General features: G+C 67.5%; 227 protein-coding genes and 2 tRNA genes (1 of these 229 cut by a window edge). 158 read left to right on the top strand and 71 right to left on the bottom strand.

All coding sequences use genetic code 11. The features are described 5' to 3' along the window. The 6 genes from AU198_RS24600 to mnmA form a co-directional block, all read left to right on the top strand. A protein-coding gene (locus tag AU198_RS24600) for an electron transfer flavoprotein subunit beta/FixA family protein (RefSeq protein ID WP_064351184.1) crosses the window boundary here: on the top strand, positions 1-785 show its 3' portion. 7 nt of this gene lie to the left of the window's left edge; only the last 785 of its 792 coding nucleotides appear in the window; the start codon falls outside the window, past its left edge; its stop codon occupies positions 783-785. A 47-nt stretch (positions 786-832) separates the two neighbouring features. Then, positions 833-1,789, top strand: coding sequence for an electron transfer flavoprotein subunit alpha/FixB family protein (locus AU198_RS24595; RefSeq protein ID WP_064351183.1), 957 nt, complete (start codon positions 833-835; stop codon positions 1,787-1,789). Between the two features lie 197 nt (positions 1,790-1,986). Further along, positions 1,987-2,838 (top strand): GNAT family N-acetyltransferase, encoded by an 852-nt coding sequence (locus AU198_RS24590; RefSeq protein WP_064351182.1) that lies wholly within the window; start codon positions 1,987-1,989, stop codon positions 2,836-2,838. Further along, positions 2,835-3,665: a lysophospholipid acyltransferase family protein gene (locus AU198_RS24585; RefSeq protein ID WP_064351181.1), complete on the top strand. Its 831-nt coding sequence runs from the start codon at positions 2,835-2,837 to the stop codon at positions 3,663-3,665. Before AU198_RS24590 ends, AU198_RS24585 begins: the two co-directional genes overlap by 4 nt. 44 nt (positions 3,666-3,709) lie before the next feature. Further along, positions 3,710-4,906 carry a cysteine desulfurase family protein gene (locus AU198_RS24580; protein WP_064351180.1) on the top strand — a complete coding sequence of 399 codons (1,197 nt, stop codon included), beginning with the start codon at positions 3,710-3,712 and terminating at the stop codon, positions 4,904-4,906. After that, a complete protein-coding gene (gene mnmA, locus AU198_RS24575; RefSeq protein ID WP_064351179.1) occupies positions 4,906-5,973 on the top strand; it encodes a tRNA 2-thiouridine(34) synthase MnmA in 1,068 nt (355 codons plus the stop codon). Before AU198_RS24580 ends, mnmA begins: the two co-directional genes overlap by 1 nt. On the opposite strand, the gene AU198_RS24570 is transcribed toward mnmA, so the two are convergent. Continuing rightward, on the bottom strand, positions 5,974-6,618 hold the full coding sequence (locus AU198_RS24570) for a sensor domain-containing protein (RefSeq protein WP_064351178.1): 645 nt from the start codon (positions 6,616-6,618) through the stop codon (positions 5,974-5,976). A gap of 60 nt (positions 6,619-6,678) precedes the next feature. Between AU198_RS24570 and AU198_RS24565 the strand changes: the two genes are divergently transcribed. From AU198_RS24565 to AU198_RS24550, 4 genes are all read left to right on the top strand, one after another. After that, on the top strand, positions 6,679-7,689 hold the full coding sequence (locus AU198_RS24565; protein WP_064351177.1) for a uroporphyrinogen decarboxylase/cobalamine-independent methonine synthase family protein: 1,011 nt from the start codon (positions 6,679-6,681) through the stop codon (positions 7,687-7,689). A gap of 146 nt (positions 7,690-7,835) precedes the next feature. Continuing rightward, positions 7,836-8,330: an SRPBCC family protein gene (locus tag AU198_RS24560; RefSeq protein WP_064351176.1), complete on the top strand. Its 495-nt coding sequence runs from the start codon at positions 7,836-7,838 to the stop codon at positions 8,328-8,330. Next, on the top strand, positions 8,327-8,659 hold the full coding sequence (locus AU198_RS24555) for an ArsR/SmtB family transcription factor (protein WP_064351175.1): 333 nt from the start codon (positions 8,327-8,329) through the stop codon (positions 8,657-8,659). The genes AU198_RS24560 and AU198_RS24555 overlap by 4 nt, the downstream gene beginning before the upstream one ends. 124 nt (positions 8,660-8,783) lie before the next feature. Then, the gene (locus AU198_RS24550; protein WP_064351174.1) at positions 8,784-9,638 is read left to right on the top strand and encodes a hypothetical protein; all 855 of its coding nucleotides are present in this window, start codon (positions 8,784-8,786) and stop codon (positions 9,636-9,638) included. Here AU198_RS24550 and AU198_RS24545 read toward each other — a convergent pair whose 3' ends face one another. Both AU198_RS24545 and AU198_RS24540 read right to left on the bottom strand, forming a co-directional pair. Beyond that, positions 9,639-11,243, bottom strand: a complete 1,605-nt coding sequence (locus tag AU198_RS24545) for a 4-coumarate--CoA ligase family protein (RefSeq protein ID WP_064351173.1) — start codon at positions 11,241-11,243, stop codon at positions 9,639-9,641. It lies immediately after the preceding gene. 36 nt (positions 11,244-11,279) lie between these two features. After that, a complete protein-coding gene (locus AU198_RS24540) occupies positions 11,280-11,681 on the bottom strand; it encodes an MmcQ/YjbR family DNA-binding protein (RefSeq protein WP_064351172.1) in 402 nt (133 codons plus the stop codon). Positions 11,682-11,760: 79 nt separating this feature from the next. On the opposite strand from AU198_RS24540, the gene ligA reads away from it, so the two are divergent. Together ligA and AU198_RS24530 are read left to right on the top strand one after the other, a co-directional pair. Next, entirely contained in the window at positions 11,761-13,845 is a 2,085-nt protein-coding gene (gene ligA / locus AU198_RS24535) for an NAD-dependent DNA ligase LigA (RefSeq protein ID WP_156431742.1), read from the top strand. An 80-nt stretch (positions 13,846-13,925) separates the two neighbouring features. Next, positions 13,926-14,180 (top strand): metallothionein, encoded by a 255-nt coding sequence (locus tag AU198_RS24530; protein WP_064351170.1) that lies wholly within the window; start codon positions 13,926-13,928, stop codon positions 14,178-14,180. A 34-nt stretch (positions 14,181-14,214) separates the two neighbouring features. On the opposite strand, the gene AU198_RS24525 is transcribed toward AU198_RS24530, so the two are convergent. Then, positions 14,215-14,871 carry an ACT domain-containing protein gene (locus AU198_RS24525; protein ID WP_064351219.1) on the bottom strand — a complete coding sequence of 219 codons (657 nt, stop codon included), beginning with the start codon at positions 14,869-14,871 and terminating at the stop codon, positions 14,215-14,217. Between the two features lie 80 nt (positions 14,872-14,951). Here AU198_RS24525 and gatC point away from each other — a divergent pair, with 80 nt between their 5' ends. From gatC to gatB, 4 genes are all read left to right on the top strand, one after another. After that, positions 14,952-15,251: an Asp-tRNA(Asn)/Glu-tRNA(Gln) amidotransferase subunit GatC gene (gene gatC / locus AU198_RS24520; RefSeq protein WP_064351169.1), complete on the top strand. Its 300-nt coding sequence runs from the start codon at positions 14,952-14,954 to the stop codon at positions 15,249-15,251. 14 nt (positions 15,252-15,265) lie between these two features. Continuing rightward, positions 15,266-16,729: an Asp-tRNA(Asn)/Glu-tRNA(Gln) amidotransferase subunit GatA gene (gene gatA / locus AU198_RS24515; protein ID WP_064351218.1), complete on the top strand. Its 1,464-nt coding sequence runs from the start codon at positions 15,266-15,268 to the stop codon at positions 16,727-16,729. A 78-nt stretch (positions 16,730-16,807) separates the two neighbouring features. Then, positions 16,808-17,839 carry an ATP-dependent 6-phosphofructokinase gene (locus tag AU198_RS24510; RefSeq protein ID WP_064351217.1) on the top strand — a complete coding sequence of 344 codons (1,032 nt, stop codon included), beginning with the start codon at positions 16,808-16,810 and terminating at the stop codon, positions 17,837-17,839. A gap of 23 nt (positions 17,840-17,862) precedes the next feature. Next, on the top strand, positions 17,863-19,365 hold the full coding sequence (gene gatB, locus AU198_RS24505; RefSeq protein ID WP_064351168.1) for an Asp-tRNA(Asn)/Glu-tRNA(Gln) amidotransferase subunit GatB: 1,503 nt from the start codon (positions 17,863-17,865) through the stop codon (positions 19,363-19,365). Between the two features lie 72 nt (positions 19,366-19,437). Here the strand turns inward: gatB and AU198_RS24500 are convergent, their stop codons facing one another. Next, the gene (locus AU198_RS24500; protein WP_064351167.1) at positions 19,438-20,559 is read right to left on the bottom strand and encodes a PQQ-dependent sugar dehydrogenase; all 1,122 of its coding nucleotides are present in this window, start codon (positions 20,557-20,559) and stop codon (positions 19,438-19,440) included. A 139-nt stretch (positions 20,560-20,698) separates the two neighbouring features. Between AU198_RS24500 and AU198_RS24495 the strand changes: the two genes are divergently transcribed. Then, a complete protein-coding gene (locus AU198_RS24495; RefSeq protein ID WP_064351216.1) occupies positions 20,699-21,526 on the top strand; it encodes a DoxX family protein in 828 nt (275 codons plus the stop codon). Here AU198_RS24495 and AU198_RS24490 read toward each other — a convergent pair. Continuing rightward, the gene (locus tag AU198_RS24490; protein ID WP_064351166.1) at positions 21,523-21,870 is read right to left on the bottom strand and encodes a PH domain-containing protein; all 348 of its coding nucleotides are present in this window, start codon (positions 21,868-21,870) and stop codon (positions 21,523-21,525) included. The two genes, AU198_RS24495 and AU198_RS24490, sit on opposite strands and share 4 nt — an antisense overlap. A gap of 372 nt (positions 21,871-22,242) precedes the next feature. Between AU198_RS24490 and AU198_RS24485 the strand changes: the two genes are divergently transcribed. The 3 genes from AU198_RS24485 to ilvC are packed head-to-tail and all read left to right on the top strand — an operon-like array spanning position 22,243 to position 25,600. Continuing rightward, the gene (locus AU198_RS24485; RefSeq protein WP_231744773.1) at positions 22,243-24,045 is read left to right on the top strand and encodes an acetolactate synthase large subunit; all 1,803 of its coding nucleotides are present in this window, start codon (positions 22,243-22,245) and stop codon (positions 24,043-24,045) included. Further along, positions 24,045-24,554, top strand: coding sequence for an acetolactate synthase small subunit (gene ilvN, locus AU198_RS24480; protein ID WP_064351164.1), 510 nt, complete (start codon positions 24,045-24,047; stop codon positions 24,552-24,554). Before AU198_RS24485 ends, ilvN begins: the two co-directional genes overlap by 1 nt. Positions 24,555-24,598: 44 nt before the next feature. Then, a complete protein-coding gene (ilvC, locus tag AU198_RS24475; RefSeq protein ID WP_197416215.1) occupies positions 24,599-25,600 on the top strand; it encodes a ketol-acid reductoisomerase in 1,002 nt (333 codons plus the stop codon). A gap of 61 nt (positions 25,601-25,661) precedes the next feature. Here the strand turns inward: ilvC and AU198_RS24470 are convergent, their stop codons facing one another. Continuing rightward, positions 25,662-26,087: a hypothetical protein gene (locus AU198_RS24470; protein WP_064351162.1), complete on the bottom strand. Its 426-nt coding sequence runs from the start codon at positions 26,085-26,087 to the stop codon at positions 25,662-25,664. Positions 26,088-26,219: 132 nt separating this feature from the next. Between AU198_RS24470 and AU198_RS24465 the strand changes: the two genes are divergently transcribed. Both AU198_RS24465 and idi read left to right on the top strand, forming a co-directional pair. Continuing rightward, a complete protein-coding gene (locus AU198_RS24465) occupies positions 26,220-27,053 on the top strand; it encodes a MerR family transcriptional regulator (RefSeq protein ID WP_064351161.1) in 834 nt (277 codons plus the stop codon). 65 nt (positions 27,054-27,118) lie between these two features. Next, positions 27,119-27,682, top strand: a complete 564-nt coding sequence (idi, locus tag AU198_RS24460) for an isopentenyl-diphosphate Delta-isomerase (RefSeq protein ID WP_064351215.1) — start codon at positions 27,119-27,121, stop codon at positions 27,680-27,682. Positions 27,683-27,724: 42 nt separating this feature from the next. On the opposite strand, the gene AU198_RS24455 is transcribed toward idi, so the two are convergent. The 10 genes from AU198_RS24455 to AU198_RS24410 form a co-directional block, all read right to left on the bottom strand. Then, a complete protein-coding gene (locus AU198_RS24455; protein ID WP_064351160.1) occupies positions 27,725-27,934 on the bottom strand; it encodes a hypervirulence associated TUDOR domain-containing protein in 210 nt (69 codons plus the stop codon). Between the two features lie 38 nt (positions 27,935-27,972). Beyond that, positions 27,973-28,980 carry a Rieske (2Fe-2S) protein gene (locus AU198_RS24450; protein WP_064351159.1) on the bottom strand — a complete coding sequence of 336 codons (1,008 nt, stop codon included), beginning with the start codon at positions 28,978-28,980 and terminating at the stop codon, positions 27,973-27,975. After that, a complete protein-coding gene (locus AU198_RS24445) occupies positions 28,977-30,488 on the bottom strand; it encodes an FAD-dependent oxidoreductase (protein ID WP_064351158.1) in 1,512 nt (503 codons plus the stop codon). The genes AU198_RS24450 and AU198_RS24445 overlap by 4 nt, the downstream gene beginning before the upstream one ends. Next, positions 30,485-31,216, bottom strand: a complete 732-nt coding sequence (locus tag AU198_RS24440) for a class I SAM-dependent methyltransferase (protein ID WP_064351157.1) — start codon at positions 31,214-31,216, stop codon at positions 30,485-30,487. Before AU198_RS24440 ends, AU198_RS24445 begins: the two co-directional genes overlap by 4 nt. Then, positions 31,213-31,542: a lycopene cyclase domain-containing protein gene (locus tag AU198_RS24435; RefSeq protein WP_064351156.1), complete on the bottom strand. Its 330-nt coding sequence runs from the start codon at positions 31,540-31,542 to the stop codon at positions 31,213-31,215. The genes AU198_RS24440 and AU198_RS24435 overlap by 4 nt, the downstream gene beginning before the upstream one ends. Beyond that, entirely contained in the window at positions 31,539-31,883 is a 345-nt protein-coding gene (locus AU198_RS24430; RefSeq protein WP_064351155.1) for a lycopene cyclase domain-containing protein, read from the bottom strand. Before AU198_RS24430 ends, AU198_RS24435 begins: the two co-directional genes overlap by 4 nt. Before the next feature lie 2 nt (positions 31,884-31,885). Next, complete coding sequence (locus AU198_RS24425; RefSeq protein ID WP_064351154.1) at positions 31,886-32,833, bottom strand: phytoene/squalene synthase family protein; 948 nt, start codon at positions 32,831-32,833, stop codon at positions 31,886-31,888. Beyond that, on the bottom strand, positions 32,830-34,338 hold the full coding sequence (crtI, locus tag AU198_RS24420) for a phytoene desaturase family protein (protein ID WP_064351214.1): 1,509 nt from the start codon (positions 34,336-34,338) through the stop codon (positions 32,830-32,832). Before crtI ends, AU198_RS24425 begins: the two co-directional genes overlap by 4 nt. After that, a complete protein-coding gene (locus AU198_RS24415; protein ID WP_064351153.1) occupies positions 34,338-35,477 on the bottom strand; it encodes a polyprenyl synthetase family protein in 1,140 nt (379 codons plus the stop codon). Before AU198_RS24415 ends, crtI begins: the two co-directional genes overlap by 1 nt. Before the next feature lie 121 nt (positions 35,478-35,598). Further along, positions 35,599-37,029, bottom strand: coding sequence for a phytoene desaturase family protein (locus AU198_RS24410; protein ID WP_064351152.1), 1,431 nt, complete (start codon positions 37,027-37,029; stop codon positions 35,599-35,601). Positions 37,030-37,083: 54 nt separating this feature from the next. On the opposite strand from AU198_RS24410, the gene serA reads away from it, so the two are divergent. Both serA and AU198_RS24400 read left to right on the top strand, forming a co-directional pair. Further along, a complete protein-coding gene (serA, locus tag AU198_RS24405) occupies positions 37,084-38,670 on the top strand; it encodes a phosphoglycerate dehydrogenase (RefSeq protein WP_064351151.1) in 1,587 nt (528 codons plus the stop codon). A gap of 8 nt (positions 38,671-38,678) precedes the next feature. Then, positions 38,679-39,689 (top strand): 3-isopropylmalate dehydrogenase, encoded by a 1,011-nt coding sequence (locus tag AU198_RS24400; RefSeq protein WP_064351150.1) that lies wholly within the window; start codon positions 38,679-38,681, stop codon positions 39,687-39,689. Positions 39,690-39,934: 245 nt separating this feature from the next. Here AU198_RS24400 and AU198_RS24395 read toward each other — a convergent pair whose 3' ends face one another. Further along, positions 39,935-41,152 carry an MFS transporter gene (locus tag AU198_RS24395; RefSeq protein WP_064351149.1) on the bottom strand — a complete coding sequence of 406 codons (1,218 nt, stop codon included), beginning with the start codon at positions 41,150-41,152 and terminating at the stop codon, positions 39,935-39,937. A gap of 116 nt (positions 41,153-41,268) precedes the next feature. On the opposite strand from AU198_RS24395, the gene AU198_RS24390 reads away from it, so the two are divergent. The 4 genes from AU198_RS24390 to AU198_RS24375 all read left to right on the top strand — a co-directional run bounded on the left by AU198_RS24390 (position 41,269) and on the right by AU198_RS24375 (position 43,882). Then, on the top strand, positions 41,269-42,078 hold the full coding sequence (locus AU198_RS24390) for a fumarylacetoacetate hydrolase family protein (protein ID WP_064351148.1): 810 nt from the start codon (positions 41,269-41,271) through the stop codon (positions 42,076-42,078). Beyond that, entirely contained in the window at positions 42,078-43,553 is a 1,476-nt protein-coding gene (gene gltX, locus AU198_RS24385) for a glutamate--tRNA ligase (protein ID WP_064351147.1), read from the top strand. The genes AU198_RS24390 and gltX overlap by 1 nt, the downstream gene beginning before the upstream one ends. A gap of 119 nt (positions 43,554-43,672) precedes the next feature. Next, positions 43,673-43,747 (top strand) — tRNA-Gln (locus AU198_RS24380). Positions 43,748-43,809: 62 nt separating this feature from the next. Then, a tRNA-Glu gene (locus AU198_RS24375) sits at positions 43,810-43,882 on the top strand. A gap of 31 nt (positions 43,883-43,913) precedes the next feature. Here the strand turns inward: AU198_RS24375 and AU198_RS24370 are convergent. Then, a complete protein-coding gene (locus AU198_RS24370) occupies positions 43,914-44,615 on the bottom strand; it encodes an IclR family transcriptional regulator (protein ID WP_064351146.1) in 702 nt (233 codons plus the stop codon). 38 nt (positions 44,616-44,653) lie between these two features. On the opposite strand from AU198_RS24370, the gene leuC reads away from it, so the two are divergent. The 3 genes from leuC to AU198_RS24355 all read left to right on the top strand — a co-directional run bounded on the left by leuC (position 44,654) and on the right by AU198_RS24355 (position 47,457). Beyond that, the gene (gene leuC, locus AU198_RS24365; RefSeq protein ID WP_064351145.1) at positions 44,654-46,114 is read left to right on the top strand and encodes a 3-isopropylmalate dehydratase large subunit; all 1,461 of its coding nucleotides are present in this window, start codon (positions 44,654-44,656) and stop codon (positions 46,112-46,114) included. A gap of 14 nt (positions 46,115-46,128) precedes the next feature. After that, entirely contained in the window at positions 46,129-46,725 is a 597-nt protein-coding gene (leuD, locus tag AU198_RS24360; RefSeq protein ID WP_064351144.1) for a 3-isopropylmalate dehydratase small subunit, read from the top strand. 189 nt (positions 46,726-46,914) lie between these two features. Further along, positions 46,915-47,457 carry an HU family DNA-binding protein gene (locus tag AU198_RS24355; protein WP_064351143.1) on the top strand — a complete coding sequence of 181 codons (543 nt, stop codon included), beginning with the start codon at positions 46,915-46,917 and terminating at the stop codon, positions 47,455-47,457. 126 nt (positions 47,458-47,583) lie between these two features. On the opposite strand, the gene mutT1 is transcribed toward AU198_RS24355, so the two are convergent. The 3 genes from mutT1 to cofC all read right to left on the bottom strand — a co-directional run bounded on the left by mutT1 (position 47,584) and on the right by cofC (position 51,476). Further along, positions 47,584-48,507 (bottom strand): 8-oxo-(d)GTP phosphatase MutT1, encoded by a 924-nt coding sequence (gene mutT1 / locus AU198_RS24350; RefSeq protein WP_064351142.1) that lies wholly within the window; start codon positions 48,505-48,507, stop codon positions 47,584-47,586. A gap of 80 nt (positions 48,508-48,587) precedes the next feature. After that, positions 48,588-50,711, bottom strand: a complete 2,124-nt coding sequence (locus AU198_RS24345) for an RNA degradosome polyphosphate kinase (protein WP_231744771.1) — start codon at positions 50,709-50,711, stop codon at positions 48,588-48,590. A gap of 120 nt (positions 50,712-50,831) precedes the next feature. Beyond that, complete coding sequence (gene cofC / locus AU198_RS24340; protein ID WP_064351140.1) at positions 50,832-51,476, bottom strand: 2-phospho-L-lactate guanylyltransferase; 645 nt, start codon at positions 51,474-51,476, stop codon at positions 50,832-50,834. On the opposite strand from cofC, the gene AU198_RS24335 reads away from it, so the two are divergent. The 3 genes from AU198_RS24335 to AU198_RS24325 all read left to right on the top strand — a co-directional run bounded on the left by AU198_RS24335 (position 51,446) and on the right by AU198_RS24325 (position 54,842). Further along, positions 51,446-52,519 carry an NAD(P)H-dependent glycerol-3-phosphate dehydrogenase gene (locus AU198_RS24335; protein WP_502689318.1) on the top strand — a complete coding sequence of 358 codons (1,074 nt, stop codon included), beginning with the start codon at positions 51,446-51,448 and terminating at the stop codon, positions 52,517-52,519. The two genes, cofC and AU198_RS24335, sit on opposite strands and share 31 nt — an antisense overlap. A gap of 3 nt (positions 52,520-52,522) precedes the next feature. Further along, positions 52,523-53,626, top strand: a complete 1,104-nt coding sequence (locus AU198_RS24330; protein WP_064351138.1) for a cystathionine gamma-lyase — start codon at positions 52,523-52,525, stop codon at positions 53,624-53,626. Positions 53,627-53,687: 61 nt separating this feature from the next. Beyond that, positions 53,688-54,842 (top strand): D-alanine--D-alanine ligase family protein, encoded by a 1,155-nt coding sequence (locus AU198_RS24325; RefSeq protein ID WP_064351137.1) that lies wholly within the window; start codon positions 53,688-53,690, stop codon positions 54,840-54,842. 36 nt (positions 54,843-54,878) lie between these two features. Here the strand turns inward: AU198_RS24325 and AU198_RS24320 are convergent, their stop codons facing one another. Together AU198_RS24320 and AU198_RS24315 are read right to left on the bottom strand one after the other, a co-directional pair. Then, positions 54,879-55,445 carry a DUF3515 domain-containing protein gene (locus tag AU198_RS24320; RefSeq protein ID WP_064351136.1) on the bottom strand — a complete coding sequence of 189 codons (567 nt, stop codon included), beginning with the start codon at positions 55,443-55,445 and terminating at the stop codon, positions 54,879-54,881. 9 nt (positions 55,446-55,454) lie between these two features. Continuing rightward, a complete protein-coding gene (locus tag AU198_RS24315; RefSeq protein WP_064351213.1) occupies positions 55,455-55,697 on the bottom strand; it encodes an Lrp/AsnC family transcriptional regulator in 243 nt (80 codons plus the stop codon). Between the two features lie 119 nt (positions 55,698-55,816). Between AU198_RS24315 and AU198_RS24310 the strand changes: the two genes are divergently transcribed. The 3 genes from AU198_RS24310 to AU198_RS24300 are packed head-to-tail and all read left to right on the top strand — an operon-like array spanning position 55,817 to position 57,756. Next, positions 55,817-56,770, top strand: a complete 954-nt coding sequence (locus AU198_RS24310; RefSeq protein ID WP_064351135.1) for a thiamine-phosphate kinase — start codon at positions 55,817-55,819, stop codon at positions 56,768-56,770. Between the two features lie 15 nt (positions 56,771-56,785). Next, entirely contained in the window at positions 56,786-57,076 is a 291-nt protein-coding gene (locus AU198_RS24305) for a DUF1330 domain-containing protein (protein ID WP_064351134.1), read from the top strand. Then, positions 57,073-57,756, top strand: a complete 684-nt coding sequence (locus AU198_RS24300) for a uracil-DNA glycosylase (RefSeq protein ID WP_064351133.1) — start codon at positions 57,073-57,075, stop codon at positions 57,754-57,756. Before AU198_RS24305 ends, AU198_RS24300 begins: the two co-directional genes overlap by 4 nt. 2 nt (positions 57,757-57,758) lie before the next feature. On the opposite strand, the gene AU198_RS24295 is transcribed toward AU198_RS24300, so the two are convergent. Together AU198_RS24295 and rpmB are read right to left on the bottom strand one after the other, a co-directional pair. Next, positions 57,759-58,088 (bottom strand): hypothetical protein, encoded by a 330-nt coding sequence (locus AU198_RS24295; protein ID WP_064351132.1) that lies wholly within the window; start codon positions 58,086-58,088, stop codon positions 57,759-57,761. A 45-nt stretch (positions 58,089-58,133) separates the two neighbouring features. Further along, complete coding sequence (gene rpmB / locus AU198_RS24290; RefSeq protein ID WP_064351131.1) at positions 58,134-58,328, bottom strand: 50S ribosomal protein L28; 195 nt, start codon at positions 58,326-58,328, stop codon at positions 58,134-58,136. Positions 58,329-58,574: 246 nt separating this feature from the next. Here rpmB and AU198_RS24285 point away from each other — a divergent pair, with 246 nt between their 5' ends. Genes AU198_RS24285 through AU198_RS24275 form a run of 3 tightly spaced genes read left to right on the top strand, consistent with a single transcriptional unit; the run spans position 58,575 to position 63,153 of the window. After that, on the top strand, positions 58,575-60,209 hold the full coding sequence (locus AU198_RS24285; RefSeq protein WP_064351130.1) for a DAK2 domain-containing protein: 1,635 nt from the start codon (positions 58,575-58,577) through the stop codon (positions 60,207-60,209). Positions 60,210-60,211: 2 nt separating this feature from the next. Then, the gene (recG, locus tag AU198_RS24280) at positions 60,212-62,449 is read left to right on the top strand and encodes an ATP-dependent DNA helicase RecG (RefSeq protein ID WP_064351129.1); all 2,238 of its coding nucleotides are present in this window, start codon (positions 60,212-60,214) and stop codon (positions 62,447-62,449) included. Then, complete coding sequence (locus AU198_RS24275; protein WP_064351128.1) at positions 62,446-63,153, top strand: HNH endonuclease family protein; 708 nt, start codon at positions 62,446-62,448, stop codon at positions 63,151-63,153. The genes recG and AU198_RS24275 overlap by 4 nt, the downstream gene beginning before the upstream one ends. A 13-nt stretch (positions 63,154-63,166) precedes the next feature. On the opposite strand, the gene AU198_RS24270 is transcribed toward AU198_RS24275, so the two are convergent. Further along, entirely contained in the window at positions 63,167-64,018 is an 852-nt protein-coding gene (locus AU198_RS24270) for an aldo/keto reductase (protein ID WP_064351127.1), read from the bottom strand. 5 nt (positions 64,019-64,023) lie between these two features. Further along, positions 64,024-64,854 (bottom strand): aldo/keto reductase, encoded by an 831-nt coding sequence (locus AU198_RS24265; RefSeq protein ID WP_064351126.1) that lies wholly within the window; start codon positions 64,852-64,854, stop codon positions 64,024-64,026. Here AU198_RS24265 and AU198_RS24260 point away from each other — a divergent pair. The 20 genes from AU198_RS24260 (at position 64,853) to AU198_RS24165 (ending at position 88,848) form a co-directional block, all read left to right on the top strand. Continuing rightward, on the top strand, positions 64,853-65,950 hold the full coding sequence (locus AU198_RS24260) for an alpha/beta hydrolase (protein WP_064351125.1): 1,098 nt from the start codon (positions 64,853-64,855) through the stop codon (positions 65,948-65,950). The genes AU198_RS24265 and AU198_RS24260 overlap by 2 nt on opposite strands. Positions 65,951-65,985: 35 nt before the next feature. Continuing rightward, entirely contained in the window at positions 65,986-66,762 is a 777-nt protein-coding gene (locus AU198_RS24255) for a DsbA family protein (RefSeq protein ID WP_064351124.1), read from the top strand. Then, positions 66,759-67,391, top strand: a complete 633-nt coding sequence (locus AU198_RS24250; RefSeq protein ID WP_064351123.1) for a vitamin K epoxide reductase family protein — start codon at positions 66,759-66,761, stop codon at positions 67,389-67,391. The genes AU198_RS24255 and AU198_RS24250 overlap by 4 nt, the downstream gene beginning before the upstream one ends. Before the next feature lie 35 nt (positions 67,392-67,426). Then, entirely contained in the window at positions 67,427-70,822 is a 3,396-nt protein-coding gene (locus AU198_RS24245; protein WP_064351122.1) for a pyruvate carboxylase, read from the top strand. Continuing rightward, positions 70,819-71,397, top strand: a complete 579-nt coding sequence (gene rsmD, locus AU198_RS24240; RefSeq protein WP_064351212.1) for a 16S rRNA (guanine(966)-N(2))-methyltransferase RsmD — start codon at positions 70,819-70,821, stop codon at positions 71,395-71,397. The genes AU198_RS24245 and rsmD overlap by 4 nt, the downstream gene beginning before the upstream one ends. Before the next feature lie 11 nt (positions 71,398-71,408). Next, positions 71,409-71,888, top strand: a complete 480-nt coding sequence (gene coaD, locus AU198_RS24235) for a pantetheine-phosphate adenylyltransferase (protein WP_064351121.1) — start codon at positions 71,409-71,411, stop codon at positions 71,886-71,888. A gap of 83 nt (positions 71,889-71,971) precedes the next feature. Further along, the gene (locus AU198_RS24230) at positions 71,972-72,538 is read left to right on the top strand and encodes a hemerythrin domain-containing protein (protein WP_064351120.1); all 567 of its coding nucleotides are present in this window, start codon (positions 71,972-71,974) and stop codon (positions 72,536-72,538) included. Between the two features lie 339 nt (positions 72,539-72,877). Beyond that, positions 72,878-73,615, top strand: a complete 738-nt coding sequence (gene sepIVA / locus AU198_RS24225; protein WP_064351119.1) for a cell division protein SepIVA — start codon at positions 72,878-72,880, stop codon at positions 73,613-73,615. Between the two features lie 43 nt (positions 73,616-73,658). Continuing rightward, entirely contained in the window at positions 73,659-74,261 is a 603-nt protein-coding gene (locus tag AU198_RS24220; RefSeq protein WP_064351118.1) for a YceD family protein, read from the top strand. Next, positions 74,254-74,952, top strand: coding sequence for a ribonuclease III (gene rnc / locus AU198_RS24215; protein ID WP_064351117.1), 699 nt, complete (start codon positions 74,254-74,256; stop codon positions 74,950-74,952). The genes AU198_RS24220 and rnc overlap by 8 nt, the downstream gene beginning before the upstream one ends. Continuing rightward, positions 74,945-75,802, top strand: coding sequence for a DNA-formamidopyrimidine glycosylase (mutM, locus tag AU198_RS24210; RefSeq protein WP_064351116.1), 858 nt, complete (start codon positions 74,945-74,947; stop codon positions 75,800-75,802). Before rnc ends, mutM begins: the two co-directional genes overlap by 8 nt. 81 nt (positions 75,803-75,883) lie before the next feature. Beyond that, positions 75,884-76,300 carry an OsmC family protein gene (locus AU198_RS24205; protein WP_064351115.1) on the top strand — a complete coding sequence of 139 codons (417 nt, stop codon included), beginning with the start codon at positions 75,884-75,886 and terminating at the stop codon, positions 76,298-76,300. Further along, a complete protein-coding gene (locus AU198_RS24200; RefSeq protein ID WP_064351211.1) occupies positions 76,284-76,568 on the top strand; it encodes an acylphosphatase in 285 nt (94 codons plus the stop codon). The genes AU198_RS24205 and AU198_RS24200 overlap by 17 nt, the downstream gene beginning before the upstream one ends. A 26-nt stretch (positions 76,569-76,594) precedes the next feature. Next, the gene (gene smc / locus AU198_RS24195) at positions 76,595-80,182 is read left to right on the top strand and encodes a chromosome segregation protein SMC (protein WP_197416209.1); all 3,588 of its coding nucleotides are present in this window, start codon (positions 76,595-76,597) and stop codon (positions 80,180-80,182) included. 127 nt (positions 80,183-80,309) lie between these two features. Next, positions 80,310-81,653: a signal recognition particle-docking protein FtsY gene (gene ftsY / locus AU198_RS24190; RefSeq protein WP_197416214.1), complete on the top strand. Its 1,344-nt coding sequence runs from the start codon at positions 80,310-80,312 to the stop codon at positions 81,651-81,653. A 181-nt stretch (positions 81,654-81,834) separates the two neighbouring features. Further along, positions 81,835-83,199 (top strand): ammonium transporter, encoded by a 1,365-nt coding sequence (locus AU198_RS24185; RefSeq protein ID WP_064351112.1) that lies wholly within the window; start codon positions 81,835-81,837, stop codon positions 83,197-83,199. Between the two features lie 33 nt (positions 83,200-83,232). Continuing rightward, positions 83,233-83,571: a P-II family nitrogen regulator gene (locus tag AU198_RS24180; protein ID WP_018600748.1), complete on the top strand. Its 339-nt coding sequence runs from the start codon at positions 83,233-83,235 to the stop codon at positions 83,569-83,571. Between the two features lie 74 nt (positions 83,572-83,645). Further along, the gene (locus AU198_RS24175) at positions 83,646-86,114 is read left to right on the top strand and encodes a [protein-PII] uridylyltransferase (RefSeq protein WP_064351111.1); all 2,469 of its coding nucleotides are present in this window, start codon (positions 83,646-83,648) and stop codon (positions 86,112-86,114) included. 69 nt (positions 86,115-86,183) lie between these two features. Next, positions 86,184-87,752, top strand: coding sequence for a signal recognition particle protein (ffh, locus tag AU198_RS24170; protein WP_064351110.1), 1,569 nt, complete (start codon positions 86,184-86,186; stop codon positions 87,750-87,752). A gap of 1 nt (position 87,753) precedes the next feature. Beyond that, a complete protein-coding gene (locus tag AU198_RS24165) occupies positions 87,754-88,848 on the top strand; it encodes an amidohydrolase family protein (protein WP_156431736.1) in 1,095 nt (364 codons plus the stop codon). A gap of 69 nt (positions 88,849-88,917) precedes the next feature. Here AU198_RS24165 and AU198_RS24160 read toward each other — a convergent pair whose 3' ends face one another. Next, positions 88,918-89,763, bottom strand: a complete 846-nt coding sequence (locus AU198_RS24160; RefSeq protein ID WP_064351109.1) for a D-alanyl-D-alanine carboxypeptidase family protein — start codon at positions 89,761-89,763, stop codon at positions 88,918-88,920. Positions 89,764-89,836: 73 nt separating this feature from the next. After that, a complete protein-coding gene (locus tag AU198_RS24155; RefSeq protein WP_064351108.1) occupies positions 89,837-90,715 on the bottom strand; it encodes a D-alanyl-D-alanine carboxypeptidase family protein in 879 nt (292 codons plus the stop codon). Positions 90,716-90,747: 32 nt separating this feature from the next. Here AU198_RS24155 and AU198_RS24150 point away from each other — a divergent pair, with 32 nt between their 5' ends. Next, a complete protein-coding gene (locus AU198_RS24150; RefSeq protein ID WP_064351107.1) occupies positions 90,748-91,164 on the top strand; it encodes a nuclear transport factor 2 family protein in 417 nt (138 codons plus the stop codon). On the opposite strand, the gene AU198_RS24145 is transcribed toward AU198_RS24150, so the two are convergent. Beyond that, positions 91,062-91,622, bottom strand: a complete 561-nt coding sequence (locus AU198_RS24145; protein ID WP_064351106.1) for a class I SAM-dependent methyltransferase — start codon at positions 91,620-91,622, stop codon at positions 91,062-91,064. The genes AU198_RS24150 and AU198_RS24145 overlap by 103 nt on opposite strands. Before the next feature lie 254 nt (positions 91,623-91,876). On the opposite strand from AU198_RS24145, the gene rpsP reads away from it, so the two are divergent. From rpsP to trmD, 4 genes are read left to right on the top strand one after another with little or no spacing between them, the layout of a single operon-like run. After that, positions 91,877-92,440 (top strand): 30S ribosomal protein S16, encoded by a 564-nt coding sequence (rpsP, locus tag AU198_RS24140; protein ID WP_064351105.1) that lies wholly within the window; start codon positions 91,877-91,879, stop codon positions 92,438-92,440. An 8-nt stretch (positions 92,441-92,448) separates the two neighbouring features. Continuing rightward, on the top strand, positions 92,449-92,691 hold the full coding sequence (locus AU198_RS24135; protein WP_003881089.1) for an RNA-binding protein: 243 nt from the start codon (positions 92,449-92,451) through the stop codon (positions 92,689-92,691). A gap of 9 nt (positions 92,692-92,700) precedes the next feature. Then, a complete protein-coding gene (rimM, locus tag AU198_RS24130; protein WP_064351104.1) occupies positions 92,701-93,216 on the top strand; it encodes a ribosome maturation factor RimM in 516 nt (171 codons plus the stop codon). A 1-nt stretch (position 93,217) separates the two neighbouring features. Further along, positions 93,218-93,895, top strand: coding sequence for a tRNA (guanosine(37)-N1)-methyltransferase TrmD (trmD, locus tag AU198_RS24125; RefSeq protein ID WP_064351103.1), 678 nt, complete (start codon positions 93,218-93,220; stop codon positions 93,893-93,895). Between the two features lie 62 nt (positions 93,896-93,957). On the opposite strand, the gene AU198_RS24120 is transcribed toward trmD, so the two are convergent. Next, positions 93,958-94,902 carry a serine hydrolase gene (locus AU198_RS24120; RefSeq protein ID WP_064351102.1) on the bottom strand — a complete coding sequence of 315 codons (945 nt, stop codon included), beginning with the start codon at positions 94,900-94,902 and terminating at the stop codon, positions 93,958-93,960. A gap of 324 nt (positions 94,903-95,226) precedes the next feature. Here AU198_RS24120 and rplS point away from each other — a divergent pair, with 324 nt between their 5' ends. From rplS to AU198_RS24065, 11 genes are all read left to right on the top strand, one after another. Then, positions 95,227-95,568, top strand: coding sequence for a 50S ribosomal protein L19 (gene rplS / locus AU198_RS24115; protein WP_064351209.1), 342 nt, complete (start codon positions 95,227-95,229; stop codon positions 95,566-95,568). An 86-nt stretch (positions 95,569-95,654) separates the two neighbouring features. Next, on the top strand, positions 95,655-96,470 hold the full coding sequence (lepB, locus tag AU198_RS24110) for a signal peptidase I (protein WP_064351101.1): 816 nt from the start codon (positions 95,655-95,657) through the stop codon (positions 96,468-96,470). A gap of 27 nt (positions 96,471-96,497) precedes the next feature. Next, the gene (locus AU198_RS24105) at positions 96,498-97,229 is read left to right on the top strand and encodes a ribonuclease HII (RefSeq protein ID WP_064351100.1); all 732 of its coding nucleotides are present in this window, start codon (positions 96,498-96,500) and stop codon (positions 97,227-97,229) included. Positions 97,230-97,284: 55 nt separating this feature from the next. Continuing rightward, positions 97,285-97,590: a DUF2469 domain-containing protein gene (locus AU198_RS24100; protein ID WP_064351099.1), complete on the top strand. Its 306-nt coding sequence runs from the start codon at positions 97,285-97,287 to the stop codon at positions 97,588-97,590. A gap of 593 nt (positions 97,591-98,183) precedes the next feature. Further along, on the top strand, positions 98,184-99,374 hold the full coding sequence (locus AU198_RS24095) for an MCE family protein (RefSeq protein WP_064351098.1): 1,191 nt from the start codon (positions 98,184-98,186) through the stop codon (positions 99,372-99,374). Then, the gene (locus AU198_RS24090; RefSeq protein ID WP_064351097.1) at positions 99,371-100,396 is read left to right on the top strand and encodes an MCE family protein; all 1,026 of its coding nucleotides are present in this window, start codon (positions 99,371-99,373) and stop codon (positions 100,394-100,396) included. Before AU198_RS24095 ends, AU198_RS24090 begins: the two co-directional genes overlap by 4 nt. Beyond that, complete coding sequence (locus AU198_RS24085; RefSeq protein ID WP_064351096.1) at positions 100,396-101,496, top strand: MCE family protein; 1,101 nt, start codon at positions 100,396-100,398, stop codon at positions 101,494-101,496. The genes AU198_RS24090 and AU198_RS24085 overlap by 1 nt, the downstream gene beginning before the upstream one ends. Then, positions 101,493-102,917: an MCE family protein gene (locus AU198_RS24080; RefSeq protein WP_064351208.1), complete on the top strand. Its 1,425-nt coding sequence runs from the start codon at positions 101,493-101,495 to the stop codon at positions 102,915-102,917. Before AU198_RS24085 ends, AU198_RS24080 begins: the two co-directional genes overlap by 4 nt. Continuing rightward, a complete protein-coding gene (locus tag AU198_RS24075; protein WP_064351095.1) occupies positions 102,914-104,074 on the top strand; it encodes an MCE family protein in 1,161 nt (386 codons plus the stop codon). Before AU198_RS24080 ends, AU198_RS24075 begins: the two co-directional genes overlap by 4 nt. After that, positions 104,074-105,762 (top strand): MCE family protein, encoded by a 1,689-nt coding sequence (locus AU198_RS24070; protein WP_064351207.1) that lies wholly within the window; start codon positions 104,074-104,076, stop codon positions 105,760-105,762. Before AU198_RS24075 ends, AU198_RS24070 begins: the two co-directional genes overlap by 1 nt. Further along, positions 105,759-106,238, top strand: a complete 480-nt coding sequence (locus tag AU198_RS24065; protein ID WP_064351094.1) for an Rv2253/PknI dimerization domain-containing protein — start codon at positions 105,759-105,761, stop codon at positions 106,236-106,238. Before AU198_RS24070 ends, AU198_RS24065 begins: the two co-directional genes overlap by 4 nt. Here AU198_RS24065 and AU198_RS24060 read toward each other — a convergent pair. Further along, a complete protein-coding gene (locus tag AU198_RS24060) occupies positions 106,216-107,328 on the bottom strand; it encodes an NAD(P)H-dependent amine dehydrogenase family protein (protein ID WP_064351093.1) in 1,113 nt (370 codons plus the stop codon). The genes AU198_RS24065 and AU198_RS24060 overlap by 23 nt on opposite strands. Before the next feature lie 131 nt (positions 107,329-107,459). Here AU198_RS24060 and AU198_RS24055 point away from each other — a divergent pair, with 131 nt between their 5' ends. From AU198_RS24055 to AU198_RS24040, 4 genes are read left to right on the top strand one after another with little or no spacing between them, the layout of a single operon-like run. After that, positions 107,460-108,428 carry an LLM class flavin-dependent oxidoreductase gene (locus AU198_RS24055; RefSeq protein ID WP_064351092.1) on the top strand — a complete coding sequence of 323 codons (969 nt, stop codon included), beginning with the start codon at positions 107,460-107,462 and terminating at the stop codon, positions 108,426-108,428. A 13-nt stretch (positions 108,429-108,441) separates the two neighbouring features. Next, positions 108,442-109,515 (top strand): NAD(P)H-dependent amine dehydrogenase family protein, encoded by a 1,074-nt coding sequence (locus tag AU198_RS24050; RefSeq protein WP_064351091.1) that lies wholly within the window; start codon positions 108,442-108,444, stop codon positions 109,513-109,515. Between the two features lie 6 nt (positions 109,516-109,521). After that, the gene (locus tag AU198_RS24045) at positions 109,522-110,511 is read left to right on the top strand and encodes an LLM class flavin-dependent oxidoreductase (protein WP_064351090.1); all 990 of its coding nucleotides are present in this window, start codon (positions 109,522-109,524) and stop codon (positions 110,509-110,511) included. Continuing rightward, entirely contained in the window at positions 110,508-111,704 is a 1,197-nt protein-coding gene (locus AU198_RS24040; protein ID WP_064351089.1) for a cytochrome P450, read from the top strand. The genes AU198_RS24045 and AU198_RS24040 overlap by 4 nt, the downstream gene beginning before the upstream one ends. Before the next feature lie 89 nt (positions 111,705-111,793). On the opposite strand, the gene AU198_RS24035 is transcribed toward AU198_RS24040, so the two are convergent. The 4 genes from AU198_RS24035 to AU198_RS24020 form a co-directional block, all read right to left on the bottom strand. Next, a complete protein-coding gene (locus AU198_RS24035; protein WP_231744769.1) occupies positions 111,794-113,083 on the bottom strand; it encodes a TetR/AcrR family transcriptional regulator in 1,290 nt (429 codons plus the stop codon). A gap of 141 nt (positions 113,084-113,224) precedes the next feature. Further along, positions 113,225-113,758 carry a nuclear transport factor 2 family protein gene (locus AU198_RS24030; protein WP_231744768.1) on the bottom strand — a complete coding sequence of 178 codons (534 nt, stop codon included), beginning with the start codon at positions 113,756-113,758 and terminating at the stop codon, positions 113,225-113,227. Next, the gene (locus AU198_RS24025; protein ID WP_064351205.1) at positions 113,755-114,402 is read right to left on the bottom strand and encodes a nitroreductase family protein; all 648 of its coding nucleotides are present in this window, start codon (positions 114,400-114,402) and stop codon (positions 113,755-113,757) included. Before AU198_RS24025 ends, AU198_RS24030 begins: the two co-directional genes overlap by 4 nt. Positions 114,403-114,490: 88 nt before the next feature. Further along, on the bottom strand, positions 114,491-115,420 hold the full coding sequence (locus AU198_RS24020; RefSeq protein ID WP_064351204.1) for an SDR family NAD(P)-dependent oxidoreductase: 930 nt from the start codon (positions 115,418-115,420) through the stop codon (positions 114,491-114,493). A gap of 80 nt (positions 115,421-115,500) precedes the next feature. Here AU198_RS24020 and AU198_RS24015 point away from each other — a divergent pair, with 80 nt between their 5' ends. The 10 genes from AU198_RS24015 (at position 115,501) to AU198_RS23970 (ending at position 127,075) form a co-directional block, all read left to right on the top strand. Next, complete coding sequence (locus tag AU198_RS24015; RefSeq protein ID WP_064351087.1) at positions 115,501-117,198, top strand: nitric oxide reductase activation protein NorD; 1,698 nt, start codon at positions 115,501-115,503, stop codon at positions 117,196-117,198. Between the two features lie 56 nt (positions 117,199-117,254). Continuing rightward, on the top strand, positions 117,255-118,061 hold the full coding sequence (locus AU198_RS24010) for a CbbQ/NirQ/NorQ/GpvN family protein (RefSeq protein WP_064351086.1): 807 nt from the start codon (positions 117,255-117,257) through the stop codon (positions 118,059-118,061). Between the two features lie 62 nt (positions 118,062-118,123). Then, a complete protein-coding gene (locus AU198_RS24005) occupies positions 118,124-119,236 on the top strand; it encodes an ABC transporter substrate-binding protein (RefSeq protein WP_064351085.1) in 1,113 nt (370 codons plus the stop codon). A 3-nt stretch (positions 119,237-119,239) separates the two neighbouring features. After that, the gene (locus AU198_RS24000; protein WP_064351084.1) at positions 119,240-120,382 is read left to right on the top strand and encodes a spirocyclase AveC family protein; all 1,143 of its coding nucleotides are present in this window, start codon (positions 119,240-119,242) and stop codon (positions 120,380-120,382) included. A 25-nt stretch (positions 120,383-120,407) separates the two neighbouring features. Continuing rightward, positions 120,408-121,295: an SDR family oxidoreductase gene (locus AU198_RS23995; RefSeq protein WP_064351203.1), complete on the top strand. Its 888-nt coding sequence runs from the start codon at positions 120,408-120,410 to the stop codon at positions 121,293-121,295. A 19-nt stretch (positions 121,296-121,314) separates the two neighbouring features. Then, entirely contained in the window at positions 121,315-122,766 is a 1,452-nt protein-coding gene (locus AU198_RS23990) for an aldehyde dehydrogenase family protein (RefSeq protein WP_064351202.1), read from the top strand. Between the two features lie 9 nt (positions 122,767-122,775). Beyond that, positions 122,776-123,999, top strand: coding sequence for a cytochrome P450 (locus AU198_RS23985; protein WP_064351083.1), 1,224 nt, complete (start codon positions 122,776-122,778; stop codon positions 123,997-123,999). Further along, entirely contained in the window at positions 123,996-124,907 is a 912-nt protein-coding gene (locus tag AU198_RS23980; protein WP_064351082.1) for an SDR family NAD(P)-dependent oxidoreductase, read from the top strand. The genes AU198_RS23985 and AU198_RS23980 overlap by 4 nt, the downstream gene beginning before the upstream one ends. After that, a complete protein-coding gene (locus AU198_RS23975; protein ID WP_064351081.1) occupies positions 124,904-126,172 on the top strand; it encodes a cytochrome P450 in 1,269 nt (422 codons plus the stop codon). The genes AU198_RS23980 and AU198_RS23975 overlap by 4 nt, the downstream gene beginning before the upstream one ends. Before the next feature lie 24 nt (positions 126,173-126,196). Then, positions 126,197-127,075 (top strand): mycofactocin-coupled SDR family oxidoreductase, encoded by an 879-nt coding sequence (locus tag AU198_RS23970; RefSeq protein ID WP_064351080.1) that lies wholly within the window; start codon positions 126,197-126,199, stop codon positions 127,073-127,075. On the opposite strand, the gene AU198_RS23965 is transcribed toward AU198_RS23970, so the two are convergent. Then, on the bottom strand, positions 127,072-127,728 hold the full coding sequence (locus AU198_RS23965; RefSeq protein ID WP_064351079.1) for a TetR/AcrR family transcriptional regulator: 657 nt from the start codon (positions 127,726-127,728) through the stop codon (positions 127,072-127,074). The genes AU198_RS23970 and AU198_RS23965 overlap by 4 nt on opposite strands. Positions 127,729-127,931: 203 nt before the next feature. On the opposite strand from AU198_RS23965, the gene AU198_RS23960 reads away from it, so the two are divergent. After that, positions 127,932-128,720 (top strand): spirocyclase AveC family protein, encoded by a 789-nt coding sequence (locus AU198_RS23960; RefSeq protein ID WP_064351078.1) that lies wholly within the window; start codon positions 127,932-127,934, stop codon positions 128,718-128,720. A 21-nt stretch (positions 128,721-128,741) separates the two neighbouring features. Here AU198_RS23960 and AU198_RS23955 read toward each other — a convergent pair whose 3' ends face one another. The 4 genes from AU198_RS23955 to AU198_RS23940 are packed head-to-tail and all read right to left on the bottom strand — an operon-like array spanning position 128,742 to position 132,065. Further along, on the bottom strand, positions 128,742-129,755 hold the full coding sequence (locus tag AU198_RS23955; RefSeq protein ID WP_064351077.1) for a hypothetical protein: 1,014 nt from the start codon (positions 129,753-129,755) through the stop codon (positions 128,742-128,744). Beyond that, complete coding sequence (locus AU198_RS23950) at positions 129,752-131,095, bottom strand: Dyp-type peroxidase (protein WP_064351076.1); 1,344 nt, start codon at positions 131,093-131,095, stop codon at positions 129,752-129,754. Before AU198_RS23950 ends, AU198_RS23955 begins: the two co-directional genes overlap by 4 nt. After that, positions 131,092-131,499, bottom strand: coding sequence for a nuclear transport factor 2 family protein (locus AU198_RS23945; RefSeq protein ID WP_064351201.1), 408 nt, complete (start codon positions 131,497-131,499; stop codon positions 131,092-131,094). The genes AU198_RS23950 and AU198_RS23945 overlap by 4 nt, the downstream gene beginning before the upstream one ends. A 5-nt stretch (positions 131,500-131,504) precedes the next feature. Beyond that, on the bottom strand, positions 131,505-132,065 hold the full coding sequence (locus AU198_RS23940) for a hypothetical protein (protein WP_064351075.1): 561 nt from the start codon (positions 132,063-132,065) through the stop codon (positions 131,505-131,507). 280 nt (positions 132,066-132,345) lie between these two features. Here AU198_RS23940 and AU198_RS25990 point away from each other — a divergent pair, with 280 nt between their 5' ends. From AU198_RS25990 to AU198_RS23920, 5 genes are all read left to right on the top strand, one after another. After that, positions 132,346-132,642, top strand: coding sequence for a hypothetical protein (locus AU198_RS25990; protein ID WP_082691186.1), 297 nt, complete (start codon positions 132,346-132,348; stop codon positions 132,640-132,642). A gap of 44 nt (positions 132,643-132,686) precedes the next feature. Beyond that, positions 132,687-133,028: a heme-binding protein gene (locus AU198_RS23935; RefSeq protein WP_064351074.1), complete on the top strand. Its 342-nt coding sequence runs from the start codon at positions 132,687-132,689 to the stop codon at positions 133,026-133,028. Between the two features lie 64 nt (positions 133,029-133,092). Further along, positions 133,093-133,833: an HAD-IIA family hydrolase gene (locus AU198_RS23930; RefSeq protein ID WP_502689320.1), complete on the top strand. Its 741-nt coding sequence runs from the start codon at positions 133,093-133,095 to the stop codon at positions 133,831-133,833. Between the two features lie 33 nt (positions 133,834-133,866). Continuing rightward, positions 133,867-135,087, top strand: a complete 1,221-nt coding sequence (locus AU198_RS23925; protein WP_064351072.1) for a CoA transferase — start codon at positions 133,867-133,869, stop codon at positions 135,085-135,087. Next, positions 135,084-135,887, top strand: a complete 804-nt coding sequence (locus AU198_RS23920; RefSeq protein ID WP_064351071.1) for an acyl-CoA thioesterase — start codon at positions 135,084-135,086, stop codon at positions 135,885-135,887. Before AU198_RS23925 ends, AU198_RS23920 begins: the two co-directional genes overlap by 4 nt. Here the strand turns inward: AU198_RS23920 and AU198_RS23915 are convergent. Genes AU198_RS23915 through AU198_RS23900 form a run of 4 tightly spaced genes read right to left on the bottom strand, consistent with a single transcriptional unit; the run spans position 135,868 to position 141,997 of the window. After that, entirely contained in the window at positions 135,868-138,357 is a 2,490-nt protein-coding gene (locus AU198_RS23915; protein WP_064351070.1) for an AMP-binding protein, read from the bottom strand. The genes AU198_RS23920 and AU198_RS23915 overlap by 20 nt on opposite strands. Further along, entirely contained in the window at positions 138,354-139,403 is a 1,050-nt protein-coding gene (locus AU198_RS23910; protein WP_064351069.1) for an ABC transporter ATP-binding protein, read from the bottom strand. Before AU198_RS23910 ends, AU198_RS23915 begins: the two co-directional genes overlap by 4 nt. Beyond that, the gene (locus AU198_RS23905; protein WP_064351068.1) at positions 139,400-140,980 is read right to left on the bottom strand and encodes an ABC transporter permease; all 1,581 of its coding nucleotides are present in this window, start codon (positions 140,978-140,980) and stop codon (positions 139,400-139,402) included. The genes AU198_RS23910 and AU198_RS23905 overlap by 4 nt, the downstream gene beginning before the upstream one ends. Continuing rightward, the gene (locus tag AU198_RS23900; RefSeq protein ID WP_064351067.1) at positions 140,981-141,997 is read right to left on the bottom strand and encodes an iron ABC transporter substrate-binding protein; all 1,017 of its coding nucleotides are present in this window, start codon (positions 141,995-141,997) and stop codon (positions 140,981-140,983) included. A gap of 262 nt (positions 141,998-142,259) precedes the next feature. Between AU198_RS23900 and AU198_RS23895 the strand changes: the two genes are divergently transcribed. Then, positions 142,260-142,631, top strand: a complete 372-nt coding sequence (locus AU198_RS23895; RefSeq protein ID WP_064351066.1) for a heme-binding protein — start codon at positions 142,260-142,262, stop codon at positions 142,629-142,631. Here the strand turns inward: AU198_RS23895 and AU198_RS23890 are convergent, their stop codons facing one another. Continuing rightward, positions 142,632-143,450: a DUF1206 domain-containing protein gene (locus AU198_RS23890; protein WP_064351065.1), complete on the bottom strand. Its 819-nt coding sequence runs from the start codon at positions 143,448-143,450 to the stop codon at positions 142,632-142,634. A 137-nt stretch (positions 143,451-143,587) separates the two neighbouring features. On the opposite strand from AU198_RS23890, the gene AU198_RS23885 reads away from it, so the two are divergent. The 7 genes from AU198_RS23885 (at position 143,588) to AU198_RS23855 (ending at position 150,649) form a co-directional block, all read left to right on the top strand. Further along, entirely contained in the window at positions 143,588-143,956 is a 369-nt protein-coding gene (locus AU198_RS23885; protein ID WP_064351064.1) for a YraN family protein, read from the top strand. Next, positions 143,957-145,468, top strand: coding sequence for a YifB family Mg chelatase-like AAA ATPase (locus tag AU198_RS23880; RefSeq protein ID WP_064351063.1), 1,512 nt, complete (start codon positions 143,957-143,959; stop codon positions 145,466-145,468). It begins immediately after the preceding gene. Next, a complete protein-coding gene (gene dprA / locus AU198_RS23875) occupies positions 145,465-146,589 on the top strand; it encodes a DNA-processing protein DprA (RefSeq protein WP_064351062.1) in 1,125 nt (374 codons plus the stop codon). Before AU198_RS23880 ends, dprA begins: the two co-directional genes overlap by 4 nt. A gap of 132 nt (positions 146,590-146,721) precedes the next feature. Next, complete coding sequence (locus AU198_RS23870) at positions 146,722-147,570, top strand: siderophore-interacting protein (RefSeq protein WP_064351061.1); 849 nt, start codon at positions 146,722-146,724, stop codon at positions 147,568-147,570. 24 nt (positions 147,571-147,594) lie between these two features. Further along, entirely contained in the window at positions 147,595-148,755 is a 1,161-nt protein-coding gene (locus AU198_RS23865) for a lactate 2-monooxygenase (protein WP_064351060.1), read from the top strand. 33 nt (positions 148,756-148,788) lie between these two features. After that, the gene (locus tag AU198_RS23860) at positions 148,789-149,691 is read left to right on the top strand and encodes a tyrosine recombinase XerC (protein ID WP_064351059.1); all 903 of its coding nucleotides are present in this window, start codon (positions 148,789-148,791) and stop codon (positions 149,689-149,691) included. A gap of 70 nt (positions 149,692-149,761) precedes the next feature. Then, the gene (locus tag AU198_RS23855; RefSeq protein ID WP_064351058.1) at positions 149,762-150,649 is read left to right on the top strand and encodes an alpha/beta fold hydrolase; all 888 of its coding nucleotides are present in this window, start codon (positions 149,762-149,764) and stop codon (positions 150,647-150,649) included. On the opposite strand, the gene AU198_RS23850 is transcribed toward AU198_RS23855, so the two are convergent. Both AU198_RS23850 and AU198_RS23845 read right to left on the bottom strand, forming a co-directional pair. After that, positions 150,633-151,598 carry an LLM class F420-dependent oxidoreductase gene (locus AU198_RS23850; protein ID WP_064351057.1) on the bottom strand — a complete coding sequence of 322 codons (966 nt, stop codon included), beginning with the start codon at positions 151,596-151,598 and terminating at the stop codon, positions 150,633-150,635. The genes AU198_RS23855 and AU198_RS23850 overlap by 17 nt on opposite strands. Before the next feature lie 106 nt (positions 151,599-151,704). After that, positions 151,705-152,202: a murein hydrolase activator EnvC family protein gene (locus tag AU198_RS23845; protein ID WP_064351056.1), complete on the bottom strand. Its 498-nt coding sequence runs from the start codon at positions 152,200-152,202 to the stop codon at positions 151,705-151,707. Between the two features lie 300 nt (positions 152,203-152,502). Here AU198_RS23845 and rpsB point away from each other — a divergent pair, with 300 nt between their 5' ends. The 3 genes from rpsB to AU198_RS23830 all read left to right on the top strand — a co-directional run bounded on the left by rpsB (position 152,503) and on the right by AU198_RS23830 (position 155,675). Then, positions 152,503-153,366 (top strand): 30S ribosomal protein S2, encoded by an 864-nt coding sequence (rpsB, locus tag AU198_RS23840; protein WP_064351055.1) that lies wholly within the window; start codon positions 152,503-152,505, stop codon positions 153,364-153,366. Positions 153,367-153,378: 12 nt separating this feature from the next. After that, the gene (tsf, locus tag AU198_RS23835; RefSeq protein WP_064351054.1) at positions 153,379-154,206 is read left to right on the top strand and encodes a translation elongation factor Ts; all 828 of its coding nucleotides are present in this window, start codon (positions 153,379-153,381) and stop codon (positions 154,204-154,206) included. A 62-nt stretch (positions 154,207-154,268) separates the two neighbouring features. After that, entirely contained in the window at positions 154,269-155,675 is a 1,407-nt protein-coding gene (locus AU198_RS23830; protein ID WP_064351053.1) for an amidase, read from the top strand. Here the strand turns inward: AU198_RS23830 and AU198_RS23825 are convergent. Together AU198_RS23825 and AU198_RS23820 are read right to left on the bottom strand one after the other, a co-directional pair. Next, positions 155,672-156,793, bottom strand: a complete 1,122-nt coding sequence (locus tag AU198_RS23825) for a glycerate kinase (RefSeq protein WP_064351052.1) — start codon at positions 156,791-156,793, stop codon at positions 155,672-155,674. The genes AU198_RS23830 and AU198_RS23825 overlap by 4 nt on opposite strands. 19 nt (positions 156,794-156,812) lie before the next feature. Next, positions 156,813-157,247 carry a MarR family winged helix-turn-helix transcriptional regulator gene (locus AU198_RS23820; protein WP_082691185.1) on the bottom strand — a complete coding sequence of 145 codons (435 nt, stop codon included), beginning with the start codon at positions 157,245-157,247 and terminating at the stop codon, positions 156,813-156,815. A 36-nt stretch (positions 157,248-157,283) separates the two neighbouring features. Between AU198_RS23820 and AU198_RS23815 the strand changes: the two genes are divergently transcribed. From AU198_RS23815 to rlmN, 5 genes are all read left to right on the top strand, one after another. Further along, complete coding sequence (locus AU198_RS23815; RefSeq protein ID WP_064351050.1) at positions 157,284-157,961, top strand: class I SAM-dependent methyltransferase; 678 nt, start codon at positions 157,284-157,286, stop codon at positions 157,959-157,961. Between the two features lie 87 nt (positions 157,962-158,048). After that, positions 158,049-158,861, top strand: a complete 813-nt coding sequence (pyrH, locus tag AU198_RS23810; RefSeq protein ID WP_082691184.1) for a UMP kinase — start codon at positions 158,049-158,051, stop codon at positions 158,859-158,861. A 72-nt stretch (positions 158,862-158,933) separates the two neighbouring features. Then, positions 158,934-159,491 (top strand): ribosome recycling factor, encoded by a 558-nt coding sequence (frr, locus tag AU198_RS23805; RefSeq protein WP_064351049.1) that lies wholly within the window; start codon positions 158,934-158,936, stop codon positions 159,489-159,491. After that, positions 159,491-160,369: a phosphatidate cytidylyltransferase gene (locus tag AU198_RS23800; RefSeq protein ID WP_064351048.1), complete on the top strand. Its 879-nt coding sequence runs from the start codon at positions 159,491-159,493 to the stop codon at positions 160,367-160,369. The genes frr and AU198_RS23800 overlap by 1 nt, the downstream gene beginning before the upstream one ends. 33 nt (positions 160,370-160,402) lie before the next feature. Beyond that, positions 160,403-161,527 (top strand): dual-specificity RNA methyltransferase RlmN, encoded by a 1,125-nt coding sequence (rlmN, locus tag AU198_RS23795; protein ID WP_064351047.1) that lies wholly within the window; start codon positions 160,403-160,405, stop codon positions 161,525-161,527. 72 nt (positions 161,528-161,599) lie between these two features. Here the strand turns inward: rlmN and AU198_RS23790 are convergent, their stop codons facing one another. The 4 genes from AU198_RS23790 to AU198_RS23775 are packed head-to-tail and all read right to left on the bottom strand — an operon-like array spanning position 161,600 to position 165,233. Further along, positions 161,600-162,022: a nuclear transport factor 2 family protein gene (locus AU198_RS23790; RefSeq protein ID WP_064351046.1), complete on the bottom strand. Its 423-nt coding sequence runs from the start codon at positions 162,020-162,022 to the stop codon at positions 161,600-161,602. Further along, positions 162,022-163,506: an aldehyde dehydrogenase family protein gene (locus AU198_RS23785; protein WP_064351045.1), complete on the bottom strand. Its 1,485-nt coding sequence runs from the start codon at positions 163,504-163,506 to the stop codon at positions 162,022-162,024. Before AU198_RS23785 ends, AU198_RS23790 begins: the two co-directional genes overlap by 1 nt. A gap of 56 nt (positions 163,507-163,562) precedes the next feature. Then, complete coding sequence (locus tag AU198_RS23780; RefSeq protein WP_064351044.1) at positions 163,563-164,108, bottom strand: TetR/AcrR family transcriptional regulator; 546 nt, start codon at positions 164,106-164,108, stop codon at positions 163,563-163,565. 21 nt (positions 164,109-164,129) lie between these two features. Beyond that, positions 164,130-165,233: a phosphotransferase gene (locus AU198_RS23775; RefSeq protein WP_064351199.1), complete on the bottom strand. Its 1,104-nt coding sequence runs from the start codon at positions 165,231-165,233 to the stop codon at positions 164,130-164,132. Positions 165,234-165,277: 44 nt separating this feature from the next. Between AU198_RS23775 and AU198_RS23770 the strand changes: the two genes are divergently transcribed. After that, positions 165,278-166,444, top strand: coding sequence for a CaiB/BaiF CoA transferase family protein (locus AU198_RS23770; protein WP_064351043.1), 1,167 nt, complete (start codon positions 165,278-165,280; stop codon positions 166,442-166,444). On the opposite strand, the gene AU198_RS23765 is transcribed toward AU198_RS23770, so the two are convergent. Further along, positions 166,425-166,955 carry a TetR/AcrR family transcriptional regulator gene (locus AU198_RS23765; protein ID WP_064351042.1) on the bottom strand — a complete coding sequence of 177 codons (531 nt, stop codon included), beginning with the start codon at positions 166,953-166,955 and terminating at the stop codon, positions 166,425-166,427. The genes AU198_RS23770 and AU198_RS23765 overlap by 20 nt on opposite strands. Before the next feature lie 44 nt (positions 166,956-166,999). On the opposite strand from AU198_RS23765, the gene AU198_RS23760 reads away from it, so the two are divergent. The 3 genes from AU198_RS23760 to AU198_RS23750 are packed head-to-tail and all read left to right on the top strand — an operon-like array spanning position 167,000 to position 169,251. Beyond that, positions 167,000-168,241 (top strand): cytochrome P450, encoded by a 1,242-nt coding sequence (locus tag AU198_RS23760; RefSeq protein ID WP_156431734.1) that lies wholly within the window; start codon positions 167,000-167,002, stop codon positions 168,239-168,241. Positions 168,242-168,249: 8 nt separating this feature from the next. Continuing rightward, positions 168,250-168,441: a ferredoxin gene (locus tag AU198_RS23755; protein ID WP_064351198.1), complete on the top strand. Its 192-nt coding sequence runs from the start codon at positions 168,250-168,252 to the stop codon at positions 168,439-168,441. Positions 168,442-168,492: 51 nt separating this feature from the next. After that, positions 168,493-169,251 carry a MarP family serine protease gene (locus AU198_RS23750; protein WP_082691182.1) on the top strand — a complete coding sequence of 253 codons (759 nt, stop codon included), beginning with the start codon at positions 168,493-168,495 and terminating at the stop codon, positions 169,249-169,251. Here the strand turns inward: AU198_RS23750 and AU198_RS23745 are convergent, their stop codons facing one another. Then, positions 169,252-170,067 (bottom strand): thioesterase family protein, encoded by an 816-nt coding sequence (locus AU198_RS23745; RefSeq protein WP_064351039.1) that lies wholly within the window; start codon positions 170,065-170,067, stop codon positions 169,252-169,254. It abuts the gene before it with no gap. Continuing rightward, positions 170,064-170,882, bottom strand: a complete 819-nt coding sequence (locus AU198_RS23740) for an SMP-30/gluconolactonase/LRE family protein (RefSeq protein WP_064351038.1) — start codon at positions 170,880-170,882, stop codon at positions 170,064-170,066. Before AU198_RS23740 ends, AU198_RS23745 begins: the two co-directional genes overlap by 4 nt. 72 nt (positions 170,883-170,954) lie before the next feature. On the opposite strand from AU198_RS23740, the gene AU198_RS23735 reads away from it, so the two are divergent. The 7 genes from AU198_RS23735 to AU198_RS23705 are packed head-to-tail and all read left to right on the top strand — an operon-like array spanning position 170,955 to position 177,759. Then, on the top strand, positions 170,955-171,659 hold the full coding sequence (locus tag AU198_RS23735) for a hypothetical protein (protein WP_064351197.1): 705 nt from the start codon (positions 170,955-170,957) through the stop codon (positions 171,657-171,659). After that, complete coding sequence (locus AU198_RS23730) at positions 171,656-172,903, top strand: cytochrome P450 (protein WP_064351037.1); 1,248 nt, start codon at positions 171,656-171,658, stop codon at positions 172,901-172,903. The genes AU198_RS23735 and AU198_RS23730 overlap by 4 nt, the downstream gene beginning before the upstream one ends. 1 nt (position 172,904) lies before the next feature. Next, on the top strand, positions 172,905-173,873 hold the full coding sequence (locus tag AU198_RS23725) for a zinc-binding dehydrogenase (protein ID WP_064351036.1): 969 nt from the start codon (positions 172,905-172,907) through the stop codon (positions 173,871-173,873). Beyond that, the gene (locus AU198_RS23720) at positions 173,870-174,616 is read left to right on the top strand and encodes an HpcH/HpaI aldolase family protein (protein WP_064351035.1); all 747 of its coding nucleotides are present in this window, start codon (positions 173,870-173,872) and stop codon (positions 174,614-174,616) included. The genes AU198_RS23725 and AU198_RS23720 overlap by 4 nt, the downstream gene beginning before the upstream one ends. After that, entirely contained in the window at positions 174,613-175,332 is a 720-nt protein-coding gene (locus AU198_RS23715) for an SDR family NAD(P)-dependent oxidoreductase (RefSeq protein WP_064351034.1), read from the top strand. Before AU198_RS23720 ends, AU198_RS23715 begins: the two co-directional genes overlap by 4 nt. Then, positions 175,329-176,840 carry a flavin-containing monooxygenase gene (locus AU198_RS23710; RefSeq protein WP_231744767.1) on the top strand — a complete coding sequence of 504 codons (1,512 nt, stop codon included), beginning with the start codon at positions 175,329-175,331 and terminating at the stop codon, positions 176,838-176,840. Before AU198_RS23715 ends, AU198_RS23710 begins: the two co-directional genes overlap by 4 nt. A 4-nt stretch (positions 176,841-176,844) precedes the next feature. Continuing rightward, positions 176,845-177,759, top strand: a complete 915-nt coding sequence (locus tag AU198_RS23705; protein ID WP_064351032.1) for an alpha/beta hydrolase — start codon at positions 176,845-176,847, stop codon at positions 177,757-177,759. Positions 177,760-177,862: 103 nt separating this feature from the next. Here AU198_RS23705 and AU198_RS23700 read toward each other — a convergent pair whose 3' ends face one another. Continuing rightward, positions 177,863-178,336 carry an SRPBCC family protein gene (locus AU198_RS23700; protein WP_064351031.1) on the bottom strand — a complete coding sequence of 158 codons (474 nt, stop codon included), beginning with the start codon at positions 178,334-178,336 and terminating at the stop codon, positions 177,863-177,865. Positions 178,337-178,404: 68 nt separating this feature from the next. On the opposite strand from AU198_RS23700, the gene AU198_RS23695 reads away from it, so the two are divergent. Then, complete coding sequence (locus AU198_RS23695) at positions 178,405-179,568, top strand: acyl-CoA dehydrogenase family protein (RefSeq protein WP_064351030.1); 1,164 nt, start codon at positions 178,405-178,407, stop codon at positions 179,566-179,568. Here AU198_RS23695 and AU198_RS23690 read toward each other — a convergent pair. Continuing rightward, positions 179,565-180,491: an LLM class flavin-dependent oxidoreductase gene (locus tag AU198_RS23690; protein ID WP_064351029.1), complete on the bottom strand. Its 927-nt coding sequence runs from the start codon at positions 180,489-180,491 to the stop codon at positions 179,565-179,567. The two genes, AU198_RS23695 and AU198_RS23690, sit on opposite strands and share 4 nt — an antisense overlap. 99 nt (positions 180,492-180,590) lie before the next feature. Between AU198_RS23690 and AU198_RS23685 the strand changes: the two genes are divergently transcribed. Further along, complete coding sequence (locus AU198_RS23685; protein ID WP_064351028.1) at positions 180,591-181,508, top strand: LLM class F420-dependent oxidoreductase; 918 nt, start codon at positions 180,591-180,593, stop codon at positions 181,506-181,508. Between the two features lie 48 nt (positions 181,509-181,556). Here AU198_RS23685 and AU198_RS23680 read toward each other — a convergent pair whose 3' ends face one another. Next, positions 181,557-182,246: a DUF427 domain-containing protein gene (locus tag AU198_RS23680; RefSeq protein WP_064351027.1), complete on the bottom strand. Its 690-nt coding sequence runs from the start codon at positions 182,244-182,246 to the stop codon at positions 181,557-181,559. A gap of 114 nt (positions 182,247-182,360) precedes the next feature. Between AU198_RS23680 and AU198_RS23675 the strand changes: the two genes are divergently transcribed. Continuing rightward, positions 182,361-183,782: a WS/DGAT/MGAT family O-acyltransferase gene (locus tag AU198_RS23675; RefSeq protein ID WP_064351026.1), complete on the top strand. Its 1,422-nt coding sequence runs from the start codon at positions 182,361-182,363 to the stop codon at positions 183,780-183,782. Between the two features lie 104 nt (positions 183,783-183,886). Further along, positions 183,887-184,441 (top strand): hypothetical protein, encoded by a 555-nt coding sequence (locus AU198_RS23670; RefSeq protein ID WP_064351025.1) that lies wholly within the window; start codon positions 183,887-183,889, stop codon positions 184,439-184,441. On the opposite strand, the gene AU198_RS23665 is transcribed toward AU198_RS23670, so the two are convergent. Next, on the bottom strand, positions 184,438-184,692 hold the full coding sequence (locus AU198_RS23665; RefSeq protein ID WP_064351024.1) for a DUF2631 domain-containing protein: 255 nt from the start codon (positions 184,690-184,692) through the stop codon (positions 184,438-184,440). The genes AU198_RS23670 and AU198_RS23665 overlap by 4 nt on opposite strands. A 126-nt stretch (positions 184,693-184,818) precedes the next feature. Here AU198_RS23665 and AU198_RS23660 point away from each other — a divergent pair, with 126 nt between their 5' ends. Beyond that, on the top strand, positions 184,819-185,646 hold the full coding sequence (locus AU198_RS23660) for a mycofactocin-coupled SDR family oxidoreductase (protein ID WP_064351023.1): 828 nt from the start codon (positions 184,819-184,821) through the stop codon (positions 185,644-185,646). Here AU198_RS23660 and AU198_RS23655 read toward each other — a convergent pair. Next, complete coding sequence (locus AU198_RS23655; RefSeq protein WP_064351022.1) at positions 185,639-186,931, bottom strand: cryptochrome/photolyase family protein; 1,293 nt, start codon at positions 186,929-186,931, stop codon at positions 185,639-185,641. The two genes, AU198_RS23660 and AU198_RS23655, sit on opposite strands and share 8 nt — an antisense overlap. Positions 186,932-186,970: 39 nt before the next feature. Here AU198_RS23655 and AU198_RS23650 point away from each other — a divergent pair, with 39 nt between their 5' ends. Both AU198_RS23650 and AU198_RS23645 read left to right on the top strand, forming a co-directional pair. Then, positions 186,971-187,843 (top strand): TIGR03619 family F420-dependent LLM class oxidoreductase, encoded by an 873-nt coding sequence (locus AU198_RS23650; RefSeq protein WP_064351021.1) that lies wholly within the window; start codon positions 186,971-186,973, stop codon positions 187,841-187,843. Continuing rightward, positions 187,840-188,250 (top strand): ester cyclase, encoded by a 411-nt coding sequence (locus tag AU198_RS23645; protein WP_064351020.1) that lies wholly within the window; start codon positions 187,840-187,842, stop codon positions 188,248-188,250. Before AU198_RS23650 ends, AU198_RS23645 begins: the two co-directional genes overlap by 4 nt. 63 nt (positions 188,251-188,313) lie before the next feature. On the opposite strand, the gene AU198_RS23640 is transcribed toward AU198_RS23645, so the two are convergent. The 3 genes from AU198_RS23640 to AU198_RS23630 form a co-directional block, all read right to left on the bottom strand. Beyond that, the gene (locus tag AU198_RS23640; RefSeq protein WP_231744770.1) at positions 188,314-188,832 is read right to left on the bottom strand and encodes a fasciclin domain-containing protein; all 519 of its coding nucleotides are present in this window, start codon (positions 188,830-188,832) and stop codon (positions 188,314-188,316) included. Positions 188,833-188,988: 156 nt separating this feature from the next. Beyond that, a complete protein-coding gene (locus AU198_RS23635) occupies positions 188,989-190,737 on the bottom strand; it encodes a cytochrome c biogenesis protein DipZ (protein WP_064351018.1) in 1,749 nt (582 codons plus the stop codon). An 87-nt stretch (positions 190,738-190,824) separates the two neighbouring features. Beyond that, on the bottom strand, positions 190,825-191,490 hold the full coding sequence (locus AU198_RS23630; protein WP_064351017.1) for a fasciclin domain-containing protein: 666 nt from the start codon (positions 191,488-191,490) through the stop codon (positions 190,825-190,827). 181 nt (positions 191,491-191,671) lie between these two features. Here AU198_RS23630 and dxr point away from each other — a divergent pair, with 181 nt between their 5' ends. From dxr to AU198_RS23575, 11 genes are all read left to right on the top strand, one after another. Beyond that, positions 191,672-192,862 (top strand): 1-deoxy-D-xylulose-5-phosphate reductoisomerase, encoded by a 1,191-nt coding sequence (gene dxr / locus AU198_RS23625; protein WP_064351196.1) that lies wholly within the window; start codon positions 191,672-191,674, stop codon positions 192,860-192,862. Beyond that, positions 192,859-194,082 carry a M50 family metallopeptidase gene (locus AU198_RS23620; RefSeq protein WP_064351016.1) on the top strand — a complete coding sequence of 408 codons (1,224 nt, stop codon included), beginning with the start codon at positions 192,859-192,861 and terminating at the stop codon, positions 194,080-194,082. The genes dxr and AU198_RS23620 overlap by 4 nt, the downstream gene beginning before the upstream one ends. Positions 194,083-194,097: 15 nt before the next feature. Beyond that, positions 194,098-195,258 carry a flavodoxin-dependent (E)-4-hydroxy-3-methylbut-2-enyl-diphosphate synthase gene (ispG, locus tag AU198_RS23615; RefSeq protein WP_082691181.1) on the top strand — a complete coding sequence of 387 codons (1,161 nt, stop codon included), beginning with the start codon at positions 194,098-194,100 and terminating at the stop codon, positions 195,256-195,258. A 53-nt stretch (positions 195,259-195,311) separates the two neighbouring features. Next, positions 195,312-196,166 carry a GNAT family N-acetyltransferase gene (locus tag AU198_RS23610; RefSeq protein ID WP_064351014.1) on the top strand — a complete coding sequence of 285 codons (855 nt, stop codon included), beginning with the start codon at positions 195,312-195,314 and terminating at the stop codon, positions 196,164-196,166. A gap of 35 nt (positions 196,167-196,201) precedes the next feature. Then, complete coding sequence (locus AU198_RS23605) at positions 196,202-196,858, top strand: GNAT family N-acetyltransferase (RefSeq protein WP_064351013.1); 657 nt, start codon at positions 196,202-196,204, stop codon at positions 196,856-196,858. 261 nt (positions 196,859-197,119) lie between these two features. Continuing rightward, a complete protein-coding gene (locus tag AU198_RS23600) occupies positions 197,120-198,904 on the top strand; it encodes a penicillin-binding transpeptidase domain-containing protein (protein ID WP_502689319.1) in 1,785 nt (594 codons plus the stop codon). A gap of 32 nt (positions 198,905-198,936) precedes the next feature. Then, positions 198,937-199,521: a DUF1707 SHOCT-like domain-containing protein gene (locus AU198_RS23595; RefSeq protein WP_064351195.1), complete on the top strand. Its 585-nt coding sequence runs from the start codon at positions 198,937-198,939 to the stop codon at positions 199,519-199,521. A gap of 19 nt (positions 199,522-199,540) precedes the next feature. Then, positions 199,541-200,401, top strand: a complete 861-nt coding sequence (gene map, locus AU198_RS23590) for a type I methionyl aminopeptidase (protein ID WP_064351011.1) — start codon at positions 199,541-199,543, stop codon at positions 200,399-200,401. An 11-nt stretch (positions 200,402-200,412) separates the two neighbouring features. After that, positions 200,413-201,951, top strand: coding sequence for a cobyric acid synthase (locus AU198_RS23585; protein WP_286141481.1), 1,539 nt, complete (start codon positions 200,413-200,415; stop codon positions 201,949-201,951). Then, complete coding sequence (locus AU198_RS23580; RefSeq protein WP_064351010.1) at positions 201,948-202,613, top strand: hypothetical protein; 666 nt, start codon at positions 201,948-201,950, stop codon at positions 202,611-202,613. Before AU198_RS23585 ends, AU198_RS23580 begins: the two co-directional genes overlap by 4 nt. A 62-nt stretch (positions 202,614-202,675) precedes the next feature. Further along, the gene (locus AU198_RS23575; RefSeq protein WP_064351009.1) at positions 202,676-203,239 is read left to right on the top strand and encodes an alpha/beta fold hydrolase; all 564 of its coding nucleotides are present in this window, start codon (positions 202,676-202,678) and stop codon (positions 203,237-203,239) included. Position 203,240: 1 nt separating this feature from the next. On the opposite strand, the gene ngg is transcribed toward AU198_RS23575, so the two are convergent. From ngg to AU198_RS25985, 3 genes are all read right to left on the bottom strand, one after another. Continuing rightward, positions 203,241-205,007 carry an N-acetylglutaminylglutamine synthetase gene (ngg, locus tag AU198_RS23570; protein WP_064351008.1) on the bottom strand — a complete coding sequence of 589 codons (1,767 nt, stop codon included), beginning with the start codon at positions 205,005-205,007 and terminating at the stop codon, positions 203,241-203,243. Continuing rightward, entirely contained in the window at positions 205,004-206,809 is a 1,806-nt protein-coding gene (locus AU198_RS23565) for an N-acetylglutaminylglutamine amidotransferase (RefSeq protein WP_064351007.1), read from the bottom strand. Before AU198_RS23565 ends, ngg begins: the two co-directional genes overlap by 4 nt. 130 nt (positions 206,810-206,939) lie before the next feature. Beyond that, positions 206,940-207,086, bottom strand: coding sequence for a hypothetical protein (locus tag AU198_RS25985; RefSeq protein WP_231744766.1), 147 nt, complete (start codon positions 207,084-207,086; stop codon positions 206,940-206,942). Between the two features lie 196 nt (positions 207,087-207,282). On the opposite strand from AU198_RS25985, the gene AU198_RS23560 reads away from it, so the two are divergent. From AU198_RS23560 to AU198_RS23500, 13 genes are all read left to right on the top strand, one after another. After that, positions 207,283-208,662, top strand: a complete 1,380-nt coding sequence (locus tag AU198_RS23560) for a glutamine synthetase family protein (protein ID WP_064351006.1) — start codon at positions 207,283-207,285, stop codon at positions 208,660-208,662. Next, positions 208,649-209,407 carry a gamma-glutamyl-gamma-aminobutyrate hydrolase family protein gene (locus tag AU198_RS23555; protein ID WP_064351005.1) on the top strand — a complete coding sequence of 253 codons (759 nt, stop codon included), beginning with the start codon at positions 208,649-208,651 and terminating at the stop codon, positions 209,405-209,407. Before AU198_RS23560 ends, AU198_RS23555 begins: the two co-directional genes overlap by 14 nt. Beyond that, the gene (locus AU198_RS23550; protein ID WP_064351004.1) at positions 209,404-210,768 is read left to right on the top strand and encodes an aldehyde dehydrogenase family protein; all 1,365 of its coding nucleotides are present in this window, start codon (positions 209,404-209,406) and stop codon (positions 210,766-210,768) included. The genes AU198_RS23555 and AU198_RS23550 overlap by 4 nt, the downstream gene beginning before the upstream one ends. Further along, on the top strand, positions 210,765-211,541 hold the full coding sequence (locus AU198_RS23545) for a 3-oxoacyl-ACP reductase (RefSeq protein ID WP_197416212.1): 777 nt from the start codon (positions 210,765-210,767) through the stop codon (positions 211,539-211,541). The genes AU198_RS23550 and AU198_RS23545 overlap by 4 nt, the downstream gene beginning before the upstream one ends. A 2-nt stretch (positions 211,542-211,543) precedes the next feature. Beyond that, positions 211,544-212,293: a FadR/GntR family transcriptional regulator gene (locus AU198_RS23540; RefSeq protein WP_064351002.1), complete on the top strand. Its 750-nt coding sequence runs from the start codon at positions 211,544-211,546 to the stop codon at positions 212,291-212,293. A 111-nt stretch (positions 212,294-212,404) separates the two neighbouring features. Further along, a complete protein-coding gene (locus tag AU198_RS23535) occupies positions 212,405-212,734 on the top strand; it encodes an ArsR/SmtB family transcription factor (RefSeq protein ID WP_165595595.1) in 330 nt (109 codons plus the stop codon). 117 nt (positions 212,735-212,851) lie between these two features. Next, on the top strand, positions 212,852-213,715 hold the full coding sequence (locus tag AU198_RS23530; RefSeq protein ID WP_064351192.1) for a class I SAM-dependent methyltransferase: 864 nt from the start codon (positions 212,852-212,854) through the stop codon (positions 213,713-213,715). Positions 213,716-213,773: 58 nt separating this feature from the next. Next, a complete protein-coding gene (locus AU198_RS23525) occupies positions 213,774-216,626 on the top strand; it encodes an AfsR/SARP family transcriptional regulator (RefSeq protein ID WP_064351191.1) in 2,853 nt (950 codons plus the stop codon). Between the two features lie 110 nt (positions 216,627-216,736). Continuing rightward, positions 216,737-216,997 carry a hypothetical protein gene (locus AU198_RS26345; protein WP_156431733.1) on the top strand — a complete coding sequence of 87 codons (261 nt, stop codon included), beginning with the start codon at positions 216,737-216,739 and terminating at the stop codon, positions 216,995-216,997. A gap of 132 nt (positions 216,998-217,129) precedes the next feature. Then, positions 217,130-217,807, top strand: a complete 678-nt coding sequence (locus AU198_RS23515; protein ID WP_064351190.1) for an energy-coupling factor ABC transporter permease — start codon at positions 217,130-217,132, stop codon at positions 217,805-217,807. Further along, positions 217,804-218,160, top strand: a complete 357-nt coding sequence (locus AU198_RS23510; protein ID WP_064351000.1) for a PDGLE domain-containing protein — start codon at positions 217,804-217,806, stop codon at positions 218,158-218,160. The genes AU198_RS23515 and AU198_RS23510 overlap by 4 nt, the downstream gene beginning before the upstream one ends. 2 nt (positions 218,161-218,162) lie before the next feature. Continuing rightward, entirely contained in the window at positions 218,163-218,933 is a 771-nt protein-coding gene (gene cbiQ, locus AU198_RS23505; RefSeq protein ID WP_064350999.1) for a cobalt ECF transporter T component CbiQ, read from the top strand. Continuing rightward, positions 218,933-219,667, top strand: coding sequence for an energy-coupling factor ABC transporter ATP-binding protein (locus tag AU198_RS23500; RefSeq protein ID WP_064350998.1), 735 nt, complete (start codon positions 218,933-218,935; stop codon positions 219,665-219,667). Before cbiQ ends, AU198_RS23500 begins: the two co-directional genes overlap by 1 nt. 3 nt (positions 219,668-219,670) lie before the next feature. On the opposite strand, the gene mtr is transcribed toward AU198_RS23500, so the two are convergent. Both mtr and AU198_RS23490 read right to left on the bottom strand, forming a co-directional pair. Then, complete coding sequence (gene mtr, locus AU198_RS23495; protein WP_064350997.1) at positions 219,671-221,086, bottom strand: mycothione reductase; 1,416 nt, start codon at positions 221,084-221,086, stop codon at positions 219,671-219,673. Continuing rightward, positions 221,083-222,108 carry an alpha/beta hydrolase gene (locus AU198_RS23490; protein ID WP_156431732.1) on the bottom strand — a complete coding sequence of 342 codons (1,026 nt, stop codon included), beginning with the start codon at positions 222,106-222,108 and terminating at the stop codon, positions 221,083-221,085. Before AU198_RS23490 ends, mtr begins: the two co-directional genes overlap by 4 nt. 181 nt (positions 222,109-222,289) lie before the next feature. Between AU198_RS23490 and mqo the strand changes: the two genes are divergently transcribed. From mqo to cobO, 4 genes are read left to right on the top strand one after another with little or no spacing between them, the layout of a single operon-like run. After that, on the top strand, positions 222,290-223,789 hold the full coding sequence (gene mqo / locus AU198_RS23485) for a malate dehydrogenase (quinone) (RefSeq protein ID WP_064351188.1): 1,500 nt from the start codon (positions 222,290-222,292) through the stop codon (positions 223,787-223,789). Beyond that, positions 223,786-224,232, top strand: a complete 447-nt coding sequence (locus AU198_RS23480; RefSeq protein ID WP_064350996.1) for a GNAT family N-acetyltransferase — start codon at positions 223,786-223,788, stop codon at positions 224,230-224,232. The genes mqo and AU198_RS23480 overlap by 4 nt, the downstream gene beginning before the upstream one ends. Beyond that, entirely contained in the window at positions 224,229-226,076 is a 1,848-nt protein-coding gene (locus AU198_RS23475; RefSeq protein ID WP_064350995.1) for a magnesium chelatase subunit D family protein, read from the top strand. The genes AU198_RS23480 and AU198_RS23475 overlap by 4 nt, the downstream gene beginning before the upstream one ends. 13 nt (positions 226,077-226,089) lie before the next feature. After that, the gene (cobO, locus tag AU198_RS23470; RefSeq protein WP_064350994.1) at positions 226,090-226,704 is read left to right on the top strand and encodes a cob(I)yrinic acid a,c-diamide adenosyltransferase; all 615 of its coding nucleotides are present in this window, start codon (positions 226,090-226,092) and stop codon (positions 226,702-226,704) included. Positions 226,705-226,762 lie beyond the last annotated feature (58 nt).

Below are 226,762 nucleotides of genomic sequence, written 5' to 3'. Positions count from 1 at the left end.
ACATCGTGGTCCTGATCAAACAGGTCCCTGACACCTGGTCGGAGCGCAAGCTGACCGACGGCGACTTCACTCTCGACCGCGAGGTCGCCGACGCGGTGCTCGACGAGATCAACGAGCGTGCCGTCGAAGAAGCGCTGCTCATCAAGGAGAGGGAAGGCGGCGACAGCACTGTGACCGTGCTGACGGCCGGTCCCGAGCGCGCGACCGAGGCCATCCGCAAGGCGCTGTCGATGGGTGCCGACAAGGCCGTGCACCTCGTCGACGAGGGCATGCACGGCTCGGACATGGTCCAGACCGGTTGGGCCCTGGCGCGTGCACTGGGCACCATCGAGGGCACCGAGCTGGTCATCGCCGGGAACGAGGCCACCGACGGCACCGGCGGCGCGGTCCCCGCGATCATCGCCGAGTACCTGGGCCTGCCGCAGCTGACGCATCTGCGCAAGGTGACCGTCGAGGACGGCAAGGTCAGCGGCGAGCGGGAGACCGACGACGGCGTGTTCTTCGTCGAGGCGGCGCTGCCCGCCGTGGTCAGCGTCAACGAGAAGATCAACGAGCCCCGCTTCCCGTCCTTCAAGGGCATCATGGCCGCCAAGAAGAAGGAAGTCACCAAGCTAACGCTCGCCGAGATCGGTGTCGAGGCCGATGAGGTCGGTCTTGGAAACGCCGGCTCCAAGGTGCTGTCGTCGACGCCGAAGCCGCCCAAGACCGCCGGCGAGAAGGTCACCGACGAAGGCGACGGCGGAACCAAGATCGCCGAGTACCTGGTCGCTCAAAAGATCATCTAGGTCCCAAGACCGATACTGCGAAGAACATAGAGACGAGAGAAGAACTCATGGCTGAAGTACTCGTGCTCGTTGAGCACGCCGAAGGTGCACTGAAGAAGGTCACCTCGGAGTTGATCACCGCGGCTCGCAAGCTTGGCGAGCCCTCGGCCGTCGTCGTCGGCGCGCCGGGAACCGCAGAACCGCTCACCGACGGCCTGAAGGCCGCCGGCGCGGCCAAGATCTACGTCGCCGAGTCCGACGACGCGGAGAACTACCTGATCACCCCGCAGGTCGACGTGCTGGCATCGCTGGTGGAGTCGGCTTCGCCCGCCGGTGTTCTGCTGTCGGCCAACGCCGACGGCAAGGAGATCGCCGGCCGGTTGGCGGCCCGCACCGGCTCCGGTGTACTCACCGACGTCGTCGACGTCCAGGAGGGTGGCAAGGCCGTGCACTCGATCTTCGGTGGTGCGTTCACCGTCGAGGCCGAGTCCACCGGTGAGGTTCCGGTCATCACGCTGCGCGCCGGAGCCATCGACGCCGAACCCGCCGACGGTGCGGGCGAGGTCGTCACCGTCGAGGTGCCCGCTCAGGCCGAGAACGCGACGAAGATCACCAAGCGCGAGCCCGCCGTCGCCGGCGACCGCCCGGAGCTGACCGAGGCAACGGTTGTCGTCTCGGGTGGCCGCGGTGTGGGTAGCGCCGAGAACTTCAGCGTGGTCGAGGAACTGGCTGACTCGCTCGGTGGCGCCGTCGGCGCGTCCCGTGCCGCCGTCGACTCCGGCTACTACCCGGGCCAGTTCCAGGTGGGCCAGACCGGTAAGACCGTGTCACCGCAGCTCTACATCGCCCTGGGCATCTCCGGCGCGATCCAGCACCGCGCAGGTATGCAGACGTCCAAGACGATCATCGCGGTGAACAAGGACGAAGAGGCGCCGATCTTCGAGATCGCCGACCTCGGCATCGTCGGCGACCTGTTCAAGGTCACGCCGCAGCTGACCGAGGCGGTCAAGGCTCGCAAAGGCTGAGTCATCTCGCGAAGGCCCCCGGACACCGCGTCCGGGGGCCTCTTGCGTGCCCTGAGGGCTCGCCGATGTACAGATTCCGGGCGCACGGGCGTACATGGTTGAGCGCTCGGCTAGGCGGGGCAATTCGTCACCTCGCGCTCATCGACACGTCATGCGTCTGATGCCGCCCGGAGAGGCGGCTGGGCGACCGTGCAGCCATGAGCACTGCTTCTGTACTCATCGCCCCCGAGGAGATCGACCGCGACCGGACCGGTTCTGCAGGGCCCGCCCCGCGCTACACCCTGCTGCTCACGACGGATGCCACGCTCATCGAGGCGGCGCAGCGGCTGCGCCACGAGGTGTTCACCGCTGAGCCCGGATTCGCGCTGGCCGGTTCGGCCGGCGGTCTGGACGCCGACCGCTTCGACGAGCACTGCGACCACCTGCTGGTACGCGAGGATGTCACCGGCGAACTCGTCGGCTGCTATCGGATGCTGCCGCCCGCGGGTGCCGTTGCCGCCGGAAGCCTCTACAGCGCAACCGAATTCGATGTACGCGCACTCGATCCGCTGCGGCCGGGACTGGTGGAAATGGGCCGGGCTGTGGTGCGGGCCGATCACCGTAACGGAGCCGTCGTACTGCTGATGTGGGCCGGGATTCTGGCCTACCTCGATCGCTGCGGGTACGACTACGTCACCGGCTGCGTGTCGGTGCCCGTCCACGGACCCGACGGTTACCCGCCGGGCGCACAGATTCGTGGAGTCCGCGATTTCGTCCGTCGTCGCCACGCCGCGCCGGCGCTCTACACCGTGCACCCGTACCGGCCGGTGACCGTCGACGGCAAGGTGCTCGACGACATCGACCCGCCGGAGCGGCTCGCCGTGCCTCCGCTGATGCGTGGCTATCTGCGGCTCGGCGCCCAAGTGTGCGGTGAGCCGGCGCACGACCCCGACTTCGGTGTGGGCGACTTTCCGGCGTTGCTCGACAAACGCCGGGCCGATACGCGCTACCTGCGCAGGCTGAGATCCGTGGAGGCGGCCGCCGCGGTGACTGGTGGGATGGCCTCGTGAGCACCCCGGGCACCTGGGTGCCGCGCGCCTCCTGCGATGCGAGCTGCGTGGGCGCAGGCGCCGGACTTTCCGGGCGCCGGGTGGTCATCGCCTGCCGTGTCGCCGTACGCGTCACCGCGGCCGTGCTGCTTCTGCTGCTGGCGCCCATGCTGGCGGTCCCCGCTCCCGGCCGCTCCCATCTCCAGCGCGGCTACTGTCGGCTGCTGCTGTACTGCCTGGGCGTGCGGATCAGACTGTCGGGGGGCCCGATCCGCAACCTGAGCGGCGTTCTGGTGGTCAGCGGCCACATTTCCTGGGTTGACGTCTTCGTGATCGGCTCGGTGCTGCCAGGCCGGTTCGTCGCCAAATCCGAACTCGTCGGCTGGCCCGGCCTCGGCTTACTGGCCCGACTGCTGAAGGTGATCCCGATCGAGCGGTCGAACCTGCGGCGCCTGCCCGACGTGGTCGGCGCCGTGACCCGAAACCTGCGTGCCGGCCATACCGTGGTCGCCTTTCCGGAAGGCACCACCTACTGCGGACTGGCGTACGGCCGATTCCGCCCCGCCATGTTCCAGGCCGCCATCGACGCAGGCAGGCCGGTGCAGCCGCTGCGGCTGGCCTACCACCACCCCGACGGCGCCGCCTCCACGGTGCCCGCCTATGTGGGCGACGACACACTGGCGGCCTCGGTCCGGCGACTGGTCAGGACGAAGCGCACGGTCGCACGGGTGCACGTGGGGTCGCTGCAGCTACCGGGAACCGACCGCCGCGACCTGGCGTACCGCTGCGAGACGGCGGCGCGGGGCGATACGACCAGTCACCCCTCGGGTGATGCGCTCGTGGCCTGAGCGAAGCCGGGGAGCCCCGGCTCGGCGGCTATTCTGGACTGGTTATGACCTCGGATCAGCCGGTCTACCTCGATCACGCCGCCACCACCCCGATGCACCCCGCTGCCATCGAGGCGATGACGGCCGCGATGGCGACGGTCGGCAACGCCTCGTCGTTGCACGGCACGGGCCGCACGGCGCGGCGACGGATGGAGGAGTCACGCGAGACGCTGGCCACTCTGCTGGGCGCCCGCCCGTCGGAGGTGATCTTCACCGCGGGCGGCACCGAGAGCGACAACCTCGCGGTCAAGGGCATCTTCTGGGCCCGTCGCGACGCCGATCCCCGCCGTACGCGGATCGTGACCACCCCCGTCGAGCACCACGCGGTGCTCGATTCGGTCGAGTGGTGCGTCGAGCATGAGGGCGCCGAGGTGACCTGGCTGCCCGTCGAGAGGGACGGTTCGGTCACACCGGCAGCGCTGCGACAGGCGTTGCAGGACCACGACGACGTCGCTCTGGTGTCGGTGATGTGGGCCAACAACGAGGTCGGGACGATCATGCCGATCGCCGAGCTCGCCGCCGTGGCAGCGGAATTCGACGTGCCGATGCACAGTGATGCCGTTCAGGCCGTCGGCCACATCCCGGTCGACTTCGCCGCGAGTGGGCTCTCGGCGATGAGCATCGCCGCCCACAAGTTCGGTGGCCCCACCGGAATCGGTGCTCTGCTGCTGCGCCGCGACGCGGCCTGCGTCCCGCTGTTGCACGGCGGAGGCCAAGAGCGCGACGTCCGCTCCGGCACACCGTATGTGGCGGGTGCCGTGGCGATGGCCGCGGCGGCGCGGGTCGCGGTCGAAGGGCTCGACGCGAACGGCGCGCGGGTGTCGGCGCTTCGTGACCGACTGATCGAGGGCGTGTTGGCCGCCATCGACGACGTCGAGGTGAACGGCGCGACGGGGGCCGCGAGGTTGCCCGGTAACTGCCACTTCACTTTCCGCGGCTGCGAGGGTGACTCGTTGCTGATGTTGTTGGACGCCAAGGGGATCGAGTGCTCGACGGGTTCGGCCTGCACGGCCGGCGTCGCGCAGCCCTCGCATGTGCTGATCGCGATGGGCGCCGATCCGGCGAGTGCGCGGGGTTCGCTGCGGCTTTCGTTGGGGCACACCAGCAGTGAGGCGGACGTCGATGCCGCGCTCGCGGTGCTGCCCGCCGCGGTCGAACGCGCTCGGCAGGCGGCGCTGGCAAGTTCGGGAGTGATCGAGTAGTGCGGGTACTCGTGGCCATGAGCGGCGGTGTGGACTCCTCGGTCGCGGCCGCCAGGATGGTCGACGCAGGCCACGACGTCGTCGGTGTCCACCTGGCGCTGTCGCCGGCCCCGGGCACACTGCGTACCGGTTCGCGTGGCTGCTGTTCGAAAGAGGACGCCGGTGACGCGCGCCGGGTCGCCGACATTCTGGACATCCCGTTCTACGTCTGGGATTTCGCCGACCGGTTCAAAGAGGATGTCATCGACGACTTCGTGTCCTCATACGCCCGCGGGGAGACCCCGAACCCGTGCGTGCGGTGCAACGAGCGAATCAAGTTCTCCGCGTTGGCGGCCCGCGCGCTGGCGCTGGGTTTCGACGCCGTGGCCACCGGACACTATGCCCGGCTGTCGGATGGTCGACTGCGACGTGCGGTCGATGCCGCAAAAGACCAGTCGTATGTGCTCGCGGTGCTGACCGCCGAGCAGTTGCGCCACGCAGTGTTCCCGGTCGGCGACACCCCGAAGCCGCAGATTCGTGAGGAGGCAGCGCATCGCGGGCTGGCGGTCGCCGAAAAGCCGGACAGCCACGACATCTGCTTCATCCCGTCCGGTGACACCCGCGCATTCCTCGGGGCCAAGATCGGCGTGCGCCGCGGTTCGGTCGTCGACGCCGCAGGCACGGTCCTGGCCGAGCACGACGGCGTGCACGGGTTCACGGTGGGACAGCGCAAGGGTCTGGGCATCGCTGGACCCGGGGGGGACGGACAGCCGCGCTATGTGACGGGGATCGACCCGCAGACCGCGACCGTGCGGGTCGGTGGCGCCGAGGACCTCGACGTGTGGACCTTGACCGGTGAGCGGCCGGTCTTCACCTCCGGTGTCGCCCCTTCGGGCCCGATCGAATGCCAGGTGCAGGTACGCGCGCACGGTGGTTTCGGAGACGGCGTGGCCGAACTGCGCGACGGCCGGATCGTCGTCGAGCTGCGCGCGCCCCTGCGTGGGGTGGCCCCCGGGCAGACGATGGTGCTGTACCGCCCCGACCCGGCCGGCGACGAGGTGCTGGGCAGCGCGACGATCACCCGGTAGCTATCCGGGAACGTTGGCCATGATGTTGGACATGACGATCTCGGGCACCGACTCGGGGAACCGGCACGCGGTCACTTCCACCAGCACGACCGACTTCACGCGGTAGTCGCGACCGCAGTCACCCGATGGCCGGGTCTGCAGAGTGTCGGTGCCCACCCTCCACTCGCCGACGAACATCGGCCCCAAAGGCGTTGTGCCACAACCGTCGACGAGGGTGACAAGCGAGTCGAACGCCCGCCGAGCGGCCGCGGCGTCGCGATAGGCCGCCGCGCCCTCGGAGATCAATCCACCCTCGGGTGGGTGCTGGAACGTGGTCTTGTGGAACTCCTCGACGTCGGGCCCGAAGACCTGCGTCTCGGCGAAGATCCATTGGCACTGCAGGGGAGTGGTCTCGGCGAGCGGCTCGATGTCGACCGGGATCTTGCCGTCCATGGTCGGGATGATCGTGAGATCCTCGCCGGCGCCGGTGATTGCGCGCATCTGCGACTGGTCGAGCATGATGGTCTCCACATCGACCGGCGACAGCGATCCGTCGTCGATGCCGGGCGTCGCCCGCAGCGCATGCCCGTCGATGACCTGAGTGCATCCCGACGCGATCGCGACCGCCACGCACCACGGCGCGAGCGACCGAAGCGCTGCGGGCATGGCCTGTCCTTCCCCAACCCTTTTAATTTGAGACTAGCCCGATCGAATACTGTCAAACGAGTGAGTGCTTTCGCCGCAGCCACCGGCATCGGATCATGGCCCGGAACGTCGGCGCGCGAGGCCGCCGAGGTCGTCGTCGGCGAACTGCACACCTTGCCGCATCTGGCGGAGCTTCCTGGCCGCGGCGTGGGCGCCGACATGACCGGCCGGGCGGCGGCGATTCTGGTCGACATCGGGATGGACACCGTGCCCCGCGGATACCGGATCGCGGCGGGCCGCACAGCGGTGCTGAAGCGGGCCAAAAGCCTGCTCGACGAGGACCTCGATTCGCTCGAAGAGGCTTGGGAGAAGGCAGGTTTGCGTGGCGGTGGCCGCACCGTCAAGGTTCAGTCGCCGGGACCGGTCACGTTGGCGGCGCAGCTCGAGCTCGCCAACGGCCATCGCGCGCTGACCGATCGAGGCGCGGTGCGTGACCTCACCGCTTCGCTGGCCGAAGGTGTCGCAGCGCACCGCGCGGATGTCGGTCGACGTCTGGACGCCGCGGTCGTCGTCCAATTCGACGAACCACTGTTGTCCGCCGCGCTCGAAGGCCGGCTGACCGGGGTGACCAGCCTGACGCCGGTGCACGCCGTCGACGAGGCGGTGGCCATCGGCTTGCTCGACGAATGCGTCGCCGCAGTGGGCGTCCCAGTGGGCGTGCACAGCTGCGCATCGTGTGTGCCCTGGAATGTGTTGCAGCGCAGTCGGATCGATGCGGTTTCCATCGATGTGTCCACACTGGCGGCCGATGATCTCGACGGTGTGGGGGAGTTCGTCGACTCCGGTCGCACAGTGGTGTTCGGCGTGGTGCCCTCGACAGCACCGGAAAGCCGTCCTTCGGCCGAAGAGATCGCCAAGGCCGCGGTGTCGCTGACCGACCGACTCGGCTTCGCCCGATCCGTGCTCAGGGAGCGGACCGGCATCTCGCCCGCGTGCGGTCTGGCGGGTGCCACCACCGAGTGGGCGCGCACCGCGATTGGATTGGCGCAGAAGGTCGCGGACGCCTTCGCCGAGGATCCCGACGCGGTCTAGGTTTGCGGCGAATTCGCGCCGGGTTCGCCGCCAGCCGAAAACCGCGACCCCTCAGGAGAATTGGGCGCAGCCGACAGAAAAAGCAACCGAAAGGTTGCGTTAGCCGGTCGTCCTCGCTACATTTAGGCGCAACCAGGAGGTTGCATATGAGTTCGGATCGGATCGAGAAGGAAGTGGTGCTGAGGGCGCCGCTGGAACGCGTGTGGCGGGCGATCAGCGACGCCGACGAGTTCGGACAGTGGTTCGGGGTGCGGTTCGACGGGCCGTTTGTCGCCGGTACCTCGATCACCGGTGTCATGACGCCGACGGCGGTCGACGCCGACGTGGCCAAGCAACAGGAACCGTATGCCGGCACGGCGGATGCGTGGCATATCGAGGCGGTCGAACCGCAACGACGGCTGGCGTTCCGCTGGCGTCCCTACGGAGTCGAAGAAGGTGTCGATGCCGCCGACGAACCGACCACCTTGGTCGAGTTCACGCTCGAAGAGGTCGCCGAGGGTGTGCTGCTGCGCATCGTCGAGTCTGGGTTCGACGCGCTTCCCCCACAACGTCGGACATCGGCGTTCGAGGGCAACGAACAGGGTTGGGCCACGCAGACCGAACTGGTGCGCAAGTACCTCGCGGTGAGCGAGGCGGTGTGAGCACATCGACGGCCGAAGCGCCGGTGTCGTCGTTGTTCAACGCCCTGGGTGATCCGAACCGCCTGAGCATCGTCACCAGACTGTGCGACGGCGGGCCATGCTCCACCAGCGAAGTCGCCGAGGTGATACCGGTCAGCCGGCAGGCAACGACCAAACATCTGCTGCTGTTGGAGTCAGCGGGCCTGGTGAGCAGCCAGCGCAGCGGCCGTGAACGCATCTGGCGGATGCGGCCCGCGCCCCTCGCCGACGCCAGCGAGTACCTGGCGAAGCTTTCGCAGCGGTGGGACCGCGCCCTCGACCGGCTGCGGGCACACGTCGAGGATCAGTGAGAACGCGCTTCGCTGAACAATTTGCGGGCGTTCCTGCCGGACAGCTCGTTCTGAGGGCGTCCGCGTGCGAGAATCCTTCGCAGGCGGCGTCGACCGCCTTTGCCGAGAAGGGAACGGTGTCCGGATGAACCCGCGCCTCACCGCAGGTGCCGGCGTGGTGTCCGTATTTCTCCTGGTGAGCGGATCAGGTGCGGCAGTCGCATATGCCCATCCCGGTGATTCGCGCGGCTCGGACCGGGGACACAGCGCCGATCGTGGCGGCAACCACGGAGGCGGATCCGGCAACGGAAAGCACGACAACGACCGTCGCGGCAGCAAGCGCCCCACCGACAGCAAACGGGGCGGGGGCGCCAACGGGCCAGGCGCGGCCCCGTCGTCGCGGGTTGGATCGGGCCGCGAAGACGTCCCGAAGCCGTCGCCGGCGACCCGCTCGGCGGCTGTCGATCCGGAATCGGCCGGCCGCACCGCGTCGCCCGGGCCATCGGCCAACCGTGCGGCGACACCCGACGCATCGGCCAACCGTGCGGTCGTCGGCGCCGCGGCACCTCCCGTCGAAGCACCCGTGAACACCACCGTGCCGGGCGGCCCGGTTGCCTCCGGCGGATCCGGTGCTGCGAGCTCGCCGGCCCCCGCATTCGAGCCGCCCCACACGACGTTCGGCAACGGGCGCGCGCCGCAGAGCCACGGCCTTCCACCCGAAACCCATTGGCAGCCAACTGCACCTGCGCCAGCAGGGCCGGTGCCCGCGCCATCGGTCCTCCCGCCGCCACTCTCGCCGGCCCCGCCGGCACCAGCCCCGTTGGACCGGGTGGGCACTCCGCCAACTGTGGTGGGCCAGTTCGTCGTCGCGCCCGGCGCAGGAACGAGCGACCCGTTGTGGGGTCTGGCCGGGCTGCTGCTCATCCCGGTGGCGGGCGCCGCGCTGGGGTACCGGCAGGCGCGGGCGGCGCAGGCCGCCGAACGGATCGGCCGGTCCTGATCAGCCGCGCAAATCCTTGCGCAAGATCTTGCCGGACGCCGACTTCGGCACCGCATCGATGAACGCCACCTGGCGGACCTTCTTGTAGGGAGCCACCTCGCCCGCGACGAACTCGATCACCTGCTCCTCGGTCAACTCGGCGTCGGATCGCTTGACCACGAATGCCTTCGGCACCTCTTCGCCCTCGGCGTCGGCGACTCCGACCACCGCTGCGTCGGCGATGTCGGGGTGGGTCAGCAGCACGGCCTCCAGTTCGGCGGGCGGCACCTGATAGCCCTTGTACTTGATCAGCTCCTTGAGCCGGTCGACGATGTAGACGCAGCCATTGGCGTCGACCTGCGCGAGGTCACCGGTGTGCAACCAGCCCTGGTCGTCGATGGTCTCCCTGGTGGCCTTCTCGTTGCCGAGGTACCCCGCCATCACGTTGGGGCCCTTGAACAGCAATTCGCCGGTTTCGCTGAGACCCTCTGCCGGCGGGTCGATCTCGTCACCGGTCTCGGGGTCGACGATCTTGGACGCGGCGTTCGACACCGTCCAGCCGACCGAGCTGAGCGGGGCCTCCATGTTCATCTCGTGTCGGCCGCCGTCGAAGGGCGTGATGTGACTGACCGGGCTGAGCTCGCTCATGCCGTAACCCTGAAGGACTCGGCAGCCCAGTCGTTCGGCGACGGCGTGGCCGAGGTCGGCGTCCAAGGGCGCGGCGCCCGACATCACGACATTCAACGAGGACAGGTCGTACTCGTCGACCAGCGGATGTTTGGCCAGCGCGACGGCGACGGGCGGCGCGATGAACGCGATGGTGCAGGCGTAATTCGCGATGTTGCCCAGGAAGTCGCCGAGATCGAAGTTCGGCATGATGACCAACCGGGCCCGGGCGTGCAGTGCCGCGTTGAGCAGCACGGTCATCCCGTAGATGTGGAAGAACGGCAGAACGGCCAGCACCGTGTCGTCGGCGACCATGCCGTGCAGGGGGCGGATCTGGGCGACGTTGGCCACCAGGTTGCGGTGGGTGAGCATGACGCCCTTCGGATTTCCGGTCGTCCCGGAACTGTAGGGCAGCACCGCCAAGTGCGACGAGGGCGCGAAGCTTACCTCCGGTGCCGGATGGCCCGGGCCCATGAGGTCGTCGGCATTGGGATGCCCGTCGACGGCCAGACCCGGTCCGTCGAGCACGACGAGCCCGTCGCCAGCAATGCCGACCGCCGCGGCCGCTTTCTCGGCCTGTGCCAGCAGCGGCGACACCGTCACGAGCATCTTGGCTTTCGAGTCGGTCAACTGCTTGGCGATGTCCTTGGCGGTGAACAGCGCGTTGATGGTCGTGGCCGTCGCGCCCGCGCGCAGGATTCCGTGAAACGCGACCGCGAACCCCGAGCTGTTCGGCGAGAGCAGGCCGACCACATCGCCGACGCCGATCCCGCGCCCGGCGAGCGCGCCCGCGAACGCGTCGACGCGCGCGATCGTCTCGCGGTAGGTGGTCTGCCGTCCCGATTTTGCGTCGACGAGCGCGACGCGGTCGAGATCGGCTTCGGAGATGTCACCGAACAGGTAGTCGTAGACGCTGGTGGACGGGATGTCGACCTCGGGGAAGGGGCTCGCGAAACTCATGGGGTCTCCTCGAATCCTGGCCTGCTGAATAACTGTTCAGACTTCGTCGAGCTGCTTGAGGAGTTTTCTGGGCGCGGTCAACCGATACGACGCATCGATGAGTTCGCGCACCTCGTCCCAGTCGATGGTTCCGGCCGACAGGTCAAGCCCCAGCCACCCCGACGGTCCGAGGTAGGCGGGAGTAAAGAACCGGGCGTCCTGCCGCAGGGCCTGCCGTTCACTGTCGTCGACCTTGACAAGGATCGACTTCGGGAACTGGATGTAGTCGCCCTTGGTCGGCGGTTTGACGCTGCCGCTGTACATCGCGAACATCTTGGCGGCGAAGAACCCGGGCCGTCCGTGCGAGACCTTCTCGTAAGCCTCGGGGAACCCCAACGCCACCGTCCGTACCCGGGCCAGCACCGGGTCGTCGTCGCGGAACATGATCGGGTGCGGCATGGGGTCAGGGTAACGGTGCGGTGCTGTCGGGCCGCTCGGTTAGCCTGCGAAGGTGACCTCCAAGGGTGCGGAAGACGCGCTGGCCGCGCAGGCTGACGACGCCCCCGACGCCGACGTGCGTCGCCGCTGGCAAGAGCTCGCCGATGAGGTGCGTGAGCATCAGTTCCGCTATTACGTGCGTGACTCGCCGATCATCACCGACGCCGAATTCGACACGCTGCTTCGCGAACTAGAAGCGCTCGAAGACGACCACCCGGAACTGCGGACCCCGGATTCGCCGACGCAGCTGGTCGGCGGGGCGGGCTTCGCCACCGACTTCACCCCCGCCGAGCACCTCGAGCGGATGTTGAGCCTGGACAACGCGTTCACCCCGGATGAGCTCGCCGCGTGGGCGGGGCGGCTCAAGGGCGAGATCGGACCAAACGTGCTGCAGGAGGCGCAATTCCTGTGCGAACTCAAGATCGACGGGGTGGCGCTTTCACTGGTGTACCGCGACGGCCGGTTGGAGCGCGCGGCCACCCGCGGTGACGGCCGCACCGGTGAGGACGTCACGTTGAACGCCCGCACCATCGGTGATGTGCCCCAAAAGCTCACCGACAGCAAGGAATTCCCGCTGCCCAAGGTTCTCGAGGTACGCGGCGAGGTGTTCTTCCGGGTCGCCGACTTCGAGGAACTCAACGCCGGGCTGGTCGCCGACGGCAAGCCGCCGTTTGCCAATCCACGCAACAGCGCCGCGGGTTCGCTGCGGCAGAAGAACCCCGCCGTGACCGCGCGTCGCAAGCTGCGGATGATCTGCCACGGCATAGGGCGGGCCGAGGGGTTTCGGCCCAAGACACTGCACGACGCCTATCGCGCGCTGGCGGCCTGGGGACTGCCGGTCTCCGAGCACACCGCCCAGGTGACGGGAATCGACGCGGTCACCGAACGCATCGCCTACTGGGGCGAGCACCGCCACGACGTCGACCACGAAATCGACGGCGTGGTGGTAAAAGTCGACGATGTCGCGTTGCAGCGCAGGCTCGGCTCCACCTCGCGGGCCCCGCGCTGGGCCATCGCCTACAAGTTCCCGCCCGAGGAGGCGCAGACCAAGCTGCTCGACATCAGGGTGAACGTCGGGCGCACCGGCCGGGTCACGCCATTCGCGTGGATGGAACCGGTCAAGGTGGCCGGCTCGACGGTCAGCCAGGCCACACTGCACAACGCCTCGGAGGTCAAGCGCAAGGGCGTGCTCATCGGCGACACGGTCGTCATCCGCAAGGCGGGCGACGTGATCCCCGAGGTGCTCGGTCCGGTCGTCGATCTGCGCGACGGCTCCGAACGCGAGTTCGTGATGCCCACCCACTGTCCCGAGTGCGGAACCAAGCTTGCGCCTGCGAAGGAGGGCGACGCCGACATCCGCTGCCCCAACACCCGGTCGTGTCCGGCGCAGTTGCGCGAGCGCGTGTTTCACGTCGCCGGCCGCGGTGCGTTCGACATCGAGGGACTGGGCTACGAGGCGGGTACGGCTCTGCTGCAGGCCGGCGTCATCACCGACGAGGGCGACCTGTTCACGCTGACCGAAAACGACCTGCTGCGCACCGACCTGTTCACCACCAAGAACGGACAGCTCTCGGCGAACGGGAAACGTCTGCTGGCCAACCTGGACAAGGCGAAATCCCAACCGCTGTGGCGGGTGCTGGTCGCGTTGTCGATCCGGCATGTCGGGCCGACGGCGGCGCGCGCGCTGGCCACCGAGTACGGCAGCCTCGATGCGGTCATGGCGGCGTCGGAAGAAGAGCTGTCGGTCGTCGAGGGTGTGGGCCCGACGATCGCCGCCGCGGTGACCGAGTGGTTCACCGTCGACTGGCACCGCGCGATCGTCGACAAGTGGCGTGCCGCGGGCGTGCGGATGGCCGACGAACGCGACGCCAGCATCGAACGGACCTTGGAGGGGTTGTCGATCGTCGTCACCGGGTCGCTGACCGGCTACTCGCGCGACGAGGCCAAGGAGGCGATAGTCGCGCGTGGCGGCAAGGCGGCCGGCTCCGTGTCGAAGAAGACGGCATACGTGGTCGCAGGCGATTCGCCGGGCTCGAAGTACGACAAGGCAGTCGAACTGGGGGTGCCGATTCTCGACGAGGACGGGTTCGCCCGGTTGCTGCAGAACGGGCCCGAGGGAGTCTGAGTCGCTGTTCTCTGACTGCTGCCGCGTTTGTTCGCCCCGCTCACCGGGCACTCGACTGGGCGAATCGACAAGGAGTTGTGATGGCGATCTGCGATACCTGTGGCAACGACTACGACAAGGCGTTCACCGTGACGTGGCCCGACGGCCGCAGCGCGACGTTCGACAGCGTCGAGTGCGCGGCGGGCCAGCTGGCCCCGGAGTGCGCGCACTGCGGGTGCCGAATCCTCGGGCACGGCATCGAGACCGAAGAGGCGATCTTCTGTTGCGCGCACTGTGCTCGCAAGGACACCAACGCCGACGTCAACGACCGCTGGCCGGTACCCGCCGGCGGCTGACGAGACCCGTTCCGGCGCAACGGCTCTGCGACCGTCAGCGCAGAATCGTCGCGACGATCCCCGCCAGGTATCCCAGCCTGGCGACCTCGGACGGCCGAAACTGTGGCCCGCCGGGGCGGCCCAGCACCACCGCGGTGCGGGGGTCACCGAGCGGGGCGGCGGCCAGCGTGGTCGCCATGTCGCGCCACACCTGCGGCACCCACGCGGCGTCGCCGTCGAGCGCCTCGGCGTGGTCGAGCGGCAGCCACGGCGCCTCTTCCACCTGGGTCTCGGGCGCCCCGGAGCTGCCGACCAGACGTTCCGGCCCGTTCTCGGTCAACCGCACCACTGAGGTCCAGCCCACGCGCAACACCCGAGGCGCTTCGTCGGCGAGGACCTGCAGCTTGTTGTTGCGGGGCGCAGCCGCGATGTGGTCGATGAGTTCGAGTTCGCGGTGCGCCTCGAGCAGCCCGGTGTGCGGACGGATGGAGTCGACGTAGACGCCCTTGATCTGCTCGGCGGCGGTGATCAGCATGTCGGGCATCGCGCCCCCGGGCAGTTCGACGACCAGATCGTCGACGGCGTAACCGGCCGACCGTTCCACCACGTCGAGCGACAGGATGTCGGCGCCCACCGACCCCAGCGCCACGGCCAGGGAGCCGAGGCTGCCCGGTCGGTCCTCTAGCTGGACCCGCAGCAGGTACGTAGGCACGCGCAACACTGTTGCACAGAGAATGGGGGCGGGCATTCCGGCCTCGGCGGCCGCGACGGCGATGACTAGGCTTGCTTGTCGTGTCGCAGATCTCCCGAGACGAGGTAGCCCATCTGGCGCGTCTGGCCCGCCTCGCCCTGACCGAAGACGAACTGGACAGCTATGCCGGGCAGTTGGACGCCATCCTCGGTCACGTCAGCCAAATCCAGTCCGTCGACGTCGAAGGGGTCAAACCCACCGGCAATCCGCTCACCGACGTCAACGTGCTCCGACCGGACACGGTCGAGCCGTGCCTGACGCAGGAGGAGGCGCTGGACCAGGCGCCCAAGGCGGCCGAGGGCCGGTTCGCGGTGCCGCGGATCCTGGGGGAGGCGCAGTGAGCGATCTCACCCGGATGGACGCGGCGACGCTCGGGCAGAAGATCGCTGCTAAAGAGGTGTCGTCGACCGAGGTCACCCGGGCGCACCTGGACCAGATCGCGGCGACCGACGACCGCTACCACGCGTTCCTGCACGTCGCGCAGAATCGTGCGCTGGCGGCAGCGGCGCGCGTCGACGCGGCCGTCGCCGCCGGAGAAGACCTGCCCTCGCCGCTGGCCGGGGTGCCGGTGGCCCTCAAGGACGTGTTCACCACCACGGACATGCCGACGACCTGCGGATCGAAGATCCTCGAGGGCTGGACGTCCCCCTATGACGCGACCGTCACCATGCGGCTACGCGCGGCGGGCCTGCCGATCCTCGGCAAGACCAACATGGACGAGTTCGCGATGGGATCGTCCACGGAGAACTCCGCGTACGGGCCGACGCGCAACCCGTGGGACGTCGAGCGCGTCCCCGGCGGCTCCGGAGGAGGAAGCGCCGCAGCGCTGGCGGCGTTCCAGGCGCCATTGGCGATCGGCACCGACACCGGCGGCTCGATCCGCCAGCCGGCCGCGCTGACCGCCACGGTCGGCGTCAAACCGACCTACGGAACCGTGTCGCGCTACGGGCTGGTCGCCTGCGCGTCCTCGCTCGACCAGGGTGGCCCGTGCGCGCGCACCGTCCTGGACACCGCACTGCTGCACCAGGTGATCGCCGGGCACGACGCGAAGGATTCCACGTCGGTCGGCGCCGCGGTGCCCGACGTTGTCGGCGCCGCGCGGGCAGGGGCGGCCGGCGACCTGGCGGGCGTGCGGGTCGGGGTGGTGAAGCAGTTGCGCGGCGACGGTTACCAGTCCGGTGTGCTGGAGTCGTTCAACGCCGCCGTCGAGCAACTGACCGCGCTGGGCGCTGAGGTCAGCGAGGTGGACTGCCCGCACTTCGACTACTCGCTGCCCGCCTACTACCTGATCCTTCCCTCGGAGGTCTCGAGCAACCTCGCGCGGTTCGACGCGATGCGCTTCGGGATGCGCGTCGGCGATGACGGCACACACAGCGCCGAGGAAGTCATGGCGTTGACCCGCGCCGCCGGCTTCGGCCCGGAAGTCAAGCGCCGCATCATGATTGGCACCTATGCGTTGTCGGCGGGCTACTACGACGCGTATTACAACCAGGCGCAGAAGGTGCGCACGCTGATCGCGCGTGATCTCGACGAGGCGTACCGGAAGGTCGACGTGCTGATCTCGCCGACGACGCCTACCACGGCGTTCCCGTTGGGGGAGAAGGTCGACGACCCATTGGCGATGTACCTGTTCGACCTGTGCACGCTGCCGTTGAACCTGGCCGGACACTGCGGAATGTCGGTGCCGTGCGGGCTGTCACCCGACGACAAGCTGCCCGTCGGACTGCAGATCATGGCGCCCGCGCTGGCCGACGACCGGCTGTACCGCGTCGGTGCCGCCTACGAGGCGGCGCGCGGACCGCTGTCGACGGCGGTTTAGTCGCCGCGAGCGCACGCTGGTTGGACGCAAACGCCGACAGAGGGCGCAAACATGAGCGCGCTCGGGGAGGATGTAGCCATGCGGATCGGAGTGCTGACCGGTGGCGGTGACTGTCCGGGACTGAACGCGGTCATTCGAGCCGTGGTGCGCACATGCGACGTGCGTTACGGCTCGTCGGTCGTCGGCTTTCAGGACGGCTGGCGCGGTCTGCTGGAGAACCGCCGCATACAACTGGCCAACGACGACCGTAACGACCGGCTGCTGGCCAAGGGCGGCACGATGCTGGGCACCGCCCGCGTGCATCCGGAGAAGTTGCGGGCCGGGCTCGATCAGATCAAGCAGACGCTCGACGACAACGGCATCGACGTGCTGATCCCGATCGGCGGGGAGGGCACGCTCACGGCCGCGCACTGGCTCTCCGAGGAGAACGTTCCCGTCGTCGGTGTGCCGAAGACCATCGACAACGACATCGACTGCACCGATGTCACGTTCGGACACGACACCGCGCTCGGGGTGGCGAGCGAGGCCATCGACCGGTTGCACAGCACCGCCGAATCGCACCAGCGCGTGATGCTCGTCGAGGTGATGGGCCGCCACGCGGGGTGGATCGCGCTGAATGCGGGGTTGGCGTCCGGGGCGCACATGACTCTCATCCCTGAACAGCCTTTCGATGTCGAAGAGGTCTGCCGCCTGATCAAACAGCGCTTCGTACGCGGCGATTCGCACTTCATCTGCGTGGTGGCAGAAGGGGCGAAGCCGGCCGAGGGGTCGATGCAATTGCGGCAAGGGGGAATCGACGAGTTCGGCCATGAGCGCTTCACCGGCGTCGCCCAGCAGCTGGCCTTCGAGGTGGAGAAGCGGATCAACAAAGAGGTGCGGGTCACGGTTCTCGGTCACGTCCAGCGCGGCGGGACGCCGACGCCCTTCGACCGCGTGCTGGCCACCCGTTTCGGCGTCAACGCCGCCGACGCCGCGCACGCGGGCGAGTACGGCATGATGGTGTCGCTGCGCGGCCAGGAGATCGGCCGTGTCTCGCTCGCCGATGCCACCCGCCAGTTGAAGCTCGTCCCGCAGAGCCGGTACGACGACGCCGCGGAGTTCTTCGGCTGAGCCCGCTTACTAGGATCGGGGTCATGACTGCTGCGACCGCCGACCTGTTGGACTACGACGACGTCGTCGCCCGCTACGAGCCCGTGCTCGGGCTGGAAGTCCACGTCGAGCTGTCCACCGCGACCAAGATGTTCTGCGGTTGCGCCAACAGGTTCGGCGCCGAACCCAACACCCAGGTGTGTCCCGTCTGTCTGGGTCTGCCCGGCTCGCTGCCGGTGCTCAACGAGAAGGCCGTCGAGTCGGCGATCCGGATCGGGTTGGCGCTGAACTGCGAGATCGTCCCGTGGTGCCGGTTCGCCCGCAAGAACTACTTCTATCCGGACATGCCGAAGAACTACCAGATCTCGCAGTACGACGAGCCGATCGCGATCAACGGTCACCTCGACGTGCCGCTCGACGACGGTTCGACCTGGCGGGTCGAGATCGAGCGCGCCCACATGGAGGAGGACACGGGCAAGCTGACCCACCTCGGTAGCGAGACCGGTCGCATCGAGGGCGCCACCACCTCGCTGATCGACTACAACCGGTCGGGTGTGCCGTTGATCGAGATCGTCACCAAGCCCATCGAGGGTGCCGGCGAGCGTGCGCCCGAGATCGCCCGTGCCTACGTGACGGCGCTGCGGGATCTGCTGCGTGGTCTGGGTGTCTCCGATGTCCGCATGGACCAGGGATCGATGCGCTGTGACTCCAACGTATCGCTCAAGCCGACAGGCCGCAGGGAGTTCGGCACCCGAACCGAAACCAAGAACGTCAACTCGCTCAAGAGCGTCGAGGTCGCCGTCCGCTACGAGATGCGACGCCAGGGCGCGGTTCTCGAATCCGGGGGACGAATCACGCAGGAAACGAGGCACTTTCACGAGGACGGGTACACCTCGCCGGGGCGCAGTAAGGAAACCGCGGAGGACTACCGGTATTTCCCCGAGCCCGACCTCGAGCCGGTGGCGCCGGATGCGGAGTGGATCGAGCGGCTGCGTGCGACGATCCCCGAGCTTCCGTGGCTGTCCCGCAAGCGGATTCAGGAAGAATGGGGAATTTCCGACGAGGTGATGCGCGACCTTGTCAACATCGGCGCCCTCGACCTGATCGCCGCCACCGTCGAACAGGGTGCATCCAGCGACGCGGCCCGGGCGTGGTGGGGAAACTTCCTGGTGCAGAAGGCCAATGAAGATGGAGTGCCGGTGTCCGATTTGCCGATCACGCCCGCGCAGGTGGCCGCGGTCGTGAAGCTCGTCGACGACGGCAAGCTGTCCAACAAGCTCGCCCGGCAGGTCGTCGAGGGGGTGTTGGCCGGTGAGGGCGAACCCGAGCAGGTGATGAAGGACCGCGGCCTCGAGGTCGTGCGCGACGATTCGGCACTGCAGGCCGCCGTCGACGAGGCGCTGGCGGCCAACCCCGGCATCGTCGAGAAGATTCGGGGCGGCAAGGTGCAGGCCGCGGGGGCGATCGTCGGCGCGGTCATGAAGGCCACCAAGGGTCAGGCCGACGCGGCGCGGGTGCGCGAGCTGGTCTTGGCGGCCTGCAGCTAGCGCCGAAAGCGCACACAGGGTCGTCGGCGGCGCTCATTTCACAGCCCTGGGCGCAGTTTCCGGCGCATCCGATCAGGTGTTGTCGGCCGGGTTGCGCGGGAAGCCGCCGCCCTGCGGGAACAGCGGGAAGACCACGTCGTCGAGCTTCTGCGCATCGCCGGCCGTCTTGTTGATCGTGGCGCCCCAGATGTTGCCGTCGGGCGACATCGCCAGCGCCCAGGCGTGGCCGTGCTGGTCCTGGCGCACCACCTCGGGATCGCCGGTCACCGCGCCCGTCTCGGGTGCGAGCCGCACGGCGACGGTTTGCTTGGTGTTGACCAGGTTGACCAGGACCGACCCGTCGAGCGCGGCGCAGCCCGCGACACCGGGGCGGTCAGGCCAGGTCCACACCGTCGACGTCTTGGAATCCTTGGTGATGCGCTGCAGCCGGTCGCCAGTGGGGGCGCGATCGGTGATGTACAGCGATCCGTCCGAGTGGTCCAGGCACATACCGCCCGCGGCACCCAAACCCGACAGCGCCGTGGTAGTCGGGGCCTGATCGACCGTCGTGGGCTGCTCGATCCGCAATGCCTTACCGGCCAGCGACCCCGGGTTCGCGGCATCGGCGGGATTGCCCGCGTCGCCGGTCTGCACGAGTAGCGTCGTCGGGCTGGTGAAGATCAACGCGCCCGTGTTACCGGTGGCGCCCTTCGGGATACCGGTCAGGATCGGTTTGGGGATGTCGCCGTCGGCGATGCGGACGACGCGGTTGTCGGTGGGGGTGCTGACGTATGCGTACATCAGCCGGTCCTGTTGGTACGTCGGTGACAGCACGATGTCCATCAGCCCGCCGTCGCCCGAGCCGTCGACCGGCAGCGTCGTCTTGACCTTGGGCTCGGCCCGAACCGAGACCTCTTTGACCACACCGGTCGTGCGCTCGGCGACCAGGGCCGACTGGCTGTCGGGCAGCATGATCAGGCCGCTGGTGCTTTCCAGACAACCCTGCATGACGCCGGGCGCCGGGCACTCCTTCGGAAACGGCGTCGGCGGCAGCGGCGGCGGTGGCGGCGGTGTCGACGTCGGGCCGGGCTCGAGCTGGGGCTCGGTGGTGAACGGTTGCGATTGCAGATCGTCGAATCGCGCGCACCCCGACCCGACGAGCAACGCCGCACACGCCACAGCGAGCACACCCCGCATCGGCCGGCGCAGTTTCATGCGAGCCAGGTTACGGATCATTCGGAGGTGTTCGCCACGGACACCCGCTGGACCGCGCCGCGAACGGTCGGCGAATTAAGGCCCCGAAAGCACCGCGCCAATACCCGGCTACCGGGTGACGAGCACTTACGCTGGCATGGTGACCAGTCATTCCAATGACCCACGCGCCTGGCAACGGCCTGACGACGCGCCCGGGCGGCCCGTGTCGGCGAGCCTGGTCGACCCTGAAGACGATCTCCCGTCGGCCAACTACGCCGGCGACTTCGAGACCACCGCGATCCCGCACTACGACTCGAACACCGGAGCGCCGGTCTCCACCGGCTTCGGACTGCTCAACGATCCCGAGCCGCTGCCGTACGTGCAGCCCGGCGGACGGCATGCACTCGACTACTCGGCGGAACCGGCGGAGGTCGGCCCCGATCCGTTCCGCGTGGCGCCCGAGCGGCGCGGCACCCTCGACCTCGGCCTTCTGCTGTTGCGGCTCGCGGTGGGCGCCCTGTTCATCGGCCACGGCCTGCAGAAGGCGTTCGGCCTGTGGGGTGGCCCCGGGCTCAACGGCTGGGAAGCGGAGCTGTCCGATATGGGCTTCCGCTATGCCGACATCCTGACCTACGTCGGCGCCTTCGGGCAGATCGCCGCCGGGGTGCTACTCATCCTGGGTCTCTTCACGCCCGTGGCCGCGGCCGGTGCGCTGGCGTATCTGGTGACCGGCGTGCTGGCCGAGGCGATGGTCGCCCACGAGGAGGCGCGGCTTTCGGACTTCCTCACCGATGGACACGAGTACAAGGTGTTCCTGACGTGCGCGGTGGCGGCGCTGGTGTTGACCGGGCCCGGCCGGTACGGATTCGACGCCGGACGCGGTTGGGCGCGCCGGCCCTTCCTCGGCTCGCTCGGCGCGCTGGTGCTCGGCGCGGGCGCGGGTGTGGCGATCTGGGTGCTGCTCAACGGCGGCAACCCGTTCGCCTAATCCTTCGAATACGGATTCGGCACACGCCCGCCGCTCGCCTCGGCCAGCAGCGGCAACGTCGCGAAAGTCACCGCGGGCAGCCGCAGGTCCCTGCCGTCCTTCAGGTGGGCGTAGGCCGATGACCCTTTGCCGAACCGCAGGCCGTCGATATCGCTCCAGTCGACGGTCTCGCTGCCCCATAGCGTGCGCGCGGTCACGTGATCGCGGTCGGCGACGGTCCGATAGCGCGCGACGAACACCGCCAACACGATCGGGATGATCAGCAGGGCCGCCACCCAGGTGAGGCCCGCCAGAACCAGCGAAAGCATGCTGAACGCCAGAAAGGCGACGGCGAAATGCGCCATGGGAGAGATGCGGATGACGACGGGAGCGGGTGCGGCCTTCGGACTCACCCCGCCATCTTCGCACCGTGCCGCAATTTGACCGGTGACCAGTGCAGAGGCTACCGTCGACGGTTATGCAGGCCCCGGGGTTGCTCGTAGTAATCGGGAAGCGCGTTGATGCCGCGCTCGCCCGTACTCGGGCATAACTCCGGCACCCACGCGCGACCCTCGTACAGCAACCCAGCTGACGGGGGTTTTTTCTTGCCCGACCACCGAATTTGAGACCCTAGAGACGGATCCGAAGAAGTACTTAGGAGAGCGAACACCGTGAGCGCACCAACAACCCGACCGCTGGAGCAGGTGGCGGCAACCGTGCCCGACGACGGACATGCCATGCAGCCCGCGGCCAAGTCGGCGCCCGCACCGGCCAAACGTGCTGCGCCGCAACAGATGACCGGCGCACAGGCGGTCATCCGGTCGCTGGAGGAACTCGACGTCGACACCATCTTCGGGATCCCCGGCGGCGCGGTGCTGCCGGTGTACGACCCGCTGTTCGACTCCAAGAAGCTGCGCCACGTCCTGGTCCGGCACGAGCAGGGCGCCGGCCATGCGGCCAGCGGTTACGCCCACGCGACCGGCAAGGTCGGCGTGATGATGGCCACGTCGGGACCCGGTGCGACCAACCTCGTCACGCCGTTGGCCGACGCGCACATGGACTCGATTCCGGTGGTCGCGATCACCGGCCAGGTCGGACGCGGCCTGATCGGCACCGATGCGTTCCAAGAGGCCGACATCTCGGGCATCACGATGCCGATCACCAAGCACAACTTCCTGGTGCGTAGCGGCGACGAGATCCCGCAGGCCATCGCCGAGGCGTTCCATATCGCGTCCTCGGGCCGCCCGGGGCCGGTGCTCGTCGACATTCCCAAGGACGTTCTGCAGGGGCAGTGCACCTTCAGCTGGCCGCCGCGCATCGACCTGCCGGGCTACAAGCCGAACACCAAACCGCACAACCGCCAGATCCGCGAGGCCGCCAAACTGATCGCCGCCGCGCGCAAGCCGGTGCTCTACGTCGGTGGCGGGGTGATCCGCGGTGAGGCCAGCGAGGAGCTGCTGGAGCTGGCCGAGCTCACCGGAATCCCGGTCGTCACCACGCTGATGGCGCGCGGGGCGTTCCCCGACAGCCATCCGCAGAACATGGGCATGCCGGGGATGCACGGCACGGTGTCTGCGGTGGCCGCCCTGCAGCGCAGCGACCTGCTGATCGCGCTGGGCACCCGTTTCGACGACCGGGTGACCGGGCGGCTGGACTCCTTCGCGCCGGACGCCAAGGTCATCCACGCCGACATCGACCCCGCCGAGATCGGCAAGAACCGCCACGCCGACGTGCCGATCGTGGGTGACGTCAAGGCCGTCATCGCCGATCTGGTGGTGGCGCTACGCCGTGACGACACCGCCGACGCGATCAAGATCGACAACTGGTTGGAGTACCTGGGCGGTGTGCAGGCGACCTACCCGTTGAGTTACGGGCCCCAGAGCGACGGCAGCCTGTCCCCGGAGTACGTCATCGAGACGCTGGGCAAGATGGCCGGGCCGGAGGCGGTGTACGTCGCCGGTGTCGGCCAGCACCAGATGTGGGCCGCGCAGTTCATCTCCTATGAGAAGCCCAAGACGTGGCTCAACTCCGGAGGGCTGGGCACCATGGGCTACGCCGTGCCCGCGGCGATGGGGGCCAAGTTCGGCCGCCCCGAGGCCGAGGTCTGGGCCATCGACGGCGACGGTTGCTTCCAGATGACCAACCAGGAGTTGGCCACCTGCGCCGTCGAGGGGGCGCCGATCAAGGTGGCGCTGATCAACAACGGCAACCTCGGCATGGTGCGCCAGTGGCAGACGCTGTTCTACGAAGAGCGGTACAGCCAAACGGATCTGGCCACGCACTCGCATCGCATCCCCGACTTCGTCAAGCTCGCCGAGGCGCTCGGGTGTGTCGGATTGCGTTGCGAGCGGGCCGAAGACGTCGAGGACGTGATCCGCCAGGCACGCGAGATCAACGACCGTCCGGTCGTGATCGACTTCATCGTCGGCGCAGACGCTCAGGTGTGGCCCATGGTCGCGGCGGGCACGAGCAACGACGAGATCCAGGCCGCGCGCGGTATCCGCCCGCTGTTCGACGATCCGGAAGAGGGGCACGCCTGATGAGTACCGCCGCCACGCAGACGTTGTCGGTTCTGGTCGAGGACAAACCGGGTGTCTTGGCGCGGGTCGCGTCGCTGTTCTCCCGGCGCGGCTTCAACATTCAGTCCCTGGCGGTCGGTGCGACCGAGCAGAAGAACATGTCGCGGATGACGATCGTCGTCAGCGTGGACGAAGCGCCGCTCGAGCAGATCACCAAACAGCTCAACAAGCTGGTGAACGTGATCAAGATCGTCGAGCAGGAGGAAGAGAACTCGGTGTCGCGCGAGCTCGCGCTGATCAAGGTGCGCACCGACGCGTCGACCCGCGGTCAGGTCATCGAGGCGGTGAACTTGTTCCGCGCGAAGGTCGTCGACGTATCGACCGAGTCGTTGACGGTCGAGGCGACCGGTACACCCGAGAAGCTCGAGGCGCTGCTGCGGGTGTTGGAGCCCTTCGGAATCCGCGAGATCGTGCAGTCCGGTGTGGTGTCGCTGTCGCGCGGTCCGCGCAGTATCGGGACCACGAAGTAAACCCCAAATCAGGTGAGAGATAAGGAAATTCAGTGGCAGTAGAGATGTTCTATGACGACGACGCGGACTTGTCGATCATTCAGGGACGCAAGGTCGGGGTCATCGGCTACGGCAGCCAGGGGCACGCGCACTCGTTGAGCCTGCGCGACTCCGGTGTCCAGGTGAAGGTCGGCCTCAAGGAAGGGTCGAAGTCGCGCGAGAAAGTCGCCGAGCAGGGCCTCGAGGTCGACACGCCCGCCGAGGTCGCCAAGTGGGCCGACGTCATCATGCTGTTGGCGCCCGACACCGCCCAGGCCGAGATCTTCGCCAACGACATCCAACCCAACCTCGAAGACGGCAACGCGCTGTTCTTCGGGCACGGCCTCAACATCCACTTCGACCTGATCAAGCCGCCGGCCAGCGTCACGATCGGCATGGTCGCCCCGAAAGGTCCGGGCCACCTGGTGCGCAGGCAGTTCGTCGACGGTAAGGGCGTGCCCTGTCTGATCGCGATCGATCAGGATCCCAAGGGTGAGGGGCAGGCGCTCGCACTGTCGTACGCCAAGGGCATCGGCGGCACCCGCGCAGGCGTCATCAAGACCACCTTCAAAGACGAGACGGAGACCGACCTGTTCGGCGAGCAGGCCGTCTTGTGCGGCGGCACAGAGGAACTCGTCAAGACCGGTTTCGAGGTCATGGTCGAGGCCGGGTACGCGCCGGAGCTGGCGTACTTCGAGGTGCTGCACGAGCTCAAGCTGATCGTGGACCTGATGTACGAGGGTGGCATCGCGCGGATGAACTACTCGGTGTCCGACACCGCGGAGTTCGGCGGCTACCTCTCCGGGCCGCGGGTGATCGACGCCGACACCAAGGAGCGGATGCGCGCCATTCTCTCCGAAATTCAGGACGGCACCTTCGTCAAGAAACTGGTGGCCAACGTCGAGGGCGGTAACAAGGAGCTCGAGGCGCTGCGCAAGAAGAACGCCGAGCATCCGATCGAGGTGACCGGCAAGAAGCTGCGCGACCTGATGAGCTGGGTGGACCGGCCCATCACCGAGACGGCTTAAGCCGCGATTTGTGGAGCCGCGGCGGCGCTCACCGCCGCTACCGCTCCACAAGTCACACGGATCAGGGGCGGTGCTCGTGCCCGGGGCGACCCTGGGTGCGGCGCCGCTCCTTCATCTCGGACTCGAACACGTGCCTGCGGCCCTGCTGTAGTTCGTCGCGCACCTGGCGTTCATGGTCGCGGAACACCGACCAGTAGTTGTCGTCGAAGTCCTCGACGATCTGGAAGGTCCAGCGACCGTAAAGCACGTTGCGGCCGACGAGTTCGGACTCCAGACGTTCGGCGACGCCGTCATGGCCGGCGTCGCGCAGCTTGTCACACGCCTCGCCGAGCTGAAGGTCGGCGCGACCCATCAGCTGGTGGAACGAATACAGATGGCCGCGTGCGCGTTCCACCCACTCCAATGCCTCCGAGACCTCGCCGACGGCCTCGACGGTCGCGTCGTCGAGTCCCTCGGGCCGGCTGTGTTGTTCGTCCTTCTGGGTCATGGGGCTAGAAGTACCCGGTTCCGACCGCAACAATATCCAGATAACGAACGATGCATCGGTTTCGCATTGATGGTTTGCTCATCGTGCTATCGGTGAACCCTCGCTAGGCCGAAACCCCAGTTAGCAGGCCCCATGGATGACGCTGACACACCGCGGTACACCGTCCGCGTGGTGGCCGAGCGCGTCGGCGTGCCGACCGCGACCCTGCGCAGCTGGAGCCAGCGATACGGCGTCGGACCATCGCAGCACCGCCCGGGTCGACACCGGCTCTACAGCGACAACGACATCGCCGCCGTGCAGCACATGCACCGGCTCATCGGGCAGGGCACCAGCGCCCGCAGCGCTGCCCGACTGGCGTCCGGGGCCGTCGCGCCGCGCCGCGGCGACGCGGACGCGTTGTTGTCGGCCGCATTCGATCTCGACCTCGCCTCGCTGGGTCGGCTCCTGGAGGCCCACCTGCGTCACTTCGGGGTGGTCGACACATGGGACCTGCTGGTCCGGCCGGCGTTCGCGGCGATCGTGTCCAGGCAGGACCAGGAAGGCGGCTGCGTCGACGTCGAGCACGCCCTGTCGTGGGCGGTGTCGCGCTCATTGCACGCGGCTCCACTCATCCGCCTCGACGCATCGACCGCGGTCATCCTGGCGTGCACCGCGCGCGAAGCGCATGTGTTGCCGCTCGAGGCACTTCGCGCCGCCCTCGCCGAGCGGGGACGCAGTGCGGTGATGCTCGGTGCCGACGTTCCGACAGCGGCGCTGACCGAGGCGATCGGCCGCGTGCGGCCGTCCGCCCGGGTGGTGCTGTGGTCACACACCTCCGATACCGCCGACATGGAGATGGTCACGGCGGCCACCGCCGAGGCCGACGTCGTGCTCGGCGGCACCGGGTGGGAGGCCGCCGGCGTCGACGGGGCCGCCCGCGTGCACAGCCTTCGTGAAGCCATCGAATGGTGTGGCGGCACCCGATGACCGGGTTGCATCGTCTGTGCGTCGGTTAGCCCGGTGGAATTGGGTACACAGATGAGGTGTCTTCGGTGACCACGACGAGCACGGCCACGACGAACGAGTGCGTCGTCCTTCTCGATGAAGAGGGCCGCGAGATCGGCAGCGCCGCCAAAACGACCGTGCACCACGCCGCGACACCGCTTCACCTCGGCTTCTCCTGCTACCTGTTCGATGAGGACGGTCGCGTGCTTCTGACCCGTCGCGCGCTGAAGAAGACGACGTGGCCGGGTGTGTGGTCCAACTCCTTCTGCGGCCACCCGGCGCCGGGCGAGCAGGTGGAGGATGCGGTGCGCCGCCGCGCCGTCCAGGAGTTGGGCGTATCGATCCAATCGCCGGAGTGCGTTCTACCGGACTTCCGGTACCGCGCGGTCGCGGCCGACGGCACGGTCGAGAACGAGATCTGTCCGGTGTTCTTCGCCCGGTGCGACGGGCGACTGCGGCCGGATCCAGCCGAGGTCATGGAGTGGATGTGGGTCTCATGGGAACAACTGCGCTCGGCGGTCGGGTTGCCCTGGTCGATCAGTCCGTGGGCGATGGAGCAGATACCGCTGCTCGACGAGGCCTACGTGCAGGGGTCGGATCCCGGCTCATGAGCGAGTAACGCCACCCGTTCGCTCGGACGCCGGGCGGAGTGGCTACTTCTTCTTCAGCGATTCCGGCTTGTGCACCGCGTCGCGGCCGCTCTTGTCGCTGCGCACCCGATACTGCGGGTTGTCGGCGTCGGCGCGCACCGTGCGACCCGCGGCCTCCGTGTCTGAGGTGATCTTCTCCTCGACGGTGCCAGTCACGTTGGTGCCGTGGCTCTTCCACTGCACCTTGTCGCCTTTGTGGATGTCCTTGCTCATCTGTGGCGGTATACCCGGGTGCCGCTACGCAAAACAGCTCAGGGCCGCGAGCGTTGCCGGTAGAGCCGTTCGGCGTAAGCCAGATCGTCACGCCACAAGCGGGTGGCCGCATATCGCATGAACGGTGTGATCAGCGGCGCGCCCCGGAGCGCGTGCGCGAATTTGGGACGGTCGGAGTGTGCGATGACCGCCTCGATGACAGCGGTGCGCGGAGCGCCGTCCCGGTCGGGGCCGAGGGGTGTCGCGTGCGTCTCGACCACGCTTCCCGCACCTTCGCCGTCGATGATGCGCATGGTGATGGTGCGCGGCTCCGGCGCGGTGAACTCCGCGATCACCGGGACACCGAGTCGCCCGATGCGGAAGGTGACCGCGACGAGGAATCGGTCGGCGTCTTCGGGGAGATCGTCGTCGGCCGCCGGCGCCGACAGCACGTCGAGCCGCGTGAACGAGTACGGGTGGAACCACGCCCCGTGCCACGGGTCGAGCCGGTTGGCGATCACGTCGCTGGGCTCACAGGTGCCGACCAACCGCGTCACTGCCGACAGCCGCGGTGTGTCGGGCCGCCTCGGCAGTATCGGTGTCTCGGTGGGGGTTTCGCCGCCGAGCGCGTCGAGCCGCACCCATGCGAGTACACCGTCGTCGTGGGCGGGGTAGGGTCGCCAGGTCCAGGTCCGACCGCCGTCGAAGCGCAGGCCGTGCCACGGGCAGATCAAGGTGCCGCACTCGACGGTCCCGGTGGACAGGTCGGCGCCGAGGTGCGGGCAGGACGCCGGGCCGACCGCGAGACTGCCGTCGTTGCCGCGCCAGGCGACCAGTTCGATACCGCCGACCGTGGCGCTTACCGGTCGCTTGGTGATGGTGTCGCTGGCCGCGAACGCATACCAGTTGCCGCTCGGCCTGCGCTGCGAGCGGCGCAGCGCGCTGTGGATCAGCGACGGCTGGGCATCGTCGTATGTCGGCCGTTGACCGGACCACGTGGCGCGTGGAAGCAGTTCGAACGGCGTGGTTTTCGCCAACCGCGCCATGAGCTCGGAGAGCATGGTCATGCGTATTGCCTTTCGGCCAGCCGACGCAGGGGCGCGAAGCGGCCCTGGGTGGGAACCGTCTGCAGGTCGTGACCGGTGAGGCCGAAGCGCTTCAGCAGCAGGTTGGCCGCCGACCATCCGGTGGTGGCGGCCCGCTCCATCAGCGCGACCGGCAGGTCGATGCGGATACCGTCACCGGCCAGCACCAGGCCGGCCTGCGGCGTGGAAACTGAAGGGCGGTGCGCGAAGTCGCCGGGGGCGAAGCGCGGGCAGTCCTGCCGGCACAGCACCCGCTCACCGAGAACCTTGGCGCCGACCGTTTCTGGATACAGCTCGCGCATCCGCATCGGCAACCGCTCGAGCACAACGTTCGAACTGCCGGTCACCGCGTACGAGTGCAGCTCCACCACGGAGCCGCCGGTTCGCCGCGACCACGTCGCCGCCTCCCGCTCGTATCTGTCCAGCACACTCACATTGTCCAGCGGCGGTCGGCCGCCCGTCCCGAGAAAGGCCGAACGATCTGGATCGACGGGCCGGTCCAACCACAGTCGCTGCACGACGAACGGCGCCGCGGTACCCATCGCGGCGATCCGGGACCGCCATTCGTCATCGCCGAGCGACGCCGAATTGCCGACGATGTGCTGCAGGCCTGAGACATCGGTGGCCAGCACCACGCCGTCGGCCTCAATGGGATCGCCACCGTCGGAGTGCACTGCGAAGCGGTCCCCGGTGCGTATCTCGGTCACCGAGACGCCGGTGTGTATACCGACTCCCAGCGATTGCAGATAGGCGCGCAACGGATTCCACAGCGCCGTATCGAAGTTCGCATTCGCGACGTCGAATACCAGGCCCTCGCTGGAGCCCAGGAAGTAGATGTGGAACATCGTCGCCAGCTCGGCGGCCGAGAGGTTGGTCGGCTCGGCGAAGAAACTCCGCGAGAAGACCTCGAAGGCCAGGTGGCGAGCGGGTTCGGGGAAGTTGATATTGCGCAGGAAGGTATCGGCGTCGACATGGTCGAGACGGTCATAGATCTCGGGAACCGACACCGCGGCCAGGGGCGCCGCCGCGCGTGCGTTGAGCCGCACCAGGTCACGAAACCGGAACGTGGGGCTGCGCAGCGCGAAAGCCACGGCGTTCCACGGGGGCGTCTGCGGCAGACCGCGGAACGTGTCGCGTCGACCGTGCGCATCGACCAGGGGATAGTCGGAGACCGCCGTGAGCATGCCCAACGCCGGATCGATGCGCCGCAACAGGTTTCGCAGGTTGTAGTACTGCCGGAAGAAGGCGTGAAAACCGCGGTTCATCGCGACGGGGGAGTCGTCATCTAGCGAATCGGTCCACCCCCCGACGCGACCGCCGAGGTACGTCTCGCGTTCGAGGACGTCGACGCTCACCCCGCGTTCGGCCAGACCGGTGGCGGCGGCCAAGCCCGCGATCCCCCCTCCGACGACGACCACGTGCGGTTTGTCCGACGGCGCTTCCCGGTCAGGCGGCGGTGCGGAGTGCGTGATGCGGTGCGGATCGGTCATCGGGGCGCCTCGGCGAGGAAGGTGTGCACGATGTTGCGCTGCCAGCCCGGCATCGTCTCGCTGTGCACGGCGGTGAATCCGTTGCGGCGCAAGCGATCACGAAAATCAGCGGCACCGTCGAAGCGGTTCACGCTGCGCCGCAGATACCGGTACAGCGAGGCGTCACCGCTGCGGAGACGTCCGCTGGGAATGATGATGGTGGCGCACACGGCGTTCCACAGAGCGGTCGCGAGACGTGAGTCGCGCACCGAGTACTCGTGAACCGCCAGCGTCGCTCCCGGGCGCAGGAGCGCGCCGAACTCCCGCAGTTGGGCGTCGGGGTCGGGGAGGTTGCGGATGAGGTAGGCAGCGAAGATGCCGTCGAACGGTCCGCTCACGCCGGCGGCGGCAAGGTCCTCGATCCGGCTGTGGACGAACCGCACCGACGGCGGCCACTGTTTGGCCCGCGCCTCGGCCAGCATGCCTTCGGAGCCGTCGACACCGACGATCTCCGCGTGCGGAGCCGCCGACAGCAGCGCCGCAGTCGATGCGCCGGTGCCGCAGCCTGCATCCAGCAGGCGCAGCCCGCGACCCTCATCGGGCAACCGCATCCGCTGCGCCGAAATCCGCAGGTGCTCATGGTATCCGGGATTGGAGTCGACCAGCGTGTCGTAGGCCGGTGCGCCCTCGTCGAAGGCGGCGGGGACATCCGCGGGGTCACCGGCGTCACGGCCCGCATTGAGTTTCACGACGCGTTCCTCCTCTGTGCGTGCAGCCGCTGGCGTTCCCACAGCAGCAACACCGCGGTGACCATCGCCCAGCCGAAAAGGAAGTCCTCGACCGGTATGTCGAACGGGAATCGGATGCCGCTGGTGTGCCGTTCGTCGTAGATGACGATGGGTGCGCTGAGCTTGGTGAGCCAACCGTCGACCGGTATCTGGAAACCGAGGACGATCGCCATCGAGATCCAGTACGCGGGCTTACGGAACAGCCCGGTGCGTAGTACGCCCAATTCCAGGGCGCACACGGCGATCACCGCGAGCACGGCGGGCACCGTGTATCCGAGTCCGGTCATTTGGCTTGCTCCACACGATCCCGCGTCCGTTGCAACCAGGTCAGGATCGTGGTGACGGCGTTGTAGGTCAACAATCCGCACAGCGGGATCACGATGAAGAACAGCAGTTCCTCGATCGGCATGACGCCGGGGATGTCGATCCCGGTGACGTACTTCGAGTTGTACGTCCACACGTCGGCGAAGATGGCGATCACATCCCAGAGCACGAATACGGCTGCCACGGGCAGGATCGCGGCCGCGGCGCGCCGCGCCTGCCGGTACACACCGTCGCCGAAGATCTCCAACGGTGCCGTGATCAGCAGGCAGGCGGCCAGAACCAACAGGTAGTGCCAGTTGTCCATCGTCACGCCTTCGGTACCTGACGCCGTGCCCTCCACGCCTTGAGTAGTCCGGCGCACCCGACGCGGATGCGGCGAGTCGTGCCGACGGTGGCGCGCTGGCTGAACACGGCAAAGTCGATTTGCTCGATACGGTCCAGGATCTCGGAGTACAGGGTGAGGGCCGCCGACACGCAGGGGCGCGACCGCGGGCTCAGATGGGCGATACCGCGCCGCGCGAAGTCGTACACGCGCCGGTTGATGGCGTGCTGTTCGACCAGCGCCCGACGCACCTTCGCGTCGGTGCGGCGGTTCTCGTGGCACCAGGTGAGCACATCCCGGTCGACCCCGTGCGCGGCGAGTTCGTCGGCGGGCAGATAGACCCGGCCGCGCTCGAGGTCTTCGTCGATGTCGCGCAGGAAATTCGTGAGCTGGAACGCTTTTCCGAGTGCTGCCGCATACGGCGCGGCCTCTTCGAGCGGGCCGACGGTGCCCAGCACGGGTAGCAGTTGTAGACCGATGACCTCCGCCGAGCCGTACATGTAGCGATCGAGGGCGGCGCGGTCGGGGTAGTCGGTGACGGTCAGGTCCATGCGCATGGAGCCGAGAAAGTCGTCGAACAGTTCCCACGGGATGCCGTACCGACGGGCGCAGTGCACCACCGCGGCCAGACAAGGATCGCCGTCGTCGCTGCTGCCCTGCGCGAGCCGGTTGAACAGCTGTGTGGCCAGCCGCTGCAACTGGTCGGCGCGTTCGTCCATGCTGATGACGGGATCGAAGTCGTCGAGGATGTCGTCGGCGCGGCGGGCGAATCCGTACAGCGCGTGGACGGCGGGGCGCTGTTCGGGTGCGAGCAGCCGGGTGGCCAAGAAGAAGGTGCGGCCGTGTTCGGCGTTGATCGTGCGGCAACGGCGATAGGCCTCGCGCAGTACCGGGTCGTGTACGCCCGCGGCGTCGAGTTCGGAACCGATCATGCTTGCACCACCTGGCTTCGGGCCCGCCGGACTGGCAGGCCGGTGATTCGGTCGGCCGCCAGCCGCCCGGACAGCAGCGCGGTCGGCACGCCGACTCCCGGAACGGTCGACGAACCCGCCAACACCACGTTGGCGACGCCGCGAACGGTGTTGGCGGGACGGAAGGGGCCGGTCTGGCCGAACGTGTGAGCCAGCGCGAACGGGGTTCCCGCGGCCATCCCCTGGCGCGCCCAGTCCGCGGGATCCACCACGTGCAGCACCTCGGGGTCGACCCCCACCTGCGGGAGCCGCGAGCTCACCACGTCCATCATGTGCCGCACGTAATCGTCGCGCGCCGATGCCCAATCGATATGCCCCACTGCGAGGTTGGGGGCGGGAGCCAGGATGTACAGCAGATCCCGGCCCGCGGGTGCCAGTGACGGGTCGCCGGCGGTGGGTCGGGTCACCAGCAGCGACGGGTCCGACATCACGCGTCCGTCGTCAATGATGTCGGTGAACGTCTTCTCCCACTCGTCGCCGAAAACGATGGTGTGGTGTCCGACGTCTGGACCCACTGCGCGGCAGCCGATGTGGGCCACCACCGCCGACGGGGCGGGCCGCAGCGGCAGCGCGCGTCGCGGCGTGCGACCGAGCAACCGGTAGGTGTCGGGTAGTTCGGTGGTCAGCACCACCGCGTCGGCGGTGACCCGCTCACCGCCCTCGGTGTGCACCGCGACGACCCGGTCGCCGGTGCGCTCCAACGCCGAAACCGCCGAGCCGTAACGGAATTCGACACCGGCGTCGGTCGCGGCCGCGGCCAGCGCATCGGGCAACGCCCGCACACCGCCGCGGGGGAAGTACACGCCGGAGATCGTGTCCATGTAGGCGATCACCGCGTACACCGCCAGCGCCCGGTGCGGCGGCACACCCGCGTACAACGCCTGAAAGGTGAACACCCGCTGCAGTCGCTCATCGCTGATGAATCGGCGCACCATCCTGTCCCACCGCCGGAACCCGCCGATGGCGGTCAGCCGGGCGAGCTGCGGTGTCAGAAGCGACAGTGGCGAGTCGAAGTTCGCGGCGATGAACCCGTCGAACTCGACGCGGTACAGCTTGGTCAGCCAATCGCGAAGGCGCAGATAACCCTCCGCTTGGTCGGGGCCGGCGAAGCCCTCGATCTCGGCGGCCATCGCGCCCGCTTCGGCGCGGACGTGAAGTGAGCTGCCGTCGGCGAACGACGCGCGGTAGGCGGGGTCGACGTCCATCAGCTCGAGTCGGTCCGCGGCGGTCTCGCCGACGGCGGCGAACGCGTCGTCGATGATGTCGGGCATCGTCAGGACGGTCGGACCGGTGTCGAGGCGGTACCCGTCGATATCGGCGCGGCCGACGCGCCCTCCCGGGTGATGTCCGCGTTCGAGGACCGTCACGCGTCGACCTCGTCCGGCGAGCTGTAGCGCCGCCGACAGCCCGGACAACCCTGCGCCGATCACGACGACGTGGTCGGTGCGGCCCGCGACGGTGCGCATCATGCGGCCCGTTCGGTGCAGGCGACGGCCATGTCGGCAAGTGCGGTGCGGATCAACGGGTTCAGTTGCCGGGTGTCGACCAGCTCGAGTGCGCGGGTGAGCCGCGAATCGATCAGCTGTTCAACCCATTCCAGTGCGCCGGTCGCGACGATCAGTTCGCGCCACCGGCGGATGTCCTCGTCGTCAAGGTCGGGGGCGCTCATCAGACGGGTGAGGTCGCGGCGGAGGCTCGCGTCCGCGAGGTGGTAGGCGGCCACCACGACGCTGGTCGCCTTGTGCTCGAAGAGGTCGCTGCCGGCCGGCTTGCCGGTGATCTCGGGGGACCCGAAGATGCCGAGCACGTCGTCGCGCAGCTGGAAGGCCTCGCCGACCGCTTCGCCGTACTCGCCGAGCAACATCAGCACACGGGGCGGGCATCCGGCCATGTCGGCGCCGATCTCGAGCGGTCTGCGCACGGTGTAGTTGCCCGACTTGCGCCGCAGCACGTCGAGAACCCGTTCCCACTCGGGGAATTCGGCGGCGTCGTTGACCAGGTCGGCGAACTGGCCGACGGCGAGTTCGGTGCGCATCGCGTCGTACCTGTGCCAGCCCCGCGCCAGCGCGGCCTCGCCGATGCCGCTTTCCCGCAGCATCTGTTGAGCCCACACCAGGCACAGATCACCGAGAAGGACGGCCGCGGCCTCACCGAAGCGGTCGGGTGAACCCGACATCGCCCGCTCGCGGTGCCACTGCGCGAATCTCACGTGCGCCGATGGTCGCCCGCGCCGCAGCGCGGAGCCGTCCATCACGTCGTCCTGCAACAGGGCGAACGCGTGCAGCAGTTCGAAGCTCGCCGCCGCCCGCAGCGCCCCGGGATCGTCGTCGGCGTTGCACAGCCACCCCAGATAGACGAACGTCGAGCGGACGCACTTTCCGCCGTCGACGAAATCTTTCAGGACGTCGCCGGCGATATCGACACCGGCCGACTTGAGATCGTCGGCGCAGCGAGTTGTGACGAATTCGTTGAGCGACCGAAGCACCTCATCGCGTATGGCGTCGCGCCATTCGGGAAAGGCCGTGGTCATCAGCCCTCTGGGCGGAGCGGGGAGGTCTGACACCGACAGGACCGGGGTCTGCGTGTTTCCGTTGATACCGCTCAAGCAGCGTCCCCTTCACTCGATGCGATGACAGGTACCCGAATCGGTCGAACTCAATCGGGGTACCCCGTCTGGCCGGCGCCTATGCATCGAACTTGCATCGATATGTATTGGGGCCGTCCGCTCAGGGAGACAGTGCGGGCATCGTCTTGATGCCGAACTCGCGTCGCAACACCGTGCGTGCGGCGAAGTAACCGGCCATACCGTGCACGCCTCCGCCCGGTGGCGTGGCCGATGAGCACAGATATGCCTTGGGGATGGGTGTGGTCCAGGGGTTGAGCCGAGGGGTCGGCCCCGTCAGCGCATGCATGAGGGTGTTGCCGCCGACGCCGATGTCGCCGCCCACCAGGTTGGCGTTGTGTTCTGCCAGGCGTGCGGCGGGAACGGATCGGACGGCCACCACGATGTCACGGAAACCGGGGGCGAAGCGTTCGAAGATCTCGGTGACCCGCTCGCTCTGGTCGACGGTCGAACCGTTCGGGACGTGCGCGTAGCTCCACAACGGTCGACGGCCCGCGGCGTCGATACGACTCGGATCCTCCAGGTGCGGCTGCGCGGCGAGCACCATCGGCCACTTGGGGTGCCGCCCTGCGGCGATCTCGCGTTCGGCGTGTGCCATCTGTTCCCGGGTGCCACCCATGTGCAGTGTGGGGGCCCGCCGTAAGCGCTCGTCGGTGAACGGCACATCCTCGGAGAGCACGAAGTCGACCTTGGCCACACCGGGGCCGAATCGATACCGGTGCAACGCTTTCGCATAGCGGCGGGGCAGTTTGTCGCCGTAGATGCCAGCCAGCGCGGTGGGCGCGGTGTCGAAAAGTGCGACACCCTCGGGTGGTTCGGTGACTTCCTGGCCGGCCGTGATCACACCGCCGTGCGCCCGCAGATCCGAGATCAGCTCATCCACGATGGCCTGACTTCCCCCGACGGGGATGGGCCAGCCGACGGTGTGCGCGAGCGTGGCCAACATCAGGCCCCCACCCGCCGACACGAGCGACGGCATACGCGAGATCACATGCGCGGCAACGCCGCTGAACAATGCGCGGGCGTCGGCGCCCTTGAGCGCACTCCATGCGGGTGTGCCCTGTTCGAGCAGCCTGCTCGCCACCTGGACGGCGGCGATCGGGTTGCCCGGCACCGATCGTTTGTCGCCGAGCAGCAGGTCGAGAACGGCGCCGTCGCGTTCGACCATGGGTTCGAAGAATCTGCGCCACGATTGCCCGTGTTCGAGCTCCGCGACGGTTCGGTCGAGGTCGTGGTAGCCGATCGCGGCGCGCGCCCCCGGGAGTGGATTGGCGTAGGACACCTCGGGCACCCGCAAGCTCACGCCTCGAGAGGGCAGGTCGAATTCGGCCAGGAACGGCGACGCCAGCGCAAGCGGGTGAACGGCCGAACAAATGTCGTGGGAAACGCCGGGAAACCCCGGGTCGGCAAGTGTGCGGGCGCCGCCTCCGAGAGTCGGCTGCGCCTCGAGCACCTGCACCGACAACCCGGCCCTGGCGCAGATGACGGCGGCCGCCAAACCGTTGGGTCCGCTGCCGACGACGGTGACATCCACGCTTGCGGTTCTCCCACCCACCACCCGAACATTCAAGCCCATTAGGCTGACCGCGTGAGTCTGCCCGTTGTATTGATCGCCGACAAATTGGCCGAGTCGACGGTCGCCGCCCTCGGTGACCAGGTGGAAGTCCGTTGGGTCGACGGTCCGGACCGGCCCAAGCTGCTGGCCGCGGTGGCCGATGCCGACGCGCTGTTGGTGCGCTCGGCGACGACCGTCGACGCCGAGGTGCTTGCCGCCGCGCCCAAGCTCAAGATCGTCGCCCGGGCCGGGGTGGGGCTCGACAACGTCGACGTGGACGCCGCCACCGCCCGCGGTGTGCTGGTCGTCAACGCGCCGACCTCCAATATCCACAGCGCGGCCGAGCACGCTTTGGCCCTGCTGCTGTCCGCGGCGCGCGAGATCCCGGCCGCCGATGCGTCGTTGCGCGCGCACTCCTGGAAGCGCTCGTCGTTCTCGGGCACCGAGATCTACGGCAAGACCGTCGGCGTAGTCGGATTGGGCCGCATCGGTCAGCTGGTGGCTCAGCGCCTGGCCGCGTTCGGCACCCACGTCGTCGCCTACGACCCGTACGTGTCGGCGGCCCGCGCTGCACAGCTCGGCATCGAGCTGCTCAGCCTCGACGAGTTGTTGGAGCGCGCGGACTTCGTCTCGGTGCACCTGCCGAAGACGCAGGAGACCGCGGGACTGATCGGCAAGGAGGCGCTGGCCAAGACGAAGCCCGGCGTGATCATCGTCAACGCCGCCCGCGGCGGACTGATCGACGAGGACGCCCTGGCCGAAGCGGTGCGCTCGGGTCATGTGCGCGCGGCGGGCATCGATGTGTTCGCCACCGAGCCCACGACCGAGAGCCCGCTGTTCGAGCTGCCGCAGGTCGTGGTGACCCCGCATCTCGGCGCGTCCACCGCCGAGGCGCAGGACCGGGCGGGCACCGATGTCGCGGCCAGCGTGAAGCTCGCGCTGGCCGGGGAGTTCGTTCCCGACGCGGTCAACGTCGGCGGGGGAGTGGTCGGTGAGGAAGTCGCGCCGTGGCTGGATCTCGTCCGCAAGCTCGGCCTGCTTGTCGGAGCGTTGTGCGACGAGCTGCCGGTGTCGCTGGCGGTGCAGGTCAAGGGTGAGCTCGCCGCCGAAGATGTTGAGGTGCTTCGGCTTTCGGCGTTGCGCGGACTGTTTTCGGCGATCATCGAAGATCCCGTCACGTTCGTCAACGCACCCGCGCTGGCGGCCGAGCGGGGTGTGCAGGCCGAGATCAGCACCGCGAGCGAGAGTCCCAACCACCGCAGCGTGGTGGACGTGCGGGCCGTCTACGCCGACGGTTCCACCGCAAATGTCGCGGGCACGCTGACCGGCACGGACCTGGTGGAGAAGATCGTCCAGATCAACGGGCGCAACTTCGACCTGCGCGCCGAGGGCATCTATCTGATCATCAACTACGTCGACCAGCCGGGCACGCTCGGCAAGATCGGCACCATCCTCGGTTCGGCGGGCATCAACATCCACGCCGCCCAGTTGAGCGAGGACGCCGAAGGTCCCGGCGCGACCATCCTGCTGCGTATCGACCGCGACGTTCCCTCCGATGTCCGGTCCACCATCGCCGAGGAAGTCGGCGCGATGATGCTGGAAGTGGTTGATCTGTCGTGACTTCGGCCATGAAGCTGGCGATCATCGCGGGTGACGGGATCGGCCCGGAGGTCGTCGGGGAGGCCGTCAAGGTTCTCGACGCGGTGCTTCCCGGCGTGCACAAGACGCCGTACGACCTCGGCGCGCGCCGCTACCACGCCACGGGTGAGGTGCTGCCCGACTCCGTGCTAGACGAACTCCGCGGGCACGACGCGATCCTGCTGGGCGCGATCGGAGACCCGTCGGTACCCAGCGGCGTGCTCGAACGCGGTCTGCTGCTACGCATCCGGTTCGAACTCGACCATCACATCAACCTGCGCCCCGGCCGTCTCTATCCCGGCGTGAACAGCCCGCTGGCGGGCAACCCCGACATCGACTTCGTCGTCGTGCGGGAAGGCACCGAGGGTCCCTACACCGGAACCGGCGGCGCGATCCGTGTCGGGACACCGCATGAGGTCGCCACCGAGGTCAGCGTCAACACCGCGTTCGGTGTGCGCCGCGTTGTAGAGGACGCGTTCGTCCGCGCCCAGCAACGTCGCAAACATCTGACGCTGGTGCACAAGAACAACGTCCTGACCTTCGCCGGCGCGTTGTGGTGGCGCACCGTTCAGCAGGTCGCCGCCGACTTCGGAGACGTCGAGATCGCCTACCAGCACGTCGACGCGGCGACCATCCACCTCGTCACCGACCCGGGCCGTTTCGATGTGATTGTCACCGACAACCTGTTCGGCGATATCGTCACCGACCTCGCGGCCGCGGTGTGCGGAGGTATCGGGCTGGCCGCCAGCGGCAATATCGATGCCACGCGCACCAATCCGTCGATGTTCGAACCCGTGCACGGCAGCGCCCCCGACATCGCGGGCCAGGGGATCGCCGACCCGACTGCGGCGATCATGTCGGTCGCATTGCTGCTGGCCCATGTCGGCGAGACGGATGCGGCCGCGCGTGTCGACAAGGCCGTCGAGCAGCATCTGGCCACGCGCGGTGACGAGAAGCTGTCCACCACCGCTGTCGGCGACCGGATCGCGGGCTATCTATAAGCAAGGCCTATAAGCAGGACGTTATCGATCTCGGCGGGCACGCCGCCTCAGATACCACTGGGCGCTCAGGTACTTCGGGTGCCCGGGTACTCCGGACGCTCACTACCCTCGGTGACTACCTCCCCGCACTGCCCAGCTCTCAGCGAATGATTCGCTGCCAGCGAATTATTCGCTCGGAGGCGGGCAGTGGCAGAAGTGGTTCCGGGGAAGACTGAGGACGCTAATGTGGACAGCCGGCCCAGAACTCACGTTGCCGAATCACAGCCCCCTTGCGGTTTCCGGCGAACCGAGGGGTCAGGGGGCACGAGCGGCGTCGCGGCCAGCGGGAACAATGCGCAGACGGCGAACGCCGCCGGATAACCGGCAACCCCGATCAGCGCCCCGAATGTGGGGGCCGCGACGGCCGACGCCAGATGCTGGGCGGTGTTCTGGGTGCCGAGGGCGCGACCGCTCCAGAAGGGCCCGGCGATCTCGGCGATGGCGGTGAACGCCAAACCGTTGTCGGACACCGTGATCACCGAGGCGACCACCATCGCCGCCACCGCGACCGGGGAGTTCAGCCAGTCCGACAACGCGAGTGCTGCCATGCTGAGCGCCGCGGCGGCGGCGATCGCACGGATCGGGCGAAGCCGTTGACCCAACCGGTCCGACCAATGCCCGGCCGCGATACGCCCTCCGGCGCCGAGCAATTGGGCCACCATGACGAGTAGGCCGGCCGAGCCGGCCGACCAGCCGCGCTCCGACATCAACCACACGAGCGTGAACGTCCACACCACCGCCTGGGGCACGACGAGCAACACCGAGACAGCGTGAATACGCCACAGCACCGAAGAGCCCCGATAGGGGTTCGTGAGATGTTCGATCGGCGCCTCGGAACGCGGCGGTCGTGGCGGATCGATCACCGCGACCAGGCACACCAGCGCCGACACCGCGCACACCGCAGCGGGAAACAGCAACGCACCGGTCACACCGTGGCCTTCGGCCAGCCTCGGAATCACCAGCGCTCCCAACCCGACTCCTAACGGGGTGGCCGTCTGCCGGATCCCCATGGCCAGGCCGCGTCGTTCGACCGGGAACCAGCCGACCACCAACCGGCCGCTGGCCGAGTTGCTGCTCGCGGCCGCCATGCCGCCGAGGAACAGGAAAGCGCCCACGCCGACCAGGGATTCGGCGAAGGCAGCGGCGAACGCAGCCGCGGAAATCAGCACCGAGCCGACCGTCAGCACAATGCGTTCGCCGTAGCGGTCGACGACATAGCCCCACGCGATCAACGTGGTCACGAGCCCGAAGCCCGGCATCGCAGAGAGCAGACCGGCCGCCGCGAGGTCGAGCCCCCTTTCGCTGTGCAGTGTGGGGATGAGGAAGGCCACACCATTGATGAACACGTTGGCGCTCGTCGTCGCCGCCAGCGCGATACACAGCAACGACCATCGACGGGCGGCGGTCAGCGGCTCGGCGGACATCGGACCATCGTGGCACAGCGATCTCACGATGCTGAATCGCGCTCTCACATATCGAGACAGCGCTGTCGTGGGAGCGGTCGGCGGCCGCTACCAGGCCGACTACTAGGCTGAACGCCATGCGCCTTGGCCGAATCGCCAGCCCCGACGGTGTCGCCTTCGTCAGCGTCGAGGGTCCACCCGACGACCCCGCTCAGGCGATCGCGAGGGAAATCGCCGAGCACCCGTTCGGCAATCCCCAGTTCACCGGCAGGCAGTGGCCGCTGGCCGATGTGCGCCTGCTCGCGCCGATCCTCGCGACCAAGGTGGTGTGCGTGGGCAAGAACTATGCGGCCCACATCGCCGAAATGGCCGCACGCGCCGGAGACGGTTCGGACCCCGCCACTTTCGACGACCCGATCATCTTCATGAAACCCAACACCGCGATCATCGGTCCGAACGTGCCGATCCAGCTGCCCGCCGACGCGGATCCCGTGCATTTCGAGGGCGAGCTCGCCGCGGTCATCGGCAGGCCGTGCAAGGACGTATCGGCCGCCCGCGCGGCGGAGAACATCCTGGGTTACACCATCGCCAACGATGTCTCGGCACGCGATCAGCAGCAGAAGGACGGCCAATGGGCCCGCGCGAAGGGGCATGACACGTTCTGCCCGGTCGGGCCGTGGATCGTCACCGACGTCGATCCCTCGGACCTGCAGATCCGCACCGAAGTCAACGGTGTCGTCAAGCAGAACAGCAGGACGTCGCTGATGATCCACGACGTCGGTGCGATCGTGGAATGGATATCCCGGGTGATGACATTGTTGCCGGGCGATCTGATTCTGACCGGGACGCCCGAGGGTGTCGGCCCGATCGAGGACTCCGACACCGTGAGCATCACCGTCGAAGGCATCGGAACATTGACGAATCCGGTTGTGCGCAAAGGGAAGTGATGACAAGTGATGTTCGGGTGCGGTTCTGTCCGTCACCCACGGGTACGCCGCACGTCGGCCTGATCCGCACCGCGCTGTTCAACTGGGCGTACGCCCGCCATACCGGCGGCGCCTTCGTGTTCCGCATCGAGGACACCGACTCGGCGCGCGATTCCGAGGAGAGCTACCGCGCGATACTCGATGCGCTGCGATGGCTCGGACTCGACTGGGACGAAGGCCCCGAAGTCGGTGGTCCCTACGGGCCATACCGGCAATCGGAGCGACTCGATCTCTACCGCGATGTGATCGCCCGGCTCCTCGAAGCCGGCGACGCGTACGAGTCGTTCTCCACGCCTGAGGAAGTCGAAGCGCGTCATCTGGCCGCGGGGCGCAATCCCAAATTGGGCTACGACAACTTCGACCGCGACCTGACCGAACAGCAGCGGACGGAGTTGCGCGCCCAAGGCAGGCGCGCCGTGGTGCGGTTGAAGATGCCCGACCAGGACATCGGCTGGCGCGATCTCGTGCGCGGGGAAACGACGTTCCCGGCCGGGTCGGTACCCGATTTCGCGCTGACCCGCGGTAACGGGGAGCCGTTGTACACCTTGGTGAATCCGGTCGATGACGCGCTGATGAAGATCAGCCACGTGCTGCGCGGTGAGGACCTGCTGTCATCGACGCCCCGCCAGATCGCGCTGTACCAGGCTCTGATGCGGATCGGCGTAGCGGACCGGATTCCCGAGTTCGCGCACCTGCCAAGCGTTCTGGGAGACGGCAACAAGAAGCTGTCCAAGCGCGATCCCCAGTCCAACCTGTTCGTACATCGCGAACGGGGCTTCATCCCGGAAGGCCTGCTGAACTATCTGGCCCTGCTGGGGTGGGGAATCGCCGAGGACCGTGACGTTTTCAGCCTCGACGAGATGGTGGCGGCCTTCGACGTCGCCGACGTCAACTCGAATCCGGCCCGGTTCGACCAGAAGAAGGCCGACGCGCTGAACGCAGAACACATCCGGATGCTGAGCGAACAGGAGTTCACCGCCCGTCTGAGGGCCTACTTCACCGAGCACGGTCACGACACCGGCCTCGACGACGACCGCTTCGCCGAAGCCGCCGCGCTCGTGCAGACCCGCATAGTGGTGCTCGGCGATGCGTGGGACCTGTTGCGGTTCCTCAACGACGCGGAGTTCACGCTCGACGAGAAGTCGGCGGCCAAGGAGTTGAAGGCCGAGGCGGTCGCGGTGCTCGACGCCGCGCTGGGCGCCCTGGAGAACGTCGGCGACTGGACCACCCCGGCGATCGAGGCGGCCCTCAAGGAGGCGCTGCTCGAGGGCCTCGGGCTCAAGCCGCGCAAGGCGTTCGGTCCGATCCGCGTCGCCGCCACGGGAGCTTCGGTCAGCCCGCCGCTGTTCGAATCGCTTGACCTGCTGGGGCGTGAACGCAGCCTGGCCCGACTGCGGGCCGGGAGGGCGCGAGCCGCCGCGGAAGCCGAGGCGTGAAAAGGGCGTTGAAAATCTTTGGTAGTCTGCACGTCGGTCCGATACCGCGCGCGACGGGGTTCCGCCCGCCGCGCGAGGGGGCCAAAAAAGGCCCGTGACCTGCGGTTACGGACTGTCGATGGGGTATGGTGTAATTGGCAACACAGCTGATTCTGGTTCAGCCATTCTAGGTTCGAGTCCTGGTACCCCAGCCAACGACCGTGATTAGGCCGACAAATCTCGCTGAGATATGCTGGCCATCCGGAAACCAGTTCTAGCCCCCGTCGTCTAGCGGCCTAGGACGCCGCCCTCTCACGGCGGTAGCGTGGGTTCGAATCCCATCGGGGGTACAGATTTCGCGTTCTGCGAACTGCGTCACTCTCACAGGCGCCGCGCCAGGGCGTCGGCAGCGGCCAACAGATCAGCGGCCCACCGCGCCCCCGGCCGCCGGCCCATCCGGTCGATCGGCCCGGACACCGACACCGCGGCGATGACCACGCCGCGTCCGTCTCGCACCGGAGCCGAGACACTCGCCACACCAGGCTCGCGTTCGGCGGCGCTCTGCGCCCATCCGCGCTTGCGCACCTCGGCGAGCGTGCGATCGGTGAACTTCGCGTTCGGGAGTACGGCCTGCTGGGTGGCCGCGTCGGCATACGCCAGCAGAACCTTGGCGCCGGAGCCCGCCGTCATCGGCAGCGTGCTGCCGACCGGCACGGTATCCCGCAGCCCGGCAGGAGGTTCCAGCGCCGCCACGCAGATCCGTGAGGTGCCCTCGCGGCGGTAGAGTTGCACGCTCTCGCCGGTGATCTCGCGCAACCGGGGCAGGACGACCGCGCCCGCGGCCACGAGCGGATCGTTGACCTGTCCGGCCAATTCGGTCAGGCCGGGACCGAGCCGCCACCGGCCGTCGCCGTTGCGCGCCAGCAATCGATGGGTTTCCAGGCCCGCGGCAAGACGGTGCGCCGTGGCGCGCGGCAAGCCTGTGCGCTCGCACAGTTCGGCCAGCCCGCAGGGCGAATCGGCGACCGCGTGCAGCACGCCCACGGCTTTGTCCAATACGCCGATGCCGCTATCCTGTCTCACAAGGAGATACTAACTTCCCAGATTGTGAGATAGTCAAGATGTCGACCGATGTTTCCAGCGCTGCCCGCAGGCCCGGTGACACACCGCGCACGTTGGCCGAAAAGGTGTGGGCCGACCACGTCGTCGTCGAAGGCGGCGGTGAGGGCGCTGCGCGCGAACCCGATCTGATCTACATCGACCTGCATCTCGTGCACGAGGTGACCAGCCCTCAGGCGTTCGACGGGCTGCGGCTGGCCGGGCGTTCGGTGCGCAGACCGGATCTGACCATCGCCACCGAGGACCACAATGTGCCGACGGTCGACATCGACAAGCCGATCGCGGACCCGGTGTCGCGCACACAAGTGGAGACCCTCCGGCGCAACTGCGAAGAATTCGGCATCCGGTTGCATCCGATGGGCGATGCCGAACAGGGCATCGTGCACATCATCGGACCGCAACTCGGATTGACGCAGCCCGGTATGACGGTTGTGTGTGGCGACAGCCATACCTCGACGCATGGAGCGTTCGGCGCGCTGGCGATGGGGATCGGCACGTCGGAGGTCGAGCACGTACTCGCCACGCAGACTCTGCCGTTGCGCCCGTTCAAGACCATGGCGGTCAACGTCGACGGTGAGCTTCCCGACGGAGTGAGCGCCAAGGACATCATCCTCGCCGTGATCGCCAAGATCGGTACCGGCGGAGGGCAGGGCCACGTCATCGAATACCGCGGCAGCGCCATCGAATCGCTGTCGATGGAAGGCCGGATGACGATCTGCAACATGAGTATCGAGGCGGGTGCGCGGGCCGGCATGGTGGCACCGGACGACACCACGTTCGAGTTTCTTCGCGGGCGTCCGCACGCCCCGCAGGGCGAACAGTGGGACCAAGCGGTCGCCGCGTGGCGCAGCCTTCGCACTGACGAGGGTGCCGAATTCGACACCGAGGTCTACATCGACGCGTCGACCCTGAGCCCCTTCGTCACGTGGGGTACCAACCCGGGCCAAGGGGTGCCGCTGTCCGATTCGGTGCCCGACCCGGAGTTGATATTCGACGAGGGCGAACGGCAAGCGGCCGAAAAGGCGTTGGCCTACATGGACCTTCGGCCTGGGACCGCGATGCGTGACATCGCGGTCGACACCGTCTTCGTCGGCTCGTGCACCAACGGCCGCATCGAGGATCTGCGGGTGACCGCGGACGTGCTGCGCGGTCGCAAGGTCGCCGAGGGGGTGCGCATGCTGATCGTGCCCGGATCGATGCGCGTGCGGCTGCAGGCCGAATCCGAAGGGCTCGGAGAGATCTTCACCGCCGCTGGCGCGGAGTGGCGTCAGGCGGGGTGTTCGATGTGCCTGGGGATGAACCCCGACCAGCTGTCACCGGGTCAACGTTGTGCGTCCACGTCCAACCGGAATTTCGAGGGCAGGCAAGGCAAGGGCGGTCGTACGCATCTGGTGTCTCCCGCGGTCGCGGCGGCCACCGCGGTGCGTGGCACGTTGTCCTCGCCCGCAGACCTGACCGACTGATAGGAGCACACGGCATGCAGGCTTTTCACACCCACACCGGCATCGGCGTCCCACTGCGTCGGTCGAATGTGGACACCGATCAGATCATCCCGGCGGTCTACCTGAAGCGAGTTACACGAACGGGTTTCGAGGACGGTTTGTTCGCCGCCTGGCGCAACGACCCGTCGTTCGTATTGAACCTGCCCCCGTTCGACAAAGGCTCGGTATTGGTCGCCGGCCCCGATTTCGGCACCGGTTCGTCACGCGAGCATGCCGTGTGGGCGCTTATGGATTACGGCTTCCGGGTCGTCATCTCGTCCCGCTTCGCCGACATCTTTCGGGGCAATGCGGGCAAGGCCGGGCTTCTGGCGGCCGAAATTCCGCAAGACGATGTGGAAATTTTATGGAAGCTCATCGAGGAGCAGCCAGGCCTGGAAATCACTGTGAATCTTCAAGATCGAACCATCGCCGCCGGAACGGTTATGGTGCCGTTCAGAATTGACGACTATACGGCCTGGCGATTGCTCTCCGGACTCGACGATATAGGCCTTACGCTGCGCAAATGCGATGATATCGCGGCTTATGAAGCGCGCAGGCCGGACTGGAAACCGCGGACTCTGCCGACCGGATAACGGCGGCCGGTGAGCCGAAATCACCGTCTGTGAACCCGGTTCTCCGGGGCCCCTCTGGAGGTCAAGGGGGGCAAGAAAGTTCGCTGGCTTCGCCTGAAACTGCGCGTGGCTCTTGGAAATCAATGGGGAATGGGTTTACCGTGTCCTCTAGTCGGTCCAAAGAGGACCACTGGTTTCCGGAGGTTATGCATGAACAAAGCAGAGCTCATCGACGTACTCACGGAGAAAATGGGCTCGGATCGTCGGTCGGCCACCGCCGCGGTGGAGAATGTCGTTGACACCATCGTGCGCGCGGTGCACAAGGGTGACAGCGTCACCATTACCGGCTTCGGCGTTTTCGAACAGCGCCGCCGCGCGGCACGCGTCGCACGTAATCCGCGCACCGGCGAGACCGTCCGGGTGAAGCCCACCTCCGTGCCGGCATTCCGGCCCGGCGCTCAGTTCAAAGCCGTTGTCTCTGGGGCGCAACGCCTCCCGGCGGAAGGACCAGCAGTGAAGAGAGGCGTTACGGCGGGAAGTGCCCGCAAGGCGGCCAAGAAGTCGCCGGCCAAGAAGAGTGCCGCGAAGAAGGCTCCGGCCAAGAAGGCCGCGACCAAGCGGACGGCGGCCAAGAAGACCGCCGCCAAGAAGTCGCCGGCCAAGAAGGCCGCGACCAAGCGGACGGCGGCCAAGAAGACCGCCGCCAAGAAGTCACCGGCCAAGAAGTCGGCGGCCAAGCGCGGTCGCAAGTAGCTCCGACCGGACACGCCGTGGGTCTGCGCGACCCACGGCGTGTTCGCGTTTTACGCCCGCCAAAACATCTACGGCTCAATCTTTCCGGGCGGGAGTCCGCCGGAACTTGCATTCAACGTGTGGGCGTCATTTCACGGCCAGTGGACTGCCCATGTGGTCCGCCGCGATCAACCGGCCGTTGTGAAGCGACATCACCCAGGTGCTGCCCTTGCGATTGCGCGACTTGTCGGGCCGCACACCGTCGCGCTCGCACCACCATTCGATGAGGTCCGGAATCACCTTGCCCTGCGTGCAGATCACCGGCGTGCCAGGGGTGCCGGCGATCTCGAGGAAGCGTTGTCGGGCCACTTTGCGGTTTTCCGCGTACGCCTCCTCGGTCAGCAGCTCGTCACTTCGGATGGTCTGCCCGAGTTCTTCTGCCAGTGGCTGCAATGTCGACACACAGCGCACTCTGTCCGCCGCGAACAACTGGTCGGCGCCGAAGGCGAGCAGCAGCGCGACCAGTGACTGCGCCTGCGCGCGGCCGTTCTTGTCCAAGGGCCGTTTGCGGTCATCACCTTTGAACCGAGACTTGCTGCCGGCGGTGGCGTGGCGGACGATCAGCACCGTCTTGGTGTCGGCCGGATACTTCGCGAAGCGGCGCAGCACCTTTCGGTCATGCGGATAATCCAGTTGTTTGATCGCCGCCGGCAGGGGTAACCACTTGAGCTCGTCGACTTCGTCGTTGGGGCTGAACTCGCCGCCGACCACGCGCGCCGCCCAGTAGCGCACCTTCTTCTTACCGCCCTCGACGGGATAGCTCACCGAACTGAGTCGTCGGCCGAGATGCGCCGTGTACCCGGTCTCTTCGCACACCTCGCGCACGGCGGTCACGGGCTCGGTCTCCCCGGGGTCCACCTTGCCCTTGGGCAGCGACCAGTCGTCATAACGGGGGCGGTGGATCAGCGCGACTTCCGGCGCATCGGGTTCGCCGTTCGGCCGCCACAACACCGCCCCGGCGGCCAGGATCGTCTCCGCATCGGAGCCGGTCTCGGATGTCTGCTTCGGCACCTCAACTCCTGCAGATCATTCTGGGCACCCGCGCGGCCCACGACGACGATTGTGAAAGTCCCTGGCGGTGAGGAAGTCCGTCATGGTTGCCGGTGGCGCTCCATCAACGAGACCTGATGGTCGCGAACAGTGTGACCCTCCTGCGGCGACGCCGTCCACTTACCGTCGACGCCCAACTCCCAACACCGGGTGGACGGGTCCATCGTCGACTCGAAGATCTCGTGCAGTTGCGCCTTCAGCCGCGGATCTTTGACTTCGGCCATCACTTCGACGCGCCGATCGAGATTGCGATGCATCATGTCGGCGCTGCCGATCCAGAATTCGTCGATCGCGCGGAAGTGGATGATCCGCGAGTGTTCGAGGAACCGGCCGAGGATCGAGCGGACGGCGATGTTGTCCGAATATCCAGGGGCATGGGGTCGTAGCGCGCAGATACCCCGAACCACCACCTCGACCCGCACACCGGCCTGCGACGCGCGGTACAGCGCATCGATGACCTGCTCGTCCACCAACGCGTTGGCTTTCAGCCTGATCCGCCCCTCGGCGCCGTCGCGGGTGGCGACGATCTCCCGTTCGATGCGCTCGATGATGCCCCTTCGGACCCCTTGGGGGGCCACCAGAAGGTTGCGGTAGGAATCCTTGCGCGAGTAGCCCGTCAGCGAGTTGAACAGGTCGGTGAGATCCGCGCCGATGTCGGGCGCGGCCGTCAGCAGTCCGATGTCCTCATACAGCCGCGCAGTTTTGGGGTTGTAGTTGCCGGTGCCGATGTGACAGTAACGCCGGATCAGCGATCCCTCCCGACGCACCACCAGACACGTCTTGCAGTGAGTCTTGAGTCCGATGAGCCCGTACACGACGTGCACGCCGGCACGCTCCAATGCGCGTGCCCACTTGATGTTGGCCTGCTCGTCGAACCGGGCCTTGATCTCGACGAGCGCGACGACCTGCTTACCCGCCGCCGCAGCGTCGATGAGCGCGTTGACGATTGGTGAGTCACCCGAGGTGCGGTACAGGGTCTGCTTGATCGCCAATACGTTCGGATCCGCCGCGGCCTGTTCGATGAACCGCTGCACGGTGGTGGAGAAGGAGTCGTACGGGTGGTGCACCAGCACGTCGCCGTCGCGCAGCGTCGAGAAGATGCTCTTGGGTGTCTCCCGCTCGCCGAACGCCGGCGGGGTGGCCGGCACGAACGGCCGGTCTTTGAGGGCGGGGCGATCGAGATCGTAGATCTGCCACAGCGAGGACAGGTCGAGCAACCCGGGCACCTCGATGACATCGCCGGGCGCGACGTCGAGTTCGCGCAGCAGCAATTCGAGCATGCTCTCGGTCATGTCGTCGGAGACTTCCAACCGGACCGGGGAACCGAATCGACGCCGGGCCAGCTCCCGTTCGAGCGCTTGCAGCAGGTCTTCGTCGCGGTCCTCTTCGACCTCGAAATCGGCGTTGCGCGTGATGCGGAACGCGTGGTGCTCGACGATCTCCAGTCCGGGGAACAGGACATGAAGGAACGCCGCGATCAGTTCTTCTACCGGCAGGAAGCGCACGATCCTGGCATCGCTTTCGCGGGCGGCCAGTTCGACGAACCGTTCTACGTTGTCGGGCACCTTGACTCGGGCGAAGTGCTGCCCACCGTCGTCGGGATGTTTTACGGTGATCGCCAAATTCAGGCTCAGGCCACTCACGAAGGGGAACGGGTGGGCCGGATCCACGGCGAGCGGCGTCAGTACCGGGAACACCTGTTCGTGGAAATAGGTGGACAACCGCGTGCGTTCGGCCTCGTCGAGTTCGGCCCACGTGACGATCACGATGCCTTCGTCGGCCAGCGCAGGACGCACCGAATCGAGGAACACATGGGCGTGCCGGTTGGCGAGGTGCTGAGTTCGCTCGTTGATGCGACGCAACTGTTCGCGGGGTGATAGCCCGTCGGCAGAGCGCACCGACAGCCCCATCTCATCGCGGCGTTTCAATCCGGCGACCCGGACCATGTAGAACTCATCGAGATTCGACGCGAAGATCGCAAGGAACTTCGCCCGCTCCAGCAGGGGAAGCGACGTATCGGCGGCCAACGCCAGCACGCGGGCGTTGAAGTCGAGCCAACTCAGCTCGCGGTTCAGGTAGCGGTCTTCGGGTAGCGCGTTCTCGACGGCGGGGGCCGTTGCCGCGGGCGGGGCTTCGGGCGCCGAGTCACCGGAGTCCGACGGCATCGTTCGGACGGTTGCCGACGGTGATTCGCCGTCGCTGTCACGAACCTGGATCCCGGCTTTCGTCATGCCTGCGATGATCCCTTATCCAACGGTCTTCGTGCCAGCGCGCAGCTGAACGGTTCATCTCGAAACGGTGATGGCCGCCGCTGTGGCCGCGCCGACGCCGAGCCGGCGCGCCACCAGCAGGTCATCGGGTGTGTCGATGTCACACCGCAGCCCCGGCCACGCACCGGTCAGCTCGAGCGCGCCGGAGTGTCGGTGGCGTTGAGCGGAGTCGGCGCCGAATTGCGGGTTCAGGGCGACCCCGAACGCGAACAACGCCGATGTGCCGGTGCCGTGCCGGTCGCCGACGAAGCTGCGTGGGTGTTTGCGCGACGCCGCGACGGCCGCCGTCAGCTCGTGGGTCTGCAATGCGGGCAGATCGCCTTGCAACACAGCGACGTTCGATGTCTCATGCCGGACTTCGGCTTCGGCGGCGGCGATCGCGTTGTTCAGCGGGTCCGGGTGACCGTCGGGGGTCGGGTCGGTGAGCACCCGCGCCCCGATCCGGCCCGCGGCCTCGGCGGCGGCTTCGTCCGGTGTGACCACCGTGACCGAGCCGATGGTGGGGACCGCCGACGCGGCGGTGATCGTGTCGACCAGCATCGCCAGCACGACCTTCTCGCGGGTGGATGCGGAAAAGACGGGGGCCAGCCGGGTCTTGGCCGCGGCGAGGCGTTTTACCGCGATCACCAATGCGATTTCGGCATCAGGTGACCCACTCATGTGCGTCATCCTGCCAGCAGTCGGCCGCGGGTTACGCTGAAGGCGTGGTCGAGGCGGCGGTGATGGGGGCCGGTGCGTGGGGGAGTGCACTGGCGAAGGTCCTTGCCGATGCGGGCAACGAGGTGATGCTGTGGGCGCGTCATCAAGAAGTAGCCGACGAGATCAACGACACCCATCGCAACACCGGGTATCTCGGTGACACCGAATTGCCCAAGACCATACGGGCGACCAACGATGCGGCCGAAGCGCTGGACGGCGCATGCACGGTGCTGTTCGCGGTGCCAGCACAGACGCTTCGGGCCAATCTCGAACAGTGGTCGGGGCGCATCGACGACGTAGTCACGCTGGTGAGCCTGGCCAAGGGCATCGAACTCGACACACTCATGCGTATGAGCCAGGTGATCGTCCAGGTGACCGGCGCCGATCCGGCACGCGTTGCAGTGGTCTCCGGCCCGAACCTCGCCAGCGAGATCGCCGACGAGCAACCGGCGGCCACCGTGGTCGCCTGCAGTGACTCCGGACGGGCCGTCGCATTGCAACGGGCCCTTTCCACGCCGTACTTTCGGCCGTACACCAATGCCGACGTCATCGGCGCCGAAGTCGGTGGCGCGTGCAAGAACGTGATCGCGCTGGCATCCGGTATGGCGGCCGGGGTCGGACTGGGGGAGAACACCGCGGCCGCGATCATCACCCGTGGGCTGGCCGAGATCATGCGGTTGGGAATCGCGTTGGGCGCCAAGCCCGCCACGCTCGCCGGCTTGGCCGGGGTTGGTGACCTCGTCGCGACGTGCACATCCGGGCAGTCACGCAACCGCACCTTCGGCCTGCGTCTGGGCCAGGGCGGCACGATGGAATCGGCGATGCGCGCCACCGGTGGCCACGTCGCCGAAGGGGTCGCCTCGTGCCAATCGGTGCTGGCGTTGGCCGAGAGCTACGACGTCGAGATGCCGTTGACCGATGCCGTATTCCGGGTATGCCACAGGGGGCTCTCGGTCGACGAGGCCGTCATCTTGTTGCTCGGGCGCAGCACCAAACCGGAGTGACCGATGGACGGTCAGTACGGCGATTCCACTCGCAGCGTCAAATCCGTTGCTTCGGAAGTTGTTCCGGGACAGGCGGTGGCGCCGTCACCGGTTCCGGCGTCCACCTTCCACCTGTCGCCCGATCCGTCGGACATACAGGACTCCTACGGGCGCAGCTCGAATCCGACCTGGCGCGATCTGGAGTCGGCACTCGCACAGCTGGAGGGTGCCCCGTCCGCGCTGGCATTCGGTTCAGGGATGGCCGCGATCACTTCGGTCCTGCGGGTGCTGGCCAAGCCGGGGCACAAGCTCGTCGTACCCGCCGACGGCTACTATCAGGTCCGTCGGTATGCCTCTGAATACCTTGCCGGACAAGGGGTTACCGTGGTCGCCGCCGCCAGCGGCGAGATGTGCGCGGCATCGACGGATGCGGATGTCGTTCTCGCCGAAAGCCCGGCCAATCCGGGCCTGGACGTCGTGGACCTGCACCGGCTCGCGCTGCAGTGCCGCAGCCGGGGCGCCACGCTCGTCGTCGACAACACCACCGCCACCCCCTTCGGCCAGCAACCGCTTTCGCTGGGCGCCGACGTGGTCGTCGCCAGTGCGACCAAGGCGTTGTCGGGCCACAGTGATCTCCTCGCCGGTTACGTCGCGAGCGCGCACACCGACCTGATGGCCCAAGTGGAGCGTGAACGGCTGCACTCCGGTGCCATCCTCGGCGCCTTCGAGGCGTGGCTGCTGTTGCGGAGCCTGGGCACCGCGGGCCTGCGGTTCGAACGCCAGTGCCACAACGCGGCGGTGCTCGCCGTGGCGCTGCGTGCACACCGTGCCGTGCGCACCGTGCGCTATCCCGGCCTGCCCGACGATCCGTCGCACCGCATCGCGTGCGCGCAGATGAAACGGTTCGGCGGCCTGATCGCCGTCGAGTTGGCCGACGCTGCGGCGGTGCACCGTCTGGTCGAACGGAGCGCGCTGCTGATCGCGTCGACGAGCTTCGGCGGAATCCACACGTCGGTGGACCGCCGCGCCCGCTGGGGCGACGACGTCAACGACGGGTTCGCGCGCATCTCGCTCGGGATCGAGGACACCGACGACCTGGTCGCCGACATCGAGCACGCGCTGGGCTGACACCGCGGCCGGGCATCGCCGGACCACCGGCCGACGACGCGGACGGTAGCCTCTCTAGGTTGTGACTGCCCGCCATGATCCCGGAGCCGCCCGGCCGGCGACATCGGGCCGGAGCACCGGACGCGTCCGGGTTGCCGTCGTCTACGGCGGTCGCAGCTCCGAACACGCGATTTCCTGCGTATCCGCAGGCAGCATCCTGCGCAATCTCGATCCGCAGCGGTTCCACGTCGTCCCCGTCGGCATCACCCCGGAAGGCGCGTGGATGCTGACCGACGCGCAGCCGGACAGCCTCGCAATCACCGACGGCCGCCTGCCGGAGGTGACCGCCTCGTCGGGCACCGAACTGACATTGGCCGCCGATCCGGGCCGCGGCGGGCAACTGATGTCGCTCGGCCAGCGTGCCGGGGAAATGTTGGCGACGATCGACGTGGTGTTCCCCGTGCTGCACGGTCCGTACGGCGAAGACGGCACGATCCAGGGGCTCCTCGAGTTGGCGGGGGTGCCCTACGTCGGGGCGGGTGTACTGGCCAGCGCGGTGGGCATGGACAAGGAGTTCACCAAGAAGCTGCTGGGCGCCGCCGGACTGCCGATCGGCGATCACGAGGTGCTGCGGCCCCACCAGGACACCCTGAGTTTCGAGGCGCGGGAGCGGCTCGGCCTGCCCGTCTTCGTCAAACCGACACGAGGGGGGTCGTCGATCGGGGTCAGCCGGGTCACTGCGTGGGATCAGCTGCCGTCGGCGATCCAACAGGCCCGCCGCCACGACCCGAAGGTGATCATCGAAGCCGCGGTCCCGGGCCGCGAACTCGAATGCGGTGTGCTCGAATTCCCCGACGGCCGGGTCGAGGCCAGCGCGATCGGCGAGATCCGGGTCGCCGGCGTGCGCGGGCGCGAGGACGGCTTCTACGACTTCGCGACCAAATACCTCGAGGACGCCGCCGAACTCGACGTGCCCGCCAAGGTCGACGACGACGTGGCAGACGAGGTGCGACGGCTCTCGATTCAGGCGTTCAACGCGATCGACTGTCAGGGGCTGGCCCGCGTCGACTTCTTCCTCACCGATGACGGGCCCCTGATCAACGAGCTCAACACCATGCCGGGTTTCACCACCATCTCGATGTATCCGCAGATGTGGGCGGCGAGCGGTCTCGACTACCCGACCTTGCTGTCCACGATGGTGGAAACCGCGCTCACACGCGGTACCGGTCTGCGCTGACGGGCGAGACACCTCATCTACGGTCTGAGCGCAGGATCAACGCACCGGCGCGGGAACGACGGGCTCGGCGGGAAGCGCTTCGGCGATGACGGTGGACAGCAGCTGAATGGGCGTCGGACCCGAGCCCTGCGGCAATGTCAGGGCGACGTACACGCCGCGGTCGACGGCGTACCACGTGCTACGCGCCTGGTCGGCGCCCGCGTCGTCGACGCCGACCTCACTCACCCGGAACCACTGCACGTCGTCCACCACCTGCACCGGCGCACCGACGACGAACTCCGCGGGCCGTTCCACGCCGCAGCGCAGCACGATCGGCTCCCCCCGGCCCTCTGCCCGCCAGGCTGCCGCACCGGGGGGTGCGGGATCGGCCAGCGGTGCGCGGGTGTGCTCGCCGAGCTTCTCCGGCAGTTCGGCGGCGAGGTCGGCACATTCGGAGTTCGTGGCCTGTGGGGCGGGCACCGTCACCAACGGCACCGGCTGCTGTTGCTCGGGATTCTGGCGCAGCGCGGCGATCACCAGGATCGCCACGATCGCCGCGACCGCCACCACCAGAGCGGCGATCAGCAGCGCCCGTGGGGGCCCGTCACCGGTCTGCGAAGCCACGGCCCAACTCTAGAGAGGAACCCCGTTGGCGATCGGACAGGTCAGTGTTCGCGTGATTCCGGTCACCTGTTGAACATTGGGAACCACGGTGGCTCTGAGATCGGCCAAGGTGTCGGCGCCCACCCGCACGACCACGTCATACGGTCCCGTCACGGACTCCGCGGACACCACGCCGGGTAGCGCGGCGAGTTGTCTGGCGACGACCTCGGCGCGGCCCACCTCGGTCTGAATCAGCATGAAAGCCTCGACCACCCGCTGTTCCTCCACATCGCTGCATAGACTCCACGCCGCAGGCGCTTAACGTACCGCAGGTGCGGCCGGTGTTCAGGCCGGCACGGAACGGACAAAGTGCGGCCGCGACGGGAGGTGACATGGCGTCCGATGCCGAAACCCTGGCGCAAATGGGCGAGTTCGCGGTGATCCGGCGATTGGTGTCCGGGCGGCGCCAGCCGGGCGCCGTCGCGCTGGGGCCCGGTGACGACGCCGCGGTGCTGTTCGCGCCCGACGGAAAGACGGTCGTGAGCACCGACATGCTGGTGGCCGAGCGTCACTTTCGGCTGGACTGGTCGACACCTCATGACGTGGGGCGCAAGGCGATCGCACAGAACGCCGCCGACATCGAGGCGATGGGCGCACGCGCGACCGCCTTCGTGGTCGCGTTCGGAGCGCCCCCGGATACGCCGGCTGCCCAAGCCCTGCAACTCGCCGACGGCATGTGGCGCGAAGCCGAGTCGATGGGCGCGGGCATCGTCGGCGGCGACCTCGTCAGCGCGTCGCAATGGGTGATCTCGGTGACGGCGCTCGGTGACCTCGGCGGCCGTGAGCCGGTGCGCCGCAGCGGGGCGCGACCCGGTGAGGTGGTGGCCATCGTCGGCGACATCGGTCGTTCGGCCGCTGGATTCGATTTGTGGCGCAACGGTTTTCAGCGTTTCGACGAGCTTCGTCAGTGCCATGTGGCGCCGAGGCCGCCTTATGGTCAGGGCCGCATCGCCGCCGAAAGCGGCGCCACCGCGATGACCGACGTGTCCGACGGTCTGTTGGCCGACCTCGGTCACATCGCTGAGGCCTCCGGTGTCGGCATCGACCTGTCGACCGCGGCATTGACCGCTGACCGCGACGAGCTCGCCGGCGCCGCCGAAGCGGTGGGTGCCGATGCGTGGGCGTGGGTCCTCGGTGGCGGGGAGGACCATGCGCTGGTCGCGACCTTCCCAGGTCCGCCGCCGCCCCGGTGGCGGGCGATCGGCCGCGTGCAGGACGGTCCTGGGCGGGTCTTTGTCGACGGCGCGGCGTGGCAGGGGAATCCCGGGTGGCAGTCGTTCGACTAGTTAGGGTGTCGACTCGTGACCGTGTACGCCATTGCCCAACTGAGGTTCACGGACCGTGCCGCCTATGACCGCTACCAAGCCCGTTTCCTGGAGGTCTTCAACCGGTATTCGGGGACGTTGCTCGCGGCCGACGACTCTCCGCAGATCCTGGAGGGCCAGTCTGACCGCGAGAAGGTCGTGTTGATGTCGTTTCCCGATGAGGCCTCGTTTCGGGCCTGGGCCAACTCGCCCGACTACCAGGAGATCTCGAAGGACCGTCGAGCCGGCACCGACTCAGTGGTGATGCTGATCGAGGGATTGGCATGACGGCGCGGCCGCTGCACGAACTCGTCGAGCAGGGCTGGGCCACGGCTCTGGAGCCGGTCGCGGGCCAGGTCGCGCAGATGGGCGAGTTCCTGCGCGCCGAGCTGGCCGCCGGAAACGGGTATCTGCCTGCGGGCCAGAACGTGTTGCGCGCGTTCACTTTTCCGATGGACAGGGTGCGGGTGCTGATCGTCGGGCAGGATCCGTACCCGACGCCCGGTCACGCCGTCGGCCTCAGTTTCTCCGTGGCGCCCGAGGTGCGGCCCCTGCCGCGCAGCCTGGAGAACATCTTCAAGGAGTACGGAAGCGACCTCGGCTACGCCGCACCGGCCACCGGTGACCTGACGCCCTGGGCCGAGCGCGGGGTGATGCTGCTCAACAGGGTGCTCACCGTTCGACCCGGAAATCCCGCGTCGCATCGCGGTAAGGGCTGGGAAGCGGTGACCGAGTGCGCGATTCGCGCGCTGGTCGCACGTGGGCAGCCGTTGGTCGCGGTGCTGTGGGGTCGCGACGCCTCGACGCTCAAACCGATGCTGGACGACGCCGACTGCGTGGCGATCGAGTCGCCGCACCCGTCACCGCTGTCGGCCTCGCGCGGCTTCTTCGGCTCGCGACCGTTCAGCCGCGCGAACGAACTGCTCGAGAAGATGGGCGCCGAGCCGATCGACTGGCGGCTTCCCTAGAGCTATCCGACGCCGGGGATCGGCGGCGGCGAGGGGATCGGCGGAGGAGACGGAATCGCCGGGGGTGACGGCACGTCGGGGACCGGAACCTCGACGGTGCCCCCGTCAGCGCCCCCGCCCTCGGTGGTGGTGGCCGGCAGTTCCGGCGCCGGTGTGGTGGTCTCCGGCGCACTGGTCTCCACCGTCACCTCCACCGACGTGGTGGTCGGCGTTGTCGTGGTGGTGGTCTCGTCGCCGGCGGAGTCGCCGCCGGCGCACGCGGTCAGAAGGGCTAGCGCACATCCGGACGCCAGCGCGATCAGGGTGGATCTTGCTGCTGCACGAGAGGTCATGCAGCACGGCTTACCCGGTCGCCGACCGCGGCAATCGCCCGCGTGTCAGCCGCGCGAGACCTTTCCGGCCTTGATGCACGAAGTGCACACGTTCATGCGCTGCTTGTTGCCCCCGGGGCGGGTCACGGCGCGCACGGTCTGGATGTTGGGATCCCAGCGACGGCTGGTCCGGCGATGGGAGTGCGAGACCGACTTGCCGAAGCCGGGTCCCTTCCCGCAGATATCGCACACGGCAGCCATATGAGAACTCCTCAGATCAGTACGTGGGGTCCGGGTCGCGGCGCCGCGACCGGCGCGGCTCGACCCGACAACCTGACCAGAATACCGGCAGCCGCAGCGAACGCCAAAATGCTGGCCCGCGGTGCGTGCGGGCCCGCATCAGCCTACCGAGCGGCGAGAACGTCGTGCCGAGGCTGTCAGGTCTGATCGCTAGGCTGACCGGCACGGCGGGGTGCGTCAAGCGTCACATTTCTGCGGAGGTTAAGCATGTCGGCTCGACTGCTCGATGCCTTCACCCTGCAGAAGTGGTCGCACACCGCGGTCGGTGACCTCATCACCCACACCGACGAGATCAACCGGCTCAACGTGTTCCCGGTCGCCGACGCTGACACCGGCACGAACATGCTGTTCACGATGCGTTCGGCGTGGGCGCAAGCCGACGCCCTGGCCGGCGCCCGCGACGTCGCCGAGGTCGCTGCGGCGCTGGCGCGCGGCGCCATCCACGGGGCGCGCGGCAACTCCGGGGTGATCCTGTCCCAAATCCTGCGCGCGCTGGCCGAGGTCACCGCGGAAGCCTCGGCCGACCTGCGCGGTGGTCTCGACCGGGTGGACGGCCCGCTGTTCGCCGCCGCACTTCGCCACGCCGTGGTGCTGGTGATTCGGGCGATGGGCGAGGCCGTGCCGGGGACCATCGTCACCGTGCTCCAGGATGCGGCCGAGGCCGCCGAGCAGGCTTCGACCGACGGCGCCGAACTGCCCGACGTCGTGTGCAAGGCCGCGGATGCCGCGGCGCAGTCACTGGAGAGGACCACCGGCCAACTCGACGTGTTGGCGCGCGCGGGCGTGGTGGACGCGGGGGGCCGCGGCCTGCTGGTACTGCTGGACGCGATGAGCACGACACTGACCGACAGCGCCCCGCGGAGGCCGGAGTACGTCTCTGCGCGGCCGCCCGCCGACTCCGGTACCGCCCGGGTCGTCGCGGCGCCACAGTTCGAGGTGATGTACCTGCTCAGTGGATGTGATGCGGCGGGGGTCGAGAAATTGCGCAACGACCTCGACGCGCTGGGTGACTCGGTGGCCATCGCCGCCCCCTCTGACGGCAGCGGCCATTACTCGGTGCACGTGCATGCTGATGACGCCGGCGCCGCCGTCGAGGCGGGCCTCGCGGTGGGCGCGACAAGCCGCATCCAGATCACCGCCCTCACCGGCGCCGGCGCCCGCCCTGTCGGGTCGTGGTCGCGTGGACGGGCGGTGCTCGCCGTCGTCGACGGGCAGGGCGCCGAGGAGTTGTTCGCGGCCGAGGGCGCCCACGTGCTGCGACTCGAGGACGACGCGCCGGTGCGCGCCAAGCAACTGCTCCACGCGCTGGTCAACGCCGACGCAGGCCAGGCGATGATCCTGCCGAACGGATACGTCGCCGCCGAAGAACTGGTCGCCGGGTGCACAGCCGCGATGGGCTGGGGTGTGGACGTGGTACCCGTACCCACGGCGTCCATGGTTCAAGGCTTGGCGGCGCTGGCGGTCCATGACGACGCGCGCCAGGCCGTCGACGACGGATACACCATGGCCAGGGCGGCCGCCGGGGCCCGGCACGGATCCGTGCGGATCGCCACCGAAGAAGCGCTCACCTGGGCGGGGATGTGCAAGCCGGGCGACGGCCTGGGCATCTCCGGCGACGAGGTGCTGATCGTGGGTGAGGACCTGAGCGCGGCGGGAGCGGGGCTGATCGACCTGCTGCTGGCCGCCGGTGGTGAACTCGTCACGGTCCTCACCGGCGCCGGGGTCGACGAGGGTGTTGCCGCCGCACTCTCCGAGCACGTGCACGACCGGCACCTCGGCGTCGAACTGGTGACTTACCACACCGGCCACCGCGGCGATGCGCTGCTGATCGGGGTGGAGTAGCCGTGGCGACGCTGTCCGACCGTCTGGACTTCGTGCTCGGCAAGAAGGCCGCGGACCCGCTCGCCGAGCACTTCGGCATCCACACGGTCAACGATCTGCTGCGTCACTATCCCCGCAAGTACAGCGACGGGATGACCGTGCTCGACGAAGGCGAGGAGCTCGAAGAGGGCGAGCACGTCACGTTCGTCGACACCATCACCGAAACCCAAACCGGTGATATGAAGCCGCAGTTCGACAAGAAGACCAAGAAGATGAGGCAGCGCAAATGGTTGCGCGTCACGCTCGGTCGTCGAGGGCGCACGGTCACTGCGACGTTTTTCAACGCGGACTGGATGATGGACGGGCTGACCAAAGGAACGCGGCTGATGCTCTCGGGAGAGGTCAAGTACTTCCGCGGCACGTTGCAGTTGACGCACCCGGCGTTTCTCGTACTGGAGTCACCACGCGGCAAGACCTTCGGGACGAAGTCGCTCAAGACGATCGCGTCGACATCGGGAGCCACCGGCAACGAGCTACTTGCGGCGTTCGAACGTGAGTTCTTTCCGATCTACCCGGCAAGCGCCAAGGTGCAGACATGGGAGATCTACGCCTGTGTGCGTCAGGTGCTCGACGTGTTGGATCCGATCCCCGAACCGCTGCCCGAAACCTTTCTGCGACAACGTCATTTGATCACCGAGGATCAGGCGCTGCGGGCGATCCACACCGCGGAGAGGTCGGCCGACCGGGACGCGGCCGTCGCCCGTCTGACATACGACGAGGCCATCGGTCTGCAGTGGGCGCTGGTCGACCGACGCCACGGTGAGCGCAGCGAGTCCGGTCCGGTCGCCGAGCGCCGTGACGACGGGCTCGTCGCCGCCATGAGTGAACAGCTGCCGTTCGAATTGACCGACGGCCAGAAGGAAGTGCTCGACGTCATCTCGGGGGAGCTGGCCAACGCCCGGCCAATGAACCGCATGCTGCAGGGCGAGGTCGGTTCGGGCAAGACGATCGTCTCGGTGCTGGCGATGCTGCAGATGGTCGACGCCGGCTATCAGTGCGCCTTACTCGCGCCCACCGAAGTCCTCGCCGCACAACACGCCCGCTCCATCCGTGCCGTTCTCGGTCCGTTGGCGATGGCGGGTCAACTCGGTGGTGTGGACGGCGCCACCCGCATCGCGCTGCTGACCGGATCGATGACGGCGCAACAGAAACGCGCGGTACGCGACGAGGTCGACGGCGGTGAGGCGGGCATCGTCATCGGCACACACGCCTTGCTTCAGGACGCCGTCGAGTTCCACCGCCTCGGCCTGGTGGTCGTCGACGAGCAGCACCGGTTCGGCGTGGAGCAACGGGATCGGTTGCGCGGCAAGGCACCTGCGGGCATCACACCACATCTGTTGGTGATGACGGCCACCCCGATACCGCGCACCGTCGCCCTGACCTATTACGGCGACCTGGAGACCTCGACGCTGCGAGAGCTGCCGCGGGGCAGGCAACCGATCACCACCAACACCGTCTTTCTCAACGAGCACCCACGATGGCTGGACCGCGTATGGCAGCGCATCACCGAAGAGGTGAGCCAAGGCAGGCAGGCGTACGTGGTTGCCTCGCGGATCGACGAAAACGACAAGTCGGCCAACGACAAGGAGGCCGGTCCACCGCCGATCACGGTCGTCGAGTTGTTCGCCCGGCTCAGCCGCGGCCCGCTCGCCGGCCTCCGGCTCGGCCTCATGCACGGCAGGCTGCCCGCCGACGAGAAGGACGCCGTGATGGCCGCTTACCGCGCGGGTGACATCGACGTGCTGGTGTGCACGACGGTCATCGAAGTCGGCGTCGACGTGCCGAATGCGACGGTGATGGTGGTGATGGACGCCGACCGGTTCGGCATTAGCCAACTGCACCAGTTGCGCGGGCGGATCGGCCGCGGACAGCATCCGAGCCTGTGCCTGCTCGTCACCAAGCTCCCGCAGGGCTCCAAGGCCGGCGCCCGGCTGACCGCCGTCGCATCCACGTTGGACGGGTTCAAGCTCGCCGACCTCGACCTCTCCGAGCGGCAAGAGGGAGACGTGTTGGGCCTCAATCAATCCGGCCGCGCGATCACGCTGCGGTTCCTGTCGCTGCAGGAGCACCTCGACATCATCGTCACAGCGCGCGACTTCTGCGCACGGCTGTACGAGAACGATCCCGACAACCCGGGTATGGCGGCGTTGGCGGCCCCGTTCGTCAGCGACGACCGCGTCGAATTCCTGGACAAGGCATGAAGCGCGGGCATCTGCTGTGGCTGACGGCGATCGTCGCCCTCGCGGTGATCGTCGCCGTGCAGGCGGTCAACTCGGCAGGCGACCGGGCACAGTTCATCGCGCGCGCCGACATCCCGACCGTGGCTCCAGGCGTCGACGTTCTCGCCGGCGTCCCCGTCATACCGCTGCGAATTCGCGGATACGACTATCGCAGAGCCGCTTTCGGGGACAGCTGGACCGACGACAACTCGGCCCCGGGCGGGCACAACGGCTGCGACACCCGCAACGACATCCTCAACCGCGACCTCGACGACAAGACGTTCGTGTCGATCAAGCGTTGCCCTGACGCCGTTGCGACCGGCACGCTGCACGACCCGTACACCAACGCCGTCGTCGCCTTCACCCGCGGCGAGAAGACGGGCGCCGCAGTGCAGATCGACCACATCGTGCCGTTGGCGCTTGCCTGGGATCTCGGGGCGCGCAACTGGCCCGACGACCTGCGCGTCCGGTTCGCCAACGATCCGGCGAATCTCCTCGCGGTGGCCGGAAGCGCCAACCAGGACAAAGGGGATCAGGAGCCCGCGACCTGGATGCCACCCAATGCGGCGTTTCACTGTCAGTACGCGATGCAGTTCATCGCGGTGCTCCGCGGATACCGACTGCCGATCGACGCGCCGTCGGCCACCGCGCTGCGCGACGCCGCCGCCACCTGCCCGACGGGCTGAATTCCTCTAAGTGCTATGTGCCGGTATAGGTTTCGGGGTCCGGGCGAAACCGGGTGCCCTCGTCGAGGCCATTGAGTGAGGCCATCTCGTCGTCGGTGAGCTCGAAGTCGAACACCTCGAGGTTGGCGGCGATCCGCTCCGGTTTCGACGACCGGGCGATGACCGCGTTGCCGAGCTGAACGCTCCACCGGATCAACACCTGCGCGGCGGTCTTGCCGTGCGCCTGCGCCACCGACGTCACCGTCTCGTTTTCGAGCAGGCGGCCCACGCCCAGCGGGCCGTACGCCTGGGTGACGATGCCGTACCCGGCGTTGACCTCACGCAGCTCCGCCTGGCTGAGCAGCGGGTGCAGCTCGATCTGGTTGACCGCCGGGGTGAAGAACGACAGGTCGATCACGTCCGACAGGTGCTCGGCGTGGAAGTTGGCGACCCCGATCGACTTGGTGTCGCCGACCTCCTTGCGCTTCATCAACCCGCCCCAGCTGTCGACGTACTTGCCCTGTTCGCCGGCGGGCCAGTGGATCAGGTACAGGTCGACGTAGTCGAGCCCGAGCCTGCCCAGGCTCGCCTTGAGCGCGTCCTGCGACGACTGGAAGCCCAGATCGGAAGTGGCGAGCTTGGTGGTGACGAAGATCTCGTCACGAGGAACCCCGGACGCCTTGATGGCCCGTCCGACCGCTTCCTCGTTGCCGTATGAAGCGGCCGTGTCGATCAGCCGGTAACCGGCGGACAATGCCGCCAGCACCGCCTGCTCGGCCTCGGAGTCCGACAGCTCGCCGACGCCGAGTCCGAACACCGGCATCGTGTGGTCGTCGTTGAGCGTGACGGTCGGAACCGCAGCAGCATCGTCCGGCGATTCGGTCATTTCACCTACCCCGTGAATTCGAATGTTCGCGGATCGGGGCCCAACCGAGTGCCGTCGCCGAGCGTCGAGACGGACGCCATGTCCTGCTCGCTCAACTCGAAATCGAACACGTCGAAGTTGCTCACGATTCTCTCGGGGGTCACCGACTTCGGGATGACTATATTGCCGAGCTGCATATGCCACCTAATCAACACCTGGGCCGGTGTCTTCGCGTGCGCCTCGGCGACCGAGACCACGGTCTCTTTCGACAGCAGTGAACCCTGGCCGAGCGGACTCCACGCCTCGGTGGCGACGCCCATCTGGGCATGCATCTCGCGCAGCTCCTCCTGCTGCAGTAGCGGATGCAGTTCGATCTGGTTGACGGCCGGCACGATCCCGTTGGCGTCGACGAGTTCCCGCAGGTGTTCGGGCTCGAAGTTGCTCACCCCGATCGACCGGATGCGTCCCTGCTCACGCAGGTCGGCGAAAGCCTTGAAGGTTTCGACGAACGCGCCCTTGGCCGGCATCGGCCAGTGGATGAGGTACAGATCGAGGTAGTCGAGCCCCAGCCGGTCCATGCTCTTGTCGAATGCGCGCAGCGTGCTGTCGTAGCCCTGGTCGGAGTTCCACAGCTTGGTGGTGATGTAGACCTGATCGCGCGGCAGACCCGACTTCTTCAGTGCCTCGCCGACCTCGCGTTCGTTCTGGTACGCGGCGGCGGTGTCGATGTGGCGGTAGCCGGCCTCCAGCGCGGTCGCGACCGCGCGTTCGGTGTCCTCCCGCGGGGTCTGCCAAACTCCGAGCCCAACCTGCGGTATCGAATTACCGTCGTTCAACGTGATCGAGGGAGAAGCCATGAGCCAAAGTCTGCCAGGCGAGGCGCGGCCGGTCGTTCCGCCGAAGCGCGCGAAGGCGTCGATGGTCAGGGCCGGCGGCGTGACATCGCGTGCGATGCCGCGGATACCGGACGCCGTGAAGCGGCTGCTGCTGGGCGGTCGTTCTGTCGTCATCGATGGCAACACCCTCGACACGACCATGCAGCTGATGCTCGCCGGCCAGAAGACGGCAGGTCTTGGCGGACTGATGCTGAGTCCCGACGACGCCGAGGCGCGGGCGCTACTGGGAAAGCTGGCGGCAGCGTTCAAACAGAACATCCCCGTCGCGTCGGTGATGAACCTGGTGATACCGAGCCCCGAGGGCCCCGTACCCGCGCGCCACTACCGCCCTGCCGACGGCGACGGAGAACCGTTGCTGGTCTTCTACCACGGCGGTGGTCAGGTTGTCGGTGACCTCGATACGCACGACGACCTGTGCAGGCTGATCTGCCGGCAGGGCCGCATCCACGTCCTGTCGGTCGACTATCGGCTCGCCCCAGAGCACCCGGCGCCGGCGGGTAACGATGATGCTTTCGCCGCGTTCCGCTGGGCGCGCGAGCACGCCGCCGAACTCGGCGCGGACCCGGAGCGCGTCGCCGTCGGCGGTGACAGCGCCGGCGGCAACCAGGCCACGGTCGTCGCGCACCGCGCCCGCTCCGATGGGCCGCAACCCGCCCTGCAGTTCCTGCTGTACCCGGTGGTCAACTACCGCGACGAGACCCGGTCGCAGACCCTGTTCGACGACGGGTTCTTCCTCTCCCGAAACGACCTGCGGTGGTGTCGCGCCAAATACCTCAGCGGTGGAATCGACCCGGGCGACCCGCGCGTGTCGCCGCTGCTCGCCGACGACCTGTCGGGCTTGGCGCCGACGCTGATCGTCACCGCCGGTTTCGATCCGCTGCGCGACGAAGGAAGGCAGTACGCCGAGGCCATGCGGGCCGCCGGCGTTCGCGTCGACCACCGGGAGTTCGGATCGCTGATCCACGGCTTCGCGAACTTCTTCCCGTTCGGCGGTGACAGCGCCACCGCGATGGCCGAGGTCATCTCGGCGCTGCGCGCGCATCTGGCCCGCGGCTGACGGGGCGGCGGAATCGCGCCGGTACTCTTACCTGCGTGGCCTCGAAACCCAAGAAGACCCCGCGCTACGACCTGAAAGCGGCCGACCGCAAGCGGAACCGGGCTGTGCAGATCGGCCTGACCTCCGTTGTCGTGATCTTCGCGGTCGCGTTGGTGCTCTACATCGTGATGACCAAAGAAGACAAACCCGGTGAGGGCGAGACCAGGGCGGTCCGCGTCGCGTCGAGCAACGTGATCACCCAAGAGGGCACATCCGAGCCCAAAGCGGTGCTGGCACTCTACGAGGATTTCCTGTGCCCGGCGTGCGGGAACTTCGAGAAGCAGTTCGGCCCGACGATCAACCGGCTGATCGACAGCGGTGCGGTGGCCGTCGACTACAACATGGTGTCGATCCTCGACCGGGCGGGGCAGGGCTACTCGACCCGCGCGGCCAACGCCGGGTACTGCGTCGCCGAAGCGGACACCGAAGCCTTCCGGCGGTTCCACGGCGCGCTCTTCGCGCAACAGCCTCCCGAGGGTGTGGGACCCTTCCCGGACAACGCCCGGCTGATCGAGGTCGCCCGTCAGGCGGGGGTGACCGGTGAGGTTCCGGCCTGCATCAACGGGGGACGCTTCAACGACATGGTCAAGGGTCTGGCCAAGGCGAGCGGGGTCAACTCGACGCCGACCATCCGGATCAACGGTGAGGACTACTCGCCGTCGACACCCGACGCGCTGATCGCCGAGATCGAGAAGATCGTCGGCGAGGTGCCCGCACTGGACGCCGGCGCGCCGCCGCCCAACCCCGATCCGACCCAGCCGGCGAGGCCGTGACGCTCGCCGCGCCCGGGGCCGTCCAGCCGTCCGAACCCACGGCGCATGAGCCGGCGGGCCCGTCGGTGGGACGTCCGAGCGCGGTGTGGATCCTCATCGCGGGTGTGCTGGGGCTTGCCGCCGCGCTCGCGCTGACGGTCGAGAAAATCGAGCTGCTGATCGATCCGGAGTACATCCCGTCCTGCAGCTTCAATCCGGTGCTGTCCTGCGGCTCGGTGATGATCACGCCGCAGGCGTCCGCGTTCGGATTCCCCAACTCGCTGATCGGCATCATCTCGTTCACGATCGTGGTGGTGACCGGTGTGCTCGCGCTCGCCAAAGTCGAGTTGCCGCGCTGGTACTGGGCCGGCCTGGCCGTCGGCACGCTGTTGGGTGCCGCCTTCGTGCACTGGCTCATCTTCCAGAGCCTCTACCGCATCGGCGCGCTGTGCCCGTACTGCATGGTGGTGTGGGCGGTGACGATCCCGCTGTTGGTGGTCGTCGCGGTCATCGCGCTCGCGCCCCAACGCGGAAACACCGTTGCGCGAGTGCTGCACACGTGGCGGTGGTCCTTGGTCACGTTGTGGTTCACCGGCCTGCTCCTGCTGATCCTCGTGCGCTTCTGGAGCTACTGGTCCACGCTGATCTGATCCGCCCGGAGGTTAGAGTACGTGCGTGATCGCCCATGATCTCTAAAGTCCTGGTCGCCAATCGTGGCGAGATCGCGATCCGCGCTTTCCGGGCCGCCTACGAGATGGGGATCGACACCGTCGCGGTCTACCCGTACGAGGACCGCAACAGCGTGCACCGGCTGAAGGCCGACGAGTCCTACCAGATCGGCGAAACCGGCCATCCCGTGCGCGCGTACCTGTCGGTCGAGGAGATCATCCGGGTCGCAAAGCATGCGGGAGCCGACGCGGTCTATCCGGGATACGGCTTCCTGTCGGAGAATCCGGCCTTGGCGGCGGCGTGCGCGCAGGCCGGGATCACATTCGTCGGGCCCAGCGCCGATGTGCTCGAGCTGACGGGCAACAAGTCGCGGGCGATCGACGCGGCCCGCTCGGCCGGGCTGCCGGTGCTCAACTCGTCGGCCCCGTCGGCGTCGGCCGAGGAGTTGATGGCCGCCGCCGACGGCCTGGAGTTCCCGTTGTTCGTCAAAGCCGTGTCAGGGGGCGGCGGCCGGGGGATGCGGCGGGTCGCCGACATCGACGCGCTGGCCGACGCGATCGATGCCGCGGCGCGCGAAGCCGAGTCGGCGTTCGGCGACTCGACGCTGTATCTCGAACAGGCCGTGCTCAACCCTCGCCACATCGAGGTGCAGATCCTGGCCGACACCCACGGCAACGTGATGCACCTGTTCGAACGGGACTGCAGCGTGCAGCGCAGGCACCAGAAGGTCATCGAGCTCGCGCCCGCCCCGAACCTCTCAGACGAACTGCGGCAACGGATTTGCCAGGACGCGGTCGCGTTCGCCCGGCAGATCGGCTATACCTTCGCGGGCACCGTCGAGTTCCTGCTCGACGAGCGCGGCCATTACGTGTTCATCGAATGCAACCCGCGCATCCAGGTCGAGCACACGGTCACCGAAGAGATCACCGATGTCGACCTGGTGTCCAGCCAGTTGCGCATCGCCGATGGTGAGACGTTGGAGGGCCTGGGCTTGAGCCAGGAGGCGCTGCCGTCACCGCGTGGTTTCGCGCTGCAGTGCCGGATCACCACCGAGGACCCCGCCAACGGATTCCGGCCCGACACCGGCCGCATCACCGGATACCGCACCCCGGGCGGTGCGGGCATCCGGCTGGACGGCGGTACCCACCTGGGCGCGGAGATCAGTGCGCATTTCGACTCGATGCTGGTGAAGCTGACGTGTCGCGGACGCGACTTCGGCACCGCGGTGGCGCGGGCGCGCCGCGCGCTGGCCGAGTTCCGGATCCGCGGGGTGTCGACGAACATCCCGTTCCTGCAAGCGGTGGTCAACGATCCGGATTTCCGGGCCGGACGCATCACGACGTCGTTCATCGACGAACGCCCGTATCTGCTGACCGCCAGAACGCCCGCCGACCGCGGCACCAAGATCCTCAACTACCTGGCCGACGTGACGGTCAACCAGCCACACGGCCCGCGAACCGCGTCGGTGTACCCGCAGGACAAGCTGCCTGACATCGATCTGCAGGCGCCGGCGCCCGACGGCAGCAAGCAGCTGCTGACCGAGCTGGGCCCCGAGGGGTTCGCCCGCTGGCTGCGCGACTCCAAACCGTTGGGCCTCACCGACACGACATTCCGCGACGCCCACCAGTCGCTGCTGGCCACCCGGGTGCGTACCACCGGATTGTTGATGGTGGCGCCCTACGTCGCGCGGATGACCCCGCAGTTGCTCTCGCTCGAATGCTGGGGCGGGGCGACTTACGATGTGGCGCTTCGGTTCTTGAAGGAAGACCCGTGGGAGCGGCTGGCCGCGCTGCGGGAGGCCGTCCCGAACATCTGCCTGCAGATGCTGCTGCGCGGCCGCAACACCGTCGGTTACACCCCGTATCCGGAGACCGTCACCCACGCCTTCGTCGCCGAGGCGACGGCGACGGGCATCGACATCTACCGCATCTTCGACGCGCTCAACAACGTCGAATCCATGCGCCCGGCCATCGACGCGGTCCGCGAAACCGGCACGGCCATCGCCGAAGTCGCGATGAGCTACACCGGGGACCTGTCCGACCCCGGCGAGAACCTCTACACCCTGGACTACTACCTCAAGCTCGCCGAGCAGATTGTCGACGCGGGCGCCCACGTGCTGGCGATCAAGGACATGGCCGGGCTGTTGCGCCCGCACGCGGCGCACACATTGATCAGCGCTCTGCGCAGCCGCTTCGATCTGCCGGTGCACGTGCACACCCACGACACCCCGGGCGGCCAGTTGGCGACGTATCTGGCCGCGTGGCAGGCGGGCGCGAGCGCCGTCGACGGAGCATCGGCGCCGCTGGCCGGCACCACCAGCCAGCCCGCGCTGAGTTCGATCGTGGCCGCGACCGCGCACACCGAGTTCGACACCGGGTTGTCGCTGCAAGCGGTGTGCGACCTCGAACCGTATTGGGAGGCGCTGCGAAAGGTGTACGCGCCGTTCGATGTTGTGGCGTCTGGGCCTCCTTCTCCGACGGGGCGGGTGTATCACCACGAGATCCCCGGCGGTCAGCTGTCGAACCTGCGCCAGCAGGCGATCGCGCTCGGGTTCGGCGACCGCTTCGAGGAGATCGAAGCCAACTACGCCGCTGCCGACCGGGTGCTCGGCCGGCTCGTGAAGGTGACCCCGTCGTCGAAGGTGGTGGGCGACCTCGCGCTGGCGTTGCTCGGGGCCGGCATCAGCGCCGATGAATTCGCCTCGGACCCAGCGCGGCTCGACATTCCCGATTCGGTGATCGGATTTCTGCGCGGCGAACTCGGGGATCCGCCCGGCGGATGGCCCGAACCGCTGCGCACCAAGGCGTTGGCCGGTCGTGCGCCGGCCAAGTCGCAGGAGGAACTCAGCGAGGAGGACGAAGCGGTGCTCGCCCAGGCGGGCCCCAAGCGGCAGGCCGCGCTGAACCGGTTGCTGTTCCCCGGTCCGACAAAGGAACTCGAGGCCCACCGCGAGCAGTACGGTGACACGTCGAGCCTGTCGGCGAACCAGTTCTTCTACGGGTTGCGCAGCGACGAGGAGCATCGGGTCCGGTTGGAGCGGGGCGTCGAACTGCTGATCGGGCTCGAGGCGATCTCCGATCCCGACGAGCGCGGCATGCGGACCGTGATGTGCATCCTCAACGGCCAACTGCGGCCGGTACTGGTGCGGGACCGCAACGTCGCCAGCGACATCCCGACCGCGGAGAAGGCCGACAAGTCCAATCCCGACCACATCGCGGCACCCTTCGCCGGTGTGGTCAGCGTCGGCGTCTCCGTCGACGACGAGGTGCAGGCCGGTCAGACGGTCGCCACGATCGAGGCCATGAAGATGGAGGCCGCCATCACCGCACCCAAAGCGGGCAAGGTGAACCGGGTCGCGGTCTCGGACACGGCGCAGGTCGAAGGCGGCGATCTGCTGGTGGTGATCAGCTGACCCGCATCATTGCCGGCGCGTTGGGCGGTCGACGAATCACCGTGCCCCAGAACAGGTCTGGGGGAGGGACCCGTCCCACCACCGACCGGGTGCGAGAAGCGTTGTTCAACATGCTGGCTGCGCGCATCGACTTCGGCGGGATCGCGGTGCTCGATCTGTACGCCGGCTCGGGCGCGCTCGGGCTCGAGGCGCTCTCGCGCGGTGCGGCGGAGGCGACGTTCGTCGAGTCCGACCGGCGCGCCGCGGGCGTCATCGCCGACAACATCGAGGCGCTCGGTGTCACCGGGGCCAGCGTGCGGCGCGCCGCCGTCACCGAGGTGCTGGCCGCGGGCAGCTCGCGACCGGTCGACCTGGTCTTCGCCGATCCGCCGTACGACCTCACCGCCGAGCAGGTCGAGTCGGTGCTGATGCTGCTCGCCGAACGGGGTTGGGCCGGAGCGGGAACCGTCGTCGTGGTGGAACGCGCGGCAAGCGGACCCCCCCTGACGTGGCCGCCGGGCTGGCGGGCATGGCCGCCGCGCGCCTACGGCGACACCCGCCTGGAGCTTGCCGAGGCGCCGGAGCGGCCCTGCTAGCGTCATCGCTCATGAGCGGCGCGGTATGCCCGGGATCCTTCGACCCGGTCACCCTCGGGCACGTCGACGTCTTCGAACGCGCGGCCGCGCAGTTCGACGAGGTGATCGTGGCGGTTCTGGTCAATCCGAACAAGAAGGGCATGTTCACCCTCGACGAGCGCATCGCGATGATCGAGGAGGCCACCGAGCACCTGCCGAACCTGCGCGTCGAATCGGGTCAGGGCCTGGTGGTCGACTTCGCCCGGCAGCGCGGCGTCACAGCGATCGTCAAAGGACTGCGCTCTGGTACCGACTTCGAATACGAACTGCAGATGGCGCAGATGAACAAGCATATCGCCGGCGTCGACACCTTCTTCGTGGCCGCGACGCCGCAGTACTCGTTCGTGTCGTCGTCGTTGGCCAAGGAGGTCGCGTCGATGGGTGGCGATGTCTCCGAACTGCTTCCCGCCACGGTCAACACGCGTCTGCAGGCCAAGCTCAGCCAGGGTTAACCCGCCCCAGCCGGGGTAGTCAGGTGGAGGCGCACAGCCCATTCGCGCCCACACCACTACCGAGAATGCAGGAGGTTTCTGCCATGGCTGAAACGTTCGTCCAGAACACCGATGATGTCGTGAAGTTCCTGACCGACCAACACAACCTGATCAAGGACCTGTTTGAGGAGGTCTTCAGCGCCTCCGACGAGAAGGCCCGGGAGAAGGCGTTCACGGACCTGCGTCAACTCCTCGCCGTGCATGAGACCGCCGAGGAAATGGTGGTGCACCCGCGCGCGCGCAACGAGGTCGCCGACGGTGACGCGATCGTCGATGCGCGCCTCAAGGAGGAGCACGAGGCCAAGGAGTTCTTGTCGCGGCTCGAGAAGATGGATTTCGGATCCAAGGAATTCCTCGACGAACTCGCGAAGTTCCGCGACGACGTGGTGGAGCACGCCGAGCTCGAGGAGCACGAGGAATTCAACAAGTTGCAACGCAAGCTCGACGGTGACGACCTCAAGCGGATGGCAGGCGCCGTGCAGGCCGCGCAGGCGATCGCGCCGACCCGGCCGCATGCCGGCGTGGAATCGGCCAAGGCCAATTTCGCGGTCGGACCGTTCGCCTCGATGCTCGACCGCGCACGCGACCTCATCAGCGCGGCGGTGAAGTAGCCGGCCTCATCTGCCGCCGATTCTGAACCTGTGTTCGACTAATCGTGGATTTCTCGCGCACATGTTCAGTTTCGACGAGAACTCGCCCGCCCCCGGCCGGCCGGACGCCATCGGTGTGACGGCGACTGGGGGCGGGTTTTTCCGGTGAATTCGACCCCTCAACGCCGGGTTGACATAATGCGAGCAGCAATTCAGCCGGGAGTTGCGGCCTGGGGAGTGGAGCGACTCAGCAATCCATGAATTTCGGAGGTCCGGGGCGACACACCGGGCCGGAAGCTGAGTCACAGGGGTAACACCAGGCACACTAGTAACTGTCAACTACGCCTGGAGGGTGTTGCCGTGTACCGAGTTTTTGAGGCGCTCGACGAACTGAGCGCGATTGTGGAAGAAGCCCGCGGCGTGCCGATGACGGCGGGCTGCGTCGTGCCCCGCGGTGATGTCCTCGAGCTGATCGACGACATCAAGGACGCGATTCCCGGTGAGCTCGACGATGCCCAGGACGTCCTCGATGCCCGCGACGGGATGCTGCGCGAGGCCAAGGACCACTCCGACTCGATGGTGTCCACGGCCACCGCGGAGGCGGACTCCGTTCTGAACCACGCCCGCGCGGAGGCGGACCGGCTGCTTGCCGACGCGAAGGCGCAGGCCGATCGCATGGTGGCCGAGGCTCGCCAGCACAGCGAGCGGATGGTCGGAGAGGCCCGCGAGGAGGCCAACCGCGTCGCCGCCACCGCCAAGCGCGAGTACGAGGCCAGCACCGGACGGGCCAAGACCGAAGCCGACCGGCTCATCGAGAGCGGCAACCTCGCCTACGAGAAGGCTGTGCAAGAGGGCATCAAGGAACAGCAGCGCCTGGTGTCGCAGACCGAGATCGTGCAGACCGCGACCGCCGAGGCGACCCGGTTGATCGACTCGGCACACGCCGAGGCCGATCGACTGCGCGGCGAGTGCGACATCTACGTCGACAGCAAGCTCGCGGAGTTCGAGGACTTCCTCAATGGCACGTTGCGCTCCGTCGGTCGAGGTCGGCACCAACTTCGCACCGCCGCGGGCACGCACGACTACGCGGCCCGCTGAGCGCCAAGGGCCGCCAAGAATCCTCGCCGTAAAATCGGTACTTATGGCGACGCATGCCAAAGCGGCGGCGCATCGCGCGTCACAATCGCCGCTCGTGATCAACATTTCCCGGCTCGGTAGGCGGCCCGGGTCGATGATGGCCGTCTCCGAGACGGTGCCCAGCCCGTCACGCATCGGGCTGGACCTGATCGGGATCGACCAAGGAACACCGCTGACCCTTGACCTGCGCGTGGAGTCGGTGTCGGAAGGCGTCCTGGTCTCCGGGACGGTGTCCGCGCCGACGACAGGCGACTGCGCGCGATGCCTGACACCGGTCACCGGGGACGTCGAGATTCACCTCACCGAACTGTTCGCCTATCCCGACAGCGCCACCGACGAGACGACCGAAGCCGACGAGGTCGGTCGCGTCGTGGACGACACCGTCGACCTGGAGCAGCCGATCATCGACGCCGTCGGACTGGTGCTGCCGTTCGCGCCGCTGTGCGGTCCGGACTGCGCGGGCCTGTGCCCGGACTGCGGTGTGGCGTTGGCCACCGCCGAACCCGGTCACCGCCACGAGCGGATCGATGCGCGATGGGCGAAGCTGGCCGGCATGTTCGACACTGTCGGCGGAGCCGACGATCCGACTGAGGACACGCGTGAGTGACCGCGCCGCGCTGCTGGCGGCGCTGGGTGTCGATCTGCCCGACGAACTGCTCACCATGGCGCTCACCCATCGCAGCTACTCCTACGAGAACGGAGGCCTGCCGACCAACGAGCGATTGGAGTTTCTCGGCGACGCCGTGCTCGGACTGACCATCACCGAGGAGCTCTACCACCGGCACCCCGACAGGTCCGAAGGCGATCTGGCCAAGCTGCGCGCCAGCATCGTCAACACCCAGGCGCTCGCCGACGTCGGTCGTCAGTTGTCCGATGACGGGCTCGGTGCGCATCTGTTGCTCGGCAAGGGCGAGCTGAACTCGGGAGGCGCGGACAAGGCCAGCATTCTGGCCGACGGCGTCGAATCCCTGCTGGGCGCAATCTATTTGGAGCATGGCAACGCGATCGTCCGTGAGGTGATCCTGCGGCTGTTCGGCAAGCTGCTGGACACCGCGCCCACGCTGGGCGCCGGGCTGGACTGGAAGAGCAGCCTGCAGGAGTTGACCGCCTCGCGCGGCCTTGGCGCGCCGGCCTACGTCGTCACTTCGACGGGCCCGGACCACGACAAGGAGTTCACCGCGACCGTCGTGGTGACCGACACCGAATACGGCAGGGGCGTCGGGCGCACCAAGAAGGAGGCCGAACTGAAGGCGGCCGCGGCGGCGTGGAACGCGCTGACCGCCGAGGTAGATGCCTGAGCTTCCCGAGGTCGAAGTCGTCCGCCGCGGATTGGACGCACACGTCGTCGACAAGACCATCACCGCTGTGCGCGTGCATCATCCGCGCGCGGTGCGCCGGCACGAGGCCGGCCCCGCGGATCTGACTGCGCGGCTGCTGGATTCGCGCGTCATCGGCACCGGGCGCCGGGGCAAGTATCTGTGGCTGACACTGGACGACGGCTCCGCGCTGGTGGTGCACCTCGGCATGAGCGGGCAGATGCTCTTGGGTGAGGTGCCCAACGCGAACCATCTGCGCATCGCTGCGCTGCTGGACGACGGGACCGCGTTGAGCTTCGTCGACCAGCGCACGTTCGGCGGATGGATGCTCACCGACATGGTCACCGTCGACGGGACCGACGTTCCGGTGCCCGTCGCACACCTCGCGCGCGACCCACTCGATCCGCAGTTCAACCGCGACGGGGTCGTCAAGGTGTTGCGCACCAAGCACTCCGAGGTCAAACGTCAACTGCTCGACCAGACGGTGGTGTCGGGCATCGGCAACATCTATGCCGACGAGGCGCTGTGGCGCGCGAAGATCAACGGCGCCCGGCTGGCGTCGTCTCTGAGTCGGCCGAAGCTGGCCGAGCTGCTCGACGCGGCGGCGAAGGTGATGGGGGAGGCGCTCGCGCAGGGCGGGACGTCTTTCGACTCGCTGTATGTCAACGTCAACGGCGAGTCGGGCTACTTCGACCGGTCGCTGGACGCCTATGGGCGCGAAGGCGAACCGTGTCGACGCTGCGGGGCGATCATGCGGCGGGAGAAGTTCATGAACCGCTCGTCGTTCTACTGCCCGCGCTGCCAGCCCCGGCCGCGAGTTCGACGCAGCTAAACTTCCGCGAGCGACCGCGTCTGTACGCCGACACGCCGCAGAAATTTGGCAATTTGCGGTCGCTCACGGAGAAGAGGAGCCATGACCGAACTGTGGGTTGAGCGAACGGGGGCGCGGCGCTACACCGGACGCAGCTCGCGCGGCGCTGAGGTGCTCGTCGGCAGCGAGGACGTCGACGGCGTCTTCACGCCCGGCGAGCTGCTGAAGATCGCGCTCGCGGCCTGCAGCGGGATGGCCAGCGACGTGCCCCTGCAGCGGCGCCTTGGCGAGCAGTACCGCACCACGATCCGCGTCTCCGGGGACGCCGACCGCGAGCAGGAGCGCTACCCGCTGCTCGAAGAGCGGATGCAACTCGACCTGTCCGGGCTGTCCGAGCAGGAGCGGGCGCGCGTGCTGACGGTGGTCGAGCGCGCCATCGACCAGGTCTGCACCGTCGGCCGCACCCTCAAGTCTGGGACGGAAGTGACGTTTGAGGTAGATGATGCAGGAGTTAGCTGAGGTACGTCTGACGGCGTGGGTGCACGGGCACGTGCAAGGTGTCGGGTTCCGGTGGTGGACGCGCGCCCGTGCACTGGAACTGGGGCTCACCGGATTCGCGGCCAACAAGCCCGACGGCCGGGTTCAGGTGGTCGCACAGGGCCCACGCGAATCCTGTCAGAAGCTGCTTGACCTGCTGCAAAGCGGAGAAACGCCGGGTCGGGTCGACAACGTCGTCGCCGACTTCACAGAACCTCGCGACTCGCTACAAGGGTTCACCGAGCGATAGCCGCCGCGGCGGTAGTGTGGCACGTCGTGCACCTCAAGAGTCTGACCCTGAAGGGCTTCAAGTCGTTTGCTTCGCCGACGACTCTGCGCTTCGAGCCAGGCATCACGTGCGTGGTGGGGCCCAACGGGTCGGGCAAGTCCAATGTTGTCGACGCGCTCACCTGGGTGATGGGGGAGCAGGGCGCCAAGACGTTGCGCGGCGGCAAGATGGAAGACGTCATCTTCGCGGGCACGTCGTCGCGTCCGCCGCTGGGCCGCGCCGAGGTGACGGTGACGATCGACAACTCCGACAACTCGCTGCCCATCGACTACTCCGAGGTCTCGATCACCCGGCGGATGTTCCGCGACGGTGGCAGCGAGTACGAGATCAACGGCAGCAGTTGCCGGCTGATGGACGTCCAGGAACTGCTGTCCGACTCCGGTATCGGCCGCGAGATGCACGTCATCGTCGGACAGGGGAAGCTCTCCGAGATCCTCGAGTCGCGACCCGAAGACCGGCGCGCGTTCATCGAGGAGGCCGCCGGCGTCCTCAAGCACCGCAAGCGCAAGGAAAAGGCGGTCCGCAAGCTCGACGCGATGTCGGCCAACCTCAACCGGTTGACCGACCTGACCACCGAACTGCGTCGTCAGCTCAAACCGCTCGGGCGGCAGGCCGAGATGGCCCGGCGCGCCCAGACCATCCAGGCCGATCTGCGCGACGCACGGCTGCGGCTGGCCGCCGACGACCTCGTCACCCGCCGCGCCGAGTTCGACAACACGAACCAGGCCGAGACCACGCTGCGGCGCGAACACGATGAGATCGCCACGCGGCTGGAGGCCAAGACCGCGGAACTGGCCGCACACGAGACGGCGGTGGGCAGCCTCAGCGAACGCGCGGACGCGGCCCAGCAGACGTGGTTCGCGCTGTCCGCGCTCGCCGAACGCGTCGGCGCGACCGTGCGCATCGCCAGCGAGCGCGCACAGCATCTCGACACCGAACCCGAGGCGTCGACGGGCCCGGACCCCGACGCCCTGGACGCTCAAGCCGACGAGGTCGCCGAACAGGAGCGCCGGCTGCTCGGCGAGTTGACCGAGTCACGCGGCAAGCTCGAGGCCGCCCGCGCCGAACTCGCTGAACGCGAGCGCGTCGCGGCCGAGGCCGAACGTGCGCACATGGCCGCGGCGCGGGCCGAAGCCGATCGCCGCGAGGGTCTGGCGCGGCTCGCCGGCCAGGTCGACACGATGCGCACCCGCGTGGAGTCGATCGACGAGACCGTCGCCCGCCTCAGTGGCAGCATCGACGACGCCGCCACCCGCGCGCAGCAGACCCAGGCCGAGTTCGAAACCGTGCAGAGCCGCGTCGGTGAACTCGACGCCGGTGAGGTCGGGCTGGACGAACACCACGACCGGACGGTCGCCGCGCTGCGGCTCGCCGACGAACGGGTCGCCGAACTGCAGGCCGCCGAACGCGGCGCCGAACGTCAGGTGGCATCGCTGCGCGCGCGTATCGAAGCCCTCTCCGTCGGTCTCGACCGCAAGGACGGAGCGGCCTGGCTGCAGAAGAACCGCGGCAGCGCAGGGCTTCTCGGTTCGATCGCCAACCTGCTGAAGGTGCGCAACGGATACGAGGTGGCCGTCGCGGCGGTGCTCGGTGCCGCGGCCGACGCGGTGGCCGCCGAAAGTCCGGGGGCCGCCCGCGCCGCGGTCGCGGCGCTCAAGGAATCCGACGGCGGCCGGGCGGCGATCGTCCTCAGCGACTGGCCGAATCGCGAAGTGCCGCAGGCGCAGTCGCTGCCCGACGGCGCGGTGCGCGCGGTGGACCTGGTCGAGGCTCCACCGCGGCTGCAGGGTGCGGTGCGGGCCATGCTCTCCGACGTCGTGGTGGTCTCGGACCTGGCCGCTGCGCTGGACGCGGTCGCAGCGCATCCGACGCTGCGCGCGGTCACCACCGACGGCGATCTCGTGGGTCCGGGCTGGGTCAGCGGCGGGTCCGATCGCAAACCCAGCACGCTCGAGATCGCATCAGAAGTCGAAAAGGCCCGCGCCGAGCTCGCCGAGGCCGAGAAGCAGGTCAACGAGCTGTCGGCGGCGCTGTCGGGTGCGCTGACCGAACAGTCCAGCCGTCAGGATGCCGCGGAGCAGGCGCTCGCTGCGCTCAACGAATCCGACGCGGCGATCTCGGCGATCTACGAGCAGCTGGGTCGACTCGGTCAGGATGCCCGTTCGGCCGACGACGAATGGCAGCGGCTGATCCACCAGCGAAATGAGCTGGAAGCCAATCGTTCTCGCACCGTCGATGAACTCACCGAACTCGAGCAGAGGCTGCGCAACGCACAGCAGGCGCCGACGCTCGAAGCCGAGCCCGTCAATCGGCAGGAGACGACGGCAGCGGCAGAGGCGGCCCGCGGCGCTGAGGTGGAGGCCCGGCTGGCGGTACGCACCGCCGAAGAGCGCGCGAATGCCGTTCGCGGGAAGGCGGATTCGTTGCGCCGAGCCGCTGCTGCCGAACGTGAGGCCAGACTGCGCGCCATGCGTGCCCGCGAGGCTCGTCGGCATGCAGCGGCCGTGGCCGCCGCAGTGGCGGAATCGGGTCGTGTTGTGGCGCAACGGCTGAGCGCCGTTGTAACGGTGGCGTCGCGCGCCCGCGACGACGTGGCCGCCGAACGGCAGCACCGCGCCGCCGCGCTGGCCAAGACACGCGACGAGGTCAACGAGCTCACGGCCAAGGTCAACGGCCTCACCGAGGCACTGCACAAGGACGAGGTCGCCAAGGCGCAGGCTGCTCTGCGTATCGAACAGCTCGAGGAGCAGATTCTCGAGCAGTTCGGCATGGCCACCGCCGACCTCATTGCCGAGTACGGACCCGACGTGCCGCTTCCGCCAACGGAATTGGAGATGGCCGAGTACGAGCAGGCGCGCGAACGCGGGGAGCAGGTCACCACGCCCGCCCCCATGCCGTTCGACCGGGTGACGCAGGAACGGCGCGCCAAGAAGGCCGAGCGAGAGCTCAACGAGCTGGGCCGGGTCAATCCGCTGGCGCTCGAGGAGTTCGCCGCGCTCGAGGAGCGCTACAACTTCCTGTCCACCCAGCTCGAGGACGTCAAGGGGGCGCGCAAGGATCTCCTCGACGTGATCGACGACGTGGACGCCCGCATCCTGCAGGTGTTCACCGAGGCCTACGCCGACGTGGAACGTGAGTTCACCCAGGTGTTTTCGACGCTGTTCCCCGGCGGCGAAGGCCGGCTGCTGCTCACCGATCCCAACGACATGCTCACCACCGGCATCGAGGTCGAGGCGCGTCCGCCCGGCAAGAAGATCAAGCGGTTGTCGCTGCTGTCCGGCGGTGAGAAGTCGTTGACGGCCGTGGCCATGCTTGTTGCGATCTTCCGCGCGAGGCCATCGCCGTTCTATGTGATGGACGAGGTCGAGGCGGCGCTCGACGATGTGAACCTGCGCCGGCTGATCAGTTTGTTCGAGCAGCTGCGTGAGCGTTCCCAGCTGATCGTGATCACCCACCAGAAGCCGACGATGGAGGTCGCCGACGCGCTGTACGGAGTCACCATGCGCGACGACGGCATCACCGCGGTCATCAGCCAGCGCATGCGCGGGCAGGAACTGGTCGGCGCGGCCAACTGATCGGCGATTTGTGCACATTTCGGAGCGCTGAGCGCAACACACGGTGCACAAATCCTCGGTGAGGGGGCGTGGGGGCGTTGGCGCGGACTCACCTTGAGACAATGGCGCCGTGACTGATGTTGGCTCGATGGGTTTGTGGATCGCGATCGCGGTCATCGCCGTTTTGCTGGTCGCCGCGCTCGTCGTCGGGCTGGTGCGGTATCGACGCCGGCGCATCCGGTTGTCGTCGACGGAGACGGCCACGCCGATCGACCGTTCCGGAGGCTATACCGCCTCATCAGGGATCACGTTCTCGCAATCCGCGCCGACCGCGCCCCCCGAACGCATCGACACCACCGGCTTGCCCGCCGTCGGCGACGACGCCACGATTCCGCGCGACGCGCCCAAGCGCCCGATCGCCGACGTACAACTACCCGAGCCGCCGGTCGAGGAGCGCCCCGCGCCCGCGCCTCCGGAGCCGGCGCCCGCACCTGAACCTGCAGAACCGACCCCCGTCGTCGAGGAATCGGCGACCGTCGTCGATGAACCCGCGCCCGCCCTCGACGAGATCGCACCGACCGAAGGACGGCTGGAGCGGCTACGCGGCAGGCTCGCCAAGTCGCAGAACACTCTCGGCCGCAGCATGTTGGGGCTGCTCGGCGGCGGCGACCTGGATGACGAGTCGTGGGAGGAAGTCGAAGACACGCTGCTGATCGCCGACCTGGGGCCCGTGGTGACGGAGTCGGTGGTCGCCGCGCTGCGCTCGCGGATGGCCAGCAGCCGGGTGCGGAACGAGGCCGACGCCCGCGGGGTACTGCGCGATGTCCTCATCGAGGCACTGCAGCCCGACCTCGACCGCTCGATCAGGGCTCTGCCGCACGCGGACAAACCCTCGGTGCTGCTGGTCGTCGGGGTGAACGGAACCGGTAAGACGACCACGGTCGGCAAGCTGGCCCGCGTCCTGGTCGCCGACGGCCGCCGCGTCGTCCTGGGGGCGGCCGACACTTTCCGCGCCGCCGCGGCCGACCAGTTGCAGTCATGGGCGTCGCGGGTGGGCGCCCACGTGGTGCGGGGCGCCGAGGGCGCCGACCCCGCCTCGGTGGCCTTCGACGCCGTCGACGAGGGCATCAAGGACGGCGCCGACGTCATTGTCATCGACACCGCCGGACGCCTGCACACCAAGACCGGGCTGATGGACGAGCTCGGCAAGGTCAAGCGCGTCGTCAGCCGCCGCGCCGAAGTCGACGAGGTCCTGCTGGTGCTCGATGCCACGATCGGCCAGAACGGCCTGCCCCAGGCCAGGGTGTTCGCCGAGGTCGTCGACATCACCGGCGTGGTGCTGACGAAGCTCGACGGAACGGCCAAGGGCGGAATCGTTTTCCGTGTGCAGCAGGAACTGGGCGTTCCGGTCAAACTCGTCGGACTCGGCGAGGGCGCAGACGATCTCGCGCCGTTCGAGCCCGCGGCGTTCGTCGACGCGCTGCTCGGCTGATCCGACGCGTCGGCACGGGCTGTGCGCGACGGCTGGATCCGCGTGGAAACACGAGCGTAACGCTTCGGGCGTGTCCGTTCACTTAGTGGAAACGGAACAGAATCACCGGTGAAACGCGAGCCGAAGAGTCTCTTCGGGAGGCCGATCCGATCGGCGCACTTCCCAAGGAGGTTCACACAAAGTGGTTTCAGCCTTACCCCTTGCCCTACCCGATGATGCGTTCGCGCCGTTCGGCCCCGACGGGTTGAGTTCCGGCGACACCGCATGGGTGCTCACCGCCGCGGCGCTGGTTCTGTTCATGACGCCCGGTCTCGCGTTCTTCTACGGTGGGTTGTCGCGCCAGAAGTCGGTTCTGAACATGATGATGATGTCGTTCGGAACCCTCGGCGTCGTCAGCGTCGTCTACGTGTTGTGGGGCTACTCGATGTCGTTCGCGTCGGCGCACACCGGCAACAGCGACATCGCGGGCATCTTCGACAATCCATTTGCGTTGTTCGGGCTGAGCCCACTTCTGGAGACCCTGGAGGTGGACGGCACCACCCTCTACGTCCTTGGCGGATTCGGCTCTGTGCCCGCAATCGTCTGGGCGGGCTTCCAGTTGACCTTCGCAGTCATCACCGTCGCGCTGATCAGCGGCGCGGTGGCCGAGCGGATGAAGTTCGGCACCTGGCTGGTGTTCGGCGCGATCTGGGTGACGGTGGTGTATTTCCCACTCGCTCACATGGTTTGGGGCGGCGGCCTGCTGTCCGGTGCTGAGAACGGCATCGCGGCCAAGATGTTCGGCGTCGACGAAGAAGGCACCGCGAACGTCTCGCCGATCGACTTCGCCGGTGGCACCGTCGTTCACATCAACGCCGGCATGGCCGCACTGGTGCTGGCGATTCTGCTGGGCAAGCGAACCGGCTTCGGCAAGGTCGCCTACCGTCCGCACAACATTCCGTTCGTGATGCTGGGCGCCGCCATCCTGTGGTTCGGCTGGTTCGGCTTCAACGTCGGATCCGAAGGCGCGGCCGACATGCTCGCCGGCCAGGTCTGGGTCAACACCACCGCCGCCACCGCCGCCGCGATGCTGGGCTGGTTGCTGGTGGAGCGCATCCGGGACGGGCACGCGACCAGCGTCGGCGCCGCCTCGGGCGTCGTGGCCGGCCTCGTCGCGATCACGCCGGCCTGCGGGTCGCTCTCGCCGATCGGATCGTTGATCCTGGGTGTCGTCGCCGGCGCGCTGTCCGCACTCGCAGTCGGGTTAAAGTACAAGTTCGGCTACGACGATTCGCTCGACGTCGTCGGTGTGCACCTGGTAGCGGGGCTGTGGGGCACCGTGGGCATCGGTTTCCTGGCGATGGAGACGGGGTTGTTCTACGGCGGTGGCTTCCAGCAGTTGGTCGTGCAGGTGGTGATCGCCTTGGTCGCGGTTATCTTCACTGGCATCATGACGACGATCATTGCCTTTATCGTCAAGCCATTGGGTTGGCGCGTCACCCTGGAGGATGAAGACACCGGCATCGATGAAACCGAACATGCCGAAACTGCTTACGAGCTCGTCTGATCGGCAACAATTTCCTCGGAAGGGATCGACTACATGAAGCTGATTACTGCGATTGTCAAGCCGTTCACGCTCGAAGATGTCAAAACCGGGCTCGAGCAGACGGGTATCCTCGGGATGACCGTCAGCGAGGTTCAGGGCTACGGCCGCCAGAAGGGACACACCGAGGTCTACCGGGGTGCCGAGTACTCCGTGGATTTCGTGCCGAAGGTGCGTGTCGAGGTCGTGGTGGAGGACTCCGCCGTCGACAAGGTCGTCGATGTCATCGTCCAGGCCGCACGAACCGGGAAGATCGGTGACGGCAAGGTGTGGGTGAGCCCTGTTGACACCGTGGTCCGGGTACGCACCGGAGAGCGTGGAGCCGACGCCCTTTGAGCCTCTTGCAGAGCTGAGAGTTCGTCTCCGTCCGATCGCACACCGTGAGCAGTTTTACAGGGGGAGAGGACGAGATGAGTGAGCCCAGACCCCAGGCCGCCGCCGGCGCCCCTCAATGGGTGGCGCCGGCGGCGGGTTCGTCTCGTCCGGCGACGGACCTCTGCGCCGCGATCCAGCAGCTGTTGACAGGCGGTGCGCGCCAACTGGATTCGGCCGCCCTGCGCCACGCACTGCAAGATCTGCACGAGTTCTGGCTGACCACCAAGGCCACCGAGATCGGCATCACGCCGACCAGCGGCTTCGCCATCGTCGCGACCGGCGGCCTCGGCCGGGGTGAGTTCGTGCCGCATTCCGATCTCGACCTGATGCTGTTGCACGACAACATGCCGCACGACGTGGTCGGTCAGGTGGCAGAGCTGTTGTGGTATCCGTTGTGGGACGCCAACATTCGCATCGACCACAGTGTGCGGACGGTACCCGAGGCGTTGAAGGTGGCCGGTGAGGACATCTCGGCGGGGTTGGCGATGCTGGAAGCGCGTCACATCGCCGGTGACGCGGACCTGTCCACGCTGCTGATCGGGGGAGCCCGTCGGCAGTGGCGCACCGGAATCGCCTCGCGCTTCGATGAACTCGTCGATCACACCCGGGCGCGATGGCAGCGCAGCGGGGAGATCGCGCACCGGGCCGAACCCGACCTCAAATGTGGTCGCGGCGGTCTGCGTGACGTGCAACTGCTCAACGCACTGGCGATCGCGCAACTGGCCGACGTGTATCCCAACCACACGTTGGCGTCCCCGCTCGGGTCGCTGGGGCAGGCCCATCTGGCGTTGCTCAACGTACGCACCGAACTGCACAGGGTGGCCGGCCGCGGGCGCGACCTGCTGCTGGCCCAACACGCCGACGAGATCGGTGCGGCTCTGCACATCGGCGACCGCTTCGATCTGGCGCGGATGCTGTCCGACGCCGCACGCACTATCAGCTTCTACGTCGACGCGGGGATCCGCACGGCAGCCAACGCGCTTCCCCGTCGTGGTTTTGCGGCATTGCGCCGTCCGCCTCGCCGCCCCCTCGACGAGGGGGTCATCGAGTTCGCCGGCGAGGTCATCCTCGCGCGCGATGCCCGTCCCGAACGCGATCCCGGCTTGATCCTGCGGGTGGCCGCCGCGTCGGCGACCACCGGGTTGCCGATGGCGGCCTCGACACTGTCGCGGCTCGCCGAGGCCGCCCCCGAACTCCGCACGCCCTGGCCGCGCCAGGCGCTCAAGGATCTGCTGGTGATGCTGGCCGCCGGACCGTCGGCGGTCGCCACGATCGAGGCGCTGGATCGCACCGGTCTGTGGGGGCGTCTGTTCCCCGAGTGGGGTGCGGTTCGCGACCTCCCTCCGCGCGATGTGGTGCACATCTGGACCGTCGACCGGCACCTTGTCGAAACGGTCTCGCGGGCAAGCGCTTTCACCACACGGGTGGCTCGCCCGGACCTTCTGATGCTGGGCGCGCTGTGCCACGACATCGGCAAGGGACGCGGTGGCGATCACAGCGTCATCGGTGCGGAGCTGGCCACTCAGATCGGGACCCGGCTGGGGATGTGGCCGTCGGATGTCGAGATTCTGTCGAAGATCGTCCGCCACCACCTGCTGCTGCCGCACACCGCGACACGGCGTGACCTCCAGGATCCCAATACGATCGCCGCGGTGGTCGAGGCCCTCGACGGAGACCCCGTTCTGCTGGAGTTGCTTCACGTCCTCGCCGAAGCCGACTCGCTGGCGACCGGACCCGGCGTCTGGGGCGATTGGAAGGCTTCGCTTCTCGGCGATCTCGCACACCGCTGCCGGATGGTGATGGCGGGAGAGCCGCTACCGCAACCCGATCCCATTGATCCGCGGTATCTTTCGCTTGCCGGGCAGGTGGGCGTTCATCTGGAGCTGTCGCCGGGGGACAGCCCGCAGATCCACAACGTGACGGTCATCGCGCCCGACCGGCGAGGCCTGCTGTCGAAGGCCGCAGGCGTGCTCGCGCTGAACTCGCTGCGTGTCCACTCGGCCTCGGTGAACGGTCACGAGGGCTCGGCGATCAACACGTTCGTCGTCTCTCCGCATTTCGGCTCGCCACCGGCGGCCGAGGTGCTGCGACAGCAGTTCATCCTTGCGCTCGACGGTGAACTCGACGTGCAGGAGGCGCTGGATCGCCGTGAACGCGAGGCGGCGCAACACGGCACGTCGCGTGCCGGCGAGGTGCCTGCCGCTGTCCCCATCAACCACGTCACCGCGCCGCCGCGCATCCTGTGGTCGCAGGGTGCCCACCGGGGTGAACTGGTCGTGCAGATCCGCAGCACCGACCGCGCGGGCCTGCTGGCCAGGCTCACCGCCGTGTTCGAGCGCGACGGCATCGACATCGCGTGGGCGAAGGTGACCACGATGGGCTCTTCGGTGGTCGACCTGTTCGGCATCACCGCCGATGAGGGCGTGCGCGACGAGATCGAACGCGACCTATACGCGGTGCTGCCGGCGCCGCCGCCCCCGAAACCGGTGTCCGAGGCGAGCTGATCACGCCCGTTTCCGCGGCGCATGCCCTGCTCGGGCGCGCCGCTGTCGGCTCCCATTAGGCTGGACGTCGTGTTTGAATCCCTGTCCGACCGGTTGACCGGGGCCCTGCAGGGTCTGCGTGGCAAAGGGCGGCTGACCGACGCCGATATCGACGCGACCACCCGCGAGATCCGGCTGGCGCTGTTGGAAGCCGACGTGTCGCTGCCCGTCGTGCGCGCCTTCGTCAACCGGATCAAGGAGCGCGCCCGCGGCGCCGAGGTGTCCGGTGCGCTCAACCCGGCCCAGCAGGTCGTCAAGATCGTCAACGAGGAACTGATCGGCATCCTCGGCGGTGAGACCCGCCCGCTGGCGTTCGCCAAGACGCCGCCGACGGTGATCATGCTGGCCGGTCTTCAGGGTTCGGGTAAGACCACCCTGGCCGGCAAGCTCGCGAGATGGCTTCGCGTACAAGGACATACGCCGCTGTTGGTGGCGTGCGACCTGCAGCGGCCCGGTGCGGTGAATCAGCTGCAGATCGTCGGCCAGCGCGCCGATGTCGCGGTGTTCGCGCCCCACCCCGGGGTGTCGGCGGACGGCGCGGCGGACGCGGCTCCCGGTGATCCGGTCGCGGTCGCGGCCGCGGGCCTGGCCGAGGCCGAGGCCAAGCACTTCGACGTGGTCATCGTCGACACCGCCGGTCGCCTCGGCATCGACGACGAACTGATGAGCCAGGCCGCCGCCATCCGGCAGGCCGTCGATCCCGACGAAGTGATCTTCGTGCTGGACGCGATGATCGGTCAGGACGCCGTGACCACCGCCGAGGCGTTCCGCGAGGGTGTCGGGTTCACCGGTGTGGTGTTGACCAAGCTCGACGGCGACGCACGCGGCGGTGCAGCGCTCTCGGTCCGCGAGATCACCGGCGTGCCGATCCTGTTCGCCTCCAGCGGTGAGAAGCTCGAAGACTTCGACGTCTTCCACCCCGACCGGATGGCCAGCCGCATCCTCGGCATGGGCGATGTGCTGTCGTTGATCGAGCAGGCCGAGCAGGTCTTCGACGCCCAGAAAGCCGAAGAGGCCGCGGCCAAGATCGGCAGCGGCGAACTGACGCTGGAGGACTTCCTCGAGCAGATGCTGGCGATCCGCAAGATGGGCCCGATCGGCAACCTGCTGGGCATGCTGCCCGGCGCGGGCCAGATGAAGGATGCGCTGGCCGCCGTCGACGACAAACAGCTCGACCGGCTGCAAGCGATCATCCGCGGTATGACTCCCGAGGAGCGCGCCGACCCCAAGATCATCAACGGGTCGCGCCGGCTGCGGATCGCCAACGGGTCGGGGGTGACCGTCGGCGAGGTCAACCAGCTCGTCGAGCGGTTCTTCGAGGCTCGCAAGATGATGTCGCAGATGGCGGGCCAGATGGGAATGCCATTCGGCCGCAAGAACTCTCGCAAGACCAGCAAGAACAAGAAGAAGAGCGGAAAGAACAAGAAGTCGGGCCGGGGGCCGACTCCGCCGAAGGCGCGCAATCCCCTCGGCGCCGCAATGCCGGGTATGCCAGCGGGCTTCCCCGACCTGTCCGATATGCCCAAGGGTCTCGACGAGCTCCCGCCCGGGCTCGCCGACATCGATCTGTCCAAACTGAAGTTCCCGGGCCAGAAGTAGCGTGACGCTGCCCGTTCTTCATGTCCGCGGCATCGGACTGCCCGACGAGCAACCGGTGGAGTGGTGGATTGACGGCGGCGTACTCAGCGCCGAACCGGTCAGCGGCGCAGAGACGGTCTTCGGTGCTGATGGGTATGGCGGCTGGATCCTGCCGGGGCTCGTCGACGCGCACTGCCACGTGGGTCTCGGTGATCACGGCCCGCTCGACAACCTCGACGACTGCATCGCGCAGGCCGAGATCGAACGCGATGTCGGCGCGCTGCTGCTGCGTGATGCCGGTTCACCGATCGACACCCGCAGTCTCGCCGATCACGACGATCTCCCGGAGATCATCCGCGCGGGCCGCCACCTCGCCAGACCCAAGCGCTACCAGCGCGGGTTCGCGATCGAATTGGACGACGAATCCGCGCTGCCCGAGGCGTTGGCCGAGCAGGCGCGGTTCGGCGACGGGTGGGTCAAGCTCGTCGGTGACTGGATCGACCGCGAGGTCGGCGATCTGGCACCGTTGTGGTCCGACGACGTGCTCAAGTCCGCGATCGGCGCCGCACACGACAACGGTGCCCGCGTGACCGCGCACGTGTTCAGCGAGGACGCGCTGCCGGGGCTGATCAAGGCGGGGATCGACTGCATCGAACACGGAACCGGCCTGACCGACGACACCATCGACCTGATGGTCGAGTACGGCACCGCGCTGGTGCCAACGCTGATTAACATCGCCAACTTCCCGGGCATCGCCGACGGCGCCGCGAAGTACCCGAAATACGCCAAGCACATGCGGGACCTGCACGAGAAGTGCTATCCGCGCATCGCCGCGGCCAGGGAGGCCGGGGTGCCGATCTATGCGGGCACCGACGCGGGCAGCATGGTCGCGCACGGCCGCATCGCCGACGAGATCGAGGCGCTCACGGGTATCGGGATGACGCCGACGCAAGCCCTGGGCGCGGCGTGCTGGAGCGCCCGCGAGTGGCTCGGCCGGCCGGGCATGGAACACGGCGCACCCGCCGACCTGGTGTGTTACGCCGAGGATCCGCGCAACGGCGCCGCCGTCCTCACCCGCCCGGATCTGGTCATCCTGCGCGGCCGCATCTTTTCCTGAGCTCGCGAGCGACCGCAAAATGCCGTGAACCGACGGCGTGTCGTGCGCAAACGCGGTCGCTCGCGGAACTTAGGGCTGGGCGAAGCCCCAGTCGAACAGCTTGATCGCCTGACCGTAAAGGTCCCCGTTGCCGTACAGCTGCGCGACCACCAATCGGCGGTTACCGCGTTGGGCGGCGGCGGCGAAGGTGTCGCGAGCCAGGTTGGTGTAGCCGGTTTTGCCGACGAGCGTGCCCGGATACCGCTTGAGCAACTGGTTCTGGTTGGTGATCGTTTTGGGCCCGTTGTCGGTCGGAATCAACGACGACGGCTGGCGCACGATCGCGGCGAACGCCGGATACCGCAGCGCATGGCGATAGATCTGCGCGAGGTCGCTGGCGGTGGTGAACGACTCCATGCCGGGGCCGTCGAGCCCCGACGGCGACGAGGCACGTGTGCTGCGTGCGCCCAGGGACTGCGCCTTGGCGTTCATCTTCGCCACCGCGACGCGGTAACCGCCGAGACCGTCGGCCAGAACGTTGGCGGCATCGTTACCCGAGACCAACATCAGCCCGTCGAGCAGTTGGCGCACCGTGTAGGCGCGCCCGGCTTTGACTCCGGCACAAGAGCATTCGACGTCAGCGGCCGCCGGCCTTGCCGCGATCACCGCGTTCAGCGGCAACTGGTCGAGTACCACCATCGCGAGCAGCGCCTTGATGGTGCTCGCGGGTGCGTGGGGTTCATAGGGATTGCGCGAAGCCAGGATTCGACCCGAATCGAGGTCAGCGAGCACCCAGGCTTGCGCCGGCCCGTCGGGCAGCGCGACAGCGCCCGACGGTTCGCCTCGCGGCTGGGCCGGGGCAGGTGTGGCCAGGCCGATGGCCAGAGTCGTTGCGCAAGTCAGCGCGATGGCCAACGCAGCCGACATGCTTCGCATGGTCGCCGAGCGTATCGGCGGGGTTCGGTGTCCCGGTCTCGGATGCGTTGCGATTGAGCAACTTAACCGGTGATCACAGCGAGCCGATGCTGGTGCCGGGACTCAGCGCGAAACCCCAGTCGAACAAGCTGGACGCCTGATCCCAGTAGGTCGGCTGACCGGGCTTGTCCATGCCGTACATCAGCGCGACGACCAACCGGCGCCCGTCGCGCTGGGCGGCGCCGACGAACGTCTTCTGCGCGCGGTCGGTGAACCCGGTCTTCCCGCCGAGCGTGCCCGGGTAGCGCTTGAGCAGCTCGTCCTGGTTGACCAGGACTTCGTCGCCGTTCTTGGTGGGGAAGACGGCCGTCGGCGCAGCGGTGATCGAGGCGAACACGGGGTTTGCCATCGCGGCGCGGAAGATGACCGCCAGATCATGCGGGGTCGACCACATGTCGATGCCGGGACCGTCGAGGCCGGACGGTGACGCCGCGTTGGTGCCGTGGGCACCGAGCAGGGCGGCCTTGGCGTTCATCTTCGTCACGGCGACGTCGTAACCACCGAGCATGGTGGCCAACGTGTTGGCGGCGTCGTTGCCCGACACCAGCAGAATCGCCTCGAGCAGCTGCCGCGTCGTGTAGACCATGCCGGGGGTGACGCCCGCACAATTGCACTCCACTTGGGTGTCGGCCTCGTTGGCGACCACGGTGGCGTCGAGCGGCAGCTCGTCGAGCACCGTCAGCGCCAGCAGCACCTTGATCGTGCTGGCCGGCGCGTATTGGCCGTACTCGTCGCGCCCGGCCAGCACTTCACCGGTGTCCATGTCGGCGAGCACCCAGGCGCGGGCCGGGCCCTCGGGGATCGGTACCGAACCCGACGGTTGGCTGACGCCGACGGGCGCGGCGGTGGCGATGGGGGTGCCGAAGGCCACCAGGCACAACACAGTGGTCAAGCAGATCAAGAGCTTGCGCATGGGCAGGCAGCCTAGTCGTGTTCAATCGACGCATGTTGAGCCTCGAGGAGATTTCCGACCGCTTCGAAATTCAGCAGCTGTTGATCGATTACTCGAGCGCCATCGACCAGAAGCGATTCGACGACCTCGACCGGGTTTTCACGCCGGACGCCTATATCGACTACCGCGTGACCGGCGGCATCGACGGCCGCTTCCCGGAGGTCAAGGCATGGCTCAAGGACGTACTGCCCAACTTCCCGGCGTACTACCACATGCTGGGCAACGTCGACATCCGCATCACCGGCGACACCGGCTCCTCGCGCGCGATCTGCTTCAACCCGATGGTGATGGGTGGGGAGGGTCAGATCTACTTCGTCGGGATCTGGTACGTCGACGAATTCGTGCGCACCGCCGACGGCTGGCGCATGAGCAAGCGCGTGGAGGAGAAATGCTTCGACAAACTCCTCTGAGCGCTCAGTCCGGGCGCTTCCCGACGATCACGACGCGGTATCGGCTTGTCGGGCACGGATCGGTGCTCGACCGCCAGCCCGGAGTCGGACAGCGCCACGGCGATCTCGTCGACCGGTCGCAACATGAATCCGTACCGCGTGAACGGTGCCTGGCGCATGACGTCGGGATTGCCGATCCCCACGACGACGCGACCGCCCGGCCGGAGGACCCGCGCGAGTTCGGCGCAGGCGGCGCGTATATCGGCCACAAAGTAGACGGTGTTGACGGTGTTGACGGTGATCACTGCGTCGCACGTGGTGTCGTCGAGCGGAAGTTCCGTCAGCGACCCCCGGTGCAACCTCAGCCGACCCGACCGGAAGTGACGAGCGAAGCGCAGCTTGGCCCGGCGCAGCATGTCATCGGCGATCTCGAGCTGACCGGCGACGACGGCCATCAGCGGCTCGCGTATCGATGTCATGCGTCGAGCATGCCCTCATCGGGCCTTGACTGGTGGATCGCCCTCACGTGGTGCGTGCGATCAACCCGCTAAGCCCGCCGGGGCGGTCGACCGGACGATTTTTGCCGGTCGCGGCTGTTCTGGCACAATGGGCGGCTGTCTACCGCAGGATTTCGGCCCTGCGGCGGTCACACGCGCAGGGCAAAACCGGGCCGAGGCAACCTGCTTCGATCGCTGAATTGCCAGCGTGGCAATCACAGGAGAAGACGTAGCACATGGCTGTAAAGATCAAGCTCGCGCGGCTTGGCAAGATCCGCAATCCCCAGTACCGCATCTCCGTCGCCGACGCGCGGACCCGCCGTCAGGGCCGCGCCATCGAGGTGATCGGCCGCTATCACCCGAAGGAAGACCCCAGCCTCATCGAGATTGACTCGGAGCGGGCCCAGTACTGGCTCAGCGTCGGCGCCCAGCCGACCGAACCGGTTCTTGCACTGCTGAAGATCACCGGTGACTGGCAGAAGTTCAAGGGTCTGCCCGGTGCGGAAGGCACGTTGAAGGTCAAGGAGCCCAAGCCCAGCAAGCTGGACCTGTTCAACGCGGCGCTCGCGGAGGCCGAGGGCGGTCCGAGTACCGAGGCCACCCAGCCCAAGAAGAAGAAGGCGCCCGCAGCCAAAAAGGCCGCGCAGGCCTCCGATAAAGACCCCGACAAGGCGTCTGACGAGTCGGATCAGAAGGCCGTCGAGGCCGAGGCCCAGGCCGATCCGGCGCCCGCCAAGGACCAGTCCGAGCCTCCGGCTGAGGGCGAGGACGCCACCGTCGCCGGCGCCACTGAAAGCTGAGTCAGGCCGTGAGTTCTGTCGTCGTCGACGCGGTCGAACACCTGGTGCGCGGAATCGTCGACAACCCGGACGACGTCCGCGTCGACATGGTGACCAGCCGGCGCGGACGCACCGTCGAGGTTCACGTGCACCCGGATGACCTGGGCAAGGTGATCGGACGCGGTGGGCGCACCGCGACCGCGCTGCGCACGCTGGTCGCCGGAATCGGTGGTCGCGGTATCCGCGTCGACGTGGTGGACACCGACCAGTAACCGGTCAGCATGGACCTCGTGGTCGGGCGCGTCGCCAAAGCGCACGGCATCACCGGTGAAGTGGTGGTGGACGTCCGCACCGACGATCCCGACGCGCGGTTCGCAGCAGGGACGTCGCTGCGCGGGCGCCCCGCCAAGGGCGGCACGGAGCGTGAGTACACGATCGAGTCGGTCCGTCAACACGGTGGCCGTCTGCTGGTCCGGTTCGAGGGCGTCGATGACCGCAATGCCGCCGACGCGCTGCGCGGCACCCTGTTCCTCGTCGATTCGCGACAACTGCCGCCGATCGAGGACCCCGACGAGTACTACGACCATCAACTCGAAGGCCTGCGGGTGCGCACGACGGCCGGCGTCAACGTGGGCACCGTCACCGAGGTGTTGCATACGGCCGCCGGTGAGTTGCTCGCGGTCCACGGTGACGAACGCGAAGTTCTGGTGCCGTTCGTCAGCGCGATCGTGACGTCGGTGTCGTTGGCCGATGAGGTCATCGAAATCGATCCGCCGGAAGGCCTGCTGGAGATCTGACATGCGAATAGACGTCGTCACGATCTTTCCGGCCTACCTCGAACCACTGCGACAGTCGTTGCCCGGCAAGGCTATTGAGTCCGGAATCGTACAGCTCGAGGTACACGACCTGCGGCGCTGGACGCACGATGTTCACCGGTCGGTTGACGACGCACCCTACGGCGGGGGACCGGGCATGCTGATGAAGGCGCCGGTGTGGGGTGAGGCGCTCGACGAGATCTGTTCGACCGAAACGCTTCTGGTGGTGCCGACACCCGCGGGAAGGCGGTTCCGGCAGGCAGACGCGCAGGCCTGGGCGGCCGAGCGACACCTGGTGTTCGCGTGTGGACGTTACGAAGGAATCGATCAGCGCGTCGTTGATGACGCGGCCCGCCGCATGCGCGTCGAGGAGGTGTCGATCGGTGACTACGTGCTACCCGGCGGCGAGTCGGCGGCACTGGTGATGATCGAGGCCCTCGTGCGGTTGCTGCCGGAGGTTCTCGGCAATCCGGCGTCACATCAACAGGATTCACATTCCGAAGGGCTACTCGAGGGCCCCAGTTACACTCGGCCACCCAGCTGGCGAGGCCTCGATGTGCCCGAGATCCTGCTCTCCGGCGACCATGCCAAGGTCGCCGCCTGGCGTCGCGAGCAAGGTTTGAAACGCACCCGCGAGCGTCGACCCGACCTGCTCGACTGAGCGCGTCAGCTGACGACGTCGACCGGTTCCGGACCGACTTCCGACGTCTTGCTACGCGCAAGCTAGATGCGGCCGCCGGGGAACATCGTCTTGACCGCCTGCGTGATCGTGTTGCGGGCAGTGACGTCGTCGGCGGCCTGCATCGATGCGATCGCCATGACGAATCGACGGTCCGCGCCGATCGCCCCGGTGGACCAGTGCACCCAGTTGCCGCCGTTCCAGCAGCAGAACCAGCCCTGCTTGACCGCCACCCGCTCCTCGTAGAGCCCGTCGGGTATGCCGAATCGCTGCGGATAGACACCGCCGGGCACCGTGCCGTCGGGTGCGGTCGGAGTCGACCTCGCCAGGTTCGACACGATGACGTCGGTCTTGTCGGGGGGTAGGCCGCCGCCGCCCGACAGTAGTTCTGAGTAGTACCGCACCAGGTCTGCGGGGGTGCTCAAGGTGTTGAACCAGCGGCCGTTGTACGGCGTGCTCGTCGCGCCCAGGCCATATCGCGCGGTGACCCGCGAAACGATTTCGCTGCCGCCGCCGCGATTCCAGAAGATCTCGGCCGCGCTGTCATCGGATGACCGCAGCATCGCCTCCAACGCCTTGCGGTCCTGCGGCGTGAGCTTGGCCCGTCCCTGCGCTTCCTGCAGCAGCAGGTCGTCGGCGATGAACAGCTTGACCACCGAGGCGATCGGCATCGCCTCGTTGTTGCCGTTGGACACGAAAGTCCCGGTATTGCGGTCGAGCACGGCGATCGCTAGGTCGGCGCCGGCCTCGGCGGCCTGTTCGGTGGCCTGGCGCGTGCGAGCGTCGATGCCTCCGAAGGAGGCGGCGGGTTCGTCGGGCGCGGCTTCGGGCAGCGGCGCTAAGCCTCCCTGCGGCGCGACGACCGTCAGATGCGGGCCGGCCGGATGCGGCGGCTTGCCGTGGACTTTGGCTTCGCAGCCAGCGGCGACCACGATCGCAGCGGCGAAGAATGCGATCGTCTTGACCAGCGGAGACGGCCGCCGTTGCATGACCCTCCTCGATTGGCCCCGATGGGATTTTCCGGGCCCCGCCGCGTTGCTTCGGCCCTGAGCGTCAAGCCTAATCACTGGCTACCCCGGGCGCCTGCTTAGGTAACCTCGGCAAGCGCGGACCAGAGGACTCGGCGCGATTTCGTCCGAGCAGGTCCCATCTGGCACAATTGAGCAGTTGTCTGTGCAGGACCCGGGAACGGCCAGTTCCGCCCGCTGCGAGATACACCCCGATTCACCCGATCAGATCGGCTCGGCAGGCCATGTCACGGCATCCACGTGACAGCAGCGCCCGCAGCCGCCAACCGCAAGGAAGTGTCACCGATGAACACGCTGGACTTCGTCGATCAGACATCACTGCGCGACGACATCCCGGACTTCGGTCCCGGCGACACCGTCAACGTGCACGTCAAGGTCATCGAGGGCTCCAAGGAGCGCATCCAGGTCTTCAAGGGTGTGGTGCTGCGGCGCCAGGGCGGCGGCGTCCGCGAGACGTTCACCGTGCGCAAGGAGAGCTACGGCGTCGGCGTCGAGCGGACCTTCCCGGTGCACTCGCCCAACATCGACCACATCGACGTCGTGACCCGCGGTGACGTACGCCGCGCCAAGCTGTACTACCTGCGCGAGCTGCGCGGCAAGAAAGCCAAGATCAAGGAAAAGCGCTGACCTCCCGGTCGGCCGTCGGCGCCGGAGCCTGATCCTTGGAGCGCGAGCAGCGCGGGGCTGAGCACGGCGCTGGCTACCCTGATGCGGTGACCGGTTCCCCAGAGTCCGACGAATCATCAGCCGAGCACCAACCCGAGACCGCCGCGCCGGACAGCGAGACGGAAAAGCCCAAGAAAAAGGGCGGCGCGTTCCGGGAATTCGCGATCCTCATCTCGATCGCGCTCGTCATCTACTACGTCACGCTGACGTTCGTCGCCCGGCCGTATCTGATTCCGTCGGAGTCGATGGAACCGACCCTGCACGGCTGCCCGGGCTGCACCGGCGACCGGATCATGGTCGACAAGCTGACCTACCGTTTCTCGTCTCCCGAGCCCGGCGACGTCGTCGTCTTCAAGGGCCCCCCGAACTGGAACATCAACTACCGGTCGATCCGCTCGGACAACACCGCGATCCGATGGATGCAGAACGCGCTTTCGGTCGTCGGTTTCGTTCCGCCGGACGAGAACGACCTCGTCAAGCGGATCATCGCGGTGGGCGGCCAGACCGTCGAATGCCGAGCGGCGACCGGCTTGACCGTCGACGGTAAGCGGCTCGAGGAGCCGTATCTGGACCCCGACACCATGCGGGCCGACCCCGCGATCTACCCGTGTCTGGGAAATGAGTTCGGACCCGTCGAGGTGCCCGAGGGCCGGTTGTGGGTGATGGGGGACAACCGCACCCACTCGGCGGATTCCCGCGCGCACTGCACCAACACCCCGGCCGACGCCCAGAAGGGTCTGTTGTGCACGGGTGATCCGACGGCTGGAACCGTCCCGGTGGACAATGTGATCGGAAAGGCGCGGTTCATCGCGTGGCCCCCTTCCCGCTGGGGTGGCGTGGGCAGCGTGAACCCGCAGACGTAACGCCAGACGCAACTAGGAGAGCTGTTCTTGCGGGCGACATGGCCTCCGCGCACTGTGATCCGGAAATCCTCGGGACTGCGCACCTTGGAATCTGCGCTCTATCGCAGTGGCCTCGGACCGGTGGCCGGCGTCGATGAGGTCGGCCGCGGTGCGTGTGCGGGGCCCCTTGTCGTCGCCGCCTGCGTCCTGGGTCCCAATCGGTTGGAGAGCCTCTCGGCCCTCGACGACTCGAAGAAGCTGAACGAAAAGGAGCGCGAGCGCCTTTTCCCTTTGATCCGGCGCTACGCCCTGGCCTACCACGTGGTGTTCATCCCCTCGCATGAGGTCGATCGCCGTGGCGTGCATGTGGCCAACATCGAGGGTATGCGCCGTGCGGTCGCGGGCCTGTCCGTGCGACCCGGCTATGTGCTGTCGGACGGTTTCCGCGTACCTGGGCTGCCGGCGCCCTCACTTCCGGTGGTCGGCGGTGATGCGGCCGCGGCGTGCATCGCGGCGGCCAGCGTGCTGGCCAAGGTCAGCCGTGACCGCTTGATGGTGAAGATGGAGGCCGAACACCCTGGTTACGGTTTTGCCCTCCACAAGGGCTACAGCACACCCGCGCACAGCGCAGCGCTGGCCGAGCTCGGGCCCTGTAGTCAACACCGGCACTCGTTCATCAACGTCCGTCGGGTGGCCACGGCCGGAGGAATCAGGGTGGTGACCGAACTGGTTGACTCCTGCCAAGTGGGTCCACCGGATCAATGCGACGAAGCGGGGTAGGGGACAATGGGAGCCAACAAGGGGGCAGCGACCAAGATGAAGGACAGCTGAGCCGATGAGTGCCGAAGATCTCGAGAAATATGAAACCGAGATGGAGCTCTCGCTCTACCGCGAATACAAGGACATCGTCGGCCAGTTCAGTTACGTGGTGGAAACCGAGCGGAGGTTCTACCTCGCCAACAGCGTCGAATTGGTACCGCGCAATGCCGACGGAGAGGTCTACTTCGAGCTGCGGCTGTCCGATGCCTGGGTGTGGGACATGTACCGGCCCGCCCGCTTCGTCAAGCAGGTGCGGGTGATCACTTTCAAAGACGTCAATATCGAAGAGGTCGAAAAGCCTGAATTGCGGCTGCCGGAATAGTCGGAGAGTGCCGATGGCCCAAGGCACTGACGCTTGCGCCAGTCAGTAGTCACCCGGAACGCCAACGCCATTGGGCATGTCGGAACTTGCCGCAGGCGTTTCCAAGACCGACCGTCTCTATTCTCATAAAGATTGCCAATTGGCTTCGCGGGGGAGCGTCGCACGGCAGGATTGGGTGGCGCCGACGACGACGCTGTTGTATCCGTCGACTAACGGTTGCCGTTCAACAGTGCCTGTGATGGGCCTAATCCTTGTTCCGAGCTCCCCTGTCGTCGATATGGATGACAAGGTGTTCGCTCGCGTCACGGCCACGAGACAGATAACACCGAATTGTCCCATCTTTACCGGTTGAACTGCGCTGAACTGTGTGACATTCTTGTGCAGCAAACATTTATCAGCCTTCTGGCTGATTGAAGGAGGATCTGCGACCAAGAATTTCCGCTTGATAACGGGAGCGATTGACCCAAAGATATGTTCCGGCGTAAAGTCCTGCACCGTCCTGGATCGCACACTGGGGGGGAAGCGGGCTTGTCATACCGACCGACGGGGTGCGGTGCGGGACACCTCGGGTATGAGCGCGGGAGCGATCGGTGATGCGCTATCTGCTGCGCCCACTCGTCGGATTGGCCTCGATCGTCGGGGTCGTGGCGGTGTTCGCGTTGGCGGCGAGCCTGTTTCGGGGTGACTTCGCCGATACCGTTCCGGTGACGGTGATCTCGCAGCGCGCCGGCCTGGTCATGAATCCGGATGCCAAGGTCCAAGTCCGCGGCGTCCAGGTGGGCCGCGTCGCATCGATCGAATCACTTCCCAGCGGTGAGGCGGCGCTGCATCTGGCTATGGATCCCTCACGCCTCGACGCCGTTCCGGCCAACGCACTGGTCGACATCGCGTCACCGACGGTCTTCGGCGCCAAGCAAGTGCAATTCGTCTTCCCCGACGATCCGTCACCGCAATCGCTGCGCGCGGGTCAGGTGATCGAGGCTCAGCATGTCATGGTCGAGGTGAACACCGTGTTCGAGCAGCTGACCTCGGTGCTGTCCACGATCGAGCCGGCGAAGCTGAATGCCACCCTCGGTGCGATCGCGCAGGCCGTTTCCGGCCGGGGGCAGAAGTTCGGCCAGATGCTCTCGGACCTCGATTCGTACCTCGCGACGCTGGAACCCAGCCTGCCCGCGCTGAACCGCGACCTGGAACTGGCTCCGGGCGTGCTGCGCGCATATGCCGACGCGACAGGGGATTTCGTGTCGATCGCTGACAACGCGGCAAGCATCAGCGAATCCATCGTCGACAAACAGGACGACCTCGACGCGGCGCTCGTCAGCGTGATCGGGCTGGCCGACGTCGGCAACGAGGTGATCGGTCACAACCGTCAATCGCTGACGGACGTCGCGCGGCTATTGGTCCCGACCACGGCATTGACCAACGAGTACAACCAGGCGCTGTGGTGTGCGCTGGCCGGCATTGTCGAGGCGTCGCACCTCCCACCGTTGAAAGCGCCGGGCGTCGAGGTGCTGGCCGGCTTCCTGTGGGCCCAGGAGCGGTACCGCTACCCCCTGGATCTGCCCAAGGCCGGTGCCGAGGGCGGTCCGCAGTGCACCGGACTGCCGAAGCTGCCGTTTGAGACCGTCGCCCCGTATGTCGTGGCCGATACCGGAACCAATCCGTGGCGACGCACCTACCCGGGCATCATCCTCAACGCCGACATCATCAAGCAGATCATGTTTCCCGACACCGAAACCGCTGGGCCGCCCCGCAATACAGCACAGATCGGGATGCCCGGATGAGGCGCTCGCTGCGGCCGACCCTGATCAAGTTCGGGCTCTTCGCCCTCGTGATGACGTTGCTGACCGCGTCGCTGTTCTTCATCTTCGGTCAGTACCAGACCGGCAGCACCAAGGATTACACGGCGGTGTTCGCCGACGCCTCCCGGCTGAAGACCGGACAGTCCGTGCGGGTCGCCGGGATGCGGGTCGGAACGGTCAACGGTGTCAAACTCCGTCCGGACAAGACGGTGTTGGTCAGCTTCGACGCCGACCCAAATGTGCGCATGACCACCGGTACACGGGCGGCGGTCCGGTACCTGAACCTGGTCGGCGACCGATACCTGGAACTGATCGAGGGACCGGACGGAACGCCGCTTGCGCCCGGTTCTGAGATCCCCTCGGAGCGGACGCAGGGCGCACTCGACCTCGACCTCCTGCTCGGCGGGCTCAAACCCGTTATCCGGGGGCTGAATCCAGAAGATGTGAACGCGCTGTCGGCGTCCCTCATCCAGATCTTCCAGGGGCAGGGCGGCACCTTGCAGTCTCTGCTGAACAACACCTCCGGGTTCACCACGGCGCTTGCCGAGCACAACCAGACGATTCAGGCGCTGATCGACAATCTCCGCACGCTGCTTGTCACCCTGAATCGGGAGGGCGACAAGTTTTCGGGGACGATCGACCGCTTGGAGAAGCTCGTCACGGAGCTGGCAGCGGAACGTGACCCGATCGGCACCGCGATCGAGTCGCTGAACAATGGATCGGCGTCGGTGGCCGATCTCCTCAGCGATGCGCGCGCACCGCTGGCGGGCACCGTCGACGAACTCGCCCGGCTGGCCACCAATCTCGACTTCCAGAAGGACCGGATCGACACGAGCCTGCAGAAGGCGCCGGAGAACTATCGCAAACTGATCCGGACCGGGTCGTACGGCAGCTTCTTCAATTACTACATCTGCGAGCTGAAGTGGCGCGTGACCGACCTGCAAGGCCGCACCGCCGTCTTCCCATGGATCAAGCAGGAAAACGGGAGGTGCACCGAACCCTGATGCTGAAATACCGTGGCAGGCAACTCATCCGCGCCGGGATCCTCGGCGTGGTGCTGATCATCCTCGTCATCGCCGTCGGGCTCGCTCCGGAACGACTGGTGTCATGGGCGACCGCGGTGCGGTATCAGGCGCAGTTCACCGACGCCGGGGGGCTGGCAGCGGGCAACGACGTGACGATCTCGGGCATCAAGGTGGGTACCGTCTCCAGAGTTGCGCTCCAAGGACGCAACGCATTGGTGACGATGGTGGTCGACGGCTCGGTAGCGCTGGGATCGGACACCACCGCACACATCCGGACCGGAACCCTGCTCGGTGAGCGGGTCGTCACCCTGGAATCCAAGGGCGAGGGGTCGCTGCACCCGATGGATGTAATCCCCGTGTCGCGCACCGCATCCCCGTATTCGTTGACCGAGGCGGTCAGCGAGCTGACGAGCAATACCGCGGGCATCGACACCGCATCGTTGAACCAGTCGTTGGACACCTTGTCCGCGACCCTGGACCAGGTTGCACCGCAGCTGGGCCCGGCATTCGACGGGTTGACCCGGGTGTCCAAGGCGATCAACGACCGTGACGAAACGCTGGGGGACCTGCTCGAGAACGGCGCCGACGTCACCGAGATCCTGTCGGACCGCAGCCAGCAGGTGAACACGCTGATCCTCAACGCCAACGACCTTGTGTCGGTGCTGTCGGCGCGGCGCTACGCCATCGTCGAACTGCTCGCGCACACCTCGGCGCTGTCCCAGCAGCTGTCCGGCCTCATCGCCGACAACGAGAAGGAGCTCGCCCCCACGTTGGAGAAGCTCAACGGCGTCACCGAGATCCTGGAGCGCAACCGCGACAACATCGCCAAGGCGCTTCCCGGGCTGGCGAAGTTCCAGATCACGTTGGGTGAGACGATCGGTAACGGCCCGTACTACCAGGCCTACATCCCCAACATCTTCTTCGCCGAGATCTTCCAGCCGTTCTTCGATTACGCGTTCGGGTTCCGGCGCGGGGTCAACGCCGGCCAGCCGCCCGACAACGCCGGACCGCGCGCCGAGCTTCCGTTCCCCTACAACGGAATTCCGATGCCCCACGAGCAGTGGGGGCCGGGCCGATGAACAGCGCCTGGGTGAAGCGTGCACTCGCGGTCGCACTCGCGGTGGTGCTCGTTGGCGGGGTCGTGGTCGTGATCCGGCAGACCGTGTTCCGGCCCACGACCATCACCGCCCAGTTCACCACGGCCACCGCCATCTACCCCGGTGACGAGGTGAGAATCGCCGGGGTCAAGGTGGGTTCGATCGAGTCGATCAAACCGCTCGGCACCCAGGCGGAGATGAGGCTGGCCCTCGACCATGGCATCAAGGTGCCCGCTGACGCGAAGGCGGTGATCGTCGCCCAGAACCTGGTCTCGGCGCGATACGTTCAGCTGACGCCCGCCTACGAATCCGGACCCGCGATGGCCGACGGCGCCGTGATCCCGTTGGACCGCACAGCGGTTCCGGTCGAATGGAACGAGGTCAAAGAGCAGCTGATGCGCCTGGCGACGGACCTCGGCCCCGCCGAGGGCATGTCGACCGGTTCAGTCGGCAGGTTCATCGACAGCGCGGCCAACGCGCTCGACGGCAACGGCGACAAACTGCGTCAAACGCTTGCGCAGCTCTCCGGAGTCGGTCGCATACTCGCCGACGGAAGCGGCAACATCGTCGACACCATCAACCACCTGCAGGCGTTCGTCTCCGCGTTGCGCGACAGTAACGAGCAGATCGTGCAGTTCCAGGACAGGTTCGCGACGTTGACAAGCGTGGTCGACGACAGCCGATCCGATCTCGACGCCGCATTGAGGAATCTGTCCGACGTCGTCGGCGAGACGACCCGGTTCATCCGGGGTACGCGCGACCAGACCGCCGAACAGATCCAGCGACTGGCAAACGTCACGCAGAACCTCGTCGACAACCGCATGGCGCTGGAAAATGTCCTGCACATCGCGCCGCACTCGATCGCCAACGCGGTCAACATGTTCGATCCGCGCACCGGGGCCGCCAGCGGCGTGTTCGTGCTCAACAACCTGTCGAATCCGGTGTGGGCGTTCTGCGGCATGATCGGAGCGCTGCAGAACGTCACCTCGCCGACCACCGGCAAGCTGTGCTCGCAGTACCTCGGGCCCGGCCTGCGCACAGCGAGCATCAACAATGTGCCGTTCCCGTTCAGCCTGTTCCTGACGTCGAACCCGCCGCCGTACATGCTGCGGTATTCGGAACCGGAGTTGATGCCCGGTGCGGGTGGGCCCCCCGACGATCAGCCTGAGCCCCCACCCGCGGTGTCGGCCTACACGGGAATCGGCGACATACCGCCGCCTCCGGGATGGGGAGCACCACCGCCACCGCCTGGCATCCCGCCCGCACCAGTCGCTGCACCCGCATCACCCGGTCCGGCGAGCCTGCAGGACATGCTGCTGCCCGCCGAGCAGCCCGACCCGCAGGCACCGCCGGCATTGCCGGCGGGGGCGCATCCGGTTCCGCACGTCGGAGAACCGTCATGATCGGCCGTCGTACCGTGGCCACAGGGCTGACCCTGCTGCTGACGCTCACCGGGTGCTCGTTCCAAGGGGTGAATTCGTTGCCGCTGCCGGGGGCGGTGGGCCGGGGGCCGGACGCCAGCGTCTACCACGTCGAGCTCGCGAACGTCGGGACGCTGGAATCGAATTCGCCGGTGATGGTCGACGATGTGGTGGTCGGCAGTGTGGGCAGGATGACGTTGCACGGCTGGCACATCGACCTCGAGATCTCCGTCAAACCCGACGTCGCGGTGCCCGCCAACGCCGTTGCCACGGTCGGCCAGACCAGTCTCCTGGGCTCCATGCACGTGGCGCTGGACCCGCCGCCGGGTCAGAAGCCGACCGGCAGGCTTCGTCCGGGCGCCACGATCGGTCTCGACAAGACGTCGACCTACCCGTCGACGGAACAGACGCTGTCGTCACTGGCGGCGGTGGTCAACGGTGGGGGACTCGGCCAGATCGGTGACATCATCGCCAATTTCAACACCGCGCTGTCGGGGCGACAGGGAACCGTGCGCGACCTGATCGCCCGACTGGACACCTTCGTCGGGACCCTGTACCAACAGCGCGACAACATCATCGCGACCATCGACGAGCTGAACAGGTTCTCGCAACGGCTGGGTGATGAACAGCGGGTGCTCACCCGCGCGCTCGACAAGATCCCGCCCGCGCTCGACGTCCTGATCCGCGAACGGCCCAACTTCACCACCGCACTGAACCGGTTGGGGCAGTTCAGCGATACGGTCTCCGGGCTGATCAACGACACTCAAGCCGACCTCGTCACGAATCTGCAGAACCTGGAGCCGACGTTGCGCGCACTCGCCGACGTGGGCGCAGAGATCGGCACGGCGCTGGCCTCTCTGCCGACGTTCCCGTTGAGCCAGAACCTGATCGACCGCGGGGTGCGCGGTGATTACGTGAATCTGTTCGTCACGGTGGACTGGACGAACGCGCGGCTCAAGCGTGGATTGCTGCTCGGTACCGCGCTCGGGCAGAATCGCGCATCGTTGATTCCCGCGCCGGGTGATCCCGGGTACGACTCGTACTACACCAAATTCCCTCTGGGCGTGGGCACCTCGCCGCCCTTCGGCCCGATCCCGAATACTGCACCCGCCCCATGGGAGCCGGGCGGTGGTGGCTGATGTTGCCGCGGATGGTGCGCATCCAGCTCGTGATCTTCTCGATCGCGTCGATCATCGGTGTGGTCGCGATGGTGTTCGCCTACATGCAGGTGCCCACCCTGCTGGGCATCGGGAAGATCACCGTCACACTGGAGTTGCCCTCGTCCGGCGGGCTCTACCGATTCGCCAACGTCACCTATCGCGGCGTGCAGGTAGGCAAGGTCACCGAGATGGACGTAACCCGCACGCGGGCCACCGCGACGCTCCGCCTCGACACGTCACCGAAGATTCCGGCCGATCTACAGGCCGAAGTGCGCAGCGTCTCCGCCGTCGGCGAACAGTACGTCGAACTACTCCCGCGCACCGACTCCGCACCGTACCTGGAAGACGGCTCGGTGATCTCGATGGCCGACACCACGATCCCGCAACCGGTGAGCCCGATGCTGGAGCAGGTGAACACCCTGATCGCGAGCATCCCCACAGGCCGGCTGACCGAGTTGATCGACGAATCGTACAAAGCGTTCAGTGGGGCCGGTTTCGACATGGGTTCGCTGGTGGATTCATCGGCCACGCTCTCGGAAGCCCTGAACGAGGACGCGTCCCGCTCCGCGAGGTTGGCCGAAGATTCGGTGCCGCTTCTGGATTCGCAGGCCCGCTCGACCGACGCGCTGCGCCTGTGGGCACGGAGCCTTGCGGGCATCACCGGACAGGTCGTCGCCGACGACCCGCAGATCCGCACACTGTTGGAGGAGGCCCCCGCAGCGGCGAACGAGGTCTCCGGGCTGCTCGCGCGGGTCAAGCCGACCCTGCCGGTGCTGTTGGCCAACATGATCACCATCGGTCAGGTGGCAGTGACCTATCGGCCGTCGCTGGAGCAGGTGCTTGTGCTGTTACCGCCGTTCGTGGCCAACGTGCAGTCGTCGGCTCCCCAGAACAATCCCACAGGTATCGCCCTGGGTGACTTCCGTATTCAGATGGCGGACCCCAACCCGTGCACCGTCGGCTTCCTTCCGCCCTCGCAATGGCGGAGCCCGGACGATCAGACCACGATCGACACGCCGGACGGGATCTACTGCAAGCTGCCGCAGGACTCGCCGATCGTCGTGCGGGGCGCACGCAACGCGCCGTGCATGGGGGTTCCCGGGAAGCGGGCGCCCACCGTCGAGCAGTGCTACAGCGACAAACCCTACGAACCGCTGGCGATGCGTCAGCACACTGTGGGGGCGTATCCGATCGACCCGAACCTCATCTCACAGGGTGTGCCGCCCGACGACCGGGTCACGGCTGACGAGAACCTTTTCGCCCCGCTCGAAGGCACGCCGCTTCCGCCCGGCGCGATGCCGCGGGGTCCACTGCCGCCGATCCCGCCTCCGCCGCCGGCGTCCGGCGCACAGATGCCGTCCTTGCCGCCGAACGCGATACCGCCCCTGGTGTCGCAGCAGGTGGACCAGCAGGGGGTGGCGCCTGACCCGCCGGCGGTGACTCCACACAGCGCGCCGCCGCAGGGCCCGCCGCCGTCGGGGGCGGCGCCCGCGACGCCGAGTTCGGTTACCACCGGTCCTACGGAGGGACCGTCCGTCGCCATCGCGCACTACGACCCCCAGACGGGTCGGTATGCGACGCCGGACGGAAACGTCGGTCGCCAAACCGATCTCGTGCAGAGCCCGAAGTCATGGCAGGAGTTGGTCTACGAGGGAGGGGCGCAATGATCCGGGCGTTGACGATCGCGGCGACGATCATTGCCGCGATCCACTTCGCGCCGCACGCACAGGCGCAGAACGAGGTCGCGATCAACGGCGTCTTCACCGCGTTCTCCGACGGCCGATGGGCGACGACCAACGACTCGCGGCACGACGAGGCCAGCGTCACGCAGACCTGGACCATCACCTCGACGTGTACGACGTATCAGGACTGCACCGGGCGGGTCGACAGCGACCAGGGCTGGAGTGCGGAAGCGGTGTACATGAGCGGCCGGTGGAAGGTCAGCAGGACCGTCCCGGACTGGGAACCCTGCATCGACGGTACCGCCTACCCGGGCAAGCAGGCGTGGGTGTTCTGGCTCGGCTACCCGCCGGACCCCAACAAGTACGTCGGGTGGGACAAGACCGAAGGGCCCAGCGGCGCCTGCGGATTCAACAAGGTGCTTGATATCGAGATGCCGTTCACGCTGACCCGCGTGGGTTGAATGCGTGCCGAGGGATCGTCAGCGGCAGGTCGACCGAACTGAGCAGACCCGGTTGTGCCGCAACGACGTACGGGATCGCGTTGATGACACGCATCGCCGTCGCGACCATCGCTCCGGCGCCTGAGGTCATGCTTTCGATCGCCGCATCCTTGCGGTCGCGGACGGTCGCCGCCATCGTGCATTCGATGTCGGGCTGGCCGGTGATGACGATGCGGTAGCCGAGCGCGTCCGGCAGTCTCGGCCACTCGGGGGCCACGTCGGGGGCCAAGCGGGTGACATGTTCGATCACGATCGCCTCCCGCCCGTCGACGATGCCGATTGCCTGCATGCGCAGGGCGCCGCACGTGCCCGCCTCGACGGTGCCCATCGCCACCTCGAGCGTCCGCTCCGTCACCGCGCGGTCGAACGTCTCGCGGACCTCCTGCACCTCGACGCCCAGGGCCTCGGCGACCATGCGGATCTGCCCCTGCCATTCGCCGGCGATGGCGCCGGGAAACGAAATCCACGGCTGGTAGTCGAGCGGCCGCCCGAATCCCAAAGCGTCGCTCATGATGTCGGGAACGCCGTAGTCGTCATAGAGACCGATCTCGTAGGCGTGGATCTTCTCAATCTGCGAGGACTGTGTGCTCAACACCAGCGGTAGGTAGTCGGCGACGAATCCCGGTTCGATACCCGAGGCGTACAAGGAGACCCGGCCCTCCTTGGCCGCCGCGGCCAGTTGGTCGCGCCACTCGGCCGGTTCGTAGGCGTGCGGGTTGACCAGGTGGGTGGTGCTGGTGGTCACCACGTTGATGCCGGAGCTGAGCAGCTTCACGTAGTCCGGGATGGCGAGCGCATCGCGTTCGGGCCCGCTGGCCGCGTAGACGACGCAGTCGGGTTTCAGCGCGATCAGCGCGTCCGCATCGGTGGTGGTGGCCAACCCGATCGGTTGTCCGTTGGCGAGTTCACCGGCGTCCTTACCGTCCTTGTCGGGGGAGTGCACCCAGACCCCGACGAGATCCAGGTCGGGCCGCTGGGAGATCGCGCGGATCGCGATGGACCCGATCCCGCCGGTCGACCAGACCACGACGCGGTGCTTGTCTCCGGACATCGATCCTCCTCGGAGAGCGCGACATGGCGACAGAGCCAGCGCTGACAATAGCATCCACTATTAATGGAAACCAGAACAAAAATTAGGTTAGAGTCAGACGTCGTGAATCCTTCGGCCTTGCTGCGGCGCTGATGTTCACGCTCCGTTTCGACATGCGCGCGCCCGCGGCCGGCGCGCCCACCACCGAGCTGTATGCGGCCGCTCTGCAGATGTGCGAGTGGGCCGAGACGCGCGGCGCGGTGGTCGTCGTACTCTCCGAACATCACGGAACCGAGGACGGCCCCCTGCCGTCGCCGCACCTATTGGCGTCCGCGATTGCCGCGCGAACCACCCGCCTGGCCATTTTGTTGGCCGCCGTGCCCATCACCTTCTGGGACCCCGTGCGCCTGGCCGAGAACATCGCCGTCCTCGACATCATCAGTCGCGGCCGCGTCTCCTATGCGTTCGGCATCGGCCACCGCGCCGAAGAGTACGAGCATTTCGGTGTGGACACACGCAGGCGGGGCGCCGTAGCCGATGAGTCACTGGGGCTGCTGCGGCGACTGCTGACCGGGGAGTCGGTCGATATCGACGGGCGCCGCGTTCAGGTGACGCCGCCTCCTGCTTCTCCCGGCGGGCCATACATGTTGATCGCCGGAGGCAGCAAGGCCGCCGCCCGGCGCGCCGCGCGGCACGGGCTGGGCTTCATCTCCCAGATCGCCTCGGACGAGTTGAAACAGTTCTACGAAACCGAGTGTCGCAACAACGGATTCGAACCCGGCCTCATGCAATTCCCCGCCGAGGGGGCACCGACGACCGTCTTCGTCGCCGACGATGTGGATCGCGCATGGCGCGAGCTGGGACCGCACCTGCTGCACGACGCGGTGATGGCCGCCTCCTACCGGCACGGCGACGATTCGGTGGCGAGTATCTCGACGGCGCAGACCGTGTCCGAGCTACGGGAGGCCGGTGGGCCCTACCGCATCTTCACATCCGAGGAGGCCGCCGAGTACGCCCAGAGCGGCAGACCGCTACCGCTGCTTCCCCTGTGCGGCGGCCTACCGCCAGATCTGGCTTGGCCCTATCTCGAGCGCGCCGCACAGGTGAGCGCGTCAACCTGAGACAGGAGGATTCGTGACAACGCCGCTGAGAACCGTGGTCTGGGCGACGGGCGGAGTCGGGTCAATCGCCATCGACGCGATCCGCAGCCGACCGGACCTCGAGCTGGTGGGGGTGTGGGTGCACTCCGAGGACAAGATCGGCAAGGACGCCGGGGAGCTGGCCGGTGGCGAGCCGATCGGGGTGAGCGCAACCAGCGACGCCGACGCGTTGGTCGCGCTGCAGCCAGACTGCGTCGTGTATGCCGCGAGCGGGCCCGAACGCGATGCGGGAGCGGTGCCCGATTACCTGAAACTCCTCGAAGCCGGGATCAACGTCGTGTCGACGTCGTCGACGACGCTGGTCTATCCGCCCGCCTACTACTCACCCGAGTGGCGCGACCAGATGGAACAGGCGGCGAAGAAAGGCGGCGCATCGTTCTACGCCTCGGGGATCTTTCCCGGCTTCGGCTCCGATCAACTCGCATTGGTCCTTGCCACGCAGTCGAAGCGGATTCGGTGCCTGACCGTCACCGAGGTCGCGCTCAACGACCACTACCCGGTCGCCGACGTGATGATGAACGGCATGGGCTTCGGCCATCCGCTCGATTTCGAACCTCTTCTGAAGACACCGGGATTCATCGAAATGGCCTGGCGGGCACCGATCCACCTGATCGCGGCGGGTCTAGGCGTCGAGGTCGAGGAAGTCCGCGGGACCCTCGACCGTCGCGTGACGGAACGCGACATCGAGGTGGCGTTCGGCACGATCAAGGCCGGGACGTGCGGAGCGGTGAGCACCCGTGCCGCGGGCGTGGTCAACGGCAGGGAAGCCATCGTCGTCCAGCACATCATCCGGATGGCGCGTGATGTGGCGCCGGACTGGCTGTCCTCGGAGTTCGACGCCACCTACCGCGTCGACATCGACGGTGATCCCGACATTCACTGCGCGATGAACGTCGGCGCCGCCGAGGGCCACGGTGCGGGGCACGCCGCGATGGCCGCCACGGCGATGCGTGTGGTCAACGCGATTCCCTATGTCGTGGCGGCACCCGCCGGTCTGTTGAGCTCGCTTGACCTGCCGAACACGTTGCCCCGGCACGCTTTCGGGTGATCATCGGTGTTCTCGATACGCTTCGACATGCGCGCGCCGAGCTTCGGTGCGCCGACGACGGACCTGTACGCGGCGGCGATCGACATGTCGGCGTGGGCCGAGCAACACGGTTGTGTGGCGGCGATCCTGTGCGAGCACCACGGCTCCGAAGACGGGTATCTGCCTGCGCCCCTGATCTTGGCATCGGCGATCGCGGCCCGCACCGAGCGGTTGTTGCTCAACGTGGTGCTGATCCTGCCGTTCTACGATCCTGTCCGGTTGGCCGAAGACATTGCGGTGCTCGACATTCTGTGCAACGGCCGGGCATCGTACGTGTTCGGGCTGGGTTACCGGCCCGAGGAGTTCGAACACTTCGGACTCGAGCGGTCGCGCCGGGGCGCGTTGGCTGACGAGAACCTCGCGCTGCTGAGGTCGCTGCTGAGCGGCCGACCCACCGTTCACGACAACCGTCGAATCATGGTGTCACCGCCGCCGTCCACACCCGGCGGGCCCACGATGATGTGGGGCGGTGCGAGCCTTGCGGCGGCGCGGCGGGCCGGCCGTTATGGTCTGGGACTTCTGGCCAATGGCAGCGTGCCCGGCATGCGGGAGGCGTATGAGACCGCGTCGCGAGAGCACGGGCACGAGCCCGGCGGCGTGTTGTTGCCGCCACCCGACACCCCGACGGTGACCTTCGTTGCCGACGACGTCGACGCCGCGTGGGACGAAATCGGCGCGTACCTGCTACACGATGCCCGGATGTATGCGCAGTGGAACCCAGGCAACCGCGCCTCCGCGGGGATCTCGGCCGCGCACGATGTGGAAGAGCTGCGTAACGCCTACACCTCGCACCGGATCATCGGCACCACCGAGGCGATCGAAATCGTGTCAGGTGGTGGGCTCCTCAACCTCTCACCGCTGTGCGGCGGTATTCCATCTGAGATCGCTTGGCCATACCTGAGGCGTGCCGGCGACGTGATCGCGAACCTGACCATGACAAAAGGGAGCAACCAATGACCGACACGAACACCGTCGACCTGTACTACGACCCGTTCGATTTCGACATCGACGACGATCCGTACCCGATCTGGAAGCGGATGCGCGACGAGGCGCCGCTGTACTACAACGAGAAGTACAACTTCTACGCGCTGAGCCGCTACGACGATGTCGCCAAGGGCCTGCACGACTGGGAGACATACCGTTCTGGCAAGGGCACCACGATGGACGTCATCATGAGCGGTGTCGACGTCCCGCCCGGGGTGATTCTGTTCGAGGATCCGCCGCTTCACGATATTCACCGACGGGTGCTGTCGAAGGTCTTCACACCGCGCCGGATGGAGGCCATCGAAGACCTGGTGCGCCAGTTCTGCGTGCGCGCGCTCGACTCCCTCGCGGGCGCCTCCCGTTTCGACGTGATCGGTGAGTTCGGGGCACTGATCCCGATGCGGACGATCGGCTACCTGCTGGGCATACCCGAGCAGGGCCAGCAGCAGATCCGCGACAACACCGACGCGTCGATTGGCCTGAAAGAGGGTAGTTTTCAGGCGGTTTCGGCTGCGACGTTCGAGAACGCCTATCAGCTGTTCGCCGACTACATCGAATGGCGGGCCGAGCATCCGTCGGACGATCTGATGACGCAGTTGCTCAACGCCGAGGTCGAGGACGATGGCCGGCTGCGGCCGTTGTCGCGCATCGAGGTGCTGACCTACACATCCATGATCGCCGGCGCCGGTAACGAGACGACGACCAGGCTGATCGGTTTCATCGCCCAGATGCTCGCCGAGCACCCCGATCAGCGACGCGAACTCGTCGACGATTTCTCGTTGATCCCGAAGGCGATCGAGGAGGTGTTGCGCTATCAGGCGCCGTCGCCGGTACAGGCCCGATATGTCGCTCGGGACACCGAGGCTTACGGGCAGACGATTGCCGAGGGTTCGGTGATGTTGTTGCTCAACGGTTCTGCCAACCGGGACGAGCGGCGTTATCCCGATGGCGAGAGTTTCGACATCCATCGCGGCGGGTCACACCTGTCGTTCGGACAGGGGTTGCACTTCTGCCTCGGCTCGTCGCTGGCCAGGATGCAGGCCAGGGTCGCGCTCGAGGAGATGCTGCGCCGGTGGCCCGAGTGGGAGGTCGACTACGCCGACGCCGCCATGGCTCACACCTCCAGCGTGCGAGGGTGGGGCAAGCTGCCGATCACCGTCGGCTGACGCGGCCACTGGGGTTGCGAGCGCGCATCGTTGTACGGTTCGGAGCCCCAAGGCGTACCAGGGTGAGCGCTCGCGCAGAGTTGCGCCCGTCAGACCGAGCGGGTAGTGACTCCGCGCAGCAGGGTGTCGCGCACATGGATTTGCGACGCCCGGGGGCCCAGATCGTGGAGGAGGTTCTCCGGGATCCACGACACCCCGATGACGACGCGTGCCAGCGTCTCGTTCGACGGTGCGTCGACCGCGATCTCACCGGACCGAATCCCGGCGGTGAGTAGGGATTTCATCTGGCGAACGCGTTTGGTGAACAGCCATGCGATGTTCGGAGTGTCCGGAGGGGACTGCCGCATCCATGCCAGCTGGATCCGGAACTCGTCGCCGAAGTGGGCGAGGGCGTTGGTGTGGATCCAGCTCAGCGCATCGAGCTTCTCGACGGCCGACGAGTCGGACCGCAGCACGCTGGTCCATCCCACCTCGGCGACCTTCTCGCCGAACGACTGCATGATCGAGGCCAGTAGTTCCTCTTTCGACCCGATCAGGCGGTACACCGTTCCGGTGCCGAGGCCCGCAGCCGATGCGATGTCTCGGATCGTGGTGACCTCGTACCCTTTTCGCCCGAACTCGGCTCGTGCGACCGCGCGCACGTGTGCGGCTTTGTCGTTGGTCGCGTTCTCCTCCTCCTCGATCCACGACTTCACGGCGTCGTCGGCGGCGATGAACGCGGGGGAGCGATCGAGTTCGGCGTCGCTGAGCGGGACGGTGGCGAGCCCTTCCAGCAGGATCCGGCACAGCGTGGCCGCGACCTTGTCGGCGCCGGCGCTGTGCCGAATGACGTCGAGTCCGACCTGGCGCATCGACTGCACGATCCGGTCGGCCAGGATGGGCAAGTCGACGTCGGGTCGCAGATAACCACTCCACCGCGCGGCACGCAGCGTCTGCACCATCGCTTCGAGGATCTTGGCCGGGCGCTGCTGGGCCAGCGCGGCCAGTTCGGGGTTCGAGGTCGGTGTTTCGTAGAACGTCATCTGCAGTGCGGCGCTGTGGGTCACCGCGCACTGGGCGATCGCGGCGCCCAGCTCCACGATCCGGTCGAACGCGGACAGCGGTGCGGGATCGTCGAGCCGATTGAGGGCTTGGTCGGCGATGCGATCGAGATCCTCGTGGTAGCGCCGAAGCAACTCGACGAGGATCGCTTCCTTGGATTCGAAATGGTGATAGAGGCTGCCCGGCAGGATGCCTGCGGCGTCGGCGATCTCCTGAAGAGACGTCCGCAGCCCAGACGTGGCGATCAACGACGCCGCTGTCTGCAGGATCTCGGTCCGCCGGGTGCCGTCGTCATAGGAGTGGCCTGCGTGCTTCGCGAGGTCGGCCTTCGGCGTCACACGACGCCCCACAGCACCTCCAACGCCAGGCTCCCGTCCACCTGTTTGGTCGAACCGACCCAAAGTTTGGTTAACGCTACCAGAACCGCGCCAGTGCACAGTGTCGCTCGAGGTGAAAGCGGGGATTGCGGTATCGCTCGGTCACGAGCTGGACGGGGAGCGAACGGGGTTCAGCGGGCGCTCGTAGGAGATGTCGGTGCGGTCGTGTGCGACGCTGAGGATATCGGCGAGAAATCCCATGGTCTCGTCGGTGATCAGCGTCGTCCCTTCGGTGTGCCATTCCACGACGCACACCCGTGCGGCGATGGCCCACCGGCCGTCGCGGCGCTCGAGCCGGTCGATGTAGCGGCCTCCGTTGACGGTCAGATGGTTCGCCGGGGCGCGGTCGGTGCCGACGAACAGATAGTAGGTTTCGGCGTGGGCCTGATCGCCCGCGATGTCCGCGGTGTGGTTCACCAGGTAGTGCTGGTAGCGGGTCTGCGTCTCGTGGTACGCGAATGCCCAATCGATGAATTGGTCGACGGGGCCGACGAACCCGATGTGCTCGTCGATGGCGCCGTCGTGGTAGGCCGAACGCACCAATTCGCGGTCGCGTCGATCCATCCCGCGCGCGTACCGCTGCATACAGTCGAAGATGTCCGCGCGGTCGCACAGTTCCTGCAGTCTCTCGTTCACAGCGCTGTCCCCTCCCAGGTGTCCACGGCGACCACCTCGGAGAGCGGTCGTCGTTCCGCCGGGCGGAACCTGACGCCGGGTCGCAGCCGGCCGACCGGAAGCAGGCAGCCCTGTACGTAACTTTCCGGAATGTCGAGCAGCTCGCGCACCGCTTCTTCGTAAGTCAGATGCAACGTCGTCACGCACGTTCCGTAGCCGCGCGTGTGAAGTGCGAGCGCGAAGTTCCAGACAGCGGGGAAAATCGAACCGTACAGCGTGGCCTGGTAGAAGGACTCGTCGCCGTCGGCGCGTGGCAGATACGGTTCGTAGCAGGGGATTACGAGAAGCGGGACCTTCGCCATGTTCTCGACAAGCCACTCGGTCGAGGACATGATCTTCTTGCCGGGTGTGTCGGGAGGCAGCAGGTCGGCGATCAACTGGCCGCCGACTTTCTGCAGATAGGCATTCCGATAGAGTTCGGCCAGCCGGGCACGGAGCCTCTCGTCGAAAACGGCCACCCATCGCCAACTCTGTTGATTCGAGCCGTTGGGGGCGTGCATCCCGATCCGAAGACACTCTCCGACCACATCGCGATCCACGGGGGCGTCGAGGTCGAGTGACTTTCGCGCCGACCTGGTCGTCGTGAGGAGTTGCTCGATATCGATTGGGGGCTCCTTGTGCTGGGGCTTCGTGCCGAAGATAATGTGGAACAGATTTTTGGTCAATGATGCCGAGGGTCGGTCGGAAAGAATGTCAGCCGGTGACGCCGAGGCGCCGGGTCACCGCGAACACTTCGTCGTAAATCGATCCCGGAATGGTGAACGGCTCGGTGGCGGCGACCGTGTCGAGGTGACCGGCGATGTCCTCGGCCGTCGGATCACCGTCCCGTGGTGCCAGCCAGCCCTCGCCCAGCCCGATGAAGACCCTGGCGAACCGGCCCGCACAGGCGGAGAAGTTCTGATGGCTGACGTCGCACGCCCGACTGGCCAGGTACACCACAAGCGGAGTGACGAGCTCGGGACGGATGGCGGCGAAGAAACCGTTGTCCTCGAGGGCTTTCGGGTCGGCCAGCGTTTCGGTGACCATCCGGGAGATTCCGAAGGGCAGCACGGTGTTGGCGCGGATTCCGTGCGGTTCACCTTCGAGCGCGATGACATTGGTCAGGCCGATGATGCCGGCTTTGGCCGCGGCGTAATGCGCCTCCAGATGCTGGCCGAACATTCCCGCGGACGACGCGATGAACACGAATCGGCCGTAGCCCTGCGCCTTCATCGCTCGGTAGGCGGGCTGTGACAGGTAGAACGCGCCGTCGAGATGGACGGAGAGCATCCGTCGCCAGTCGTCGGGTGTCAATTCGTCGAACGCGATGGAGTTGAAAATGCCCGCGTTGCTGATCACCGCGTCGAGCCGGCCGAACGCGTCGACTGCGCTCCGCACGATCGCCTCACCGCCCGCCGGGCTGTCCACCGAGTCGTAGGACGCGATGGCCGTGCCGCCGGATGCGGTGATCTCGTCGACCACCTGATCGGCGACCGCCGTGTCCTCCCCGTCACCGTGCATGGTTCCGCCGAGATCGTTGACGACGACCGACGAACCGCGCCTTGCCAACTCGAGCGCATAGACACGGCCGAGCCCGCGACCCGCCCCGGTGACCACGGCGACCTGGCCGGTGAAATCGATCATCATCCCTCCGGTGATTGACGGCGGTCCGGCCGGACTCTACGTTGGAACAGATATTTGGTCAACGAGAAAGGTCGCGCTCGATGACGAGCGATGACGCCGACGATCCCAAGCGCTTGGCGCTGCTGGCCTCGGCCCTGGCCGGCCGCACGATAGCGGTTGCGCCGGCCGCTGCGGGCGAACCGGCGTGGACCGACGGCGTCACGGTGTTCGTCGACGCATCAGCCGGTGCGCACCGCCAACTCGAGTCGGTCACGGTGCAGGCGTCGCTTCTGGCCAGTGGCGGGTTGGACCCGGACGTGGTGCGCAAACTCGTCCGGCGTCCAGCGCTGGCGCGCCGGTATCTCGCGGTCGAGGGCCAGCGTGCGCTGTCGGTGAACGACGACCTCCTGCCGTCGCGCGTCCGTTCGCTCCTCGACTGCGAACTGGCGGCCCGCGCGGATTCCGCTGTCGGCTCGCTGAAGCTGGCGGGGGAGCACCGTGACATCTCCGATCCGCCCGCGGGCTTCGGCGTGATCAAAGCGCAGAAGCTGTTGGCGGCGCGCGCCCTCGCCGCGCATGTGGAACCGGCCGGCGGGCATCTCCCGCGCCGCGAATCGAACAGAGAGTTGGCCCAGCTCGACGACGATGATGATGCCGACGGCGAGGATGCGATCGACCCCTTCTCGAGCCCCGTCGGCGGAGGCGGTGCACTCGGCAAGCTCCTGAAACGTATGACCAAGAGCGTGCGGAAACTCGCCGGCGGCGGCACGCCCGGCGCCGACACGCCAACCCATCGCTCCCGCAAAGGACTTCGCGGAGCGGGCGCAGTGACGTCGGGCGCGGCCGGGGCGGCGGACGCCGACGGCTGGGATGCTTCCGACACCGAGGGACGCACATATCCCGAGTGGGACTTCCAACGGCGCTGCTACCGAGCGGACTGGTGCACGGTGCTCGAGATCGAGGCCCCCATCGAGGAGGGACGAACGCTGGCACGTCCGGATGTTCACGCGTTGCGGCGGCCGCTGACCCGTCTGGGCATCGGGCTCGACCGATGCCACCGGCAGACCCAGGGTGACGACATCGACGTCGACGCCGCGGTCGAGGCGCGCGTGGAAACGCTGGCGGGTTCCACCCCGGACGAGGCCGTCTACCTCGACAACCTGCGTAGGCGACGGGACCTGGCGGTGCTCATCCTCCTCGATATCTCCGGATCGGCCGGGGAGGCGGGAACGTTCGGTCAGACCGTGCACGAGCAGCAGCGGGCGGCCGCTGCGGCGCTGACGATCGCGCTGCACGAACTCGGAGACCGCGTGGCGCTGTACGCATTTCAGTCCCAAGGCCGCTCATCGGTCAATCTGATGCCGGTCAAGCGCTTCGGCGACCACCTCGACGCGATGGTCATGCGGCGTCTGGGCAGCCTGACCGCGGGCGCCTATTCACGGCTGGGGGCCGCGATCCGTCACGGTAGCGCGGTGATGAGGGAGAAGGCCGGCACGTCGCGTCGCCTGCTGGTCGTGCTGTCCGACGGCCTGGCCTACGACCACGGCTACGAACGGCTGTACGGTGCGGCCGACGTACGAAAGGCACTGGGCGAGGCGCGCCGCGAGGGTATCGGCTGCTTGTGTTTGACCATTGGGGCGGCCACCGACTCAGGCGAGCTGGCCAGGGTGTTCGGCAGTGCCGCGCATGCGTCCATTCCGAAGCCCGCGCAGTTGGCCGACGTGATCGGTCCGTTGTTCCGCTCGGCGCTGCGAACCGCGGACCTGCGTCGGCGGATGTCAACACCGACCAAAGCTTGAACCAAACATCTGTTCCGCGCTAGTGTCCTTGAGATCAGGCAGACCGAAGGGAAGCCATGCAGGTGAAGCCGCCGCGCCCTTACTACGTGCCCGTCGCGAACGAGGAGCAGGTCTTCAAGGCCGCATACCAGCAGGGCCTGTCGATCGCGCTGAAGGGTCCGACGGGGTGCGGCAAGACGCGGTTCGTCGAGGCGATGGCATACGACCTGGACCGACCGCTGGTCACCGTCGCCTGTCATGACGACTTGACCACCGCCGACCTCGTCGGCCGCTTTCTTCTGCGCGGTGGTGACACCGAGTGGGTCGACGGACCTCTGACTCATGCGGTCCGGGAGGGTGCGATCTGCTATCTCGACGAGGTCGTGGAGGCCCGCCAGGACACCACCGTCGTGCTGCATCCGCTGGCCGACCACCGCAGGCAACTGCCGATCGAACGGTTGGGCATAACGCTGGACGCGGCACCGGGGTTCTGCCTGGTGGTCTCCTACAACCCCGGCTACCAGAGCGTGCTGAAGGATCTCAAGGACTCCACGCGCCAGCGGATGGTCGCGATCGACTTCGGCTTCCCCACAGCCGATGTCGAGGAGAAGATCGTTGCCAGCGAAGCGGCCATCGACCACGAGCGCGCGGCGGGACTCGTCCGCCTCGGCCATGCGATCCGGCGGTTGGAGACGGGTGGGCTCCGTGAGGTCGCGTCGACGCGGGTCCTGATCGCGGCGGGCCGGCTGATCGCCGAGGGATTGACGCCGCGTGACGCCGCACGCGCCGCGATCGCGGGTCCGCTCACCGACGACGCGACCGTCACCCGCGGCCTGCTCGAGATGATCGACGCGTACTTGGGCGACTCGCGGCCAGACGATTGACGCCTATCACGACCGTGATTAGTGTCTGAACAAATCTTAGGTTTCATATCGACGGAGGTGGCATGTCCTACGAGAGCACCGCGGAACCAATCAAGTTCGGGTACCTCATGGACTTCAAACTGCCCGACCTGTACCCGCAGGAGATGAAGGAAGACCTGTCCAATCCCTTCGAGCTGATCTTCGCCGAGGCGGTGGAGAACGGCGTGATCGACCGCCCCATCGAGATCATCTACAAAGAGGTCGAGGGGCTGCCGAAGGGTTCGGTCAAGGCAGTGATCGACGCATACGGCGAGCTCGTCGACGAGGGGTGTCTCGCGGTGTTCGGCCCGCACATCACCGACAACTGCGTGCCGACCCGCGAGGCCATCGAGGAGCGTTTCCGCGTGCCCGCACTCAGCGTCACGGGCAGTGACGCCTGGCTGGGGGAGTGGACATTCGCGTTTCCGCAGGGGTCTTTGACCGACGAGCCGATCTTCTGGGCAGATCTTCTGGCCAAGGGCGGGCACCACGAGGTCGGCGTCCTCATGGAGCAGTCACTGGTCGGCGAGACGTACGTGAAGAACTTTCGGACGGCGTGCCGGCGCAAGGGGATCCGGATCGTCGCCGAAGCCGCGATCGCGCAGACGGCCCAGGACGTCTCGGAAGCCGTGCGCACCCTGTATGAAGCCAAGGCACACGCCGTGGTGCACGCCGGTTTCGGATTCGGCATCGTGTTCGTCAACCCGGCACTGGAAGAACTCGGTTGGGATCCACCGCGGTTCACCAGTACGGCGTTCCAGAACGCGTGGATCAACCCCATCATGTGGAACGCGTTCATGGGCTGGACGGGCGTCGACCAGTACGACGAGGGCAACCCCGTCGGTCAGCGGTTCCTCGACAAGTACCAGGACAAGTTCGGCCGCCGACCGGAATACTGCGTGCCCGTTGTGAATTGTGATGTCGCCTCGGCTCTGCTACGTGCGTGCGCAGACGCTCATCCGCTTAGTCCGCGGGGTGTCAAGGAGGCGCTGGAACGCGTCAAGATGATGCCCGCGGCCGCGGGTGCGCCGGGCACCCGTGTCTCGTTCGGCAACTGGACGCGGCGAGCCTGGATGGGCGCCGGATACCTCGTCGCCCGAAGGCTCGACTCCGACGGCGTCAACTCGCATCTCGTCGACCGCTTTGGTGAGGAGTAACCCGTGACCACTGAAACACCGAAGGCCGATCGCACGGCTACGACCGCCGAAGCACCGAAGCGCAACTGGCTCGGGCCGACGATCTCGGTGGCCGTGCTCCTCGCCATCGCGGTCTTCTTCGCCGTCAACACCCGCAAGGGGCCGGGTTCACCGCGGATCGCCAATCCCGATGTCGAGGGGACACCGCGACCCGTCGAGGTGCTGTTCGGGTGGAGCACGTCCACCTGGGTGGTGATCCTGGAGACCTTCACCGTCGTCACGATGGCCGTCATCATCACGCTGTGGGTGGTGCACTGGCGGCGTAACCCACACAACCCGACGCTGCTGATGGCGTTGGTCACCTCGTTGATCGTGTGGCAAGACCCGATCATGAACTGGTCACCGTTCGCCGTCTACAACCCCGAACTGGCGCACCTGCCCGAGGACTGGCCGCTGGTGTCACTGTCACCGACTGTCGAACCTTTCGTGGTTCTCGGCTACGTGATGTTCTACCTCGGGCCGTACTTCCCGGCCATCTGGATCCTGCGGAAACTGCAGGCCCGCAGGCCCGTTGACTCGTTCGTCTGGCGTCACCCGCTGATCAGCCTGGCAGCCATCATCTTCCCGATCGGCGTGGTCGTGGACGCGGCGCTGGAGATCACCCTGGTGCGCACCGGCATGTACATCTATTCGCAGGTGCCGCCGTGGGCATCGGTGTTCACCGGAGATACCTATCAGTTCCCGTTGATCTGGGAAGTGGTGGCGGTGACGTTCGTGATGATCCCCGCAGGTGTGCTGCTCTACCGCGACGACACCGGTAAGTCAGTTGCGGAGAAGCTCGCTCAGCGGGCCCGCATCTTCTCCTCGAGGCCCAGGCTGGGCACGTTCATCGTGATGTTCGTGATCATCAACATCGCCTATTTCTGCTACGGCGGGCTGTTCGCGATCGTGAAGGCAACCAAGATCTCCACCTCGGTGGCGTGCCCCTGGCCGTATCCGGAAGTGAAGGTCTATGACCCACAGGGATTTTACGAAGCGAACGGCCAACCGGGTCCGTACTCGGTCGGGATCATGTCGACCTGGATGAGCGGACAGCCCGACGGGCGTCCGGAGGTGGAACTGGGTGAGAAGAGCGACCGGTGTGCACCGGAAAACGCCAATGGGTGATGAGCGCTTGCGCGCAGAGCAGACGATGAGTAACGAGCGCAGCGTCGTCATCACGGGCGCCTCCCGAGGGCTGGGGCTGGCATCGGCGTCTCACCTGTACCGGCAGGGCTGGCGGGTTATTGCCGCGATGCGGTCCGTCGATGCCGGCCTGCAACGCCTGCGTGAGACGACCGGCGCCGCGCCGGAGGACCCCAACCTGATCGGCGTTCCGCTCGACCTGACCGACACCGCGTCGATAGAGGCGGCCGCGAAGTCCATCGAAGACGCCGTCGGTGCGCCTTACGCCGTGGTGCACAACGCGGGGATCTCTGCGGCCGGCATGGTCGAGGAGACGCCGTTGAGCCTGTGGGAGCAGATGTTCGCAACCAACATCTTCGGTCCCGTCGCGTTGACCAAGGCGTTGCTGCCGTCCATGCGTGAGGCGGGGCGCGGCCGCATCGTGTTGGTGTCGAGTCAGGGCGGCGTTCGCGGAATGCCCGCCACGGCACCGTATTCGGCCGTCAAGGGGGCGCTGGAGCGCTGGGGCGAGTCGATGGCCGCAGAGGTCGCGCCGTTCGGCATCGGTGTCACGATCCTGGTCACCGGCACTTACGACACCGAGATCATCACCGATGCGGGGACCACCGACTGCCGCGATCTGGACGGTCCCTACGCGCCGCATCACAGCACGATGGACAAGCGTGGCCGGGCCGCCATGCGGATGGCCGCGCGATCGCCCGAGAAGTTCGCGGTCGGACTGGCCAAGGCGTTGGACAGCTCCAAGCCGTTCGTGAAGCGGTCGGTAGGGCCCGACGCACGAATGTTGTTGATCGCCAACCGGGTGTTCCCCTCTGCCGGACTGCACCAGATGATCCGGCTGATGATGGGCATCCCGCGATTCGGCACGCTACGAGGAAGCAGAGACCATGGCTGACGTTCGCTTCGAATCGAAGATGATGATCGACGGCAAGCTCGTCGACGGTGAGGCGGGCACTTTCACCAACATCAATCCCGCGACCGAGGAGGTGCTCGGCGAGGTCGCCGATGCCTCGAAGGCCGATATGCACCGCGCGATCGACGCGGCGCGACGAGCATTCGACGAGACGAAGTGGTCGACGGATCATGCGTTTCGGCAGCGGTGTCTGCTGCAGTTGCAGGAGGCGATCGAGTCCGAGCAGGAAGAGCTGCGTGAGGAACTCATCCTCGAGGTGGGCTGTCCGCGCGCGATCACGCACGGCCCGCAGCTCGATGCGCCGCTGTCCGACGCCCTGGAATTTCCGGCGCGGCTGATCGACGAATACCCCTGGGAGACGTCGCTGGGCGACGCGCTGGTATCGGTTACCGGGGTCAACACCACCCGCAAAGTCTGGCGCGAACCCGTCGGCGTGGTCGGTGCGATCGTGCCGTGGAACTTCCCGTTCGAGGTCACCATCCAGAAGCTCGGCCAGGCCCTCGGTACCGGTAACACCGTCGTGCTCAAGCCGGCGCCGAACACCCCGTACAACGCCACCCGGTTGGGCCGGCTCATCGCCGAGAACACCGACATCCCACCGGGTGTCGTCAATGTCGTCACCGCATCGGATCACTTCGTCGGCGAAGAACTCACCCTGTCGCCGAAGGTGGACCTGATCTCGTTCACCGGTTCCACCGTCGTCGGCCGACGCATCATGGAGAAGGGCGCCGCGACGATGAAGCGGCTGTTCCTCGAACTGGGCGGCAAGTCGGCGACCATCGTGCTCGAGGACGCGGACTTCGCGGTGGGATGCATGATGGGCATCGCGCCCTGCATGCACGCGGGTCAGGGGTGCGCCAACCCCACCCGGCTGCTGCTGCCGCGTTCCCGTTACGACGAAGGCGTCGAGATCCTCAGGGGCATCTACGAAGGTGTCGCACCCGGCGATCCGCAGGATCCCGCGACCCTGTGCGGCCCGGTCATCTCCGATAAACAGCGCAGCCGGATCCGCGGATACATCGACAAGGGCGTGGAGGAGGGCGCGACCCTGCTCGTCGGCGGATCCGAGGCCCCCGACGGCATGGACAAGGGGTTCTTCGTCAAGCCAACGCTTTTCGTCAACGTCGACAACTCGATGACCATCGCCCAGGAGGAGATCTTCGGCCCGGTGCTCTCGGTGATCCCGTTCGACGACGAGGACGACGCGGTGCGCATCGCCAACGACAGCCCGTACGGACTGGCGGGCAACGTGATGGCCGGAACGCTGGAGCGCGCCCTGTCGGTGGCCAGGCGACTTCGTGCCGGGTTCATCGGGTTGAACGGCACCGCAGGCTACGGCGCCGACACGCCGTTCGGCGGATACAAGGCCAGCGGCATCGGGCGCCAGAACGGCGTCGCGGGATTCGACCAGTACACCGAGATCAAGTCCGTCGCCTATCCGGCCGGTTCCTAGGAAGAAGACATGCAACTGTTGTTTGACGACCTCGAGGACTTCGGCGAATTCGACGACTTCGTGTCGGGCGATGTGCGTGACCCCCACACCGAACTGGCGAGGCTGCGTCGCGAGGAGCCGGTCCAGAAGATCGAGATCCCCGGCATTCCAGGGCAAGAGGGTAAGCCGATCGTCATGGTCTACCGCTATGACGAAGCGCAGCAGATGCTGCGGGACAACGAGACGTTCTCGTCGTCGATCATCATCCAGGCGTTCGGCGATGTGTTCGGCAAGCATGTGATGCTCGGCATGGACGAACCCGAACACGGCAGGCACCGGAGCCTGGTGGCCAAGGCGTTCTCGCAAAAAGCTTTGGCCCGTTGGGAAGACACGCTGGTCACCCCTATCGGCAACGCCCTGATCGACCGCTTCGCCGACCGGGGGAGCGCCGACCTGGTCAAGGAATTCAACTTCCCGTACCCCACGCTGATCATCGCCGGGCTGTTGGGGCTGCCGCAGGACGATTACGCGCAGTTTCAGAAGTGGTCCATCTCGCTGCTGTCGTTCACCGTCAACCCCGAACGCGGCCGGGAAGCGTCGCTGGCGCTGGCGGACTACTTCAGGCCGATCCTGGCCGCCCGGCGAGAGGAACCCCGCGACGATCTGATCAGCCGGCTGGCCGGGGCTGAGATCGATGGCGAGAAGCTCTCGGACGAGGAGATCTTCTCCTTCCTGCGCTTGCTGTTGCCCGCTGGTGTGGAAACCACATACAGGTCGCTGGGCAACCTGCTGTTCGGGTTGCTGTCCAATCCCGAACAGCTGGAGGCACTTCGGGCTGACCGGTCGCTGATACCGCAGGCGATTGAGGAGGCGGTGCGCTGGGAGCCGCCGCTGAGCATGATCACCCGGGTGGCCACCTGCGACACCGAACTCGGCGGCGTTCACATCCCCGAGGGTTCCTCGGTGATGCCGGTGTTGGGCGCGGCCAACCGGCAGGACGAACGGTTCCCCGATCCCGATCAGTTCAACATCTTCCGAGAATCCAAGGCCAACATCGGGTGGGGCCACGGGGTGCACGTCTGCCTCGGCATGCACCTGGCGCGGCTGGAGATGCGGGTGGCGCTCAACCTCCTGCTGGACCGCCTGCCCAATTTGCGGCTCGATCCGGGCGCCGAGGAGGCCTACATCCGCGGCCAGGTGTTCCGGTCACCGACGGCGCTGCCCATCGTCTTCGACACACCAGCGAGCCCATGACCGACCTTCGCTTCGACGAGGGGGTGGTGGTGGTCACCGGCGGTGGGCGCGGGATCGGCCGCGGCCATGCGACGCTGCTTGCCGCGAAGGGTGCACGAGTCGTCGTCGCCGACAACGGGGCCGAGATCGACGGCCGCGCATGCGCATCGCGACCGGCGGACTCAGTGGTCGAGGAAATCCTGCGGGCCGGGGGCCAAGCCGTGGCGTGCAGCGCCTCGGTCGCCGACGAGGCGGGGGCACAGTCGATCATCGACACCGCGGTTGATGCGTTCGGACACATCGACGCGGTGATCAACAATGCTGGAGTGCACGACCCGGGTCTCTTCGAGGAACTGTCGACGGACCGGATCCGACGAATGCTCGACGTGCACTATTTCGGAACGCTTTTCGTCTCGCGGGCTGCGTGGCCACATCTGATCAGCGCCGGAGGCGGCCGCATCGTCAACACCGTGTCCGAGGCCATGCTCGGCGGCATCCCGGAACTCACCAGCTACGGAGCCGCCAAGGGCGCGGTTTGGGGGCTGACTCGAAACCTCGCCACCGAAGGTGCTCCCCACAGCATCGCAGTCAATGCGCTCGCGCCGCGCGCCTACACACGCATGTCCGCATCGCAGGGACCGCAACTCGCGCAGCTGTACGGCATGTCAGAGGAGACGATGGCCGAGATCAACGCCAGTATGCCTCCCGAACTATGCTCTCCCGCAGCGGCTTTCCTTGCGCACCGATCGTGCCCGCTCAACGGTGAGGTCCTGCTGACGGGGATGGGTGGTGTCTCCCGCCTCGCCGTGGTTCGCAGCCAAGGCGTCTGGAAGCAGCCCCTGACCGCCGAAGACATCGCGGAGAACCTCGACCAGATCATGAACGTCGACGATGCCTATGTGACCGAAGCAACCAGGAGTGTTCTGTGACCGATTTCGAGACCGTCGACTTCTTCACCGACGAGAAGCTCGTTCCCGACCCGTACCCGTATTTCGACTTCCTCCGGTCCAAATGCCCGGTGGTGCAGGCGACCCCGTTCAACGTGCTCGCAGTCACCGGCTACGACGAGGCGCTCGCCGTCTACAAGGACCCCGCGTTCTCGTCCTGCGTGTCGGTCGCCGGTCCGTTCTCCGGCATGCCGTTCGGTCCCGGTGAATCCGATGACGTCAGCGAGCTCATCGAACAGCACCGCGCCGCTGTTCCGATGGCCGAACACATCACATCGCAGGACCCGCCGCTGCACACCCGTACACGGGGGCTGCTGAACAAACTGATCACACCCAAGCGCCTCAAGGAGAACGAGGACTTCATGTGGCGGTTGGCCGATCAGCAGCTCGACACCTTCCTCGACAAGGGCAGCTGCGAGTTCCTCACCGCCTACGCCAAACCGTTCTCACTGCTGGTCATCGCCGACCTACTCGGTGTGCCCGCCGAAGACCACGAGGAGTTCAAGGAGGTCTTCGCGCTCGAAACCGTCGGCGAGCTCGGCAAGGAGGCACCGACCTCGCACAACCCGCTGGAGTGGCTCAACGAGAAGTTCTACTCCTACATCGAGGACCGCCGACGCGCCCCGCGCCAGGACGTGCTGACCGAGCTGGCGCAGGCCAAACACGAGGACGGGTCAACCCCCGACATCGAAGACGTGATGAACCTGTCGACCTTCCTGTTCGCCGCCGGCACCGAGACGACCACCAAACTCGTCAGCTCGGCGGTCCGATTCATCGCCGACAAAGCGGGTTACGAGAAGGAACTCCGCGATGACCGCAGCAAGATCCCCGCATTCCTCGAGGAGACCCTGCGGATGGAGAGCCCCGTCAAATCCCACTTCCGGATGGCGCGCACCACAACGAAGATCGGCGAAGTCGAGGTGCCCGCAGGCACGACCGTCATGCTGCTCCCCGGGGCCTGCAACCGCGACGACCGCAAGTTCGCCGACCCCAACACCTTCCGCGCAGACCGGCCGAATGTGCGCGAGCAGATCGCGTTCATCCGCGGGGTCCATTCCTGCCCGGGTGCGCCGCTGGCCCGTGCAGAAGGACGAATTTCGCTGAACCGGATTTTGGACCGGATGGCCGACATCACGATCTCCACCGAACATCACGGCCCACCCGAGGACCGCCGCTTCACCTACGAGCCGACATTCATCATGCGCGGGCTGTCCGAACTGCACATCACCTTCAGTCCGATCACCTAGCCCTGCGAGCAGAGGAGTAATGACATGACCGGAAAGCTCGACGGCAAGGTCGCTTTCATCACGGGGGCCGCCCGGGGGCAGGGCCGCGCGCATGCCATCGCGATGGCCAGAGAGGGTGCCGACATCATCGCGGTCGACATCTGCCGTGACATCCCGTCCAACCCGTATCCGCTCGCCACACCCGAAGACCTCGCCGAAACCGAGCGCGCGGTCAAGGAGATCGGACGACGCGTCGTCGCGCGGGTCGCCGACGTCCGTGAGCGCCACGAACTACGGGAGGCGGTGGAGGGTGGAGTCGCCGATCTCGGCAAGATCGACATCGTGGTCGCCAACGCCGGCATCCTGCCGATGGCGATGGGAAACCCCGATCCGATGGGCTTCGTCGACGCGTCGGATGTCGACCTGGTCGGGGTGATGAACACCGTCGCGGTGGCACTCCCGCACCTGCCCGACGGGGCGTCGATCATCGTGACCGGTTCCACGGCAGGCATGATCCGCGGCACCACGACGAGCCCGGACATGGGGCCGGGCGGCGCCGGATACGGCTGGAGCAAACGCGTCGTGATCGAGTACGTCGACGAGATGTGTCTTCATTTGGCGCCGCGCATGATTCGCATCAATGCCATTCACCCGACGAACTGCAACACCCATCTGTTGCAGAACGAGGGAATGTACGGCGTGTTCCGGCCGGACCTGAAAGCCGAAGGTAAGACACCGACCCGCGAAGACGCCGAACCGCTTTTCTCACTCTTTCAGGCCATGCCGATCCCGTACATCGAGCCGGAGGACATGGCCAACCTCGGCGTTTTTCTGGCTAGCGACGACAGCCGCTACATCACTGGCCAGCACATCCGCGTCGACGCCGGTTCGCTGCTCAAATGGCCCAACGGGCCCGGGGGTTAAGGTCGGTGCAGAAATCCGTGCAGGATCGCCTGCACGAGTTCGTCGACGATCGCCTCACGCGACGGCGGTCTGCTGCCGAAGAAGGTGGACCGCAGCGCCACCATTCCGACGATCATGGCGACCGTCGAGTGCGCGGGAAGGTCGGGCTGATCTGAACGCAGCCCTCGCAATCGGATACCTTCGGCGCTGATCTGACCCAGCAACGTGAGCGCGCGCCGGATGTCGGCGATGCCCGCGCCGTCGATCTCCTCGTCGGTGAGTCCGTCCGAGGCCACGAGGGTGAGCAGCAGGCCTCGATGCTCGATGAGAACGTCGTAGAGACGCCCGACGAAGTGCCGAGTCAGTTCCTCCTCGGTGATTTTGTCGGGTATGACGGCCTGCCAAGTCTGACCGAAGTCGTCGACGAAATCGGTGAACGGCAGGACGAGGGCCTCGCGGAACAGGCCGGCCTTCGAGCCGAAGTGACGAAACAGCAGGTACTCGGACACGCCGGCCGCCTCGGCGATCTCCCGTGTCGTGGTGCTGCGGTAGTCCCGGCGCGCGAATAGGTCACGGGCGGCGTCGAGCAGGAGCCGCCGGGCCTCGCCGGGGGCCCTGCGTGAGGTCTGCGTCACGCCGGCCGATCCCTTCTTCGACGAACGTCGCTGGGGCACGGCAAATGACGATAGTCGGCCCTTGACCGGGACGCGTGTAATAGTGTGCACTATTACAGCTGACGTGGGTGCGGAAGGAACGTGGTCATGGGCCAACTCATCATGCTCGGAACGCTGTTCGGGCTGCTCGTCTTGATCGTCGGCTTGGTGCTGTACTTCGATCCCGAAGCGCGCGGTGAGAGACCGGTTGCGGAGGACGAGCGATGAGCACCGAGCTGACGCCGGCGTTGATCGTCGGCTTGTCCTTCGCCTACGTCGGCGGAGTGCTGTTTTTGGCCTACGGCGTGTATCTGAGCATCCGGCGCGGCCGCCTTCATCCGCTGCTCCTGGTCTCGATCTCGGCGATCTCGTTCTCGTGGATCGAGGCACCTTACGACTGGGCGGTGTACGCCCAGTTCCCTCCCGCACTTCCGCGCATGCCGTCGTGGTGGCCGATGAACATGACCTGGGGCGGCGGGCTTCCGTCATCGGTGCCGATCGGATACATCCCCTACTTCGTGCTGCCTGCAGTGATCGGCGCCGCGCTCGGGCGGAGGCTGATTCGGCGATTCGGTTGGCGCAGACCACAAACCCTGCTGATCGTGGGTCTGCTCGTCGGGTTCTGCTGGGCGCTGCTGTTCAACGGATTCTTCGGCCCCCGCCTCGGGGTCTTCTACTACGGCTACGTGATCCCGGGACTGGCGATCTTCGAGGGGAGCAAGTTTCAGTATCCGATCTACGATGCGATCGCGATGGGCTTGCAGATGATGGTGTTCACCTATCTCCTCGGGCGTGTTGACGCCAAGGGGCGCAACGTGATCGAGGTGTGGGCAGACAAACGATCGTCGAGCCGCGTAGGTTCCTCACTGCTGTCGATCGCCGCCGCCGTCGTGGTGGGCCACCTCATGTACGGCGCTGTTTTCGCACCGCACCTGGTGACGAAGCTCAGCGGTCACGTGACGTCCGGTCCCACGGAGCAGTTGTTCCCCGGGGTGCCGAACCAGCCACGCTGAACCCTTCGGCCGGTCCTGCCGTCACCGCATGGTCGCCAAGTTGTGCCACAGGTTGCGCAGGCTGTCGGTTCCTCCGAACAGCGTTGTGAAGTGTGTCGAGTCGATCAGCACGATGTCGCCGGCGCGTTGACCCGCCGGCAGCATCCAGATCAGCGCGTTGAACTCGCTGGTGCCGTCGGCGGTAAACGGGTGCGGACGGTGCGGATCTACGCGCTGGCGCCCGAGTACCCGAACGCCGTCGCTTTCGGGTGCGGTCAGCTCGTAGTGCGGTAGGTGCGGGTGGAAGTTGAACGTGGTGACCTTTTCGAGCAAGCCGAGCGAATCGAGATCGCGAATCCCGGTCAGGGGCGCGATTTCGCGCGTACTCGGCACGACTGCGGGTCGTAGACCCCACTTGTTGAGGACGGGGACGTCGAGCGCGTTCATCAGTGAACGCGTGTACTGGCCGAACCGCTGCTGGCGCGGGACCAACGGATCACCGTGGTGCTGGAACTCCATCTGGCGCTGCGCGAAGTCATCGGTGAAGCCGACATCGTGATGCGGGGCAAGCAGTAGACATGTGCCCTCGCGTCGGAGCCATTGCTCGATAGCGGCGATCTCCTCGGCTGCGGCCTCCTGCTCGGACAGAGTGTGGTCGAGCCCGAAGACCATCAGGGTGTCGGTGTCGGCGAGGATTCGCTCGTCGATCGGCAGCTGGTAGCCGGCTTGGTCGATTCGTTGGAAAACCGCGACCGGATGTCCGGTCGCCTCTGCGGCCAGCTCCTGAAAAGCCAGCGTCGAGCGATGGAAGAGTTCTAGCGTTCCCGCGATGCCCTGAAGGAAGTGGGCGGCGTCGTACTCTGGCGTCTCGTAGTTGGGCCACAGAGCGTTTCGCACTTCCGTCATCGTCGAGAATCGGTTGTACATCTCGCCCGGATCGCGCTGTGCCTCCCAGGGATAGCTCCACGTCCAGTAGATGCTGATGCGTCTGCGCCCGTCGCGGGAACGTGGGATGTGGTTCTGGTTGTATGTACGTGCCGCGGACGGAACCGTCATCGGTGCTCCCCCAATCCAGCGAGGTAACGGAGGCCACTCAGACCGGGCAGGAAGAAGTACGCGCCACCCTTGAGCGTGGTGAACGCTGGAATGCCCTTGTGCACCTTACGAATGGGCCGCTTGGGCACCGTGAAGTCCAGCGTGCCGTCCTGAGTACCGCAGATCGGGTCGTGCTCGTTGTCGAGCTCGTGGAAAGTTTTGTCATTGATCCAGACGTTCTGCGCGAACTCGAATTGGCGCACGAGGTCGGCGCAGATGATGAATGCGGCGATGCCCCGCTCGACTCCGTCGTCGGGCGCTCCTTCCGGTAGTGCGGGACCATAGGTGGCGCCGCGACGGATCATCCGCCGCCGATTCATGTAGTGCGCGGTGTCACGGGGGTTGAGCCGTCGGGCATGTGAGCCCAACGGGCACGCGTAACCGAGAGGGTCCATTTCCTTGTAGTTGAAGTCGTTGTTGCGCATGGGGTCAGCGCCCAACTCTGGGTCGTCTTTGGCCGGTGCGAGTACGAGTGGGGCGCCGCTCCGCCAGCGGCCCATGAACTTCGCGGCCAGCAGTTCCTGCCCGGCGGGGTCCGCGGAGTTCTCTCGCAGATAGTCGCGAAACAGTCCCACGTGTTCCTGCAGTCGACGATAGGCCATATAACTACCGTTGCGCGACAGGGCCTCTGGCTGGGGTTGATCCAGCACGGGCCCGTTCTCGTCGGGATAACCGAGGATGAATTCGCCCGCCTCCAGGGGGTCTCCCGAACCCGGTGTCGGATCTTCGCCGGAGCCCTTCATCACCGGCTGCGACAGGCGATCGCGAAAGCCGAAGTGGTCGTGGGCGTAGTTGAACGGGGGGGTCGCGTTCAGGTCGAGGTGGGAGAGGCTACGAACTCCCTCCGTGCGGGCCAGCAGTTTGTCGTGTTCGTCGATGGATCTGCGGCATTGTTCATCGGTCCGGGAGAACAAGATCGCGATCGCGTGCAGATCGTCACCGTCGAGGCCGCCGAGCCAGTGTTCGGGTGCGGCCGCTCCGGTGTCGCCGAGGATGCTTGCGCGCGCGGCCATCCCCTCGCGGAACGCGTCGGGGAAGGTAGCCAGCGACTCCCCGGCGACTCCGAGCGCGCGGAGGCCGTGCCACGTGAAGGCCAGGGTGACCCAGCGCGCCGAAGTGTCCATCGTGGCGCGGACATCAGCCGCAGACTGGACCTTGTCGAGCAGTGCGGTGAGCCACGCGCGGCCCCCCTCGGGGGAGTCGAAGGTCAGGAACTCGTACCGTCCCGTGATGGCGGGCGTTCGGGTCAGCAGGATGTGTTGTATGTCGTCGAGCTCGAGCTCGTCTGTGGTGGACATCATTGCCGCTGAGTCCCTTTCGTCCACGCCCAGGCAGTGATTCGCCAGTCCTGCGATCCTCGGCGAAGGGCCACCGTGAAGAATGCGCCGTCCTGCCTCACCCGCGCGCCGCGCAGGCTGAACGTCATCGTCGCGGGCAGGACGAGGTAGGCGCGGTCATCGCTGACACTGTTGTGCAAGGGCGACCCGACGGCGACGACATAGTCTGAGGCACCGTGGTGAGCTGCCTCGGCAATCACGTCGCGGTACCAATCCTGCGTCGCGGATGCCCCCTGCCAGACGTGGGGTGCCATTCCATCGAGGATCGTTCCCGCGGAGTCGAAGACGGACGCCATCTCCGCCACGTCGCCGTTGTTGAAGGCTGCGATGTACCGGTGCACCGCGGCCAGTGGATCCGCCGTGCTCATGACCGTCACTGCATCTGGTCGAGCATCGTGGAGAACGCGGCTTTCAGACGTAGTGCCTTCTTTATCTCATCGGCCGTCACGTACGGATACTCGCCGTATTCGAGAAAGCTCGGGACATGGTGGTCGCGAACGAATTTGACGAATCCCTCAGGGTTTTCGCGCCAGTCCTCGGGAAAGCCCTCGAGGTTGGTGAACACCGTGGTGATACCGGTCTGACTGAACAGTTGAACCGCGTCCTCGGTGTACTTGTCGAAATCGGTGTCGAAGATGCCCTGGTACTGAAAGTGCAGGCCCGAGCCGACGTCGAACAGCACCCACCGCAGATAGTGCAACCTCAACGGCGCGAGCACATCGGGACTGGCCGCGATCGCTTCCTCGATCTGCTTGCCGTAGGCTCGGACGGCGGCCTCCCGGCCTTCTTTGACCTTCGCGATTATGGAAAAGCCGTAACAGGCCGGTGTTCGGGGAAAGACCGGTCCGTACCGCCCGCGTTCTAGTTCGAAATATCCGGCCTCGGGAATCGCCATTGCCGCGGGTGTCGTCCAGTCGTGGTGATCGGCGGCCATGGCGTCCCCCTACCGTTGTTACGTGAGCGGACACTAGCACCGCTGAACGGGTACGACACATGGTTCGGCAGCGCAGAAACGTTCCGTAATAGTCGTCTTTCCCTGAGGAACTTGATGCCTGACTAACTAGATCAACTATCCGCAGAGCGAAAGTGATCTGGCAAGTTATCGCAAAATTCCGGGACGAGCGGCGCGCACCGATTTAGGCTGCGCATGTCGTTGCAGAAGCGGCCGCGTCGGACGGACGCACGCCACTGGGGGCACGAGAGAGGAGACGGCCATGAGATCCGCCCATCGCTGCCTACTGGCTGCGCTGTCGATCTCGGTGGCGCCGATCGCCCTCGCCCCCGACGCGTCCGCGGACTGCACGAATGCCGGCGCCGCCACGGTCTGCGCGCAGGGGACCGTCCGCGGAGGTGGGCCCGACGCTCCGCAGGCCGGGCCCGTATATCCCGGCTACTGCGCTGACCCCTGGTATTGCAATGACGATTGGGGACTCGACATCGTCGTCGATCCCGAGCCTCCGAGGCCGCCCATATTCGATCGCCCGGGACGGCCGGGTGTCGGACCGCGCTGATTCTTGTGCAGACGTCCTCCGTTGATTCGAGCAAGGAGCTTGGAATGTTCTTACGCAACGCTTTTGGTGCCGGGCTGATCTCCGGTGGGCTGCTGCTCGGTGCCGCACCCGCCGCCGCCGATCCGCCCAACTGCACCGCCGCCGATCTGGCCGGCGTCATGGCCGGCGTCTCGGCGGGCACGTCGTCCTATCTGTTCACGCATCCGGATGTGAACGCCTTCTTCACGGGGCTCAAAGGCAAGCCCAGGGACCAGATGACCGACGAGATCAAGGCATATCTGGACGCCAATCCGCGGGTCCGCGACGAGCTGCGGGTGGTCCGGCAGCCTGCGGCCGACTTCCGTGCACGCTGCGATGTCGCGATGCCAGACCTGCCGATGGGCTAACGGTTGCGTGCGGGACTGACACACTGGGGGTGTGCGCGACACACCCAAGTGCTGGCTCACCGACATGGACGGTGTGCTCGTCCGCGAGGAACACGCGCTGCCCGGTGCCGCCGAATTTCTGCAGCGGCTCGTTGACCTGCAACGGCCCTTCCTGGTCCTGACCAACAATTCGATCTTCACACCCCGCGATCTGTCCGCCCGGCTCAAGCGGTCCGGACTCGTCGTACCGGAAGACTCCATCTGGACCTCCGCGCTGGCGACCGCATCGTTTCTCACTGACCAGCTGCCGGGTGGATCGGCCTACGTCATCGGCGAGGCGGGGCTGACCACCGCACTGCACGAGGCGGGCTACACGCTCACCGACGTCGAACCGGACTTCGTGGTCCTCGGCGAGACCCGGACCTACTCATTCGAAGCCATCACCAAGGCGATCCGGTTGATCCTCGGCGGGGCTCGGTTCATCGCCACCAACCCCGACGTGACCGGGCCGTCCGCGGAAGGGCCGCTACCGGCCACCGGGTCCGTCTCCGCGATGATCACCAAGGCCACCGGCCGCGAACCGTACTTCGTCGGCAAGCCCAACCCGATGATGTTCCGCAGTGCGCTGAACCGCATCGAGGCGCATTCGGAGAGCACGGTCATGGTGGGGGACCGGATGGACACCGACGTCGTCGCGGGCATCGAAGCGGGCCTGGAGACCATCCTGGTGCTGACCGGGTCGACGACGGTCGACGAGGTTGAGCGGTACCCGTTCCGGCCCAGCCGCGTGTTGCCGTCCATCGCCGAGGCCATCGAACTGGTGTGAGCCGCGGCGCGACCGCTGCCTACACTGACCCCGATGACCAGCACATCGGAGGCGACGCGGCCACTGGCCGGCGTGCGCATTGTCGAGATCTCCAGCTTCGTCGCCGTCCCGCTCGCCGGAATGACGCTGTCCCAACTCGGGGCGGAGGTGACGCGGGTCGATCCCATCGGTGGTGCCGCCGACTACCGCCGATGGCCCGTCACCGACGACGGTGACAGCATCTACTGGGCGGGCCTGAACAAGGGCAAGCGATCGGTCGCCGCCGACGTGCGCTCCGACGAGGGTCAGGACGTGATCAAGCGGCTCATCGCCAGCAGCGGGATTCTGATCACCAATGTGGCTGGGCGCCAATGGCATTCATACGAGACGCTCAAAGCGCTCCGCCCCGACCTGATCCACGTCGAGGTGTCCGGACGCGCCGACGGGGGCACCGGCGTCGACTACACGGTCAACGCGGGCATCGGTTTCCCGCTGGTCACCGGTCCATCCGAACTCGCCACACCCGTGAACCATGTGCTGCCGGCGTGGGACGTCGCATGCGGGCTGTACACCGCGCTGGCCGTCGTGACCGCGCTGCGGCACCGTGACGCGACCGGGGAAGGCCAACGAATCGGCATCCCGCTCGAGAACGTCGCGTTGGCGACGGCGGGCAACCTCGGGTTCTTCACCGAGGTCATGGTCAACGGCACGGCGCGCGAACGCATCGGCAACTCCGTGTACGGCCAGTACGGCCAGGACTTCGTCAGCAGCGACGGTGTGTCGTTCATGGTCGTCGCGTTGACCGGTCGGCACTTCCGCGACCTCACCGAGCTCACCGGCACGACGAAAGCGGTTGCCGCGCTCGCGGAAACGCTCGGTGCCGACTTCTCCGACGAGGGACAGCGGTTCGTGCACCGCGACGCGTTGAGCGGATTGTTCGCCGAATGGTTCACCGCGCACACCGCCCATGAGATCAGCACAGCGTTGTCGGCCACCTCGGTGCTGTGGGAGCGCTACCGCACCTTCGCCGAAGCGGTCACCGAGGACAAAGTCACCGACAACCCGTTGTTCACCTCGCTCGAGCAGCCGCGGATCGGCACCTATCTGGCGCCGGGACTTCCGATTTCGATCGGTGGGCAGTACCCGCCCGCGGTCACGTCGCCGGCGCTGGGGGACGACACTGTCGCGGTGTTGGGCGAGTGGCTGGGGTTGACCGCCGAGCAGGTCGACGGCCTGGTCGCCTCGGGCGCTGTGGCGACAGGACGCGCTGAATGAGCCGACTGCTCAACCTGCTCGAGTTGCGCTCCGGAACCGAAACCGACAGCTGGATCGGACCGGCGAGCGGCCCCGCGGGCAAGCGGGCCTACGGCGGACAGTTCGTCGCGCAGAGCCTGGCCGCTGCCTGCCGCACCGTCGCGGGGGACCGGCTGCCGACGAACCTGCACCTGCAGTTCCTGCGCGGCGGAGAGGCGGGCGACGACGTCGGCTACACCGTCGCGCGCGTCTTCGACGGCCGAACGTCATCGGCTCGGCGCGTCGAATCCCGGCAAGGCGAACGGCTTTTGACGACGGCGACGGTGTCGTTCGCGGTGCCGATGCGTGGTCCCGAGCACGGGCACCGGCTGCCCGCGCTCTACGATCCGGAGTCGTTGCCCCACACCGGTCCTGCCGGGCCCGCGCCGTCGATGCCGCTCGAGGAACTCGATATCAGGATCTTCGACGACAGCTCGTCAGGCGAGTTCGTCCGCCGTCTCTGGTGGCGCGCGACGGTGCCGGTTCCGGATGATCCGATCCTGCACACCCTGATCGCGGTCTATGTGTGCGACGTGTACATGATCGATCCCGCGCTACAGGTCCACGGCCACTCGATGCGGGCGCGAACACACCGCAGCGGCACCACGGATTCGTCGATCTGGTTTCACCAACCGGTATTCGCCGACCAGTGGAACCTGCTGGAGTCGACGTCGCCCGCCGCCGCACGGGGTAGGGGCGTCGTCACCGCAAACCTGATCCGCGCCGACGGCGCCGTGGTCGCCACGCTCGCGCAGGAAGGCCTTATCGCCGAGCGGGACTGAGCGTTGCCGACCCGCGGCGTGCCCGCAGCCGCCGACGCGCCATGGTCACCAAATAGGTGAGCAGGATGCCGACGGCGAGCGAGGCGATCACGCCGAGGGCGGGGTGGCCGGGGAACATCGCATACACCTGGTAGTGGACGAGGTAGGTGTACAGCGACGCCTCGGCCAGCACGCCTGCCGCCACGGTCAGCGCCGCCGGACAGCGGATGGTCGGCAGCCAGATCACCAGGGCGAGACCGCCGAACACGAGAAGCTCTCGCAGCGTGTTGTCGAAGTAGCCGTACAGCGCCACCGCCAGAACCAGAGTCAGCAGCGCACGCTGCAGGGTCGTGCCGGCCTTCGAAGCCGCCCAGCCGATGGCGAAGAACCAGAACGCGAGCATCGTGAACCAGGCATTCCGGCCCAGGTCCAACCCGAACACGTCGTAGCGCAACGCCAACCCGGCGACCAGAAAGGCAACGGCGACCGCGAATGGACGCCGGCGCTCGGCCCGGTCCATCGCCGGTATGCACAACAGCAGCGCCAGGGCGACGAGCGTCCACACCAGAATCTCGACGAACCACAGGCGGCCCGCGGTCATGCTGTCGTGCGGACCGAGAATCTTGTTGGCCAGCAACAGGTTCGTCCAGGTGTAGTCCGACGTCCACGGCATTACGAGGGCCACCCACAGCACCGACGGCACCGCAATCCAGCCGATGGTGTTTCGCAGGTGGCGCACCCGCTTGGCGCGCGACACCGGTGTCAGACAGAACCGGCCGAAGTTGTATCCGGCGATGCCGAGCAGCAGATGGGCGCCGCCCCACAACTCGAACAACTCGGCATGCGAACCGACGATCAGGATGATCGCGACGGCCCGCATCGCCACGCTGGTCTCCAGCGTGGCGTCCCACAGCCGCCGGCGGGTCCGCGGCCGCTTCACCAGCCTCTCGAGCTCTCGAAGTGGCAGCTGTTGCCATCCGGCGGGCAACTGCCCGAGCGCTCGTTCCAACCGCACCGACATCGCCACGTAGGAAAGCGAGTTCCCGCCGAGGTCGACGAAGCTCGCGTCCGGGTCGATGGCCGCCGGGTCCAGCTGCAGCACGTCGGCGAACACTTCGCGCAGGTTGGTGGTCGACGCCGCGTCTCCGCCCCGTGCGAGGTCGCGGACGGTTCGGTAGTCGGGTTTCCCGGACTCCAGCAGCGGCAGTTCGTCCACAACGACCGCACGCACGGCCGACGACGGAACACCGGCGGTCTCGGCCGCTATGCGCTGGACATCGCGTTCGCTGTGCGCGCCGGCCGCCGCGACGACGAGGCGATCGTCGTCGTTGGTGCAGAAGGCGGTGATTCCGTCGGCGCTCAAGGCGGACTCGATGTGTTGGAGATCGACGCGCAAACCGTACATTTTGACGAATCGACTGGTACGACCGACGATTTCGTAAAGTCCGTCGGGAGTGCGGCGGGCCAGGTCGCCGGTGTGCAGCGATTCGACGGTCTTGTCGAGGGCGAGGTCGTCGGGGCCGTGGGCGTAGCCCATCATCACGTTGGGTCCGCGGTAGACGAGTTCGCCGACCGCTTCGTCCGGCGATTCGTCGGTGGATTCGATGGTGAACGAACCGCCCGCAATGGGCCGGCCGATGGTCTCGGGCCGTGAGAGCGCCAATTCCGGTGGCAGATAGGCCATTCGGGCAGTCGCCTCGGTCGCCCCGTACATGACGAACAGTTGCCAGCCCTCGTTTCGAGCCTGTTCTGCAAACCGTCGGACGCGCTCGGCAGGCATGCGCCCGCCCGCCTGCGTCACGTAGCGCAGATCCGGTAGGCCCGTCGCGTCGAACTTCATCTGCTCGAGAAGTTCGAACGTGTATGGCACCCCCGCGAACGAGGTGCCGCGGTGGCGACGGAACTGGTCCCAGAACCGGTCATCGGTCACCGAGAGATCCGTGAGGACGAGGCCGGCGCCGCGGAGCAGGTGACTGTTGACGACCGAGAGCCCATAGCAGTACGACATCGGCAGTGTGGTGGCCGCGCGATCGGTTTCACGGATCTCGAGGTAGCGGGAGATCGCGCAGGCATTGGACAGCAGGTTGTCGCGGGAGAGCCGGACCAGCTTCGGTGATCCGGTGGTGCCGGACGTGGACATCAGCATCGCCAGGTCGTCGTGGAGGCGGCGCCCGCCGGCACGACGGCGATGGCGGATCACTCCGTCGCCGACCACGGTGTCGGGTTCGTAGGTACGCAGGATCGTCGAGTGCTCCCGCCCGGGTGGGACGGGAAGCACCACATGGTCAGCCGCGAGCGCGGCCAGATAATGCACGAGCGTGTCGATGTCGTTGCGCGTTTCGAGCAGCACGAGCCGTCTGCTCTCGCCGAGGTCGGGTATCGCATCAGCGACCCGGTCGGCCAGCGCGGCATAGGTCACGTGCTGCGTATCGGTGTGCGCCGCGACGTTGTCTCCGTAGCCGCGCAGGTGCTCGATCAAGGGGTTCGTCACAGCGCGACTCCGCTTCCCAGCACCTGGATGCGCACCTTCGCGTCGACCTGCGGCGGATCGAGGCTGTGCTGGCGGACGATTATCGGGTCCGCCTCGCCGCCGGGGTCGACCGTCAACAGCACGTCGTGGCCGAGAAATTCGACGGCCAGCACGGTACCGACACCTTCGAGGCGCTCGGTATCAGACACCACGGTCGCGACGAGCTGTTCGGGCCGCAATAGCAGCGTCGCAGGACCTGCCGGTCGGGATTCCGTGCTGTGCAGGGGGATTCGTCCGAACGCGCACTCGGCGACGCCATCGGTGACCGTGCAGGGCAGGGATACGCAGTCCCCGAGGAATGCGGCGGTGAAATGGTCGGCCGGATGCCGGTACACGTGCTGCGGCGGTCCCACCTGAGTGAACCGACCGGCACGCATGACCGCGATCTGGTCGGCGATCGACAGCGCCTCCTCCTGGTCGTGAGTGACCAGCAGCGTGGTGACGCCCGTGTCGACCAGCAGGCGGGCGACGGCTTTACGGGTGGATGCGCGTAGCCCGGTGTCGAGGGCGCTGAAAGGTTCATCGAGCAGCATCACTACCGGTTTGCGGGCGAGCGCTCGCGCTAGGGCCACCCGCTGCTGCTGGCCGCCCGACAGTTCGTGTGGCCGCCGTGATGCGAAGGCGGGATCCAGCGAGACCGTCTCGAGCAATTCGTCGACCCTGGTCCGGATCTCGGCGCGTCGCAGGGATCCGTTCAAGCCGTATGCGATGTTCTGCCCCACGCTCAGATGTGGGAACAGTGCGCCGTCTTGGGCGACGTAACCGACCGCGCGCCGGTGCGGTGCCACCGAACTGCCCGGGCCGGCGACCTGGCGACCGCTGATGACGATGGTCCCGGCGTCGGGTGTCTCGAACCCGGCGATCAGCCGGAGCAGCGTGGTCTTACCGCACCCCGACGCCCCGACGACCGCGGTGATGGTGCCCGCCTGCATTTCCAGATTGATGTGATCCAGCACCGTGTGACCGTTGAAAGCCTTGGCCAGGCCGTGTGTTTCGACAACGCTCACAGTGCCGCCGCCTTTGTCGACTGCCGATACAGCAGCAATGTCACCGGTATGGCGAGGACCACGAGCACCAGTGCGTAGGGCGCCGCCGCCGCGTAGTCGAGCTCGCTGGAGAACGACCAGAACATCATCGCCAGCGTCCGGGTCCCGGTGGGCGCGAGCAGCAGCGTCGCGGTCAGCTCGGTCGCCACCGCCACGAACACCAGCGAGGCCCCTGCCGCGGCGGCGGGAGCGGTCAGCCGCAGCGTAACCCGGAAGAACGTGGCAGTCGGCGAACTGCCCAGCGACCGGGCCGCCTCCTCCAGGCTCGGCGGAACCTGAGCCAGGCCGGCCCGGACGTTGACCAACGCGCGGGGCATGAACAGCAGGACATAGGCGAACACGATCAATGTCAGGCTCTGATACAGGGGGCGCACGAAGTGAATCGTGAAGGTCACCAACGCCAGCGCCGTGACGATACCGGGTAGCGAACTGGTCACGTAGTTCGCACCTTCGACGACGCGAGCCAGTACGCCGGTCGAGCGCACCGCCACCCAGGCGACGGGGAATGCGAGCACGGTCGTCACAATCGCTGCGGCTGAAGCCAATCCGATGGTCTGGCCCAGGGCTGAAAGGATGTCGTCGATGACCCAGACGTCGGCGCCCCCCAGCCACAGCCACCGCACGATCGTGCCGACCGGCACTCCGATGGCCAGCACGGCCAATGCGGCCAGCCCGAGCGTCGCGGGAATCACGCTGTGGCGCAGGTGGATCGGAGTGCTCACGCCTGGCGCACCCGAGCCGATTCTGGCGAACCGGGCGTTACCCCGCGCGGCGGCCTCACCGACCAGCAGCGTCAGGCACAGCAGCACGAGCACCCCCGCCAACATGCTGCCTGCCGCTCCGTCGAAGGTGGCCTGGAACTGCTGGAAGATCGCGACGGTGAAGGTGTCGAACCGCAACATCGCGAACGCGCCGAACTCCGCGAGAAGATGCAATCCGACCAACAGCGAACCCCCCAGAATGGCAAGGCGCAGCTGCGGAAGCGTGACGCGCAGAAACACCCCCGCCGAGCCGGATCCCAGCGCCCGAGCCGATTCCTCGACGGCGGGATCGAGCCGCCGCAGCGTCGCGGCGACCGGCAGGTACATGAACGGGAAGTAGGACAGAGTGGTGACCAGCACGCCGGCCGGCAGGCCGTGCAGCGACGGGATCACCCCGACCCAGGCGTAGCTGTTGACGAACGCCGGAACAGCCAGCGGTGCAACGAAAAGTGGCCGCCAGAGCGTCCGGCCCGGAAGGTCCGTCCGCTCCACCAGCCACGCCGCGCCGACACCGACCACCACGCACAGCGGAACGGTGATGAGTACCAGGGCGACGGTGTTGACGAGCAGTTCACCGACGCGTGGGCGCACCACGAGTTCGTACGCCCGCGTCCACCCCACCGAGACCGTCGCCCACGCCACATATCCCAGCGGAATGCAGGTGGCCGCCACGAGGATCGCGACCGTGACCGAGACCAGCGGGCCGGGCCGGGACGCCTTGTCCGACCGCGACACCGGTGCCGCGGGCGGGGGGACGGGGGGAGCGGCGGAGACCACCTACAGCAAGCCGGCTTTCGTCATCAGGTCGGTGACCTTCTGAGCGTCGAGGTTCGACGGGTCGACGTTGGGTGCCTGCAGGGTGTCCAGCGGGGGCAGGGCGGGATTCGCGGGCACGCCACTGGCGACCGGGTATTCGAATGAGGTGCCCTTCTCGAGCACCTCCTGACCGGCCTTGCCGGTGACGAACCGGACGAACTGCTGGGCCTGGTCCATCCGGTCGGTCGAGGCGAGTACCCCACCGCCGGAGAGGCTGACGAAGGCGCCGGGATCCTCGTTCTTGAAGTAGTGCAGCGCGGTATTGCCGCTCATCTCTTTGGTTTTCGCCTGATCGCGGAACCAGTAGTAGTGGTAGATCACTCCGCCGTCGACTTCACCGGCGTTGACGGCCTTGAGGGTGGCGATGTTGTCGCTGTAGAGCTTGGCGTTGGCTTTCATGGCTGCCAGCCACTGTGCGGTCGCGGGCTCGCCCTTCAGTTCGAGCAGCGCCGAGACGATCGCCTGGAAGTCGGCCTTGGTCGGCGGCGCTCCCCAGCGGCCCTTCCATTCCGGCTGCTGCAGGTCGAGCAGTGACTTCGGCAACTGGTCGGGCTGCAGCCTCGAGGTGTTGTAGACGAATACGGTGCTGCGCGCGGCCACCCCGGTCCAGTTGCCGGTCGGCGGACGGTACTGCGGCGGCACCTGATCGAGGGTCTCGGGCGCGAGTTCGGCGAACAGGCCGGCGCGCTCGACCGCGGCCATCGCCGGTGAGTTCTCCGTCAGGAAGACATCGGCCGGTGATGCTTTCCCTTCGGCCACGAGCTGGTTGCCGAGTTCGGTGTCACCACCTTGACGGTAGGTCACCTTGATCCTGGTTTCCTCGGTGAAGGCGTCGATCCATTCCTTGGTCAGCGACTCGTGCTGGGCGTTGTAGATCAGCAATTCGTCGCTCTGGCCCCCATCCGAGCACGCGCTGGCGCCGGCTGCCAGGGCGAGGGTCGACAGGACGGCGGCGATCCGCCTCCACCGTGATCGCATACAGGGGATCCTTTCGCGGTACGTGCAGGTCAGGACGCAATCTTTAGCTGAGGTTTACCTAACGAACATACCCTGTCGGTGTCCGGCTCGGCGGGCGCCGCACGTTCGGGCTCCGGTGGCACCTGACCGGGGGGATTCGGGGGCCTGCCGTCCCACCTCCTTTTCGGTCTCTTCGGTACAGCGGTGCCGCGTTGCGCACGCGGGGGTACGTTTGCCTCGACCGGGGGCGCCGGCCCCGCATACCGACACCGAGGACGGACGAATGAACAGATCCAAGCGTTCGGGACTGGTTTGCGGAGCGGCACTGGTGGCGGCCGGCGTCTTGGGCGCCGTCCCCGTGGCGAGTGCCGCGCCGTGCACGGCCAGCGGGTTGGCGACGACGGCGAGCGGCGTGCTCAGCCAGGCCGGTGGCTACCTGGAGTCGCACCCCGGCGCCAACGAGGTGCTGACGGCCGCGGCGACGCAGCCGCCGGACGCTGCCCGTGCCAACGTGCGGGCGTACTTCACCGCGCATCCCAACGAATACCTCGACCTGCGAGGGATCGCGGCACCGCTGACCGATATGCGCGCGCAGTGCGGTATCGCCGTCAGCCCCGGACAGCTGGCGATGCTGTTCGAGGCGATGGGCGAATAGTCACATCCGCCCGGACCGGGCGCGAACGAAGTTGTAGACGCCGAACGCGGCGATGCCGATCGCGGCGAGGATGAGGAGGAATCTGCCGAACGGCGCCTGCCCGAGCGTCTTCACCGCCGCGTCGAGTCCGCTCGCCTTGGCGGGGTCGGCCTGCAGCGTGGCCACCATGACCAGCACACCCGCGCCCCCGAGGACCAATCCTTTGGCGGTGTAGCCCGCGATGCCCACGGCGGTGACGCCGGTGCCGCCGGACGCGCGCAGGTCTTTGAAGAACTTCTTCGTCACGCCCTTGTACACGTGGTAGCCGCCGACGACGAGGAGGCCCAGCCCGACCGCGATCAACACGGCCTTGCCCCAACCGGATTGCATCATCTGCGCGGACAGGCCCGCGTTCTGTTGAGAACTCTGCTGTCCGCTGCCCATGGCGAAGCGGGCCGCCGAGAATGCGATCGCGAAGTTGACGGCGGCCAGACCGAGCGACTTCGCGCGCTTCCACGCCGGTGTGTCGTCGCGGAAGCGGCCCGAGCCCTCACCCGGGCGCGGGCCGACGATCGCCTCGGCGACGCGCCACAGCCCGAGTGCCAGCAGTCCGGCGGCGACAACCCACAGGAGCACTGCGCCGCCCGTCTGTTGCGCCAAGGTGGCCAGCGCCCCCGACTGGTCGGCGTTACCGCCGGATCCCAACGCGATGCGCAGAATCAGATAGCCGACGAGCAGATGCAGTACGCCACTGATCGCGAAGCCGGCGCGCGCGGTGTACTCGAACGCATCGCTGTCGGTCGCCCGGTCGGCGACTCCGTGTAACGAGTTGTCGGTCATGCCGGCGTGTACCCGCTTTTTGACGTCGACGAAACAGCGTGGGCTCGAGCTGTGGACAAAGTCGGGATTGGGGATCACGGGGCCTGAGGGCTCCCGGATGCCGCCTGCGTGTCGGTCACGTGCTCGACCGTGGAGCCATGAACTCATGGACTCGCGCCGAGATCGGCGCGCTGGGAGAGCAACTCGCGGTCGACCACCTGCGGGCGCTGGGGCTTCGGGTGCTCGAGCGCAACTGGCGGTGCCGGTACGGCGAGCTGGACGTGATCGCGGTCGACGACTTGGCCCACACCGCGGTGTTCGTGGAGGTGAAGACCCGGACGAGCGACCGGTTCGGCGGGGTCGAGGAGGCCGTGACCCCGCAGAAGGTGCGTCGGCTGCGGCGGCTCGCCGGGCTGTGGCTGGCCGCCCAGGACACCGGATGGTCGCAGGTGCGCATCGACGTGGTCAGGGTGCGGTTCGGCCGAAGCCGCACACCGGAGATCACGCATCTACAGGGGGTGGGGTAGATGGCGTTGGGGCGGGCGTACTCGGTCGCGGTGACCGCGCTCGAGGGCCAGATCGTAGAGGTCGAGGCCTTTGTCGGGTCTGGTCTACCGAGCGTTGATCTGGTCGGCCTGCCGGATGCGGCGCTGCAGGAGTCGCGCGCTCGGATCCGGGCTGCCATCACGAACTCCAAGTGTGACTGGCCGATGACCCGGCTGACGATGGCGCTGTCACCCGCGACTCTTCCCAAGGTCGGGTCGGTTTACGACCTCGCGTTGGCGTTGTCGGTGTTGTCGGCCGGCGCGAAAGAACGATGGCCGCGTCTCGAAAAGACCGTGCTACTCGGGGAATTGGCCCTCGACGGGCGGGTCCGCTCCGTCAGGGGCATCCTCCCCGCTGTGCTGGCCGCCAAGCGCGAGGGTTGGCCGGCGGCCGTCGTCCCCGCCGGCAACCTCGCCGAAGCGAGCCTGGTCGAGGGTATCGAGGTGTGGGGCGTGCGCACGCTGAGTCAGTTGAAGTCGTGGCTGCAGGGCAGGGCACGACTCGAAGGCCGCATCACCTCGCCTTCGTCGAGACCCGTGCCGATGGCTGACCTCGCCGACGTGGTCGGCCAAACCGAGGCGCGGTATGCCGTCGAAGTGGCGGCGGCGGGCGGACATCACGTCATGCTGACCGGCCCGCCGGGTGTCGGTAAAACAATGCTGGCTCAACGTCTTCCGGGCTTGCTGCCGTCGCTGTCGGAGAGCGAGGCGCTGGAAGTCACGGCGATCTACTCGGTGGCAGGTCTGCTCTCGGAGGACGCCCCGCTGATCACGCGACCACCATTCGTCGCGCCGCATCACACGTCGAGCGTGGCGGCGATGGTCGGCGGCGGGTCGGGGATGGCGCGCCCTGGCGCGGTCAGCCGGGCGCACCGCGGCGTGCTCTTCCTCGACGAGTGCGCCGAGATCGGCAGCAGTGTGCTCGAGGCGTTGCGTACTCCGTTGGAGGACGGTGCAATCCGCCTCGCCCGCCGTGACGGCATCGCCCGGTATCCGGCACGGTTCCAGTTGGTCCTGGCCGCGAACCCGTGTCCGTGCGCCCGCCCCGACCCACGGGACTGTGTGTGCACCGGCCACGAGAAGCGCCGCTATCTCGGCAAGCTTTCCGGTCCGCTGCTCGACCGGGTTGATCTTCACGTGCGGATGCACTCGCTACGGGCCGGCGCGATCGTCGCCAAGGACGGCGAGTCCACCGATGTGGTGCGTGAGCGGGTGGCCGCGGCACGTGCCGCGGCCGCCGAGCGGTGGCGGCCACACGGCATCCGCACCAACGTCGAGGTCAGCGGGTCGTTGCTGCGGCGCAAGTTTCGGCTGCCCACGGCGGTGATGAAACCGTTCGAGGCCGCGCTCAATCGCGGCACGCTCAGCGTCCGGGGTATGGATCGCACGTTGCGGGTCGCATGGACGCTGAGTGATCTTGCGGGCCGGACTTCGCCGACTCTGGACGACGTCACCACCGCGTTGAGTTTCCGACCGGCCGGAGGTGTGCCGTGACCGACAAAACCACCGAAGCTTGGGCGTATCTCTCGCGGGTCGTCGAACCGCCGTGTCCCGCACTCGCGGCACTGGTACAGCGGGTGGGCGCGGTGGAAGCCGCGGAGCGGGTTGGGCGCGGTGAGGCCGGCGAAGAAGTCAACTCCCACGCCGAGGCCCGCCGTGACATCGACTGCGCAGCCGGTGATCTCGCGGTGTTGGCGCGGTACGGCGGCCGCCTGATCACCAGTGAGGACGATGAGTGGCCCCTGCTGTCGTTCGCCGGGTTCGGGGGCGCTCCGGACCGGTTGCGGCCGCAGGCGTACGCGCCGATGGTGCTGTGGGCGATCGGGCCCGCGGCTCTCGACGAGGTCGCCTTCCGGTCCGCCGCGGTCGTCGGGACCCGGGCCGCGACGGCATACGGCGAATTCGTCGCCGGCGACATGGCAGCCGGGCTGGCAGAGCGCGACGTCGCGGTGGTATCCGGTGGCGCGTTCGGCATCGACGGCGCCGCGCACCGTGCGACGCTGGCCGTGGAGGGGGTCACCGTCGCGGTGCTCGCCGGTGGCGTCGACGTCCCCTATCCGGCAGGGCATTCCGCGCTGCTGCGGCGCATCGCCCAACACGGCTTGCTTCTCAGCGAGTATCCGCCCGGCGTGCGACCCGCGCGCCACCGGTTCTTGACCAGGAACCGGTTGGTGGCGGCGCTGGCCGGGGCGACCGTCGTGGTCGAGGCCGGTGCGCGAAGCGGTGCCGCCAACACCGCGGCGTGGGCACGGGCGCTCGGTCGTCCGGTGTGTGCGGTGCCCGGGCCGGTGACGTCGTCGGCGTCGGTCGGGTGTCATGCGCTGCTGCGGGGCGAAGCGCACCTCGTCACGCGCGCGGCAGACGTCGTCGAACTGGTCGGCCGGATGGGGGAGCTGGCGCCCGACGAAGACCGCCCGGTCTCACCGCTCGACGAGCTCAGTGACACCGACAAACGCGTGTACGACGCGCTTCCTCGCCGCGGCGGGCGGACCGCCGAGGAGATCGCGGTGGCTTCCGGGCTTCCGGCGCGTCTGGTGCTGGGTCCGCTGGTGAACCTCGAACTCTGCGGCCTGGTGGTCGCGCGGGACGGGCGATGGAAGCTGGCGCCACAATGACCCGCGTGTCGGCAGAGCCGTTGGTCGTAGGAGGTAGACCCCCGACCGTCGGCGTCCGCTCGTATAGTCGGGGAGGCCGGCTCGGAACCAGTTTGGTGAACCAGGCCGGCTGAGTTTTGGGAGGGATCTTTCGTGGCAGGGCGACCGATACACACCTTCGACGTGGTGCGTACCGAGCAATTGACACCCCATATGATCCGGCTGGTTCTCGGAGGATCGGGGTTCGACACGTTCACCCCGAACGAGTTCACCGATTCCTACGTCAAGCTCGTGATCGTCGATCGCGGCATCGATGTCGCGCAGTTGCCGCAACCGCTGACACTCGACTCGTTCTCGTCGCTCCCGCAGGAGCGACGCCCCACGGTGCGGACCTACACCGTGCGCAGCGTCGACCCCGAACGCCGAGAGATCTACATCGACTTCGTGGTGCACGGTGACCACGGCGTCGCCGGGCCCTGGGCGGCCGCCGCGACCCCCGGCCAGCCCGCCTATCTGATGGGGCCCAGCGGCGCCTATGCACCCGACCCGGCGGCGGACTGGCATTTGATGGCGGGTGACGAAGCGGCGGTGCCCGCGATCAGTGCCGCGCTGGAAGCCTTGCCGGACAACGCAATCGGACGAGTATTCATCGAGGTCGCCGGACCCGAGGACGAGATTCCGCTGAAGAAGCCCGACGGTGTCGAGGTGCGGTGGATCTATAGGGGCGGGCGTGCCGACCTGGTGCCCGAGGATCAGGCCGGTGATCACGCTCCGCTGATCGCCGCGGTCAAGGAGACCCCGTGGCTACCCGGACAGGTGCAGGTGTTCATCCACGGCGAGGCCCAGGCCGTCATGCACAACCTGCGGCCCTACATCCGCAAGGAGCGCGGTATCGAGGCCAAATGGGCGTCGTCGATCTCCGGCTACTGGCGACGCGGACGCACCGAGGAGACCTTCCGCCAATGGAAGGCCGAGCTTGCCAAGGCCGAAGCCGGCGCCTGACCGCAAGCCTGGCACGCTTGCCGCATGACGTTCGGTAACTACCAGTTCGAGATCTACCTGCAGGGCCTCTCCGGCATCGTGCCGAAGCTGCCGATGACGTTCGCGGAGTGGGAGGCCAAGGCCGAAGCGGCCATGCCGCCGTCGGTGTACTCCTACGTCGCGGGAGGAGCCGGGGACGAACGAACCCAGCGGCTCAACCGCACCGCGTTCGACAACTGGGGTCTGATGCCGCGAATGTTCCGCGCCACCCGGGAACGCGACCTCTCGGTCAACGTGTTCGGCATGACGCTGCCGTCGCCGGTGTTCATGGCGCCGATCGGGGTCATCGGAATCTGCGCACAGGACGGGCACGGGGACCTCGTCACGGCCCGCGCCGCGGCACGCACCGGTGTGCCGATGGTGGTGTCGACCCTCACCGAGGACCCGCTCGAGGACATCGCGGGCGAATTCGGTGAGACACCAGGTTTTTTCCAGCTGTACACGCCGACTGACCGAGAGTTGGCCGCCAGCCTCGTCCACCGCGCCGAGGCCGCCGGTTACAAGGGGATCATCGTCACCCTGGACACCTGGGTGCCCGGTTGGCGGCCGCGTGACCTGTCGACGTCGAACTTCCCGCAGTTGCGCGGCCGCTGCCTGGCCAACTACACCAGCGACCCGGTGTTCCGGGCCGCACTGCCACAGCCGCCCGAGGAAAACCCGCAGGCCACCGTCATGCACTGGGTGGGGCTCTTCGGCAACCCGCTGACGTGGGACGACCTGCCGTGGCTGCGTTCGCTGACCGATCTACCGCTCATCGTCAAGGGCATCTGTCATCCCGACGACGCGCGGCGCGCCAAGGACGGCGGCGTCGACGCGATCTACTGCTCCAACCACGGCGGACGACAGGCCAACGGCGGGCTGGCGGCCATCGATTGCCTGCCCGGGGTCGTGGAGGCGGCCGACGGGTTGCCGGTGCTGTTCGACTCGGGCATCCGCAGCGGCGCCGACATCGTCAAAGCGCTCGCGCTGGGCGCCACCGCCGTCGGAATCGGACGGCCTTATGCCTACGGACTGGCACTCGGCGGGGTGGACGGCGTCGTTCACGTGCTGCGTTCACTGCTTGCCGAGGCCGACCTGACGATGGCTGTCGACGGCTATCCCACCCTCGCCGATCTCACTCCGGACACGCTGCGGCGCGTCACCTGAACGTTGCGGGGAGATTCTGCGACGGTTGGTGTCGTGGAAGGCGTCCTCGAGGAGTTCGACGAGTACCTCGCGCTGGAGCGGGGCCGCTCCGAGCACACCCGCCGCGCCTATCTCGGTGATCTGCGGTCGCTGTTCGGGTTCATGTCCGAGCGCGGACACGAAGTCGGTCTCGACGCGCTGAGTCTGCCGGTGCTGCGGGCATGGCTGGCTGCCCAGGCCGCCGCCGGCGCCGCCCGCACGACGCTGGCCCGGCGCACGTCGGCGGTCAAGATGTTCACTTCGTGGGCGGTGCGGCGCGGGTTAATCGCGGGTGATCCCGCGGTCCGGTTGCAGGTGCCGAAGGCTCGGCGTGAGCTGCCCGCGGTGTTGCGTGAAGACCAGGCGCTCGACGCCATGGCGGCCGCGAAATCCGGGGCCGAACAGGGGGACCCGATGGCGCTGCGCGACCTGCTGATCGTGGAGTTGTTGTACGCCACCGGTATTCGTGTCAGCGAGCTGTGCGGACTCGACATCGATGACGTCGACATGCCGCGGCGGCTGCTGCGGGTCCTCGGCAAGGGCAACAAACAACGGACGGTGCCGTTCGGTGTGCCCGCGCAGGATGCGATGACGGCGTGGCTCGATCGCGGCAGGCCGGCGTTGGCCACCGCCGACTCGGGCCCGGCGCTGCTGCTGGGAGCCCGTGGCCGTCGGCTCGACCCTCGCCAGGCGCGCACCGTCGTGCACCAGACCGTGGCGGCGGTCGACGGCGCACCTGACATCGGGCCGCACGGGTTGCGGCACAGCGCCGCAACGCATCTGCTCGAGGGCGGCGCCGACTTGCGTATCGTGCAGGAGTTGCTCGGCCATTCCACCCTCGCCACCACGCAGCTCTACACGCATGTCACGGTCGCACGACTGCGAGCCGTCCACGACCAGGCCCACCCCCGCGCGTGACTACGGTGGTTTCGGTGCTCTAGCGATCGCTCAGCGACTGCGCGGGCACCTCAATTGCAGAGGAGGACTCGTGCGAAGGGCAACAGTTCGGCTGTCGTGGGGGCCGGTCAGTTACCTCGAATGGATACCCGAGCGCGTGGACGGCGCGCCGACGGTAGTGCTGCTGCACGGCGCCGGAGTGGACAGCGCCTCGCTGTCTTGGGGCGGCATCGGGCCGCGGCTCGCGGCCGGCGGCTACCGCGTGCTCGCTCCGGATCATCCGGGCTACGGCGAGAGCCCGCCGGCGCCCTGGCCGTCGACCCAGGATCGGTTGGTCGGTTACGTCGGCGAGTTCGTCGACGCGCTTGGGTTGGACCGCTACGCGATCGGCGGTTTGTCGCTCGGTGGTGGGATGACGATCGGGCATGTGTTGGATCGGCCGCAAAACGTCACGGGGGCAATGCTGTTGGCCAGCTACGGGTTCATGTCCCGACTGTCTGAAGGGCCGCTGTCGGGAGTCCGGCAGGTGCTGACCTGGGCCATGGTGCGCACCGGACTGCTGAGCGCGGTGAGCCGGTGGTCGGGGCGAAGCAGTCGTGCCATGGAATGGGTCATGCCGGCGTTGATCGGCGACCCCGCGGCGCGAACACCGGAACTGGTCGACGAGATTCAGTCGGCCGCGAGGGCGGAGCACGCTTTCGACGCGTTCGGACAGTGGCAACGCGACCAGGTCCGGTGGAATCGCCTCACCACCGACTACCGCGACCGGCTCGCGACGTTTCCGCGTCCGGCGCTGATTGTTCACGGAGACAAGGACACCAGCGTGCCGCTGGCGGCGGCGCAGGCCGCGGCCGAACTGATTCCGCAGGCTCGCATCGAAGTGGTTGCGGGCGCGGCACATTGGGTTCAGCGGGACCAGCCCGACGTCGTGGTATCGGCGATGCTGGAGTTTCTCGACACGCTCAGCGCAGCAGCTTGATCACCTCGGCGATATCCGACATCGCCGACGGTCTGCCCGGCAGTTCGTCGAAGACGGTCCAGTAACTGACCCCGAACCGCTGCCTGCGCTCGGTGAGTTGTTCGGCCATCTGCTCGCATGTGCCGATCAGCACGAACGGTGACGTCAGCAGGCGCTCGGGGGAGACGCCGCCGAGCGTGGCGGCCAGTTGTTCGGCGGCTCGGGGCCGGTCGTCGGTCACGACGACGGCCTGGATCAACGCGTTGAGTTCGATGTGCTCGAACCGGTCGCTCGCGGCTTCGCGCACCACGGCGATGCGGTTCGCGAGTCCTTCGGCGTCGAAGTGTGTCAGCCGGACCGCGGTGGCGTCGCGGTTGTGGGTGATGCCCGCGAGCCCGACGATGTCGGCGATCCGTCCCGCGAGTCTCAGGACGCGAGTTCCGTTGCCGCCGATCAACAGTGGCACGCGCGAGGGCGGAACCGGAAGGAGTTGACCCGCTTCGGCGTGAATCCGGTAGTGCTCGAGGTCGGCGTCGACGGATTGGCCGTCGAGCAGCGCGCGGATCACCCCGACCGCCTCGGCCAACCGTGACACGCGCACCCCACCGCCATCGAACGGGATGCCCGCGGCGTCGTACTCGGACTTCATGTGCCCGGCGCCGATGCCCAGTTCGAACCGGCCGTCGGAGACCAGCGCGAGGCCCGCCGCCTCGCGGGCGGTTTCGACGGGGTGGCGGAAGTCGTTGTTGAGCACCAGCGTTCCGACAATTAGCCGCTTGGTGACCATCGCGGCCGCGGCGGCACTGGTGAACGGCGGCGCCATCGGGACCAGGTGGTCGGCGAACGACAAGACGTCGAAACCGGAACTCTCGACCGCGCGGGCGAAGGTCCGTATCTGCTCGCCGGTGCGCGGCAGGCCGGCCGTCAGCCCGAAACGCAGCGGTCGGCAGCGATGAGCGTCGATGGTCACGGTTCGACGTTAGGCGCACGCTCGTCGCGTCTCGAGCGTGCGTAGACGGCGGAGAAAGAGCGGCGTGGCGTGTACAGACATGCACGCTCGGCCCATGGGGAGCAAGTCAGCCCGTGATCGGTTTGAGGCGGATCGGGGTGGTGACCACCAGACCGAGCGGGTCGACGTAGTCGGCGCGCGACGCCGGACCCCACATCGCGCCCCAGTGCAGGCACGCCGAGCGCGGGCAGCCGGGATGTCCGGCCTCCAGCACGCCGATCACCGCCTCGGGGCCGACGCGCTGTCCTCGCACGACCGTCGCCCGGACCGGTTCGTAGCTGGTCCGCAGGCCGCCGGGGTGGGCGAGTGACACGACCGGCCGCCCTGCCAGCTCACCGGCGAAGACCACGGTGCCCTCGGCCGCGGCCAGCACACGCTGGCCGGGTGTGCCCGCCAGGTCGACGCCGCGATGTCCCGGCGTCCAGTTCGGCTCCGCCACGTCGAAGGCCCTGGTCACCGCGGGCCGCGGCTGCAGCGGCCAGGCCAGCCGACCGTCCTCGGCCGCGACCGGCGCCGCCCAGACCAGAGCGCAAACCAGCGCGGCGACCGCCGCTACGCACCGCATTACCCCAGCTCAACGCGTCATGCCAGGTCCGCGCCAGAGGGTGACGAGGATTTGTGGACAGCCTGCTCGCATGGAATCGGCGTGGAAAAAGCACGCCTGTGCAGGGTGTAAACTGCTAACCGCAGCTCGCTTGCGCGGGCTGACTTCGCGTGTCTGCACCGCGGCCCGTTCCACTAGGTCGTTCCCCGGATGCCGTCGGTCCCGGCCCGAATTCTCGGAAAGGGTTCGGCACTCCGAGCAGTCACCAGGGCTCGGCGTCACCCGACGCCGGCATCAACCGACGAAAAGGACCATGGACTCATGGCTGTTGTAACCATGAAGCAGCTGCTCGACAGCGGCACCCACTTCGGGCATCAGACCCGTCGCTGGAATCCCAAGATGAAGCGGTTCATCTTCACCGACCGCAACGGCATCTACATCATCGACCTGCAGCAGACGCTGACCTACATCGACAAGGCGTACGAGTTCGTCAAGGAGACGGTCGCGCACGGTGGCACGATCATGTTCGTCGGCACCAAGAAGCAGGCGCAGGAGTCGATCGCCGAAGAGGCGACCCGCGTCGGCATGCCGTATGTGAACCAGCGCTGGCTGGGCGGAATGCTCACCAACTTCTCGACCGTGCACAAGCGGCTGCAGCGTCTCAAGGAACTCGAGACGATGGAGCAGACCGGCGGGTTCGAGGGTCGCACCAAGAAGGAAATCCTGATGCTGACCCGCGAAAAGAACAAGCTCGAGCGGTCGCTGGGCGGTATTCGCGACATGTCCAAGGTGCCCTCGGCCGTGTGGGTCGTCGACACCAACAAGGAGCACATCGCCGTCGGCGAGGCGCGCAAGCTGGGCATCCCGGTCATCGCGATCCTCGACACCAACTGCGACCCCGATCTCGTCGACTACCCGATCCCGGGCAACGACGACGCGATCCGTTCGGCCGCGCTGCTGACCAAGGTGATCGCCGCCGCGGTGGCCGAGGGTCTGCAAGCCCGGGCGGGCGTGGGCCGGGACGGTGACAAGCCGGACGCTGACGCCGCCGAGCCGCTCGCCGAGTGGGAGCAGGAGCTGCTCGCGGGCGCGACCGCCACCGCATCCCCGACCGCCGCGGGCGCCGAGCCGGGCACGCCCGAGGCGGACATCCAGACCGAACCCAAACCCGCACAGAACCCGTAAGGGAAGGCTCATATGGCTAACTACACCGCTGCCGACGTCAAGCGACTTCGGGAGCTGACCGGCGCCGGCATGCTCGACAGCAAGAACGCGCTCGTCGAGGCCGGCGGCGATTTCGACAAGGCCGTCGAGTTGCTGCGCATCAAGGGCGCCAAGGACGTCGGCAAGCGCGCCGAGCGCGCCACCGCCGAGGGCCTGGTGGCCGCCAAGGACGGCGCGCTGATCGAGCTGAACTCCGAAACCGACTTCGTCGCCAAGAACGCCGAATTCCAGTCGGTGGCCGACCAGATCGTCGGCGCCGCGGCGGCCGCCAAGGCGACCGACGTCGATGCGCTCAAGGCCGCTCGCATTTCCGCCGATTCGGCGGCCCCTACCGTCGAGCAGGTCATCGCCGACCTGTCGGCCAAGATCGGCGAGAAGCTCGAGTTGCGCCGCGTCGCCTACTTCGACGGCACCGTCGAGACGTACCTGCACAAGCGGGCCGCGGACCTGCCGCCTGCCGTCGGCGTATTGGTGGAGTACACCGGCTCTGACAAGGACGCCGCTCACGCGGTCGCCCTGCAGATCGCCGCGCTCAAGGCTAAGTACCTCACCCGCGAGGACGTGCCCGAGGACGTCGTCGCCAACGAGCGACGCATCGCCGAGGAGACCGCCCGTAACGAGGGCAAGCCCGAGCAGGCGCTGCCGAAGATCGTCGAGGGCCGCGTGACCGGCTTCTACAAGGACGTCGTGCTGCTCGACCAGCCGTCGGTGTCCGACAACAAGAAGACCGTCAAGGCCCTGCTCGACGAGGCGGGTGTGACCGTGACCCGCTTCGTGCGTTTCGAGGTCGGCCAGGCCTAACTCTTTTCTGGCGCTCGCCCATTTCTGCGGTCGCGACGGTACGAGTTGGTACCGTCGTCGGCATGACTCGGATAAGCGCCTTCGGCGACGACGCCCTCGGCGATCTCGATGCGGTCGGTCTGGTGGAGGCGCTGCAGTCGGGCGCGGTGTCGCGAGCCGAACTGGTCGACGCCGCGATCGTCCGCACCGAGGCCGTCAATCCGGCGGTCAACGGACTGGCGCACGAGGCATTCGAGCAGGCCCGCACCCGAGCCGCCGCACGGCCCTACGGCGGCTACTTCAACGGCGTTCCGTCCTTCCTCAAGGACAACGTCGCGGTCGCCGCGATGCCGACGATGAACGGCACCGACGCCTGGGATCCGCGCCCCGAGCGGTCGCACGGCGACTTCGCGCGTTCGTTTCTGGCGACGGGTCTGGCTCCACTCGGCAAGACGCAGATGTCGGAATTCGGTTTCAGCGCGTCGGCCGAGCATCCGCGGCTGGGACCGGTGCGCAACCCGTGGAACCCCGAGCACACCGCGGGCGCGTCGTCGTCGGGTTCCGCAGCGTTCGTGGCCGCCGGGGTGGTGCCGATCGCGCACGCCAACGACGGCGGCGGATCGATCCGAATTCCCGCGTCCTGCAACGGCTTGGTGGGGCTCAAGCCGTCACGGGGTCGGCTGCCCCTGGACAAGAAGCTGCGGCAGATGCCGCTTCGCATCGTCGCCAACGGTGTCGTCACGCGCTCCGTGCGCGACTCTGCGGCGTTCTACCGCGAGATCGAGCGGGTGTACCGTAACCCGGCGCTGCCTGCGATCGGCACCATCACGGGGCCTGGAGCACAGCGGCTGCGCATCGCGGTGTGCACACAGTCGATAGCGCGCGAGGCGAGCCCGGAGGTTCGTGAGCTCACGCTGAAGAACGCCGCTCTGCTCGAGGAACTCGGGCACCGGGTCACTCTCATCGACAATCCCGTGCCGTCGCACTTCATGAATGACTTCCTGCTCTACTGGTCGTTTCTGGCGTTCGCGATCGTGCGTAGTGGGCGCACGTTGGGCGCGAACTTCGACCGTGGCCGCCTCGACAATTTGACGCGCGGGCTCGACCGCCACGCTTCGCGGAACCTGCACCGGGTGCCCAGGGCACTCGCGCGGTTGTCGCGGATTCGCCAGGTCACCGAGCGCGTCGCCCGGGACCACGACGTCGTGCTCACCCCGACGCTCGCCGACGTCACGCCGCGGATCGGGCACCTCGACCCGACGCTGGACTACCAGACGATCATCGACCGGCTCGTCGAGTGGGTGGCCTTCACACCGCTGCAGAACGCCACGGGGGAGCCGGCGATCTCGCTGCCCCTGGCCGAATCCGCGTCCGGTCTTCCGGTCGGCATGATGTTCGCCGCGCCGGTGGGTCAGGAGCGACGGTTGCTCGAGTTGGCCTACGAACTCGAAGAAGCCCGTCCGTTCAAGCGCATTCAGGATCCGCGCTAGAGGGAGCGGCACACCTCGGCGGTGGCGCGGGTGAGCGACGCGGCGCCGTCGCGCAGCGCCCGCTCGATCGGCGTGCCTTCGGCGGTGATCGCGACGAGTCGCTCGACGCCGTGGTCGAGCAGCACGGCGGCATCGGGGGCGACCCGGCCGGCGAAGACGATCACCCGTGCTCCGGCGCGCACGGCCGCTTGGGTCACGCCGAACGGCGTCTTACCCATGACGGTCTGCGCATCGACGCTGCCCTCGCCGGTGAACACCCAGTCCGCGCCCCGCAGCGCCCGCTGCAGGCCGACCGTTTCGGCCACCTCTTCGACGCCCGATCTGCTTATCGCACCGAGGAATTCGACGAGGGCGAAACCCACGCCGCCGGCCGCGCCCGCGCCCGGACGCTGTGGTTGAGTGCCGCCGAGCGTCGCCGACGCGACGGCGGCCAGCCGGGACAGCCCCGCCTCGAGTCGCAACATGTCGTCTGGAGCGGCGCCCTTCTGCGGACCGAACACCGCGGTGGCGCCGCTCGGGCCCAGTAGGGGCGCGGTGACGTCGGAGGCGACCCGGATCCGGGCATCGCGCAGGCGCGGATCCATCCCGGTCATATCGATGCGGTCGAGGCGTTCCAGATCGGCGCCGCCGGGTGCCAGCGGCTGTCCCTCGACGTCGAGGAACTTCACGCCCAAGGCCGCGAGCATGCCCGTTCCGCCGTCGTTCGTGGCCGACCCGCCCAGACCGATCAGCACATCCTCGGCGCCGCGGTCGAGGGCGGAGGTGATCAGTTCTCCTACGCCGAACGTGCTGGCGCGCAGGATGTTTCGCTCGTGGGGCGAGATGAGCTCCAGTCCTGCCGCGGCCGCCATCTCGATGACCGCCAACTGGCGCAGCGGCACGTAGCCGAATCGTGCGGTGACGGTGCGGCCCAGCGCATCCGATACCGGCACCTCGACGCGCTCACCGTGCAACGCGTCGACGACGGCGTCGACGGTGCCTTCGCCACCGTCGGCCATCGGCACGCCGACGACTTCGGCGTCCGGCATCACCGCTGCGACGCCGGCCGTCATCGCGGCGACCGCTTCGGACGCCGTCATCGACTCCTTGAACGAGTCCGGCGCCAGGACGATCTTCATGGACGTAGTCTCGCAGAACTCAGTCCGTTCCGAGCGCCGCCAGGATCTGCTTGAATTCCCGCTGCTGGCGCCGCGTCAGATTCGCCATCAGCTTGCGCTCCGCTTCGCGTACGCCGGAATCGGTGCGTTTCAACAACTCCCGGCCCTCGCGCGTGAGCTGGGCGGGCAGCGACCGTCCCGACGACACGCTCGCGGGTCGGGACACGAGCCCGCGGTCCTCCAGGCCGCGCAGCACCATGTTCATCGCCTGCGGCGAGACGTTGAAGTCGCGGGCGAGTTCGGCGTTGGATCGGCCTTCGTGCTGCGACAGGATCCGCATGCACAGGTACTGGGGGAACGCCACGCCCAGGGGTTCGAGGACGTCGGTCGTCACCTCGCTGCGCAGCGCCTTGGCGACCCGGGACAAGAGGAAGCCCAGCGGTTGATCCTCCAGCGCTCCGTTCATGTCAACCATATTGACATATATCAACCACATTGATATCAACGATTCATGACCGAACCGACGGGCGAAATGTTCGACAACGCGTACAAGGGCGAGATGCCGGAAATGAGCGGCGGAAAGCCGCCGTGGAGCATCGGAGAGCCGCAGCCGGAGCTTGCGCCCCTCATAGACGAGGGCAGATTCCACGGCGATGTGCTCGACGCGGGATGCGGTGAGGCCGCGCTGGCCATCCACCTCGCCGAACGGGGTTACACCACGGTCGGTCTGGACCAGTCGCCCACCGCGATCGAGCTGGCCAGGCAGGAGGCCGCCAGGCGCGGGCTGACGAACGCCACCTTCGACGTCGCCGACATCAGCGACTTCTCGGGCTACGACGGCCGGTTCGGCACGATCGTCGACTCGACGCTGTTCCACTCGATGCCCGTGGACCTGCGCGACGGCTACCAGCGTTCGATCGTGCGGGCCGCCGCCCCCGGCGCGTTGTACTTCGTGTTGGTGTTCGACCGGGCGGGAATGCCCAACGGACCGGCCAACCCCGTCACCGAAGACGAACTGCGCGATGTCGTCTCCAAGTACTGGACGATCGACGAGATCCGGCCGGCGCGCATCCACGGTGTCTTCCCGGACGGATTCGAGGAGTTCTTCCCGGCGCTCGACATCCGCGACGAGCCCAAAGGCCGCAAATCCGTGCCTGCCTGGCTGCTGAGCGCGCACCTACCCGACTGACCCGGCGAGTCGCGACCCACTCGCCGCCCTGACACCCGCCATGAGGCAGGATGAGGGAGATCTCAGCGAGGACCCGTAAGGAGTCGGATGGCGGATCCCAGCGTCGCCGGTCAGGCGGCTCCGAACTCCGAAGTCGCCACCGGGGCGGCTCCGGACACGAGCAAACCCAACGGAGCCGCCGCAGGTTCCATCCGTCCGATGTACAGCCGCGTACTGCTCAAGCTGGGCGGCGAGATGTTCGGCGGTGGGGAAGTGGGCCTCGATCCCGACGTCGTGCACCTGGTGGCGCGTCAGATCGCCGAAGTGGTCCGCAGCGGCGTGCAGGTGGCCGTCGTCATCGGCGGCGGCAATTTCTTCCGTGGTGCGCAACTGCAGCAGCGCGGCATGGAGCGCACCCGCAGTGACTACATGGGGATGCTCGGCACCGTCATGAACAGCCTGGCGCTGCAGGACTTCCTGGAGAAGGAAGGCATCGCGACCCGGGTGCAGACCGCCATCACGATGGGTCAGGTCGCCGAACCGTACATCCCGCTGCGGGCCGTGCGGCACCTCGAGAAGGGCCGCGTCGTCATCTTCGGGGCAGGCATGGGCCTGCCGTACTTCTCCACCGACACCACCGCCGCCCAGCGCGCGCTGGAGATCGGCGCCGAGGTGGTGCTGATGGCCAAGGCCGTCGACGGCGTCTTCACCGCCGACCCGCGCCACAACCCCGACGCCGAACTGCTCACCGCGATCAGCCACCGGGAAGTCATCGACCGCGGTCTGAAGGTGGCCGACGCCACCGCGTTCAGCCTGTGTATGGACAACGGCATGCCGATCCTGGTGTTCAACCTGCTCACGGACGGCAATATCGCCCGGGCGGTCGCGGGTGAGAAGATCGGAACACTGGTCACCACCTGACACTCCCGCGCCCGGGAGCGACGGTGCGCACGCGAGACCGGTGACGACGCGCACAGACGAAGGAGAAGGACCGTGATCGACGAAACCCTCTTCGATGCCGAGGAGAAGATGGAGAAGGCGGTGTCGGTCGCGCGCGATGACCTGTCGTCGATCCGCACCGGCCGCGCCAACCCCGGCATGTTCTCCCGCGTCAACGTCGACTATTACGGATCGCCGACACCCATCACCCAGCTGTCGAGCATCAACGTGCCCGAGGCGCGGCTGGTGGTGATCAAGCCCTACGAGGCGGGCCGACTGCGCAACATCGAGGACGCGATCCGCAACTCCGACCTCGGCGTGAACCCCACCAATGACGGCAACGTCATCCGCGTGGCGATTCCGCAGCTGACCGAGGAGCGCCGCCGCGACCTGGTCAAGCAGGCCAAGGCCAAGGGCGAGGACGCCAAGGTGGCGGTGCGCAACATCCGCCGCAAGGCCATGGAGGAACTGCACCGCATCAAGAAGGACGGCGAAGCGGGCGAGGACGAGGTGTCGCGCGCGGAGAAGGACCTCGACAAGTCCACCGCCACCTACACCCACCAGATCGACGAGCTGGTCAAGCACAAAGAAGGCGAGCTGCTGGAGGTCTAGTGACCGATCAGCACGAGGGACCCGTGGCAGAGACGCCGGTCGACGAACCGCCCAAGAAGAAGTCGCGGGCGGGTCGCGACCTGCCCGCCGCGATCGGGGTCGGCGTCCTGCTCGGCGCTATGGCGATCGGCATACTGCTCTTCTGGCCGATCGGATGGCTGCCCGTGCTGGCGGTGTTCATCCCGATCGCCACCCACGAGGTGATCCGCCGGCTGCGCGAGGCCGGATACGACCTCCCGGCGCTTCCGTTGCTGGTGGGCGGCCAGGCGATGATCTGGTTGAGCTGGCCGTTCGGCCCGTCCGGGGTGCTCGGCGCATACGGCGGGACGATCGTCGTCTGCATGGTGTGGCGGCTCGTCGGGCACGGGTTGCGCCACCAACCGGTCAACTACCTGCGCGACATCGCCGCCGCGGTGCTGCTGTCGACGTGGGTGCCGTTGTTCGCCAGCTTCAGCGCGCTGCTGATCTTCCAGGACCACGGCGGCGGCAGGGTGTTCACGGTGATCGCGACCGTCGTGTTCGCCGACATCGGCGGCTATGTGGCGGGTGTGCTGTTCGGCAAGCATCTGATGGCGCCGGCGATCAGCCCGAAGAAGTCGTGGGAGGGCCTTGGCGGCTCGCTGGTGTTCGGCACCGCCGCGGCCGTGGTGTCGGTGACGTTTTTGATGGACAAGCCCGCCTGGGTCGGCCTGCCCCTGGGGCTCATGCTGGTGATCACCGGTGTGCTGGGCGATCTGGTCGAGTCGCAGGTCAAACGCGACCTCAAAATCAAGGACATGGGCACGTTGCTGCCCGGCCACGGCGGCATCATGGACCGCATCGACGCGATGCTGCCGTCGGCCGTGGCGGGTTGGATCGTCTTGACGCTGTTGGCGTGACGTCCCGCCGAGCTGGGATACTGGCCTGAGCTCATGCCCACCTCGTTGCCGCTCGTCTTCGACGCCCCACGCCGCGCCATGCCGCCGCGGCATTTCGCCGACCTCGACGACGCGGGTCGTGCTGCGGCCGTCGGTGAACTCGGACTGCCGGCGTTCCGGGCCAAACAGCTGGCCAACCAGTACTACGGCAGGCTGATTGCCGATCCTCACCAGATGACCGACCTGCCCGCGGGCGTACGCGACCAGGTGGCCGGTGCGCTGTTCCCCGCGCTGCTCGATGCGGTTCGCGAGATCGAGACCGACGGGGGTGAGACCCGCAAAATGCTGTGGCGCGCGGTCGACGGCACCACGTTCGAGTCGGTGCTGATGCGCTATCCGCAACGCAACACGGTCTGCATCTCGTCGCAGGCCGGGTGCGGGATGGCCTGCCCGTTCTGCGCGACGGGCCAGGGCGGGCTCAAGCGCAACCTGTCGACGGCCGAGATCCTCGAACAGGTACGAGCGGCCGCGGTGGAGTTGCGTGACCGCGACGGCGACGGCATCGCGCCCGCGGCACGAGGCGGGCGGCTGTCCAACATCGTGTTCATGGGTATGGGCGAGCCGCTCGCCAACTACAACCGCGTGCTTGCCGCGGTGCGACGGATCATCGCCCCCGCTCCCAACGGTTTCGGAATCTCCGCCCGGTCGGTCACGGTGTCGACGGTCGGGCTGGCGCCCGCGATCCGCAGGCTCGCCGACGAACGGCTCGGGGTCACGCTGGCGTTGTCACTGCACGCCCCGGATGACGAACTGCGCGACACGCTGGTTCCGGTGAACAACCGGTGGAAGGTGTCCGAGGCGCTCGACGCCGCGCGCTACTACGCCGACGTGACCGGCAGGCGAGTCTCGATCGAGTACGCGTTGATCCGCGATGTCAACGATCAGCCCTGGCGGGCGGACCTTCTGGGTAAGCGACTGCACGGTGCGCTCGGCCCCCTCGCGCATGTCAACGTGATCCCGCTGAATCCGACGCCCGGCAGCGAGTGGGATGCCAGCCCCAAGCCGGCCGAACGCGAGTTCGTCCGACGCGTGCGCGAGCGCGGTGTGTCCTGCACTGTCCGCGATACGCGAGGCCGCGAAATCGCCGCCGCCTGTGGGCAGTTGGCGGCTCAGGGCTGACCCTGCGGCGTCCAGGCCGACGTATTGGCGGGTTTCGTGCGCGCGTGTCCGCCAAAGCGTCGGTCTTGGCCGTCACTGTCCCGGCGGATTGGTGAACCAGACGTTCTCCTCGACCAGGCGGCGGCTGCGCCACCCGTCGGGTGTGCGGGCGAGTTCGTGGTGGTAGTACCCGCCGCAGAAGCTGGGCTCGGTCATGCCCGGCAGCTGCATCGGGTTGTAGAACATCGCCCGGACCCGCGCGGCGTCACCGTCGATGTCGGCCTCGATGTTGGTGATGTGGTGCATGCTCCACGCGATCACGCCGAAGTTCGCGGCGAACCAGTCCACGACCTCGTCGCGGCTTCCGACGACGGCGCCGGCCGACGAGTAGTCGATGTGGGCGTCGTCGGTGAACACCGAGCGGTACAGTTCCCAGTTCTTGGTGTCGACCGCGCGGGCGTAGCGGTGCAGCAGCGCGGCGATTTCGAGTTCGTCGCGGACCCGCCGATCATCCATTAGTCGGGCATGCCGATCGTCTTGGCCTCCAGGTATTCCTTGTAGCCCTCTTCGCCGTTGCGATAGCCCAGCCCGCTCTGCTTGGTGCCGCCGAAGGGGCTGTTGATGCCGAAGTGGCTCTTGCCGTTGATCGTCACGTTGCCGGTGCGCATCCGGCAGGCCACCGCGAACGCACGCTCGACATCGCCGCTGGACACCTCACCGGACAGGCCGTAGATCGTGTTGTTGGCGATCGCGATCGCCTCGTCATCGCTGTCGTACGGCGTGACCGTGAGCACCGGGCCGAAGATCTCCTCTTGAGCCACTTGGGAATTGGGGTCCACATCGGCCAGCAGGGTCGGCTGGGTGTAGTAGCCGGTCGGCAGGTTCTCGGGGATGCCGCCGCCGGTGACCAGCCGCGCACCCGAGTCGATGCCGCTCTTGATCAAGCCCAGCACCTTCTGGCGCTGGGTCTCGCTGATCTGCGGGCCCTGCATGTTGCCCGGCGTCCACGGGTCACCGACCGGGAAGCCCTCCATCATCGTCTTGAGGATCTCGATGCCCTCGTCGTAGCGGCTGCGCGGCAACAGGATCCGGCTGGGCAGAATGCAGGACTGCCCGCTCATCACGCACGCCATCATCGCCGCCATCGACAACGCCGAGTTGAAATCGGCGTCGTCGAGCACAATGTGGGCCGACTTACCGCCCAACTCCAACAGCGTCTTCTTCACCGTCGCCGCGCCCGCGGCCAGGATCGCCCGCCCGGTCGCCGTGGACCCGGTGAACGTGATCATGTCGACGCGCGGATCGGCCGACAGCGCCGCACCCACCTCGTTGGCATTGGACACCACCACGTTGAACACACCGGCCGGGATGTCGGTCTCCTCGGCCACGATGCGGCCGTACTCGCTACCCGACCACGGCGTCAGCTGAGCGGGTTTGAGCACCACGGTGTTACCGGCCATCAATGCGGGCACCGTCTCGGCGACGTTGAGGTAGAACGGCACGTTCCACGGGGTGATCGCCCCGACCACACCGACTGGCTCGTAGTGGATCTTCCGCCGCGCCGGCCCCAGCGGTGTTTCGTGCACCCCGTTGTCGACCAGGTAGTCGAACGCCTTACCGTGTTCGGCCCAGTGCTTGACCTCCTCGATGGGGCTCTCGATCTGACTGCCCGACACCGAGACGGGGCAGCCGACCTCGGTGATCAGGATCCGGCGCAGCCGCTCCTTGTTGCGCTCGAACGCCTCGTGCAACTGGGTCAGGCAGTGATACCGAAACTCCAGATCGCGCGACCAATCGGTCTCGTCGAAGGCCCGCCGTGCCGCTCCGACCGCGCGCGCCATGTCCTCGACCGTGCCGTCGGTGGCCACCCCGGCCACCTGCTCACTGGCCGGATGAATGACATCGAACGTCGCACCACTGGCCGTGGTCAGCATTTCGCCGTCGATCAACATCCGCTCGTCACCGGCGAGCACACCGGTGTCAGTCTCAACCTGGGTCATGCCGACTACTTTACAAATTTTTGCGCAAGTGTCAGCACTTCGGCGGAGCCGAGCGACTATCCCTGTGGCTTGATCCCCGTGGCGTGCCGCAATTGCGCCAGGAACTGGTCGTCATCATCGCTGCGGACGATGTAGTGCGAGATGGCCACCCGAATTGCGGTGGCCGCCTTGACCGCTGCATTCGGCCCGCTCAGCAGCTTCTGCAGCCGCGCCCGCATGATCGGAATGATTTTCGTGAGCTGGGAGATGACGACCTCGGGTTCGATGTCGACCAGCCGCACACCCGAGTACGAATGCTGGTATTCGACGATGAACCGCAGCGCGGCGTCCAGCTTCTCGGTGCCCCGCAAGCCTGCCGTCGCCTTGCTGATGCCGTTGTCGAACAGGTCGCGCTCGTAGACGCCGAACGCGTCGAGCAGTTCACCTTTGGAGGCGAACCAGCGGTAGAGCGTCGGGCGGGACACGCCTGCCTGCAGCGCGACCTCCGACAGACTGAGCTTGGTCTGTCCGCTTCGAGCCAGTACCTCCGAGGTCGCCACGAGAATCCGGTGCCGCGTCGAGGTGTCCTCGGGTCCGAGTGCGTCGCGCAGCGCTTCGTTCACGGGGCAAGCGTAGATCGTTATTCACATCGACTTCTGGAGTACTGCGACAGTGTCGAGATCTTGCAGCGCCGCGACCGCTCGGCGGAGGCCCTCGAGCGCGATGCCCTCGTCCTGCATACCGCCCATCCCCGCGGTGATCAGCGCGGCGACGTAGGCGTAGAGCGCGCCCTGGCGGTACCGGTCCCATAGCTCGCCGCTGTCCAGCTCGGGGCCGCCGCATGCCGCGAGCGCTTGACGGTAGACGTCGAGTAGGTCGCGTTGGTGCTCCCGGCGGTCGGCCGGCGTCATGCTGGTGACCAGCGTGTAGGCCAGCTCGCGGTTGGGATGCCCGCGCCGGACGGCCTGCCAGTCCAGCAACCCGGCATCGCCGCTGCGGAAGTACACGTTGCCTGGATGCGCGTCGCCGTGCATCACGGTATGCGGCGGCTCGTCGATGAGCCGGGCCACCGCGCGGTAGTGCTCGTCGATGAAGCGTCCGGCGTCGACCGCGATATCGGTGCGCTCGGCGATGCGGCGCGCCGACGTCTTCAACAATGGCCCGGTGAGCAACGACGCGGTGTCGCCCGATGCGGTGTACAGCCAATCGGGCACCCGGTCCCAGAAAGTCGCGTGCAGCCTCGCCAGCAGCTCGACGATCTTCGCGGCCCGGTCGGCGCTGATCGGGTGCAAGGTGTCGGGAAACTCGCATTCGTCGGCGGGTAGATCCTCCAGAACCAAAACGTAGCGACCCGTCACGGAGTCGAACGCCGAGCCGTGACAGGCCGGGACACCGATCAGTCGCGGGGAAAGCTCGCGGTAGAAGCGGGTTTCGGTGGCGCCAAGCCGCCCCATCTCGCCCATCAGGCGGGTGGCGACGGTCTCGGCGGCCAGCTTGACGAACACCGTCGGCGGGACGTCCTCGCCGGTGAGAGCGAGCCGGGCACGCGCCGAGGTGCCCGAGTCGCCGCCCCGCACCGACACCGCGGTCACGCGGCGGCCGATGATCCGCGACAGGGCCCGCGCGTCCAGGTCGGACACGGATCGGGGAAGTGACCGGAGACGGCCGATCGCGGCGTCGGTGGCGATACGTTGTACACCGCGGCCCAGATGTGCGGCCAGGCCGACCACCGGCGTAGCGTGCTTCACCACGCCAGTTTACAAATTCGCGAACTAATGTAAAGAAGGTGTCGATGGCGGGTCCGCTCGAGGGTGTGCGCGTGGTCGAACTCGGCGTGTGGGTGGCCGGGCCGGCGGCCGCAGGGATACTGGCCGACTGGGGTGCCGACGTCGTCAAGATCGAACCACCGACCGGCGATCCGGGCCGGTTGTTCGGCAAGATGCTCGGGGTCGACGGCGACGTCAGCCCGCCGTTCGAGATGGACAACCGCGGTAAGCGAAGCATCGTGCTCGACATGACGACGGCCGACGGCCGCGCGACGGCCCGTGAATTGATCGGGGGCGCAGACGTTTTCGTCACCAACGTCCGGCCGGGCGCATTGGCGCGCTTGGGACTGGACTTCGCCGAGGTCACCGCGCACAACCCGCGGCTGGTGTACGGGTTGATCACCGGCTACGGCGAGAGCGGGCCGGACGCCGACCGGGCGGCCTACGACGTCGCCGCGTTCTGGGCGCGGGCGGGTCTGGCGCACCTGCTGACCCGACCCGGCCATAGTCCGCCGTTTCAGCGCGGCGGAATGGGCGACCACGCCGCGGGCATGACGCTGGCCGCCGCGATCTGTGCGGCGTTGGTGGCGCGGGGCCGCACGGGGGAGGGGCAGCTGGTCAGCACGTCGCTGTACCGGCAGGGGGCCTACACGGTGAGCTTCGACCTCAATACCTTTCTGCTGACCGGGAATTCGATCGCGATCGGTCAGCGCGAGACGATGGGCAACCCGTGCATGAACAACTACACCGCGCGCGACGGGCGCCGCTTTTGGATCGTCGGTCTGGAGGCCGGCCGGCACTGGCCGCCGTTGTGTCGCGCCATCGGGCGTCCGCTGTGGCTGACGGATCCGCGCTTCGACACGCCGCGGGCGCGCGCCGTCAACGCGGCCGAACTCGTCGCCGAACTCGACGAGATCTTCGCCTCGAAAACCCTGGCCGAATGGGCGGAGGTCTTCGCGGCAGAACCGGACTTCTTCTGGTCGCCGATCAACTCGCTGGAGGACATCGTGGCCGACGAGCAGTTCCACGCCGCGGGCGGCATCGTCTACGTGCCCGACGGCGACGGTGCCGCGCCGATGGTCGCCTCACCGGCCGACTTCTCGGGCACGCCGTGGGAGCCCCGTTCGGTCGCGCCGACGTTGGGGCAGCACACCGACGAGATCCTGGCCGAACTCAAGACGTCGGGTGCTTGACCCGCACGGCGTGGCGAAGCTGTGCGAGGAAGTCGGCGTCGTCGTCGCTGCGCACCAGGTAGTGCGACACCGCGACCCGTACCGCCGTCGCCACGGCAAGACCGGGATCGGGTCCGGTGGCCAGCCGTTCCAGACGCTGGCGCATCAACGGGATCACCCGGGAGAGCCGCTTGATGACCTGCTCCGGTTCGATGTCGATCATCCGCAGGCCCGGGTAGGACTGCTGATAGTCGACGATCACCCGCAGCGCGGCGTCGAGGCGTTCTCCCGGTGGCAGGCCCGCCGTCGCCTCGGCTACCGCGCGTTCGTAGTACTGGCGCTCCCACACCACGAACGCGTCGAGCAGGTCACGCTTGGAGGCGAACCAGCGGTAGAGAGTGGGCCGGGAGACCTGCGCCTGCATTGCGACCTCGGAGAGGCTGAGCTTGGTCATGCCGTGGCGGCCGAGCACCTCCGCGGTCGCCGCGAGGATGCGTTCGCGCGTCGAGGAATCCGCATCAGTTACCGGCACCGTCCTAGCTTTACAAACATTTGACGAAGTGTCACGCTGAATCCGTGACATCAGCCCGCGAATACAGTGCCGTCGACATCACGTCGGAAGAGTTCTGGAGCCGGCCGTTCGCCGAGCGCGACGAGACGTTCGCACGGCTGCGGGCCGGTGACGGGTTGACCTGGCACCCGCCGCTGCCCTCCATGTTCGGGCTGGAGGAGCCCGGCTTCTGGGCATTGACGCGGCGCGCGGACATCGCCTACGTCAGCCAGCATCCCGAACTGTTCACCTCGGCCCAGGGTGTGGCGCTGAACCCGATGCCCGCCGAGATCCAGCGGTTCGCCTCGTTCTTCCTGACCATGGACCCGCCACAGCACACCGTGTATCGCCGGTTGATCAGCTCGGCGTTCACGCCCCGCAACGTGCGGCTGATCGAGGAGCAGATCCACAAGAACGCGGTCACCATCGTCGAAAACCTGGTCGGCGCAGGCGAAATCGACTTCGTGAAGGCGTGCTCGGCCCAGCTGCCGATGCTGACGATCATGGACATGCTCGGCGTGCCCAGCGCCGACCAGCCCGCCGTCGCCTATGCCGCGGAGAAATTGTTCGGCATGACCGACGACGAGTACGCCACCGAGGACGAGCGCGTCGCCGACCCCGTCGCGCAGATCGCGCTGCTGTCGAACACCGGTGTCGAGCTGGCCAAGTTCCGGCGCACCCACCCCGGCGACGACCTGATGACCAGCATCGTCAACGCCGAGGTCGACGGCCACCGACTGACCGACGAGGAGATCGGGGCATTTCTGATCCTGCTCACCTCGGCCGGTAACGACACCACCAAGCAGGCGACGACGCACGCGATGATGGCGCTCGTCGACAACCCCGAACAGCGTGACTGGCTGATGGAGGACTTCGACGGCCGGATCGGTTCGGCCATCGAAGAATTCGTGCGGTGGGCCTCGCCGGTCCTGCAGTTCGCGCGCTTTGTCACCGAGGACACCGAGATCAACGGTCAGCCGGTCAACGAGGGCGACAAGGTCGCGCTGTTTTACTGCTCGGCGAACCGGGACGAGACGGCGTTCACCGGCCCCGGCACGTTCGATCTGTCCCGGTCGCCCAATCCGCACCTTGGGTTCGGCGGCGGAGGCCCGCACTTCTGCCTGGGAAGCCAGCTGGCCAAGGCGGAGTTGCGAAACCTGTTCCGAGAGTTGCTGACCCGGTTGACGACGATCGAGTTCGGCGAGCCCGACCTGCTGTACAGCAGCTTCGTGCACGGCGTCAAACGGCTGCCCGCCGTCGTTCGCTAGGAGTGAGCATGCGCGTCGAAGTGGACCTGGACAAGTGCACCGGACACGGAATCTGCGAGTCGATCGCCGAGGAGGTGTTCGAGGTGCGCGACGACGGCATCGTGGAAATCCATGAGCCCGAGCGGCCCGAGTCCGACAGGGACCGGATGCAGCAGGCCGTGACGCAGTGCCCGGCCGCGGCGCTGCGCTTGGTCGACTAGCATCACGCGGCTTGGCCGCCAATCCAGCTCGGCGGAGTTATGGTTTCCGCAATGAGGTCGAGGTTGCTTGCGGTGTGCCTGGTCGCGATCGGCGTGACCGGCTGCGCGATCAACGGATCGTTCGACCTCATCCGGCCGGAACCGACTCCGATCGCGATCACCACGGTCGCCGCACCCGATGCCACGCTTGCCGAGAGCGCCGTCGTCGCCGAGGCAGCCCGCAGCGTCGTGAAGATCCACACGGAGGCCCTACAGTGCGCGAGGACGGTTGACGGCAGCGGGGTCGTCGTCGCACCGAACAGGGTGATGTCGGCCGCACACACCGTCGCGGGCGCCGACATCGTCAGCGTCTGGGCGGGTGACCGGGAGATCCGGGCCACCGTCGTGGTTTTCGACCCCGCGATGGATGTCGCCGTGCTCGACGTGCCCGACCTGCAGGCCCCCACGCTGTCGATGGACCAGCACACCGCGGTCACCGGCACCGATGCTTTGGTGCTCGGATACCCGGGCGGAGGGCCGCTCGTGGCCACCCCCGCGCGAATCCGCAGGGTCACGGAGGTTCTCGTGCCGGACATCTACCGCACCACGACGGTGAATCGCGAGGTCTACGTCATCAGGGGCCCGATCCGGCACGGCGGTTCCGGCGGGCCACTGATCGACCTGAACGGGCACGTGCTCGGCATCAGCTTCGGGGCGGCCATCGACGACCCCGAGACCGGTTTCGTGCTCACCGCCAAGCAGGTCTCCGCGATGGTGACGGACGGGGTGCGCGCCCACAGGCCGGTCGCGACCGGCGCCTGCACGCCCTGATCAGCTCCGGGGCATCGGCCTTACGAGCACCGACTGCTGTATCGCGCCGACCGCACCGGCCTCGTCGAACAATGTGCCGAGCGTCGTGCCGATGCCGTCGGGTCCGTAGTTGGTCTCCGCGCGGATACCGATCCACTCGCCCTGCGGGATCCGGTGCACGTGCACGACGAGATCGGTGTTCATGAACGTCCAGCGGCGGATGTCGAGCTTGGTGCCGATGCCGTTGGCGTCGTCGGCGACTGCGAACAACCGCTGAAGGGGCGTCATGGTCTCACCCTTTACGAGGTCGACCTCCGGGCGGATCCACGACTCGCCGGGCCCCTCGCACAGCGGTTGGGTCAGCCACCGCCAGTCGAGGCTGTGCACGTAGTTGCGGTCCCAGTCCTTCTTCATGTCGCGGCTTTTCGCCTCGGACAGCGGCCGCAGGGGCGGTGCCGGCGCGTGTTGCACGGCGTGCGTGTCGACGGTCTTCAACCGCCACCCACTGGCGCGTGCGACGGGCCGCGGGTCACCGTCCGAGCGCGCAGCGAGCAGTTCGGTACTGACGAGCTCGATCTGCTTGCCCGAGCGTTCGATTCGCGACCGTACCCACAGATCGCCCTCGGCGGGAACACCGCCGAGCAGGTCGATCAGTACCCGGCTCAAGCGGGTGTCGTCGCGGGCCTGGCAGCGTTCGAGTGCGCGAACCAGGATGGCGGACACCGGTGCTCCGTGCTGGATCGCGGCCGACCAGGTACTGCGGACCAGATCGGTTGCGCGGAATTTCTCGCCGAGTGGATCATCGTCGTCGATGAGTTCGTAATAGGAATCGCTCACGGTATCCCGGCTCCCGGTATCTCGACGGTGGTCGCATCGACACGCGACAGCTTGGTGCCCTTGAGTCGCTGCGGGTAGGCGTCGGTGCTGGACAACAGAAAAAGGGTGCGACGCTCGGGACCGCCGAGCGCGCAGGCGATCGCGATGCGCTCACCGATGTCGATGCGATCGGTGACACCGCCGCCTTCGGTGATCCGCTCGAACTGACGGGCGAGCGTCATCGCGGTCCACACGCCCTTTTCGGCGTCGAGGCAGATGCCGTCCGGTGGTCCGTCGAGCCCGTCGGCGAAGGTCCGCCGATCGGACAGCGCCCCGTCGTCGCCAATGGAGTACGCGGTCAGCCGCCGTCCGGTCGACTCCGCGACGATCAGCGTCGCGCGGTCGGGCGTGACGACCATCCCGTTGGGGAAGTCGAGGCCGTCGGCGACGACGGTGAACGTGTCGTCGGGGTCGAGCCGCACGATCACTCCGCCTTCGCGGGCCTGCGAGCCGACGTAGGCGCGGCCGTCGCCGTCGACGACCATGTCACCGAGGGCGGCCGGGACGATCGCGGACAGATCGGCGATCGCCGTGACGTTCTCGCCGTCGTAGCGCAACACCTGGCGCGACTCGGTGGAGGAGATCAGCAGGGACCCGTCGGGACGGAACCCGAGGCCGGCCGGCGCGTGGCCCGGCAGCGGCAGCGTCGTCAGGTCACCGTTGAGGTCGACGGTGTGCACCGCTTCGCCGAGCATGTCGGAGAACCAGAGCAGACCTTCGAACCAGCGTGGACCCTCGCCGAAGCAGAACCCCTTCGCCAGCGGCGTCAGGCTCACCGCGACGCACCTTTACAAAACACGCGATAAGTGTCACGCTCGCAGGGTGTCACTGTCAACCAGGTGCAGGTCATGAAGAAGTACTACGGTCACACGCTGCTCTATCTCCACGAGACGATCGCCCTCGGTTCAGGTCGTGCTGACCGGTTTACAGAGGTGTTCAGCGACGTCTATCAGCCGATGATGACCGACCTCGGTGCGCGGCTGTTCGCGATATGGGAGACGACGCCGTACAACGGTCACTGGCCGCAGGTCACGATAATCTGGGAGATCGACAGATTCCCCGACTATGCGCGCATCGGCAAGGCCCAGGCCAAGGGCGGCACCCATGAGGAAGCGGCGGCGAAGTGGTCGACGTTCCTCGGCGAGATCGGCGCCTCGGGGGAGGGCCGGATCATGTATGCGGGCAAGTACAATCGGACGCTTGCACAGCTGCAGGAGGCGAACTTCGGTGCAGGGCTGGTGATTCAGGAGATCATGCAGACCAAGCCCGGCCGCCAGGACGACTACATCCGCGAACTCGAACGGCTCTATGTGCCGTGGTCGGAGCGCACCGGAAAGCGTTGGCTCGGTTCGTTCATCACGACCTTCCGGTTCAACGAGGTCATCCATTACTGGGCGCTCGACGGTGACTGGGACTGTTTCGCCAACCATTACCCGTCCTGGAAAGACAGCCCGCCCGCCGAGATCGTCACGTGGATGAGCGTCGCTCCCGCGCTTCGCGACGGCTGGGAGGACTCGATCCTGCAGGCCCTACCGCCCTCACCGCTGCAATGAACGCCCAGAAGTCGGAAGTGTTGCAGGACTTCTCCTACGATCCGTTCGATCCGGCGGTGATGGCCGACCCTCTGCCGTTCTACCGAACGCTGCGCGACCAGTATCCGGTCTATTACGTCGAGAAGTGGGACACCTACGCGGTTTCCCGCTTCGAGGACATCTGGCGGGTGCTGGAGGTCAACGACGGCACTTTCGTCGCCTCCGAGGGAACACTGCCCGCGGCAACGGTTCTCGCGACCCGCAACGACGGTCCCGTACCCGATCCGGCACTGCATCCGATGCCTTTTCACGCGAACTTCGACGCCCCGATCTACGACACCGTCCGGCGCTGCACGTCGGCCCCGTTCCGGCCGAGATCGGTCGGGAAGTTGGCCGACCGCATCCGCGCCCTGGCCAACGAGCGCCTCGACGAACTGCTGCCCCGCGGTACCTTCGACCTCACGCAGGACTACGGCGGCATCGTCGCCGCATCCATGGTGTGCGAATTACTCGGCCTGCCCGTTGATCTCGCTGCCGATGTGCTGGCGACGGTCAACGCAGGCAGCGTCGCGCAGCCGGGCAGCGGGGTCGAGGTGGCCAACGCGCGGCCGGGCTACCTGGAGTACCTGGTTCCGATCATCCAGCGCAGCAGGACCGTGCCAGGCGAGAACCCGATCGCCGACAGCCTGATCGAGTACCGACTGCCCGACGGATCGGCGTTCAACGACGTCGAGGCCGCCACCCAGTTGCTCGGGATCTTCATCGGCGGAACCGAAACGGTGCCGAAGATCGTCGCACACGGCCTGTGGGAACTGGGCCGGCGACCCGACCAGCTGTCGGCCGTCCGAAGCGACCTCGACGCCCACGTGCCCGTCGCGCGTGAGGAGATGATCCGCTACTGCGCGCCGGCGCAATGGTTCGCGCGCACGGTCCGTAAGCCGTTCACCCTCCACGACACGACGCTGCGGCCCGGTCAACGGATCATCACGCTTCTGGCGTCGGCCAACCGCGACGAACGCGAGTACCCCGAACCCGAGGCGTTCATCTGGGACCGTCCCATCGAGCGCCTTCTGGCCTTCGGTCGGGGACAACACTTCTGCCTCGGGGTACACCTGGCGCGGTTGGAGATCGGCATCATGGTGACCGAATGGCTCAACCGGGTCGCTGAGTGGCGCATTGACGGCGAGGCCGCGCACCGGCCGCCTTCGAGTTTCCAATGGGGCTTCAGCAGTCTTCCTGTCGAGGTCCACGTGGAGGGCGTGTGAGATGTGGTCTTATCGACTGATCGCGCCGTACACCTTCGAGCGCCAAGACATTCCGGAGAAGACGCCCGAGTCACTGACGGATCGGCAGGTGCTGCTGCGCTTCCGTGCGGCGGGCGTCTGCGGTAGCGACCTGCCACCGTTCCGGGGCGTTCGCGGCAAGATTCCCGGCGATCGCGGCCTGAGCGCGGCCGAGATGCCGGGCTTCCCGATTCACGAGGTCGTCGGCGAGGTGATCGCCAGCAGGCACCGCAGCCACGGTATCGGGGACTGGGTGGTCGGCTGGGCCTCCGGCTTCGACGGGCTGATGCAACATGTCGTCGCCGACGGCGACGGGTTGGCCTACTACGACCACAATCTGAGGCCACAACACGCCGTCGCCCTGCAGCCCCTGGCGTGCGTGCTGTATGCGATCGAACAGCTGCCCAAACTCAAGGGTTTGCATGTCGCGGTGATCGGGCAGGGGTCGATCGGCCTGCTGTTCTCCTACGCGGCAAAGGCTTTCGGCGCGCGCCGCGTCACCGGCGTCGACCCGGTCGACCGCGACGCGGTGGCCAAGGAGTTCGGTGTCGACACGATCGTGCGCGCCACCAGCGACCGGTGGGCGAGCCACCTGGAGCCCGGCGACCGGCCCGATGTGGTGATCGAAGCCGTCGGACACCAGGTCGCCACGCTCGGCCACGCGATCGAGGCGGCCGCCCCCGGTGGGACCGTGTTCTATTTCGGTGTGCCGGATGACGACAGCTATCCGATCAGCATGCGCACCATGCTGCGCAACAATCTGACGCTCAAGTCCGGTGTGACCCTTGACCGGCGACGGATGTTGGCCGCGGCCAACGAGTTCGTCCGGCACCATCGCGACCTGCTACCGGCCTATGTGACGCACACATTCGACGTCGACGACACCCAGGCGGCCTTCGAACTGGCGTGCCGCCCGGCGCCCGACCGTATCAAGATCGCGATCGTCGAATGAGCACCAGCAGGCTGCAGGACGCGCTCGCCGCGAAAGAAAGGGTGTGGGGCGGCTGGGTCGTCGGCCCCACCATCATCGGTCCGGAGGAATTCGCCCAGGCCGGCTACGACTACGTCGGATTCGACATCCAGCACGGCTACCTCGACGACGCCGACGTCGCACTGCTGCTGCGCAGGTTGGAGCACGTGCCGATCGCGACCGCGGTGCGCGTTCCGTCCACCGACCCCGCGCCCATCGGCAGGGTGCTCGACGCGGGCGCGGACGCCGTGATCGTGGCGATGGTCGAATCGGCCGAACAGGCCGCGGCAGCGGTCGCGGCCACCCGCTACGCGCCCGCGGGCGTGCGCAGCTACGGGCCGCTGCGCGCCGGCCTCGGCCACGACCCGGCCGAACACGAAGCGCGGGTGAGTGTCTTCGTGATGATCGAAAGTGCGCCCGGATTGGCTGCCGCCGAGGAGATCTGCGCCGTAGCGGGCCTGGCCGGCGTCTATGTCGGGCCGGCGGATCTGGCGATCTCTCTCGGGCACACCCCCGCAGAGGCGTGGAGCGCCTCGGCCGTGCAGGACGCGATCGCCCGCGTTGCGGCCACCGCCACGTCCGCCGGGCTCGACGCGGGCATCCACGCAGGTGGGGCCGAGAACGCAAAGAAGATGGCCGAGTTGGGGTTTCGCATGCTGACGCTCGCATCGGAATCGCAGGCGCTGCGTTTCGGTGCATCGGCAATCCTGCGGGAGGCCCGATGACGGATCGTGTCGCGCTGGTGACGGGCGCCGCCCGGGGGCAGGGCGCGGCCATCGTGGCGCGGCTGCGCGGAGACGGCTTCCGCGTCGCTGCATGCGACGTGCTCTCCGATGAGTTGAAGCAATCGGTGGGCGAGCTCGGCGACGACGGCGTGATCGCTATCCGACTCGACGTTACGTCGCCCGCGCAGTGGGCCGCCGCGGTACAGGCCGTCGGCGACAAGTTCGGCCCGGTGACGGCGCTGGTGAACAACGCCGGGGTGCTGCACCGTGCGGCGCTGGCCGACGAGACCCCCGAAGGGTTCGAATCCAGTTGGCGCGTCAACTGTCTGGGACCCTTTCTGGGTATCCAGGCCACGCTGGAGCACTTGCGGCAGGCAGCCGGGGCAGCGATCGTCAACACCTGCAGCACCAGCGCCGTGCGGGCGTTTCCCGCGCATGCCGCCTACGGGTCCTCGAAATGGGGGCTACGCGGACTCACCCAGGTCTGTGCCGCCGAACTCGCGCCCGAGGGAATCCGCGTCAACGCGGTGTTCCCGGGGCCGATCGCCACGCCGATGCTCGACGACGCGACGCAGGACCGGTTGACCGCGCGGTTCGGCCGTCTCGGCCGGCCGATGGAGGTGGCCGACGCGGTCGCCTACCTGTTATCGGATCACGCGTCGTTCATCACCGGCGCCGAACTCGTCGTGGACGGTGGCCAATGCGTGCGAATGTGACAGGCCCGAAGGCCGGCGTCTCGGTCGGGATCATCGGTGCCGGCCCCGGCGGCCTGGCGCTGGGTATCTTCCTGCGCAAGTCCGGGTTTCGCGAGTTCACGATCTTCGACCGGGAGGACGGCGTCGGCGGCACGTGGCGGATCAACACCTATCCCGGCCTGGCCTGCGATGTGAAGTCGCACCTGTACTCCTACTCGTTCGATCTGAACCCGGACTGGTCGCGGCTGTGGTCCGGACAGGAAGAGATCCTCGAGTACTTCGAACGCTGTGCGCGACGTCACGAACTCGCCCCGCATCTGCGGCTCAGCACCGAGATCACCTCGGCGCGGTGGTCGGGTGACGGGTGGGAGCTGACGTCGGCGAGCGGCGAACGGTTCCACTTCGACGTGGTGGTCTCCGCGGTCGGCCTGTTCACCCGGCCCGTCATGCCCGAACTGGTGGAGGAGGAACCGTTCACCGGCACGGTGATGCACACTGGGCGGTGGGACCACAGGGTCGACCTCTCCGGTAAGCGAGTGGCGGTGCTCGGCACGGGATCGACTGCCGCGCAATTGGTTCCGGAGGTCGCCAAGGTGGCCGAGCGGGTCTATTCGGTACAACGCTCCCCGACGTGGATTCTGCCGAAACCCGATCGTGCCTACACCGAGCGGGAGAAGTGGATGTTCCGCCACATCCCGTTGGCCAAGAAGATCTACCGGACCCGGCTGTGGTTGCGCAGCGAGTCGAACATCTCGGTCATCGAGAACGGCAGTGACAAGACGCAGGAGTTCAAGGGCATCGCGCTCAAGATGCTCGAGGCGACGATTCCCGACGACGAGTTACGCGACAAGCTGACCCCCGACCATCCGCTGGGCTGTAAGCGGTTGGTGTTCGCCACCGATTATCTGCAGGCGCTGACACAGCCGCATGTCGAGGTCGTCGCGAGCCCGGCGCGGGCGTTGCGGGCGCGGTCATTGGTGACCGAGGACGGCACCGAACTCGACGTCGACGTGGTGCTCTGCGCGACGGGCTATGCCGCCGCCGACTACCTGGGCCAGATCGACGTCGTCGGCGAGGGCGGGGTCACGCTGCGCGAGACCTGGAGCGACGGGGCCTACGCCCACCTGGGCATGGCGGTCCCGCGCTTTCCCAACTTCTTCATGCTCTACGGCCCCAACACCAACGTCGGATCCAACAGCGTGATCTTCATGCTCGAGGCGCAGGCGCATTACATCGTGCGGGCGCTGAAACACCTTCGGCGCCGGGGCAAGTCGTACATCGAGGTCAAACCGCAAACCATGGCGGCGTTCCTGGCCAAGATCGACCGCTGGATGGAAGGCACCGTCTGGTTGACGCGCTGCAGCAACTACTTTCGCGCCGCCAACGGCCGGGTCGTCACGCAGTGGCCGCGCAGTGCCCGCGCGTTCTGGGGCATGACGCGTCGGTTCAAGGCCTCCGACTACACCTTCGGCCCGTCACGGCGGGACTCGGCGGCCACCACAGAGACCCCGACCGCTGCGAGGCGCTGAGGTCGTGGCCATCGTCGAGCGGCTCGACCCCGCGCTGCGCCACCTGGCGGAGGCCCGCACCGACCTGTCGCCGGGATTGCTTGGCGTCGTGCGTGATTCGCTCAACCAGCGCCGCGCCGAAACAGCCAGGGCGATCAACGACATCGTCGTCGAGATCGAAGAGCGGGTGGCGCACTCGGTTCCGGTGCGGATCTATCGCGGCGCGGCCGCACCGTCACCGGCGGTGATCTATTGCCACGCGGGGGCGTTCGTGTTGGGCAACCTCGACACCGACCACCTGCAGTGCGTCGAGCTGGCCAGGCGCGGCGGCTGTACCGTGCTCTCGGTCGACTACCGGCTTGCGCCCGAACACCCGTTCCCGGCGGCGCTCGACGATGCGCTGACCGTGTTGAACTGGGCGAACGAGTGTGCGACCGAACTCGGGCTCGACGCCGCCAGGCTGGCGGTCGCGGGAAGCAGCGCAGGCGGCGCGCTGGCGGCGGGACTCGCGCAGCGTTCGGCGGACTCGTCGGCACCGCCGGTGGTGTTTCAACTGCTGCACCAACCGGTGCTCGACGACCGGCCCACCGAATCGAAGAACGAGTTCATCGCGACGCCGGGTTTCGACGGGCCCGCCACCGAGATGATGTGGCGGCACTACCTCGGTGATCGCGCCGCCGACGCGTCCGCGGTTCCGGGTCGCCGCGCCGACTTGTCCGGTGTGGCAGACGCATTCATCAGTTGCTCGGAGCTCGACCCGTTGCGTGACGAAGCGGTGGAGTATGCGCTGCGGCTGATGCGCGCCGGTGTCGCGACCGAACTACATGTGTTTCCGGGCACCTGCCACGGGTTCGACTCGCTGCTTCCGGAGTGGGACACCAGCGTCCGGCTGTTCGAACTCCAGGGCGCGGCCTTGCGGCGTGCGTTGCACGGAGGCTGATAGCGCGTCCCGAGGGCGCGCTCGATGCCGGCGAGTGACCGCGAACTGTCGTGCCGTCGCGGCGTGTCGAGTGGCAGACACGGTCGCTCGCGGGGTTGAGGGGTTAGGAGTTGTCGAGTTCTCGGGCGATCGCGGAGTGGTAGGCGTCGATGTGCGCCGGGTTGACCGCCCGGAAGAAACCGTCGGGCATCGGAGCGTGCTTGGGCGCCTCGACCGTCATCGTCCGGGTGAACAGCGTGATGTCCTCGCCGGGGCGGGTGAAGCGGTATTCGACGGTGATGCGGCCCTCCATGCCGCCGTTGCCGTCGCGGTCGTGACCGAGCCGGCCGACCGAGGTGAAGACCCAGATCGTCGGACGCGCGGCGACGGCGAGATGCCACGTGAAGATGCGATCGCCGTCGGGACCGGTCTCGGTCCAGGTGTCGCCGACGCGCAACGGCAGGTGGTCGGGTAATCCGCCGATGTGGGCGCTGGTGGGGTACGTCTTGGGCCAGTTCGCCGGGTTGGTCACGAAGTCGTAGATCGCCTCGGCGGGTTGTCGAAACGCGGTCTCCGAACTGGTGGTGACGATGCCCAATGTGCTGCCTTCCGTGGATGAACCGCTTGAGACTTTACAACCAACCGCAATAGTGTCACGGTGTCCGGGTGGACTTCTCCCGTGTAGCGCTGAGCGAGGACGACCGGGCGTTTCAGGTCGAGCTCCGGGAGTTTCTGCGTTCCGTGGTCACCGACGAGGTCATCCGGCGGGACCGCGAAACGGGCGAGAACTTCGACGAGGGTGTCCATCTGGCGCTCGCCGCGCGGGGATACCTCGCGGCGGACTTCCAGTCCGAGGCCGAGGGCGGATTCAACGCCGTTCGCCGACGGATCTGGGAGCTGGAGATCGGCCGTTCGCACGCACCGTGGTTCCACTGGCCCACGACGATGATGGTGGCGCGCAGCCTGCAGCAGTTCGGCTCGGCCGAACTGCTGCAGGAGATACTCCCGAAGGTTCTCTCGGGGCATTACCGACTGTGCCTGGGCTACACCGAGCCCGAGGGCGGCTCGGACGTCGCGACCTGCAAAACCCGGGCGGTGCGCGACGGCGACGCCTGGGTGATCAACGGCTCCAAGATGTTCACGTCCAACGCGCACAACGCGCATTACGTCTTCCTGATCACCAACACCGATCCCGATGCGCTGAAACACCAGAGCCTGACGATGTTTTTGGTGCCGCTGTCCTCGCCGGGCATCGAGATCCAGCCGATCCGCACCGTCGACGGCGACCGCACCAACATCACCTACTACAGCGACGTCCGCGTCGACGACAGGTACCGCGTCGGCGCCGTCAACGGCGGCTGGTCGGTGTTGCGGGAGGCGCTCAACGCCGAGCACGGCACCATCGAACGCGACGATCAGGGTCTGCAGAAGCTGGCGACGATGACCGAGCACCTGTTGCTGCTCGCCGAGGCGGTCGATCACGTCGCCGCCGTTGTCAGCGAGGAGGATTCGGCCCGGTATCGGCTCGGCCGCGCGATCGCCAGGATCGAGGCGGCGATGAGCACGCCGGAGATGTACGGCCGGGTGGCGAACGCGCAGACGATGCGGGATGTCGCACCGGATCTGATGGACCTCTTGGGCGCCGCAGGCGGCCTGCCGAACGGCGCCGAAGGCGCGGCCGGCGACGGGGGAGTCGAGTACGCCTTCCGCCTGGCCGGGCCCGCCGGCATCTATGGCGGCACGCTGGAGGTGTTCCGCAACATGATCGCCCAGCACGCGCTCGGACTGGGCCGGCCGAACTACTCACCGCCGGCGAAGCGTCCCGTCTAGAGTCGCGCGATCACCTCGGAGGCCAACAAGTCCAACGTCTGGTCGGATCCGCGATCGTGCGTGAACAGCACGATCTGGCCGAAACCGAGCTCCTGCAGTGCGTGCAGCCGGTCGACGACGACCGACGGCGTCCCAATGAGACCGCCCTCGCGCAGCCCGAATGCCGGTGCGCCGAAACGCTTCTCGGCGAGCCGTCGGACGTCCGGCAGCGTTGCGTCGTCGGGCGCCAGCGCCATCACCGCCTCGACCGACAGTACGATGCTCGACGGATCCCGGCCGACATCCTCACAGATCCCGCGCAACACCGACACCTTGTGGTGCAGTTCCCCCAGTGCGTACGTCGGCACATTCCACACATCGGCGTACCGCGCCACCAGCGGCAGCGTGTACTTCTCGCCGACACCGCCGACCACGATGGGCGGCCTCTGCACGGCGCCGGGTTTGACGGGGAAGTCGGTGACGGTGAAATGCTTGCCGCTGAAGTCGATTCGCTCGTCGGCGAAGGCCTGGGTCAGGATCTCCAGCGTCTCGCCGAGGCGTTCGGAACGTTCGCGAAACGACCCCCAGGGCAGCCCCACCCTGTTGTGCTCGTCCTCGATCGAGCCACTGCCGAGCCCGAGTTGCAGCCGGCCCGGGCAGATCTGGTCGAGAGTGGTGGCCATCTTGGCCAGGACGGCGGGGTGACGAAACTGGTTGCACAGCACCATATGTCCGACGCGGATGCGTTCGGTGTTACTCAGCAACGCGGTGGCCAATGTCCACGCCTCCAGCGACGGATAGTCCGGCACGCCCGGGCCGTAGAGATGGTCGTAGAGCCACAGCGAGTCGATGCCGAGTTCCTCGCAGCGCCGGGTGCGATCCAGCATCTGCTCGTAGGTGAAGCCCATCTGAGGCAGGTAGACGCCGATCTCGGGCTTCCCCATATCGCAGTTCCCATCGCTGTCGAAGCTGTACTTTCCGCGGTTCGCATGGTAACGACATTCTCGGAAAACGAGAAGAATGTTCTAGACGGGAAACCAGACATGCGGTTCACCTTCACCCACCCGATGCACACCCATCCGTACAACCCGGAGTTGGTCACCGGCAGGGGGATCGCGACCGTCGCGGCCGCCGCCGAGGCCGCGGGCTTTCACGGCTTCGGCTTCACCGACCACCCGGCGCCGACGGAGCGCTGGTTGAAGGCCGGCGGGCACGACGCGGTGGACCCGTTCGTCGCGATGGGTTACGCGGCCGCGGTGACAACCAGCCTGCGGCTCATCCCCAACATCGTCGTGCTGCCGTACCGCAACCCGTTCGTCGTCGCCAAAGCGGGTGCCACGTTGGACCTGTTGTCGCAGGGGCGGTTCACGCTCGGCGTGGGCGTCGGCTACCTGAAACGCGAATTCACCGCGCTGGGAGTCGATTTCGAGGAGCGAGCCGCCTTGTTCGAGGAGGCACTGGAGGTCATTCGCGGCATCTGGACCACCGACGACTACTCGTATGAGGGGCGCCATTTCACCGCCAGCGGGATCACCGCACACCCCCGACCCGTCAGTGACCCCCATCCCCCCATCTGGATCGGCGGCAACACCGCCGCCGCCCGCAAGCGCGTCGTCACCCACGGTGACGGGTGGTGCCCGTTCCCGGCACCGGCCGTACTGGCCCAGACCGCGCGCACGGCGCCGATGGACGTCGACGCACTCCAATCCGGTGTCGAGGATCTTCGCCGCCGCTTCGATGAGGTCGGACGTGACTGGTCGCGCATCGACATCACGTTCACCAACCCCGACGGCGGCAGCCCCGGCGGCGACGACTTCAACGCCGACGCGTACCTGTCCGGCCTGGAAAAGCTGGCCAAGATCGGGGTGACGTGGGTTCAGGTCGGCCTTCCGGGCGACAGCTTGGCACATGTGCTCGAGACCATCGAGCGGTTCGGGGAGTCGGTGATCGCCAAAGCCTGACGCCGAACCGAGCCTGTGCGCGCGATCGTGGCTGGATTTCGTGCACGCTCAGCTGCGGGGGTCGGGCAACGGCAACTCGGCCAGCACGTCGGCGCGTGCGGGGTCGAAGCTGAAGAAGCCCGCGATCGGCAAGGTCTCGGGCGGCGGGTCCGGATAGCTCCACGCGATGTCCTCGACCACCGTGTCACCGACGGCGGCCGACCAGTACGACGCGTAGCCCTTGTAGTTGCAGTAGCTGGTGGTCGGTGACGGCCGCAGCAAGTCGGTCCGCACGTGCGACGGGTCGACGTAGAGGCGAGCCTGAAGCGACGTCTCGAAGACGATCACCGTCTCGGTCGTGTCGACCAGTGCTTCGCCCCCCACCGTCACCCGCAGCGCGCGGTGTGTCGGGCGACAGTCCACGCGATGGTAGGGGTTGGGCGGATAGTGCACGAGCGTGCGGCCTTCCTCCAGCCAGGTGTCGACGGCATCCCACGGCACGCGGACGTATCCGGGCGCCTCGACCACCGGCTCGCACGGAAGCTCCCCGACCTCGTCGACGGGAAAGGCGTAGCTGAGCGGATGGTCGCGTCGGTGCACCATCAACGCGCGCTCGGTGTCGAGCACCGTGTGCCCGCCGCGCAAGGCCTGCACGCGGCGCGGATGCGGCTCGATGAACACCACGTCGGCGGGCAGTGGCGGCGTGAACCAGCCGGCCGGATCGTTGCTCAGCGGTCCGCGGGCGGCGACGAGACTCATGCCGTCAGCCTTACAAATTTCACGCACATCGTCACCTCTTGAGCGAACGCGCTTGAGAAAGAGCACGATTGGGAAACCGGTACGCGTCGGCCGGGTGAGGGATGCGGGGAGGGAATGAAGCGACTCAACGGCGTGGATGCGTTGATGCTGTACAGCGAGACGCCCGAGGTCCACATGCACACCCTCAAGATCGGCATCCTCGACGTGTCGGGGGTCGAGAACTACAGCTTCGACATGTTCCGGGAGGTCGCCTATCCGCGCCTGCTGGCGCTGTCGGCGCTGCGCTACCAACTCGTCGACATCCCGCTGCGACTCCACCATCCGATGTGGTGGGAGAACCACGACATCGACCTCGACTACCACCTGCGCCGCACCCACGTCGCGCCGCCGGGTGGACGGCGCGAGCTCGACGACCTGATCGGCCAGATCGCCAGTACGCCGCTGGACCGCAGTCGGCCGTTGTGGGAGATGTACGTCGCCGAGGGCCTGGCCGACGGCCGCGTCGCGATCATCCACAAGGTCCATCACGTCCTGGCCGACGGCGTCGCCTCGGCCAACCAATTGGCCAAGGCTCTGGAAGACGAGACGCCGTCTCCGGTTCGCGCCGTCGCCGATCCCGCGATGCGGTCCACCGCGCAGTTACTCAAGGCCGCCGGCCGCGATCACGGCCATCTCATCCGCCGGCTGCCCAGGCTCGTCAACGAGACGGCGTCCGGTGTCGCGCGGGTGCGCAAGCGCGCCAAGGAGCGCGGCCGCCATCCCGACCTGGCCCGCAACTTCGCGCCGCCGAAGACCTTCATCAACCACGTCGTGTCCCCCGGGCGGCGCTTTGCGACGGCGCCGCTGTCGTTGGCGGAGGTCAAGGAGACCGGCAGGCATCTGGGTGTGACGCTCAACGACATCGTGCTGGCCACCGCGGCCGGGGCACTGCGCACGCTGCTGCTGCGCTACGACGGGCGCGCCGACGCACCGCTGATCGCCGGCGTCCCGGTCAGCACCAACCCCTCGCCAGATCGGTTGACGGGCAACGAATTCACCTACATGATGCCGTCGCTTCCGGTGCACATCGCCGATCCGCTCGAACGGGTCCGGCTCACCGCCGTGGCGACGAAGATCGCCAAGGAGAGCCACCAGCTGCTCGGGCCGACGGTGCTTCCGGCGTGGATGTCATACCTTCCGCCGGCGTTGGCGCCCAGGTTCTTTCGGTTGCAGGCACGCCGCATGGAGTCCGGCGCGGTGATGAACCTGACGATCTCCAACGTGGCGGGACCCCGCGACCGCGGACACATCGCGGGCGGTGTGCTCAGCGAGATCTACTCGGTGGGCCCGGTCGTCACCGGCAGCGGGATGAACATCACCGTGTGGAGCTACGTCGACCAACTCGCCATCTCGGTGCTGACCGACGACCGCACGCTCGACGACCCGCATGAGGCCACCGACGCTCTGCTCGCATCCTTCGCCGATATCCGCCGCGCGGCCGGACTGCCCGGTGAGTTGGCCACGGTGGCAGCAACCCTGCCGCTGGCCGCCCACTGATCGACACAGCCTCGGACCTTTACAGATCGCGACAAGAGTGTCACGCTCTAGGGGCGCCGTGACAGCTCCTCGACCGGCGTCGCTGACCCGATCGGATAGGAACTATGGCAACTCGACCCTTTCCCGACGACGTCGTGTCGGTCGACGGTGCTCCGGCTGCCGACGGCCCGGGCAACCACCATCACCTGACGGTCCTGGCGACGGACCTGGCCGATGTCATCGGGGCCGCGGGCGGCTGGCTGTTCGATCGGGCCCGGGCCGGGTGGGATGTCGACGTCTGGGTCGCACACTGCGCCGACGAGCGGCCGCTGACGATCTTGGGAGCCAACGCCGTCGGCGACACCTCAGAGGCCGTGCTGCGCGCCGTGCCACGCAACGGCGTGCTGGCGGTCAGTGCGGCGCTGCTGCGCGACGATCCGGGGGTTCGTACCCGCGTCTTGGAGCTGGCCAAGCGCGGCGCCGAGGTGATGGCCTGGGGTGACGACCGGCCGGGTGCGCTCGGTGATCCCGTCGACACGGTCGAGCACCAGCTCAGCGTCGCGGCCCGTGCGTTCAAGGTCCACGCCGTGGCCGCGGCCGGATTGACGCATTCCGTCGGCGCCACGGAGACGCTGTTCGACCTCGGGATCGATTCCTTCCGGCCGTTGAATCCGGTCTAGCGGATCCAGCCGCGTTTGCGCAGCCACCAGTCGCGCGCGACCGCGGCCAGAATCAGCACCGCGAATCCGACCAGGAAGAGGTCCTCGACGCGCCCGGTGTGGTTGCCGTGGATGAGGGAAAGCAGGAAGAGCGCCGCGATGATGCCGCCGATGTGGAAGAACTTGGGGTTCTCCTTGGACCAGCCCCACTCGGCGGACGGCACGTCTTCGACGTCGACCCCGCTGTGTCGCTGCACCTCGGTGTTGGCCACGGCTGCTCCTCATGGTCGGGCTCGGTACTGCCCGACATTCTGGCATATGCCCAAAACAGGGCGCCTACTACGCCGGCCGTAGGGTGATGCGGCAGGACACCGCCGAGGCGAGGAGCAGAACGGCACATGCAGTTCGAAGGCAAGGTCGCACTCATCACCGGCGCCGCGCGAGGCCAGGGCCGGGCGCACGCCGTCCGGTTCGCCGAGGAGGGCGCCGACATCATCGCCGTCGACCTGTGCGAGCAGATCGACAGCGTCGCATACCCCATGGCGACGCCGGAGGACCTCGACGAGACCGTCAACCTGGTGGAGAAGACCGGCCGCAGGATCATCGCCGAACGCGGGGACGTCCGCGACCTGGAGCGGATGCAGGAAATCGCGGCCAAGGGAGCGCAAGACCTCGGCCGCATCGACTTCGTGCTCGCCAATGCGGGGATCCTGCCCGCCGCGGGGCAGCAGGGCCGCGAGATCTCCGCGTTCGTCGACGCGGTGAACGTCATGCTCAACGGCGTCTACTACACGATCACCGCGACGCTGCCCGCGCTGCTCGCCCACGGCGACGGCGGCGCGATCGTGATCACCAGTTCGGCGGCCGCGTTCAAGCCCGTCACCGTCGACTTCGGCACCATGAACCACGGCGCGGCCGGATACACCGTCGCCAAGCACGGTGTCATCGGCGTGATGCGCCACTTCGCACGGGCGTTGGCGGAGAAGAACATTCGCGTCAACTCGGTTCACCCCGGCGGGGTGGCCACGCCGATGATCTACAACGAAGCGCTAGCCGAATGGTCGGGAGAGCATCCGGCGTTCAGCGTCAGCCAGCAACCGCTGCTCAACGTCCCGCCGGTCGAGCCGGAGGCGATCAGCGACGCGATGGTGTACCTGTGCGGCGCATCCGGCAGATACCTGACCGGGGTGGCGCTGCCGGTCGACGGGGGCCAGATCATCAAGTGATCTCGGCGTACCGTCGCAGCGCCTCCTTGCGTTCGGCGCCGTGGTCGAGGATGGGCGCCGGATAGCTGTCGTCGTCGACGTCGGGCACCCAGCGCCGCACGTAACTGCCGTCGGGATCGAACTTTTGACCCTGCGTGGTCGGGTTGAAGACGCGGAAGAACGGCGCGGCGTCCGTGCCGGTGCCGGCAACCCACTGCCAGCCGTGCTGGTTGTTGGCCATGTCGCCGTCGACCAGCTGCTCGAGGAACCAGCGCGCACCCCACTGCCACGGTAGATGCAGGTCTTTGACCAGGAAGGAGGCGACGATCATCCGGACCCGGTTGTGCATCCAGCCGATCTCGGCGAGTTGGCGCATACCGGCGTCGACGATCGGATAACCCGTCCTGCCCTCTTTCCAGGCGTCGAACCGCTTCTGCGCCTCGGGGCCGTCGTCGAGGCTCATCCCGTCGAACGACCGATTGAAGTTCCACCAGACGCTGCGTGGCCATTCGTTGAGCACCGCGGCATAGAAGTCGCGAAACGCCAACTCCCGCAGGTACGCCTGCGCGCCCTCACCTCGACCGAGGTCGGCGGCCATGGTGCGCGGATGGATGGTGCCGAACTTCAGATGCGCCGACATGCGGCTGGTGCCGTCCAGATCGGGGCGGTTGCGGTCATCGGCATACGTGTCGAGGCCGTTGGCGACGAACGACTTCCATTGCTCGTGGGCCGCGGCCTCACCGGCGGGCAGGTCGAGGTCCACCCCCGCATCGGGGATGTCCACCGTGCCCCCGACATCGGCCGGATCGAGCCAGCGCGCCGATTTCGGGCCGGACGTGGCGGGCGCACGCCAGCCGTGTTCACGCCAGGCCCGATGAAACGGGGTGAACACCTTGTACGGGCTTCCGTCGGGTTTGGTCACCCGGCCGGGGGAGACGAGGTACGGCGAGCCCGACGCCTCGAGGGGGATATCACCCAGTGCGGCCTCCACGGCGTCGTCGCGCCGCCGGCCGAACGGCGAGTAGTCCGCCGAGATGTGCACCGCCGACGCGCCAATCGCCTTGGCGACAGCGGGTATTCGCTTCTCGGGCCGGCCTCGCGTGACGTACAGCTTGCCGCCGAGGCCGTCGCGCAGATCGCGCAGCGCGTCGTGGAGGTACTGCAGCCGACGGGCACCGGCTGAGGCTTCGAGCCGGGGGTCGAGGACGTAGCAGGCGAGCACCTCGCCGTCACCGGCGGCCGCGGCCAGCAGGGAGGGCAGATCGCTCAGCCGCAGATCGCGACGAAACCACAACAATGTGGGCATGGCATTGATGCTGCCCGGAATTCGCGATAGAGAAACAGGATGGAGTTCTGGTCGGGCACCGCGTTCATGAAAACGTCAGAGATTCTCGGGCTGGCACGCGCCTTCGATGAGGCCGGCTACGACGGGATGGTGTGCTCGGACCACATGATCTATCCCCGCGAACTCAGTTCGCCGTATCCGGATTCGCCGACCGGAAAGCCGATGTGGGCACCGGAGACCGCCTGGCCGGACTGCTGGGTGCAGATCGGTGCGATGGCCGCGGTGACGACCCGGCTGCGGTTCTCCAACGCCGTCTACATCGCGCCGGCACGCCCGCTGTTGGAGGTGGCCAAGCAGGTCGCGACCGCGTCGGTGCTGTCCGACGGCCGGGTGTCGCTGGCCGCGGGCGTGGGCTGGATGCGTGAGGAATACGAGTTGATGGGGCAGGATTTCGCAACCCGGGGCAAGCGGCTCGACGAGATGATTCCCGCCCTACGCGAACTGTGGCGCGGCGGTTGGGTGTCGTGGAGCGGCGAGTACTACCAGGTGCCGGAGATGATGATCGAACCCCATCCGGTGGCCCCGGTGCCGATCCTGTGCGGAGGGGAGTCCGACGCCGCGCTGCGCCGCGCGGCACGACTGTGTGACGGCTGGGTCGGCTACGCCTACCGGTGGGACGACGCCGTGGGCTACTGCCAGAAGTTGCGCGCGCTGCTGCGCGAGTACGGCCGCGAGAACGAACGCTTCGATATCATGCTGGCGCTGCTCGAGCCTCCGACGCCGGATCTGTACAAGCGGGCCGAAGACGCCGGCATCACCGCGGTGATGTGCAGTCCCTGGATGGGGATGGACCTCGAACCCGGCGGGGTGGAGCGGTACCGGGAGCCGATCGAGCGGTTCGCCGAGACCATCATCGCCAAGGTGCGGCCATGACCTTCTCCGAGGACGAGATTCGCGATCTGGTCGAGTGCCTCTACACGTCGATCGACCGCCGGGACTGGGCGACGGTGCAGACCCTGGTCTCGCCCCGGCTGGTCGCCGAGGTCGCCGGCCCACCCGCCCTGGGGTGGCAGGAGTGGCGGGCGCACCTCGAAGAGTTCACCCGGGGGTTCTCCGACGGCCGGCATGCGATCGAAGAGATTCTGGTCGACGGTTCCCACGGCATCACGCGTTTCACGTTCACCGGCACCCACGACGGCGAGTTCCGCGGCATACCGGCGACGGGCACCAAGGTCGCGGTCGCCGGAATCCACATCGACCGGTTTCAGGGCGACACGCTCGTCGCGCACCGCGGTCAACTCGACCTGCACGGGCTGCTGCAACAACTCGGCAGCCTCTAGCCGGGGAGGGCAGCCCGGCTGGGGGTGGCGCGGGCTGCCCTCCGATTCCGGTGGCGGGGTTGGTCAGTTGGGCGGCAGCAGCACCGAGTCGATGAGGTAGACGGTCGCGTTGGCTGTCTGTACACCGCCGCAGACCACCGAGGCGTCGTTGACCTTCAGATCGCTGCCGTGTCCGGTCACGGTGACGTCGGCGCCCTGAACGGTCTTGTGCGTGCCGACCACCTGGGCCGGGCCGGCCTGACCGGGCACCACGTGATAGGTCAGGATGCTCGTCAACAACGGGGCATCGGTCTTGAGCGTCTCGATGGTGGCCGGATCCAGCTTGGCGAACGCGTCATCGGTCGGCGCGAAAACCGTGAACTGGCCCCCGTTTAGCGTGTCGACGAGGTTGACCTGCGGATTCAGTTGCCCCGAAACGGCTTTCGTCAACGTGGTCAGCAGCGGGTTGTTCGAGGCGGCGACCGCGACCGGGTCCTGGGCCATGCCCATCACCGAGCCCGGGCCCGCCGGCACCTGCTGCGCGTAGGCCGTGCAACCGGGGCCCACCATCTCGGCATGCCCGACGGCCGCTGTGCCCAGCATCAGGCCGGTGGCCCCCAGTGCGGCCACGCCCGCGCTGACGATCTTCTTCCTGGTATTCATCACTCGCACTCCACTTCTGGACGGGACGGCATGTGCCGCCGGAACTTGCTTGCAATGGCTATTCGGAGCCGACCGGATTTCAGATGGGTCGGATTTTCAGCCGTAGGTGAAGGAGAACGCCTGCAGGCCTCGGCTCAGCTGAACCTCCAACGTCCCGCCGCGGACGGCGTCGTCACCGACGAGTTGTCGCAACCTCGGCGGGCCGTCGATCGGGATCCGACGCGATTCACCGTCGCGCGTCACCGTCAGCGTGCCGGTCCCGCCGACCACGAGATACACGTTGCGGGCGTGGTAGTCCAGCCGGATCGTCGAGTCCGGACCCTCGGCGGTGGCGCCCTGGTAGTCGAGCTTCCAGCGCCCTCGAAGCCCGAATGTGTCCTCGGACAGAGGTTTTGAATCGGCGAAGGTGAAGGTGCCCTGGTCGTAGGTACCGCTACCGCCGTAGTTGACCATCTTGCCGACACCGAGATACGTCTCGGGAGTGAGCCCGCGCGGGGGAGTGGAGTCGATTTGTTCGGTCGGGGGCGGCAAAGCGGCCTCCGGATTGGCCTGCGAAAGCAGTTGGCGGATCAACTGTTCCGTCCTGGCGTAGTCACCTTCGCCGAATTTGATGTGGCGCACCGTGCCCTCGGCGTCGATCAGGTACTTGGCCGGCCAGTACCGGTTGCGGTAGTTCGTCCAGGTGGAGTAGTTGGTGTCGAGCGCGACGGGATAGGTGATGCCCAGGTCTCGGGCACCGCTTGCGACGTTGTCCGGTACCCGTTCGAAGGCGTACTCCGGGGTGTGCACGCCGATCACCTCCAGCCCGGCCTTCCGGTACGCGGTATACCAGTCGACGACGTGCGGGATCGCCCGCTGACAGTTGATGCACGAGTACGCCCAGAAGTCGACCAGAACCACCTTGCCGCGCAACGCTTTCAGATCGACCGGGCCGGCCCCGGGCGTGTTCTGCCAGGCGGTGATGCCCGTCAGGTCCGGCGCCGGCCCACAACTCTCGAGTTCGGCAGCGCCGTTGCTGCAGTTGGACAGCAGTCGGTTCTGGTCGTTGACCAGCCCGCCGAGGTTGAGTTGTTCCCGGATCTTTTCGTCGCCGCCGACCCGCTCCTGCAGGGTGCTCGTGTAGTCCGGGATGGCACGCTGAAGCGCGGCCGGCAGGTTGAGCGCCAACGCGAGTGCCAACAGAATCGTGACCACCCCGGCGGCGACGCGGATCTGGCGCTGGCGGTTTCGGAAGGCAGCGACCCGTTCCGCGACGCGACGGCCCGCGAGTGCGAAGAACAGCAGAGGCAGCGCGGCACCGAGGGCGAAGGACAGGGTCAATGCCACGGTGGCGATGCCGATGCTGCCGGTGGCCCCCGCGATGATGATGGCGGCCAGCACCGGTCCCGCGCACGGCACGTACAGGACGCCGAGCGCCAAACCGAGACCGAATCCGCCGCGGCCGGAACCGAACTGCTTCTGCGGTAGTCGCGTGAACGGCTTTTCCAGCAGCGCCTCGAACTTGGGGAAGATCAGGCCGGCCCCGATGGCGATGAGCGCGACCAGCGCGACCCAGCGGATCGCGTCCTGTGGCAGGGAAAGCAGCGACAGCACGGTCGAACCGAGCAGCGTCACGGTCGAGAAGCTGACCACCAGCCCGGCGATCACCAGGTAGGGCCGCAGCCGCTCGACGAGGGAAGGCCGTGTCTCGGTGGCGATGGCTGCGCCGGGCGCCGCGGTTGCACCCGCGTCGAGGCGAGCGGTCTGCGTGCCGGAGAAGAAGATCACCGGCAGCACGGGCAGGATGCACGGCGAGATGCCGGTGATCAGCCCGCCGAGGAAGCCGATGAGAACGAGGGTGAACATTCGCGGTCCTTCAAGAGGCGAGCGGACGCGGAATCGCGCATGTGGAGTTCAAGCGATTCCGCGCCCGCTCGCGGTCGGTTTGGCCTATTAGGCGGCCGGGGGCATCAGGACGGTGTCGATCATGTACACCGTCGCGTTGGCGGTCGACACCCCGCCGCACACCAGGCCTGCGTCGTTGACCTTGAGACCGGCGCCCTCGCCGGTGACCGAGACGTTGGCGCCCTGGACGGTCTTGTGGTCGCCGGGGACCTGCGCCGGGCTGGCCTGCCCGGGCACCACGTGGTAGGTGAGGATGCTGGTCAGCAGCTCACTGTCGGTCTTGAGGGTCTCGATGGTGGCCGGATCGATCTTTCCGAACGCCTCATCGGTCGGGGCGAAGACGGTGAACTCCCCGCCGTTGAGCGTGTCGACGAGGTTGACGTTCGGGTTGAGCTGTCCGGACAGCGCCTGCGTCAGCGTCGTGAGCATCGGGTTGTTCGACGCGGCGACGGTCACCGGGTCCTGCGCCATTCCGGCCACCGAGCCCGGACCCGAGGGCACCTGTTCGGCGTACGTCGCACAACCGGCGCCCACCAAATCGGCGGCCGGGTCCATGGACTGCTCCATCGGTGCGGGCGCGACGCTGGTCGGCGTCGACTCCGCCGCGGCCGAGGGCGCCGCGGAGGTGGCGTCGTTCGAACACGCCGAGAGGGTCAGGATCGCGGCCGCGGCCACCCCCGCCGCGGATACGGACTTGCCGAAGTTGATCTTCATGCGCTGCTCCCTTGTCGTGGACGGGTTGGTGCCGTCCTCTGCTGTGACACCGGGAATTCGGACCGCGGCGGTGAGCGGATGGGTCCCGTCAGATTCGCGTCACAATTCGACGGCGGATGACGCCCTCCCTCGGCGGGGCTGACGAGTGGGCGCCGGCAAGCGGCACAATGGTTCGGTGAGTATTTCCGGCGGAGCCGAGCGCGGCGACGGGGCGTCAGGCCGGCGACGCGTTCTGATCCTCGGCAGCACCGGATCGATCGGGACGCAGGCGCTCGACGTCATCGCCGCCAACCCCGACCGCTTCGAGGTGGTCGGCCTGGCCGCCGGCGGCGCCAACCCGGACCTGCTGGCGCGGCAGCGTGCAACGACCGGTGTGACCAATATCGCGGTCGCCGACCAGGTGGCCGCCGCCCGCGTCGGAGACGTCACGTACGCAGGACCCGGCGCCGTCACCGCGCTCGTCGAGAACACCGATGCCGACGTCGTGCTCAACGCGCTCGTCGGTGCGTTGGGGCTGCGGCCGACGCTGGCCGCGCTGGGGACCGGTGCACGTCTGGCGCTGGCGAACAAGGAGTCGCTCGTCGCCGGTGGCCCCTTGGTGCTCAAGGCCGCCCGACCTGGTCAGATCGTGCCCGTGGACTCCGAACACTCGGCGATGGCGCAGTGCCTGCGCGCAGGTGGTCCCGACGAAGTGGCCAAGATCGTGCTGACCGCATCGGGCGGCCCGTTCCGCGGCTGGAGCGCCGAGCGGCTGGAGTCGGCCACCCCCGAGCAGGCCGGCGCCCACCCGACCTGGTCGATGGGGCCGATGAACACGCTCAACTCGGCGTCGTTGGTCAACAAGGGGCTGGAGCTGATCGAGACGCACCTGCTGTTCGGCGTGCCCTACGACCGCATCGAGGTGGTGGTGCACCCGCAGTCGATCGTGCACTCGATGGTCACGTTCACCGACGGTTCGACGGTGGCGCAGGCCAGCCCGCCGGATATGAAGCTGCCGATCGCGCTGGCCCTCGGGTGGCCGCAGCGGGTTCCCGCGGCGGCGTTGGCCTGCGACTTCAGCACCGCCTCGACCTGGGATTTCGAGCCGCTCGACGATGAGGTGTTCCCCGCCGTGGCGCTGGCCCGCCACGCCGGGGAAGGGGGTGGCTGCCTGCCGGCGGTCTACAACGCCGCCAACGAGGAGGCGGCCGCGGCGTTCCTCGACGGGCGTATCCGCTTCCCGGAGATCGTGCGCACCATCGACGACGTGCTGCGCGCTGCCGACCAGTGGGCCGCCGAACCAGCTACCGTGGATGACGTACTTGACGCCCAGCAGTGGGCGCGTGACCGTGCCGCGCGCGCGGTCGAGCGGAAGGTAATCACCACCAGATGATGTGGCTCACCGGTGTCGTGCTGTTCGCACTGGCCATCTTGGTTTCGGTGGCGCTGCATGAATGCGGCCACATGTGGGTGGCGCGCGCCACCGGAATGAAGGTGCGCCGTTACTTCGTGGGCTTCGGTCCGACGCTGTGGGCGACGTGGCGGGCGAACAAGCTCGGGGACCGGACCGAGTACGGCGTCAAGGCGGTCCCGCTGGGCGGATTCTGCGACATCGCGGGCATGACCTCGGTGGAGGAACTCGCGCCCGACGAGCAGGACCGCGCGATGTACAAGCAGAAGACGTGGAAGCGCGTCGCGGTGTTGGCCGCCGGGCCGGGGATGAACTTCGTCATCGGCCTGGTGCTGATCTACGGCATCGCCGTGGTGTGGGGCCTGCCCAACCTGCACGCGCCGACCACGGCGATCGTCGGTGAGACGTCGTGCGTGAAGGCCGAGGTCAGCAGGGGTCAGCTCGGTGACTGCCTGGCGCCCTCGCCGGCCGCGGCCGCGGGCATCCAAGCCGGGGACACGGTGGTCAAGATCGGCGATACGCCCGTGGCGAACTTCGACGAGTTGGTCACCGCCGTCCGTGCGCTCGACGGTCCGACCGAGTTCACCGTGCAGCGCGACGGCGACGAGTTCACGACCCTCGTCGACGTGGTCCCCGCCCAGCGGTGGGTCGCCAAGGGTGAGGTGGCCGAACCGGTTCCGGTCGGCACGGTCGGTATCACCGCGGCGCAGTTCGGGCCCACGCAGTACAACGCGCTGTCGGCGGCACCCGCGACGATCGCGTTCACCGGCGACCTGGCCGTGGAGATCGGTAAGTCGCTGGCCAAGCTGCCGACCAAGATGGGCGCGCTGGTGCGCTCCATCGGCGGTGAGGAGCGTGACCCCGAAACACCGATCAGCGTCGTCGGCGCCAGCATCATCGGCGGCGACGCCGTGGACCAGGGGCTGTGGGTCGCGTTCTGGTTCTTCTTGGCGCAGTTGAACTTCGTGCTGGGCGCGATCAACCTGGTACCGCTGCTGCCGTTCGACGGTGGCCACATCGCGATCGCGTTCTACGAGAAGATCCGCAACACGATCCGGTCGGCGCGCGGCAAAGTGGCCGCGGCTCCGGTCAACTATCTGCGGCTGATGCCCGCCACGTACGTGATCCTCGTCGTGGTGGCCGGCTACATGCTGTTGACCGTGACCGCCGACTTCGTCAATCCCATCAGAATCTTCCAGTAAGCAGTAGGAGAGTAAATGGCCTCCGGCCAACAAATCGGACTGGGTATGCCGGCGCCCCCGGCGCCGGTTCTGGCGCCCCGACGCAAAACCCGTCAGTTGATGGTCGGCGATGTCGGCATCGGTAGTGACCACCCGATCGCGGTGCAGTCCATGTGCACCACCAAGACCCACGACGTCAACTCCACGTTGCAGCAGATCGCCGAACTGACCGCGTCGGGCTGCGACATCGTGCGGGTGGCGTGCCCGCGTCAGGAGGACGCCGACGCGCTCGCCGAGATCGCCCGGCACAGCCAGATTCCGGTGATCGCCGACATCCATTTCCAACCGAAGTACATCTTCGCCGCCATCGACGCCGGCTGCGCGGCCGTGCGCGTCAACCCCGGCAACATCAAGGAGTTCGACGGCCGCGTCGGCGAGGTCGCCAAGGCCGCGGGCGCGGCGGGCATCCCGATTCGCATCGGCGTGAACGCCGGATCGCTGGACAAGCGCTTCATGGAGAAGTACGGCAAGGCCACACCCGAGGCGCTGGTCGAGTCCGCGCTGTGGGAGGCGTCGCTGTTTGAGGAGCACGGCTTCGGCGACATCAAGATCAGCGTCAAGCACAACGACCCCGTCGTGATGGTGGCGGCCTACGAACAACTGGCCGCGCAGTGCGACTACCCGCTGCATCTGGGCGTCACCGAGGCGGGCCCGGCGTTCCAGGGCACGATCAAGTCGGCGGTCGCGTTCGGCGCACTGCTGTCCAAGGGCATCGGGGACACCATCCGCGTCTCGCTGTCGGCGCCGCCCGCCGAAGAGGTCAAGGTGGGCAACCAGATCCTCGAATCGCTGAACCTGCGCCCGCGGTCGCTGGAGATCGTGTCGTGCCCGTCGTGTGGGCGCGCCCAGGTCGACGTCTACTCGTTGGCCAACGAGGTCACCGCCGGACTGGAGGGGATGGACGTTCCGCTACGCGTCGCCGTGATGGGTTGTGTGGTGAACGGTCCCGGCGAGGCGCGCGAGGCCGACCTCGGGGTGGCGTCCGGTAACGGCAAGGGTCAGATCTTCGTCAAGGGCGAGGTCATCAAGACCGTCCCCGAGGCCCAGATCGTCGAGACGCTGATCGAAGAGGCGATGCGAATCGCAGAAGAGCGCGGAACAGATGCCAGCGGTTCGCCGGTCGTGACCGTAAGCTGAATGTGATCCCAAACACCGGGTAGACCGCCCGGTGTCGGCGAGAAAGAGATCCCATGTCGGCACCGCCGCTGTTTCGTCACGTTGACGAACGACGGGTCTCGGTGGTGCGCGACGTCGGCGCCGTGATGCGGGTGCTCGACGAGGATCCGATCGGCTCATGCATGGTCGCCTGCCGGGTGGCCGAGTACGGCGTGGAGCCTTCGGCGATCGGCGGGGAACTGTGGACGCGGCGCAGGCCCACCGAATCACTGTGCTACGCCGGTGCGAACCTGATTCCGTTGCGCGGGGACATGATTGACCTTCATGCGTTCGCCGAGAAGGCGATGAGCACCGCGCGCCGCTGCTCCTCGCTGGTCGGGCGGGCCGAGTTGGTGCTGCCGATGTGGCGTCGCCTCGAGAACGCCTGGGGCGCCGCCCGCGATGTGCGCGAGCATCAGCCGCTTCTGGCGTTGAGCACGCCGCCGTCGTGTGCGACCGACCCCGCCGTGCGGCAGGTGCGTGCCGACGAGCTCGACGCCTACCTCGTCGCCTCGATCGACATGTTCATCGGTGAGGTCGGCATCGACCCGCGGCTCGGCGACGGAGGCCGGGGATACCGCAGGCGGGTCGCTGGTCTGATCGCCGCGGGCCGGGCGTGGGCCCGCTTCGAGCGCGGCGAGGTGGTGTTCAAGGCCGAGGTCGGTTCGCAGTCGCCGACGGTCGGACAGATCCAGGGCGTGTGGGTGCACCCCGACTGGCGCGGGCACGGTCTGGGCACCACGGGCACCGCCACGCTGGCCGAGGCGGTGGTCCGGTCCGGGCGCACGGCGAGCCTGTACGTCAACGATTTCAACACCGTCGCGCGGGCCACCTATGACCGCGTCGGCTTCCAACAGGTGGGAACGTTCGCGACCGTTCTGCTCGACTGACCGTTCCGGGCGCCCGACTCATTTACGCTCACGGCATGGCTGACGACGACCGCACAATCGCGCGCAGGGAGATCGCCGACACGATGGTTCGCGCGCTGGAACGGCGGCACGAACTGCTCGACGTCGTCGTCGATTCCGAGGACTACGACGCCGCGATCGAGGCGATCGCGAGCATGCTCGGCGCATCCCACACGGCCGCCGAGGCGGTGCTGCGGCTGTCGTTCGATCGGCTGACCAAGGTGTCGCGGCGCCGGATCGCCGCCGAACTCGAGGACCTCAACAACCAGCTCAGCTTCACCATGGGTGAGCCGGCCCGCAGCGCGGACAGCATGGCGCTGCGCCCGTTCCTCGCCGACGCCGATCGCGACATCTTCGCCGCGCGCACCCAGGACGTGCGTGAGGCGGGCGACGGGTCGCGCGCCCCCGCGGGTGATCTCGACGACGAGATCCGCGCCGGCCTTGGGCGCGTCGACGCCGAAGAGGCCGCCTGGCTCGTCGCGGTGCACGGCTCCGAGAAGATCGGGATGGTCTTCGGCGACCTGGTCTCCGGTGAGGTCAACGTGCGGATCTGGATCCACCCCGACCATCGCAAGCAGGGTTACGGCACCGCGGCGCTGCGCAAGTCGCGCTCGGAGATGGCCGCCTACTTTCCGGGAGTGCCGCTGGTGGTGCGGGCACCGGCCGCGGGCTGACGTTCGGCGCCGGGCACCAGACGTTCGGCGCCGACCGGCGGCCGGCCGCGGGCGCCAGGCGCGCCGACCGGCAGACGGCCCGGGGCCCGCGGCCCAGGTGCCGATTCGCCCTTAACCGGTTGATCCCATGCACCAGGTGCGTGCAATCAACCGGTTAAGCCGCCCAGTCGGAGAACCGACCGGAATTTCGGTGCGCCTACCGGGATTGCAGGTCTCGACTTCGTAACATCTGCCCCAATGGCATCTTCAGTAACACGCATCATGAGCTTGGCCGCGGTCGGAATCGTGGTCGTCGGCCTCAACAGCGCCTGTACGCCCAAGCCCGCCGGGCCCGAGACCGCCGCCGAGAAGTTCTTCGCGGCGCTCGCGACCGGGGACACCGCGGGCGCGGCCGAACTCAGCGACCGGCCCGCCGATGCGCGCGAAGACCTCAACGAGGCGTGGGCCGGGCTCCAGGCCACCCACGTGGACACGCAGATCCTGGGCTCCAAGTACGCGATGGACACCGGCAGCGTCACCTACCGCTACACGTGGCATCTGCCCAAGGACCGGACCTGGACCTACGACGGACAGCTCAACATGGTCCGCGACGAAGGCCGCTGGATTGTGCGGTGGAGCGCCACCGGCCTGCACCCGCGCCTCGGCGAGAACCAGACCTTCGCGCTGCGCGCCGACGCGCCACCGCGGGCGTCCGTGATCGAACGCGGCGGTACCGAGGTGCTGGTGCCCGGATACCTGTACAGCTACTCGCTGGACGCCCGGGCGGCGGGCGGGTCGCTGATGCAGACCGCCCGGGCCGTCGTGGATGCCTTGCGGCCGTTCGACAACACGCTCGACCCGCAGCGGCTCGCCGAGCAGGCCAGCTCATCCAAGCAGCCGCTGAACCTGATCACGCTGCGCAAGTCCGACCACGACCCGGTGGCCGCCGCGATCGGTGCGCAGCCCGGTGTGGTCATCACGCCGCTTGCCGAAATGCTGCCCACCGACGAAACTTTCGCGCCGGCGATCGTCGGAGAGGTCAAGAGGGCGGTCGCGGGTGAACTCGGCGGGGACGCGGGGTGGCGGGTGGTCACCGTCAACCAGAACGGCGTCGACGTCGACGTGCTCAACGAGGTGGCGGGTGATCCCGCGCCCTCGATCCGGATCAGCCTCGACCGTTCGGTCCAGAATGCCGCGCAGAACGCGGTCAACTTCACCGGCAAGAAGGCGATGATCGTCGTGATCAAACCGTCGACCGGTGAGATTCTGGCCGTCGCGCAGAACGCGGCCGCCGACACCGAGGGCCTCATCGCCACCATGGGCCTGTATCCGCCCGGTTCGACGTTCAAGATGGTGACCGCGGGGGCGGCCATCGAGCGCGATATGGCCACTCCCAACACGATGCTTCCGTGCCCCGGCACGATGGACATCGGCCACCGCACGGTGCCCAACTACGGTGGCTTCGACCTCGGCACCGTGCCGATGTCGCGGGCGTTCGCCAGCTCCTGCAACACCACCTTCGCCGAGTTGGCCAGCCGGATGCCGCCGCGCGGGTTGACGATGGCCGCGGCCAAGTACGGCCTGGGCGCCGACTACGACATCCCGGGGCTGAGGACCGTGACCGGTTCCGTGCCCCCCACCGTCGACCTCGCCGAGCGCACCGAGGACGGCTTCGGTCAGGGCAAGGTGCTGGCCAGCCCGTTCGGTATGGCGTTGGCCGCGGCAACCGTCGCGGCCGGCAAAACCCCTGTCCCGCAACTGATTCAGGGTAAAGAGACCGAGATCGCCGAGAGCCCGGCGCCGATGGACCCGAAGATCGTCGAGGGGCTGCGGCCGATGATGCGGCTGGTGGTGACCAACGGCACCGCCGAGGATCTGCAGGGTGCGGGCGACGTGCGCGGCAAGACCGGTGAAGCGGAGTTCGCGGGCGGTTCGCACTCCTGGTTCGCCGGATACCGTGGCGACATGGCATTCGCGGCGATGATCGTCGGCGGCGGTTCCTCGGAATACGCCGTGCGGATGCTCAAGGGCATGCTCGACGGGCTGCCGCCGGACTACCTGGCCTGATCGGGCGTCGTCGCCGTACCGTGGAACGTGCGATGACCGAGACCAACCACGACGCCATGCGCGTCTCCGACGCCGACCGCAACGGCACGCTGCGGCGACTGCACAACGCCGTCGCGCTGGGCCTGATCGACATCGAGGAGTTCGAGGAGCGCTCGGCGGCGGTGGCGCGGGCGCGCCTGCACTCGGACCTGGACGCGCTGGTGGGCGACCTGCCCGGCCCGGGCGCGATCGTCACCTCGGCCGCTGATCGCGTCGAGCTGCGCGGTGTGCTCGGCTCCCTCAAGCGGCACGGCGAGTGGACCGTGCCGAGCCGGCTGGCCCTGCGCAGGCGGATGGGTTCGGTGGACCTGGACCTGACGCGGGCGCGCTTTGCCGGGCCGATGGTCGTCATCGAGCTCGACCTCAAGTTCGGGGGGCTCGAACTGCGGCTGCCCGACGGAGCCAGCGCCTCCATCGACGACGTCGAGGTCAACGTGGGCAGCGCCCGCGATCACCGCAGGGACGCGCCGGCCGAAGGCAACCCGCACGTGATCCTGACCGGCAAGGTGGTCTGCGGCTCGGTGGACGTCCGCGGGCCGCGCCGGTCCTGGCGGCTCACCCCGTTCGACCGGCGCTGACCTCGTCTACCCTGTTGACATGCCCGTTCGTACCGCCCTCCGCCCCGGCGTGGTCTCGCCGACGCTGCCGGTGCCCGCGTCGATTCCACGGCCGGAGTACGCCTGGAAGCAAACCGTCGACGAGGGCAGCGAGCCGTGGGTGCAGACGCCCGAGGTGATCGAGAAGATGCGCGCCGCGGGCCGCATCGCGGCGCGTGCGCTGGCCGAGGCGGGTAAAGCCGTCGCACCCGGCGTCACGACCGACGAGCTGGACCGCATCGCCCACGAGTACATGATCGATCACGGCGCCTACCCGTCGACCCTGGGCTACAAGGGTTTCCCGAAGTCCTGCTGCACTTCGCTCAACGAGATCATCTGCCACGGCATCCCGGACTCGACGGTCATCGAGGACGGCGACATCGTCAACATCGACGTGACCGCCTACATCGACGGTGTGCACGGAGACACCAATGCGACATTCCTGGCGGGCGACGTCTCCGAGGAACACCGCCTGCTGGTCGAGCGCACGCGGGAAGCGACAATGCGCGCGATCAAGGCCGTCAAACCCGGACGGCAGCTGTCGGTCGTCGGGCGGGTCATCGAGTCCTACGCGAACCGATTCGGCTACAACGTGGTTCGCGACTTCACCGGCCACGGCATCGGCACCACATTCCACAACGGCCTGGTCGTCCTGCACTACGACCAGCCCGCGGTGAATACGGTCCTGGAGCCGGGCATGACGTTCACCATCGAGCCGATGATCAACCTCGGTGGCCTGGACTACGAGATCTGGGACGACGGTTGGACCGTCGCCACCACCGACAAGAGGTGGACCGCGCAGTTCGAGCACACGCTGGTGGTCACCCACGACGGCGCCGAGATCCTGACAGTCGCCGACTAGAGCGCTCGACTGTGAATCCGACGACGCCCAGACACGCAGTCGCGTCGCCTGATTCACAACCGGCGGGCGGCGCCCTGCTGGTGGCCGGCACCAGCTCGGACGCCGGCAAGTCGATGGTGGTGGCCGGGCTGTGCCGGCTGTTGGCGCGCAAGGGTATTCGTGTCGCACCGTTCAAGGCGCAGAACATGTCGAACAACTCTGCGGTCACCGTCGACGGCGGCGAGATCGGCCGGGCCCAGGCGATGCAGGCCCGCGCCGCCGGTCTGGCGCCGCACACCCGGTTCAACCCGATCCTGCTCAAACCCGGCAGCGACCGCACCTCGCAGCTGGTCGTGCGCGGTCGGGTGGTCGACACCGTCAGCGCGCGCGACTACATCCACCACCGTGACCGCCTGGGCACCGTCGTCGCAGGCGAACTGGAGCAGCTGCGCGCCGAATTCGACGCCGTCATCTGCGAGGGTGCCGGCTCGCCCGCCGAGATCAACTTGCGGACAACCGATCTGGCGAACATGGGGTTGGCGCGCGCCGCCGGGCTTCCGGTGATCGTGGTCGGCGACATCGACCGCGGCGGTGTGCTCGCACACCTCTACGGCACCGTCGCGGTGCTGGAACCCGAGGACCAGCGGTTGATCGCCGGGTTCGTGGTCAACAAGTTTCGCGGTGACCCGTCGCTGTTGGCGCCCGGCCTGGCGCAACTGCAGGAGTTGTCGGGGCGGCCGACCTACGGCGTCATCCCGTATGCCGAGGGCTTGTGGCTGGACACCGAGGACTCTGTCTCGGTGGTGGCCCGTCGCGTGGTCGGTGAACCGCAACCCCCGCGGGGTGAGCAGTGGTTGCGGGTGGCCGCGATCCGGTTGCCCCGCATCTCCAACTCGACCGATGTCGAAGCCCTCGCGTGCGAACCGGGTGTGCTGGTTCGCTGGGTCAGTGAACCCGCCGATCTCGTCGACGTCGACGTGGTCGTCATCCCTGGCAGCAAGGCCACCGTCGCCGACCTGGATTGGTTGCGCCGCAGCGGGCTCGCCGACGCGGTGAGCGCACACGCCGTCCGCGGCCTGCCGGTGCTGGGGGTGTGTGGCGGCTTCCAGATGCTGTGCGCGCACATCGACGATCCGGTGGAGTCCGGTGCAGGCGTCGTGGCGGGCCTGGACCTGCTCGACGCCGACGTCGCCTTCGCACCCGAGAAAACCCTGCGGCGCCACGAAGAACCGTTGTCCGGCTATGAGATTCACCACGGCCAGATCGTCCGCTCGACGGAGGAACAGTGGCTCGGGGTCGGCCTGCGGCGCGAGGCGGTGTACGGCACCCACTGGCACGGTGTGCTCGACAACGACGAGGTGCGGCGCTCCTGGCTGGTCGAGGTCGCAGCGGCCGCCAGCCGCGGCGGGTTCGTCGTGGCCGACGAAGTCGACGTCGGTGCTCGCCGCGATGCGCAACTGGATCTGATGGCCGACCTGCTGACCAGCCACCTCGACGTGGACGCGGTGCTGACCCTGCTCGAGGACGGCGCCCCGGCGCGGCCCGACATCGTGACGGGACTGCGCCGATGATCCGGCGACTCGCCGTGGCGGTGGTGCTCACCGCGGTGACATCGACCGGTTGCGCGCACTCGATCGAGGGCTCGCCGACCTGGCCCGGCGCCCGCCTGGACCGAGCGCTGCTCACCGCGGCCGACTTCCCGCAGGGGGTGCAGTTCGACCATGTCGTCCGCGAACCCGGCCGGGGTGGTGACGGGGCGGGCGCCCCACCGGCCATGCTGTCCCGACCGGCGGGGTGCTCTGAGGGACTCACCCGGGTGATCGCCCAGTCCGGGGAGCGCGGTCCGGGCAGCGCGAAAGAGTACGTCGTCGGCTACGACGGCGCCCGCATCGTGATGACCGTGCTGACATGGCGTCTGGATCTGGACAAACTGGCGGCGACGGCCGAGCGGTGCTCGCGCTTCGAGACGTTCTTCGACGAGTCCTCGCCGGGCATCCCGATGACGACGACCAGGATGGATCCATCTCGCGCCGACGCGCTCGTCTACGAACAGACCATGCAACTCGGCGGGGTCGACAGCAGCGTCTACTTCACCTTCGAGAACATCGGGACCATGGCGGTGTACGGCGTCGCGTTTCCGACTCCGAATCCGACGATTCCGGTCAAAGCCACGCTGCCCCAGACCTTTCTGGACATCGCGACCGAGCAGGCCAAGCGCGTAGCCGCCCTCTGAATCGCCCGTTCACTCCCGGCGAAACGACCGCGTCGGCCCGTGGACCGCTGTAGCGTGGCCCAATGCCATCCACCACGGTCGCCGTCGAGGGATTCAGCGTGCCCGTCGACGTCTCCGGTCCCGACAAGGGCTCGGTGGTGGTGGTGCTCGGGGCGGGTCATCAACCGGCCGCGGCCTATGACGCCGTGTGTCAGCGGCTGCACACCGCGTCGTTGCGGACCGTCGTCGTCCCGCCCGATCCGCGGCTGACCGCCAAGTCGGTCGTCGCCATCCTCGACGCTCTCGGCGTGAAATGGGCGCTGTTGGTGGGGGACCGCGTCGGCGGCGAGCTGGCGTGGGAACTGGCCGCCACCCGACTCGACCGGTTCATCGGGTTGGTCGTCATCGACCGCGGTCATCCGCGCGTCGCCGACGCCGCGGGCGTCATCCGCGACGAGCACTGCCCGCCGGTGGAGATGAACACCACGGCACTGGTCAGCACCCCCGCGGCGCGCGCGGTCGCCAAGGCCAGTCAGCGCTACGTGTACGGCGACTACCGGATGGTCGACCTGCTGGGCAGGCGCAACGCCGCGGAGTCCACGGCGCAGCTGGCCGCCGAGATCGTGATGCGCACCAGCACCTGGTGAGTCAGGCGGGCGACTCCTCGGGCGTCCACGCCTGCGGCAACGCGGGGCTCCCCGGGAACAGGAAGTCGACGAAAGCCTTTGCGGTGGGCTGTGGTTCGTGATTGGCCAACCCGGGGCGCTCATTGGCCTCGATGAAGACGTACTCCGGCTCGGTGACGTCGGGCACCAGCAGATCGATACCGGTGACGGGAATGCCGATCGCGTGCGCGGCCCGCACCGCGACGTCACACAGGTGAGGGTGAACCTTCGCGGTCACGTCGTGAATGGTGCCGCCCTGGTGCAGGTTCGCGGTGCGCCGCACCCGCAGCCGCTCCCCCTCGGGGAGTACATCGTCGAACGACCAACCCGCTTCGGTGACCGTTGACTCGGTGACCGCGTCGATCGGGATGCGGGACTCACCGCCCGTGGCCGCCGCCCGGCGCCGGCTCTGCGCCTCGATCAGCTCGCGCACCGTGTGGTGTCCGGTACCGACGACCTCGGCGGGCCTGCGTAGTGCGGCGGCCACCACCTTGCCGTCGATGACCACCAGTCGCAGGTCGTCGCCCGGCGCCCGCTGCTCGATCAGCACGTGCGGGTGTTCCTCGCGGGCGCGAGCCAGCGCTGCGTCCAAGTCCTCGGCGCTGCTGATGCCGACCGTGATGCCCTTGCCCTGCTCACCCCGGGTCGGTTTGACCACGACGTCACCGACCTCCTCGAGAAACTCGTGATCGTTCTTGTCGAAGGTCGCCAACCTGCCCTTGGGCACCGCGATGCCGGCCTCGGCCACCAGCCGCCGGGTGAGTCGCTTGTCGTCGCAGCGCGCCATCGCCACTGCGGAGGTGAACTCCGACAAGGATTCCCGGGTGATGACGGTGCGGCCGCCGTGCGACAGGCGCATTTCGCCGGCTTCGGCGTCAAGCACTTCGACCCAGATGCCGCGGCGCATCGCCTCGTCGGCGATGATCCGCGCGTACGGGTTGAGGTCTTCCACGGTTTCGGGCGGATGGGTGAACAGCGGTTCGTTGATCGCGTTCTTGCGCTTGACCGCCATCACCGGCACCCGCTCGAAACCGAGCTTCTCGTAAAGCGAGATGGCCGCGGCGTTGTCGTGGCTGACCGACAGGTCCATGTAGGCGCGGCCACGTTCCCGGTAGATCGCGGCCAGCGCCCGGGTGAGCGCGGCGCCGACACCGGGCAGGCTCGTCGTCGGGTCGACGGCCAGCGTCCACAGGCTCGAACCGTTCTCCGGATCGGAGAACAGCCGTTTGTGGTCGACACCGGTCACGGTGCCCAGCACGGAGCCGTCGTCACGCACCGCGACCAGGTAGTCGAGGGCGTCCTGGGTCTGGTGGTTGTTCCACAGCACGTCGACGGGCGCGGGCACCATGCCGCAGCGCACGTACACGCGGTTCATCTCGTCGGCGTCGTCGGCGCTCTGCAGGGAGCGCACCGAGAAGCCGGTCGGCGACTTGCCGGGGTCGGGGTCCTCGGTGAACCGGAGCCGGTAGGTGTGGCTGGGGTCGATGAACAGTTCGGCGGGCGCCATCGACACCAGGACGTGGGGTTCGCGGGCGTAGATGCAGATGTCACGTCTGCCGTGTCCCTCATGCCTCAGCACCTCGGCCAGCTTGGCGGGGTCGGCGAACGTCTGGCCGAAAATCAGCCGCCCCCAACCCATCTCGATGACGACGTCGTCGGCCATCGCGTCGACGAGATGCTGCGGTGACGCGTCGTGCAAGCCGAGGGTGATCGCTTCGGTCTGCTCTGCGTCGGGTCCGAGCGCCGTCATGCCGCGGGCCCCGTGATGCCGTGTCGCTGCAACCACAGTTCGAGCAGCGCCAGTTGCCACAGTTCGTTTCCGCGCAGCGGAGTCAGCCGTCCATTCGGGTCGGCGAGCAACCGGTCGATCGCGGCGGGTCGGAACAGGTCGCGTTCCTTTGCGGCGGGCGCGTACAGCGCGTCACGCACCATGTCCAGGTACGGGCCCTCGAGATGGGTGAGCGCAGGCACCGGGAAGTAGCCCTTCGGTCGGTCGATGACGTCGGCCGGAATCACCTGGCGCGCTGCCTGCTTCAACACGCCCTTGCCTTCATGCGCGATCTTCAGCTCGGGTGGGCAGGTCGCCGCGAGCTCGACGAGTTCGTGGTCGAGGAACGGCACGCGACCCTCGAGACCCCACGCCATGGTCATGTTGTCGACGCGCTTGACCGGATCGTCGACGAGCATGACGGTGGTGTCCAGGCGCAGACCGCGGTCGATGCCGGTCTCGGCGCCCGCCCGCGCGAAGTGCTCGGTGACGAAGTCCAGGCTCGGGTCGCCGTCGACGGCGAACGCCGGTGTCACCAGCGCGTCGTAACCTGCGCGATCGCGGTCGAAGAACGCCTTGCGGTAGCTGGCCACCGCTCCGTCGACCGTGGCAGCGTCCGGTCCGCCCAACGGGGGATACCAGTGATATCCGGCGAACACCTCGTCGGCACCCTGACCCGATTGCACGACCTTGACGTGCTTGGCCACCTCCTGGCTGAGTAGATAGAACGCGACGCAGTCGTGGCTGACCATCGGTTCGCTCATGGCGCCGATCGCGCCGTCGAGTGCGGGCAGCATGCGGTCGGTGCCGATGCGGATCTGGTGATGGTCGGTGCCGAACCGCTCGGCGATGATGTCGGAGTATTTGAATTCGTCGCCGGCCACACCGCCGACTGATTCGAAGCCGATCGAGAACGTCGCGAGCCCGTGCTGACCCGCCTCGGCGAGCAGCCCGACGATCAGGCTGGAGTCGACGCCGCCGGAGAGCAGGCAGCCCACCGGAACGTCGGCGACCAGGCGTCGGTCGACGGCGACGCGCAGAGCGTCGAGAACGGCGTCCTCCCAGTCCTTTTCGGACCAGTCGGACCGGTCGGGGTTGCGGGTGAAGTCGGGCTCCCAGTACGTCCTCGTCGTGCGGCGGCCGTCCGGCTCGATCGCGATCAGCGACGCCGGCGGCACTTTGGTGACACCACGCAGAATCGTGCGCGGTGCGGGCACTACCGAGTGGAACGTCATGTAGTGGTGCAGCGCGATCGGATCGATGCGGGTGTCGATCTCGCCACCGGCCAGCAGCGCGGGCAGCGACGACGCGAACCGGATGCGGGCGGAATCCTCGCTGATATAGAGCGGTTTGATACCGAGCCGGTCGCGGCCGAGCAGCACCCGGCCGCTGTCGCGCTCGACGATCGCGAACGCGAACATGCCGAAGAGATGGTCGACGAACCGGTCGCCCCAGTGGTGATACGCCTTGAGCAGCACCTCGGTGTCGCTGTGCGAGAAGAACCGGTAGCCGTGTTCGCTGAGTTCGCGGCGCAGCTGCTTGTAGTTGTAGATGCAGCCGTTCCACGCGATCGCCAACCCCAGCTCGGAGTCGAGCATGGGTTGGCCGCCCGCTTCGGACAGATCGATGATTTTCAGGCGACGGTGACCTAGCGCGACCCTGCCCTGTGACCACGCGCCCGCCGAGTCGGGACCCCTGGGTGTCATCGCCTCGGCCATCGCCGAGACAGCTGCCACATCAGGTACCCGGCCGTCGAGACGCACCTCGCCGGTGGCTCCACACACGCCCTCGACATTACCCTTGTTGACGGCAGCGAAACCTGTTACGGGTGTGACGTGGGTCTAGTTAGCGCTGGTCGGACGGCAAAAATGCGATCGCCGTTCGCCGTCCGGGCAATGTGCGGCGCCCGGTGGCTCAGTCCGTGTGGCCCTTGAGAATCTCGTCCTCGATGGTGCCGCCGAGACCTTCGGCGCCGGGGTCATAACCGTGCAGGCCCCCGGTGACGGCGTACTCCTCCTCGGGCGACAGCACCAGGCGGTGCCTGCCGTAGAAGCCGAACACCAGCAGTCCCAGTACGTAGAAGACCGGTCTCCTTCTCGCGGTTACGAGGCATAGGAGGAATAAACTTGCAAAGGTCTGGTGTCCTACCTTTGGAAGTGACATTTCGGTAAAAGACTTGCGCGCACGCCGGACCGAGTCACAGCCAATGGTTGACTACCCGCAATCTCGCGCTGTCGAAGGAAAGGCCCCACCACGGATGAGCGTCACATCGGGCATGTTGTCGCAGGCCGATCTCGAACGCATGGTCGCCGACGGCGAGATCGACACGGTGATCGTCGCGTTCTGCGATATGCAGGGCAGGCTCACCGGCAAGCGGGTGTCGTCCCGGCTGTTCCTCGAGGTGGTCGCCGAGCACGGCGCAGAATGCTGCAACTATCTGATGGCCGTCGACGTCGACATGAACACCGTTGACGGGTACTCGATGTCGAGTTGGGAGACCGGCTACGGCGACATGGTGATGACGCCGGACTTCTCGACGCTGCGGCGCATTCCGTGGCTGCCGGGCACCGCGATGGTGATGGCCGACCTGAATTGGCACGATGGCCAGCCGGTGGAGCAGGCCCCGCGAAGCATCCTCAACCGCCAGATCGACCGGCTCGCAGACCTCGGCCTGGTGCCCTATGTCGGCACCGAGCTCGAGTTCATGGTGTTCGACGACGGATTCCGCGAGGCGTGGGCCAAGGGGTACCGAGGGTTGACGGCGGCCTCGGACTACAACGTCGACTACGCGATGCTCGGCTCGACGCGGATGGAGCCGCTGCTGCGCGACATCCGGCTCGGCATGACCGGTGCGGGCATGTACTGCGAGGGAGTCAAGGGGGAGTGCAATCTCGGCCAGCAGGAGATCGCGTTCCGCTTCGACCATGCCCGTGTCACCTGTGACAACCACACGATCTACAAGAACGGCGCCAAGGAGATCGCCGACCAGCACGGCAAGAGCCTGACGTTCATGGCGAAATTCGATGAGCGCGAAGGCAACAGCTGCCACGTGCACATCTCTCTGCGGCGCGACGACGGCAGTTCAGATGGCTCAGCGGTGTTCGCCGACGAAACCGATCCGCTCGGGATGTCGCCGATGTTCCGCAGCTTCGTGGCCGGACAACTGGCCACCCTGCGGGAGCTGACGCTGTTCTACGCGCCGAACATCAACTCCTACAAGCGTTTTGTCGACGCCAGTTTCGCCCCGACCGCGATCGCGTGGGGTCTGGACAACCGGACCTGTGCGCTGCGCGTCGTCGGCCACGGCCACGGCATGCGGATGGAGAACCGGGCCCCGGGCGGTGACGTCAACCAGTACCTGGCGGTCGCGGCGTTGATTGCCGGCGGCCTGTACGGCATCGAACGCGAACTCGAGTTGCCCGATCCCATCGAGGGCAATGCGTACACCAGTGGCGTCGAACGGCTTCCGACCACCCTCGCCGAGGCCGCGGCGCTGTTCGAGAAGTCCGAGGTCGCGCGGGCCGCGTTCGGCGACGAGGTCGTCGAGCACTATCTCAACAACGCCCGCGTCGAGTTGGCCGCGTTCAACTCCGCCGTCACGGACTGGGAGAGGGTCCGCGGTTTTGAGCGGCTCTGACATCCCGGCGAGACCGGTTCTCGGGTTGACCACCTACCTGCAGCAGGCGCAGACCGGGGTGTGGGATGTGCGGGCCAGCTTCTTGCCCGCGATCTACTTCGAGGGCGTCGAACTGGCCGGCGGCATCCCGGTTCTGCTTCCGCCGCAGCCTGTTGACGACCACATCGCCGACCGGTTGCTCGATGGGCTCGACGGCGTCGTCATCACCGGTGGGCGCGACGTCGTTCCTGCTCACTACGGCCAGAACCCGCACCCGGCCACCGACGCCGACATCGAGGACAACCGGCGTCGTGACCAGTTCGAGTTCGCGCTGGTGCGCGGCGCGATGCGGCGCGGCATGCCGGTGCTTGGTATCTGCCGCGGCGCCCAGGTCCTCAACGTCGCGCTGGGCGGCACACTGCACCAGCACCTGCCCGACGTCATCGGCCACACCCGCCACCAGCAGGGCAACGCGGTGTTCACCACGTCGACGGTCCGCAACCTGCCGGGCACGCGGCTGGCCGAGCTCATCGGCGAGTCGTCGGACGCGCAGTGCTACCACCACCAGGCGATCGACCGACTCGGCGACGGGCTGGTGATCAGCGCACAGGACGACGACGGGGTCATCGAGGCGGTCGAACTACCGGGTGAGCATTTCGTGCTGGCCGTGCAGTGGCATCCCGAAGAGCGCCTCGACGACCTGCGGCTGTTCGCCGCCGTCGTCGAAGCGGCGGACGCATACGCAAGAGAAAGGGCGAATGCTTGAGCACATCCAATGTGATCAACCCGGCGACCGAGGAGCTGCTGGTTACCGTCGAGCAGACCGACGAGGCCGCGGTCGACGATGCGGTGGCCAGGGCGAAAGCCGCACAACGGGATTGGGCGCGGCAGGCGCCGGCCGAGCGGGCGGCCGCACTGCGTGCGTTCGCCGCGACGGTCGACGCTCACATCGACGAGCTGGCGGCGCTCGAGGTCGCGAACTCCGGGCACCCCATCGGTAACGCCGAGTGGGAGGCCGGCCACGTCCGCGATGTGCTGCAGTTCTACGCCGCCGCACCGGAGCGCCTGTCGGGCAAGCAGATTCCCGTCGCGGGCGGCATCGACGTGACCTTCAACGAGCCGCTCGGAGTGGTCGGCGTCATCACGCCGTGGAATTTCCCGATGACCATCGCCTCCTGGGGTTTCGCGCCCGCGCTCGCCGCGGGCAACGCGGTGCTGATCAAACCCGCCGAGTGGACGCCGCTCACCACGATCCGGCTGGGGGAGTTGGCCGTCGAGGCGGGGATCCCCGCCGACCTGTTCCGTGTGCTGCCCGGCAAGGGCTCGGTGGTCGGGGAACGCTTCGTCTCGCACCCCGACGTGCGCAAGGTCGTGTTCACCGGCTCCACCGAGGTCGGCACCCGGGTCATGGCGGGTGCGGCCAAACAGGTCAAGCGGGTCACCCTCGAACTCGGCGGTAAGAGCGCCAACATCGTCTTCGACGACTGCGACCTGGAACAGGCGGCGGCCACCGCGCCGTACGGGGTGTTCGACAACGCCGGTCAGGACTGTTGTGCGCGTAGCCGAATTCTGGTGCAGCGCAACGTCTACGACCGCTTCATGGAGCTGTTCGAGCCCGCGGTCAAGGGTGTCGTGGTCGGCGACCCGCGCGCCAAGGACACCGAGATGGGCCCGCTGGTGTCACAGGGGCACTGGAACACCGTGGCCTCGTTCGTGCCCGACGACGCGCCCGTCGCGTTCCGCGGGTCGGCTCCCTCGGGGCCCGGGTACTGGTTCCCGCCGACGGTGTTGACGCCGCAGCGCACCGACCGCACGGTGCGCGAGGAGATCTTCGGCCCGGTGGTCACCGTGCTGCCGTTCGACGACGAGGCCGATGCGATCGCGCTCGCCAACGACACCCCCTACGGGTTGTCCGGATCGATCTGGACCGAGAACCTGTCGCGGGCGGTACGGGTGTCGCGCGCTGTGGAAGCGGGCAACCTCTCGGTCAATTCGCATTCCTCGGTGCGGTACAACACGCCGTTCGGCGGGTTCAAACAATCCGGTCTCGGACGCGAACTGGGCCCGGATGCACCGCTGTCGTTCACCGAAACCAAAAACGTCTTCATTGCCGTGCAGGAGGCCTGATGGATCTGACGCAACGCTTGGCGGGCAAGGTCGCCGTCATCACCGGCGGCGCCAGCGGAATCGGCCTGGCCAGCGCCAAGCGGATGACGGCCGAGGGCGCGACCGTCGTCATCGGCGACATCGACCCGGCGGCCGGAAGAACCGTCGCCGACGACCTGAACGGCACCTTCGTCCAGGTCGACGTCTCCGACCCGGTCGCGGTGGACGAGCTTTTCGACACGGCCGCCGAGACGCACGGATCCATCGACATCGCGTTCAACAACGCGGGTATCAGCCCGCCCGAGGACGAACTGATCGAGAACACCGGCATCGACGCGTGGCAGCGGGTGCAGGACGTCAACCTCAAGTCGGTGTTCTTGTGCTGCAAGGCGGCGCTGCGCCACATGGTGCCCCAGCAGAAGGGCTCGATCATCAACACGGCTTCCTTTGTGGCCGTGGTGGGTTCGGCGACATCGCAGATCTCCTACACCGCCTCCAAGGGCGGTGTGCTCACAATGTCGCGTGAACTGGGCGTGCAGTACGCGCGCCAGGGGATCAGGGTCAACGCGCTGTGCCCGGGACCGGTGAACACCCCGCTGCTGCGGGAGCTGTTCGCCAAGGATCCCGAACGCGCCGCGCGACGGCTGGTGCACGTCCCGGTCGGGCGGTTCGCCGAACCCGAGGAAATCGGTGCGGCGGTTGCGTTCCTGGCCAGCGACGACGCGTCGTTCGTCACCGCCTCGTCGTTCCTCGTCGACGGCGGCATCAACGGTCACTACGTCACCCCGCTGTAGCGATGTCGGCTGACTCGGAGGTGCCGGTGGCGCACGTCGGCTTCACCGCGGAGGCGGCGGCCGAAGCGCTGCTGCGCCCGGTGCGTGGGGGTAACGCCTTTGAAGACACCGTCGCCCGGCTCCTGCAGACCATCCGGCTCGGCGTGCTGGCGCCCGGTGAGTGCCTACCGCCCGAGCGTGAACTCGCCTCACGGCTCGGGGTCAGCCGTGACACCGTGCGCGAGGCGATCAAGTCGCTGTCCGACGCGGGCTACCTGGTGTCGCGGCGTGGACGGTACGGCGGGACGTTCCTCGCCGACGAGCTGCCGCGACCAACCGGTGAGGCCGATGCGGTCTCATGCGCCGAGATCGACGACGCGTTGCGGCTCCGCGAGATCCTGGAGGTCGGCGCCGCGCGGATGGCGGCCACCCGGACCCTCGCGGCTGCCGAACGCGAGGTGCTGTGGGCCCGGATGATCGACGTCCGCGCCGCCGCCCCCGACGATTACCGCCGTCTCGACTCTCGTCTACACCTGGCGATCGCCGAAGCCGCCGGATCACCGTCGCTGGTCCCACTGCTGGCCGAGAACAGGATGCGGCTCAACGCCCTGCTCGACCAGATTCCGCTGTTGCCACGAAACATCGCCCACTCCGACGAGCAGCACGAGGCGATCGTGCTCGCGATCCTCGCCGGCGACGCCGACGGCGCGGCGTCGGCGATGCGGGCCCACGTCGAGGGGTCCGCGGCGCTGCTGCACGGCTTCCTCGACTAGGCCCCTTTTGTCGCGAGCGCGCGCGTTTGCACACGACACACCGCCGATTTCTCGACATTCGCGAACGCTCATGTGCCCGCGAGCGTGCACAACGGCGCTACATTGAGTCTCGTGAACGAGCCCGTCGGCCAGGTGGACGTCGAACGCGCATCGTCCGCGCTGGCCGACGTCGATACCGCCAGCTGGACGCAGCGGTTCGATCTGTTGTCGGACCCGCATCGCCTCGAGATCCTGCTCACCCTGCATCGGGTTCCCGGGATCCGCGTCGGAGACCTCGCCTCGGCATTGGGCCGGTCGGAAAACGCCGTCTCGCAGGCGCTTCGCGTGTTGCGCCAGCAGGGCTGGGTCAGCGCCACGCGGGTGGGACGGGCCGTCAGCTACCGCCTCGACGACGACATCGTCCACGACCTGCTGCATTGGATCGGCGCCCGGCACGGCTGACTCTGACCAGGGCATTTCACGATTTCCGAATCGTTGCTTCACATCCTCGACCGATCGTCGACGACGTCAGACGAACATGCCCGCCGGCGGGCGGGCACCGACACCGAGGCGGACACCATGAACAACATCCTCGAGAACGCGACCGAACACGATGCCGACCGCCAGCTGAAGGTCAAACACCGGGCACTGTGGGCTTCGGGTGACTACCCGGCCGTCGCGGCCGAGCTGATTCCCGAGCTGGGCCCTGAACTGGTGCGCGCCTGCGCAGTCCGCGCGGGCGACCGCGTGCTCGACGTCGCCGCGGGCTCCGGCAACGCGGCCATCCCGGCGGCCGCCGCGGGAGCGATCGTCACGGCAAGCGATCTCACGCCCGAATTATTCACCGCGGGGCGCGCGATCGCCGAGCGGCACGGAGTCCAGATCGAATGGGTCGAAGCCGATGCCGAGGCGATGCCCTTCGCCGACAACAGCTTTGATGTCGTCATGTCATGTGTCGGTGTGATGTTCGCGCCGCACCACCAGGCCGCCGCCGATGAGCTCGTGCGAGTGTGCCGGCCGGGCGGAACCATCGGAATGATCAACTGGACTCCGGAAGGCTTCATCGGCAACCTGTTCAAGACGATGAAGCCCTACGCGCCGCCGCCACCGCCCGGCGCGAGTCCCGCGCCCCTGTGGGGAGACGAAGCTCATGTGCGGTCGCTGCTCGGCCGCCGGGTGACGGACTTGCGGACGCAGCGGCGAACCGTTCGGATGGACCATTGTCCGAGTCCGCTCGACTTCAGGGAGTATTGGAAGCGCAACTACGGGCCGACGATCGCCACCTATGCGTTCAACGCCGGTCAGCCAGCGCGGATCGCCGACCTCGACCGCGACTTCCTGCAGTTTCTCGACGACTGGAACACCGTCCCGGGGCCGACGGGCACCTCCTATGACGCCGAGTATCTCCTGGTCACCGCCACGAAGCCGGCCCCGGCGCGCTGATTGCCCATACTTGCCGAATACTGCGGACACCCGCTGCGGCCTGGTGAAAGCTGTGAGCGTGACGGTGGTGTTCCGGTTGCTCGGCGACATCGGGGCCGACGTCGACGGTGAACGCGTCGATGTCGGGCATGCGCGACAGCGTGCGGTTCTCGTCGCTTTGCTGATCGACCTCAACCGCCCGGTTCCCTCCGATCAGCTGATCGATCGGGTGTGGGCCGACGAACCGCCCTATCGCGCACGTAATGCGCTGGCCGCGTATGTATCTCGGTTACGAGCAGTCATCGGGCGTAGCGGAGACGCCGAAATCAAGCGGGAGTCCGGCGGTTACGTGCTGGTGGCCGACCCGATGACCGTTGACCTGTACCGCTTCCGGCACCTGGCCAACCAGGCGCGCGCCGCCGTGGATCCCATCGAAGCGCACGACCTGTTCGGCCGGGCGCTGCGGCTGTGGCGTGGCGATCCGTTCGTCACCCTCGACACCCCCTGGCTGAACGAGGTCAGAAGCGCCCTGCACACCGAACGACTGGCCGTCGCGCTGGATCGCAACGATGCCGGGTTGCGGGCCGGCCGACATGCCGAGTTGCTCCCCGACCTGACCACCATGCTGGCGGAGCACCCGCTGGACGAGCGCCTGACGGCGCAGCTGATGTTGGCGCAGTACCGGTGCGGTCGTCAGGCCGACGCCCTCGAGACGTTCCGTACGGTACGTGAACGTCTCGTCGAGGAACTGGGTGCGGATCCGAGTCCGGCGCTGCAGCAGGTGCATGTGCAGCTCCTGGAGGGTGATCCGGAGCGTGCGGCTCTGCCGGTCGGAGCACCCGCGGCCGTCAGCGCGCGACCGCGGACGAACCTTCCACGACGGAGCACCAGTTTCATCGGCCGCGACGACGACGTCGCGCACGTATCGGACGTCTTGCGTGACCGTTCGCTGGTGACGTTGACCGGAGTCGGCGGCGTAGGCAAGACCCGCCTAGCCCTCGAGGCCGCGGCCAGAGCCGAGGCGTGCTTCGCCGACGGCGTCACGCTGGTCGAGCTCGCACCACTGGATGACGTTGCCGCCGTTGGCCATACCGTGGCGACCGCACTTCATCTGCAACAACGCCACGGGCTCGGCATCGAAGAAACAGTGATCGACTACCTGCGAACGAAAAACCTACTGCTGGTTCTGGACAATTGCGAGCACCTGCTCGATGCGGTCGCGCGGCTCATCGACTCGATCGTCGGCAGCTGCCCCGACGTCGTGATCCTGGCCACCAGCCGGGAAGCGATCGGCGTTGACGGGGAACATATCTGGCCCGTATCACCGTTGCCGATCGGCGAGGCCACCCGGCTGTTCGCCGACCGGGCCAAGGCCAGCCGGCCCGATTTCGCGCTGGAGCACGAACCCGTGGGCGCCGTCGCCGAGATCTGCCGACGCGTCGACGGTCTGCCGCTGGCGATCGAACTGGCCGCCGCCCGGATGCGCGCCATGAGCAGTCTCGACGTCGCACGCCGGCTGGACGGTCTGCGGCTGCTCAGCGGAGGCGCCCGGGGGATCCCTCGTCAGCAGAGCCTCGTCGCGACGATCGACTGGTCCTATGAGCTACTCACCGAGGCAGAGCGGCAACTGTTCTCACGGTTGTCCGTCTTTGCCGGCGGCTGCGACCTGGAAGCGGCGCACGCGGTGTGCGGTGGGGGCGAGGAGGACGACACGCTCGATGAGATCACCGGACTCGTTGACAAGTCGATGGTGGGCATGCAGGCGGCGACCGAGCGGACGCGGTACACCGTTCTGGAGATGCTGCGCGCCTACGGCCGCAATCGACTGCAGGTCAACGGTATCGACAAGTCAGTGGCATCGCGGCATGCCGAGTATTTCACCGCGCTGGCCCAATGTGCGGCTGCCGGCATGCACGGCCCCGACGAGCGGACGTGGGTGGACAGATTGCTGCCCGATTACGACAACCTGCGCGTCGCGTTCGAGCACGCGCTGTCGGTCCATGACGTCGACACCGCGCTTCGGCTGGTGACCTCGCTACCCGAAGTCGTCCACCTGCGTCACAGCTACGAGTCGGCCGCCTGGGCCGAGCGCGCCGTCGAGGTGGCCGAATCCACTCATCCGCTCTACGCCGCGGCCGTCGGCTTCGCCGCGCGAGGAGCGTGGAACAGAGGCGAGTTCGACAAGGCCCGGACACTCGCGAACCTCGCGCAGGGGCGTGCGCCCGCGCGTGGCGCCGCCCGGGTCGCCTATCCCGGTGATGTGCTCGCCGACGTCGCGCTGTACGAGGGTGATGCCCAAACGGCTCTGCTGCACTACGAGGCCGAGGCGCAGCGGGCCAGGACTGATTCCGACCCGATTCGTCTGGTGTGGACGCTCTTCTACGTCGCGATATGCCATGCTGCGCTGCACGTCCCGGCCGAAGGGGTAGCCGCGGCGGAAGAGGCGGTGCATGTCGCGGAGGAAACGCGTAATGCCACCGCACAATCGATGGCTCGCTACGCGCTCGGTCTGGTGCTCAAGAAATCCGAGCCCGATCGCGCGCTGCAACTGTTCGACGAGGCTGCCGCGCTGGCCGCATCGGTGCGCAACCTGTGGTGGTACGGCATCGCGCTGATGGAGGCCGCGTCGACCCGGGCCGTGCACGGTGAACCCGCCGAAGCGGCAACCGCTTTCATCGACGTGCTGGATCACTGGGATCGGGTGGGGGACTGGAGTCAACAGTGGCTCAACCTGCGTTACGTGACGCGGTTCTTCGTGCGAGTCGGGGCTGACGACGATGCGCTCGCCCTTCACCGGTCGTTGGTTACCGCCGGAAAGGATTCGCCGCTCAACGACGCCGAAGCAGATCCTGAGCACGTCGGTCCGACGGGCGCCGAGGCGGTGGCGCTCGCCCGGGTAACCCTGCTGCGCTATTGCGATAACTCCCGCTGAACTGCGCGTTTCACATTTCGTCAACGAAGACCGAAGCCGCGCGCGAGACGGTGATGCCGTCACAGTTTCGCGGGAACGGCCCGCGGACGACAAGCGAAGGAGAAAACATCATGGCCACAGTGCTCAACCGGGCGATCGCCGCCGCGTTGCTGTCCGCGGCCCTCGCGACGCCGGCAGTCGCCGGTCTCACCACAGGTACTGCCGCAGCCAAGCCGAGGCAAGCCAATTGCGCAGCGATCGCTGCGTCGGCCGATAGCGCCATTCATGTAGCCAACGTGGCACGTCAACAGGGTGATAAGCAGGCGGAAAAGGATTGGACTCATATTGCCAATCGCACCCTGGACACCTACCACCGGCTTTGCCTCAGCTGAGGCGATGACCGGGCGGGCCATTGGTGCCCGCCCGGTATCGCCGGAGGCCAAAGCTCGCATGAACACCTGTTCAGCTAGACAGGTGTTCGGTGGGAGCTCTAGGCTCGCGGGGTGACCTCTTCGTACGTCGCGATGCACATGAGCGACGGCATCGTCAACGCCCCGACCTCGGTCGTCTTCGGCGTCATCGCTGTCGCCGCCGTCGCGTTCTGCGCGGCCAAAGCCCGAAACGAACTCGATGAGCGCACGGTGCCGCTGGCGGGGCTCGTTGCGGCGTTCATCTTCGCTGTGCAGATGATCAACTTCCCGATCCTCCCCGGCGTCAGCGGCCACCTGCTCGGCGGCGCGCTCGCCGCGATCCTCGTCGGCCCGTTCACCGGGGCGCTGTGCATCGCGATCGTGCTGGTCGTGCAGGCGTTGCTGTTCGCCGACGGGGGTGTGACGGCGCTGGGCACCAACATCGTCAACATGGCAGTGATCGGTTTGGTCGCGGGTTACGGGACCGCAGTGCTCCTGTACTCCGTTGCGCGCAGGCGCCGGGACGTCCCGGTGGCCGGGCTGGGCGCCATCGCGTTCGTCGCCGCACTGATCGGAACCATCTGTGCAGCAATGGGATTCGTTGTCGAATACGCGATCGGTGGAGCGGCCACCACGTCGCTGGGCGCGGTCACCGGCTACATGCTCGGCACCCATGCGCTGATCGGCATCGGGGAGGGCGTGATCACTGCGGTCACCGTGATGGCGGTCGCCCGTTCGCGTCCCGACCTGGTCTACCTGTTGCGCCGGAGCCGGCAGGGGGTCGCGGTATGAGGTCGCGCTGGCAGTTCTGGGCGGTGTTCGCGGTCGTCACGCTGCTGATCGCCGGCGCGGTGTCGTACTTCGCCAGTTCCAGTCCTGACGGGCTCGACTCGACGACGCTGCGCGGGTGCGAGGTCGTCGAGACCGCCGGCGGCGAGGAACTCACCGGACAGTGCATCGCGCAGCACGCCGAGGAACACAGCCTGGCGTCGTCCCCGCTCGCCGACTACGCGATCGGTGGACGCGACGGCACCGGTGGGATCGCCGGGATCATCGGCGTGCTCGCGACGGTTGTCGTCGCCGGATCGGTGTTCTGGCTGATTGCGCGCAGCCGCAAAGTGACCGACCGCAACGGATCTAGCTGACCATGGGCGCGGGCGCTCATCCCCTCTACAGGCACGACGAGTCGGTCGTGCACCGCGCCCCCGCCGAGGTGAAGGTCGTCTGCCTTCTGGTGTTCGTGCTCGCGGTCGTCGCGACGCCGCGGGAGATGTTCTGGCCCTTCGCCGTCTACGCCGCGATAGTCGTCGGCGTCTGGCGTCTGGCACGAATTCCGCTGCGGTGGGTTCTGCCGCGGATGCTGATCGAAGCGCCGTTCCTCATCCTGGCCGTGCTGCTGCCGTTCGCCGAAGGGGGCGAGCGCATCGACGTTGCGGGGATGCAGCTCTCGGTCGCCGGGTTGTGGGCGGCATGGGGCATCGTCATCAAGGGCACCCTCGGGGTCGCGGCGGCCTTGACTCTGGCCGCCACCACCTCGACGACCGAATTGCCCACCGCGCTAGGCCGGCTCGGAGTGCCCGCGGTCGCGACGTCGGTTCTGGTGCTGATGATTCGGTACGTCGACCTGCTGGCCGCCGAGACGAGCCGGATGCGTATGGCGCGCATTTCGCGTGGCGATTCGCCGCGCGCCCTGCACCAGGCGGGCGCGATCGCCAAGGGCATCGGCGCACTGTTCCTGCGGTCCTATGAACGAGGTGAGCGGGTCTACGTCGCGATGCTGTCGCGCGGGTTCGACGGCAACGCACCGGATCTGGCCGTGATCGGCGCGCCACCACGGGCGGTCGCGTCGCAGTGGGTGATCGTGATGGCACCGGCCGTAGCCGCGGTCGCGGTTGCGACGGCCGCGTGGGTGCTGTGATGAACGCGATCACGATCGAGGGCCTGCGCCACGTGTACCCGGACGGTCACGTGGCCCTCGACGGTGTCGACCTGACCGTGTCCCGCGGGGAACGCATCGCCGTGCTGGGGCCCAACGGCGCGGGCAAGACCACTCTCATGCTGCACCTCAACGGTGTACTCGCCGCGACATCGGGCACGGTGCGGATCGGCGATGTCGCGCTGTCCCGCAAAACACTTCACGATGTGCGCAGGCGCGTGGGCCTCGTATTCCAAGACCCCGACGACCAATTGTTCATGCCGACCGTCGCACAGGACGTGGCGTTCGGTCCCGCGAACTTCGGGTTGCGCGGCGACGAGCTGGCCGACCGGGTGCGAGAAGCGCTGGAGACGGTGTCGCTCACCGAAGAGGCCGACCGCAGCCCCACCCACCTGTCGGCGGGCCAGCGTCGCCGCGCGGCGTTGGCGACCGTGCTGGCATGCCGGCCCGACATCCTGGTGCTCGACGAACCGTCGGCGAACCTCGATCCCGTCGCCCGCCGGGAATTGGCCGAGACATTGTCCGCACTGGACTCCACGATGCTGATCGTCACCCACGACCTGCCCTACGCCGCCCTGCTGTGCGAGCGGGCGGTCGTGATGGACCGCGGCGTAATCGTGGCCGACGGCCCCATCCGCGATGTCCTGGCCGACGCCGAACTGCTTGCCGCGCACCGGCTGGAGCTGCCGTGGGGCTTCGAGGTGCCGGCCCGCTAGCGACTAGTGCCGTCGCGAGGGCGGCCAGGGGGGCTCACCGCACAGCGCCAGCAAGGCGTTCTCGATGACCTCCGGCAGCGCGGGGTGAATCCAGTACTGCCCGCGCGCCATCTCCTGCGCGGGCAGGTCGAACGCCATGCCCTGGATGACCGGCTGGATCAGCGATGACGCCTGATGGCCCATGATGTGGGCGCCCAGGAGCAGTCCGGTGTCGTCGTCGACGATGAGCTTGGCGATACCCACGGTGTCCTCCATCGCCCATCCGTAGGCGACGTCTGCGTAGTCCTGGATCTTGACCCTCATCCGGAAACCCCGTGCGCGCGCCTCGTTTTCGGTCAATCCGACGCTGGCGATCTGCGGGTCGGTGAAGACTGCCGACGGCACATGACGGTGGTTGGCCGGCATCAGCGCGTCCGTGTCATCCCAGTCCTGCAGGAGATTGTGCTTGACCACGCGCGCCTCGTGGTTGGCCACATGCTTGAGCTGATAGTCCGAGGAAACGTCGCCGAGCGCGAAAACGCCGCGCGCCGTTGTGCGTTGATATTCGTCGACGACGACCTGTCCGCTCGCGGTCACCTTCACTCCGGCGTTCTCGGCGTCGAGCGTGTCACCGTTGGGGACGCGGCCGGTGGCCACCAACAGCGCGTCACCGCGCAGCGTCGAGCCGTCCTGGCAGGTGACTTCGACGCCGCCGTCGACCTCGTGCGCGTCGACGAGCTCGTGATGGTTGCGCACTTCCCACTTCTTGGCGGCGATGTCGGTGAAGCGCATCGCGATCTCGTCGTCGTGGCCGCGCAGCAGGCTGCTGCCGCGGATCAGCAGCGTGATGCGGCTGCCGAGTGACGAGAAGATGTGGGCGAACTCGCAAGCGACATAACCGCCGCCGACGATGATGAGATGCTCGGGTAGATCGGTGATCCGCATGATCGTGTCGCTGGTGTGGTACGGCGCACCGCATTCGGTGACCGCGTCTGGCACCACCACCCGGGATCCGGCCGCGATCACCACCTGGTCGGCGGTGAACTCGTCGCCGTCGTCGGTGCGCAGCGCGTACCGGCCGTCGGGCCGGGTGGGCGCAAACCTGGTGTGGCTGGAGAACACCTGCACGTTCGGTGAGGAGCGGCGGTAGTTCTCTCCCGCGACGGCCAGCGGGTCGATCCGACCGAACACCCGCGAGACGATGTCGGGCCAGCGCACCGCGTCGATGTGCGCGTCGACGCCGTATCGCGCCGCGTCCCTGACGTTGTCGGCGATACCGGCCGCGTAGACGAACATCTTCGTCGGGATGCAGCCGACATTGAGGCAGGTGCCGCCGAACACACTCTGCTCGCAGATCGCGATCTTCTTGTCGATGTAGCGCTCGTCGAGAATGGAGTTGCCCGAGCCGGTTCCGATGATCGCGATGTCGAAGTGCGTCATGACGACCAGCCTCCTGGGGAACGGGTGACAGCGGAGCCGCGGGCGGCCGGGTCGAGGTACCAATCCAGCCACCGGTCCAGTTCGTCGTAGGCGGCCTGCCGCGCGTCGGGTACCGACAGGAACACGTCGTGCTTGGCATCGACGATGGGCACGATCGTGGTCCGGTTTCCGATGCACCCCGCCCATCGGGCGATCTGTCTGACGTCGAGCACCGCATCGCCACGCTGAATCGCGTCAGGGTTCCTGACCTCGCGCACGCTGCGGTCCGAGCGCAGGATGAGGTTGGGCACACCGACGTCGAGACCGCGGTGAAGTGTCGCGTGGCCGCGGCGGATCGCGGCGATCCAGCCCGTGGTGACGGGAAAGCCGCCCACGGGCTTCCACTTCAGGTCGTAGTCGAAGTCGCCGTGGTAATCGCGGTGCAGCGACGAACCGTATCCACCCTCGCTCGGCGGACGCACCACCAGCCGCTTTCTCACCCGCGAGACGGCGCCCAGCGCGGCACGCGTCGGCGCGGCCCGCAGGATCGACGGTCCCTGCAGGTCGAGCCACGGGCTGTTCAGCACGAGGCCACCGATGCGTTTGCCTCCGGTCAGCCCGCCGCGACGCAACCGGTCCAACCACAGCGACACGATGAGTCCACCGGCCGAGTGCCCGTACACCAGGACCTCGGCCGGGGACACCGCGCCGATGACGTCGAGTGCACGCTCGAGTTCGACGTCGTAGCGGGCCAGGTCGGTGGTGAAGTGAGGCGTCTGGCCCTCACGCCACGACCGTCCGCATTTGTGCAGGTCGATCGCGTAGAAGGCGAATCCGCGACCGGCGAAGTGGTCGGCGAGCTCGGTGTTGAAGAAGTAGTCGGTGAAGCCGTGTACCAACAGCACCGCGCGCGTGGCCGACCGATCCGGTTCGCCGCGGCGCACCAGGGTGGCGACGAGCTCGCCCTCCCCGTCCGGGTCCGCGCCGAGGGCCATCGTGTGCTGCCAGTAGCCCGGCAGCACGTCTGGCTTCCAGTCGAGCACGACAGCAACGATAGTCGCGACTGCCCGTGCCGCCGGGTGAAGCGGGGCCGACGGGTTGTGCGGGCGGGGATCGCGCGGGGATTGAGAACGCCGTTTGCGGGCTAACCTGATGATCGACCATGACCGGGGCCGGATTTCACTGGCCGCCGCGAGAGACCGAGTCCAGTCGGGGGAACTGAGAGTGTCTGACGAACCGAGGAAGACCGACGTCGTGCTCATCGGGGCCGGCATCATGAGCGGAACATTGGCCGCCTTGCTGCGGCTGCTGGAGCCGGACTGGTCGATCACACTGATCGAGCGCCTTGACGCGGCGGCCGCCGAAAGCAGCGATGCGTGGAACAACGCGGGCACCGGCCACTCGGCGCTGTGCGAGTTGAACTACACCCCGCAACAGCCCGACGGGTCGATCGACATCTCGAAGGCGGTGCGCGTCAACGAACAGTTCCAGATGACGCGCCAGTTCTGGGCGTACGCGGTGGAGAACGGGTTGATCAGCGATCCGCGCAGTTTCCTCAACCCGATCCCGCACGTGAGCTTCGTGCACGGCGAGGACAACGTGAAGTATCTGCGGCGCCGCTACGACACGTTGGTGACGAACCCGCTGTTCGCACGCATGGAGTACATCGAGGACGAGGACGAGTTCGCGCGGCGGCTGCCGCTGATGGCCGAAAAGCGCGACTTCTCCGAACCGGTCGCGCTCAACTGGACCGACCAGGGCACCGACGTCGACTTCGGTGCCCTGTCCCGCCAGTTGCTGGGCTACGTCGCCCAGCGCGGTATGACCACATACTTCGGGCACGAGGCACGCGATCTGCGCCAGGAGTCCGACGGTTCGTGGACCCTCAAACTGGCCAATCTACGCACCGGGCGCACCAGCAAGCTCAGGGCCGGCTTCGTGTTCGTCGGCGCGGGCGGCGGGGCGTTGAACCTGTTGCAGAAGGCAGGCATGAAGGAGGCCAAGAACTTCGGCGGCTTCCCGGTCAGCGGCAAGTTCCTGCGCACGGACGTCTCGCGCCTGACCAATGCGCATCGGGCCAAGGTGTACGGGCAGCCTCCGGTGGGCGCGCCGCCGATGTCGGTTCCACACCTGGACGCGCGCGTCATCAACGGCCGGTCCTGGTTGCTGTTCGGGCCGTTCGCGGGCTGGTCACCGAAATTCCTCAAGCAGGGCGATGTGTTCGACCTGCCCGAATCCATCACGCTCAACAACGTCGCGTCGATGGTCAACGTCGCACTCACCCAGTTCGGACTGCTCAGGTACCTGGTGGGCCAGCTGATGCTGTCGGATGCCGAGCGAATCGAAGCGTTACGCGAATTCGCGCCCAGTGCAACGGAATCGGACTGGGAGCTCAACGTGGCGGGGCAACGGGTGCAGGTCATCTGCGGTAAGAGCGGCAAGGGTGTGCTGGACTTCGGCACCACCGTGCTCACCTCCGGTGACGGCACCATCGCCGGGCTGCTCGGCGCATCCCCGGGCGCCTCCACCGCGGTGCCCGCGATGATCGAGGTGCTGCAACGCTGTTTCGCCAAGCGCTATTCGGCGTGGGAGTCCAAGATCAAGGACATGGTGCCTTCGCTGGGACACGAGTTGTCGTCCGAGCCGGCGCTGTTCGACGAGGTGTGGTCGCACGGAACGCGGGTGCTGCGTCTTGACGAGTCCTCGGCGGTGGCCACGGGATGACGGTTGCGCTGCGCCGCAGTTGGTCTCGCGACCTCGACGCCGCAACGCTCTACGAACTGCTCAAGCTGCGGGTCGAGGTCTTCGTCGTGGAGCAGGCCATTCCGTATCCCGAACTGGACGGCCGCGATCTGCTCGCCGAGACGCGGCATTTCTGGCTGGAAACCGCCACCGGTGAGGTCATTTCGACGCTGCGTCTGATGGAGGAGCATCCCGGTGGGCAGAAGGGTTTCCGCATCGGGCGGGTGTGCACCAAACGCGAGGCGCGCGGGCGTGGGCACACCACCCGGCTGCTGCAGGCCGCGCTGGCCGAGGTGGGCGACTATCCCTGCCGCATCGACTCGCAGACGTACCTGGCCGATATGTATGCCCGCCTCGGCTTCGTCCGCGACGGAGAGGAGTTCATGCAGGACGGCATTCCGCACGTCCCTATGCTGAAGCCGTGACCTATCCCTTCAGCGCGATCGTCGGACATGACCGTCTGCGGCTGGCGCTGCTGCTGTGCGCGATCCGACCCGACATCGGCGGGGTGCTGATCCGCGGGGAGAAGGGCACCGCGAAGTCGACGGCGGTGCGGGGGCTGGCCAAGGTGCTGGAAACGGCCGCCGCGGCAGACGGGGCGTCGGGCGTTACGGGTCAGCTGGTCGAACTGCCGATAGGTGCCACCGAGGACCGGGTGGTCGGCTCGCTGGACCTGCAGAAGGTGTTGCGCGACGGTGAGCACGCGTTCTCGCCGGGGCTCCTCGCCCGCGCGCACGGCGGCGTGCTCTACGTCGACGAGGTGAACCTGCTGCACGACCATCTGGTCGACGTGCTGCTCGACGCCGCGGCGATGGGCCGGGTGCACGTCGAGCGCGACGGGGTGTCGCACAGTCACGAGGCACGCTTCGTTCTGATCGGCACGATGAATCCCGAAGAGGGCGAACTGCGTCCGCAGCTGCTCGACCGGTTCGGCCTCACCGTCGACGTGCGGGCATCGCGCGACGTCGACGTGCGCGTCGAGGTGATCCGGCAGCGTATGGCGTACGAGGCCGATCGCGCCGGGTTCGCGCAGCGCTACGCCGAAGCCGACGCCGAGCTGGCACGGCGTGTCGCGACGGCCCGCAGGTCGGTCAATTCGGTTTCGTTGCCGGACAGCGAATTACGTCGCATAGCGGCGCTGTGCGCGGCGTTCGACGTCGACGGGATGCGCGCCGACCTGGTGGTCGCCAGGACCGCCGTCGCGCACGCCGCGTGGCGCGGGGCCGACGTGGTGTCCGAGGAGGACATCCGGGTGGCCGCCGAACTTGCGCTGCCGCACCGCCGACGCCGCGACCCGTTCGACGATCCCGGCCTCGACCCAGGCCAACTCGACGACGCGATGGCCCAGGCCGACGAGGCCACCGACGAGAACCCCGACCCCGAGCCGCCAGGCGGTGGCGCGTCATCGCCGGAGGGTGACGGCCGCGACGGGCAACCGTCGCAACGGGATTCGGGTGGTGTTTCACGACCGAGCGCCGCACCCTCGGCGGTGTTCCGCACCCGCTCACTGGTGGTGCCCGGGGTGGGCGAGGGGGCGCCCGGTCGCCGGTCGCGGGCGCGTAATCGCACCGGCAAGACGATTTCGGCCACGTCCGACGGTCGGACCGGTCACGGTGTGCACGTGTTCGGCACCCTGCTGGCGGCCGTGGAGCGGCAAGGGAGGCCAGGAGCGCCCCGGCCGCAGCCCGGTGATGTGCGGCGCGCGATCCGGGAGGGCCGCGAAGGGAATTTGGTGATCTTCGTGGTCGACGCGTCGGGTTCGATGGCCGCGCGCGACCGGATGTCCGCGGTCGGCGGCGCGGCGCTGTCGCTGCTGCGCGACGCCTATCAGCGGCGCGACAAGGTCGCCGTCATCACATTCCGCCGGCGCGCCGCGAAAGTCTTGCTGCCCCCGACGTCGTCGGTGCATATCGCGAGCCGGCGGCTGGCCCGCTTCGACACCGGCGGTAAGACGCCTCTGGCGGAAGGTCTGTTGGCGGCCCGCGACCTGGTCATCCGGGAGAAGGCCCGCGACCGCGCGCGGCGCAGTCTGGTGGTGGTGCTGACCGACGGGCGCGCCACCGGCGGTGCCGACCCGTTGGGGCGTACGCGATCGGCCGCCGCGCGGTTGGTGGCCGAAGGCGCCGCCGCCGTCGTGGTGGACTGCGAAACGTCGTATGTGCGGCTGGGCTTGGCCGAAGCGCTCGCCGAACAACTGGGCGCCCCGGCGGTGCGGCTGGCCCAACTCCGGGCGGACAGCCTCACCGACGTCGTCCGCACCGCCGCCTGAAAGGGGTTTTCGTATGCCTCAGGGTCAGCCGCTGACGGTTCCCGACGACGGGTTGACCACCCGCGCGCGCCGCAACGCTCCGCTCTTCGCCGTGCACACCGGTGCGGGTAAGGGCAAGTCGACCGCGGCGTTCGGCATGGCGCTGCGCGCATGGAATCAGGGTTTCGACATCGCGGTGTTCCAGTTCGTCAAGAGCGCCAAGTGGAAGGTGGGTGAAGAAGCGGCCTTTCGCGAGCTCGGCAAGCTGCACGACGAGCACGGCGTCGGGGGGCCGGTGCAGTGGCACAAGATGGGGTCGGGGTGGTCCTGGTCGCGCAAACACGGCGACGAGGTGGACCACGCCGCCGCGGCCGCCGACGGCTGGGCCGAGATCGCGCGGAGGCTCGCCGACGAACGCCACGACTTCTATGTGCTCGACGAGTTCACCTACCCGCTGAAGTGGGGCTGGATCGACGTGGACGAGGTGGTCGAGACGATCCGTTCGCGACCCGGGAGGCAGCACGTCGTCATCACCGGGCGCGACGCCCCGCAGCAGTTGCTCGATGCCGCGGATCTGGTCACCGAGATGACCAAGGTCAAGCACCCGATGGACGTCGGCCGCAAGGGCCAGAAGGGCATCGAGTGGTGACCCTCCTTCGCGCTACTCGCCCTGACCGCGCGAGCGTGCGTGTTTGCATACGACACGC

The organism is Mycobacterium sp. GA-1199, assembly GCF_001500045.1.
Taxonomy (GTDB): Bacteria; Actinomycetota; Actinomycetes; order Mycobacteriales; family Mycobacteriaceae; genus Mycobacterium.
This window is presented reverse-complemented; position numbering and strand designations above follow the sequence as displayed.

Excerpts from the sequence above, each read along its gene's own strand:
- AU198_RS24595 (WP_064351183.1), top strand. The coding sequence starts at position 833 with ATGGCTGAAGTACTCGTGCTCGTTGAGCACGCCGAAGGTGCACTGAAG.
- AU198_RS24590 (WP_064351182.1), top strand. The coding sequence starts at position 1,987 with ATGAGCACTGCTTCTGTACTCATCGCCCCCGAGGAGATCGACCGCGAC.
- AU198_RS24580 (WP_064351180.1), top strand. The coding sequence starts at position 3,710 with ATGACCTCGGATCAGCCGGTCTACCTCGATCACGCCGCCACCACCCCG.
- AU198_RS24570 (WP_064351178.1), bottom strand. The coding sequence starts at position 6,618 with ATGCCCGCAGCGCTTCGGTCGCTCGCGCCGTGGTGCGTGGCGGTCGCG.
- AU198_RS24560 (WP_064351176.1), top strand. The coding sequence starts at position 7,836 with ATGAGTTCGGATCGGATCGAGAAGGAAGTGGTGCTGAGGGCGCCGCTG.
- AU198_RS24550 (WP_064351174.1), top strand. The coding sequence starts at position 8,784 with ATGAACCCGCGCCTCACCGCAGGTGCCGGCGTGGTGTCCGTATTTCTC.
- AU198_RS24545 (WP_064351173.1), bottom strand. The coding sequence starts at position 11,243 with ATGAGTTTCGCGAGCCCCTTCCCCGAGGTCGACATCCCGTCCACCAGC.
- AU198_RS24540 (WP_064351172.1), bottom strand. The coding sequence starts at position 11,681 with ATGCCGCACCCGATCATGTTCCGCGACGACGACCCGGTGCTGGCCCGG.
- AU198_RS24530 (WP_064351170.1), top strand. The coding sequence starts at position 13,926 with ATGGCGATCTGCGATACCTGTGGCAACGACTACGACAAGGCGTTCACC.
- gatA (WP_064351218.1), top strand. The coding sequence starts at position 15,266 with ATGGACGCGGCGACGCTCGGGCAGAAGATCGCTGCTAAAGAGGTGTCG.
- AU198_RS24510 (WP_064351217.1), top strand. The coding sequence starts at position 16,808 with ATGCGGATCGGAGTGCTGACCGGTGGCGGTGACTGTCCGGGACTGAAC.
- gatB (WP_064351168.1), top strand. The coding sequence starts at position 17,863 with ATGACTGCTGCGACCGCCGACCTGTTGGACTACGACGACGTCGTCGCC.
- AU198_RS24500 (WP_064351167.1), bottom strand. The coding sequence starts at position 20,559 with ATGAAACTGCGCCGGCCGATGCGGGGTGTGCTCGCTGTGGCGTGTGCG.
- AU198_RS24490 (WP_064351166.1), bottom strand. The coding sequence starts at position 21,870 with ATGGCGCATTTCGCCGTCGCCTTTCTGGCGTTCAGCATGCTTTCGCTG.
- AU198_RS24485 (WP_231744773.1), top strand. The coding sequence starts at position 22,243 with ATGCAGCCCGCGGCCAAGTCGGCGCCCGCACCGGCCAAACGTGCTGCG.
- ilvN (WP_064351164.1), top strand. The coding sequence starts at position 24,045 with ATGAGTACCGCCGCCACGCAGACGTTGTCGGTTCTGGTCGAGGACAAA.
- ilvC (WP_197416215.1), top strand. The coding sequence starts at position 24,599 with ATGTTCTATGACGACGACGCGGACTTGTCGATCATTCAGGGACGCAAG.
- AU198_RS24470 (WP_064351162.1), bottom strand. The coding sequence starts at position 26,087 with ATGACCCAGAAGGACGAACAACACAGCCGGCCCGAGGGACTCGACGAC.
- AU198_RS24465 (WP_064351161.1), top strand. The coding sequence starts at position 26,220 with ATGGATGACGCTGACACACCGCGGTACACCGTCCGCGTGGTGGCCGAG.
- AU198_RS24455 (WP_064351160.1), bottom strand. The coding sequence starts at position 27,934 with ATGAGCAAGGACATCCACAAAGGCGACAAGGTGCAGTGGAAGAGCCAC.
- AU198_RS24450 (WP_064351159.1), bottom strand. The coding sequence starts at position 28,980 with ATGACCATGCTCTCCGAGCTCATGGCGCGGTTGGCGAAAACCACGCCG.
- AU198_RS24445 (WP_064351158.1), bottom strand. The coding sequence starts at position 30,488 with ATGACCGATCCGCACCGCATCACGCACTCCGCACCGCCGCCTGACCGG.
- AU198_RS24435 (WP_064351156.1), bottom strand. The coding sequence starts at position 31,542 with ATGACCGGACTCGGATACACGGTGCCCGCCGTGCTCGCGGTGATCGCC.
- AU198_RS24430 (WP_064351155.1), bottom strand. The coding sequence starts at position 31,883 with ATGGACAACTGGCACTACCTGTTGGTTCTGGCCGCCTGCCTGCTGATC.
- AU198_RS24425 (WP_064351154.1), bottom strand. The coding sequence starts at position 32,833 with ATGATCGGTTCCGAACTCGACGCCGCGGGCGTACACGACCCGGTACTG.
- crtI (WP_064351214.1), bottom strand. The coding sequence starts at position 34,338 with ATGCGCACCGTCGCGGGCCGCACCGACCACGTCGTCGTGATCGGCGCA.
- AU198_RS24400 (WP_064351150.1), top strand. The coding sequence starts at position 38,679 with ATGAAGCTGGCGATCATCGCGGGTGACGGGATCGGCCCGGAGGTCGTC.
- AU198_RS24395 (WP_064351149.1), bottom strand. The coding sequence starts at position 41,152 with ATGTCCGCCGAGCCGCTGACCGCCGCCCGTCGATGGTCGTTGCTGTGT.
- AU198_RS24390 (WP_064351148.1), top strand. The coding sequence starts at position 41,269 with ATGCGCCTTGGCCGAATCGCCAGCCCCGACGGTGTCGCCTTCGTCAGC.
- gltX (WP_064351147.1), top strand. The coding sequence starts at position 42,078 with ATGACAAGTGATGTTCGGGTGCGGTTCTGTCCGTCACCCACGGGTACG.
- leuC (WP_064351145.1), top strand. The coding sequence starts at position 44,654 with ATGTCGACCGATGTTTCCAGCGCTGCCCGCAGGCCCGGTGACACACCG.
- leuD (WP_064351144.1), top strand. The coding sequence starts at position 46,129 with ATGCAGGCTTTTCACACCCACACCGGCATCGGCGTCCCACTGCGTCGG.
- AU198_RS24355 (WP_064351143.1), top strand. The coding sequence starts at position 46,915 with ATGAACAAAGCAGAGCTCATCGACGTACTCACGGAGAAAATGGGCTCG.
- AU198_RS24345 (WP_231744771.1), bottom strand. The coding sequence starts at position 50,711 with ATGCCGTCGGACTCCGGTGACTCGGCGCCCGAAGCCCCGCCCGCGGCA.
- AU198_RS24335 (WP_502689318.1), top strand. The coding sequence starts at position 51,446 with ATGCGATTTCGGCATCAGGTGACCCACTCATGTGCGTCATCCTGCCAG.
- cofC (WP_064351140.1), bottom strand. The coding sequence starts at position 51,476 with ATGAGTGGGTCACCTGATGCCGAAATCGCATTGGTGATCGCGGTAAAA.
- AU198_RS24330 (WP_064351138.1), top strand. The coding sequence starts at position 52,523 with ATGGACGGTCAGTACGGCGATTCCACTCGCAGCGTCAAATCCGTTGCT.
- AU198_RS24310 (WP_064351135.1), top strand. The coding sequence starts at position 55,817 with ATGGCGTCCGATGCCGAAACCCTGGCGCAAATGGGCGAGTTCGCGGTG.
- AU198_RS24300 (WP_064351133.1), top strand. The coding sequence starts at position 57,073 with ATGACGGCGCGGCCGCTGCACGAACTCGTCGAGCAGGGCTGGGCCACG.
- AU198_RS24295 (WP_064351132.1), bottom strand. The coding sequence starts at position 58,088 with ATGACCTCTCGTGCAGCAGCAAGATCCACCCTGATCGCGCTGGCGTCC.
- rpmB (WP_064351131.1), bottom strand. The coding sequence starts at position 58,328 with ATGGCTGCCGTGTGCGATATCTGCGGGAAGGGACCCGGCTTCGGCAAG.
- AU198_RS24285 (WP_064351130.1), top strand. The coding sequence starts at position 58,575 with ATGTCGGCTCGACTGCTCGATGCCTTCACCCTGCAGAAGTGGTCGCAC.
- AU198_RS24275 (WP_064351128.1), top strand. The coding sequence starts at position 62,446 with ATGAAGCGCGGGCATCTGCTGTGGCTGACGGCGATCGTCGCCCTCGCG.
- AU198_RS24270 (WP_064351127.1), bottom strand. The coding sequence starts at position 64,018 with ATGACCGAATCGCCGGACGATGCTGCTGCGGTTCCGACCGTCACGCTC.
- AU198_RS24260 (WP_064351125.1), top strand. The coding sequence starts at position 64,853 with ATGAGCCAAAGTCTGCCAGGCGAGGCGCGGCCGGTCGTTCCGCCGAAG.
- AU198_RS24265 (WP_064351126.1), bottom strand. The coding sequence starts at position 64,854 with ATGGCTTCTCCCTCGATCACGTTGAACGACGGTAATTCGATACCGCAG.
- AU198_RS24245 (WP_064351122.1), top strand. The coding sequence starts at position 67,427 with ATGATCTCTAAAGTCCTGGTCGCCAATCGTGGCGAGATCGCGATCCGC.
- coaD (WP_064351121.1), top strand. The coding sequence starts at position 71,409 with ATGAGCGGCGCGGTATGCCCGGGATCCTTCGACCCGGTCACCCTCGGG.
- AU198_RS24230 (WP_064351120.1), top strand. The coding sequence starts at position 71,972 with ATGGCTGAAACGTTCGTCCAGAACACCGATGATGTCGTGAAGTTCCTG.
- AU198_RS24220 (WP_064351118.1), top strand. The coding sequence starts at position 73,659 with ATGGCGACGCATGCCAAAGCGGCGGCGCATCGCGCGTCACAATCGCCG.
- mutM (WP_064351116.1), top strand. The coding sequence starts at position 74,945 with ATGCCTGAGCTTCCCGAGGTCGAAGTCGTCCGCCGCGGATTGGACGCA.
- AU198_RS24205 (WP_064351115.1), top strand. The coding sequence starts at position 75,884 with ATGACCGAACTGTGGGTTGAGCGAACGGGGGCGCGGCGCTACACCGGA.
- AU198_RS24200 (WP_064351211.1), top strand. The coding sequence starts at position 76,284 with ATGCAGGAGTTAGCTGAGGTACGTCTGACGGCGTGGGTGCACGGGCAC.
- ftsY (WP_197416214.1), top strand. The coding sequence starts at position 80,310 with ATGGGTTTGTGGATCGCGATCGCGGTCATCGCCGTTTTGCTGGTCGCC.
- AU198_RS24180 (WP_018600748.1), top strand. The coding sequence starts at position 83,233 with ATGAAGCTGATTACTGCGATTGTCAAGCCGTTCACGCTCGAAGATGTC.
- AU198_RS24175 (WP_064351111.1), top strand. The coding sequence starts at position 83,646 with ATGAGTGAGCCCAGACCCCAGGCCGCCGCCGGCGCCCCTCAATGGGTG.
- AU198_RS24160 (WP_064351109.1), bottom strand. The coding sequence starts at position 89,763 with ATGCGAAGCATGTCGGCTGCGTTGGCCATCGCGCTGACTTGCGCAACG.
- AU198_RS24155 (WP_064351108.1), bottom strand. The coding sequence starts at position 90,715 with ATGCGCAAGCTCTTGATCTGCTTGACCACTGTGTTGTGCCTGGTGGCC.
- AU198_RS24150 (WP_064351107.1), top strand. The coding sequence starts at position 90,748 with ATGTTGAGCCTCGAGGAGATTTCCGACCGCTTCGAAATTCAGCAGCTG.
- AU198_RS24145 (WP_064351106.1), bottom strand. The coding sequence starts at position 91,622 with ATGACATCGATACGCGAGCCGCTGATGGCCGTCGTCGCCGGTCAGCTC.
- rpsP (WP_064351105.1), top strand. The coding sequence starts at position 91,877 with ATGGCTGTAAAGATCAAGCTCGCGCGGCTTGGCAAGATCCGCAATCCC.
- rimM (WP_064351104.1), top strand. The coding sequence starts at position 92,701 with ATGGACCTCGTGGTCGGGCGCGTCGCCAAAGCGCACGGCATCACCGGT.
- trmD (WP_064351103.1), top strand. The coding sequence starts at position 93,218 with ATGCGAATAGACGTCGTCACGATCTTTCCGGCCTACCTCGAACCACTG.
- AU198_RS24120 (WP_064351102.1), bottom strand. The coding sequence starts at position 94,902 with ATGCAACGGCGGCCGTCTCCGCTGGTCAAGACGATCGCATTCTTCGCC.
- rplS (WP_064351209.1), top strand. The coding sequence starts at position 95,227 with ATGAACACGCTGGACTTCGTCGATCAGACATCACTGCGCGACGACATC.
- AU198_RS24100 (WP_064351099.1), top strand. The coding sequence starts at position 97,285 with ATGAGTGCCGAAGATCTCGAGAAATATGAAACCGAGATGGAGCTCTCG.
- AU198_RS24095 (WP_064351098.1), top strand. The coding sequence starts at position 98,184 with ATGCGCTATCTGCTGCGCCCACTCGTCGGATTGGCCTCGATCGTCGGG.
- AU198_RS24090 (WP_064351097.1), top strand. The coding sequence starts at position 99,371 with ATGAGGCGCTCGCTGCGGCCGACCCTGATCAAGTTCGGGCTCTTCGCC.
- AU198_RS24085 (WP_064351096.1), top strand. The coding sequence starts at position 100,396 with ATGCTGAAATACCGTGGCAGGCAACTCATCCGCGCCGGGATCCTCGGC.
- AU198_RS24080 (WP_064351208.1), top strand. The coding sequence starts at position 101,493 with ATGAACAGCGCCTGGGTGAAGCGTGCACTCGCGGTCGCACTCGCGGTG.
- AU198_RS24075 (WP_064351095.1), top strand. The coding sequence starts at position 102,914 with ATGATCGGCCGTCGTACCGTGGCCACAGGGCTGACCCTGCTGCTGACG.
- AU198_RS24070 (WP_064351207.1), top strand. The coding sequence starts at position 104,074 with ATGTTGCCGCGGATGGTGCGCATCCAGCTCGTGATCTTCTCGATCGCG.
- AU198_RS24065 (WP_064351094.1), top strand. The coding sequence starts at position 105,759 with ATGATCCGGGCGTTGACGATCGCGGCGACGATCATTGCCGCGATCCAC.
- AU198_RS24060 (WP_064351093.1), bottom strand. The coding sequence starts at position 107,328 with ATGTCCGGAGACAAGCACCGCGTCGTGGTCTGGTCGACCGGCGGGATC.
- AU198_RS24055 (WP_064351092.1), top strand. The coding sequence starts at position 107,460 with ATGTTCACGCTCCGTTTCGACATGCGCGCGCCCGCGGCCGGCGCGCCC.
- AU198_RS24040 (WP_064351089.1), top strand. The coding sequence starts at position 110,508 with ATGACCGACACGAACACCGTCGACCTGTACTACGACCCGTTCGATTTC.
- AU198_RS24020 (WP_064351204.1), bottom strand. The coding sequence starts at position 115,420 with ATGATCGATTTCACCGGCCAGGTCGCCGTGGTCACCGGGGCGGGTCGC.
- AU198_RS24015 (WP_064351087.1), top strand. The coding sequence starts at position 115,501 with ATGACGAGCGATGACGCCGACGATCCCAAGCGCTTGGCGCTGCTGGCC.
- AU198_RS24010 (WP_064351086.1), top strand. The coding sequence starts at position 117,255 with ATGCAGGTGAAGCCGCCGCGCCCTTACTACGTGCCCGTCGCGAACGAG.
- AU198_RS24005 (WP_064351085.1), top strand. The coding sequence starts at position 118,124 with ATGTCCTACGAGAGCACCGCGGAACCAATCAAGTTCGGGTACCTCATG.
- AU198_RS23995 (WP_064351203.1), top strand. The coding sequence starts at position 120,408 with ATGAGTAACGAGCGCAGCGTCGTCATCACGGGCGCCTCCCGAGGGCTG.
- AU198_RS23990 (WP_064351202.1), top strand. The coding sequence starts at position 121,315 with ATGATGATCGACGGCAAGCTCGTCGACGGTGAGGCGGGCACTTTCACC.
- AU198_RS23985 (WP_064351083.1), top strand. The coding sequence starts at position 122,776 with ATGCAACTGTTGTTTGACGACCTCGAGGACTTCGGCGAATTCGACGAC.
- AU198_RS23980 (WP_064351082.1), top strand. The coding sequence starts at position 123,996 with ATGACCGACCTTCGCTTCGACGAGGGGGTGGTGGTGGTCACCGGCGGT.
- AU198_RS23970 (WP_064351080.1), top strand. The coding sequence starts at position 126,197 with ATGACCGGAAAGCTCGACGGCAAGGTCGCTTTCATCACGGGGGCCGCC.
- AU198_RS23960 (WP_064351078.1), top strand. The coding sequence starts at position 127,932 with ATGAGCACCGAGCTGACGCCGGCGTTGATCGTCGGCTTGTCCTTCGCC.
- AU198_RS23955 (WP_064351077.1), bottom strand. The coding sequence starts at position 129,755 with ATGACGGTTCCGTCCGCGGCACGTACATACAACCAGAACCACATCCCA.
- AU198_RS23950 (WP_064351076.1), bottom strand. The coding sequence starts at position 131,095 with ATGATGTCCACCACAGACGAGCTCGAGCTCGACGACATACAACACATC.
- AU198_RS23945 (WP_064351201.1), bottom strand. The coding sequence starts at position 131,499 with ATGAGCACGGCGGATCCACTGGCCGCGGTGCACCGGTACATCGCAGCC.
- AU198_RS23940 (WP_064351075.1), bottom strand. The coding sequence starts at position 132,065 with ATGGCCGCCGATCACCACGACTGGACGACACCCGCGGCAATGGCGATT.
- AU198_RS25990 (WP_082691186.1), top strand. The coding sequence starts at position 132,346 with ATGAGATCCGCCCATCGCTGCCTACTGGCTGCGCTGTCGATCTCGGTG.
- AU198_RS23935 (WP_064351074.1), top strand. The coding sequence starts at position 132,687 with ATGTTCTTACGCAACGCTTTTGGTGCCGGGCTGATCTCCGGTGGGCTG.
- AU198_RS23930 (WP_502689320.1), top strand. The coding sequence starts at position 133,093 with ATGGACGGTGTGCTCGTCCGCGAGGAACACGCGCTGCCCGGTGCCGCC.
- AU198_RS23925 (WP_064351072.1), top strand. The coding sequence starts at position 133,867 with ATGACCAGCACATCGGAGGCGACGCGGCCACTGGCCGGCGTGCGCATT.
- AU198_RS23920 (WP_064351071.1), top strand. The coding sequence starts at position 135,084 with ATGAGCCGACTGCTCAACCTGCTCGAGTTGCGCTCCGGAACCGAAACC.
- AU198_RS23900 (WP_064351067.1), bottom strand. The coding sequence starts at position 141,997 with ATGCGATCACGGTGGAGGCGGATCGCCGCCGTCCTGTCGACCCTCGCC.
- AU198_RS23895 (WP_064351066.1), top strand. The coding sequence starts at position 142,260 with ATGAACAGATCCAAGCGTTCGGGACTGGTTTGCGGAGCGGCACTGGTG.
- AU198_RS23890 (WP_064351065.1), bottom strand. The coding sequence starts at position 143,450 with ATGACCGACAACTCGTTACACGGAGTCGCCGACCGGGCGACCGACAGC.
- AU198_RS23885 (WP_064351064.1), top strand. The coding sequence starts at position 143,588 with ATGAACTCATGGACTCGCGCCGAGATCGGCGCGCTGGGAGAGCAACTC.
- AU198_RS23880 (WP_064351063.1), top strand. The coding sequence starts at position 143,957 with ATGGCGTTGGGGCGGGCGTACTCGGTCGCGGTGACCGCGCTCGAGGGC.
- AU198_RS23865 (WP_064351060.1), top strand. The coding sequence starts at position 147,595 with ATGACGTTCGGTAACTACCAGTTCGAGATCTACCTGCAGGGCCTCTCC.
- AU198_RS23845 (WP_064351056.1), bottom strand. The coding sequence starts at position 152,202 with ATGCGGTGCGTAGCGGCGGTCGCCGCGCTGGTTTGCGCTCTGGTCTGG.
- rpsB (WP_064351055.1), top strand. The coding sequence starts at position 152,503 with ATGGCTGTTGTAACCATGAAGCAGCTGCTCGACAGCGGCACCCACTTC.
- tsf (WP_064351054.1), top strand. The coding sequence starts at position 153,379 with ATGGCTAACTACACCGCTGCCGACGTCAAGCGACTTCGGGAGCTGACC.
- AU198_RS23830 (WP_064351053.1), top strand. The coding sequence starts at position 154,269 with ATGACTCGGATAAGCGCCTTCGGCGACGACGCCCTCGGCGATCTCGAT.
- AU198_RS23825 (WP_064351052.1), bottom strand. The coding sequence starts at position 156,793 with ATGAAGATCGTCCTGGCGCCGGACTCGTTCAAGGAGTCGATGACGGCG.
- AU198_RS23820 (WP_082691185.1), bottom strand. The coding sequence starts at position 157,247 with ATGGTTGACATGAACGGAGCGCTGGAGGATCAACCGCTGGGCTTCCTC.
- AU198_RS23815 (WP_064351050.1), top strand. The coding sequence starts at position 157,284 with ATGACCGAACCGACGGGCGAAATGTTCGACAACGCGTACAAGGGCGAG.
- pyrH (WP_082691184.1), top strand. The coding sequence starts at position 158,049 with ATGGCGGATCCCAGCGTCGCCGGTCAGGCGGCTCCGAACTCCGAAGTC.
- rlmN (WP_064351047.1), top strand. The coding sequence starts at position 160,403 with ATGCCCACCTCGTTGCCGCTCGTCTTCGACGCCCCACGCCGCGCCATG.
- AU198_RS23790 (WP_064351046.1), bottom strand. The coding sequence starts at position 162,022 with ATGGATGATCGGCGGGTCCGCGACGAACTCGAAATCGCCGCGCTGCTG.
- AU198_RS23785 (WP_064351045.1), bottom strand. The coding sequence starts at position 163,506 with ATGACCCAGGTTGAGACTGACACCGGTGTGCTCGCCGGTGACGAGCGG.
- AU198_RS23770 (WP_064351043.1), top strand. The coding sequence starts at position 165,278 with ATGGCGGGTCCGCTCGAGGGTGTGCGCGTGGTCGAACTCGGCGTGTGG.
- AU198_RS23755 (WP_064351198.1), top strand. The coding sequence starts at position 168,250 with ATGCGCGTCGAAGTGGACCTGGACAAGTGCACCGGACACGGAATCTGC.
- AU198_RS23750 (WP_082691182.1), top strand. The coding sequence starts at position 168,493 with ATGAGGTCGAGGTTGCTTGCGGTGTGCCTGGTCGCGATCGGCGTGACC.
- AU198_RS23735 (WP_064351197.1), top strand. The coding sequence starts at position 170,955 with ATGAAGAAGTACTACGGTCACACGCTGCTCTATCTCCACGAGACGATC.
- AU198_RS23730 (WP_064351037.1), top strand. The coding sequence starts at position 171,656 with ATGAACGCCCAGAAGTCGGAAGTGTTGCAGGACTTCTCCTACGATCCG.
- AU198_RS23725 (WP_064351036.1), top strand. The coding sequence starts at position 172,905 with ATGTGGTCTTATCGACTGATCGCGCCGTACACCTTCGAGCGCCAAGAC.
- AU198_RS23720 (WP_064351035.1), top strand. The coding sequence starts at position 173,870 with ATGAGCACCAGCAGGCTGCAGGACGCGCTCGCCGCGAAAGAAAGGGTG.
- AU198_RS23715 (WP_064351034.1), top strand. The coding sequence starts at position 174,613 with ATGACGGATCGTGTCGCGCTGGTGACGGGCGCCGCCCGGGGGCAGGGC.
- AU198_RS23690 (WP_064351029.1), bottom strand. The coding sequence starts at position 180,491 with ATGGGGAAGCCCGAGATCGGCGTCTACCTGCCTCAGATGGGCTTCACC.
- AU198_RS23685 (WP_064351028.1), top strand. The coding sequence starts at position 180,591 with ATGCGGTTCACCTTCACCCACCCGATGCACACCCATCCGTACAACCCG.
- AU198_RS23680 (WP_064351027.1), bottom strand. The coding sequence starts at position 182,246 with ATGAGTCTCGTCGCCGCCCGCGGACCGCTGAGCAACGATCCGGCCGGC.
- AU198_RS23675 (WP_064351026.1), top strand. The coding sequence starts at position 182,361 with ATGAAGCGACTCAACGGCGTGGATGCGTTGATGCTGTACAGCGAGACG.
- AU198_RS23670 (WP_064351025.1), top strand. The coding sequence starts at position 183,887 with ATGGCAACTCGACCCTTTCCCGACGACGTCGTGTCGGTCGACGGTGCT.
- AU198_RS23660 (WP_064351023.1), top strand. The coding sequence starts at position 184,819 with ATGCAGTTCGAAGGCAAGGTCGCACTCATCACCGGCGCCGCGCGAGGC.
- AU198_RS23655 (WP_064351022.1), bottom strand. The coding sequence starts at position 186,931 with ATGCCCACATTGTTGTGGTTTCGTCGCGATCTGCGGCTGAGCGATCTG.
- AU198_RS23650 (WP_064351021.1), top strand. The coding sequence starts at position 186,971 with ATGGAGTTCTGGTCGGGCACCGCGTTCATGAAAACGTCAGAGATTCTC.
- AU198_RS23645 (WP_064351020.1), top strand. The coding sequence starts at position 187,840 with ATGACCTTCTCCGAGGACGAGATTCGCGATCTGGTCGAGTGCCTCTAC.
- AU198_RS23640 (WP_231744770.1), bottom strand. The coding sequence starts at position 188,832 with ATGCTGGGCACAGCGGCCGTCGGGCATGCCGAGATGGTGGGCCCCGGT.
- AU198_RS23635 (WP_064351018.1), bottom strand. The coding sequence starts at position 190,737 with ATGTTCACCCTCGTTCTCATCGGCTTCCTCGGCGGGCTGATCACCGGC.
- AU198_RS23630 (WP_064351017.1), bottom strand. The coding sequence starts at position 191,490 with ATGAAGATCAACTTCGGCAAGTCCGTATCCGCGGCGGGGGTGGCCGCG.
- AU198_RS23620 (WP_064351016.1), top strand. The coding sequence starts at position 192,859 with ATGATGTGGCTCACCGGTGTCGTGCTGTTCGCACTGGCCATCTTGGTT.
- ispG (WP_082691181.1), top strand. The coding sequence starts at position 194,098 with ATGGCCTCCGGCCAACAAATCGGACTGGGTATGCCGGCGCCCCCGGCG.
- AU198_RS23610 (WP_064351014.1), top strand. The coding sequence starts at position 195,312 with ATGTCGGCACCGCCGCTGTTTCGTCACGTTGACGAACGACGGGTCTCG.
- AU198_RS23605 (WP_064351013.1), top strand. The coding sequence starts at position 196,202 with ATGGCTGACGACGACCGCACAATCGCGCGCAGGGAGATCGCCGACACG.
- AU198_RS23600 (WP_502689319.1), top strand. The coding sequence starts at position 197,120 with ATGAGCTTGGCCGCGGTCGGAATCGTGGTCGTCGGCCTCAACAGCGCC.
- AU198_RS23595 (WP_064351195.1), top strand. The coding sequence starts at position 198,937 with ATGACCGAGACCAACCACGACGCCATGCGCGTCTCCGACGCCGACCGC.
- map (WP_064351011.1), top strand. The coding sequence starts at position 199,541 with ATGCCCGTTCGTACCGCCCTCCGCCCCGGCGTGGTCTCGCCGACGCTG.
- AU198_RS23580 (WP_064351010.1), top strand. The coding sequence starts at position 201,948 with ATGATCCGGCGACTCGCCGTGGCGGTGGTGCTCACCGCGGTGACATCG.
- AU198_RS23575 (WP_064351009.1), top strand. The coding sequence starts at position 202,676 with ATGCCATCCACCACGGTCGCCGTCGAGGGATTCAGCGTGCCCGTCGAC.
- ngg (WP_064351008.1), bottom strand. The coding sequence starts at position 205,007 with ATGACGGCGCTCGGACCCGACGCAGAGCAGACCGAAGCGATCACCCTC.
- AU198_RS23560 (WP_064351006.1), top strand. The coding sequence starts at position 207,283 with ATGAGCGTCACATCGGGCATGTTGTCGCAGGCCGATCTCGAACGCATG.
- AU198_RS23540 (WP_064351002.1), top strand. The coding sequence starts at position 211,544 with ATGTCGGCTGACTCGGAGGTGCCGGTGGCGCACGTCGGCTTCACCGCG.
- AU198_RS23530 (WP_064351192.1), top strand. The coding sequence starts at position 212,852 with ATGAACAACATCCTCGAGAACGCGACCGAACACGATGCCGACCGCCAG.
- AU198_RS26345 (WP_156431733.1), top strand. The coding sequence starts at position 216,737 with ATGGCCACAGTGCTCAACCGGGCGATCGCCGCCGCGTTGCTGTCCGCG.
- AU198_RS23515 (WP_064351190.1), top strand. The coding sequence starts at position 217,130 with ATGCACATGAGCGACGGCATCGTCAACGCCCCGACCTCGGTCGTCTTC.
- AU198_RS23510 (WP_064351000.1), top strand. The coding sequence starts at position 217,804 with ATGAGGTCGCGCTGGCAGTTCTGGGCGGTGTTCGCGGTCGTCACGCTG.
- cbiQ (WP_064350999.1), top strand. The coding sequence starts at position 218,163 with ATGGGCGCGGGCGCTCATCCCCTCTACAGGCACGACGAGTCGGTCGTG.
- AU198_RS23500 (WP_064350998.1), top strand. The coding sequence starts at position 218,933 with ATGAACGCGATCACGATCGAGGGCCTGCGCCACGTGTACCCGGACGGT.
- mtr (WP_064350997.1), bottom strand. The coding sequence starts at position 221,086 with ATGACGCACTTCGACATCGCGATCATCGGAACCGGCTCGGGCAACTCC.
- AU198_RS23480 (WP_064350996.1), top strand. The coding sequence starts at position 223,786 with ATGACGGTTGCGCTGCGCCGCAGTTGGTCTCGCGACCTCGACGCCGCA.
- cobO (WP_064350994.1), top strand. The coding sequence starts at position 226,090 with ATGCCTCAGGGTCAGCCGCTGACGGTTCCCGACGACGGGTTGACCACC.